205 protein-coding genes, 2 tRNA genes and 2 pseudogenes (1 of these 209 cut by a window edge) are annotated in these 209,927 nt (G+C 63.7%); 79 read left to right on the forward strand and 130 right to left on the reverse strand.

The genetic code is table 11. The annotated features are described in order from the left end of the window. The 17 genes from ILT42_RS14970 to dctP form a co-directional block, all read right to left on the reverse strand. Positions 1-728, reverse strand: partial view of an ABC transporter ATP-binding protein gene (locus ILT42_RS14970; protein WP_204216423.1) — the 5' portion only. The gene continues 22 nt to the left of window position 1, outside the view; the window shows 728 of its 750 coding nt (coding positions 1-728); it begins with the start codon at positions 726-728; its stop codon lies beyond the left edge, outside the window. Continuing rightward, the gene (locus ILT42_RS14975) at positions 718-1,488 is read right to left on the reverse strand and encodes an ABC transporter ATP-binding protein (RefSeq protein ID WP_204216424.1); all 771 of its coding nucleotides are present in this window, start codon (positions 1,486-1,488) and stop codon (positions 718-720) included. Before ILT42_RS14975 ends, ILT42_RS14970 begins: the two co-directional genes overlap by 11 nt. Further along, on the reverse strand, positions 1,485-2,372 hold the full coding sequence (locus ILT42_RS14980; protein ID WP_204216425.1) for a branched-chain amino acid ABC transporter permease: 888 nt from the start codon (positions 2,370-2,372) through the stop codon (positions 1,485-1,487). Before ILT42_RS14980 ends, ILT42_RS14975 begins: the two co-directional genes overlap by 4 nt. A gap of 101 nt (positions 2,373-2,473) precedes the next feature. Continuing rightward, positions 2,474-3,331, reverse strand: coding sequence for a branched-chain amino acid ABC transporter permease (locus ILT42_RS14985; protein ID WP_204216426.1), 858 nt, complete (start codon positions 3,329-3,331; stop codon positions 2,474-2,476). A gap of 34 nt (positions 3,332-3,365) precedes the next feature. Further along, the gene (locus ILT42_RS14990) at positions 3,366-4,505 is read right to left on the reverse strand and encodes an ABC transporter substrate-binding protein (protein WP_204216427.1); all 1,140 of its coding nucleotides are present in this window, start codon (positions 4,503-4,505) and stop codon (positions 3,366-3,368) included. Positions 4,506-4,536: 31 nt separating this feature from the next. After that, positions 4,537-5,208 (reverse strand): cysteine hydrolase family protein, encoded by a 672-nt coding sequence (locus ILT42_RS14995; RefSeq protein WP_204216428.1) that lies wholly within the window; start codon positions 5,206-5,208, stop codon positions 4,537-4,539. 123 nt (positions 5,209-5,331) lie between these two features. Then, entirely contained in the window at positions 5,332-6,036 is a 705-nt protein-coding gene (locus tag ILT42_RS15000) for a GntR family transcriptional regulator (RefSeq protein WP_324617744.1), read from the reverse strand. A 137-nt stretch (positions 6,037-6,173) separates the two neighbouring features. After that, the gene (locus tag ILT42_RS15005; protein ID WP_204216430.1) at positions 6,174-7,109 is read right to left on the reverse strand and encodes an isocitrate lyase/PEP mutase family protein; all 936 of its coding nucleotides are present in this window, start codon (positions 7,107-7,109) and stop codon (positions 6,174-6,176) included. Beyond that, on the reverse strand, positions 7,109-8,014 hold the full coding sequence (locus ILT42_RS15010) for an isocitrate lyase/PEP mutase family protein (RefSeq protein WP_204216431.1): 906 nt from the start codon (positions 8,012-8,014) through the stop codon (positions 7,109-7,111). The genes ILT42_RS15005 and ILT42_RS15010 overlap by 1 nt, the downstream gene beginning before the upstream one ends. A gap of 22 nt (positions 8,015-8,036) precedes the next feature. Next, positions 8,037-9,206, reverse strand: coding sequence for a CaiB/BaiF CoA transferase family protein (locus ILT42_RS15015; RefSeq protein ID WP_204216432.1), 1,170 nt, complete (start codon positions 9,204-9,206; stop codon positions 8,037-8,039). A 404-nt stretch (positions 9,207-9,610) separates the two neighbouring features. Then, on the reverse strand, positions 9,611-10,999 hold the full coding sequence (locus ILT42_RS15020) for an FAD-binding oxidoreductase (RefSeq protein WP_204216433.1): 1,389 nt from the start codon (positions 10,997-10,999) through the stop codon (positions 9,611-9,613). Positions 11,000-11,128: 129 nt separating this feature from the next. After that, complete coding sequence (locus ILT42_RS15025) at positions 11,129-12,538, reverse strand: acyclic terpene utilization AtuA family protein (protein WP_204216434.1); 1,410 nt, start codon at positions 12,536-12,538, stop codon at positions 11,129-11,131. Next, entirely contained in the window at positions 12,535-12,837 is a 303-nt protein-coding gene (locus tag ILT42_RS15030; protein ID WP_204216435.1) for a DUF4387 domain-containing protein, read from the reverse strand. Before ILT42_RS15030 ends, ILT42_RS15025 begins: the two co-directional genes overlap by 4 nt. A gap of 81 nt (positions 12,838-12,918) precedes the next feature. Next, positions 12,919-13,833 (reverse strand): SMP-30/gluconolactonase/LRE family protein, encoded by a 915-nt coding sequence (locus ILT42_RS15035; RefSeq protein ID WP_204216436.1) that lies wholly within the window; start codon positions 13,831-13,833, stop codon positions 12,919-12,921. After that, positions 13,833-15,128 carry a TRAP transporter large permease gene (locus tag ILT42_RS15040; protein WP_204216437.1) on the reverse strand — a complete coding sequence of 432 codons (1,296 nt, stop codon included), beginning with the start codon at positions 15,126-15,128 and terminating at the stop codon, positions 13,833-13,835. Before ILT42_RS15040 ends, ILT42_RS15035 begins: the two co-directional genes overlap by 1 nt. Further along, positions 15,121-15,624, reverse strand: a complete 504-nt coding sequence (locus ILT42_RS15045) for a TRAP transporter small permease (RefSeq protein ID WP_204216438.1) — start codon at positions 15,622-15,624, stop codon at positions 15,121-15,123. The genes ILT42_RS15040 and ILT42_RS15045 overlap by 8 nt, the downstream gene beginning before the upstream one ends. Before the next feature lie 8 nt (positions 15,625-15,632). Next, complete coding sequence (dctP, locus tag ILT42_RS15050) at positions 15,633-16,607, reverse strand: TRAP transporter substrate-binding protein DctP (protein ID WP_204216439.1); 975 nt, start codon at positions 16,605-16,607, stop codon at positions 15,633-15,635. A 506-nt stretch (positions 16,608-17,113) separates the two neighbouring features. Here dctP and ILT42_RS15055 point away from each other — a divergent pair. From ILT42_RS15055 to ILT42_RS23290, 10 genes are all read left to right on the forward strand, one after another. Then, positions 17,114-17,866, forward strand: coding sequence for a FadR/GntR family transcriptional regulator (locus ILT42_RS15055; protein ID WP_204216440.1), 753 nt, complete (start codon positions 17,114-17,116; stop codon positions 17,864-17,866). Further along, positions 17,863-19,161, forward strand: a complete 1,299-nt coding sequence (locus ILT42_RS15060) for an ABC transporter substrate-binding protein (RefSeq protein WP_204216441.1) — start codon at positions 17,863-17,865, stop codon at positions 19,159-19,161. Before ILT42_RS15055 ends, ILT42_RS15060 begins: the two co-directional genes overlap by 4 nt. Positions 19,162-19,220: 59 nt before the next feature. After that, complete coding sequence (locus ILT42_RS15065; RefSeq protein WP_204216442.1) at positions 19,221-20,090, forward strand: carbohydrate ABC transporter permease; 870 nt, start codon at positions 19,221-19,223, stop codon at positions 20,088-20,090. Next, positions 20,087-20,932: a carbohydrate ABC transporter permease gene (locus ILT42_RS15070; protein ID WP_204216443.1), complete on the forward strand. Its 846-nt coding sequence runs from the start codon at positions 20,087-20,089 to the stop codon at positions 20,930-20,932. The genes ILT42_RS15065 and ILT42_RS15070 overlap by 4 nt, the downstream gene beginning before the upstream one ends. Before the next feature lie 3 nt (positions 20,933-20,935). Further along, positions 20,936-22,018 (forward strand): ABC transporter ATP-binding protein, encoded by a 1,083-nt coding sequence (locus tag ILT42_RS15075; protein WP_204216444.1) that lies wholly within the window; start codon positions 20,936-20,938, stop codon positions 22,016-22,018. A 30-nt stretch (positions 22,019-22,048) separates the two neighbouring features. Further along, complete coding sequence (locus ILT42_RS15080) at positions 22,049-23,452, forward strand: FAD-dependent oxidoreductase (RefSeq protein WP_229428682.1); 1,404 nt, start codon at positions 22,049-22,051, stop codon at positions 23,450-23,452. Then, entirely contained in the window at positions 23,439-25,640 is a 2,202-nt protein-coding gene (locus ILT42_RS15085) for a GMC family oxidoreductase (RefSeq protein ID WP_204216445.1), read from the forward strand. Before ILT42_RS15080 ends, ILT42_RS15085 begins: the two co-directional genes overlap by 14 nt. Then, entirely contained in the window at positions 25,637-27,082 is a 1,446-nt protein-coding gene (locus ILT42_RS15090; RefSeq protein ID WP_204216446.1) for an aldehyde dehydrogenase family protein, read from the forward strand. The genes ILT42_RS15085 and ILT42_RS15090 overlap by 4 nt, the downstream gene beginning before the upstream one ends. A gap of 974 nt (positions 27,083-28,056) precedes the next feature. Next, positions 28,057-29,517 (forward strand): DNA modification methylase, encoded by a 1,461-nt coding sequence (locus tag ILT42_RS15095; RefSeq protein ID WP_204216447.1) that lies wholly within the window; start codon positions 28,057-28,059, stop codon positions 29,515-29,517. Next, positions 29,517-29,921 (forward strand): DUF5681 domain-containing protein, encoded by a 405-nt coding sequence (locus tag ILT42_RS23290; protein ID WP_407664581.1) that lies wholly within the window; start codon positions 29,517-29,519, stop codon positions 29,919-29,921. The genes ILT42_RS15095 and ILT42_RS23290 overlap by 1 nt, the downstream gene beginning before the upstream one ends. A 52-nt stretch (positions 29,922-29,973) precedes the next feature. On the opposite strand, the gene ILT42_RS15100 is transcribed toward ILT42_RS23290, so the two are convergent. Next, positions 29,974-30,918 (reverse strand): restriction endonuclease, encoded by a 945-nt coding sequence (locus ILT42_RS15100; protein WP_204216448.1) that lies wholly within the window; start codon positions 30,916-30,918, stop codon positions 29,974-29,976. A 145-nt stretch (positions 30,919-31,063) separates the two neighbouring features. On the opposite strand from ILT42_RS15100, the gene ILT42_RS15105 reads away from it, so the two are divergent. The 6 genes from ILT42_RS15105 (at position 31,064) to ILT42_RS15130 (ending at position 35,259) form a co-directional block, all read left to right on the forward strand. Continuing rightward, the gene (locus ILT42_RS15105; protein WP_204216449.1) at positions 31,064-31,309 is read left to right on the forward strand and encodes a helix-turn-helix domain-containing protein; all 246 of its coding nucleotides are present in this window, start codon (positions 31,064-31,066) and stop codon (positions 31,307-31,309) included. Positions 31,310-31,440: 131 nt separating this feature from the next. Next, positions 31,441-31,665 (forward strand): hypothetical protein, encoded by a 225-nt coding sequence (locus ILT42_RS15110; RefSeq protein ID WP_204216450.1) that lies wholly within the window; start codon positions 31,441-31,443, stop codon positions 31,663-31,665. A 104-nt stretch (positions 31,666-31,769) separates the two neighbouring features. After that, positions 31,770-32,363, forward strand: a complete 594-nt coding sequence (locus ILT42_RS15115; protein WP_204216451.1) for a DUF3489 domain-containing protein — start codon at positions 31,770-31,772, stop codon at positions 32,361-32,363. 2 nt (positions 32,364-32,365) lie between these two features. After that, a complete protein-coding gene (locus tag ILT42_RS15120; RefSeq protein ID WP_204216452.1) occupies positions 32,366-32,905 on the forward strand; it encodes a DUF2924 domain-containing protein in 540 nt (179 codons plus the stop codon). Next, positions 32,898-34,592 carry a recombinase family protein gene (locus ILT42_RS15125; RefSeq protein ID WP_204216453.1) on the forward strand — a complete coding sequence of 565 codons (1,695 nt, stop codon included), beginning with the start codon at positions 32,898-32,900 and terminating at the stop codon, positions 34,590-34,592. The genes ILT42_RS15120 and ILT42_RS15125 overlap by 8 nt, the downstream gene beginning before the upstream one ends. A gap of 118 nt (positions 34,593-34,710) precedes the next feature. Further along, positions 34,711-35,259 carry a recombinase family protein gene (locus tag ILT42_RS15130; RefSeq protein WP_204216454.1) on the forward strand — a complete coding sequence of 183 codons (549 nt, stop codon included), beginning with the start codon at positions 34,711-34,713 and terminating at the stop codon, positions 35,257-35,259. A gap of 116 nt (positions 35,260-35,375) precedes the next feature. Here ILT42_RS15130 and ILT42_RS15135 read toward each other — a convergent pair whose 3' ends face one another. The 8 genes from ILT42_RS15135 to ILT42_RS15170 all read right to left on the reverse strand — a co-directional run bounded on the left by ILT42_RS15135 (position 35,376) and on the right by ILT42_RS15170 (position 49,734). Beyond that, positions 35,376-41,630 carry a hypothetical protein gene (locus ILT42_RS15135; RefSeq protein ID WP_204216455.1) on the reverse strand — a complete coding sequence of 2,085 codons (6,255 nt, stop codon included), beginning with the start codon at positions 41,628-41,630 and terminating at the stop codon, positions 35,376-35,378. A 485-nt stretch (positions 41,631-42,115) separates the two neighbouring features. Next, positions 42,116-43,018, reverse strand: coding sequence for a plasmid partitioning protein RepB C-terminal domain-containing protein (locus ILT42_RS15140; protein WP_204216456.1), 903 nt, complete (start codon positions 43,016-43,018; stop codon positions 42,116-42,118). After that, the gene (locus tag ILT42_RS15145) at positions 43,015-43,902 is read right to left on the reverse strand and encodes a plasmid partitioning protein RepB C-terminal domain-containing protein (RefSeq protein ID WP_204216457.1); all 888 of its coding nucleotides are present in this window, start codon (positions 43,900-43,902) and stop codon (positions 43,015-43,017) included. The genes ILT42_RS15140 and ILT42_RS15145 overlap by 4 nt, the downstream gene beginning before the upstream one ends. Next, positions 43,899-45,473, reverse strand: a complete 1,575-nt coding sequence (locus tag ILT42_RS15150; RefSeq protein ID WP_204216458.1) for a recombinase family protein — start codon at positions 45,471-45,473, stop codon at positions 43,899-43,901. Before ILT42_RS15150 ends, ILT42_RS15145 begins: the two co-directional genes overlap by 4 nt. 1,056 nt (positions 45,474-46,529) lie before the next feature. Beyond that, positions 46,530-48,329 carry a hypothetical protein gene (locus ILT42_RS15155; protein WP_204216459.1) on the reverse strand — a complete coding sequence of 600 codons (1,800 nt, stop codon included), beginning with the start codon at positions 48,327-48,329 and terminating at the stop codon, positions 46,530-46,532. Continuing rightward, positions 48,326-48,772: a hypothetical protein gene (locus ILT42_RS15160; RefSeq protein WP_204216460.1), complete on the reverse strand. Its 447-nt coding sequence runs from the start codon at positions 48,770-48,772 to the stop codon at positions 48,326-48,328. Before ILT42_RS15160 ends, ILT42_RS15155 begins: the two co-directional genes overlap by 4 nt. A gap of 78 nt (positions 48,773-48,850) precedes the next feature. Further along, the gene (locus ILT42_RS15165; RefSeq protein ID WP_204216461.1) at positions 48,851-49,354 is read right to left on the reverse strand and encodes a hypothetical protein; all 504 of its coding nucleotides are present in this window, start codon (positions 49,352-49,354) and stop codon (positions 48,851-48,853) included. Between the two features lie 2 nt (positions 49,355-49,356). Next, complete coding sequence (locus ILT42_RS15170) at positions 49,357-49,734, reverse strand: hypothetical protein (RefSeq protein WP_204216462.1); 378 nt, start codon at positions 49,732-49,734, stop codon at positions 49,357-49,359. Between the two features lie 404 nt (positions 49,735-50,138). Here ILT42_RS15170 and ILT42_RS15175 point away from each other — a divergent pair, with 404 nt between their 5' ends. After that, positions 50,139-50,822 carry a hypothetical protein gene (locus tag ILT42_RS15175; RefSeq protein WP_204216463.1) on the forward strand — a complete coding sequence of 228 codons (684 nt, stop codon included), beginning with the start codon at positions 50,139-50,141 and terminating at the stop codon, positions 50,820-50,822. A 20-nt stretch (positions 50,823-50,842) separates the two neighbouring features. On the opposite strand, the gene ILT42_RS15180 is transcribed toward ILT42_RS15175, so the two are convergent. Together ILT42_RS15180 and ILT42_RS15185 are read right to left on the reverse strand one after the other, a co-directional pair. Then, positions 50,843-54,376: an AAA family ATPase gene (locus ILT42_RS15180; protein WP_204216464.1), complete on the reverse strand. Its 3,534-nt coding sequence runs from the start codon at positions 54,374-54,376 to the stop codon at positions 50,843-50,845. Then, positions 54,376-54,594 (reverse strand): hypothetical protein, encoded by a 219-nt coding sequence (locus ILT42_RS15185; protein WP_204216465.1) that lies wholly within the window; start codon positions 54,592-54,594, stop codon positions 54,376-54,378. Before ILT42_RS15185 ends, ILT42_RS15180 begins: the two co-directional genes overlap by 1 nt. Positions 54,595-54,872: 278 nt before the next feature. On the opposite strand from ILT42_RS15185, the gene ILT42_RS15190 reads away from it, so the two are divergent. From ILT42_RS15190 to ILT42_RS15205, 4 genes and pseudogenes are all read left to right on the forward strand, one after another. Beyond that, positions 54,873-55,322, forward strand: coding sequence for a hypothetical protein (locus ILT42_RS15190; RefSeq protein WP_204216466.1), 450 nt, complete (start codon positions 54,873-54,875; stop codon positions 55,320-55,322). Next, the gene (locus ILT42_RS15195) at positions 55,315-55,680 is read left to right on the forward strand and encodes a hypothetical protein (protein ID WP_204216467.1); all 366 of its coding nucleotides are present in this window, start codon (positions 55,315-55,317) and stop codon (positions 55,678-55,680) included. Before ILT42_RS15190 ends, ILT42_RS15195 begins: the two co-directional genes overlap by 8 nt. After that, a complete protein-coding gene (locus ILT42_RS15200) occupies positions 55,677-57,617 on the forward strand; it encodes a type IV secretory system conjugative DNA transfer family protein (protein WP_204216468.1) in 1,941 nt (646 codons plus the stop codon). The genes ILT42_RS15195 and ILT42_RS15200 overlap by 4 nt, the downstream gene beginning before the upstream one ends. Positions 57,618-57,886: 269 nt before the next feature. Beyond that, a pseudogene (locus ILT42_RS15205) lies at positions 57,887-58,037 on the forward strand (transposase); the annotation flags it as partial. A gap of 14 nt (positions 58,038-58,051) precedes the next feature. Here ILT42_RS15205 and ILT42_RS15210 read toward each other — a convergent pair. After that, positions 58,052-58,609: a dihydrofolate reductase family protein gene (locus ILT42_RS15210; RefSeq protein WP_204216469.1), complete on the reverse strand. Its 558-nt coding sequence runs from the start codon at positions 58,607-58,609 to the stop codon at positions 58,052-58,054. Positions 58,610-58,772: 163 nt separating this feature from the next. Between ILT42_RS15210 and ILT42_RS15215 the strand changes: the two genes are divergently transcribed. Continuing rightward, complete coding sequence (locus tag ILT42_RS15215) at positions 58,773-59,645, forward strand: hypothetical protein (RefSeq protein WP_204216470.1); 873 nt, start codon at positions 58,773-58,775, stop codon at positions 59,643-59,645. Between the two features lie 40 nt (positions 59,646-59,685). Here the strand turns inward: ILT42_RS15215 and ILT42_RS15220 are convergent, their stop codons facing one another. The 12 genes from ILT42_RS15220 to ILT42_RS15275 form a co-directional block, all read right to left on the reverse strand. Further along, positions 59,686-60,684: a RelA/SpoT domain-containing protein gene (locus ILT42_RS15220; RefSeq protein WP_204216471.1), complete on the reverse strand. Its 999-nt coding sequence runs from the start codon at positions 60,682-60,684 to the stop codon at positions 59,686-59,688. Between the two features lie 2 nt (positions 60,685-60,686). Beyond that, the gene (locus tag ILT42_RS15225) at positions 60,687-61,757 is read right to left on the reverse strand and encodes a DUF262 domain-containing protein (protein WP_204216472.1); all 1,071 of its coding nucleotides are present in this window, start codon (positions 61,755-61,757) and stop codon (positions 60,687-60,689) included. Positions 61,758-61,765: 8 nt separating this feature from the next. Beyond that, on the reverse strand, positions 61,766-62,842 hold the full coding sequence (locus ILT42_RS15230) for a BsuBI/PstI family type II restriction endonuclease (protein ID WP_204216473.1): 1,077 nt from the start codon (positions 62,840-62,842) through the stop codon (positions 61,766-61,768). Further along, the gene (locus ILT42_RS15235; RefSeq protein WP_204216474.1) at positions 62,839-64,638 is read right to left on the reverse strand and encodes an HsdM family class I SAM-dependent methyltransferase; all 1,800 of its coding nucleotides are present in this window, start codon (positions 64,636-64,638) and stop codon (positions 62,839-62,841) included. The genes ILT42_RS15230 and ILT42_RS15235 overlap by 4 nt, the downstream gene beginning before the upstream one ends. Before the next feature lie 128 nt (positions 64,639-64,766). Then, the gene (locus ILT42_RS15240; RefSeq protein WP_204216475.1) at positions 64,767-65,252 is read right to left on the reverse strand and encodes a hypothetical protein; all 486 of its coding nucleotides are present in this window, start codon (positions 65,250-65,252) and stop codon (positions 64,767-64,769) included. A gap of 209 nt (positions 65,253-65,461) precedes the next feature. Further along, positions 65,462-66,439: a hypothetical protein gene (locus ILT42_RS15245; protein ID WP_204216476.1), complete on the reverse strand. Its 978-nt coding sequence runs from the start codon at positions 66,437-66,439 to the stop codon at positions 65,462-65,464. A gap of 38 nt (positions 66,440-66,477) precedes the next feature. Further along, complete coding sequence (locus tag ILT42_RS15250; protein ID WP_204216477.1) at positions 66,478-66,987, reverse strand: hypothetical protein; 510 nt, start codon at positions 66,985-66,987, stop codon at positions 66,478-66,480. Between the two features lie 95 nt (positions 66,988-67,082). Beyond that, entirely contained in the window at positions 67,083-67,274 is a 192-nt protein-coding gene (locus ILT42_RS15255) for a hypothetical protein (RefSeq protein ID WP_204216478.1), read from the reverse strand. A 65-nt stretch (positions 67,275-67,339) separates the two neighbouring features. Beyond that, on the reverse strand, positions 67,340-67,783 hold the full coding sequence (locus tag ILT42_RS15260; protein ID WP_204216479.1) for a hypothetical protein: 444 nt from the start codon (positions 67,781-67,783) through the stop codon (positions 67,340-67,342). Positions 67,784-67,854: 71 nt separating this feature from the next. Next, the gene (locus ILT42_RS15265) at positions 67,855-68,163 is read right to left on the reverse strand and encodes a DUF736 domain-containing protein (RefSeq protein ID WP_204216480.1); all 309 of its coding nucleotides are present in this window, start codon (positions 68,161-68,163) and stop codon (positions 67,855-67,857) included. A gap of 1,845 nt (positions 68,164-70,008) precedes the next feature. After that, a complete protein-coding gene (locus ILT42_RS15270) occupies positions 70,009-70,485 on the reverse strand; it encodes a DUF411 domain-containing protein (protein WP_204216481.1) in 477 nt (158 codons plus the stop codon). 11 nt (positions 70,486-70,496) lie between these two features. After that, positions 70,497-70,754: a heavy-metal-associated domain-containing protein gene (locus ILT42_RS15275; RefSeq protein ID WP_229428683.1), complete on the reverse strand. Its 258-nt coding sequence runs from the start codon at positions 70,752-70,754 to the stop codon at positions 70,497-70,499. Between the two features lie 164 nt (positions 70,755-70,918). On the opposite strand from ILT42_RS15275, the gene ILT42_RS15280 reads away from it, so the two are divergent. The 4 genes from ILT42_RS15280 (at position 70,919) to ILT42_RS15295 (ending at position 74,044) form a co-directional block, all read left to right on the forward strand. Beyond that, a complete protein-coding gene (locus ILT42_RS15280; protein WP_204216482.1) occupies positions 70,919-71,287 on the forward strand; it encodes a hypothetical protein in 369 nt (122 codons plus the stop codon). Positions 71,288-71,457: 170 nt separating this feature from the next. Next, positions 71,458-71,790: a four-helix bundle copper-binding protein gene (locus ILT42_RS15285; RefSeq protein ID WP_204216483.1), complete on the forward strand. Its 333-nt coding sequence runs from the start codon at positions 71,458-71,460 to the stop codon at positions 71,788-71,790. Between the two features lie 139 nt (positions 71,791-71,929). Then, complete coding sequence (locus ILT42_RS15290; RefSeq protein ID WP_204216484.1) at positions 71,930-73,450, forward strand: calcium-binding protein; 1,521 nt, start codon at positions 71,930-71,932, stop codon at positions 73,448-73,450. A gap of 84 nt (positions 73,451-73,534) precedes the next feature. After that, positions 73,535-74,044 carry a DUF305 domain-containing protein gene (locus ILT42_RS15295; RefSeq protein ID WP_229428684.1) on the forward strand — a complete coding sequence of 170 codons (510 nt, stop codon included), beginning with the start codon at positions 73,535-73,537 and terminating at the stop codon, positions 74,042-74,044. Positions 74,045-74,261: 217 nt separating this feature from the next. On the opposite strand, the gene ILT42_RS15300 is transcribed toward ILT42_RS15295, so the two are convergent. From ILT42_RS15300 to ILT42_RS15370, 15 genes are all read right to left on the reverse strand, one after another. Further along, positions 74,262-76,202, reverse strand: coding sequence for a DUF4396 domain-containing protein (locus ILT42_RS15300; protein WP_204216486.1), 1,941 nt, complete (start codon positions 76,200-76,202; stop codon positions 74,262-74,264). A 133-nt stretch (positions 76,203-76,335) separates the two neighbouring features. Continuing rightward, on the reverse strand, positions 76,336-77,124 hold the full coding sequence (locus ILT42_RS15305) for a pyridoxine 5'-phosphate synthase (RefSeq protein ID WP_204216487.1): 789 nt from the start codon (positions 77,122-77,124) through the stop codon (positions 76,336-76,338). Positions 77,125-77,266: 142 nt separating this feature from the next. Continuing rightward, positions 77,267-79,648: a heavy metal translocating P-type ATPase gene (locus tag ILT42_RS15310; protein WP_204216488.1), complete on the reverse strand. Its 2,382-nt coding sequence runs from the start codon at positions 79,646-79,648 to the stop codon at positions 77,267-77,269. A 178-nt stretch (positions 79,649-79,826) separates the two neighbouring features. Then, entirely contained in the window at positions 79,827-80,264 is a 438-nt protein-coding gene (locus ILT42_RS15315; protein ID WP_204216489.1) for a YqaA family protein, read from the reverse strand. Next, positions 80,261-81,613, reverse strand: a complete 1,353-nt coding sequence (locus ILT42_RS15320; RefSeq protein WP_204216490.1) for an adenylate/guanylate cyclase domain-containing protein — start codon at positions 81,611-81,613, stop codon at positions 80,261-80,263. Before ILT42_RS15320 ends, ILT42_RS15315 begins: the two co-directional genes overlap by 4 nt. Further along, positions 81,607-82,152: a hypothetical protein gene (locus tag ILT42_RS15325; protein WP_204216491.1), complete on the reverse strand. Its 546-nt coding sequence runs from the start codon at positions 82,150-82,152 to the stop codon at positions 81,607-81,609. The genes ILT42_RS15320 and ILT42_RS15325 overlap by 7 nt, the downstream gene beginning before the upstream one ends. A 105-nt stretch (positions 82,153-82,257) precedes the next feature. Further along, positions 82,258-83,241 carry a copper-binding protein gene (locus ILT42_RS15330; protein ID WP_204216492.1) on the reverse strand — a complete coding sequence of 328 codons (984 nt, stop codon included), beginning with the start codon at positions 83,239-83,241 and terminating at the stop codon, positions 82,258-82,260. 79 nt (positions 83,242-83,320) lie between these two features. Beyond that, positions 83,321-83,611: a copper-binding protein gene (locus tag ILT42_RS15335; protein WP_204216493.1), complete on the reverse strand. Its 291-nt coding sequence runs from the start codon at positions 83,609-83,611 to the stop codon at positions 83,321-83,323. Positions 83,612-83,652: 41 nt separating this feature from the next. Continuing rightward, on the reverse strand, positions 83,653-84,144 hold the full coding sequence (locus ILT42_RS15340) for a cupredoxin domain-containing protein (protein WP_204216494.1): 492 nt from the start codon (positions 84,142-84,144) through the stop codon (positions 83,653-83,655). A gap of 33 nt (positions 84,145-84,177) precedes the next feature. Next, positions 84,178-85,329, reverse strand: coding sequence for a multicopper oxidase family protein (locus ILT42_RS15345; RefSeq protein WP_407664584.1), 1,152 nt, complete (start codon positions 85,327-85,329; stop codon positions 84,178-84,180). Positions 85,330-85,607: 278 nt separating this feature from the next. Further along, positions 85,608-87,065 (reverse strand): TolC family protein, encoded by a 1,458-nt coding sequence (locus ILT42_RS15350; protein WP_204216496.1) that lies wholly within the window; start codon positions 87,063-87,065, stop codon positions 85,608-85,610. Between the two features lie 113 nt (positions 87,066-87,178). After that, positions 87,179-87,442: a hypothetical protein gene (locus ILT42_RS15355; RefSeq protein ID WP_204216497.1), complete on the reverse strand. Its 264-nt coding sequence runs from the start codon at positions 87,440-87,442 to the stop codon at positions 87,179-87,181. Between the two features lie 34 nt (positions 87,443-87,476). Next, entirely contained in the window at positions 87,477-87,713 is a 237-nt protein-coding gene (locus tag ILT42_RS15360; protein WP_204216498.1) for a DUF6894 family protein, read from the reverse strand. A 199-nt stretch (positions 87,714-87,912) separates the two neighbouring features. After that, complete coding sequence (locus ILT42_RS15365; RefSeq protein WP_204216499.1) at positions 87,913-88,314, reverse strand: hypothetical protein; 402 nt, start codon at positions 88,312-88,314, stop codon at positions 87,913-87,915. Between the two features lie 75 nt (positions 88,315-88,389). Then, positions 88,390-88,602, reverse strand: coding sequence for a heavy-metal-associated domain-containing protein (locus ILT42_RS15370; protein ID WP_204216500.1), 213 nt, complete (start codon positions 88,600-88,602; stop codon positions 88,390-88,392). 199 nt (positions 88,603-88,801) lie between these two features. Between ILT42_RS15370 and ILT42_RS15375 the strand changes: the two genes are divergently transcribed. The 5 genes from ILT42_RS15375 (at position 88,802) to ILT42_RS15395 (ending at position 91,686) form a co-directional block, all read left to right on the forward strand. After that, positions 88,802-89,080 (forward strand): metal/formaldehyde-sensitive transcriptional repressor, encoded by a 279-nt coding sequence (locus ILT42_RS15375; RefSeq protein WP_204216501.1) that lies wholly within the window; start codon positions 88,802-88,804, stop codon positions 89,078-89,080. Between the two features lie 39 nt (positions 89,081-89,119). Continuing rightward, entirely contained in the window at positions 89,120-90,097 is a 978-nt protein-coding gene (gene dmeF / locus ILT42_RS15380; RefSeq protein WP_204216502.1) for a CDF family Co(II)/Ni(II) efflux transporter DmeF, read from the forward strand. A 155-nt stretch (positions 90,098-90,252) separates the two neighbouring features. Further along, positions 90,253-90,573 (forward strand): PAS-domain containing protein, encoded by a 321-nt coding sequence (locus ILT42_RS15385; protein ID WP_204216503.1) that lies wholly within the window; start codon positions 90,253-90,255, stop codon positions 90,571-90,573. After that, positions 90,574-91,212: a GGDEF domain-containing protein gene (locus tag ILT42_RS15390; RefSeq protein ID WP_204216504.1), complete on the forward strand. Its 639-nt coding sequence runs from the start codon at positions 90,574-90,576 to the stop codon at positions 91,210-91,212. A 3-nt stretch (positions 91,213-91,215) separates the two neighbouring features. Next, positions 91,216-91,686 carry an AAC(3)-I family aminoglycoside N-acetyltransferase gene (locus tag ILT42_RS15395; RefSeq protein ID WP_204216505.1) on the forward strand — a complete coding sequence of 157 codons (471 nt, stop codon included), beginning with the start codon at positions 91,216-91,218 and terminating at the stop codon, positions 91,684-91,686. A 148-nt stretch (positions 91,687-91,834) separates the two neighbouring features. Here the strand turns inward: ILT42_RS15395 and ILT42_RS15400 are convergent, their stop codons facing one another. From ILT42_RS15400 to ILT42_RS15420, 5 genes are all read right to left on the reverse strand, one after another. Further along, the gene (locus tag ILT42_RS15400; protein ID WP_204216506.1) at positions 91,835-92,029 is read right to left on the reverse strand and encodes a hypothetical protein; all 195 of its coding nucleotides are present in this window, start codon (positions 92,027-92,029) and stop codon (positions 91,835-91,837) included. A 79-nt stretch (positions 92,030-92,108) separates the two neighbouring features. After that, complete coding sequence (gene arsH / locus ILT42_RS15405) at positions 92,109-92,843, reverse strand: arsenical resistance protein ArsH (protein WP_324617741.1); 735 nt, start codon at positions 92,841-92,843, stop codon at positions 92,109-92,111. After that, positions 92,836-93,903 (reverse strand): ACR3 family arsenite efflux transporter, encoded by a 1,068-nt coding sequence (gene arsB / locus ILT42_RS15410; RefSeq protein WP_204216507.1) that lies wholly within the window; start codon positions 93,901-93,903, stop codon positions 92,836-92,838. The genes arsH and arsB overlap by 8 nt, the downstream gene beginning before the upstream one ends. Positions 93,904-93,913: 10 nt before the next feature. Beyond that, entirely contained in the window at positions 93,914-94,339 is a 426-nt protein-coding gene (arsC, locus tag ILT42_RS15415) for an arsenate reductase (glutaredoxin) (RefSeq protein ID WP_204216508.1), read from the reverse strand. Between the two features lie 55 nt (positions 94,340-94,394). Further along, positions 94,395-94,751, reverse strand: a complete 357-nt coding sequence (locus ILT42_RS15420; protein WP_204216509.1) for an ArsR/SmtB family transcription factor — start codon at positions 94,749-94,751, stop codon at positions 94,395-94,397. 612 nt (positions 94,752-95,363) lie between these two features. Here ILT42_RS15420 and ILT42_RS15425 point away from each other — a divergent pair. Continuing rightward, positions 95,364-96,479 (forward strand): L,D-transpeptidase family protein, encoded by a 1,116-nt coding sequence (locus ILT42_RS15425; RefSeq protein WP_407664585.1) that lies wholly within the window; start codon positions 95,364-95,366, stop codon positions 96,477-96,479. Between the two features lie 41 nt (positions 96,480-96,520). On the opposite strand, the gene ILT42_RS15430 is transcribed toward ILT42_RS15425, so the two are convergent. Next, positions 96,521-97,180: a transglutaminase-like cysteine peptidase gene (locus ILT42_RS15430; protein ID WP_204216510.1), complete on the reverse strand. Its 660-nt coding sequence runs from the start codon at positions 97,178-97,180 to the stop codon at positions 96,521-96,523. Between the two features lie 295 nt (positions 97,181-97,475). Here ILT42_RS15430 and ILT42_RS15435 point away from each other — a divergent pair, with 295 nt between their 5' ends. The 8 genes from ILT42_RS15435 (at position 97,476) to ILT42_RS15470 (ending at position 105,530) form a co-directional block, all read left to right on the forward strand. Next, on the forward strand, positions 97,476-98,201 hold the full coding sequence (locus tag ILT42_RS15435; protein ID WP_204216511.1) for a cytochrome c biogenesis CcdA family protein: 726 nt from the start codon (positions 97,476-97,478) through the stop codon (positions 98,199-98,201). A gap of 116 nt (positions 98,202-98,317) precedes the next feature. Further along, a complete protein-coding gene (locus ILT42_RS15440) occupies positions 98,318-98,701 on the forward strand; it encodes a hypothetical protein (RefSeq protein WP_204216512.1) in 384 nt (127 codons plus the stop codon). 97 nt (positions 98,702-98,798) lie between these two features. Continuing rightward, entirely contained in the window at positions 98,799-99,191 is a 393-nt protein-coding gene (locus ILT42_RS15445; RefSeq protein WP_204216513.1) for a FixH family protein, read from the forward strand. Continuing rightward, positions 99,191-100,672 carry an efflux RND transporter periplasmic adaptor subunit gene (locus tag ILT42_RS15450; RefSeq protein WP_204216514.1) on the forward strand — a complete coding sequence of 494 codons (1,482 nt, stop codon included), beginning with the start codon at positions 99,191-99,193 and terminating at the stop codon, positions 100,670-100,672. The genes ILT42_RS15445 and ILT42_RS15450 overlap by 1 nt, the downstream gene beginning before the upstream one ends. Continuing rightward, a complete protein-coding gene (locus tag ILT42_RS15455) occupies positions 100,669-103,845 on the forward strand; it encodes an efflux RND transporter permease subunit (protein WP_204216515.1) in 3,177 nt (1,058 codons plus the stop codon). The genes ILT42_RS15450 and ILT42_RS15455 overlap by 4 nt, the downstream gene beginning before the upstream one ends. Positions 103,846-103,852: 7 nt before the next feature. Beyond that, positions 103,853-104,320: a c-type cytochrome gene (locus tag ILT42_RS15460; RefSeq protein ID WP_324617742.1), complete on the forward strand. Its 468-nt coding sequence runs from the start codon at positions 103,853-103,855 to the stop codon at positions 104,318-104,320. 213 nt (positions 104,321-104,533) lie between these two features. After that, positions 104,534-104,875, forward strand: a complete 342-nt coding sequence (locus ILT42_RS15465; protein WP_204216516.1) for a hypothetical protein — start codon at positions 104,534-104,536, stop codon at positions 104,873-104,875. A gap of 40 nt (positions 104,876-104,915) precedes the next feature. Continuing rightward, entirely contained in the window at positions 104,916-105,530 is a 615-nt protein-coding gene (locus ILT42_RS15470) for a class I SAM-dependent methyltransferase (RefSeq protein ID WP_204216517.1), read from the forward strand. A 3-nt stretch (positions 105,531-105,533) separates the two neighbouring features. On the opposite strand, the gene cueR is transcribed toward ILT42_RS15470, so the two are convergent. Together cueR and ILT42_RS15480 are read right to left on the reverse strand one after the other, a co-directional pair. Then, positions 105,534-106,022: a Cu(I)-responsive transcriptional regulator gene (cueR, locus tag ILT42_RS15475; protein ID WP_204216518.1), complete on the reverse strand. Its 489-nt coding sequence runs from the start codon at positions 106,020-106,022 to the stop codon at positions 105,534-105,536. Positions 106,023-106,055: 33 nt separating this feature from the next. Continuing rightward, positions 106,056-108,584: a heavy metal translocating P-type ATPase gene (locus tag ILT42_RS15480; RefSeq protein ID WP_204216519.1), complete on the reverse strand. Its 2,529-nt coding sequence runs from the start codon at positions 108,582-108,584 to the stop codon at positions 106,056-106,058. A gap of 265 nt (positions 108,585-108,849) precedes the next feature. Between ILT42_RS15480 and ILT42_RS15485 the strand changes: the two genes are divergently transcribed. After that, positions 108,850-108,996, forward strand: coding sequence for a hypothetical protein (locus ILT42_RS15485; RefSeq protein WP_204216520.1), 147 nt, complete (start codon positions 108,850-108,852; stop codon positions 108,994-108,996). Positions 108,997-109,617: 621 nt separating this feature from the next. Beyond that, positions 109,618-109,851 (forward strand): annotated as a pseudogene (locus ILT42_RS23295) (DNA methyltransferase); the annotation flags it as partial. 109 nt (positions 109,852-109,960) lie between these two features. Here the strand turns inward: ILT42_RS23295 and ILT42_RS15490 are convergent. From ILT42_RS15490 to ILT42_RS15500, 3 genes are all read right to left on the reverse strand, one after another. Continuing rightward, positions 109,961-110,188: an SEL1-like repeat protein gene (locus tag ILT42_RS15490; RefSeq protein ID WP_204216521.1), complete on the reverse strand. Its 228-nt coding sequence runs from the start codon at positions 110,186-110,188 to the stop codon at positions 109,961-109,963. A gap of 104 nt (positions 110,189-110,292) precedes the next feature. Then, a complete protein-coding gene (locus ILT42_RS15495; protein ID WP_204216522.1) occupies positions 110,293-110,544 on the reverse strand; it encodes a hypothetical protein in 252 nt (83 codons plus the stop codon). A gap of 10 nt (positions 110,545-110,554) precedes the next feature. Beyond that, positions 110,555-112,510 (reverse strand): ParB/RepB/Spo0J family partition protein, encoded by a 1,956-nt coding sequence (locus ILT42_RS15500; RefSeq protein WP_204216523.1) that lies wholly within the window; start codon positions 112,508-112,510, stop codon positions 110,555-110,557. Positions 112,511-112,878: 368 nt separating this feature from the next. On the opposite strand from ILT42_RS15500, the gene ILT42_RS15505 reads away from it, so the two are divergent. Continuing rightward, the gene (locus ILT42_RS15505) at positions 112,879-113,157 is read left to right on the forward strand and encodes a hypothetical protein (RefSeq protein ID WP_204216524.1); all 279 of its coding nucleotides are present in this window, start codon (positions 112,879-112,881) and stop codon (positions 113,155-113,157) included. Between the two features lie 55 nt (positions 113,158-113,212). Here ILT42_RS15505 and ILT42_RS15510 read toward each other — a convergent pair whose 3' ends face one another. After that, the gene (locus ILT42_RS15510) at positions 113,213-114,133 is read right to left on the reverse strand and encodes a hypothetical protein (RefSeq protein WP_204216525.1); all 921 of its coding nucleotides are present in this window, start codon (positions 114,131-114,133) and stop codon (positions 113,213-113,215) included. 309 nt (positions 114,134-114,442) lie between these two features. Next, a complete protein-coding gene (locus tag ILT42_RS15515; protein WP_204216526.1) occupies positions 114,443-115,201 on the reverse strand; it encodes a hypothetical protein in 759 nt (252 codons plus the stop codon). A 21-nt stretch (positions 115,202-115,222) separates the two neighbouring features. Between ILT42_RS15515 and ILT42_RS23100 the strand changes: the two genes are divergently transcribed. Genes ILT42_RS23100 through ILT42_RS15530 form a run of 3 tightly spaced genes read left to right on the forward strand, consistent with a single transcriptional unit; the run spans position 115,223 to position 118,083 of the window. After that, a complete protein-coding gene (locus ILT42_RS23100; protein WP_204216527.1) occupies positions 115,223-116,503 on the forward strand; it encodes a M10 family metallopeptidase in 1,281 nt (426 codons plus the stop codon). A 36-nt stretch (positions 116,504-116,539) separates the two neighbouring features. After that, the gene (locus ILT42_RS15525; protein ID WP_204216528.1) at positions 116,540-116,962 is read left to right on the forward strand and encodes a hypothetical protein; all 423 of its coding nucleotides are present in this window, start codon (positions 116,540-116,542) and stop codon (positions 116,960-116,962) included. Positions 116,963-117,012: 50 nt separating this feature from the next. Continuing rightward, positions 117,013-118,083, forward strand: coding sequence for a hypothetical protein (locus tag ILT42_RS15530; RefSeq protein WP_204216529.1), 1,071 nt, complete (start codon positions 117,013-117,015; stop codon positions 118,081-118,083). Between the two features lie 13 nt (positions 118,084-118,096). On the opposite strand, the gene ILT42_RS15535 is transcribed toward ILT42_RS15530, so the two are convergent. The 4 genes from ILT42_RS15535 to ILT42_RS15550 form a co-directional block, all read right to left on the reverse strand. After that, a complete protein-coding gene (locus ILT42_RS15535) occupies positions 118,097-118,378 on the reverse strand; it encodes a helix-turn-helix domain-containing protein (protein ID WP_204216530.1) in 282 nt (93 codons plus the stop codon). Between the two features lie 128 nt (positions 118,379-118,506). Next, the gene (locus tag ILT42_RS15540; protein WP_204216531.1) at positions 118,507-120,366 is read right to left on the reverse strand and encodes an ATP-binding protein; all 1,860 of its coding nucleotides are present in this window, start codon (positions 120,364-120,366) and stop codon (positions 118,507-118,509) included. A gap of 371 nt (positions 120,367-120,737) precedes the next feature. Then, a complete protein-coding gene (locus tag ILT42_RS15545) occupies positions 120,738-121,334 on the reverse strand; it encodes a hypothetical protein (protein WP_204216532.1) in 597 nt (198 codons plus the stop codon). After that, the gene (locus ILT42_RS15550) at positions 121,327-122,001 is read right to left on the reverse strand and encodes an SOS response-associated peptidase (RefSeq protein ID WP_204216533.1); all 675 of its coding nucleotides are present in this window, start codon (positions 121,999-122,001) and stop codon (positions 121,327-121,329) included. The genes ILT42_RS15545 and ILT42_RS15550 overlap by 8 nt, the downstream gene beginning before the upstream one ends. 283 nt (positions 122,002-122,284) lie before the next feature. On the opposite strand from ILT42_RS15550, the gene ILT42_RS15555 reads away from it, so the two are divergent. Beyond that, positions 122,285-123,412 (forward strand): anhydro-N-acetylmuramic acid kinase, encoded by a 1,128-nt coding sequence (locus ILT42_RS15555; RefSeq protein ID WP_204216534.1) that lies wholly within the window; start codon positions 122,285-122,287, stop codon positions 123,410-123,412. A 98-nt stretch (positions 123,413-123,510) separates the two neighbouring features. On the opposite strand, the gene ILT42_RS15560 is transcribed toward ILT42_RS15555, so the two are convergent. The 8 genes from ILT42_RS15560 to ILT42_RS15595 form a co-directional block, all read right to left on the reverse strand. Beyond that, complete coding sequence (locus ILT42_RS15560; RefSeq protein ID WP_204216535.1) at positions 123,511-123,717, reverse strand: GcrA family cell cycle regulator; 207 nt, start codon at positions 123,715-123,717, stop codon at positions 123,511-123,513. A gap of 29 nt (positions 123,718-123,746) precedes the next feature. Beyond that, positions 123,747-127,004, reverse strand: coding sequence for an error-prone DNA polymerase (locus tag ILT42_RS15565; protein WP_204216536.1), 3,258 nt, complete (start codon positions 127,002-127,004; stop codon positions 123,747-123,749). 19 nt (positions 127,005-127,023) lie between these two features. Next, positions 127,024-128,526, reverse strand: coding sequence for a Y-family DNA polymerase (locus tag ILT42_RS15570; protein WP_204216537.1), 1,503 nt, complete (start codon positions 128,524-128,526; stop codon positions 127,024-127,026). Further along, positions 128,444-129,226 carry an ImuA family protein gene (locus tag ILT42_RS15575; RefSeq protein WP_204216538.1) on the reverse strand — a complete coding sequence of 261 codons (783 nt, stop codon included), beginning with the start codon at positions 129,224-129,226 and terminating at the stop codon, positions 128,444-128,446. Before ILT42_RS15575 ends, ILT42_RS15570 begins: the two co-directional genes overlap by 83 nt. Positions 129,227-130,641: 1,415 nt before the next feature. Beyond that, positions 130,642-131,940 carry a hypothetical protein gene (locus ILT42_RS15580; RefSeq protein WP_204216539.1) on the reverse strand — a complete coding sequence of 433 codons (1,299 nt, stop codon included), beginning with the start codon at positions 131,938-131,940 and terminating at the stop codon, positions 130,642-130,644. A gap of 5 nt (positions 131,941-131,945) precedes the next feature. Further along, positions 131,946-132,227 (reverse strand): helix-turn-helix domain-containing protein, encoded by a 282-nt coding sequence (locus tag ILT42_RS15585; RefSeq protein ID WP_204216540.1) that lies wholly within the window; start codon positions 132,225-132,227, stop codon positions 131,946-131,948. Beyond that, the gene (locus ILT42_RS15590; RefSeq protein ID WP_229428687.1) at positions 132,224-132,550 is read right to left on the reverse strand and encodes a type II toxin-antitoxin system RelE/ParE family toxin; all 327 of its coding nucleotides are present in this window, start codon (positions 132,548-132,550) and stop codon (positions 132,224-132,226) included. The genes ILT42_RS15585 and ILT42_RS15590 overlap by 4 nt, the downstream gene beginning before the upstream one ends. 384 nt (positions 132,551-132,934) lie before the next feature. After that, positions 132,935-133,876 (reverse strand): ArdC family protein, encoded by a 942-nt coding sequence (locus ILT42_RS15595; protein ID WP_204216542.1) that lies wholly within the window; start codon positions 133,874-133,876, stop codon positions 132,935-132,937. An 811-nt stretch (positions 133,877-134,687) separates the two neighbouring features. Between ILT42_RS15595 and ILT42_RS15600 the strand changes: the two genes are divergently transcribed. Beyond that, positions 134,688-135,398: a hypothetical protein gene (locus tag ILT42_RS15600; RefSeq protein ID WP_204216543.1), complete on the forward strand. Its 711-nt coding sequence runs from the start codon at positions 134,688-134,690 to the stop codon at positions 135,396-135,398. 116 nt (positions 135,399-135,514) lie between these two features. Here ILT42_RS15600 and ILT42_RS15605 read toward each other — a convergent pair whose 3' ends face one another. Together ILT42_RS15605 and ILT42_RS15610 are read right to left on the reverse strand one after the other, a co-directional pair. Next, positions 135,515-136,024 (reverse strand): hypothetical protein, encoded by a 510-nt coding sequence (locus tag ILT42_RS15605; protein WP_204216544.1) that lies wholly within the window; start codon positions 136,022-136,024, stop codon positions 135,515-135,517. Between the two features lie 99 nt (positions 136,025-136,123). Continuing rightward, positions 136,124-136,564: a hypothetical protein gene (locus ILT42_RS15610; RefSeq protein WP_204216545.1), complete on the reverse strand. Its 441-nt coding sequence runs from the start codon at positions 136,562-136,564 to the stop codon at positions 136,124-136,126. Between the two features lie 405 nt (positions 136,565-136,969). Here ILT42_RS15610 and ILT42_RS15615 point away from each other — a divergent pair, with 405 nt between their 5' ends. After that, positions 136,970-137,668: a hypothetical protein gene (locus tag ILT42_RS15615; protein WP_204216546.1), complete on the forward strand. Its 699-nt coding sequence runs from the start codon at positions 136,970-136,972 to the stop codon at positions 137,666-137,668. A gap of 605 nt (positions 137,669-138,273) precedes the next feature. On the opposite strand, the gene ILT42_RS15620 is transcribed toward ILT42_RS15615, so the two are convergent. Then, positions 138,274-139,923: a site-specific integrase gene (locus tag ILT42_RS15620; RefSeq protein ID WP_324617743.1), complete on the reverse strand. Its 1,650-nt coding sequence runs from the start codon at positions 139,921-139,923 to the stop codon at positions 138,274-138,276. Between the two features lie 89 nt (positions 139,924-140,012). After that, positions 140,013-140,102, reverse strand: a tRNA-Ser gene (locus ILT42_RS15625). Between the two features lie 271 nt (positions 140,103-140,373). On the opposite strand from ILT42_RS15625, the gene rplU reads away from it, so the two are divergent. The 12 genes from rplU (at position 140,374) to ILT42_RS15685 (ending at position 150,681) form a co-directional block, all read left to right on the forward strand. Then, positions 140,374-140,766, forward strand: coding sequence for a 50S ribosomal protein L21 (gene rplU / locus ILT42_RS15630; protein ID WP_204216548.1), 393 nt, complete (start codon positions 140,374-140,376; stop codon positions 140,764-140,766). A 36-nt stretch (positions 140,767-140,802) separates the two neighbouring features. Further along, the gene (gene rpmA / locus ILT42_RS15635) at positions 140,803-141,069 is read left to right on the forward strand and encodes a 50S ribosomal protein L27 (protein ID WP_204216549.1); all 267 of its coding nucleotides are present in this window, start codon (positions 140,803-140,805) and stop codon (positions 141,067-141,069) included. 188 nt (positions 141,070-141,257) lie between these two features. Then, positions 141,258-141,899 (forward strand): GNAT family N-acetyltransferase, encoded by a 642-nt coding sequence (locus ILT42_RS15640; protein ID WP_204216550.1) that lies wholly within the window; start codon positions 141,258-141,260, stop codon positions 141,897-141,899. 189 nt (positions 141,900-142,088) lie between these two features. After that, positions 142,089-143,126 (forward strand): GTPase ObgE, encoded by a 1,038-nt coding sequence (gene obgE, locus ILT42_RS15645; RefSeq protein ID WP_204216551.1) that lies wholly within the window; start codon positions 142,089-142,091, stop codon positions 143,124-143,126. Further along, positions 143,123-144,271 (forward strand): glutamate 5-kinase, encoded by a 1,149-nt coding sequence (gene proB / locus ILT42_RS15650; RefSeq protein WP_204216552.1) that lies wholly within the window; start codon positions 143,123-143,125, stop codon positions 144,269-144,271. The genes obgE and proB overlap by 4 nt, the downstream gene beginning before the upstream one ends. A 10-nt stretch (positions 144,272-144,281) precedes the next feature. Next, a complete protein-coding gene (locus ILT42_RS15655; RefSeq protein ID WP_204216553.1) occupies positions 144,282-145,568 on the forward strand; it encodes a glutamate-5-semialdehyde dehydrogenase in 1,287 nt (428 codons plus the stop codon). Then, entirely contained in the window at positions 145,565-146,221 is a 657-nt protein-coding gene (locus ILT42_RS15660) for a nicotinate-nucleotide adenylyltransferase (RefSeq protein WP_204216554.1), read from the forward strand. Before ILT42_RS15655 ends, ILT42_RS15660 begins: the two co-directional genes overlap by 4 nt. Before the next feature lie 153 nt (positions 146,222-146,374). Then, positions 146,375-146,704 carry a ribosome silencing factor gene (rsfS, locus tag ILT42_RS15665; protein ID WP_324617745.1) on the forward strand — a complete coding sequence of 110 codons (330 nt, stop codon included), beginning with the start codon at positions 146,375-146,377 and terminating at the stop codon, positions 146,702-146,704. Positions 146,705-146,719: 15 nt separating this feature from the next. Then, entirely contained in the window at positions 146,720-147,214 is a 495-nt protein-coding gene (gene rlmH / locus ILT42_RS15670; protein ID WP_204216556.1) for a 23S rRNA (pseudouridine(1915)-N(3))-methyltransferase RlmH, read from the forward strand. Between the two features lie 3 nt (positions 147,215-147,217). Further along, positions 147,218-148,552, forward strand: a complete 1,335-nt coding sequence (locus tag ILT42_RS15675; protein ID WP_204216557.1) for a murein hydrolase activator EnvC family protein — start codon at positions 147,218-147,220, stop codon at positions 148,550-148,552. Further along, the gene (locus tag ILT42_RS15680; protein ID WP_204216558.1) at positions 148,552-149,883 is read left to right on the forward strand and encodes a S41 family peptidase; all 1,332 of its coding nucleotides are present in this window, start codon (positions 148,552-148,554) and stop codon (positions 149,881-149,883) included. Before ILT42_RS15675 ends, ILT42_RS15680 begins: the two co-directional genes overlap by 1 nt. 282 nt (positions 149,884-150,165) lie before the next feature. Next, positions 150,166-150,681, forward strand: coding sequence for an RNA pyrophosphohydrolase (locus ILT42_RS15685; protein ID WP_204216559.1), 516 nt, complete (start codon positions 150,166-150,168; stop codon positions 150,679-150,681). Positions 150,682-150,695: 14 nt separating this feature from the next. Here the strand turns inward: ILT42_RS15685 and ILT42_RS15690 are convergent, their stop codons facing one another. Continuing rightward, on the reverse strand, positions 150,696-151,100 hold the full coding sequence (locus tag ILT42_RS15690) for a hypothetical protein (protein WP_204216560.1): 405 nt from the start codon (positions 151,098-151,100) through the stop codon (positions 150,696-150,698). 186 nt (positions 151,101-151,286) lie between these two features. On the opposite strand from ILT42_RS15690, the gene ILT42_RS15695 reads away from it, so the two are divergent. Then, positions 151,287-151,718, forward strand: coding sequence for a hypothetical protein (locus ILT42_RS15695; protein ID WP_204216561.1), 432 nt, complete (start codon positions 151,287-151,289; stop codon positions 151,716-151,718). A gap of 10 nt (positions 151,719-151,728) precedes the next feature. On the opposite strand, the gene ILT42_RS15700 is transcribed toward ILT42_RS15695, so the two are convergent. Next, a complete protein-coding gene (locus ILT42_RS15700; RefSeq protein ID WP_407664583.1) occupies positions 151,729-152,412 on the reverse strand; it encodes a transglutaminase-like cysteine peptidase in 684 nt (227 codons plus the stop codon). A 288-nt stretch (positions 152,413-152,700) separates the two neighbouring features. Here ILT42_RS15700 and ILT42_RS15705 point away from each other — a divergent pair, with 288 nt between their 5' ends. Then, positions 152,701-153,465, forward strand: a complete 765-nt coding sequence (locus ILT42_RS15705) for an SDR family NAD(P)-dependent oxidoreductase (protein ID WP_204216563.1) — start codon at positions 152,701-152,703, stop codon at positions 153,463-153,465. A 299-nt stretch (positions 153,466-153,764) separates the two neighbouring features. Further along, entirely contained in the window at positions 153,765-154,823 is a 1,059-nt protein-coding gene (locus ILT42_RS15710; protein WP_204216564.1) for a hypothetical protein, read from the forward strand. Between the two features lie 101 nt (positions 154,824-154,924). Here ILT42_RS15710 and ILT42_RS15715 read toward each other — a convergent pair whose 3' ends face one another. The 10 genes from ILT42_RS15715 to ILT42_RS15760 all read right to left on the reverse strand — a co-directional run bounded on the left by ILT42_RS15715 (position 154,925) and on the right by ILT42_RS15760 (position 164,999). Beyond that, positions 154,925-155,287, reverse strand: a complete 363-nt coding sequence (locus ILT42_RS15715) for a hypothetical protein (RefSeq protein WP_204216565.1) — start codon at positions 155,285-155,287, stop codon at positions 154,925-154,927. 140 nt (positions 155,288-155,427) lie between these two features. Further along, on the reverse strand, positions 155,428-156,861 hold the full coding sequence (locus ILT42_RS15720; RefSeq protein ID WP_204216566.1) for a pyridoxal phosphate-dependent decarboxylase family protein: 1,434 nt from the start codon (positions 156,859-156,861) through the stop codon (positions 155,428-155,430). Between the two features lie 122 nt (positions 156,862-156,983). Next, complete coding sequence (locus ILT42_RS15725) at positions 156,984-157,913, reverse strand: dihydrodipicolinate synthase family protein (protein WP_229428714.1); 930 nt, start codon at positions 157,911-157,913, stop codon at positions 156,984-156,986. Between the two features lie 26 nt (positions 157,914-157,939). After that, positions 157,940-158,929 (reverse strand): ABC transporter ATP-binding protein, encoded by a 990-nt coding sequence (locus ILT42_RS15730; RefSeq protein ID WP_204216568.1) that lies wholly within the window; start codon positions 158,927-158,929, stop codon positions 157,940-157,942. After that, on the reverse strand, positions 158,926-160,620 hold the full coding sequence (locus ILT42_RS15735) for an ABC transporter permease subunit (protein WP_204216569.1): 1,695 nt from the start codon (positions 160,618-160,620) through the stop codon (positions 158,926-158,928). Before ILT42_RS15735 ends, ILT42_RS15730 begins: the two co-directional genes overlap by 4 nt. Positions 160,621-160,622: 2 nt before the next feature. Continuing rightward, positions 160,623-161,753, reverse strand: coding sequence for a M24 family metallopeptidase (locus ILT42_RS15740; RefSeq protein WP_204216570.1), 1,131 nt, complete (start codon positions 161,751-161,753; stop codon positions 160,623-160,625). A 4-nt stretch (positions 161,754-161,757) separates the two neighbouring features. After that, a complete protein-coding gene (locus ILT42_RS15745) occupies positions 161,758-162,795 on the reverse strand; it encodes an ABC transporter substrate-binding protein (RefSeq protein WP_204216571.1) in 1,038 nt (345 codons plus the stop codon). Positions 162,796-162,853: 58 nt separating this feature from the next. Then, complete coding sequence (locus ILT42_RS15750; RefSeq protein ID WP_204216572.1) at positions 162,854-163,564, reverse strand: type 1 glutamine amidotransferase; 711 nt, start codon at positions 163,562-163,564, stop codon at positions 162,854-162,856. A 28-nt stretch (positions 163,565-163,592) separates the two neighbouring features. Further along, positions 163,593-164,291: a GntR family transcriptional regulator gene (locus tag ILT42_RS15755; RefSeq protein ID WP_204216573.1), complete on the reverse strand. Its 699-nt coding sequence runs from the start codon at positions 164,289-164,291 to the stop codon at positions 163,593-163,595. Positions 164,292-164,564: 273 nt separating this feature from the next. Next, complete coding sequence (locus tag ILT42_RS15760; protein WP_204216574.1) at positions 164,565-164,999, reverse strand: hypothetical protein; 435 nt, start codon at positions 164,997-164,999, stop codon at positions 164,565-164,567. Positions 165,000-165,186: 187 nt separating this feature from the next. Here ILT42_RS15760 and ILT42_RS15765 point away from each other — a divergent pair, with 187 nt between their 5' ends. The 3 genes from ILT42_RS15765 to ILT42_RS15775 all read left to right on the forward strand — a co-directional run bounded on the left by ILT42_RS15765 (position 165,187) and on the right by ILT42_RS15775 (position 167,507). Then, positions 165,187-165,417 carry a hypothetical protein gene (locus ILT42_RS15765; protein WP_204216575.1) on the forward strand — a complete coding sequence of 77 codons (231 nt, stop codon included), beginning with the start codon at positions 165,187-165,189 and terminating at the stop codon, positions 165,415-165,417. Positions 165,418-165,712: 295 nt separating this feature from the next. Beyond that, positions 165,713-166,804 (forward strand): transporter substrate-binding domain-containing protein, encoded by a 1,092-nt coding sequence (locus tag ILT42_RS15770; RefSeq protein WP_204216576.1) that lies wholly within the window; start codon positions 165,713-165,715, stop codon positions 166,802-166,804. 205 nt (positions 166,805-167,009) lie between these two features. After that, positions 167,010-167,507 carry a hypothetical protein gene (locus tag ILT42_RS15775; protein ID WP_204216577.1) on the forward strand — a complete coding sequence of 166 codons (498 nt, stop codon included), beginning with the start codon at positions 167,010-167,012 and terminating at the stop codon, positions 167,505-167,507. Positions 167,508-167,622: 115 nt separating this feature from the next. Here the strand turns inward: ILT42_RS15775 and ILT42_RS15780 are convergent, their stop codons facing one another. Then, positions 167,623-168,921 carry a M10 family metallopeptidase C-terminal domain-containing protein gene (locus tag ILT42_RS15780; protein WP_204216578.1) on the reverse strand — a complete coding sequence of 433 codons (1,299 nt, stop codon included), beginning with the start codon at positions 168,919-168,921 and terminating at the stop codon, positions 167,623-167,625. Between the two features lie 411 nt (positions 168,922-169,332). On the opposite strand from ILT42_RS15780, the gene ILT42_RS15785 reads away from it, so the two are divergent. Next, positions 169,333-169,779 (forward strand): helix-turn-helix domain-containing protein, encoded by a 447-nt coding sequence (locus ILT42_RS15785; RefSeq protein ID WP_204216579.1) that lies wholly within the window; start codon positions 169,333-169,335, stop codon positions 169,777-169,779. Here ILT42_RS15785 and ILT42_RS15790 read toward each other — a convergent pair. From ILT42_RS15790 to ILT42_RS15810, 6 genes are all read right to left on the reverse strand, one after another. After that, positions 169,751-170,332, reverse strand: coding sequence for a PAS domain-containing protein (locus ILT42_RS15790; RefSeq protein WP_204216580.1), 582 nt, complete (start codon positions 170,330-170,332; stop codon positions 169,751-169,753). The two genes, ILT42_RS15785 and ILT42_RS15790, sit on opposite strands and share 29 nt — an antisense overlap. A gap of 216 nt (positions 170,333-170,548) precedes the next feature. Then, a complete protein-coding gene (locus ILT42_RS15795; protein WP_204216581.1) occupies positions 170,549-170,758 on the reverse strand; it encodes a DUF6894 family protein in 210 nt (69 codons plus the stop codon). A gap of 19 nt (positions 170,759-170,777) precedes the next feature. Continuing rightward, positions 170,778-170,909: a hypothetical protein gene (locus tag ILT42_RS23105; protein ID WP_267874470.1), complete on the reverse strand. Its 132-nt coding sequence runs from the start codon at positions 170,907-170,909 to the stop codon at positions 170,778-170,780. A gap of 175 nt (positions 170,910-171,084) precedes the next feature. Next, the gene (locus ILT42_RS15800; RefSeq protein ID WP_204216582.1) at positions 171,085-171,642 is read right to left on the reverse strand and encodes a hypothetical protein; all 558 of its coding nucleotides are present in this window, start codon (positions 171,640-171,642) and stop codon (positions 171,085-171,087) included. Between the two features lie 11 nt (positions 171,643-171,653). Beyond that, positions 171,654-172,400: a DUF2092 domain-containing protein gene (locus ILT42_RS15805; RefSeq protein ID WP_204216583.1), complete on the reverse strand. Its 747-nt coding sequence runs from the start codon at positions 172,398-172,400 to the stop codon at positions 171,654-171,656. Positions 172,401-173,256: 856 nt separating this feature from the next. After that, positions 173,257-173,838 (reverse strand): cytochrome b, encoded by a 582-nt coding sequence (locus tag ILT42_RS15810; RefSeq protein ID WP_204216584.1) that lies wholly within the window; start codon positions 173,836-173,838, stop codon positions 173,257-173,259. Between the two features lie 461 nt (positions 173,839-174,299). On the opposite strand from ILT42_RS15810, the gene ILT42_RS15815 reads away from it, so the two are divergent. Together ILT42_RS15815 and ILT42_RS15820 are read left to right on the forward strand one after the other, a co-directional pair. After that, positions 174,300-175,970 (forward strand): M10 family metallopeptidase, encoded by a 1,671-nt coding sequence (locus ILT42_RS15815; RefSeq protein WP_204216585.1) that lies wholly within the window; start codon positions 174,300-174,302, stop codon positions 175,968-175,970. 602 nt (positions 175,971-176,572) lie between these two features. Then, complete coding sequence (locus ILT42_RS15820) at positions 176,573-176,722, forward strand: hypothetical protein (RefSeq protein ID WP_204216586.1); 150 nt, start codon at positions 176,573-176,575, stop codon at positions 176,720-176,722. Positions 176,723-177,451: 729 nt separating this feature from the next. Here the strand turns inward: ILT42_RS15820 and ILT42_RS15825 are convergent. Then, positions 177,452-177,536, reverse strand: a tRNA-Leu gene (locus ILT42_RS15825). Positions 177,537-177,679: 143 nt separating this feature from the next. Here ILT42_RS15825 and ILT42_RS15830 point away from each other — a divergent pair. Together ILT42_RS15830 and ILT42_RS15835 are read left to right on the forward strand one after the other, a co-directional pair. Continuing rightward, positions 177,680-178,261, forward strand: coding sequence for a YqaA family protein (locus tag ILT42_RS15830; protein WP_204216587.1), 582 nt, complete (start codon positions 177,680-177,682; stop codon positions 178,259-178,261). A gap of 17 nt (positions 178,262-178,278) precedes the next feature. Then, positions 178,279-178,767 (forward strand): disulfide bond formation protein B, encoded by a 489-nt coding sequence (locus ILT42_RS15835; protein WP_204216588.1) that lies wholly within the window; start codon positions 178,279-178,281, stop codon positions 178,765-178,767. Between the two features lie 10 nt (positions 178,768-178,777). On the opposite strand, the gene ILT42_RS15840 is transcribed toward ILT42_RS15835, so the two are convergent. Continuing rightward, entirely contained in the window at positions 178,778-179,335 is a 558-nt protein-coding gene (locus tag ILT42_RS15840) for an HNH endonuclease (RefSeq protein WP_204216589.1), read from the reverse strand. Between the two features lie 690 nt (positions 179,336-180,025). On the opposite strand from ILT42_RS15840, the gene ILT42_RS15845 reads away from it, so the two are divergent. Next, positions 180,026-180,523, forward strand: a complete 498-nt coding sequence (locus ILT42_RS15845; protein WP_229428715.1) for a DedA family protein — start codon at positions 180,026-180,028, stop codon at positions 180,521-180,523. A gap of 29 nt (positions 180,524-180,552) precedes the next feature. Here the strand turns inward: ILT42_RS15845 and ILT42_RS15850 are convergent, their stop codons facing one another. The 9 genes from ILT42_RS15850 to ILT42_RS15890 all read right to left on the reverse strand — a co-directional run bounded on the left by ILT42_RS15850 (position 180,553) and on the right by ILT42_RS15890 (position 189,627). Beyond that, positions 180,553-181,542, reverse strand: a complete 990-nt coding sequence (locus ILT42_RS15850) for a c-type cytochrome (protein ID WP_204216591.1) — start codon at positions 181,540-181,542, stop codon at positions 180,553-180,555. A gap of 82 nt (positions 181,543-181,624) precedes the next feature. Further along, a complete protein-coding gene (locus tag ILT42_RS15855; protein WP_204216592.1) occupies positions 181,625-182,506 on the reverse strand; it encodes a 3-hydroxybutyryl-CoA dehydrogenase in 882 nt (293 codons plus the stop codon). Positions 182,507-182,592: 86 nt separating this feature from the next. Continuing rightward, the gene (locus ILT42_RS15860) at positions 182,593-183,534 is read right to left on the reverse strand and encodes an electron transfer flavoprotein subunit alpha/FixB family protein (protein WP_204216593.1); all 942 of its coding nucleotides are present in this window, start codon (positions 183,532-183,534) and stop codon (positions 182,593-182,595) included. Between the two features lie 11 nt (positions 183,535-183,545). Beyond that, entirely contained in the window at positions 183,546-184,295 is a 750-nt protein-coding gene (locus tag ILT42_RS15865; protein ID WP_204216594.1) for an electron transfer flavoprotein subunit beta/FixA family protein, read from the reverse strand. Between the two features lie 99 nt (positions 184,296-184,394). Further along, a complete protein-coding gene (locus ILT42_RS15870; RefSeq protein WP_204216595.1) occupies positions 184,395-185,102 on the reverse strand; it encodes a rhomboid family intramembrane serine protease in 708 nt (235 codons plus the stop codon). Positions 185,103-185,169: 67 nt separating this feature from the next. Continuing rightward, positions 185,170-185,745, reverse strand: coding sequence for a cob(I)yrinic acid a,c-diamide adenosyltransferase (locus ILT42_RS15875; protein ID WP_204216596.1), 576 nt, complete (start codon positions 185,743-185,745; stop codon positions 185,170-185,172). Between the two features lie 102 nt (positions 185,746-185,847). Next, on the reverse strand, positions 185,848-186,462 hold the full coding sequence (locus ILT42_RS15880; protein ID WP_204216597.1) for an acyloxyacyl hydrolase: 615 nt from the start codon (positions 186,460-186,462) through the stop codon (positions 185,848-185,850). Between the two features lie 196 nt (positions 186,463-186,658). Next, entirely contained in the window at positions 186,659-186,850 is a 192-nt protein-coding gene (locus ILT42_RS15885) for a twin transmembrane helix small protein (protein WP_204216598.1), read from the reverse strand. A gap of 155 nt (positions 186,851-187,005) precedes the next feature. Continuing rightward, the gene (locus ILT42_RS15890) at positions 187,006-189,627 is read right to left on the reverse strand and encodes a TIGR02302 family protein (protein ID WP_204216599.1); all 2,622 of its coding nucleotides are present in this window, start codon (positions 189,625-189,627) and stop codon (positions 187,006-187,008) included. Positions 189,628-189,928: 301 nt separating this feature from the next. Here ILT42_RS15890 and ILT42_RS15895 point away from each other — a divergent pair, with 301 nt between their 5' ends. Beyond that, positions 189,929-192,247 (forward strand): calcium-binding protein, encoded by a 2,319-nt coding sequence (locus ILT42_RS15895; RefSeq protein WP_204216600.1) that lies wholly within the window; start codon positions 189,929-189,931, stop codon positions 192,245-192,247. A gap of 74 nt (positions 192,248-192,321) precedes the next feature. Here the strand turns inward: ILT42_RS15895 and lysA are convergent, their stop codons facing one another. Beyond that, positions 192,322-193,590, reverse strand: a complete 1,269-nt coding sequence (lysA, locus tag ILT42_RS15900; RefSeq protein ID WP_204216601.1) for a diaminopimelate decarboxylase — start codon at positions 193,588-193,590, stop codon at positions 192,322-192,324. Positions 193,591-193,602: 12 nt separating this feature from the next. Continuing rightward, on the reverse strand, positions 193,603-193,851 hold the full coding sequence (locus tag ILT42_RS15905) for a lipoprotein (protein WP_204216602.1): 249 nt from the start codon (positions 193,849-193,851) through the stop codon (positions 193,603-193,605). Positions 193,852-194,016: 165 nt separating this feature from the next. Here ILT42_RS15905 and ILT42_RS15910 point away from each other — a divergent pair, with 165 nt between their 5' ends. Both ILT42_RS15910 and tlpA read left to right on the forward strand, forming a co-directional pair. Next, positions 194,017-196,317 (forward strand): calcium-binding protein, encoded by a 2,301-nt coding sequence (locus ILT42_RS15910; protein WP_204216603.1) that lies wholly within the window; start codon positions 194,017-194,019, stop codon positions 196,315-196,317. A gap of 164 nt (positions 196,318-196,481) precedes the next feature. After that, the gene (tlpA, locus tag ILT42_RS15915; RefSeq protein WP_204216604.1) at positions 196,482-197,162 is read left to right on the forward strand and encodes a thiol:disulfide interchange protein TlpA; all 681 of its coding nucleotides are present in this window, start codon (positions 196,482-196,484) and stop codon (positions 197,160-197,162) included. A 6-nt stretch (positions 197,163-197,168) separates the two neighbouring features. On the opposite strand, the gene ILT42_RS15920 is transcribed toward tlpA, so the two are convergent. From ILT42_RS15920 to purC, 9 genes are all read right to left on the reverse strand, one after another. Then, entirely contained in the window at positions 197,169-197,507 is a 339-nt protein-coding gene (locus ILT42_RS15920) for a hypothetical protein (protein ID WP_204216605.1), read from the reverse strand. A 218-nt stretch (positions 197,508-197,725) separates the two neighbouring features. Beyond that, complete coding sequence (gene grxD, locus ILT42_RS15925) at positions 197,726-198,061, reverse strand: Grx4 family monothiol glutaredoxin (protein WP_204216606.1); 336 nt, start codon at positions 198,059-198,061, stop codon at positions 197,726-197,728. Between the two features lie 38 nt (positions 198,062-198,099). Beyond that, complete coding sequence (locus ILT42_RS15930) at positions 198,100-198,435, reverse strand: DUF6572 domain-containing protein (protein WP_204216607.1); 336 nt, start codon at positions 198,433-198,435, stop codon at positions 198,100-198,102. Continuing rightward, positions 198,432-198,668, reverse strand: a complete 237-nt coding sequence (locus ILT42_RS15935) for a BolA/IbaG family iron-sulfur metabolism protein (RefSeq protein ID WP_204216608.1) — start codon at positions 198,666-198,668, stop codon at positions 198,432-198,434. The genes ILT42_RS15930 and ILT42_RS15935 overlap by 4 nt, the downstream gene beginning before the upstream one ends. A 15-nt stretch (positions 198,669-198,683) precedes the next feature. After that, positions 198,684-200,894: a phosphoribosylformylglycinamidine synthase subunit PurL gene (gene purL / locus ILT42_RS15940; protein WP_204216609.1), complete on the reverse strand. Its 2,211-nt coding sequence runs from the start codon at positions 200,892-200,894 to the stop codon at positions 198,684-198,686. A gap of 25 nt (positions 200,895-200,919) precedes the next feature. Beyond that, positions 200,920-201,618 carry a phosphoribosylformylglycinamidine synthase subunit PurQ gene (gene purQ, locus ILT42_RS15945; protein WP_204216610.1) on the reverse strand — a complete coding sequence of 233 codons (699 nt, stop codon included), beginning with the start codon at positions 201,616-201,618 and terminating at the stop codon, positions 200,920-200,922. A 7-nt stretch (positions 201,619-201,625) separates the two neighbouring features. Next, positions 201,626-201,865 carry a phosphoribosylformylglycinamidine synthase subunit PurS gene (gene purS / locus ILT42_RS15950; RefSeq protein ID WP_204216611.1) on the reverse strand — a complete coding sequence of 80 codons (240 nt, stop codon included), beginning with the start codon at positions 201,863-201,865 and terminating at the stop codon, positions 201,626-201,628. 80 nt (positions 201,866-201,945) lie between these two features. Next, positions 201,946-202,500, reverse strand: coding sequence for a hypothetical protein (locus ILT42_RS15955; RefSeq protein ID WP_204216612.1), 555 nt, complete (start codon positions 202,498-202,500; stop codon positions 201,946-201,948). A gap of 85 nt (positions 202,501-202,585) precedes the next feature. Continuing rightward, entirely contained in the window at positions 202,586-203,380 is a 795-nt protein-coding gene (gene purC / locus ILT42_RS15960) for a phosphoribosylaminoimidazolesuccinocarboxamide synthase (RefSeq protein WP_229428689.1), read from the reverse strand. Between the two features lie 225 nt (positions 203,381-203,605). Between purC and ILT42_RS15965 the strand changes: the two genes are divergently transcribed. Together ILT42_RS15965 and ILT42_RS15970 are read left to right on the forward strand one after the other, a co-directional pair. Further along, positions 203,606-203,929 (forward strand): DUF1476 domain-containing protein, encoded by a 324-nt coding sequence (locus tag ILT42_RS15965; protein WP_204216613.1) that lies wholly within the window; start codon positions 203,606-203,608, stop codon positions 203,927-203,929. 7 nt (positions 203,930-203,936) lie between these two features. Further along, positions 203,937-204,701: an HpcH/HpaI aldolase family protein gene (locus ILT42_RS15970; RefSeq protein ID WP_204216614.1), complete on the forward strand. Its 765-nt coding sequence runs from the start codon at positions 203,937-203,939 to the stop codon at positions 204,699-204,701. 20 nt (positions 204,702-204,721) lie between these two features. On the opposite strand, the gene ILT42_RS15975 is transcribed toward ILT42_RS15970, so the two are convergent. Beyond that, positions 204,722-205,378, reverse strand: a complete 657-nt coding sequence (locus tag ILT42_RS15975; protein WP_204216615.1) for a DNA-3-methyladenine glycosylase family protein — start codon at positions 205,376-205,378, stop codon at positions 204,722-204,724. A gap of 29 nt (positions 205,379-205,407) precedes the next feature. Here ILT42_RS15975 and gluQRS point away from each other — a divergent pair, with 29 nt between their 5' ends. Further along, a complete protein-coding gene (gene gluQRS, locus ILT42_RS15980) occupies positions 205,408-206,334 on the forward strand; it encodes a tRNA glutamyl-Q(34) synthetase GluQRS (protein ID WP_204216616.1) in 927 nt (308 codons plus the stop codon). Here gluQRS and ILT42_RS15985 read toward each other — a convergent pair. The 3 genes from ILT42_RS15985 to ILT42_RS15995 all read right to left on the reverse strand — a co-directional run. Next, on the reverse strand, positions 206,275-207,192 hold the full coding sequence (locus ILT42_RS15985; protein ID WP_204216617.1) for an AEC family transporter: 918 nt from the start codon (positions 207,190-207,192) through the stop codon (positions 206,275-206,277). The two genes, gluQRS and ILT42_RS15985, sit on opposite strands and share 60 nt — an antisense overlap. Positions 207,193-207,198: 6 nt before the next feature. Beyond that, on the reverse strand, positions 207,199-209,229 hold the full coding sequence (locus ILT42_RS15990; protein WP_204216618.1) for a M23 family metallopeptidase: 2,031 nt from the start codon (positions 209,227-209,229) through the stop codon (positions 207,199-207,201). A gap of 417 nt (positions 209,230-209,646) precedes the next feature. Then, a partial coding sequence (locus tag ILT42_RS15995) for a hypothetical protein (protein ID WP_204216619.1) occupies positions 209,647-209,927 on the reverse strand: 281 nt, incomplete at its 5' end.

The raw sequence follows: 209,927 nt of genomic DNA on the forward strand, positions 1-209,927 counted from the left end.
TAGGCTCCGGCGACCTTTGGATCGTCGATCAGATCCGACGCCCTGCCGCTTAAGACCGTTCGCCCTTGTTCGATGACGAAAGCCTTGTCGGCGATCTCTAGCGACATGAGAGCGTTCTGCTCAATGAGCAGAATAGTCGTCTTGGTCTTGCGCAAGTCGCTAAGGATCTCAAAAATCCGATCGACGAACTTGGGAGCTAGCCCCATGGAGGGCTCATCGAGCAACAGCAGCTCTGGCCGCCCCATGAGGGCGCGGCCCATGGCCAGCATCTGCTGTTCGCCTCCTGACAACGATCCGGCCATCTGGCCCCGACGCTCCTTGAGAACAGGGAACAGATCAAACACACTGGCCATGATAGCGCTCGCTTCGCCTTTTGGCGTACGCTCAAGAGCGCCCAGTTCAAGATTTTCGACGACCGATGACGCGGCGAAGACACGACGTCCTTCCGGGACGACGCCGATTCCCATGCGGACGAGATGATGAGTCGGGATCCCCGTCGTGGGCTGGCCTCGATAGCGGATCTCTCCGCTGGCTTTCGTCACCGCGTTGAGGATCGCCTTCAAGGTCGTTGTTTTGCCTGCACCGTTCGCGCCAATGAGTGCGACGAACTCGCCACCCTTGACCTCCAGGTGGACATTCTTCAGGGCCCGAATGCCGCCGAAGTTGACGGCGAGGTCGTGCACATCGAGAAGAGGCGTGCCGCTGATGTTTGTTGACTCAAGCAACATGCCGTCTCCTTCCGAGATAGGCTACGACGACATCCTCGTTCCCCTGAATCTCTTGAGGACTCCCTTCCGCGATGTTGCGACCGAAGTTCAGGACGCTGATGCGGTCACATACTGACATCACGACCCGGACCGCATGCTCGACGAGAAGGATAGTGACTCCGCGCGCAACGATGCGTCGCAGGATCGCGACGACTCGATCCATCTCTGTCGGGTTCATTCCGGCAAGGGGCTCGTCCAACATCAGAAGCTTCGGCTGCGTCGCCAAGGCCCGGGCGATTTCCAGCAGGCGCTGCTCACCATATGGCAGGCTTCCCGATATGGCCTCCGCCCGGTGTGCCAGGCCGACATCCGCAAGCAGCCCCATGGCGACGTCTTTGACATGCCTCTCCGCCTCTCCGTTGCGCATGGTCAGGGCCGAACCCAGGCCGTAGCCCATGTGGCGATGCTCGCCGATAAGGACGTTGTCTAGAACGGACATCGCCTTGAAGAGACGAAGGTTCTGAAATGTCCTGGCGATCCCGGCGGCGTTCACGATATTGGGGCGAAGGCCGGCTACGTTTCGGCCGTCGATGACGATCTGCCCGCTGTTGGGAGGAATCACGCCCGTCACGGTATTGATGAAAGTCGACTTGCCAGAACCGTTCGGACCGATCAGGCCATGAATGGTGCCTGACCGGACTTCGATGTGAACGCCCGCCAACGCCGTGAGCCCGCCGAAGTTCTTCGTAAGGTCTGCAACATGAAGGAGCGGTGTCGTCACGATAGCGTCTCCGTCGAACCGACCTGTGGATCCAGCTTGTCTCTCCGTGCCGCCATCTTGGCCCTGAGGACAGATCCAAGCGAAATGAGGCCGCCGGGGAGAAACAGCATGACGAGAATAACGATCACGCCCCAGATGAGGTAATAGTAATCCTGAAGAGGACGAAGCACCTCGGGGAGTACGTAAACCACGAAGCTTCCCAGGATCGAGCCCGCAATGCTGCCGGTGCCGCCGATGATCATCATCATGAAAATTCTGATGGAAACATCGAGGGAAAAGCTGTCTGGGTTCAGGAACCGGATGTAGTGGGCATACAAGGCTCCCGCGAATCCTGCAATTGCAGCCGAAATAACGAAGGCCGAAACCTTGGTGACGGCGACATCGATCCCCATGCAGGCGGCCGCCGTTTCATCATCCTTGATCGCCCTTAACGCCCGGCCGAAGCCCGACGCGACAAGCCGCATCATCAGGTAGACGATAAAGGCCAAGCATATCAGAACGAAGTAATAATAGTTCACATTCGACGTGAGGGATATGCCGGGCAGGGGAGGGCGGGGGATCGACGATACGCCATCAATTCCATTGGTCAGGAAGACCCAGTTGACGGACAGCAGCTGGGCAATGGACCCGAATGCGATGGTGATCACCGCCAGAAAGTGTCCTGTCCAACGCAGAGCCGGGAAGCCTAGGAGCAGACCCGATGTGGCCGTCAGCAGGATGGCCGTCGGCATGGAAAGCCAGAAGGGCCAGCCCTGGTATACGGACAGCAGCGCGGATGTATAGGATCCGATCAGGAAGAATCCGGCATGTCCCAACGAGATCAATCCGCCATACCCGCTGATCAGATTGAGGCTCAAGGTGAGAATCGCGAAGATCACCACCATGATGACAAGGTGGAGGGAGTAATCCGACAGGAACGGCGGAATGACGATCGCCGCGAGAATGGCTGCGAGATAGAAAGGATGATGGCGGCTCATCTGTGAACTCATCGATGATGGGGGAACAGGCCCTGTGGCCGGACCAGAAGAACAAGAATGAGCACCAGGAACGTGAACACCTCGCGATAGTGGGAGGAGATGTAGAAGCCGACGAGATTGTCGAGAACGCCGATTAGAAGGCCGCCAATGAGCGCGCCGATGTAGCTGCCGAAGCCGCCGATGATCGCCGCAATGAAGGACTTGATGAGGAGCGGCAGGCCGAGACCGGCCGACACATAGATGATCGGCGCCAGAAGAACGCCCGCGACGCCTGCAATGCCCGCACTGAGAGCGAAGCCCTCAGCAATCGTGCGGTTGACGTCGATGCCCATCAGCTTGGCCGTTTCACGATCCTGGGAAACGGCGCGCAGGCGCTTACCGAAAGACGTCTTCTGCGAAAGAAAGTGGAGGCCGACGGCCAGGACGACCATCGATGCAATGACCACGAGAGATTGCCGGGGGACGACGATGCCCAGAATGGATAAGGGGCGGCCTTCGATCAATGGAGGGAACGAGTAGGGCTGTCCCCCGTAAATAATCTTGGCGGCGTCCGATAGGACGATCTGCAGGCCGATCGTGACAGTGACAACCGTCATCTCAGCTGCGCCAATCACGGGTCGGATGACAACCCGCTCTGTGGCATAGCCAACCAAAGCGGGTATCAGGACGGCTATGGGAAGGACCAGCCATAAGGGCCAGCCCAACGTGACGTGGCAGGTTAAGGCCACGAACATGGCGATCACCACAAACTCACCTTGAGCGAAATTTACAACCGAGGCAGTGTTCCAGATCATGACGAAGCCGAGCGCTATGAGCGCATAGGCGCATCCCGTCGCGATACCGGAAGTGGCAAGTTGAAAGAACATAGGCTTTCCGTTTGTGGCGATGCGCTGATCGTTATTAGTCTCGGACCGAGACCACCTCGGGTACGAGGTCCTTGTTGTAGCGAATGACGACAGACGCATGGATCATGTCGCCCGTGGGGGCAGACGGATGATAGGTTCCCTGCACACCCGCCCATGTATCGAGAGACTTGAGATACTTGAGAAGCGCCTCTCGGCTCGGGCCAACCTTGCCGATGGCATCCACGATCATGTTGACGGCATCGAAGTAGATGACCGAGTGTCCAATCGGATCTCGCTTGAAGCGCTTTTGGAATGCTTCGTTGAACGCCTTGGATTTATCATCTGGCTTTGTGTGGACCCAGCTCAGTGGCCCAACGACGCCTTCGGCATTCGACTTGGCCAGGTCGAGGAAGATGCTGTCGGCCGAGTTGAAGGCGAACAAGCCGGTGAAGCCGAGATTGTTCAAATCCTTCACCAGAAGGGCGCCTTCCGGTTGGTTGCCCAGGTTGACCACCACATCGACGCCGGACTGGATCATCCGCCCGGCAACCGAGGTAAAGTCCTTGTCACCAACGGCATAAGACAACTCGACGACCGGATCGAGACCGTGCGCCTCTTTCAGGATCCTCACGAAAACATCGCGTCCGGAACGGCCGAACTCATTGTTGGCGTAGGTGACTCCAAGCTTTTTCTTGCCTTCCTGTTTTACCAGGTAGTCAGCTAGGGCTCCCATCCAATCCGTATCGGTCGAGCGGGCTCGGAAGATGTGCTTGTGACCTTCTTGTGTGATGCGCTGGGCCACCGAAGATGTAAACTGCGGGATGCCTGCCTCTGCTCCAACGAAGAGGGTGGGATACGTCACGCTCGACCAATCCGGGCCCATGAAGGCAACGATGGATTTGTCGCCAACGAGGCGGCGAATGGCGCTCAGGCCGACATCCGGCTTCGCTTGGTCATCGACAACGACCAGTTCGAAGGGACGCTTGCTGCCATCAGGCAACGCCACACCACCCTTTTCGTTGATGAGATCCACCGCCCATTGAGCAGCTTCCCGTATCCGCTCTCCGTTGTTTGCGCCAGGTCCTGTGAGGACGGCATCCAGTCCGATCCGAACCGGCTCCTGGGCAGAGGCTGGCAGATAGGCAAGTGCCAACAAGCCTGCGGTTAGATAGGAGAGAAAGTTTCGCCGTTTCATTGTGTTCCGTCCTTCGTGTTGATGACCGACACTATTCAGCTGCTTGCGCAGGCGAAGACCGTTGCCAGATCCCAAGCAACTCGTCCGAACTCATCATGGGATAGCGGGCTTCGAATAGACGCATGGAGCCCTCGTGGAGCACCTTATTGGGACTCGTGATGAGGTCATGAACGACTACGGTGTAATAGTCGTGATAGGAGCCGCCACGAATCGTGGACTCGACGCATCCCTCAGTCGTCGTCCCCAGGATAGCGAGGGACGCTATGCCATTGGCCCGCAACAATTGGTCGAGATTGGTGTGCACGAACGCGTCGGGACGATATTTCTCAACGACGATATCGCGTTGGCGGGGTGCGAGACCATCCACGAACTCCGCCCCCCAGGTGTCTTTGAGAGTATAATCAGGGCTTTTTCCATCGCGGCATTTGAAGCGTAACCATGCTGGGCTGTCGCTCTTTCCACCTGGAAGCGTCTGCTGGCGGATGAAGACGACGCGAATGCCGAGATCCTGAACACGGGTAACGAAGCTTACGAGAGCTGGCATCGCGGCCTGTGTCGCGCTGAGATCCTTCTTGTAGCGGGCAAAATGGCCCTCAGGATGACAGAAGTCGTTCTGGACATCGACGACTACAAGCGCCGTGGTCGCCGGGTTGACCAGTTCCTCGGGTGTATCGCGAACTGAAACGCCATTGATAATCTTCATGAGCCCCTCGTCTGTCAGGTCGGGGCTCCAAAGCGAAGCTTGAAACGACTGAGTCCGGACCTTGTACGGACAACCGTATGACTAAATCAGTCTTATCGTCAATTAGCTTTGTGTCGCGGGCGCTTATTTTGGAGACGGGCGATTGAGGCGCAGCTTATACGTGAAGCGTTCCTTGGGGTGGTGATTCAGGGTCACTTCGATAGGCTGGCTCTGAGAACAATAATAGCGACGAATGATCTGCAATCCGGCAGTCTCGGGCTTCACCGCCATCAGATCGCCTATCGCCACCGAAAAGTTGATGGCAGAAATCTCCTGCTCAACCGTCTGCAGCTCCTCGCCGTGGCGGTCGATGATCATCTCATAGTATGTTCGAGCTGGACTCGGGCCGTACGCAATCTCAGCATAACGTTCGTCGATGTAGATCTCGGAATATGCTATCGGACGGTTCTCGAGTCCTATGACGGAGCGTACGCCTCGTAAGCGGATCCAGCGGTCACCCACCGCACATCCGAGGAGTTCCGTATCGGATTCGCCTGCAACGAAGGCACTGCGGTCAATCAGCCGAAGCGCTGTTTCATGGCCATAATGCATTAATCCCGATATGGAGTTGAGGGACATGAGATATTGGCTCTGTGTCTCCAGGGCCATCACGCGGGTGCCTATGCCGTGAGCCTTGTTGACCACTCCTAGCTCACTCAGCTGCCTCAAAGCCTCACGGATGGTAGCGCGACTGACATTGAAGTTCTCACAGAGGACACTTTCGGGGGGAAGGAGATCGCCAACGGCATAAACGCCCGAGGTAATGTCCCGCATGAGAGCGTCAGCCACACGAGCATAGCGAGGTTGCTTTGACGTTCCTATAATATTGGACAACTCAGATTCCTCCTGAAGGTATCGGAGCGAAGTCTTATTTTAACCCTTATAACAAATCAAACCTTCCTAAGAAATGAATGCTCGTAAGACTTTCAGCGATTAGAAGTTGCCGCAGGCGTCGCGAAGCGTGACTCCGTCCCGGTCCACGACGCATAATCGAAGAGCGACCAAAGTTCCTTATGATCCAACATCTTATCCTTGAAGGCCAGGGTCGTGCCATCCTGCCGCAGGGTTTCAAGCATTTTGGCTCCGGCATGCGCGATCGTGCGTGTCAGTGCATTTGGATATATGGCAATCCGATACCCGAATTCCTCCAGGATTGACGCCGGAGTGATGGGTGTCCGTCCGCCTTCGACCATGTTGGCCAAAACGGGTCGGCGGAGAGCCGCGGAAACCTGTTTGAGCTCCTCCTCATTCTCCGGAGACTCCACGAACAGGACATCGGCGCCGGCTTCGGCATATTGCTCCGCTCTATCGATGGCCGCCGCAAGGCCGTATTCGCTTCGAGCATCCGTCCGGGCGATGATGAGAACGTCCTCATCCACCCTGGCATCGACGGCTGCTTTGATCCGGCCAACCATTTCGTCAGCCGTGGCCAATTGCCGTCCCGCTTCATGGCCGCATTTCTTCGGCCAGGTCTGGTCTTCGATCTGAATTGCGCTGACGCCGGCCCGCTCAAGCTCCCGAACGGTACGAATGACGTTCAAAGGTCCGCCATACCCCGTATCGGCATCGGCGATGACAGGAATGGCAGTCGAGTCTGCGATCCGCTTGACGCGATCGAGAATTTCTCCAAACGACATGAGGCCCACATCGGGAGCGCCGAGCGCCGAAATGGAAACGCCCGAGCCTGTCACATACAATGCGGGAAAGCCGGCCTTCTCGACCAAGCGCGCTGTCAGGCAATCAAAGGCACCCGGCGCCACGACGATCTTGCCACTTTCGACGGACTGGCGCAGGACTTTATTGCGCCCAGACGCTATGCGCAGGCCAAGTGGATACAGGTCTTGGTGGGCTTGGTCCATCATCATTCGGCTCCTGATCCGTATTTGCGCTCTAGCTGGCCGCTGGGGAGGTAGCGCTGCTCCAGTGTCAAGACATCGTCCATGCCGATGAACTTCTGAAACTCCTCGAAGTCGGCGATCTGATCGTCATAGCCGACGATGCTGCCCGCTTGCCGAACCCGGGTGAGGATGCTGCGCATGGCGTGGACGCTCGCGAGCAGAGCCGTCAGTGACAGGCTGACCCGTGCCACACCCGCTGCCTGCAGAAGATCGAATGTCACGTTCCTTGACGTCCGCCCGCCTTCGACAAGCGATACCCCAAGGGGTCCATTCAGCTTCCCGCGAATAGCCCGGATCTGCTCCATGGTTTCAATCGCATCCACGTACACCATCGTGGCGCCAGCAGCGAGATACTGATTGCCGCGCGTGATGACACCCTCGACACCTTCAACTGCAAGAGCATCGGTTCGAGCGTTGATGACAAAGTCCGGATCATGAAGGGCCTCGCGGGCAGCTCGAATCTTGAGGCTCATCTCCTCGGCAGAAACGAGCTCCTTCCCGGCTAGGTGGCCACACCGTTTAGGCGCGACCTGATCCTCCAAATTGAAGCCTGCAGCGCCGCAACGCTCGAACGCCCGTGCGGCATAGTGAACGTTCACTGCGTTGCCGAAGCCGGTATCGGCATCAGCCATGACGGGTATGCCCACGGCTTCGACCATGCGGCCCGTTCGCTCGACCATCTCGCCCAATCCAATCAGACTATAGTCCGGCAGGCCGATGGTCGTCACACTGATCCCCAGTCCCGTGCATTGGATCGCATCGTAGCCGGTGCTTTCCACAATCTTGGCACTGAGGGGATCAAAAGCGCCTGGCATGACCAGGAGCTGGTCTGCCAGTATGAGGCTCTTCAGCCGCGTCGTGTGTTTCATCGACTGCCCCTTGTCAAATCCGTCATGTCGCCGTTTCTGGAGCGAGATTGGAAATCTCATCCTCGCTAAGACCGACGCTTTTCAAAACTTCGCGTGTATGAGCACCTGGATGCGGGAGCGATGTTGCAGGCTCCGGAGCCCAGGTCTCCATCCTCAGAGGCATCGTGGGAATCGAAACCGAGGCTCCCGTGGGCAAGATGGTGGAAACCAACTGCTTTGACTGAACCAGATGAGGATCCTGAAAGAGGTCCTCGGGCCGCCCCACAGGACCGAATGGGATGCGTGCGCGATCGCAGGCGGCCACGAGTTCTTCCTGCGTCATTTGCATAAACATTGCAGCGATTTCCGCATCAAGCTCTGCCCGATGCTCTCGTCTGGCTGCGTTGGTCGAAAACTCAGATCGCTGGGCGAGGTCGCCACGCCCGAACTCGGAGCAGAAACGCTCCCAGGTCTCGTCGGTCGTGATACCCACAAAGACATTGCCGCCATCTTTGGTCGCGTAAATTCGGTAGATGGCCCAAGCGCTGTCCCGAACCGACATCGGCATGACGGGCGACCCTTGCAGGGCAGATTGCACCATATGCTGTCCCATCAGGAAAACGGCGCTTTCATAAAGGGCTCCTTGGACCAATTGACCTTTCCCAGTGCGGTCACGCTCACGGAGCGCTGCCAGCACGGCAAAAGATCCGGCAAGGCCACCCATCACGTCGATGATCGAAGCACCAGCGCGCAGAGGCTGGCCTGGGGGACCTGTCATGTAGGCAAGCCCAGACATAACCTGTACGACCTCATCCAACGCCAACCGGCTCTCATAGGGGCCGGCAAGAAACCCCTTCAACGCGCAATAAATCACGTGAGGGTGGTGCTTCTTGACCGTCTCGTATCCAAGACCAAGCCGATCCATCGTGCCAGGCGCAAAATTCTCGATCAATGCATCGCTCGTGCCGATGATCTTCAGGGCGGCATCACGGCCTGCCTCAGTCTTCAGATCAAGCAGAACGCTCTTCTTGTGCCTGTTATAGAACGCGAAATAGCCTGCACCGGATCCTCCTAAGTAGCGTGTCCGATCACCCTTCGGCGGTGTCTCGATCCGGATTACGTCAGCCCCAAGCTCAGCGAACAGCATCCCTGCAGCAGGGCCCATGACCGTATGCGTGAATTCGACAATCCTGAGATCAGCAAAGGGGCCCATGAACCCAACCTTATCCTCATCAACACTATTCGATCCGAGTTTTAAAGAGATACGGACATCCTGACAAGAAAATTCTGTTACTGCGACCTTTGGGTGTGAGAAGCCGTCCGATGGGTCCTCACCTCAACCGCTGCACAACGGGCCTGCGCCACAATTGGTCTTGTCGCAGATGTAAAACGTTTCAAAAAGCAATTGCGGCAAAGGCCCTGCCATCCGAAACTCTGTCCACGGTCTTGCTGAAAGATGAATCGCCATTGGCCCGCTGGGATGAATCGTGGGTGAGGCTCGGCATTAAGGCTTGGCGGCAACCATCGCCGCGTCGCTGTCAGGCATCCGCAACATCGAGCCACAAGAAACGCTATCGGTCGGTATCGTAAAGCTGCTCCCGACACTGTCACTGGTCTCTAGCGCAGTAAGACTTTTCCTGGATTGAGAAGTCCTTGTGGATCGAGGACGTGTTTGAGCCTGGACAGAAGTGCCATCTCGGATGGGGAGGAGTATCGTGCAAGCTCACGAACACGGTATTGACCGATTCCGTGCTCGGCAGTGATGCTCCCACCGAACGACGCAACGGTGTCGTGAACGATCCGCGTAATGGCTTCGGAACTAAGACCTTCGTCAACCAAGACATTGTAGTGGATGTTGCCATCTCCGAGATGACCAAAGGCATTCACGCGTGCTTCTGGAAACCCGGCGGCCAGGGCCTGCCCCGTCGCGCGCAGGAAATCTGGGATAGCGGAAAGCGGCACGGATATATCGTGCTTGAGGCTTTTACCCTCCCGTGCCTCGCACTCAGTTACATGCTCACGCAAAGCCCAGAGTTCGGATGCCTGTCCAGCCGACTCTGCGATAACACCGTCTAAGACGATCTCCCGCTCGAAGGCGATGCCCAACATGGCTTCAGCCCCGTCCTTGAGGCCGCTCAAGCTTGACGCTGCCTCCATGAGCACAAACCATTCTCCTGCGGCGACTGGCACCTTCAACCCACTATGCTTCGACACGAGGTTCAGGGACGCTGCGGAGACGAGCTCAAAAGCAGAAATCTGATCGCCGAGTTCCTCCTGAGCCAGCGCCAGAAGTTCGAGCGACGATTTGGGGTCAGCGACCGAAAGAAGGGCCACCACCGAGTGCTTTGGCCTCGGAAGGAGCCGCAAGACCGCGGCGGTCACGATCCCAAGGGTACCCTCACTGCCGACGAAAATCTGCCTCCAATCGTAACCGGCATTGTTCTTGCGCAGGTGACGAAGACCATTGACGATAGTCCCGTCCGGCAGGACAATTTCGAGCCCGAGAACCAAATTGCGGGTCATGCCATACCGTAGGACATTCACGCCGCCCGCGTTGGCAGCCACGATTCCGCCGATAGTTGCAGATCCCTCGGATGCCAAGCTGACCGGCAGCAAGCGCCCTTCGACGGCGGCGGCATTCTGCGCATTGGTGAGAACGCACCCAGCCTCCACCTCCATGGTTAGGCCGATCGCGTCGACGCTACGGATCGCCGCCATGCGTGCCAGAGACAGGACGATCTGTGTGCCAGATGCGTCTGGCACCGCCCCCCCGGCCAAGCTGGTGTTGCCACCTTGAGGCACGATCGGGACCGCATTCTCCCGACAGATCTGAACAACTTCTGCAACCTGCTTCGTCGAGGCAGGTCGCACGACGCAAGCAGCCCTACCTGGAAAGAGCTTTCGCCAGTCAACCGTATAGGGCTCCAGATCGCCCGGGCCCGTGAGAATTCCTTTCGGTCCCAGAAACTGGGTCAAACGGTCGATAAAGCCCTCGGCTATACCCATAGGAAAGTTCACTCCACGCCCAACCGTCCGAGAATCCATGCTCTGATCAAACCCTGAGCATAGGGTCTTTCCGTACCCTCACCGCCGATGTCAAAGGCAGGCTTTCACCGGATCCGGTTTGCCGCTGCTTCAGGACGAGATGTTCACGTGTTCCATCCTCAGCGGAAAAAGCCCATCCTCGTCCAAAAAGTCCATCACGTGGTAGACCGTGAACTTATAGGCGGACCCAGATGTCAACTCGGGTGGTGTAAAAGGAAAAGCTATATTGCCTCCCGTCGAAAGCCGACCATTAAATCCGTGATGGAGGAGGTACTGCTTGGTGACGGTGATAACCGCTTTCGCGTCGTCCAAATTTGGCGCGATACACTCGACGAGGAAAAACACTTCTGGCGGGATTGCATTCCTGCCAGCCGATCCCTCGAAGAGGGTCACGGCACCTTTCCCATAGACGTGAAAGATCAGCTCGTAGGGACCAGCTTCCGCTCCGACGATCGATGCAACATTCTTCTTCACGCCAGCTATGATCTCGTCAGCATTCTCGATCACGCGCGGATCGCATGAGCCGGCGCAGAGAACGGTTCGCTCCCCGCACCATTCAGCGCCTTCCATCTTGACGGACTTGGTTTGGGCTTCCGTCCAGATAGCGCCTCGGACGCGGGTGCGCCTCTCGTCCACAGCCTCAAAGATGGCGTCGTCGAGACGCAGCACCCCTTCCGGTTCATAGACTGTGAAAGGGTCGGACTGCTCGTACAAACTATGGGCTGCCACAGACAAGGGCGTTGCGGCGCGGTCGGGGTTCATGCTCTCAAGGAGGAAGCTGTTCTCTTCGAGAATGCCCAGCATCGCATCGCGGCCGCCAGGCACACAACAGATCGAAGTGCACTCGATGATCTTTGCCATGTGCATCGCAGCGGCTTTATCGTAGCCAAGCCAAAATGGAATAGCGGCGAAAACGGCAGTGTCGCAGGCGCGACCTGTAATAATCACATCCGGCTCGGTTTCCAAGGCCCGGATGATGGCATCAACGCCTAACTGACCGACGAGATGGGTGCAGTTGTCAACGCTCTGATCGGACAGAGCATCGATTCGGCCGAGTGGGCGGACGGTTCCGGCCTTGACCGCGCGCTTGACGACATCACGAGGAAGGTCGGACTCGATGATGGCGAGTTTGAAGCTGAGGTTCTCTTCGCGAGCGATTTCCCGGATGATTTCAAGGGTCCGCTCAAGATGCGGGTGTGCTCCGGCCGTTCCGGCCGTTCCAATGATCAACGGCACGCCAATCTTTAGGCTGCCTGTCAGAACCATCTTCAGGTCGCGTTTGGTGATACGCTCAGAAGTCGCGAGCTTGCCGGAGCCCAGATAGTAAGGTCCCGGATCGACAGAACCCATATCGCAGCCGATGAAATGCGGGTCGCGCTCGAGACCAGCCAGAAAGGCGGCTTCCGGGATGCCGTAACCGAGCTGGCCCGAGGCGGCAAGGACGCGAATGGGAGTGCCGGGGCCGAGACCGCGTTGGCGCAGGCGGTGGACAGCAGTCATAGCTCAAGCTCCAGAAGCGGCCCATGCTGCTGAGCCCCATAAACGTCCCGATCCCCCGGAGTTCCGGCGATCACAGGTCGGTCAATGACGATTTTGATAGCGTTAGCTGGTTTGAACGGGATCACCGCAACATCACCGCTGTCACAATTATACAGCGTGGAGAGTCTCTCCACCGTGAGTGCAGGTGACTGGCAGGCGCGCCCAAACCCGGCTTCATCCAGAAACATCAAGTCAATGGTGAGCTGCAGTGGGCCAGCGTTCTTGCTACGGATGACTTTTGCTATGTCGACAAGTCGCATTTCGGTTCCTAAGAGAGCATCGCTGGGATTCGAGGAAGATTCAGTTATCCACTGGCTGTTATCCAGCGCGCCAAGCCATGCTCAGCTAAGACCGAACATCTCTAGGCCCGGCGTATCCAATTCGGCCTGCAGAACGAGCCCTGTGTCGGCCTCCGTCGCATAAAGCCAGCGCCTGTCAGGTCCGCCGAATGCACAATTTGTGACGACCTTACCGGTCTTTGATGCGATCCGTAAAATAGGCTCCCCCTGTGGCGAGAATAGCCAAACTGACCCTAGACCAGGGTGGGACACCGCGAGGTTGCCGTCGACGTCCATGGCCATGCCATCCGGTCCAAATCCGCCGGACAATTGTAGAAACGCCCCGACCTTTGACGTCCCGCCGTCAAGGAGAAGAGGTGCACGCCATACTTGATTTGCACGTGTTACTGAAACGAGGACGCTATCCTCATCTGGGCTCAGAAGAACGCCATTGGGACTGGGTATTCCATCAAGGACGCACTCGAGGCGGCCGGAGCGGTCGAGCCTGTAGAGGCGTCCCGAGGGATCCTGCAGCCCGGACTGTCCCTGATCGGTAAAGTAGAGGTCGCCATTGGAGGCGAAGAACAAATCGTTGACCCCTCGAAAGCGTTCGAGCTTCGGACGGTCGCAAATCGTCTCAAGCGTTCCGTCGGTTACGTCGAGCGCCAGGATACCATTCTTGTGATCCGCGATGAAGGCGCGGCCATCGCGATGGAACTTCAGACCATTTGGCTCGCCGTCGTATTCGACAACCAGTTCCACGGATGCGTCCGGAGCAATCTTGAAAATGCGACCATAGGGAATGTCCGTCACATAGAGATTTCCATCACGGTCGAACGATGGACCTTCGAGAAAACTGTCGGACGGTGCATTACGCTTTTGCACCTTGAGCCATGGCGCACTCCCATCGACCCGCCGAAATCGGTCCGGCAACGATGCGAACACCTCAAAGTGAATGATTGGAGGCGCTTGAAACATCACATTCCTCCAGGCAGCCACAAGACGATGGCCGGAAACGCGACCAGAAGCCCAAGCAGAAGGTAGAGAAGCAAATAGAAGGGCACACAGCCGCGGATGACATTGCCGAGTGGCGTCCCGGAAATCCCTTGCACGACGAACAGATTCAGGCCGAGGGGCGGCGTGATCTGTCCAATTTCGATCAGCACCACCAATGCGACCCCGAACCAGAGCGGGTCGACTCCATAACTTAACAGGACAGGATGTAGGATCGGCACGGTGATTACCATCATGCCTATGCTGTCCATGATGCAGCCAAGTATCGTGTATAGAACAATCACGACCAGCAGCAGACCGAGATAGCTCAACTGCCAAGAGCGAACGAGTTCCACCAATTCGTCGGCGAGCCCCGCCATTCCAATGGCATAGGACAGGAGGTATGCGGCATAAACAATGAACAGGATCGAGCCGCTGAGACGCACGGTCTTGGCAAGCGCCGTTCTCAATGTGGCAAAGCTCAGATTGCCCCAGATCAAGCAGATGATGGCCGCGAGACAAGCGCCGAATGCAGCCGCTTCAGTGGGCGTTGCAAGGCCCGAGTAAAGGCTTCCCATCACCAGAGAGATAAGGGCTACGAACGGCAGCAGGTCGTTGGCGGTCTCACGCCATTGAAACGGCTCATCCGCCATCGCGTCTCGCGGCGCGATCGACGGCTGAAGAGAAGCACGAACCCCTACATAGAGCATGAAGAGCAGTACGAGCAGCAGGCCCGGAAGAACGCCGGCCATGAAGAGCTTGGAAATCGACGTCTCGGTAAACGTTCCGTACACGATCATTGCGATGCTGGGCGGGATCAAGATGCCGAGAGTGCCTCCAGCCGCCAATGTGCCGCTTGAAATTGCTGAATCGTAGTTGCGTGCTTTCAGCTGCGGCAATGCGACCGAACCAATGGCTGCAGCCGTCGCAACGGATGACCCGCTGATTGCTGCAAAAATGGCGCAGCCAGCGATATTGGTCTGTAACAGGCCTCCTGGCAGGCGCACCACCAGCCGAGATAGTCCCCGATAGATGCGGTCGCTCAGCCCGGTGACCAAAAGCAGCTCGGCCATTAGGATGAAGAGCGGAATGGACGTGAGTGTGAAGTTGTACATGCTTCCCCAGCTCACGAGCCCAAGCGCGTTGAGCCCGGTCCATCCACTTTCCAACAGGATGTAAACAAGCGCTGCGACCGTAATCGCTACGGGAATCCAGAGGCCGGCTATCATCAGAACGAGAAAGACCAGCGAGACGATCAGGATAACGGTGACTTCAGTCATTTCGGGTCCAGCTCTGAGCCTGATGAGCGAGCCGGAGGGCGAGAATGAGTACAAGGCTGAGCATGCCCAACATCATCAAACCCTGCGGAAGGTATAGAGGTGTCGCCAACGTTGTTGGCGCGACGGCCCCGCGCTCATATGAAGATACGGCCATTCTACCGATTTGCCACGTCAGGATGGCCACGCATACAAGGGCCATCGCATCGAAAAGCATCGTTGCAACTTGCCTGCCACGGTTGGGAAGGGCGTCAAAAAGAAACGATACCCGAAACAGCGCATTGTCGCCCAGAGCGACGCCCATGCCGAAGAATGCGATCGACAATAGGAGGTATGTGGCGATCTCGTCTGAGATCAGCAAAGAGAAGCCGAGCAAACTCCGGCAGACTGCTTCGGTGACGATGAGCAGCGCCATAGCCACGGTCAGCAGCTCACATATGCCCCGCTCAAACGATAGGACGCGCCCGAGCAGGGTTTCCGTTGTCGAACTGTAGTGCATCGTATTCTCTAACGTCCCAATGCGCTGCGGACCTTAGCCAAGGCCTCAGTCGCCTCCGTGCCCTGCTGAGTCGCCCATTCGTTCCAGTAAGGTGACACGAGCTTGGTGACCTCGTCGATTTCAGCTTGCGTAGGCTCCGTGATGGTCATCCCCTTGGACTTAAGGTTCGCTGTGACCTCACTCTCTTCCTTGAACAATTGCTCGGTCGTGGACGGCGCGATGTTCTTGACGGCTTGTCGGATCTTCGCTTGCACTTCGGGGCTCAGTTTCTCGAAGGCCGCCTTATTGACCAGATAGACTCCATCAAAATAACTGACGGGAAGCCGATAATTTGATTTCAGCATTTCTCCCCAAATCTTTCCGCCGCCGGCACTAGCTGTGAAAACGCCGTCGATGGCGCCGTGCTGAAGACCAGAAGGAACCTCGGGGGCACCCATGGTAACGGGAACGCCGCCCATGATCTGGACGAATCTGGCCTGCTCTGGGGACGAAACGCGAAGCTTCTGTCCTTTGAACTCGGAGGCCGTTGCCAGGGGCTTCGTCGAGAACGGAACTTGATGCGGAAAGAGAAAATAGCCTAGAACGATGACGCCCTTCGATTCAAAGCCCTTGCGGATGTACGGCTCCATGATCGCTGCGGCCCGATCGTAATCCTCGCGGCTCCGCAGCAGCATGGGCAGTCGCAGAATTCCGGCGATCGGCACGTTGCCAAGAAAAAGACCGTCATCAGCAAATAAGACCGTGCCATCGCCAACGGCCTGCGTAATGTCAGTCGACTGGATCGGAAGCGCGCCGGCTAGCCGCAGGCGGAACTTGATGTCGCCGTTCGTCGCTGTCTGGACCCCGTCGAGCACCCGCCGCAGGCCTTGAACGTTGGCAAGGGTCTCTGAGGGGCCGAATGTATAGGCTGTCCAGGTTTCCGCTCTCGCCGGAACAGTGAAGACCAGCGCGGAAGTTATGGCGGCTAAGGCGATTCTCTTCATTTGTACCTCACTCAATGATTGAATGTTTCAAGGTGACGTCTGAGCCTCGGTTTCATCCGACGCTCGGAAGAGGACCCAGCATTCAGCTCAAGCCATGGGACCTAGCGTGAAACGACACTCATCCAATCTCGTAAGGTTGTCCGTATATCCTAATAAGTCAATCGTTAATTTGGCTACATCCGGCGATGGACCGGTTGCTCGAGTCGAAGGAAACCAGGCCGAGGAAAACCGATGTCCTTCTCGCGAATACTGCCGCTGCTGATCAAATGGCGGATTGGAGCATCAGAGTACCGGACGGGGACGCTGCCTTGAGCACCGCCTCTTCAACCTGCATCCCCAAAAACCCCTTAGCCGAGAGGCCCCAGCCACCCTAGGATCGGGGCACCACAGCCAGAAGTTTTTGGATAAATTCCCTCCGCAACCAGTCACACTAGTTATACCGGCCAGCTGGTAAGGCCAATTGACTGTCTGTCCAATTCTGTTAAGAGTTGGGTCAGGAGCAGAGAATGCAGAAGAAAAATATCGAGTTGCAGATCGTTCGGCCTCGGCGGCTCTATGAACAAGTAGCTGATCATGTGCGCGAACGTGTTCTCGATGGAACTTTCCCGCCGGGCTCGGCTCTACCGCCCGAACGGGAGTTGGCCGAGATCATAGGTGTAAGTCGGCCTTCAATTCGAGAAGCACTGATCGCGCTGGAAGTCATGGGGTTGGTGGAAAGCCGGCCGGGCGGTGGCAATTTCGTGCGCAGCGATGCCAATAACCTACGAATTATCCCACTTGCCAAAGGTTGGGATCTTGGTCCGGGGCCAATCGAGCAATTTGAAGCGCGCCGAACGATCGAGTTAGCGTGCGCAAAGCTGGCTGCCGACCGAGCGTCGGGCGAAGATATTCAAAACCTTGAGCAATGCCTTGCTCGCATGAAAGATCTCGTGGCGCAGAATGTCTCTCCGGCGGCCGAGCATAAATACTTCCACACGGCGCTCGCCAACATTTCGCGAAATCAGATATTCGCATCCACAGTGTCGGAACTCTGGCGAGTACGTGACGGGAAGCTTTGGGATACCCTGCGCCAAAAGGTTGAAAACATCGAGAGCTGGCAGGCTGGGATAGAGTTTCGCGCAAGTCTTATCGATGCCATCCGCAACCGGGATCCAATGACTGCAGCTGTGATCATGGGAGATCACTTTGATCGAATGGGTGAACTCTATTTCGGGCTAGCGCCGGAGTCTGGCAATACATCAAGGGAGGAAACAAGATGAAGAAGTTCTTGATCATCGGCGGTGGCCTGCTCGCAGCGTCGCTAATGGCCGGCGGCGCTGCATTTGCAAAGACGACTTTAACGATGTGGACGTTTCTCGACGTCAATGCGAAGGGCGGACGCAATTTGGCGTTGAAGCAGATGATTTCCGATTTCGAAACGGCCAACCCCGACATTAAGATTAAGGTTGAACCCCAAGTATGGTCGACGCTGGCCGAAAAATTCGTGCTTGGGTCGAATGCTGGAAATGCGCCGGACATAGGTTGGGTGAACTCGGAAAATCTCGGGTTCATCATGAATTCCGACGCCGCGTCCAACCTGAAGCCACTGGTTCTCGACGGCTGGTCGGAGCATCAGAAGCAAGATTTCCTGCTGAATAGCAGCTTCACTGCCGTGACCGACGGAGGCTCAGTCCGCGCGGTGCCGTTGTTACCCTCGACTTGGGTTCTCATGTATCGCAAGGACCTTTTTGATGCGGCAGGGCTGACAGCTGCGGACGTTGCCACCTGGGGTGGCGTCACCAAGGCAGCAAAGACCCTGACTAAAGACACAAACAATGACGGCCAAACAGACGTGTGGGGTATAGGTCTTGGTCTGAGCCAGGAACGCTTCTCAGTGACGCCGGCATTCCTGGCAACTGTCGATGGTAATGGCGGCATCTTCGACGATAGCTGCAAAGCGAAATTCAACAATGAAGCAGGCCGCTCCGCTGTCACCATGCAGGTTGACTGGATCGAAAAAGACAAGGTCACGCCGCGCGAAGCTTTAGCCATGTCATCCGATGACGCAATCGACCAGTTCGCGGCAGGTCGTTATGCAATGATGATCATCGCTAATTCGCGATACGAACAGCTTCAGCGCACTGCGGCCGGTTGGGATGGCGCCAAGCTGGCCATTGCCCCCGTGCCGGGGGTGAAAGCCGGAAAGCCAGGCCCTGCTTTGCTAGTGGGGTGGTGGGCGGTCCAGTGGTCCAAGTCGCCAAACCAGAAGGCAGCCGCTAAATTCATCAACTACATGTCGGGCCCTCAAGGCGCGTCACTCTGGAATATACCAGGTGAGCAGATACCTACCTATAGATCTGTTGCCGAGCGCCCTGAAATGTCGGACCCAATAAGGCAGGGCATTCGCGCTACATCTGAGATCCTCGCAAGCAGCGGAGTGCTTATGCCTGGCAAGTGCAACTGGGGTCGCACTCAGGCAGATTTCAATCTCGCCACACAGCAGGTCGTCCTTGGTCAGGCGAAGATTGAAGACGCCCTCCGCGAAGCCGAGCAGGCCACCAACGATCGTCAGTAGCTCAGGCTTAGAACGAAGCCGACCAGCGTCGCCTCCGCCCCGCACAATCACGGTTGATCATGTTCAGTTCAGAAAAATTTACACCCTACCGGTTGGTTGGGCTAGCGGTGCTCGTCGAACTCGGCTTCGTCATTATCCCTCTAGTTATTGGGTTCTGGTACAGCGTCAACCGCGTTCAGTTCTTCCAGATCCGCGGCTTTACAGGCTTGGAAAACTATTGGCGCGTCTTGAACTCGCCAAGCGTAGCCAACGCCCTGACCGTCACTATCGCATTCTCCGTCATCTCGCTTTTTCTGACGTTCGTCATTGGCTTCGGACTGGCAATGTGGTTGGAGCGCTCTAACAGGCTGAATGGCGTTATGCAGGCTGTCGTCCTGATTCCGTATATGATCGCCATGCTTGTCGGCTCGATGCTCCTCAAATGGGTGTTTTCGAAAGAGTCTGGTCTGTCAGATCTGGCTCTCGCTCCTATGGGGATGGGCGACGTAAGCATTCTTGCCAACCCTGACTCCGCAATGGCGGCACTTGTCTACAACGCGGTCTGGCGCGACAGCGCCTTTGCCATGATTATGCTGCTCGCAGGACTGAAGAGCATTCCAGCACATCTTCAAATGGCGGCCCGCGTGGACGGGGCGTCCGCTTGGTACCGCTTTCGGCGGATCACTCTGCCATTGTTGCAGGTTCCGATCTTCATCACAGTGGTCCGGCTCTTCATCCATCTCGTGAATACTCTGACCTACCCGCTGATCCTCACCGGTGGTGGGCCGGGTACATCAACTGAAACCGTCGTTCTGAAAATGTACCGCCTCGGCTTCAACGACAACGTTCTCGGACAAGCCAATGCGCTGGCAATCATGGTATTCATCGTCAATATTGCGCTGGTGGCACTGCTCCTGCGCCTTTTCAAGAAGGCAGGCAAAATCCAATGAACCGCAACCCCTACATGCGCCTTGCGCTGCGGCGGGCAGCACTACGGACCGTCGTTAACACAGTTATCGTACTATTCGCGCTAGCTCCGATCGCCTGGGGTGTCGTGTCCTCGCTCAAGCCGGCCAATCAAATCCTTGAAGTGCCGCCTCGCTTCATTCCACAGGACGTTACGCTGGAGCACTATGAGCGCGTGATTGGTGACAAGGGGCTGCTTTTTCTGGGGAATAGCGCGCTCGTATCCGCCATCACCATCGTCTTCGCTCTGACTATTGGCTCTATCGCCGCCTACGCCATTGCACGCTACGAATTCAGTGGGCGACGGATCCTAATGATATTCACTATCGGGGTGATGAGCATTCCCATTGCGTCACTGCTCATTCCCACCTTTACGCTGCTCAGTGTTGTCGGACTCATCAACACGCATGTGGGTTTGATCCTACTCTACACCGCGTACCAGCTGCCAATCGTTATCTGGATGCTCTATGGCTACTTTCTCTCGCTGCCGATCGAGGTCGAGCAGGCAGCCCGCATAGATGGCCACACGGCGCTTGGGACACTACGACGTGTGGTTCTACCGCTCTCCAAGCCCGCTCTCGTCGCCGCCGCTCTGTTCGTGCTGGTATTCTCATGGAATGATTTTGTTGTAGCCGTCACCATGACTTCTTCGGAGAGCGTGCGCACATTCCCTGTCGCGGTTTATTTCTATCTTGGCTTCTACGGGCGCGAATGGGGTCCTCTCCTCGCATCTGCGGTTATCTCCATTATCCCGATCACCGCCATCTTCATCATCCTGCAGCGTTACTTCATCTCCGGTCTGACCGGTGGTGGGGTGAAGGGTTAATCAATGGCCACAGTCACCTTTCGCAATGTGTCAAAGCGCTACGGCGCCATCACAGCCCTCGACAGCCTCGACTTGGAGATCGGTGACGGGGAGTTCGTCTCCCTTCTGGGACCTTCTGGTTCTGGGAAGTCGACCACTCTCAACTTGCTGGCAGGTCTGATTTCCGCGGATTCTGGCACCATCCATATTGGCGAGCGAGAGATCACCCACCTTCCGCCTGAACAGCGCGACCTAGCGATGGTGTTCCAGAATTACGCGCTGTATCCCCATATGACCGTCGCGGAGAACATCGCATTTCCGCTGGAGGCAAGAAAACCGCGCCCGGGCAAGGACGCTATCGCGCGCAACGTATCACTTGTCGCCGAAACACTGGGTATCGGCAATCTGTTAGCGCGGTATCCGAAGGAAATCTCTGGAGGTCAACAGCAGCGCGTCGCCCTTGGTCGCGCCATGGTGCGGGACCCGCGCGTGTTCCTGCTCGACGAACCCTTGTCGAACCTAGATGCGCGACTACGCGTACGGATGCGCCGCGACCTAAAGGAACTGCACCGCCAGATTGGCTCGACCATCGTTTATGTGACGCACGACCAGTCTGAGGCGATGACCTTGTCGGATCGCGTGGCTGTCTTCGCGCACGGTCAGTTGCAGCAAGTGGCGCCTCCGCGTGAAATCTATGAGAACCCCGTTAACACCTTCGTTGCGAACTTCGTTGGCGATCGCGAAACCAACTTCCTCGATGGTATCTTGGAGGGCGAGAAAGATATGCTCTTTCGCAGCGGGTCTGCGGTGATCAAACTTGGCACTCAGCGACTTAAGAATGCCAGTCAGAAGGTAACGCTAGGAGTGCGTCCAGAGGCTGTCACCATTTCGCGAAATGCGGACGATGGAATGTGCGCAGAAGTTATAATGACCGAACTCGCTGGCGCAGAGCTGTTCGTCTACCTGCGCCTCATTAGCGGTCAAGAGATAGGCATGCGCTGCGATCCGAGAGAAGTCTCACTTGTTACTGGCGAGACCGTCTCTATACGATTCGATCCCCACCAAATCCACCTTTTCGATCAAGAGAGCGGTCAAAATATCGCCTGACCTCTTCCCAGCATTCTGCAGGAGTTACAAATGGCACAGACCTTGATGCAAGAGAACTACGATGTTGTCGTCACCGGTGGTGGATGCGCCGGTATTTCGGCGGCAATTAGCGCCGCTAAGGCTGGTATGAAGACCCTGCTCGTTGAAGCCGGTTCGATGCTGGGTGGAGAACTCATAACGGGCCTCTGCGTCGATGGCGCTCTCAACGCACGCGGGGAATGGATAGTCGGCGGTGTTCTCAAGGAGATCCTCGATGAGCATGAACGCCTGGGTGGGTATATCGGTCCGGTGAAGGATTGGCGTTTGATTTGGTACGTCTGCGTCGATCCTGAGATCATGAAGCTTGCTGTCGCCAACGTTGTGCGCCGCGCCGGTGTTCACGTTTGGATGTACTCGTTCGCGGAAGACGTAGTCCGCCGTGGAAACGAAATCACCGGTGTTGTAGTCATTAACAAGCGAGGCCGAGTGCTGGTCGAGGCGCCGGTATACATTGATGCTTCCGGCGATGGCGACATCGCTCTGCGAGCTGGCGCGCAGATGATGATTTCCAACGAGCAAGGAGAATTTCAGCCAATCACCATGCTGTTTCGGATCGGCGGCGTTGAGACGAGTGACCTCTTAAAGTTCTGTGTCGATCACCCTGAGAATCTCGCGGTTGGCGAGTCTGAATGGATGGGTGCAGGGTTAACGCCTCAGCAATGCGCTCAGAATCTTTACGATCAGGGACAGCCAGCGGTCTTCTTCAAAGCCAATGGGCCATTGATTACCGGCGGAATCGAGCGCGGCGAGCTGCAACAGACTGCCCTAATCGGCATTATCCCCGTGTCCACAGAGCGCAAGGAGGTTTCGGTCAATACGACCCGCATCGCTAATGTTGACGCAACGGATGCTGTCGCGCTTTCCCGGGCCTTCAGCGAACTGACCGATCAGGCGTGGCGCAGCATCGCCTTTATGAAGAAAAACATTCCTGGCTTTGAGAACTCATACTTTGCGGGCCTCTCGCACCGTATCGGTATTCGCGAAACGCGCCGCGTTGTCGGTGACTACGTGCTGACAGGCGACGATGTTCTGAATGCCCGCAAGCGCGATGATGGCATCGGCAAGGGCTCCCATCACATTGATATTCACCAAGATGGTACTAAACAAGTTCGGATCCCGGTGGCGGATGGCGGTTCCTATGATATGCCCTACGATATGCTCGTGGCGGCGGGCATCCGCAATCTGTACGTCGCGGGTCGCTGCATGTCGGCCGATCGCGAGGGGCACGGGTCGGCCCGCGTGATGGGTCCTTGTATGGCGCAAGGTCAGGCCGCAGGTCTGGGCGCGGCACTCAATCTCCGCGGCAATCAGCCCGGCGACCTAAGATCTGTCGATATCGGTCAGCTTCGGTACGAATTGAAGAGGCAAGGGGCCATTGTGGATGGAACTCACTGACAGGTCTAATCGCGCCGGACAGCGTGGTCGGCTTGTCCTGAGCGGGGCCGAAGCCGCCCGACTGGAAGCGATATTTGACCGCATGTTTCCCGATAATGGTGACGGCTATTCCGTTCGCAGAATGGGGGTAATCGACTATGTCGATGGAGCGCTTGCCGGGGCAGAATCGGAAAACATTACTGCATACCGGCGGGTACTTGACTGGCTTGCAATCACTGCTCGGACACGATGGAGTAAGGATGCTACAGAACTTTCGGATGGTCAGCTCGATGAGTTAGTGAGCGAATTGGAGCGGGGTGACTCCGCTCCAGCCGGCTCCTTCGAACTTCTGCGGCGCGACCTGCTCCGCGGTCTCTTTTCTGATCCCATCTATGGTGGCAACCGTCACCTGTCTGGATGGAAATTCCTCGGGCACCGAGGTCTTGGACAGGACGATGCCTGTCCGAAAGGGTTATGCGATTGGCCCGGCCGGAACTCGAACCCTCGGCCCGAGGCGTTCGATAGCGACGCCGGCAGGCGTCCACCTGCAAAAAACGTTGATATCGTGATTGTCGGCGGCGGCGCAGTGGGCAGCATCGTCGCTGGGCGGCTGGCGCAGCGTGGCCTCAAAGTGGTGGTGCTTGAAGCAGGGCCTTGGCGCGCCGTCGAAACATACCGCCCCGATGAGCTCGGCCAAGCATTCTATGGCCGGGCTGCTCTTGGCCCCAAGTTTAATACGGAGGTTCCGCGCTGGGTGCGGAGCATCTCCCAGACGCAAGATGTCCCCTTGACATTTTCGCTGGGTAGAATGGCTAATGGTGTCGGCGGCTCATCAGTCCTCTACGGTGCAAGGTTCCGGCGGTTTCATCCACATCATTTCCAACACTTTTCGTCACTTGCGCGCCGGGGGCTCTCGGACGCGCTTCCCGACGCCTCAAGTTTGGTCGATTGGCCGATACGTTATGATGACTTGGAGCCTTACTATACCGAACTGGAATGGATGATTGGCGTCGCCGGCGAGCCCAGCCCGTTCACACCTCGCTCCCGGCCTCTGCCCTTCAAGCCTTTGCGTCAGTTCAGAGTTGGTGACGAGTTTCGTTCTGCAGCGACTCGGCTAGGCTATCAGCCGTACACTATTCCTGTGGGCCGCGTGGGCGAGGCCCGCGATGGCGTCGTCCCAACCTACGACCCTTGGGATGAAGGCATTGGGGCGTACACCAAGGAACGCTGGACCCCAATCGATACCTTGCTCCCAAAGGCACTTGAGACGGGAAATCTAGACCTAAGAACAATGTGTCGAGTCTTGCGGATCGTCACAGACAAATCGGGGCGAGCCAGTGGCGTTACCTACCTCGACCCAGACGGACGTGAACAGCAACAAGACGCACGTGTGACTCTGGTCGCAGCCTACACGTTCGAAACCATTCGGTTGCTGGCGCTCTCTGGCAACGCGGCCCGACCCGATGGCCTGGGCAACAGTCAAGGTCAACTCGGTCTGAGCTACTTGTCAAAGATGTTTCCCCAAGTAGCTGGGCAGTTCAGTGACAGGGTCTTCAACCGGCACACAGGTCCCGGGGGACAGGCGGTCATTGTGGAGGATTTGATGGCTGAGGGAGCCATCGATTGGCCAGGCACATTTGGGGGAGGAACGCTCAGCACGGAGAATCAGTTGCTCCCACTCCAGATTGCCAATGATCCGGTCCTGATCGATGCTCCCCGTTGGGGCGCGGGCTACAAGCAACATTTGCGTAATTGGAACCAACGCGCTTCTATCAAGATTCAGGCGGACGCTTTCCCGCTCCTCACCAATCGGCTCTTGCTCGATCCCCGGTGGCGTGATCGCAGTGGCGTGGGCGATCCTGTAGTCCGAGTTATTTGGGATCTCTGCGAGGCAGACCTGAAACTTTATCAATACATGCAGGAGCGTGCAGAGGAGTTGCTGCTAGAGATGGGAGCAGAGCACGTCGGCCGTGGCCCCATCGAGACAGGCGTTGGATGCTGCCATGATCTAGGAGGCGCCCGCGCTGGCGATGATCCTTCACGGAGCGTAGTAAACTCGGACTGGCAGGTACATGATACACCGGGACTCTATGTCTACTCGGGTGCAACTTTCCCGACCTGTCCAGGGATCAATCCCACTCTCACTATATGGGCATGGGCATTGCGAAATGCCGACAGGCTCGCAAAGTCACTTGGAGCTTCTTCATGATGACCGAATATTGTCGCAGCCGCATCGGTAGCGAATGGCTTGAGCAGGGTCATGTTAGGGACATCCGCAACCCCGCCGACATAGACGAAACGATTGCAACTGTCGTATTGGCAGAACCATCTGAGGCTGATCGGGCTGTTCGGAACGCCAGATCTGGGTTTGATCTCTGGCGACGGATGCCGCTGATGGAGCGCTCCCACATTCTACTCCTGGCGGCGCGAAACATAGGTGAGCGATCGCAACTGATTGCCCGCGCCATCTCCCGCGAGCAAGGCAAAATCCTAACCGAAGCAGTGGGGGAAGTTCAGCGCGCGGTAGACATATTCTCATATTTTGCTGGGGAAGTGCTGCGTATGCACGGAGAACACTACCCCTCGACGCGCGCTAGCACGGAGATTGAGGTAGTGCGTGAGCCGGTTGGCGTCGTGCTTGCCATTACACCATGGAACTTCCCGGTAGCTATTCCGGCGACAAAGATTGCTGCGGCGTTAGCCTATGGTAACTCTGTTGTTCTAAAGCCGAGCGAGGTAACACCAGTCTCGACAAGCATGCTCGTCGAGGCAGTCGTTGATGCTGGAGTGCCGGAATCCGTTTTAACGTTACTGATCGGCGATGGACAGCTTGGGCGCGCACTTGCGCAGCATCCAGGAATAGACGCCATATCATTCACCGGCTCTGTGCAAACGGGACGCAACATTCGCCGTATCGCAGCAGATACCAGCGCCGAACTGCAGCTAGAGTTGGGAGGCAAGAATGCCTTGATCGTTCTAGATGACGCTGATCCTGCGATTGCGGCACAGATAGCGGCTGATGGCGCTTTTCTTGGAACAGGGCAACGCTGTACTGCTTCCAGCATAGCACTAGTGACCCCAGGAATCCGAGACTTATTCCTCAAGCACCTACGTGATGAAGTGTGTCGCTTCACTACCGGCGATCCATTCGACGCAGAGGCTCGCATCGGCCCAGTTGTCAGCGCCTCACATCGAGAGAAGGTTCAGGCATACTTGGAACGGGGTCGGGCAGCAGGCTACGCGGTGACGACCGGCCCAGCGCCCCGTTCTTCGCGCCCTGGATACTTCGTGGTTCCACATCTATTCGAGAACGTCGATCCAGACGACTCGCTAGCGACAGATGAGATTTTTGGTCCCGTGCTCGCCGCCGTAGACGTGAATGATCTTGATACAGCACTCAAGATTGCAAATCGGTCGCTTTTTGGGTTGTCGGCCGGTATTTGTACGCATTCGCTTGCTGCTGTTCAGAAATTCAAGCGGGAGGTTGAGGCCGGCATCGTAACAGTGAACCTCCCAACCGCAGGATCGGAACCCCATGTGCCGTTTGGGGGGATCAAACAATCGAGCCACGGACCACGGGAGATATCCGCCCATGCCGCTTCGTTTTTTACGCGAACAAGAACCGTCTACATTTCGTGCGTACCGGCCTGAATGGACGCGGCCCTGCCGTTGCTTGCATTACATACACGCTTCTATTTGCACGAATGACGCACAGCAAAGCGCCCTAATCGGTGTGCTATTGATCAGAGCACGCTAGGGGCTGCGGATGTAGGATCGGCAACTTTATCCGCGGCAAGCGCTTTCTTGAGATGAACAGCGATCTTTAGGGACATAGGATGCAGAAGTCGTCGCTGGTCAAACTCAAGTTGGCTCCAAGCGTAGCAGATAGAACTTTTCTGCCAGCCTCTCTGCCGCTTCGCAGGACGCCATGAGCAAGGTCCGAGAAACGTAGGCATGACTGAAGGCTGTCCTCAACCCGTTTGAGGCTGCTGTACTGTATGCCAATCTCGGACATTTCGACGTCCTGACCGAGGACGCTTCAACCTCCTGGGAGAACCTATTCGCTAGCATAATACATGAACTCGGTGGACCAGTTCATGGCGTATCGCTCTCTCGAAGAGGTTCTGGCAGGCTCGACACCCGCCTCGATACGCCGCCCTTCTCACACCGTCATCACCCACTTTACACCACAGCTCGAGGTCTGTTGGCAGAGTATCGACGGCAGGGATATACCCTTATTTAGTGTTTTCAGTTGGCATCGCGCAAAGAAGCCTATGGTTCTACAGAGTTTAAACTGGCTAGCGGGATGCGACAGACACAGTGATATACTGCGTCCCCCTTCCTATACCCTAAAGAGGAATTGCGTCGGCCCACAAACTGACTATCATCTGGAGCCTCATCGGTTTTTCGGTGCGCGATAGTGTCCGTACCGAAAAGCTGCGCAATGCGCCGCTTGGTAGCTCTCAATATGGGCTGATGTTTGTCGATGAGCTTTGGCGATGCAAGGCGTCGCAGGTAGCCCTAGAGGCATCCTGATTGCGAGATCGGTACGAGACCCTCGTCCGCAACATTTATCATTCCCGCACTGCGGCCGTCTCAACCTGTCAACTTAGGAGCCTCTCACCATGAGCGTCCCCCGTCGCGGCCGGCCTGCCGGCGATCGCGAGCCCGCGCTTTCGCTTGAGCGAAGCGCTCATCCCGTCACTTCGCCACCCTACCGGGTTAATGCCGGACCCATACCTCTCTCCCTCGAGTGGGTCGATCCGGACGGTATCACGCGTTCGTCTCGGCCCATTCGCCGGTCCGACCGCAAGACTATCAAGACCTACGCCCGCCTCATTCACGAATTCGGCTTCGTCGTGCCGATCCTGATCGACGAACATCGTGACGTCCTGCTTGGAGACGAGCTCCTTCAGGCGGCGATCCAGTTAGAGCTCGCGCAGGTTCCGGTGGTGCTCATCTCACACCTGTCGAGCGAGCAGAAGCGCGTCCTCACCATCGCCTACCAGCGTCTCCCCGAACGCGGGTTCTGGGACAAGGAGGTGCTGTTCGAGGAGCTGACGGCGCTCACGGATCTGGGCTTCGATCTTGAACTTACCGGCTTCGAGATCCCGGAGTTCGACGCCCTCAAGGCAGAAGCAAGGGTACGTGCACAGGATCCAGGCCGCGAGGACGAGATCCCCGAGGCTGAGGCCACTGCCGTTGCCGAGCCCGGCGACGTCTGGCTCATCGGCGAGCACCGTCTCGTGTGTGGCGATGCGCGCGATCCAGCGACCATCGCGGCCGTGATGAAGGCGGACCGCGCCGCCATGACGGTCACCGACCCACCCTACAATGTCCCCATCGACGGGCATGTGAGCGGACTTGGGGCCGTCAGGCACCGCGAGTTTGCTATGGCGTCAGGTGAGATGTCTAAAGACCAATTTATCGGCTTCCTAACCGACGTTATTAGCCAGATCATGGCGGTCGGCTCGGATGGCTCTTTGGCTTATGTTTTCATGGACTGGCGCCATCTCGAAGAGCTTTTGGGAGCGGCCTCAAGCTTAGGGCTGGAGCTCATCAACCTGTGCGTCTGGAACAAGAGCAATGGCGGCATGGGCTCGCTCTACCGCTCCAAGCACGAACTCGTCGTGGTCATCAAGGTCCGCGAGGGAAAGCATCGTAACAATGTCGAGCTCGGCAAGCATCGGCGCAATCGAACAAACGTCTGGGATTATGCCGGCGTCAACACCTTTCGAGCAGGCCGGGAGGACGAGCTCGCTTCCCATCCGACTTGCAAGCCCGTGGCCATGATTGCGGATGCAATTCGCGACGTGACTCGCACCGGCGACATCGTCTTCGACCCATTTTGCGGCTCCGGTACGATTTTGATAGCAGCTGAGACCGTGGGTCGCAAAGCCAGGGCAGTGGAAATCGATCCGATCTATGTCGATGTCGCGATCCGGCGCTGGGAATCTTTTACCGGTAAGCACGCCCGTCTTGCCGCGGATGGCAGGAGCTTTGAAGAGGTGTCCGAGGATCGTCTTCAGGACTCGAAGCTCGGTTCAGCCGACGGGCCGAGGGCTCCACAAGAGGGAGGTGCGTGATGTTACACAAGCAAGATCCTCAGTCCAAAGGTGGCGACTATAAGGTTGGATACAAGAAGCCGCCCAAGCGCACTCAGTACCCACCCGGTCGGTCCGGCAATCCCAAGGGACGACCACGCAAGGATCGACTTACGAAAATCTCGACCGACGAACTTATCCTCACGGAGTTGGGCGGACGCTGTCGAGAGAGTATCGATCCCAAGAAGTTCACGAACTTGGAGCTTATAATCATCCGGTTGGTGCGCGACGCAGTATCTGGCAAAAGGCACGCACAAAACCTCATTATTGGGCTATTGCAGAGGACATCAAATTCTGTTGCCGGATCTGAGGTCGATTACAGTAGGGATGTGCTAGCCAAGCTTAAAGCGATGGTGGCCTTCAACACAGAGCGCGAGGAGATATAGAAAAGCTCTCGCATTCGTCTTGCTCATTGTCAGGCGAGACGATTGGCTACTATCAGGCTGCTTTGTCCAAAAGCCAGCTGAACAGCCCCGCTTCGATCGCCCGCTCGGCAATCGCCTCCCGGTTCCAGAGATGGACATCGGGGCGATCGGGCGATCGAAGCGTGCCGCGTGGGCTGTGGCAGATGAAGAACATGCGCTGGCATACACTCTGGTCAAAGCGGGCGAGATAGTCGTCGAGAACAGCCTGCCCCGCCGACGATTTAATCTGCACGAACGCCCGCTCCTGGGTCGCAACCTGCTCGACAATCAAATCGACGTCTTTCTGGGTGCCGCCCAGCTCGGACACACGCTGCCAGCCCGACCGGGCCAGGATCAGGTCGATCAGGCGCTCAAAGTCCGCCCAATGCAGCCCCGCGATGGCCTCGCCCGCCACCGCCTGCAGCTCGTCGATAGCCTTGCGGCCACGCAGAACCATGGGATCCTCCTCGCCCTTGAGCTTCATCAGCAGGTAGTTTGGATCCTCAATCCCACACAGGGTCTGGCGATAGGCTGCCACCTTGGTCAGCCGGGTGCTCAAGCCATCAATACGTAGGGGGCGACCTTGGAGGTCCGTGTTGCGCCAGGGCCCAAGCGTCTGACGCATGCGGAACCCGGCCCCGGTCTCACCGCCAAGCCAGGTCACGCCCGGGCGGGCTTGAGCCCACCAGAGGTGATCCCTGGCAAAGGTGATCCAGACCGCACTCTCGTCCAGGGTGTAGAAGTCGACGATCTCACGGGCAAAGTCCCGGGCCTTGGCGGGCTGGCGGCCAGTGGTCATGAGATAGGCCGCAATCGCCTCACGGTCGCCCGAGAGCGCGATCTCGTGGGGCACCTCACGGTGACCAAGGTGGATCTCGCCGCGCTCGAAGCAGGGCTCGGCCCAAGCGTTCTGGCGCCCAAGCTTGATGTAGCGCAATGGCGGGGCAGGGGAGAGGGTGGAGAGGGCGATCGGGTCCATGGCCGTATTCGGTTGGTTGAGGGGACACACCACCGGTCGCTCTGTGTCGCCCCACAGTCCAGCTATATCTGAATAATGGATATCTATTTTTTGTATATAACCCCCATGCCCATAGGCAAGAGCCGGTTCTTCGTCCCGGCCCGTCATGCCCTCGCATCACCGCTCCCGCCGTCATCAGCGTTTGGCCGAGCTCTTGGCCGCGTACCGGGCCAAGGCCAACCTGTATCAGGCTGATGTGGCCAAAAAGCTGGAGCGGCATCAGCCATTCATGACCAGCATCGAGAACGGCCAGCGCCGCATCGATGTGATCGAGTTGCTCGATCTGGCCGAGGTGATCGGCTTTGACCCGCACGAATTGCTCGACGAGCTCATGCGCACGCCCAAGGACTAGTCTGGACGGCCCGGCCTGATCAAAACAGGACAAGACCGGCCCCTGCAACGCACGGATCGTGCTCGCATTCCACTCGACTTCTTTGGCCCGGCACGCATTGCTGGTGTCCGAGACCGACGCGGAGACGACGCATGCCAGTGAGCCTGACCATAACCGAGAGTCTACGGGCGGCGAGCCGGCGCCTCGACCGAGCGGCGGCCGTGGCCCGCGGAGCACTCGCCTCTGCCGAGAGCGGGGCCGAGACCGAGGCTCTGCGCATGACCCTGGAGCTTGACCTTGACGTCCTGCTTGATGAGGCCCGGACCTTGCTCGCGGCGACGGCTCTCCTGGAGCGCCTGGCGCCAGACGCGGGATAGCAGCGCTCGACAGGTCCCGCGGATCGGAGCGGCGTAGCGTGCCCCGTGTGCGGGGCTTGCGGGCGTGGCGGCGCTGGTGCCGTCTGCGATCCAGGACACGCCTCATGGCCCGACCCTTCCCTCTCACCGATACCCATACCCTGTTGCTCTCGGCCGCCTCGCAGCGGGATGACGGCCTGCTTGACCTTAACGCTCGGCTCAGAGGCCAAGCTCTCACTCTGGTGCCGCAGAGGCTTCTGGCTGCCGGCCTCGTCGCCGAGGCGCCGGTTGGCCGCGACGAGCCGCTGTGGCGCATGGACGATGGCAGCCGGCGCATGGGCTTGCGGATCACGGAAGCTGGCCTCATGGCCATCGGGATCGAACATGACACGACTACAGAACGCTCTGGGGACGCAACACTCATTAGACCGCTGACAGAAACGGCCATCCAAGACGTGCCGCCCGGTCAGGCGCTTCGCGCTGGCTCCAAGAAGTCTCTCGTGCTCGCTCTCCTGTGCAGCGCGGAGGGTGCCTCTCTCGCTGATCTGGTCACCGCGACAGGATGGCTTCCTCATACGACCCGCGCCGCTCTCACCCGCTTTCGCCAAGCTGGCCAGGTATTGGAAAAGGTCAAAGGCCCGGATGGCAGGGCAATCTATCGGATCAGCCCCCAGCCAGAAGGCGAGACGACCCCCCGCACTCCGTCTTATGGGCTTTGACCATGGCGCGGATCCGTATGACGGAGGAGGAGCTTGCGGCTGAGATCGCGGGTCTCAAGGATCGCTCTCTAGACGAACTCAAGCGGCGATACCTTGAAGTCAGAGGTGTTGCCCTGCCAAAGTTCATGCGCCGCTCGCTCATGACGCGCGCGGTCGAACATGCTCTGCGGGAGCAGGTCTATGGCGGGCTCAAACCTGCTGCACAGAAGCACCTCGATCGACTTGTGAGGCAGATCGTGCCGGCTCATGAAAAGCCGCCACCAAAGCCGAACAGGAAAATCCGCTCAGGGACTCGCTTGATCCGGGAATGGCAGGGAACGGTCCATGAAGTGATGGTCAGCGGTGATCGGTATATCTGGAAGGGAGAGTCCTACCGTTCCTTATCCGAAATCGCCCGCCTGATCACCGGCACGCGCTGGAACGGCTGGGTGTTTTTTGGTCTCAAGAAGACGGCGCAGAAGAACGCAGAGCAACCGTCCTGTATGCCGAAGTCATCACCCAGCAAAGCGTTGGCTTCTTCCCAAGAATCTCGTCATGCGTGATCGAGCCCGTCAGGTACGATGTGCCATCTATACTCGCAAATCTAGCGAGGAAGGGCTAGAGCAAGATTTCAACTCCCTTCATGCCCAGCGCGAGGCTTGCGAGGCCTATATCATCAGCCAGAAGCATGAGGGTTGGCGGGTGATCCCCACGGCCTATGACGATGGCGGCTTCTCCGGCGGGAGCATGGCGCGGCCTAGTCTCCAGCGGCTCCTCGCTGACATTGCCTCCGGGCTTATCGATGTTGTGGTCGTCTATAAGGTCGATCGCCTGACCCGCTCGCTGACGGACTTTGCCCGCATTGTGGAGGTGTTCGACCAACAAGGCACCTCTTTTGTGTCGGTCACCCAGGCGTTCAACACCACCAGCAGCATGGGACGTCTGACCCTCAATGTGCTCTTGTCCTTCGCCCAGTTCGAGCGCGAGGTCACGGGCGAGCGTATTCGGGACAAGATCGCAGCCTCGAAGAAGAAGGGGCTGTGGATGGGTGGCTTCGTGCCCATTGGCTACGACGCGGATGGCCGCACGCTCAAAATCAATGAAGCGGAGGCCGAGACAATCCGCACCATCTACCGGCTCTACCTGCAGCTCAAATCGGTTGATGCGCTGAAATGTGAGCTCGATCGGCTCAAGATGAGGACCAAAACCAGGGTTGATCATAAGGGAGCCATGACAGGCGGCCAAGTCTTCTCGCGGGCCCATCTGTATCGAGTTCTGTCCAATCCCCTCTATATCGGGGAAATCTGCCACAAGGATCAGCGCTATCTAGGGCAGCATCCTCCCATCATCGCCCACGAGACCTGGGAGGCGGTCCAGGCCACTTTGGCTCAAAACAATCACCGCCATCGTGTGAAGGCCCACGCCAAAAGCCCCAACTTGCTAACCGGGATCCTGGTGGATGAGCAGGGTGAGAGGTTTGTGGCATCTCATTCCACCAAGCAGGGGCGGCGCTATCGATACTACATCAGCGCCAATCTTGTGAGACATCGCCGGCATAAGGCGACAGAGACGTCTGGGGACGCGACTCAAACAGGATTGCGTCTTCCTGCGGCCGAGGTCGAGGATGCCATCGTCCGTCTGATGGCAGAACTTCTCGAGGATCGCGACTGGATGCTTCAACACCTTCAAGTGCCCAGCACATCTATTGCGGGGCAGCAGGTTCTTTTGTCCCATGGTCAGAAGCTCGCCCAGGACCTCAAGGGGACTGACCACATCCTGAAACGCAGCCTCATCTTGGATCTCGTGGATGAAGTCAATCTTGGCCCTGAATTCGTGGAATTGAAGCTCAGGCGGGCCGTGCTCCGGGCTGCGGCACTGGACACTCGTAGTCAGGGGGGTGCAGGATATGACTCGTCAGAAACGTTCACGGTGAGGCGTGTGGTCTCGCTGCGCCGTCGCTCTACGAAGACGCGTTTGATCATTGAAGGCCTGGGGACGCTCGATCCGGAACCGGATCCTGTCTTGATGAAAGCTCTTGCCCAGGCTCACCGATGGTGGGGCGACCTGACCCGTCAGCGTTACGCTACGATGAGAGAGTTGGCGGTGGCGTACGACACGGATGAACGCTATGTGGCACGGATCATTCCCCTTGCATTCTTGCCCTCGGATCTAACGGAGGAAATCATAGAGGGAACGCAGTCTCCTGAATTAACCTTGCACGCATTCCTCAACGCCAGTGTTCCGAATTAGCTTGCTCTAGCGGAACAAGAAGTAACTGCATTCAAAGCCATTCCAGTAGGGTTTCTCTTACGTTTTTTGAAACGGTTCGTTCCAAACTTCTAAGACCTTAACGGAACGGTGACAGATTATGCTGGTTGGCTATGCGAGAACGAGCAGTCTAGAGCAGGAGGCTGGCCTGGAGGCGCAGCTTCGGGAATTGAGGGCTCTTGGTTGCGAGAAGATGTTCCAAGAACAGGCGAGTTCGGTCGGCCAGCGCAATACACTGGAGCAGGCTCTGGGATTCACCCGCGAAGGTGACACCTTGGTTGTGACGAAGCTCGATCGCCTCGCCCGTTCCGTCCCACACATGTGGGAGATTATCCGAAAGCTCCAAGCGAGGGGCGTTGGCATCCGCATCATCAATCTCGGCATCGACACCAACACCCCGACCGGTAAGCTCATGCTGAGCGTCCTCGACGGCGTGGCTGAGTTCGAGCGTGAGATGATGCTAGAGCGTCAGCGCGAAGGCATTGCGAAAACGAAGGCCGAAGGGAAATATCGCGGGCGCAAGCCAACCGCGCGAGTCAAGGCCGATGAGATCAAGGTTTTACATTCCCGAGGTACAAGCCTTTCGGAGATCGCCCGCCGTTTGGAAATCGGAAAGGCGTCCGTACATCGTGTCCTGAACCACAAGTAGAGTTAACTTGTTCGAATGCGGGTTGCACAAGCTTGGTTTAGGCTCGTCTATGCGGGGCCCCCGGTGGAGGCCTACAGCATCTCCCGTATCGCCTAATATTTGCACCGGGTACAAACCTAACTCCTGTGACGGCCCCGCAGATCCAATAGCGCCGGCCACAACGCAGCTGCGAAGTCGACGTTGATGTGACGCACCAAGGCGTCGAGTTTTCCGATTGCGGCGACCAATGAGTTCGGCCAAGCGTCGACGATCGCGCGCACGCCGTCGGCGAACACAGCCATTCGATCTGCCTCGCACCGGGGTAGGTTATGGGCATGAGTGAATGCTGTGTCCAGCAGGAGCGCCAGAGCGGAGACCGCGGGACCCCCATGGTCCAACTGCAATCGGGTATTCGGCCACTTCCGGGAGCAACGGGCGGCCTGCCCACGAAGTGCAGCGTGGAAAGTATCGATCTCGTCACGACGAGCGAGAACTATGGCCCGAACCGAGAGGATGCGGTGCACCCCGCCAAGCTCTGGTTCCAATGCCATTTCACCGGCGGCCCGATCCAGCGTTTCCTCGACCGTCGGTAAGAACTCAGCGTTAACTCTGCGCATGTCAACGATCGAGAGGAGTGCCGGCAGCAGGTAAGGCTGTGCTGGATCGATGCCTTGATCAATGAGACGCCGGGCGAGTTCAGTGTGCTCGCGCGCCGCAAAGGGATGGTCTGCCTGTATCCAGCCCGCCTCTACCATTGACGCCAGCGGATCGGCAGCTATCCACAAGTCGTGCGGCGCCACCGGAGGCGGCCCCACTACATCTATAAACGGGGTCCAGGCGCCTTCCGACTTTTGGCCAATCTCCATCAGAATCTGCTTGTCTTCGTCCCGGAGACGCATCGTAACGCCATGTCGGATTGCAACCGCGAGCATCGCAGTGCTCAGAAGCTCGGCGTCGAGGTCGGTCGTGACATAGACCACCCACGGGGCGGTAGCCGCTTCGGCCTGCCGATCCGTGAAATCTCGGACCGAGACGCTTTTGATCCACCGGGCGAGTCTCGATGCATCTAGGCCGGGTGCTGCCAGCGCCTGCGTCATTTGGTCGGCATAGACCCACAACAACGCGACGCGCGCATTGCCCTCTAACTCGGCCCAATCTTCCCGCCGCAAAGCCTGCAGCGCGCCGTGGCGGACGAGGGCGACGAGGAGCTCCCCCTGGTATTTTAAGGCGAGCGCCAGCTTCTGAACCGCCTCGCCAAGCGCGCCCTCGGCAGCATCTGTGGACACAAGCGCACATAAACGGACCAGCGCGAACAGCGGCGATTCGCTCGGCGGCGACCATTCTCCCCTCTGTTGGAGCGCAACACCGAACTCGCGCAACAGATCGGTGGGAAGGTCGGTCGGCACACCGGCTATTCGCCGCACCGTTTCCTCAAGGTCGAGCTCCCGGCGTAGTTTAGACGCCGCATTCGCGATGTCAGCCGCCGACAGGCTCTCGAGATCGTCAAGCCGCAGGAAAGCCGCGAGGGCCTTGGGCGATGGCAACTCGATATCTCGAACCGACAACGTGCGGCGTTTCGAGAACCTTTGTCCCAGTTCCACTACGGTGTGATGGAAATCGCCAGCGATGAGATCGTCGAATGCCAAGAAGCGATTCTCGGCATCCGGAATGGCCGCAACGGCATCAAGGTCTTCGCCCCGAACGACACCGCGTGGATCGAGTAGGAGTTGAAAACTACGCAGCGCTCTCGCCCGTGTGTCCTCCGTTGGAAGGAGAAGCGTCCGGGTGATGAGGTTTAGGGCGGTGCGACGCCCACCGGCGACGATGATAGCGCGAGCAGGTTCCTGACCGGCGGCAGCGACCTCGACCTGTGCCTTTTGTCCATCACCCAGGTCGAGCGGAACCGTCGCGGGCTGGCCGGTGCGTGCCGTCTCTTCCAGCCCCAGCCCATAGGCTTGTGCCATCCCCTGAAGCGGCGTCTCGGCGCCTTCACTCGGGACCAGCATCATTGTTGTGCGGCGTTGAAGCCGCTCCGTGAGATCGTGCCGCGCTTCGATCCGTTCGCTCCATTCCCTCGGCAATAAGTCGAGGAATTCCCCGGCGACTTTAGCTAGCGTCGCGGCAAGAGCACGCTCCATATCTGGGTTGTTGAGATCGGAAGTCCGCTCTAGCAGGCGGTCCAGCATGGAGGCAAGGATGTCAGTCACGGCATCGCCGAGCTTCGGGTCGGCCTTAGCCTTCGGTCTCAGCACGTTGCTCACGAACCAATCGACGAAGTCCCGCCATTCTTCCGTTCCGAATTCGTCCGAGTTGAGACTACTCAGAAGCGGAATATCAAGTGTGTGGGCTATCGTGAGGGCGACGTGATAGCCGCTCGCGTCCGAGTTGCCCCAGACTGGCAAGGTTGGCGCCTGCTCCAGACGGAGGCAGGTCCAAGCCCAGTTGGCCCGCGCCTGCTTTTCCTCCAGCGTTGCCGTGCGATTGATCCAAATGCGCGACAGCAGATCCCGCGCGCACGAGATCAGGTCGAGAAAGCGCCGGACTTCCCCGGCGATTGGCCCGTTCTCGGCGGGTTGGGCCGCGGCGTCGACGTAACCGAGGCGCCCCACTTCCTGAGCGAACCAAGCACGGAGATCCGCCAAGTCCGGGGTCTCGATCAAGCCACCGTTGTCAACCGCCGCCGCCTCGATCTTAAGTACGACTGTGTCGAGTGCGAGGGGCATGAAGGCGTAGCCCACCTCGCGAAGCTTTTGGAGAAGGCGCTCGCCGCGCTCCTCGCTAATGACACTGCGCTCGCGCAGGTGCTTGATGACATCGAGAAGATGCAAGGCACCGTCGAGGCGGTTATGCGAGAGTGCCCTGTCCTCGATCCAAAATAATCCCCTGGCCAGACGTTGTGCCTCGAGGGTCTCGACAACGCATCGCAAGTGAGGCGGCAGCCGAAGCGTTTTCTCGTCATCCGCCTCCGGTGTCCTGGGCATTGTTCGCCATGAGTTGCAGGCGAGCCTATCCGCTGTCTTAGCGAGCAAGGACGAGACTTGCTCTCGAAGTGCGCACTCATGAACGGCCTCGTCCAGCTGACGGTCAAAGCGTTCGGCGTCGGCCTGCGCAAGAAATACGGGTACAGCACGGGCGATGGGCTCTAGGATGCCTTTTCGAGCAAGGTTGCCGAGCGCATACGGGGAGAGAGCGGCAGAGGTGCCGCCGCTCGCCGCCGAGGCACTTTGACCATCCAGCATCCTGATGGCGCGTTCGACTTGGTCACGGCCGAGGTGGCCCCCACGATAGGCTTCGTCTAATAGCCAGCGCACTACCCCGGCATCGAGCGAGCCGGGCTCGTCCGTTCTCTCGATAGGAAGGGCTTCGGGGGGCACGGAATTCACGATCTGCACGGCGCTGGCGCCCGGCGTAAGCACATCATGGCACGCGCGAGCGAGCTCGCTATCGATGCTTCGAAAGGTTGCCGCGAGCTCCAGTAGCGCGTCCGCGACGGAGCCGGGCACCTGCAGTGCGAAGGCGTCCTCCAGTGCATCGAGGATGTCGAGCCGTGTCGCGATTAGCAGGGCGGACAGGTCCATCATAAGCGGAGGCCGCCCTTCGGGGATATCCGGGGCGGGGCCACGGCTTGTCCCCGAAAGCAGTAGCATCGGGAAGAGATCGCCAATTTGGTTTTTGCGATGAGCCGCTTCCGCCAGGAATAGCAGTCCGTAGGACTTCAGGTCCGAGCGCATAGCAAGCGCAGCAGGCGCTTGCCCGCGCAGCCATTCCGCGAAAGCCTCACGGTATTCGCGAGAACGCTCGTCGATGAAAGCGAGCGCGGCTTCGACGCTGTCGAGCTTTATGAATACCTCATCTACCCCACTATCGCTCGTTGCGATGAACCGGAGCATTCGATCCTGCAGCTCGGAAACGCCAAGCTCGGCAGCGATAGACAGGACCCCAGCCGCAATTTCCGCGGAAATGGGCTGCTGCGAGAGATGGAGCAGGACACGTCGCGCAGTAGCCGGTGCATGGGCGCGAAGCGCATAAGCGACGCTCAGTGCCTCTTCGGAATTGAGGCGGCCCGCCTTAAGAGCGGTCTCCGCCTCGGCCCGGAACTCGTCAAGCTTGCCGATCCTGAGATAGGCATGCATGAGCCGGTGGCTGATGTGTGGGTCCCGGCCCTCACTGCGCAGAGCCAGGAGATCTGCAATCACAGGCTGATGCGCCCCGAGGATCTCGTTGGCCTTGATGCGCAAATAGACTAATCGCGTTGGCAGCCGTCCCTCGTCGAATGCCGTAGCGCAATCCTTCAAAATCATGAGGCAATCTTCCGGCCTGCCGCTTCGCAAGGCAGCGACTGCCGCGAGCTCGACTGCTCGTTCGGTGCCGATAACGACGAGCCTCCGACGCAGGTGGTCGAGATCGGCCCATGCTGAGCGCCACGCCAGGAATTCGGCGCCCGAAATGACTTGCTCGACCGGCGCCTCGGGTGCGGAGAGCAGCGCGAGCAGGGGCTCGTTCGTGCCCTCGCGCATGGACAGGTGAACAGCCGAGGAATACCCGTCACCTCCCATGGCCGAGGGGTCGCCGAACTGCGCCTGCCAGCTCTGTAGAAACTCCTCCGCGTGCGGGTAGAGATGTGCGTAGCGTTTCACGACCTCTAGGCCGCGCGCGGGATGCGATTGCCCTGCGCTTAGAAGTGCTAGCACCACCAAGTGCGTTGGAGTTCCTCGGCGCTGTCGCACGGCATCACCGAGTACCTTCTTGATTCTGCCAGCTTTTCTCAGGACGCCAAAGTTTGCCGCCCACGCGACAGCCAGCGGCTCCGGATCCGGCCGGCGCAGGAGGACCTGGGCGAATGTTGCCGCCTCCTCGCGGTGGTCTGGATGCAGTAGGAGGGCTGCAAGCTTCCAGATCTCAACCTGGGATTTCAATGGCTGCTCAACTGACGTTAGCAAATGTTCGAAATTAGATAAGGCCTTGTCAAGCAGTCCGCGTGCGGTAGCCGTGGGCTTTACAAGGGCGCTGTTGATCGGCTGTGGCATATCCCCGAACTGCGGTTCCACACCGTCGGCAAGTGCGGCGAACAAGCGAATGCTGCCGAGGGTGAGAAGCGGAATTGCCTCGTCGGGCGCACGCTCAACGGCAGACATGGCGTCGCGTATCGCCTTCTCTGGGTCGTTACTGAGGAAGCGGGCGATGGCACGTAGCCGAAGGACCTCTGCGGTTGCCTCCCCGGCGGGAACTGAGGTGAGGGCAGTCAATGCTTCGGGCGCGCGCCCTGACTCGACGAGCAGGCCCGCCTTGAGCTCGCGCTCGCGAACCGTTCGCGGCTCGGGAAGCAGAGCGAGGGCTTCGTTGACGCCACTTTCTGCGCGCACGAGAAGGGCTCGCGCGCTTGCGTCCGGAGCGGCGGCAATTGCGTCGGCCTCGGTGAGCAGGGCGCGCGCGCGCTCGACCTGGTGGGCCTGCAGATGCAGCATGGAGTTGGCGCGTAGCGCCTTTGCGCGGAGGTTCGGATCTAGCGCGTGCCACTGGGCGTGATCTTGCTGCACTTCAGACAGCCAAGCACTGAAGTCCTGGGAGCGGCCTCTGCGGAGGTCCTTAAGCGCCTCCTCCAGGCGGGCATCCATGGCCGTTTGGAGTTGGATCCTGACGGCGGCAACAGCCTCATCTATGGCACGTTGGAGAATGCTGGCGGCACCTATCAGGTCCGGTGCCGGCGCAAGCGGCGCCGCAGCTTCGACGGTCGGCGAGGATGTAGTGACGGCGGCAGAGATGGCTTCGACCCAATACCGCCCGAAATAACGATCAACGAGCCTCACATCCTTGGCGAGCAGTTCCGAAATGAACTTCTTGTTCCACAAGTGAAATTGGATGCCTCTCGTGGCAAGGACCTTCACCAGCGCTTTGGCGCTGGCGTTCATGTCGTCGTCATTACATTCGTGCGTCACCGCGAGAACAAAATCCTTTACCCCCTTGTCCTTCCAGTGATCGTCGATGTGGTCGAGAAAGTCTTGGATCCAGGGCCTAAAGTCCCATGCTTTGACCACATCATAACACTTTGCCGAGATCACGACGGCTGTATCGCCCTGGTCGTCGAAGCCTTCGACGTCGACACCAAACTGCTCGACACCACTGACGCGCTTTAACGAGTTCCTGACAAGGCGTGGGAAGGCGATCCCGATGATGTCGTCGCAAAGCTCCTCGAACTTGCGGCTACCAACGTCGATGAGCGGAAGAACACGTTCGCGGTGGAGAGATGGTGGGGTGATCCGGCTTTTCGGTGGGGTTTCATGCCTAGGCGGCTGGTAACCGGGCGGAGCTTCCGACGAGGCGGAAGGTCTCGGGTTGCGCTTTGTCTTATTTTTTGCTGCCCTCGGCTTAGCGGAGCCTTTCGAAGGGCGCACCTTCTTAGTCGGCGCGTTTCCTGAGGGAATCTCGTTTTGGGGAGCGCTAGATCCGTCCCCTACCTTTGAATTCTTTCGTGGTGGCATTCGTGACGCGACCAAGTTCCCTTGGCGCGAATCCGTAAAGAGCGCCGATAATAGAACGCACTTCCCCAGAGAGATGCGGGTTCCATCTTAGCAATACCAGTCGACACTTCTCCACGCCAGGCTAAATTTGACCGAGCCGCGATCATCCTCTCAGGATGTGTATTGCTGTTCGTCTGGTATACATGGTGGGTACACAGACGGTTTGCCATACTCCATATCATATTGGTTTGCCTGGGGAAATTAGTTGTTGGTTCTTCTCCCTCAGCTCCACCAGACACACTCCATCACAATGTAATAAAGTTTAAATTGGCTCAAGTTCGTATCAGGAAGCAGTTTTCACGATCTTGGCGTTCGGTCGAGCACGAAGGCGTCAGCATCCTTTCTCAAATAATGCCAACTCAAGCCAATGATCCCTGGTACTGATCCAACGATGAGGCCGCTATGATCGCACGGAACTCGTTAGCTATCTCGCCATGGTGTTTCAGTAGGTAAACCCCTATGGCCGAATTGCCAATTAACTTGCTCAGGTATCCCGAGGCGATGACGAGATGAAGCATATCGTCCCCATAGGAAGCTTCGATCTGCTTGAAGTCCTGTTGGAGTGACATCATCTCTCGTTCCATTCGGGCCATCTGCTCCGGAGTCAGCCCTCTGACCCTCTTCGGGGTCTCGGGTTTAGCAAGATCTTCTTGTCGGGTTGCGGCAAGAAGTGCCCTGGCATAGTTGACGCCCCAATTCGCAGCTATGCACATTAACTCGGTGACTTCGATCTGGCGCATTGGCTTCATCTTACGCAGCACGTCGAAGGTAGTAGGATTGACAGCTTTGTCCTTGAGAAGTTCAATCACTTCAGGACAGATTCTATCCAGAATAGAACGTCGACGCTTGATCGCCATGATGTCAACATTAAGGGCTTTGGCGAGCCGTTCCTCCGGAACGCCGCTTTCGAGCGCTCGCTTGAGCATGAAGTGCTCCTGGATCGTCGATAGACGGTTGACCCGCTTATTGTAGGTGAAGGCCTCGTCATCATCCGCGATAAGGCATCGAACGTCAGCATCTCCTCTCTCCATGAGGATCGTTAGCCGAACATGCCCGTCGAGTAGGAGATAGCGTCCGCGGTCGTTGCCTAACCGTGTCACGACTAAGGGCTCGATGATCCCGACCTCCGCGACCGATGCAGCGATCCGCCGGTACTTGGCAGATTCCCTGACCCTGGCGGGAATCTGACGTTGCGGCAGAATCAATCCCGCTGGTAGCATCCGGATCGTCCGTTCGAAAGCCGTGTGGACTTCCTGCCTCATGTGCCCACCTCCACCCCAAGACGTTCGGCTAGCGGCTTTGGCATCGAGTCCAAGCCCTCTGCCCTGAGAAGCGTTACAAAATGGTCGTCGGCTAGGAGTCTTTGGAGCGCGTTGACAACAAACAGGAGCCGGCTCTGCGCCAGGGTCGCCTTCCTGACGAGAAGCTTCTGCCTCTCTGTTTCCTTCTGGTAGGCACGGACGAGCGAGGTCGCGGTGGGTTTCCTATTCGGTGAGGGGCGGGCGTTGGGAGGTCGCTGAAGGCCCTTGCCTGCCAGGCTGCGCCGCTCAAGGATCTGCCGGATTGCCATGATCTGGTTGCCGCGGAGGGAATTCTGCTCGTAGGCTTCGGTGAGTGCCTTCTGCACCTCGCCGTCCTTGGCGCGGGCGATTTCGAGTGCGATCGTTGGTGGGATGATACCCTTCTCGACACCGGCCAGCACTCGCTCCTCGCCGTGGTCGAACAGGTAGCAAATCGCGTAGACGTATTCCTGGCTTAGATCCGTCTTGAGCGCAATTTCTGTTGTTGAGTATCCCCGATCCCGCAGCATGGCAATCTCCTGGACAAGCTCAAGCGACGAATGCTGACGTCGGGCTAAGTTCTCAATGAGGCTCATGACGAAGCCTTCATCCGGAGTTACATCCACGACGACCGCGGGGATCTCGGTCTGCCCGAGGGCGACGAAGGCCTCGATCCGTCCCTGACCGCAAACAAGATCGAAACCGCTACCGTCCGCACGTCTTCTGACCGTGATTGGCTTTTTGAGACCTAGACTGCCGATGCTCGCCACGAGTTCGTTGAACACCTTTTTGTTGCGGGCACGCGGATTGACGACGGCGATCAGTGCGATCGGAATCGACTGGACATCGAACATTCTGTCGGTCATGCAGCTCTCCTGACCTTAGTTCGCGCAGTCAATTCAAAGAACGGCGCCAGCGTGTCAAAACGATATGCGTCCAAATGGAAGCCATTCTCCTCTGCCATCCTGATGCGGTCGAGGGGGAAGTCGAGCCGTGGTAGCAGGTAATAGTCAAGAATGGCTTGGTTGCCCGGTGCCATGCGGACGACGATCGTAATGTCGGGACGCAGGCCAGCGTCGAACCTGACTTTCCATCGCAACGAGGTTGCGCTGCTCTCGATGCAGCGTACGATCACGAGCGAGGTGCGGAACTCGTCGTTGATAGTCAGGAGGTCCGTTTCCGCATTCTGGGCCACTGTCCCTCCAGCTTGCCTAATAGCCGCGACCGTGTCGGCGACGATCTCCGGGTGTAGTTCCCTCAGGTAGCGATTGATCTCGATGTAGCGGTAGTCACGCCCCGGAGAGAACCCGACCAGTTGATAGGCGCGCAGCAGGCTCCCGAACCTCGCACGGTAGGCGGTGCTCGCCGGCATGTCCTCTTGCTCGTCGATCACGATTGCCGACAGCCATCCTGTACGTTCATACAGCTTGCCCAGCCGATCTAGCATCTCGGCGTCGGAGAACCGGCGGCTGCGTTCGACGATGATGGCGTGAGCCATCTCGAAGGTTTCAGGATCGACGATGGCTTGAAACGCTGCGTCGGCTCGGACGAACTCCTCGGGTGGGTTGCGGACATACCTTTGCTTGAGCTTAAACGAGACCCGGTTGAAGACATTGTTGCCAATGTACTTCTCATTCGTAAGCACCTGATGCACGGTCAGTCGATTCCATGGCCGTCCTAGATCGGTCGTCAAACCTTCCTCGTTCAAGACTGCGGCAATCTCCTTTTCGCTGCATCGCCGGGTTGTAAACAGGCGGTACATCCGCCTGACGGTCCGGATCTCCTCTGGCGGTCCCGGCACTAGGATCACACGGTCCGTTTGGAGACTTTTGTGCTGGCCGAGATGCAACTCCCCTTTGGACTCACCGTGCTCGTCTACGAGACAGCGCCGTAGGCCGTAACCGGCCATGCCGCCCTGCCGGAATCCGCGACGTATCAGGTTGCATTGCCCTGCGAAGACCTTCGCCGAAAGCTCCCGGCTGTACTCGCCCGCCATGGCTCGCTTCATGCTCTTGATGATGGTGGCAGTGAGGCTACCGTCGTTCTCGAACTGCTCTGCGCAATACCGGACCCCGATCCCCGCACGCTTGCAGAGATGCTCGAGGTAGGCGCTTTCGTCAGCGTCCTGGAAGCGGCCCCACCGGCTGACGTCATAGACAAGGATCACGCTAAAGTCGGTCTGGCTCCCCTCGACATCGTCAATGAGGCGCTTAAGTGCCTCACGACCGTCGAGCCGAAGGCCACTCCGACCCTCGTCCGCATAGGTTCGGACGACGACCATTCCATGCCTGGCCGCATAGTTCCTGATTGCCTCCTCCTGGTTCTCGGTCGAGTACCTCTGGTGCTCTGTGGACTTGCGGACGTACTGCGCGGCGCGAACTAGCGCCGTCCCACCGGGCTCGATGCCGTCCGATGTTCGCGGATCTTCCTGTGTCACCGTTCACCCACCCCAAAGGAGTCATGGACCTGCGATGCGAACAGCGAGAGTCCTTTTCGCTCACTCTTGCTTAAGGGAAGGTCAGCCGCATGTCGCTTCCAAATAGACACCGAATTCTTCGGCCCAAATCTGGAAAGAAGATTCCATCCAGTTCTGGTGGGAGGCTAGGAGCAGGAGGCTTCGCTCTTGCGATTTCGGCTGCCCTGCACCGGGAGTTTGGGGATAGCCGAAGTGCGATCAAAACGATCGTACGGGCGACTTCTGCGAACGAGCGAGCGGTCAAGAACTGGTACGAAGGTCGGAACGGACCAAGTGCCGAGTCGCTCGTCATATTGTGCCGGTATTCTGATCATGTCCTGGAGACGGTCCTAAAACTCTCAGGTCGCGACAACCTCTTAAAAGCGAAGAGAATTTCTGATACTAAGGCGGTCCTACTTAAGATCCTGGCTTTGCTCGATGAGGTATAGCCGCTGTTAGCCTGCAATGATCGTTGCTGTCGTTCTATTATCTTCCATGAGCGGGAAAGAGGCTCAAAACTCGGCCTAGTCTAGGGCAATATTCCTCTGGGCAGAAAACACGCTTATCGGTCGAACCGATAGTTTGAACGGAGAGTATTCCGGCACAACCGGACTAGGTTGGTCGGAGGCGGAGATAGAGGGCCAAGCTTGAGTCGAGAAGGCCCTCATTAACCTCGGAAGAACTCTCATTAGAGACTGGCTATCGGAAATTTCGCAAATGAAGTCCGACACTTAGCAGACTAAGTTTCCGCTCGAAAAGGCTATCGTTTCAGAGACTTAGATAGTGGCGGAGAGGGGGAGAATATCCGCTCGGTCACCCAAACGCTTGTTTTACAAGAACTTTCTTGCGCTGCTTTCTGAGGCTTCGTAGCACGCCTTCGGAGCACAGCACAAGCCTGTCTCTCGGAGGCTGATTTACCTGATCCTTAGCCCCGCCATTATCAGACGCGAAAGCAGCAGTTCGTCGACGGCTCGGCCTTTGGAACACTGGTCCTATCGGCGAGGCCTCGCCTGGTAGTGTTGTAAAATGCCCACGCCGCTACATCTTCTTGCTCCTGTTAATGATGCGGCCCGCGCCGCCGATCGCGGCTCCCCCGAGTGCGGCTGCGACCGAGCCGATGCCGCCGGTAGCGGCGGCCGCTACCTTCGCGGCCCGGGCGGCGATCGGCGCGCCTCGCGTCGCGGCGATCCAGCCAGCGAGCGCAGCGCCCGTCGACGATCCGCCCGCGGCGTGCGAGATCCACGACATCGCGCCCTGCGCCATCGAGCTGGCTTGCATCAGGAAGATGCCTGTGAGGATCGTCACGCCGAGGATCGCAACGACGGACGCCTGTGACGCGCCGGAACTGAAGAGGGTGTTCATCACGCCACTCTCGCCTATGACGTGGTACTTGTCCAAGATCTGGCGGGTCGCCGCGCCCATGAAGCCGAGCATTAGGCTGACGATGCTGAGCGTCATTGCGCCCGACATGATCTCTTTGATGCACCAGGTCGCATAGCCCCGTGAGCGCTCGAAGATCAACGCGAGGGGGATGGTCGGGAGCATGATCGCCGGAATCGCGATGTGCATCGTCGCCGTGAAGGTGACGGCGACCGCGATGCACAGGACGATGATCGCTACGATCCAGATGAGGAGTCCTTGGGAAAATAGCAGGACCTGTTTCGGGTTGAGGAGGCCCGCCGACGTGGCAATGTTGAAGGCGTCGGTGAAGACGCGCCCGATCGTCGTGGTCATCCAGTCAAGCTGGCACGCGCCCGCCTGCGCGAGCGTCGAGAGGTTTCCGCAGGATTGCGATGCGGTCGACGAACCGGCGCTCGCGAGCTGCCCGCCGAGCCCGATGATTGCGACGGCCAGCGGCTCGAGGGCGTTGGTCCAGAGAACCTCGCCCGCGCCGACCCGCATGATCGCGGCCGAAACCGCCGTCATGGACATGAGCATGATGAGCTTCGTCCAGGAGCCGTTGCCGAACATCATCGACCCGGCCATGAACATCAGGGCGAACATGGCGATGAGCGCCATGAGAACCTGGACGTCGTTCTGCTGCATGCGCGTCGACGCGGACTTGATCGCCGCGTCGAGCTGCTGCGTCATCGCCGTGTAGACCTCGCAGGCCCAGCACGTGATCATGTCACCGCTTGCATCAGATGCGCCCAGCGCAGTCGTCGGCTGCCCATTGCGGTCGGTCTGCGAGACGCCCGGCGACGAGTCGACCTGCGGGCTCATCTTGGTGATCGCGCTCACGTCATAGCCGGAAAATTTCGACATGTACTCTTCGACGCACACGCCGCTCGCGTCGTTCGTTGCGCTGTTCGGGCCGGGCACGCAGCGCCCGCCGTTCGCGAGATAGGCCTGTACTTTGCCCTCGCCGAATTGCGCGCCGCCGAGAAGGCCGCTCTCGGTGAGGGTGGTGCCGTTCGACATCTGCGTGCCGACATAAGACGTGAGCGGCTTACCGAGCGCGTTGAGCTTCTCCATCCGGCCCCACTTCAGAGCCATTCCCTCGTTGATCGCTTGGAGCTGCGCGCTCTGATTGCTGAGGAAGGCGTCTTTGCTCGTGACGCCGTTCTTGCCGGTCCAGATGGTGCTGTCGTTGAGGGACCAGTTATCGTAGGTATTACCGGTGTTCTTGACGTATCCCAGGTCGATCAGGATCGCCTTGCCCATCTGGCCCGCACCGAGGTAGCCGGTTTTAGGATTGACCGCGTCCCACTTGCCGGATGCCTCGCGGCCGAAGACCGCGCTCTGAAAATCGGCCAGGGTGCCAAGGGCAGCGGCGGGCGCGATCCCGGCAAGGATCAGACCGAAGGCGACGACGATGCGAGCGGAGAGGAGGCTCACGGCTGCACCCTCGCGGCGATCTGCGCCAAGCCCAGCAGCGACAGGCGTCGGCCGCACAGGTCGAGCTGCGTCTTGTCTTTGGAAAGTGCAGCGCACCAGGCGTCGGCGGTACCGGCGAAGCGCGCCACTTCGACCGCTTTGCCATCGCGGTTCATGAAGACGCGCCACTGGCACTGCGTCTCGCCGTGCTCGCAGATGCCCGGCCCGCCGGCCATCGTTGCCAGGAAATCCCCGGTCGGCGTCACGATCCGCGCAGCCTGGAAGCCGCGGAGACCCTCGCGATGGATGTCGGACCAGAGGCTTTCGACGGCCGCATTCTGACCAGGCGCGAACCATCCCATCGGTACGCGGTCAAAGCCGGGGGAGGGGGCCGGCTGCGCGAAGGCCGGCAGGCACAGCATGCCGAAGACGACGGCGGGGAGGCCGACGAATCGCCGATTCATGCTCTGTTCTCTCGTCATGGTGGCTCCGAATCGAAGGCCCGCCGGAGGGCGGGCAGGGACGAATCGCAAATCAAAGGTTTATCGGGGTGGATCGGCTCGTAAAACGAGCGGGCAGGAAGTGTCGGAGCGGCTGTCGCGCATGTCAATCAAGCAACGCCTGAGCTGGTCTCCGTGGCGCTGCCACAGATAGACCGACATTTGGTAGTCTTCGCGGCTTAGATACGGGTCGTTGACCGACCAACGACCGGCGACGACTGCTACAGCGAGCAATAAATCGAGCGCGACGACTTGTAGAATGAAGCGCAGTCCGAACCGCGGTTTCGCTGACTTTGTCGCGCCCGGCTTGTGCATCGAGGCCGCCAGGCGCGCCTCGATGCGGTCGAGCGTCTGGCGCAGCCAGCGGTCCCTGTCCTCCGGCGCTTGCGTCGACGTCGTAGGCGCCGACGACAGGAAGGCTTCGAATCGCTCGCCGAGGCCGCGGACCTCGTGCGAGAGCGAGGACACGGCGGCGAGCACCGCGTCCTCGCGCTCGACCGCCGCGATCTGCTGGTCAAGATCGTCGTCCCGCGGCTCTTCGGACATCGTCACTTGACCTTTGAGCCCTGGGACGCGTTTTTCCTCCGCCTCTCGGACCAGAAACGCCGTAGCGTCGCGGGTGACGGCTCAGATACCTCGTCCTCGCCTTCGGAGGCCGCCCGGTGATCGATCAGCTTCTTCATTTGCTCGATGAGGCGTCGGTTGCGGTCATTAGCAGTCAGATGCGAAGGAACGCCGCCTGGGAAAGCGAGCGGGTAGGCCCTCTCGAGCAGGTCGTGCATCCAGAAGCGGCTCGCCTGCAGGTCCTTCTGAGCGAAGTAGGCCCGGATCGAAACATCGGACGGCCCGCGGGCAAGGCCCAAATTTTTGACGGCGTAGTGCTGGATGCGCTTGTTGCGGACGCATGCGCGGACGCTGTTCGTCACGCCGCCTGGGAAGCAAGCCCTCTCGCAGATCTCGATTACCCTGAAGATACGGGACTGGGTGCGCGGGGACGGGTGCGGCGTATGGGAATCGGTTTGAGCGCAGAGCACTGCACCACTCCAAAATGTCTTTGCTGGGGTGGTGAGGCGGTCCGGGATGTGCTTAGAGCCAGGCCCCGGTACCTCCCTTTGCTATCCGGACTTCCGTCCTGCGCCTCTCGCGGCGGCATCGGGAGCTCACGTGCAAGGATTATGGGGAATCGATCCCTGCCGGTCAACGACGTTGTCACTCGTAACACGTCAGAAAGGTGTTTCTCTGCCGACTTGCTCGCGGAGAGAACCGCCGCCAGGGGATATCGCTCCTGATCCGTCAGCTGTTACTGTTCGTCGATCAGATGGAGCTGCCTTTGACGTCTTTGCCCCCTATCCCCAAGAAGCTTGCCGCCCGCATCCGCGCCGCGCAGGCGAAGGTCGTCAATGCGAGGGGCTGGATCGAGTCCACCGAGTTCAACGCGCTCCAGGATGAGGCACGTTGGAACGAGTTCGTGCGCGATCCCGAGGCCTTCGCCCGGAAACACTACCCCGGCCATGGCGTGGATTCGTATCCGGTGCAGACGAACACCTCCCGCATCCGGGAGAAGCTGGACAAGCTGCCAGCCAGGCGTGAGCGGAATCGGCGCGAGCTCGAAGAGGCCGACGCCCTACTGGCGAACGTCGAGGCCGAGGTCCTGGAAGAGGTGAGCCGCATGCGGCCGACGGCAGGCCGCGTTCTATGGCCGCCACCTCTGGAGCCGTACGAGACATTCCATGCCAGAGTAATGGCGGAGGCTTATCACGAGCGCGACACAGCCGACGCGCGGCGGGAGGCGTATCTGGCCGAGCTCCAGAAGGACTACGACGAGGAGATGGCCGCGATCGAGGTCAAGCGGCAGGCCGAGCTCGACGAGTTGTCCAAGGAGATGAAGTCGTGGACGCCGGCACAGCGGGCGAAATTCAGGGAGGTCATGGGCGGGATCGCTGAGGGTCTCCGCAACCGGACGCTGACGGCGGACGCGATCGGAGCGTTCATAAACGAGAAGCTGAAACGATAGCCATAAGAACGCACTTCCCGTTAAACTTTGATGCCCTTCCCATGCTTCGCCGCTAACCCCGTTGCGGCCTGTTTCTTAGCGAACTCGTCCGGCGTAAGCGCCTTCGTCGGGATCTGCACCTGGACGACCTGCGGCGTCTTCGACACGAGCGGAATCGCCGCCGCAGCGACGTCATCGGCGCGGGCGCGTACCGGCTTGTCTATCCGCGGGTTGTGCAGCCACGTGCCGTGCTTGTCCTTTGTCAGCGCGAGCCCGGCCTCGGCCGCGCGCGAGACATCGCCGCCGATGGAGGCCAGCTTCTTGGCGAGATGCGCGATGAGGCTGGGGCGCGGGATGCTGTCGAGACGGGCTTGCTCGGCCCCCGCGCGCGCCTCGGCTCGGCGCTTCGCGACGGCCTCTGCCTGATCGGTGGCGCTCTTCCACGACACTGGGAGGGCCTCGAACGCAGGCTTGCCTTTCTGGCCGGCGCGCAGCTCCTCGGTTGTCACGAGGCGGGGAGGGGAGGCCAGGTGGCGGAAGACCCCTTTATAGAGAGCGGCGTCGGCAGCCATGGTCGACGCGATCTCGTCGCGTTTCTCGCGCAGCGTATCGAACTCTGCGTAACGCGGGTGGTCCTTCGACGTCGCCCCAGGGTGGGTCGCCTTGATCTCGTTCCAGAGCGCCTGCGCGGTCTTGCTTGTCTCGTGCCAGTCGCGCACCGTGTCCTCCGCCTTGATCTGGGCCTCGGTCCGGACGGGCAGGCGCAGGCCGGCCAGCTCCTCGATCCGCGCCCACGCGATGCCGGCATGACGGGCGCTCTGGATGCTGGCGGCCTTGTTCTCGACGTCCAGGACGATCGCGCGCGCCGCCTCGCGACGCTTCTCGACGAGTTGTCCGATGCGCGCAGTTGCCGTCGGGGAGAGCTCGTCGGAATCCGTCCCAGCGTGCTCTGCCCTCCGGTCGTCCGCCCGATGCAGCGCCTCGGCGATCCCCCGACCGGCGTCAACGATGGCCTGCACGCGCTCGGCCACGACGCCGTGCCCGCGCACGATGTCCTGCGCCGAATGCGCGGCGGGAGCCCGCGACATGGACCGCGCCAGGTCGTCGTAAGACGCGAACTCCTCGCGCGCATAGTACACGTAAGTGTCTTGCTTCGACCGGGTGAGGGCGACGTAAGCGCCGTCGGCGCGCAGGTGCTTGTCTGCCAGGACGAGCACCGTCCCGTCGACCGTCGCGCCTTGGCTCTTGTAGTGGGTCGTCGCCCAATTATGCGCCACAGCCGTCCAGGCGGCCGCGCCGAAGGCCACCTCCCGGCCGTCGTCCATCTGAACGCGGATGACGTCGGTCCTGACCCGTTCGGTCTTCCCGCTCTCCCGGTCGACCGGGACGATGCCAGGCAGGACGTCGATGATCCGGCCCGAATCGCCGTTCACGACGCCGCCGCCGATGATGCGGCCGTGGGGATCGCCGGCGGTGAACATCACGCGGTCACCGACGGCAAACGCGGTGCCGCCGATGACGGTTTGGTCGGCTCCGACCTCGCCCCGGCGCTGGAGCTCGGACCGGATCGCCGCGTTCAATGCGGCGACGTCGGCGTTCGTGAAGGCGTAGACCGCGAGCTGCTCGCGCCTGTCCCGCAGATCGAAGTAACGGTCGACCATGGCGGCGATCTGGTCGGCCTTCGTCTCGGTCTCGACGACGTATCCGCGCTTGTGCCACTCGTCCAGGCCAGCGCGGATCTCCCAATCTGCCAAGGCCTTCGCCGCGTGTCTGCGCCACACGTCTCCGGTCCCGAAGTTGACGCCCTTGGCCGTCTCGGCGTTGTCCGCGACGACGGCCCGGCGCTCCTCCCAGGTCATCGCCTTGACCCGCTCAAGAGCCTCGGCGCGTGTCATGCCCTGCGCCACGAAAACGTCTTCGGCGTCGGCGGTCTGGCGCATGATCGTCTTGATCTCGGCCGCACCGACCTCTTTCTGCAGGGCGTCGAATCCCGCGCCCGCGCCGATCGCCGCGTACTGCGCCGTGTCGCCGATGGCCACCAACTTGGCCCCGGCGCGCGCAGCGGCTGCGGTCAGGATCTCCACGGACCGGACGTCGCCCATGCCCGCCTCATCGATCACGAGGACGGTGCCCTTCTTGAGCAGGAGCTCGGGCCGGCCGCACCGCCCGGTCTCCTGCATCTGCCTCTCGGCGTTGACGATCGCCGCGATAGAAGCGCTCTCGATGCCGGCTTCCTTCTCGAGGAGCTTCGCCGCCTTCCACGCAATCGCCGCACCGCGCACCTGGTAGCCCTCCGCCTCCCAGACCTCGCGCGCGGCGCTCATGATGGTGGTCTTGCCGACGCCCGCCCGGCCCTGGACGAGAGCGATGGAGGACGGTCCCGTCATGTGGCGGAGCGCGGCCTGCTGCTCGGTGTTGAGCCAGGCGTACTTGTCGGCGATGTGACGGTCGCGGGCGGCCTCGTCGACGCGGAACGCGTCCCGGCCGGCGAGCGTCCTGGCGGCTTCGAGCATGCGCTTCTCGACATCGAGGTACTCCCGTGTCGTGAAGCGCTCCTCGCCGCGCCCGTCCATGCCGACGGACACGAGGCGCTCGTCCGCGAGCAGCTTCGCGACCGCGATCTCTGCGACGTCATCGCGGCCGCCGGTGACGGCCAGGACCGTGCGGTGGATATCCGCCAGGGTGACCGTCGCGTCGTCGCGGCAGAGGCGTCCCTCGCTGCGTCCCCATTCGTCGCGGTGGCCGACGAGCAGGAGCTTCACCACCTGGCCGGGATCGGCGGTGATAACCTCGGCGTTCTTGCGCTGGACCCGGGCGTTGTGCGCCGACATGCCGACGCCGTCAGCGTCCCGCGAGAAGGTTGAGGCGACCGCCGTTGCATGGTCGAGGTGGACCGTGGCCTTCAGGTCCAGGCCGAGGTCGACGTTCGACCTGTGCTCGACGTGATGCTCTATTCCGAGCTGTTCGAGCCGGTCGTTCTGTACCCGGGCGACGGTCTCGCGGAACGTCTGGGACCAGGCCTCCATCTCCGGCAGCGTTCGGAAGATGCGGCCGCCGAACCCGCCGTCGGCCTTCACCTTGCGCAGGGCGATCATGAAATGGACGTGCGTGTTGCCGTCGTCGGCATGCACGGCGTAGTGCACGGCGCACTGCTTCGCGTCGACCACGGCCTCCCGCAGGATGGCCTCGACGACGGATGGAATCTGGTCGGCCGGCAGGGCGTTCGATAGCGTAAAGCGGCCCTTCGTGGCGATCCGGGCGTTCTCGATCGCGTCGAGCGCCCGCTCCGGATCGGCGCGGTACCGGTGCGCCAGCGCCTCCGTCTCCGCATCCTCGTAGTCGTTCCAGAAGCGCTCTGGATCCTGTGTGTCGAGCGCCTTGAAGTGGTCCGGCGCGAGGATCCCGGAGGCGAGGGGCGGCACCGCGTCGGCGCTGTAGTCGAACGTGCGGCCCTGGCGCTCGTCGTAGTAGGCCGTGCGTTCATTGTAGGCGGCCGTGGATACCGATCCCGCGCCGCCGGTGGCGCGGCTGACGAAGCCGACGTTCGTGTGCAGGCGGTGGACGGAGACCGCCATCAGCGCGCATTCCCGAGCTGGAAGCGCTCGACCAGGCGCTTGCCGTAGACCCGCGCGGTACCGCCGCAGCGGCGCAGGGAGGACGGCGACTTCGCGAGCGCCTCCCCCGGCGTCGACGCAAACACCAGGGCGATTCGGTCCTCCATCGCGCCGCTCTCGCGCACCGCGACGAGCCACGGCGAAGATTTTTCGTTCTGTCGCATTCGCGTGCGGATCATGAAGCGCAAGTCCTTGTGCTGACTCGTTTTTCGATAAGCCGCCGGCCGGGCCTCACAACGCAAACCGGAGGTTTGCTCAACTGTGAGCACTACTGAACCTGCGCCCCTGGCGGCTCGGAATACTCGACACTGCAAGATCTTGCGAAACGCCAATTTTCCTACAATCTATATTGCAGCGGCTGCCTAAGGTTTCAACAGAATACCGAATCTATAGGTCGCTGCGGTTTTTGGTTAAACCGGAAAGTTTTTTGTTAAACTACTTGGAAGGACACTCACGCATGTCGAAGACGACTGCGCTACACATCCTGAAGACGGCGCGTCGACGGGAAACCGAGCTGCGGCTCCAGTTCGACGATCGCCTCGCCGATCTGGCCCGCGAGCTTGAGGACGCGAGGCTCGCCCGCTGCACCGAAGTCGGCAATCTCGCGTCGGAGGCGGCTGCCCTCGAGCTGCCCGACGGCGTCATCGGCGCGGCCCTGGCGTTCGCCGCTGATGCGTCGCAGGCCGACGCGAAGCCCGGTGACGCAGCCCTTCTCGCGGAGATCGTCGCGCGCTACGGCGGCCGATTTCCCGAATCCGCCGCACGATCCCGGCGTGCTCGTCCGGCGCGACGGGCGACTGCCGAAGCACCTGCCGGCGCGCCATCGGATCACCCTGACCCTGCGCCGCGCGATGGTGCGCGCGAGGAACTTGCCGCGGCTGGAGCGACGGGGGCGTGGCATGGGTGACCCGAAACAGCTGGCGCGCAACCTGGAGCTCCGGCGCAAGATCGACGCGGTCGGCATGCTCATCGCCGGCGGCCTCGTCGACGTGCGCGACCTTGCCAAGGTCGATCAGGTCGCCGGGGCCGTGCGCCGCCTGCTTGACGATCCGGCCCGCGCCGCCCTCGCCAAGCGTCGGGGCTTCGACATCATCGAGGCGCGCCGCAGGCATGCGGGCGGCGACCGCCACTTCGGTGAGACGCGCCACCTCGCGGCGGCCGGCTACCACGTTCTCCAGGCCGGGCTCGACCCGCGCGAGGTGGACGTCGCCACCGTCGTCGGCGCGACCGCGACGGTGCTCCAGGCTAACGGAGAAGGGGCATGACGATCGACATCGTGCATCTCCTTGTGGCCTCGTCGCCGCTCGCCATGGTCGGCATGATGCTCGGCTTCTGGACCTCGGACCGCTCGCAACGCGCGCCGCTCTATGCCGGCCTCGCCATCGTGGTGGCGGTCGGCGTAGCGGGCCTCTGGGCCTCGGGCGACTGGCCGCGCGTGGTGCGCCAGCTCCTGTCGAACCGGCCGCTCGTCGCCCTCGACGAGGTGCGCTTCGCCGTTCACTTCGGCGTCACGCTGGTCGGCGTGCTGGCGCTCGGCGGCGCGATCTCGTCGGTGAACCGGACGCACGGGCGCGGCCCGGTCCGGTCGGCGCGGGGCCATCTCGGGGACGCCCGGTTCGCCTCCTGGGCCGACGTCAAGCACCTGACGGAGGCCGACCGCGGCTTCATTCTCGGGCAATGGGGCCACGAGAAGCTGGCTGCCAAACTGAACGGCGAGAAGGTCCGGACCTCGCGCCGGAACGACGCCAAGCTGCTGCGCTGGAACGGCGCGGGCAGCCTCCTGAGCTTCGCCCCGCCGGGCGGAGGGAAGGGCACGAGCATCGTGATCCCGACGCTCCTCGACTACGAGGGTCCGGTCATCTGTAATGACACGAAGGGCGAGAACTATGCCATCGCGGCGGTGTCGCGCCGCCTGATGGGGCATCGCGTCGGGTGTCTCAATCCCTTCGGAATCCATCAGATCGGCGCGGAATCCGACGCTTTCAACGCGCTCGACTACGTGCGCGAAGGAAGCCTGTTCGCGTCCGACTGCAAGCGCATCGCCGAGGCCGTCGTCGAGAAGAGCATCGCGCCGGGCGGCAACACTTCGCACTTCGAGGAATCGGCGATCGCGATCATCGCCGGCGGCATCGCGCTGCTCATCGACGCGCGCCGCCGGGGCATCTGGCCGAGGGCCGAGATTGGCGGCCAGGTCGTCGAGATCCAGCCGTACCCGGCGACCCTGCCGGGGCTGTTCGACTTCCTCAACAGGGGCCAGCCGGCGCTCGACGCGGCGTTCGCCGTCATCGTCGAGGACCCCCGCATGATCGGCGGCCGCCTCGCCCGGGCGGCGTCGACGGTCTGGATGCAGATCGGGGCCGACGAGAAAGGCAGCCACTACTCGACGATGATGAGATTTATCGGATCGTTCGGCGACGAGGCGATCCGGAACGTCACGTCCCACTCGACCTTCGACTTGCAGGACCTGCGCGACAAGTCCGCTCCGCTCGACATCTTCATCTGCATTCCGTTCCAGCTCATCCGCGCGCACAAGGCGCTCGTGCGCGTGCTCTACGCGACCGCCGTCGGCGTCATCATCGACGGCGACCGGCCGCCGCGGGACGTGCTGCTGTTGATGGACGAGATGGCCTCGATCGGGCAGCTCGACGCGATCCTCAACCGCGAGGGTGCGGGCGCGCTGACCATCGGCCGGTCGGCCGGAATCCGCGTCTGGGGCGTCATCCAGTCGCTCGCGCAGCTCGAGGCCTGCTTCGGCCGCGAGGGCCTGCGCCTGTGGTCGAGCACCGTCTCCGTCGTCAGCTTCATGAACGTGGGCGGCTTCGACAAGGAGACGGCCGAGTACGTGTCGGGCCTCCTGGGCGACTATACCATTGAGGCCGAGAACGAGACGCGCGGGCGCTCGCACCAGATGTCCGACCTCAAGTCCGGCCGTAACAAGACGGTCTCCTCGAGCGACCAGGCGCGCCGGCTGCTGAAGGTCGACGAGGTGGCGTCCCTGCCGGAGGACTGCCTCTTCGCGATCGTCACGGGCGACGGCGGCGCGAAGTCGAAGCGTCCCATCCTGTGCCGGAAGGCCACCTATTTCGACCGGGAGGAATGGGCCGGGCGCTATGCCGGGAATCCGTGGTACCAGGGCGACGAGCCGCTCGCGATCGCCGACTACCGGGAGGCCGACCGTGTCGTCGATCAGGTCGCGGGGTAGGGAGAGGGGGCGCTCCCGCGCCATCTCCTTCCCGCCGTCGACGGCGGTGCCGGCCGACACGCTGCTGACGCTCGCTGACGAGGAGATCGCCGCACGGGCGGCCTAGATCGAGCGCCTGCAGGCCGAGTTGCTCGACCGGGACCTGCGGGTCGTCGAGCTCGAGGACGAGTTACGGAAGAGGGGAGCCGACATCCGCGACCTGCGCGCTCGCCTCGAAAGGCCTACGCGCGCCGGGAGCTGCCGGACGGCCCGGCATGCGCGGTCTTCCCCTGCACGTCCTGACCTCCGGATGCCGCTGGCGCGACTGCCCGACCGACTTCGGGCCGCGCACCACCGTCCACAATCGGTTCAACCGCTGGTCCCGACGTGGTTTCTGGCGAGCAATGCTGACTGCACTGGCTGAGGCCGGATGGTCCGGTGGGGGCTGCTCGAAGTCAGCGTTCGCGCCGATAGTGCGTGGCGACCGCGCCATTGCGGAGCGGCTTCGCCGAGACCAGCTCGAGCCGTCGCGTACTGGGCAGCCCGCCCTGGTACAGGGTCGGGCCGTGGCCAGCGATCCTGGGATGGACGAGGAGCTTGTACTCGTCGATCAGATCCAGCCGATCCAGCTCGGTCGCGAGTTTGCCGCTACCGAGGAGCACGCCCGCCGGGGTCGCGTCCTTGAGCTTCTGCACGCCTGTTCGCAGGGGGGCGGCGATGTGATGGCTGTTGGTCCACGGGAAGTCGGTTCGCGTCGACGACACCACATATTTCGGCTTGGCCTCCAGCTTGACCGCCCACTCGCGTATTGCCGGCGGCGCCTCCACGTCGCCGCGAGCGACCGCGGGCCAGTAGCTCTCCATCATCTCGTAGGTGATGCGGCCCCACAGCATCGCCCCTCCCTCGTCCATAAGGCGGGTGAAGAACGCGTGCGTCTCGTCGTCAGCGATTCCTTCCTGGTGGTCGACGCAGCCGTCCAGGGTGACGTTTATGCTGAAGGTCAGTAGTCCCATGCGGCGAGCCTATACCATACGCTCGAAAAGCCGTAGGGCTATTGCTCGCGGTTAATGTTCAACTTCCCCTATAGGTCGAAAACGGAACGTCGCCGCTCGGGTGGTTGAGTCCAGACCCCTAGGCATGAGGTAGGAGGATGAACTTCAAAGGGAGCTGCCAAGCATGGGTGCTGAGCCGAGTATTGACGAGATCATGGCTGCCGTTGAGGAATCCGGGTACCTCATGGAGCAGCATGTAGCCACCCAATTAGAAAGCCTTGGCTTCCACGTGACGACAAACTTTGCCTTTGAGGATCCGGACGAAGGCAAGTCGAGGGAGATGGATGTGCGCGCGGTCAAGCGTGTGGCCGTCGACGAGCAGGAGAAGATCTCCGCCTACGTTGAGCTGATCGTCGAGTGCAAGAACACCTCCAACCCGTTTGTATTTATCGCCCGCCCCAAGAATGAACGCGACCTGCGCAGCAGTCCCAAGGAATTCCTGTTTCCATACTCATACGAGATGAAGAAGGACCTCGGCGGCGGGAGAGGCATGTCCAAACAAGTCGATCCGTTCGTCCATCTTGGATTCGATCAAGCCTATAAGGAGCACCAGAAAGCCTGGAAGGCAGTGCAGTTCTGTCGAATTGACCGCAAGGGTAGCGGATGGCACGCCAACCACGGCGGGCTGTACGATGCGATGTTCTATCCCATGGCCAAAGCTGTGACTGCCCGCAAGTCGGAGGTGCCAAAGCCCAGACAATCAGGGGACTGGAGACACTTCTGGTTTTTCTTTCCCCTGGTTGTGACCAGTGGCCGTTTGATGCTGATCGACACTTCGGAATCGGCTCCTGTGCCGCGTCCCATCGACCATGTCAGCTTCACGCGCGAATTGAAGTCAGGCAAGCTTACTGGCCCCTACGCTCTGACGTTCGTCCGGCAGGAACAGCTGCAGCAATTCGTCGAGCAAGTCATCGACCCTGTTGCGGCGTTAGCTTCCGACTTGGTGAACAATCGTCTGGAATTCCTGAAATCGACGAGCCTGACTTGGACCGAATAAGCAGTGAGGCGGAGATACGCCCATCTTGCACGGAAGCCGCTTAAGCCTGGGTCACGTCCGCATCTTTCACCCGAACGACGTTGACCCAGTCTGCCTCGGGGCCCAGCCATTCCGGCAGGTCCATTTCGGCGGTCACCAGGATCTTTTCGCGGCGCTTAGTGTCGTTGAGCGCTTCGCGCATCTTGGCGTGCTCGCCCCATAAGAGCGCCTGCACGATCGCAGAGTATGGGGAGATGTTGGTCGGAAGCACGCCCTTCTGCCTAACCCTCTCGTCTTCTATTCTCGCCTTGAGCTTCGGCAACTTGACGTCTGCGAGCCGCATTGCGCTGCGGACGTTTTCGGCGAGCCGGCGCAGATCTGTCGGCAGGAGATCGGGCTCCCAGACCTCCTTCATGAGGGCGATAATTCCCTTGATCTCGTCGGTGTCGCGGTGCGTCTTGGACAGTGTCGAGGTTCCGGCGAGTTGGTCGGCCTCCTGAATGGATACCTCGGCGTGCTCCAGCATCGCTTTGATCTGGTAGGCGATGCGTTGGCGGCTCCAGCTGACGTCGTCCGTCTTGTAGACGAGGTCGTGAGTGGCGATCGCCCAGGCATGCTGGAGGAACGTCTTCAGCTGGATCTCGAACTTGACGCCTTGTAGCCCGGTGGGTGGCAGCGTCGGATCATCGGACCAACTCGCGTAAAGCCGCACGTCATCGAACGGAAACGCGTTCGGGTCCTTGTGGGTCTGATCGGTGCGGCGAGGCCTGCGTTCCAGGACGGTGAACATCGACCGGAGCTGCTTCTCGGCCGCATCGATCTCGCCGAGGTTGCGCACGACCAGAGTGCACGCAAAGAAATCCTCGATCGCTTCGGGATCCTTGATGCGCCCGGATTCGAGCTTCAGGGCGACGCTGAGCTCGTGTTTAACCCGGGACTCGTAGTGCCAGTTGTTGCGGCTCGCCAGCGGGCGCAGCGTCCCGTCGACCTCCTTGGCAAGCTTGTCGTTGATGCGGCGCTGATCGGCGTACAGCCGTCTGATCGAAGCCGGAATCTTCATGGTTATGCATCGAGCGCCGCCGAAAGCGCCGCGAGCCGCTCGCGCCGCGGCGTCGTGTCTGTGTTCGCGCCCCTGACATTCAGCGCGTAGCGTGCGACGGGATCGGGAGCCGACTGGTCCTGGCCGTCCTGAGGCGTCGCGGCGGCCGGGGGAGTGTCGCCTTCCAGCGCTCGGACAACCCTGTCCATGAAGTCTGCATAGCGTTCCGCGACGTCGGCGGCCGATGTCTCAGCGCCTTTGGCCAGGTGCACATAGGCCCAAAGCGAGTAGAAGTGCGCGAGCGTGCGGCCATATTGCGTGACGCAGCCGTTATGTTCGTTCATGTGGTTCAGGAAGCGCTTCGTGGCCTCAAGGCTGCCCGTGAACTCTTCTTCGTTGAATGTGGGGACAGTCTCCGCTGGGACGTCGTATTGGGCATAGAACTTGTCGATGGCGTCTTGGTCGAAGCCAACGATTTCTCCCCTCACGCTCAGGATGATGATTTCGGAGATGAACTGGACGTCGTTCATGCGCTTGGCGCGCGCAGTTGTCACGACACCGAAGTCCTTCCACTCCTGCTTCTCCGCTTCCGCCTCTGCGTAGGTGCACATCCACCCGTCGAACTTGGCGTGGCGCAGCTCCTGGCGCGTCAGCCGCCGGGAGTTGCGGTTGATCCGGTCGAAGACGTCGTTGACGAACGAGTTTTCGACCGTCGGGAGCATCTCCACGGTGATCCTGTAGTTCCAGAACTGCTTCTTGGCGTCGATGTCGAGCTGGCTGAACTTCTTCCCGTTCAACCTGGTGTCGCCGAAGTTGTCAGGAATCGCGATCTGATCCGCCGCGAACTCGATGATGGTCTGCAAGCGCTGCTTGCCGTCGACGACGTGATACGAGACATCGCCATTGTCATCGACGGACTTGTGCAGGAAGACCGACGGACAGGGGTAATTGTGAAAGACCGTGTCCAGGAAGAACTGCTTGTCCCGACGCGTCCAGACGCTCTTTCTCTGATACGGCGGGTCGAAGTCGATTTGGCCCTTCTTGTTCAGATCCAGGAACCAAGTGACGTCCTGAGGCGATTGCTGCCTTTCCATCAATTTCCCTATACGAGATCACTGAGGCGCGTGGCGCTCGTAGCGCCGTCACGCAGATGAACGATGTTTTCCGGTTCCGAGGCAAACCACGCGAATGAGCCCCAGGCAAGGGCGGACACGGTCTTTTTGAAGCCAGCGGAACCGCGATCCTGATAGGCCGTCAGGAAGGTGACGTGCGAGCGCGGGAATCCGGCGGCATCGGTCAGCTCGAAGATCGCGTCCCGCCGCCGGTCGGTGATCGCGCCGTCCGTGGCGACGACTTCGACGAAGACGAGGAGAGGATCCTTGGGGCCGAGGTCGACCAGGATGAGGTCGGGGAGGTTCTTGTCGGCCTCGATCTTCAAGCCGATCGTCGCGGCGAGCTTGTCGTCCCGCTGCACGACCTTGTTGCCGCTCTCGCTGAGCCAGAGGACGGCGGGGCTCTCCAGGAATCGGGACGCGAAGTCCTCGACGACGGCCTTCGTGATGATCGAGCTTGGACCGGGCGCGAGCGACCGCGTCTCTTTGCTCGGGAAGGTCACGAGCACGCCGGCCGCGCTGCCGGCTGCGCCCGACAACATGATGGATACGCGCGCCAGCGCGCTCTTGCTGAGGTGCGCCGTCTGGAAGGCGGCGATAGCGGCCTCGAGGGCGGGTCCGGACAAGGCCGGATCGAACAGGGCGGCGAAGTCCGCCTTGAGGGCGTAGCGCGGCGCGCTCGACGTGGTCGGCAGGTCCTCGCGGCGCAGCACCGCCCCGACAGCGACCAACCCGTCGCGCAACGTCTCGTCACGGATCGGCTCGCGGGTGTTGTCGGCGTACCAGCGGGTGCCGGCGGCGTGATAGCCCTTCTTGAGGACGCCTGAGGCATAGGCCTCGCGGTCGGCATCGTTTGCAAGCACCGATTGCTCCTCGGTCATGCGGTAGACGTGCACGGGACCGAGATAGCGGCTGGAGCCCTCCACCGCGCCGATGTAGAGCGCGGTGAAGACCGCGCTGGCCGCCAGGTCGCGGATGCAATAGGTCCGGTTCGGCGTGCCTTCCGGAAAGATGAGCGGGAGCCGCTCGGAGACGACTTCGAGCGGGACGTAGGTCGGAAGGCTCATTCCGCGCGCTCGTCCTGGGCATAGAGCGCGTCGCATTCCGCCTCAATCCGCGCCCGGCTGGCGCGTGCGTTGACGAGCTTTGTCAGCCCCTTGAGGCTTGCCGGATCCGGAAGGGGCAGGGCCTCGAGCTCGTAGGCCGACACGGCGACGCTGCCGCTGAGGCAGCGGAACGCACGGTCGGCGGCTGCGCTGTTCAGGAATGCGGCGAGGGTCGCCGGCGGCACCTTCGGCTTAGCGACGGTCGCCCGGATCATGTTGAGGTGGTTCTCGATCACGACCGCCTTGTGCTCGGCTAGGAAGGCGTCCGGGAGCGCCGCCGCGATCAGCCGGCGGTTCTGCTCCTTGGCGGTGGTACGCTGCAGCAGGACGCACGGCCGCGAGGTGACGAGCCACTCGTCGCCGGCCTTCGGTTCGAAATACGGCTCGTGGTTCTTCTTGTCGGCCCGGAAGACGAAGCGCCCGTCGGCCGTCACGGCCTCAGCCCAGATCAGGGGCAGGCGGCCCTTGCCGGCGCGCCTGTGGAGCTGGTCCTTGAACCGGTTCCATACGAGCGGGCCGGTGCTGACCTCGTAGCCCCAGTCGGCGAGCCGGTGCGGCATGTGATGGAGGCGGTCGACGAGAGTTGCCTGCTCCGGCGTCCTCGGGATGATCCAGGGCTCGGACGGATCCTTCGGCACGGCGAACGTGCCGGAATCGACGACCTCGAGCCGGTCCTGGCCGACCGGCAGGACCTCATGGACCGTCGCGGCCTCGGTGCTCCCGCGCTTGTAGGTGGCGAGCAGGGTTTCCTGCAGGACGTCGTCGAAGACGCCCTTGCGGACGGCCAAGAAGTCGATCGTCACCGGAGGGGCGTCTCGCCCGATGAGCGCCCGCAGGTTCTTGAAATACTCGCCCGCCAGGAAGCTGGTCGGGGTGACGTAGGCGATCACGCCGTCGGCGCGCGCGTGCTGCAGCGCCAGGTCGGTGAAGAGGCCGTAGAGATTGGCATGGCCGTAGAGGCTGCGCTTGAAGCGGGCCCGCTCGTCGGCCCCGAGCTTCACGCGCCCATAGGGCGGATTGCCGATGACGAGGTCGAACTTCTCGCGCGGCGGGTTGCGCTTGAGGCTGTCGCAGACCGTGACCACCACGGGAAGGCGGGTGCCTGCCTTGCGGCAGACCGGCAGCATGACGGCGTCCAGCGTCACCTGCGAGAGCCAAGCGGCGAACGGATCGATCTCGTAGCCGCGCAGGCGCGCGCCGATGTTCTTGACGAGGATCTTCGGCGAGACGTCCGGCAAGGCCTGCAGGATGCGGCTGGCGACGGGAGCCAGGAAAGCCCCTCCGCCACAAGCCGGATCGAGGATGCGGGCCGTCTTCCACTCGACGCCGGCCTCGGTCGCCTGCGCGATGAGGCGGGTCGTCAGCTGCGGCGGGGTGTAGAACACGCCGTAGTCGGCCCGGTAGGTTGGCGCGAGCATGCCCGTATAGGTGAGGCCGATCGCGTAGGCTGCTGTTTCGGGAGCCACCGAGGCCGCGGCGGTGCCGATGCTGTCGGCCGACGCGGCGGCCGGCTCGGGCAGGTCGGCGAACTCGACGGGTTGCAGGAGAGGACGGAGCGGGAAACGGCCGTCGCCCTCGGAGATTTTGTCCCACCAGGCGGAGACGAGGCGGTGGCAGAAGGCGCGGGCCAGGTGCAGACGCTGGGCGTCGGGGGCGGCCTCGGCGAGGGCCCGGGCCATGACACGGGCGGCGCTTAGCGCCCCGGTCGGGTCCGAATCGCTCACCTCTTGGCTGTTACGCTGCCGTTTGACTGCCATTTTCTCCTCGGGTCCTTCTTCCGATAGTATGCCGTGCTAACGTCCACAGGCCAAGCTTGTATCCGTTTCGTTCGGCGTTATGCAGTGACTTTTCATAGGAAGTTGTGACCAGCCAAGCCGGAGCATGGCTATGGGGCACGCCCCAGGATCTGTTGGATCGTCCGAAGCTGCCAAACGGCTCGGTCCGATGGCCCGCCGGGAGTGTTCAGCACCTTCTCAAGGCTGAGCATCGCATAATCCCGGAGCTTGATGACACCGGCTTGGTTCTTCCCAAAGTTTTTTGGCATTATGTCGCCCACCCAAGCCGGAGCCGTCGGAGAATTTGGATAGTCGGCCGGCACGAGATCGTCGAGGCGCTCCATAATCATGTATCGTCCGGTCATGCTGATGGAGAAGCATTCGCCGAAGGTGTCTTTCAACACCGTCTCCTTGACTGCATTCCAGACGTTCCACTCCAGGAAATTGGCACCCGGGAACTCCAAGTGGACCTCTTTGATGACGACGTTCGGATCGCCAGTGACGGGATAAGCTATCCGTGCCGTGCCCCGGCCAAGTGGAGATGCCGCAAGCAGGGCTTGCATGTCGGCGTCTGCTAGCAATGGTTTGTAGGTCAAGGCTGTGATCCGTTAGCGCGAGGACGGCGGTTGATAGTGCTGGCTCCGAGCACGGTCAATTCGATGAACATCCGGCACAAGACGCAGGCAGACAGGAGATGCGGGGGCATCCGAAATCCGGCCTTCCCGCTTGGATCGGATCGCATAACGCGTTGTTCCTTGACGTCGGCCAGAGGTTCCACTCTACAGAATGACCGACAACGCGATGGTCACCGCAGCACGTCCTCGGCACGGCGTGCAGCAATGTCGCGCGAGGCGAGCGCCGCATAGACGATCTTGTCGGACATGACCTCTCGTTCGCGCCTGGATTCCCCAGCCCGAGTGTAGAGCAGATACCCGAGGCCTGCGACAGCCGTGGCGGCGGAGTAGTAGGCGTTTTCTATGAGCGAGGCGGCGATAGGAGCTACGGAAAGCACGATGGCCGCCGGCGGAATCCGAGACCGCATCGCTCGCAACTCGTCAACGAGATGGGCTTTCAGCCTCTCGGCCTCGCGGAGCCTCGCCTCGAAGTCCCCTTGACCCTCCGGGCCTTCCTTCGAGCGGACTATGAGCTGCTCCACGAACTGCCGGAAGTGCTTTAGTTCCCGTCTATGGTCGTCCCGGAACCTCATGATGTCGTGGATCTCGGCGTCAGGGCCGACCGGCAACAGGCGTGCGAGCGCCTGCATGCGCCGTGTCATGGCTGAAGGCCGTTTTTGAGGTAAGCCGACGACCAGGCGGTTTGCAAACGGCTGGTTCGTAAGCAACGAGACGTTAAGGTGCGGGTGGGACATCATGCGCGTAGCGAGCACGCTCATCACGTAGTCGCACACCCAAGTTGGGCCTTCGAGCCAACCGTCGCCGTACGTTGGCCACAGAAGCCCAAATTCCCTCAACTCGGATGGGAATCGCGTGTACGCAATCTTCCCCAGGTGAATTCTGGTGACCGGTCCTCCGGCCCGCTGCGTCTGAGCCATTCCTAGCAGGTGGCCGAGGACGATCGCGTCGTCCTCCTCGTTCGTTGCATATGGCTCCGGGTGGATGGGCCTGACCAAGCCGTGCTCCATGAGGATCCGGGTTGGAAAGTCGAACAGCTCCCGCTCATCACCGTGAGGCGCGATGACGCCGATCTGATCGAAGTAGAGAAGATTTGGATTGGTCCACGCCGAGCCGGGAAGCGAGAGAGTGGGATAGAAGAGGGCGTCCAAGATCAGGCTCCTGACTGGCAAGTTGGATGCCGGGGCGCTCAGCGCCCCGTCTTGACGAACGTCATGCCTTTCTCGGTGACCCGCAACCGGAATCGGCCCGAGCCGGTCGGGTTCGCACGGCTATCGCTCGGGCCGACGATCGTGCCCGTGTAGGTGATCGTGTCATTACCCCAAGCGAGCTCGCGCGGGTCCGTGCCGATCGTGTTGAGCGCCCGGCTGACCGGCTTCCATGCGCCGTCGGTCTCCTTGAACAGGAGCGCCATCTGGTCGACGGCGTTGCCAGTGACGTCGTACTGGTAGGTCACGAAGGCGAGCGCGTGCTGCGCAGTGCCGTTGAGGAACGAGCCGTAGAAGACGCTGGTCTGGAACGCCGTCTCGGCGATCCGGCCCTTGGTCTCGCCGGCGGGCTTGTAGCAGTCGATCTTCGTCTGCTCGATGTAGTGGCCGATCGGGTCCGCGGCGGGGCCGGACAGGCCCTCCTTGTACTCCTGGGCCAAGGCGTTAGCGGCGAGGAGGGAGAACCCCAGGGCGAGAGCAAATCTCTTCATGACGGTGACTTTCTGGAAGGCGCGCCGAATCCGGCGACCGAGGTTTACGGGAGCAAGGCTAAGGTGAGGTGAAGGGCGCGCGGACGCGCCGTTCGTCAGCTGTGGGCGTGCCCGTCGAGCTCGATGCCGATGAACATCCCGCACCACGTCCCGCCATAGATGTCGAGCAGCCCGTAGTGCACGAAGCGCTTGCGGAACTCGCGGTAGCTTGGCGAGCCGTCGACGCTGCGGTTGTAGAGGCGCTTGATCGTCTGGCGCTGGGCGCGCGTGGTCGGCTTGAAAGACATGACGGTCTCCGATGATGAGAGGGAAAAGGACCCCGCCGGGGCGGGCGGGGCCAAGTAGGGCGACGTCAGTGGACCGTGGCCGGAATACGGTCGTCGATGCCCCAGGGGGCGGCCTCGTAGCCGGCGAGGTGCTTGTTGAGGGCCTTCGCCATCCGGCAGGTGAAGGCGTAGGCGAGGCACTTCTCGTAGTCGTCGGTCTCGCAGGACTGGTAGTCGAAGCAATCGAGAGCCTTTGCGGCCGCGCCCGCCCGGACGAAGGGGCGATACTTGAACTCGTAGCTCTCCACGAGCTCGGCGTAGTCGAGAGCCTCGGCGCTTCCGGCGAGGCGGTAGCGGGTGACGACGCTGCGCACGTTCTCGGCCAGGAGCATCTTGCCGAAGGCGGTCGCCGTCTCGTGGCAGACCCGCTCAAGGTGGCCGAGGTCAGTGCGGGTGGCGAAGAGCTCGAGGTTGATGGCGGCGGAGACGATGGTGTCGATGTGGGCGGTCGAGACGACGAAGGCGGACATTTGCGCTCTCCGGAAGTGACGCTGAAGGGGAGGGGCGGTGCCCCCGCCGGTGCGGCGGGGGCTATCGGGCCTTAGTCGGCCTGGCGGCGGGACCAGATGAGGCTGTGCTCGCCGTCTTCGCCCTCGACCAGAGAGCCGAAGATCGGGGCGGGGAAGCTCGGGTCGTCGAGCTTGACGCTCAGGTAGTCGCGGCCTTCGCGGGAGCGCTTGGCCCAGGCTGCGCCGAACTCGGTGTTGCCGGCGAAGATGCGGTAGTCGGGAGCCTGCTCGTTGGCCTTGTCTGCCGGGACGATCTTCGCCTTGACGTTGAGGGCGAGGGTCTTGACCGCGCCGTTGAAGGAACCGTTGTCGCTCTTGGTGAAGGTGCCGATGGTCGCCATGGTAGTGATCCTTTTCGTTGTTCGGGCCGCACCGCGCGGCCTCGATGTCGGTCGAAGGATCGGAGGCGATCACGCCGCAGCCGCAGGCCCGCAACGCACGTGGAGGACGGCGGAGAACCGGCTTTTTTGTCTCGCGAGGAAGGCCGAAAGGCCGGGGAAAAAAGGCGGGGCCCGCTGTTGCGGCAAAGGGATCGAGGCGCAGCCGTCCTACGATCAGACCAGACGTTATCGAGAGGCCGTATGCGATGCCCGATGTCTCAACGGAAGGAAGGATCCGCTCTCATCTGGCGGTTCTTGTCGACTCCCACCGGAAGAATGGACGACGGTGGAAACGGCCGTGTCATTCCCGTCGACGCCTCGCGTAAGGCTCGGAATCGCCGTTGCTTGAACAGGCCAGGGCAGCTCCGTCACACGCTCCTCGTCGCCCTGACTGACACCGGCTCCGCGCTGTAGGCATGACGGCTGACGCGGGGTTAGCTCCGACTACCTCGCTCAACCACTTTTCGACCTGCTTCCCGCTTGCTCTTTTGGTTTTTGTCGACGGGACGTCGCGCGGGATCCGTTCAGCCTCTGGTCCGCCTCCTGGCACGTGAGGTCCGTCATGCCCTTCGATGGCGTGGATGGCGTCCTCCGAATTGAGCGGAGGCCGGGTTGACGCAGGAAGACCCTGGCTGAGGAACACGTGTCGCGCCACCCGCAGACAATCCCGCAAGATCGAATAGTATGATCATCACACCAGCGTCCATATGCGCTTCTTAGATGTCATCCTGCGGTGCGACGAAAAAGTAGAGGCCCTCGCGCTGAACGGCGGCCCGTGCGGCAGAGGCGTTGAAAGTTCTTGGGATACTGCCGTATCGGCCTAAGGTGCCACGGAACGTCCAGCCCGCGCCAATGAGGAAGTCCGGGATCGCGCCGCTCTTAGGGACGGCGCAGAACAGGTCGCGGGCGAACCGGGATTCGAAGATGATATAGGATTGCGCCTTCGTTTCCTTCCGCTTCCGGCGTGCGGGATCGCTTCCGCAGGCGAGAGGAGGCTCGGCCTCGGCTCCACTATTTGGGGAGCCAGCCCGCTTCCGGCCATGGGGGTGGGAACCAGCAGGCTTTTGCCTCCGGCGATCCTTGGTCCTGTCCGACACTGCAGTGCGCCGGACAGCCTTACATCAGTCGGCGAGCGGGCAATGCTGGTGGTCGGCGGCCGCCATGAAGCTGAGCAGCCCGGACATGGCGCAGAGCGCCGGTGGGAATGATGGACATGGGAACCCCGAAGATCATGAGCCAAGTGTCGGGAGCGACACGGCTCAGACCGGTCGCCCATTCAGACGGTGCTGGGGGTTCTTGGAGGACGCTTCAGCCCGTTCGGATCGATGCCGGAGCCGGGCTGACTTGCCAGCGCCAAGCCGGTTGAGATCACCGGGACCGTGTCAGCTCCGAGGCCACAGGTGGGGAGGGCGCAGGCACTACCGCAATGAGAGCTGTGGGAAGCGCCTGCATCGTCATGGCCGCTGTCAGGAGTCCCGTGGCTGCAAGAGTTCGAAACTCTGGTCTCGGCCATCCCGGGGCTATGTTCGTGGGATGGCTGAGATGATGCATTCAGGTGGGCGGCCGCCAGTCGGCCCGGAGGCGAGCCTGCACCGTGGGCCGGCGAACTTGCCATGGACCCGCTATACAGGACGAGCAAGGCCGCTGCCGCCAACACGAGGGTTGCGGCCAAGTGACGGAAGTGGGTCCATACAGCAACCAAAGGGCGCTCCATCCCGCTCAGGCTCTCCACCATACGGCTCCTGGCCATCATCTCAAGACTTTCGAGTGACTTAGGCCTGAACCCGGATCTGATGGAGGCGAGAATCAGACCAAACGTGGTCCCTGATACCGAGCGAAGGTCTTTTGGCCCGATGGTCCGAACAGCACGACGTCGTAGGTGTCGTTCTCAGCTCCTGCGACCTCCATGCCCGGAGAGCCGACCGGCATGCCGGGGACGGCCAGGCCCTTGGCCTGCGGCTTCTCGGCCAATAGGCGCTTGACCGCGTCCGCCGGCACGTGACCTTCGATCACATAACCGGCGACCTCGGCCGTATGACAAGAGGCGAGATCGTCGGGCACGCCGAGGCGGGCCTTGACACGATTGACCTGGGGCGTGGTGATGACCTCCACCGGGAAGCCGGCCGCCTTCATGTGGTCGACCCAACCGCCGCAACAGCCGCAGTTCGGGTCCTTGGTGACGACGACCTTCGGCAGGGGCGCCGCCTGTGCGAAGGCATGCCCGGTCGCCAGGATCGTGCCCGTGGCACCGAGAACGGTCAGGAAATGGCGGCGATCGAGCATGAATTCCTCCTTCAGGCGAGGGTTGGAGTGTAACCGGCCTCGGTCACGAGGGCCTTGATGGACGTCAAGTCGGCGCTGCCGCGGACCGATACAAGCTTCGAGGCAGGATCCGCCTCGACGCTCGTGCCGGGCAAGCCGGTTTCGATGGCCTTCTTGATGGTGCCGGCGCAATGGCCGCAGGTCATGTCCTCGACCCGCAGGGTCATAGCGTCGGGGTGGCGCTCCACAGTCTGGCCTGCCTGAGTCTGGTGGGTGCTGCATCCGCACATGGTCGAATCTCCGTTTGGTTGGACGATACGCACACCCTTGCACCTTCCCACGATGGCAAGGTCAAGAGACTTTCCAAACTTGGATGCCTTGGCTGTGCGGAGGATGAGGGGAACAGATGTCGTGGAGCAATCGTTGGGCCTCTGATCCCTGACGGAAGAATGCCGTGGCTCGCCTGCTCCGCTTCATGCTCCGCCGCTTGCTGGTCGCGATGGTCGCCCTTGGCCTCGCGAGCACGACGTGGCATGGCGTGGCCTTGGCCGCCAGTTATGCTCCCGCCATCCAAGCCGATGCAACGCACGTTGGGCACCAGCATGGGGCGCACAAACAGGCGGATCAAAAGCCTTCAGCCCCAGGCAAGTCCCACTCGGCCGCACAGAACTGCTGCCATCCCGCCTGCACGATGGCCGTCATCCCCTTCCCCTCCGGCCCGATGCAGGAATTTCCACTCTCGGCTCCCCTGCGTGTGACCGGCGATCCGATGCCTGTGCCGGAGAGCCCGTCCGGCCTCGATCGCCCGCCCAAAGCGTCCTGACCATTCGCCTGACACTTGCGCCCGCAGCGTGGACGCGTGCTCGCGCTCGAATCGCCACCATTGTGGAGGCTGGCGTAGTCAGGATTTCGACGAGCGGCTCGGCGAGCGGCCGGCGTTCCCGCTGCCCCGCCGCCGTCCATGCGGACGCCTAACCACCATTGGAGACGGACATGCACCAGATGTCCCCGGAGATGCAGTCCTGCATCGATGAATGCCTACGCTGCTACCAGACCTGCCTCGGCATGGCGATGAACCACTGCCTGGAGCAGGGCGGCAAGCACGTGGAGCCCAGCCACTTCCGCAGCATGATGGCCTGCGCCGAGATCTGTCGCACCTCGGCCCACTTCATGCTGATCGGTACGCCCCACCACAAGCACACCTGCCGGGAATGCGCCGAAATTTGCGAGGAGTGCGCCCGGTCCTGCGAGCAGGTCGGTGACATGCAAGAGTGCGTCGACGCCTGTCGCCGATGCGCCGAGAGCTGCCGCAGGATGGCGGCATGAGCCGGCGACCCTTTAACCGCGGGCCCTGAGCGAAGGCTCATGCCCGCCTCTCAAATTGGCGGCCTGGCCATGTCTGGCGCGGTTCTGCGGGCACCGCCCACGACCGCCGGGCATCCAATAGAAGTAATGGGACAAGCGAATGTCACAGCACAATCACAGCCTATACTCATGGCTCCCAAACGCATGGCCGGGCCATGGTGGCCGGGCCGGCGACGCCGTCGCCGACTTCTACCTCGGCCGCTTGGGGGGCCTGAGCTTCGACTTCGGCGCCGGCGAGCACCGTTATCAGGTCGCCATCGGCGGTTCCGATCCGGACACGCTCCGTGGCGATGCCGCCAGGGATTACCTGTGGGGCCGCGGCGGCGCCGATCAGGTGGCGGGCGGCAACGAGGATGACATCCTATACGGTGACGCAGGGCCCGATCTCCTCGTCGGCGACGCGGGTCGGGACAAGCTCGACGCCGGAGCGGATGCAGACCGGCTCTACGGTGGAGACCAGGCGGACAGCCTCATGGGTCATGAGGGGGACGACTTCCTCGACGAAGGGATCGGCCACGGCATGCTCGAAGGCGGGCCCGGCAACGATACCATGGTCGGCGGACAGGGCCCGGACGCCTTCGCAGTGGATCCTGAGAGCGGCAACGACGTCATCCGGGACTTCACGGCGGGCCCGGGCATGTTCGACCACCTCGCGCTTCGGGACCTGACCTGGGAGGACCTGACGATCACCGACACCGCAGGCGGGGCCCTTGTTAGCTGGGACGGCGGCTCGGTCCTGCTCGAAGGGGTCGCTCGGAGCCAGCTGGCGCAGGACGACTTCATGTTCGCCATGGAGCCCGACCTACCGCCCGGCACCCGCGCCCCGAGCGGCCCGACGGCTGAACGGGCAACTCCGAGCGAGCCGGGGCCGGACATCGGTTCGTCAACGACGACTGCCCGTCAGGAATCTTTCGACGTCTTTTCCGACTTCCTGCTGGGGCACCACCGCGACGTCGCCTTCGACTTCGACAAGTATCACGTCGAGGTTGGCGGTTCTAAGCGGGACACCTTCCATGGTGGTGAGGACTGGGACCACGTCTTTGGCCGCGGCGGCAATGATCGTCTCCACGGCGGCGATGGCGAGGACGTCCTGCAAGGCGACGGCGGCAACGATCACCTCTACGGCGATGAGGGCGCGGACCGACTCGACGGCGGGGCGGGCCGTGACCGGCTGCATGGCGGCGACCAAGCCGACGAACTGATGGGCGGCACGGGCAACGACTATCTCGATGCCGGCGCCGGCCACGACATGATCGAGGGCGAGGAGGGGAACGACACCATGGTCGGCGGCACCGGCGCCGATGCCTTCATCGTCTCTCCGACCAGCGGCAACGACGTCGTGCGCGACTTTGAGGCCACCGGTTTGGCCCAAGGAGCCTTCGACCACATCGCCCTGCGCGACATCCGGCCCGACCAGGTGACGGTCACCGACACAACCCGGGGGGCTCTCGTCAGCTGGAACACCGACGCCGACTCCGCGGCGGAGGGATCGGTGCTGCTGCAGGATGTTGCCAAAGCCGATCTGCGCCAGAGCGACTTCATGTTCATCGACGAGCCCGGCTTCGTCGACGGCATCAGCACCGTCGGGTCCTACTACATCCTCCCCGAGACCATCGTGTGACTTTCGACGGGTGAAGACCGTTCCCAAGGGTGGTCCTGCCGCCGCCCTTGTCCACTCCAACTCACGAACTGCAAGGAGATCGAAATGAAATCATTGACCCTTATCGCCGCCGGCATGCTGGCTCTGTCTGTCCCGGCTCTGGCCCAGCAGAACCAGCCGCAGCAACAGATGCAACATCCGTCCGGTGGCCAGATGGCCATGTCGACCGAAGGCCTGCCGGAGGAGTGCCGTACCGCGGTGCAGGCCGGTGGCCAGATGCAGAATATGCAGGGCATGGACATGTCAGGCATGATGCAGGGCATGCAGGGCATGATGGCAAACATGAACGACGCCCAGAAGGGCTACATGCAGGCCATGATGAAGATGCACGGCCCGATGATGGCCGCCCACATGATCAAGGACTCCGATGTCGCCTTCGTCTGCGGGATGATTGCTCACCACCAGGGCGCCATCGATATGGCCGACGTCGTCCTCAAGACCGGCGACAACGCCGAGGCCAAGAAGATGGCCGAGAAGACGAAGAAGGAGCAAGGCCAGGAAATCGCCGAGATGAAGGACTGGCTGCAGAAGAATGCCAAGAAGGAAGGAAACTGACGTAACAAAGCGCCCCGCCGATCAGGCGGGGCGTTACTCATCCCGGATAGGACCCGCCATCGTCGCGGCTAGGCTTGCGCCAGGCTTCGTCCTACCGGGACCTACGCCAAACGTTATCGTTTGTCCGGGAGATCATCAGCCGGGTGGGAACCGCTCCACCGGCATTACGTATCCATTCTAACGTAGCTGGACGAGAAGGTACGAACAGCCGCACGCGTCAATCCTCGACGTTGATGACCATCGTGAGGCCCCCTCCGCCCTGCGTTTCGACGTTGTTATTGGTGGTGTGATGCGGGATGTGACAGTGCACGAGCCACTTGCCTGGGCGCCGTGCCGTCCAGATCACGTCGTAGCGCTGGCCCGGCCCGACGTTCACGGTGTCGGCTAAGAATCGAGCACTCTCGGGCAGGGTCTCGCCGTCGCGCGCCACCACTTGGAACGGGCCGCCATGCACGTGCATGGGATGCACGAAATTGTTGTTCGTGCCGACGAAGCGAAGCTTGATCGTCTGGCCGACTTTCATCCGGACCGTATCGGTCAAGGGATAGGCCTTGCCGTTGATGGTGAAGTAATTCGGGAGGGCGCCTTCCATTAGCATGGCGGGATAAGTCAGCCACTCGCGCTTGAGCCATTCCTGAAGCTGTATCGTGTACTCGATATCCGCCTTCGGCTCGTCGCCGTCCTGCGGCGCGATGATCAAGGCGCCGTAAAGGCCGAGTGCCTGTTGGCGGTCGACGTGGCCGTGGGTGTGGTAGAAGTACGTGCCCGACTGCCCGACCGTGAACTCGTAGGTGTAGCGGCCGCCCGGCGGGACCGGCTCTTGCGTGATCTCTGCGGGGCCGTCCATCTCGTTCGGCAGGATTAGCCCGTGCCAGTGGACGGTCGTCGATTCGGGCAGGTTATTGCGGAACTCGATGCGCACCCGATCACCCTGAGTCAGGGCAAGACGCGGGCCAGGGAGCTGGCGGTTGTATGCGTAGGCCTCGACCGTGACGTTGCCGAGGATGTTCCAGCGGATCACTGATGCCTCGAGTTCGAAGACCTTGACCCCGTTTTCAAGGCGAGGCTCGAGCGTCTGGTCACCAATCGCATTCGCCGGGGCACGATAGGAGACATGGCGCGGGTGCACCGCAGCCATATCCCGCATGGCCGCGGCGGGCGTGTCGAAGTCCATGATCATGCCGGGGGGCATGATGAGGCCGCCGACGTCGCGCGCACTGAGACCAAGGTTCACAAAGAAGCCCGGCAGGACCATTCCGGCCGCGAGCATCAGCGTGGTCACCCCGGCAACCGCGGCGAGCTGTGGCAGGGTCGCGTCGCTCCTCATCCCATGATCGTCGCGCGAACCAGCTGTCCCGTCGCCCTCGGCTGTCGTCCTATGGCCGGCGTGGGCGGCGTGGACAGCCCCCGCCGAAAGGCTCGCAGGCTCGCTGTGCCCCGCATGGCCGTCGCTCAACGCGATAGCCCGGCCGAGGTCGAAGCGGGAGCCGGGCCTGCGCTCGGTCATGAGGCCATGTTTGAGCCCACGCCGCACCAGCCAGACGTTCCAGGGATAGGCTGTCGCGAACCCGATGATGACGCCGAGCGACATCACGCCCCAGAACACCAGCTCGGTCGGGTCCATCGCGCGCATGTCACGGCCCATCATCAGGAACGCCATGGCAGGCGCCATGCCCGCCATCATGGCATTCATGCTGATGAATTCCGGCCAGAAGCTCTTGCGGACGTTCTCCCAATAAGTGCCGCCCATCATCTGCTTCATGAAGAGCGACTGGAAGATGAAGAGGCCGAACGCGAAGCCGGCGACGTACTCGATGACGAGGTCGATCCCCATCGGCAGACCGAGCAGGGCCGTGACCGCAGCCGCGAGGATGATCCCGGTGGCGTCGCCGGCGACGCAGTGGATCGTCGAGCCGACACCCTGCTTCCACAAGGGAGAGGTGAACGTCTCGTGCTCGCCCGGCCGGGGCTCCTTGTCGGCGAGTACGTACAGAAGCAGCCCGATCGGGCCCATATAGAGCGTGACCAGGATGAAGCCCCACTTCATGACCGTAGGCTCCGGATTGTTCCGGAACTGGTCATAGGCGACGTAGGCAGTCGAGAGCCCCGCAAGTGCGAACCAGATGACGAGGGCGTAGTCGATGGGCTGAACGATCATGGCTGCCTCCAGGTCAGGCTTCAGGCCGGCGCTCCCCTGGCAAAAGATCCAGGTGCCCAGTTTCTTTGCAGCGGCGGGACATGGGGCTTGGCGATGACTGGGTCCACCTGTCCGAGGATTGTTCAAGCGGCCATCAGCCGGGGGCGGCCGGGCTGAATTCGCCGGTGTTGGAAACATCGGCGCTGCGTCGGGCGAGGGCAGCGGCGTAGCGGCGCACCGCCTCCTCGAAGCCGAGCATCAAAGCATCGGCGGTGAGCTCATGGCCGATCGAGGCCTCAGCCAAATCGGGCAGCGCGGTGACAAGCGGCGGCAGGTTGTGCAGATTAAGGTCATGTCCGACGTTGAGCGTTAGGCCGCGCTCCGCCGCGCGCTGCCCAGTCACCGCATAGGCCTCGAGGGCTTCCGTGTAGTTCCCGCGACGGAAGGCTTCCGCGTAAGACCCTGTATAGATTTCGACCCCGTCGGCTTGGATGTCGGCGACGCGCTCCGGGATCGACGGATCCGGATCGATAAAAAGGATGACCCGGCAGCCGATACCTTTGAGAGTTTGCAAGGCCGACTGGACCAGCGCTTTCTGCTGCGGATCAAGGTCCCAACCCTTATCGGACGTCAGCACGCCAGGCGCATCGGGCACCAAGGTGCATTGTTCCGGACGAACTTCCCGCACGATGTCGAGGAAGCGTTCGTCTGGATACCCCTCCAGGTTCAACTCAAAGCCGGGCCGCCAAGGCGCCATGAGGCGCGAAATCGCAGTGACATCAGTGCGACGGATATGGCGCTCGTCAGGACGCGGATGCAGGGTGATGCCCTGTGCGCCCGCGTCACGCGCCACACTCACGAATGGAAGGAGATCGGGCACCCCGGTCCTGCGGGAGTTTCGCAGCAGCGCGATCTTGTTCAAATTCACGCTCAGGCGGGCCATGGCTGCCATCCTCTTTCCCGGTCAGGGGCGATGAGACTTAACATGCAGTTCTCCGCGGTTCGAGTGGCTGTTGTGCGGGGGCGTGACTGGGAATTCAACAGAGGCCGGGCAAGCCCTGTGGTCGACTTGCCCGGTCCGATCATCATAGGCGGACGGTGCGCAGCCGTACCGCGTTTGCGATGACGCTTACCGAGGACAGAGCCATCGCAGCGGCGGCGATAATCGGCGAAAGAAGGATGCCGAAGATCGGGTAGAGCACGCCGGCCGCCACCGGCACGCCGAGGGCATTGTAGACGAAGGCGAAGAACAGGTTCTGGCGGATGTTGCGCATGGTGGCGCGAGACAGTCGCCGCGCCCGCACGATCCCGGTCAGGTCGCCTTTGAGCAGGGTTACGCCGGCGCTCTCCATCGCCACGTCGGTGCCGGTTCCCATGGCGATGCCCACGTCCGCCGCCGCCAGCGCCGGGGCGTCATTCACACCATCGCCTGCCATGGCCACGACCCGGCCCGCGCGCTTGAATTTGTCCACTACGGCGCTCTTCTGATCCGGCAGGACCTCTGCCTCGACCTCGTCGATCCCGAGCCGGCGGGCGACGGCCTTCGCGGTCGTCCAGTTGTCGCCAGTCAGCATCACGACCCGTACGCCCTCCGCCTTGAGGCCGGCCAGGGCCTCGGGCGTCGAGGCCTTCACCGGGTCGGCGATGGCGATGGCGCCCGCGACGCGCCCGTCAATGCCGGCGAAGATCGCTGTCGCGCCATCCTCCCGAAGCCTGTCGGCCTGCTCGGCGAGAGGGCTGACGTCAATGCCGTGTTCCGCCAGGAACTTGGCGCTGCCGAGCACGATGCGCCTGCCCTCCACCGTGCCCAGCGCACCCTTGCCGGTGGGCGAGTCGAAGTCCGAGACCGAGGCCGTCGCGATGCCTCGCTTATCGGCTGCCTCGACGATCGCCAGGGCGAGCGGGTGTTCGCTCGGGCGCTCGGCGCTGGCCGACAGGCGCAGGACCTCGGCCTCCGTAAAGCCCTGCGCCGGGACGATAGCCGTCACGGCGGGTCTGCCCTCGGTCAGGGTTCCGGTCTTGTCGACCACGAGCGTGTCGACCTTCTCCATGTGCTCCAGAGCTTCTGCATTCTTGATCAGCACGCCCGCCCCGGCACCACGGCCGACGCCCACCATGATCGACATCGGCGTGGCGAGACCGAGGGCACACGGACAGGCGATGATCAACACCGCCACGGCGGCCACGAGGCCGTAGGAGAACTGCGGTTCGGGCCCCCAGATCGCCCAGGCGATGAAGGCCAATACCGCGACGCCGATCACTGCCGGCACGAAGTAGCCGGAGACCTGGTCCGCCAGGCGCTGGATCGGAGCGCGGCTGCGCTGGGCCTCCGCCACGAGCTGCACGATTTGCGACAGCATCGTGTCGCGGCCAACCTTCTGGGCCTCGATGACGAGGCCGCCGGATTGGTTCATGGTGCCGCCGATCACCTTGGCGCCGACCTCCTTGGTCACGGGCATCGACTCGCCGGTCACCATCGACTCGTCGACCGCGCTGCGGCCCTCCAGGACCGCACCGTCCACCGGAACCTTCTCGCCCGGGCGCACCCGCAGACGGTCGCCCGCCTGCACGGAGTCGAGCTGGACTTCCTGTTCCGTGCCGTCAGGCAGGATCTTGCGGGCTGTCTTCGGGGCGAGGTCGAGCAGGGCGCGGATCGCTCCGCTCGTGGTCTCGCGCGCGCGGAGTTCGAGCACTTGCCCGAGCAGGACGAGCACCGTAATGACGGACGCCGCTTCAAAATAGACGGCGACGGCGCCGTCGTGACCCCGGAAGGCTGCCGGGAATATGTCAGGCGCAAGGGTCGCGACCATGCTGTAGACCCACGCCACGCCCGTACCCATGGCGATCAGGGTGAACATGTTCAGGTTGCGCGTGACGACTGACTGCCAACCGCGGACGAAGAACGGCCAGCCGGCCCAGAGCACAACCGGGGTCGCGAGCACCATCTGGACCCAGTTCGATGTCTGCTGGCCGATGTAGTGGCTCAAGCCTGTCAGGTGTCCGCCCATTTCCAACGCCACCACTGGAATGGACAGGACAAGGCCGATCCAGAACCGGCGGGTCATGTCGACGAGCTCTTGGCTCGGCCCTGTCTCAGCCGTCGCCAGTACGGGTTCGAGCGCCATGCCGCAGATCGGGCAGGAGCCAGGGCCCACTTGCCGGATCTGGGGATGCATCGGACAGGTGTAGATCGTGCCTTCTGGCACAGGTTCGGCTTTCCGGGCAGCCGCCGGCTCAGCATACTTTGCGGGTTCCGCCATGAACTTTGACTGGCAGCCGGCCGAGCAGAAGTAGTACGGCTTGCCTTCGTACTGGGCCCGGTGCGGGGTCGCATGCGGGTCGACCATCATCCCGCAGACCGGATCCTTCACCTTCCCGGCATCCGCCGCAGGCTCATGGTGGTGCCCGGCGTGGGCGCCGTGGTCGTGGTGGTGGCCGTGCTCTTTGCTGGTCGGGCTTTGGGTCATAGCGGTTCTCCGCGTGCGCCTCGATGGGGAACGGGAAGCCTGCAGCTTCCTACGATTGTAAGGTCAAGTGTCCCGGACAGGGTGCTTGCTCAGTGCCATGTCCCTCACCCTTTCATCTGGTGACGAAATAGACCAGGTGGAGCGTCATCGCCTTGACGTGACGCAATCAGTATCATCTTCAGAACCATCCAAACGTCATGGCCACCACGGCGAAGTACCGGGCTGCCTTGGCCACCGCCACGATGGCGATGAAGATTGGGAATGGCTCCCGCAGCACGCCGGCGACAATCGTGAGAGGGTCGCCGATGAAGGGTAGCCAGCTCAGCAGCAGCGACCAGCGCCCGTAACGGTGGTACCAAGCCTCGGCCCGCTTGACCGCCTCGCGCTTGACCGGAAACCACGGGCGATCTTCGAAATGGGCCAACAAGCGTCCCAGCAGCCAGTTCGCCGCCGAACCGAGGGTGTTGCCGACGCTCGCTATGAGCACGAGCAGCCACCACGTGTAGTGCTCGGACACCAGCAGCCCGAACAGCACGACCTCGGACTGGAACGGCAAGACCGTCGCGGACAGAAACGCTGCCGCGAACAGGCCGCCATACTCCAGGACGTGGTTCAAGGGGCGTTTCCTTTCGAGGCGTAGGGTGCGACCGGAAGGAAGCGGACCGACAGGATATCAGGCAGTTGCTCATCTCCGGGTTGCCTCTCCACCGGCCGAGTGTCGATCTGACAGCGGATCGAAGGTGGGAGGAGACGCAGGAACCGCTTCGACAAGACCACGCCGAGGCTCGCCTCCTTGGACCGTCGCTCCATTCGCGGCAGGGCGTTCATGGCCGGGCCGAGCACGGTGAACTCGGCCCGCCTTCCGTCATCAAACACGCCGGCGAGAACGAGGCCGCAATGGAGTGTCGTGATGGCGTGAACCCCGGATGGGGATTCCGCGTGGCTCTTCCAAGTGTCCAGCGGACGCAGGATCTCGCGGGCCGCCTCAAAGGCCTGAACGGCTTGCTGCTCCGGCGTCCCATGGAGGAAGACGGCGAGAACGCCGTCTCCTAAATATTTGTCGACGATACCGCTGTGGCGGGAGACGGCTTCGTGCACGAAGCGTCTGAACGCCATGAGATCACTGATGACTTGGTGACTTGGCCGACTTTGCACCAAGCCGGAGAAGCCGCGAATATCGACCAGCAACAAGCATGCATGGCGCTCGGCAATCTCGGCCGCTTCATCGCCCCTGATCACCTCGGTTGCAACGCCTTCAGGGAGGAACCGCGACAGCAGCATCCGGTCCCACTCCACGCGCAGGATGGTCGACCACGCCAGTCGCGTCCGGTGGACGGCATACAGGACAAAGCCTGCTGCCGTGGCGAATGAGATGAGGGCCAGCACCTGTCGGGAGCCCAGCGGGCTTGGGATGCCTGCTTCCGAGAGCGTCTCGGCATCGATAAGAAGCGCAAACGATGCGATCCAGCCCACGATGACGACAAGGGCGAAGGCTGCCAGAAGATCGCGGCGCAGCCGCAGCCCTGTTTGGATGAGGAGAAGAAAGGCCGGGAACAGGCTGACTGCATCCGTCGCGAGATGCAGATCGTGCGCATCGCGCGGCAGATGGTCCGCGATGACATAGACCGCCAGTCCCGCGTCGGTGACCGTGGCGGCCCACGGCAGCCATGATCGGCCGGCTCCGGCGTGTGATGCCAAAGCCAAAACGATCGTCGTGAGGCAATAGACCACCAGCACAACCCAGTGGCCCTCGCGGTGGCCGTGGCCGTATTCGAGGACCGCGGCCGCCCCGAGAATAGTCAGAACCAGGAGCCGGGGCACCAGGGCGCGACGGTCGAAGTCATTTTCCAACTGCTGCGGCAGTTCGTCGGACGGGCTCCAGACCGCGGCTGTTTGATCCACACCTGTTGCCAAGCCGCGCCCCTCCGGTGTGCACAGGTCGGGGCGGCGGGTAAGGCTCAGCATCCGGTGCCGTGGTCGGTTTTCTCGTGCGACTGGCTAGCGATCTTTGCAGCCCCCGGATCTATGGCTTTGGTGGAGCCGGTGGCCACTGGACCGACGTGAAGCGCCAGTGGGCTTTCATACGAGCCGAGAACCAGGCTTGCAGCGACCGTGCTGTCCGGTTTCAGATCGTGGGCGAGGGGGCCGACTTCGATCCAGATCTTCCCGCCATCAAGGTCCTCGGTGGCGCCTGGTCGAACCGAGAGGGCGCCGATCTCGCCGCTCTGTCCCTGCCCGAGGGCTCCCATGATCCGCGATGGCTCTCTGCCCGGCAGGCGAAGGCCGGTAACGAGCACACGGTCGCTTCCAGAGTTTTCGACCGTAAGCGTGACAACAGTGGTTTCGCCGGCACGCGCTGGGGTGGCGGCGACCTGCGTGACCGTGACGTCGCCAAAGATTGCGCCCTCGTCGTCGGCCTTGGCCGGGCACGGTTGCAGGACGGAATAGGCTGCAATTGTGGCTGCAGATACCCCAATGGCAACGAACCGTTTCAGCGAAAACATTGTGATTTCCTTGTTGTTCTTGGTGTCGCCAGCCGCCGCGGTGGACCCGAAGCACGGCGGCCGGCGACGGTCCGCCCGAGGTTGGGATCGGACGGAATCCGATGGCTAGCGTGCCTTTTTGATGCTGATGACGGAGATCTGACCGTTCACGCGGTCAGCTTGGAACTGAACCTTGTCGCCGGCCTTCATGCCCTTCAGAAGCGCAGGGTCCTGGGCCCGGAACACCATGGTCATGGCATCCATGTTGAGATTGGGAATAGCGCCATGGTCGAGCGTGATCTTGCCGGCGCCCGCATCCACCTTCTCGACCGTACCGGAGACGGTGGGAAGGTTCGCCGCCGCAGCTGGCTGAGCGGCTGACCCGGCTGGAGCCGACTGTGCCCTGCCGGTGTCGATCCTCACGACCGAGATCTGACCGTTCACGCGATCCGCCTGGAATCGGATCTTGTCCCCGGCCTTCACGCCCTGGAGGAGGCTCGGGTCCTGGGCGCGGAAGACCATCGTCATGGCATCCATGTTGAGGTTCGGGATCGGACCGTGGTCGAGCGTGATCTTGCCCGCACCGACGTCGACCTTCTCGACTGTGCCGGACACCGTCGGAAGCTGGCTTGCAGTGGTGGGTTGAGCAGCGGGTTGCACCGGAGCTGCCGCCTGAGCCTGCGGGGCAGGTGCCGACGCGCCCTTCTGGTCAAGCGGCCCAGAGGCGTGCGGCGGCTGGTCGAGCTTGGCACGGTAGTCCGCCTGGCGGTTGCGGACCTGCCACTCCTTGAGCTCGGAAATCTGCTTCTGCTGCTCGTCAAGGATCTTCTGAGCGACTTGGCGGAGATGCTCGTCCGCGCCGTGCTCCAGCTGCGTCCGGGCGAGGAAGATCAGATCCTCGTGGTGGGCGATGAGCAACGCGGCGAAATCCTTATCGGGATCACCGGCGAGCTTCATGTCCTTGAAGCGGTCGTCCATGACCTCACGGACGCGCTCATAGGCGGCCGACGCCCCTTTGGCGGGCTGCGCTTGGGCTAGCTGATGGGGGCCGATGGCAACGACGGCCAGCAGAGCCCCGACGGCCGTAAGGGTGGCGGTCATGCGTTTCATGGCTGTTTCTCCTAAAGCGGAAGAGCCGCCCCGCGGCCCGAGGTGTAGCGGACACCCAGGCCGTGGGGCGGTTCGGGCCTCACTTGCCCTTTGTGATTGAAGTGACGGAGATCTGGCCGTTCACGCGGTCGGCGGTGAACTGGACCTTGTCGCCGGCCTTCACGTTCTTGAGCAGGGCCGGATCCTGGGCCCGGAACACCATGGACATGGCATCCATGTTGAGGTTCGGGATCGGACCATGGTCAATGGTGATCTTGCTTTGGGCGGTGTCAACCTTCTCGACTGTGCCGGACACGGTCGGCAGGCTCTGCGCAAGGGCGGCTCCTGAGAGGCTCAGGGCCACAATCAAGCTGATGGCGATACGCTTCATAAGAAACTCCTGTTTCGGATGGTGGCGAGGAGATTGGGTCGTTACTTGACGACGACGGTGCCCTTCATCCCGGATTCGTAGTGTCCCGGGATCAGGCAGGCGAACTCGAAGGTGCCGGCCTTGGTGAAGCGCCAGACGATCTCGTTGGAGCCCTTGGGTGCGAGCCGCTTCCCGTTCGGGTCGTCATGCTCCATGTCCGGGTTCTGCTCCATGGCGACCTTGTGCTTGGCGTTGTTCTGGACGCTGTCGAGCATGAACTCGTGGTCGACCTGGCCGGCGTTCTTGAGCACGAACTTCACCTGCTCGCCGCGCTTGATCTCGACCTTGTTGGGCTCGAACAGCATCTTCGCGTCGTCGGTCTCCTTCATGGTGACCTCGATGGTGCGGACAACCGGCTTGCTCGGGTCGCCCGGCTCCCCAGCCGCGAACGACTTGTGGCTGTGGCCGGCCTCGCCGGGACCGGCGAAGGCCAGCGTGGTCGAGAGGGCAAGCGCTCCAAGCGCGCCTGCGAGGGTGGAAAGACGAACAGTCATTGATTGCTCCTTGTGCAATGGTTCTGGTCGGGATCAGTGGTTTCCGTGGCCGCCGGCCGTACGGACCGGGCGCTTGCGCGGGTCGATGGCGCGGAACTCCGTCGCCTTCACGCCGCTGTCTGGCGAGGTCGCGCGAGCGGGCTCGGCGAGCTGCTCGCCTTTCCACTCGTACGCGACGGTGCCCTCCGGGTGCTTGTACCAACCCGGATCCTTGTAATCGTCGGCCGCCAGGCCAGGGCGGACCTTCACGACCGAGAACATGCCGCCCATCTCGACAGGCCCGAACTGGGCGTAGCCCGTCATCATCGGCAGAGTGTTCTCGGGCAGCGGCATTTCCATCGAGCCCATCTCGCCCATGCCGGTGCCGCCCATCGGCATGTAGCCGGGCGCGATCCTCTTCAGGGCGGGCGCCGTCTTGTTCATGTTCACGCCGATATAGGTTCGATTGTCATGGCCCATGGCGTTCATGGTGTGGTGGCTCTTGTGGCAGTGGATCGCCCAGTCACCGGGTGCGTCGGCCACGAACTCGAAGGCCCGCATCTGTCCGACCGCCACGTCGATCGATACCTCCGGCCACGCCGCTCCTTCCGGCACCCAGCCGCCGTCCGTGCCGGTGACCTTGAAGTCGTAACCGTGCATGTGGATCGGGTGGTTGGTCATGGTCAGGTTGCCGAACCGGATCCGCACCTTGTCGCCCTGACGCACCACGAGCGGGTCGATGCCGGGGAACACGCGGGTGTTCCAGCACCAGAGATTGAAGTCCGTCATCTCGTTGACGCGGGGCACGTACGAGCCGGCCTCGATGTCGAAGGCGTTGAGCAGGAACACGAAGTCGCGGTCGACGCGGCGCTCGGCCGGGTCGCGCGGGTGCACGACGAAGAAGCCCATCATGCCCATCGCCATCTGTACCATCTCGTCCGAGTGCGGGTGGTACATGAAGGTGCCGGACTTCTGACAGATGAACTCATAGACGAACGTCTTGCCCGGCGGGATGTGCGGCTGGGTGAGGCCGCCGACGCCATCCATGCCGTTGGGCAGGAGCTGGCCGTGCCAGTGCACCGCCGTGTTCTCCGGCAGCTTGTTGGTGACGAAGATGCGCACCTTGTCGCCCTGGACCGCCTCGATGGTCGGCCCCGGCGACTGGCCGTTGTAGCCCCACAGGTGGGCCTTCATGCCGGGCGCCATCTCGCGCACGACGGGCTCGGCGACGAGATGGAACTCCTTCCAATCGCCGTTCTGCCGCCAGGGCAGGGTCCAGCCGTTAAGGGTGACCACGGGCTGGTAGTCCGGTCCGCTCTTGGGATAGAGCGGCGGCTGCATCGTGGCCTCGGTCATGGTGGGCGCCTCGGGCAGGCTCGCGGCCTGCGTGCGCCCGCTGATCATGGTGGCTCCGGCGAGGGCCAATCCCCCGGCGCCGAGAAAGCCTCTTCGCGATACGGTCATTGGTTGTCTCCTCAAGTGTTTCAGTGCCCGCCGCCAGCGGCGGCTTCCCCGCCGGCCGCGGCCGTGGTGGTCTCGCCGCCGCTTGCGCCACCACCAGCCAAACCGCCGACGAGGGCGGCCTTGAGGTCGGTGGACGCAATCCAGAAGTCGCGGCGGGCGTTGATGGCGTCGACGTTGGACAGGATGCGGGTGCGGGCGTCGATGATGAGCTGGCTCACGTCGACGAGCATGCCGCTGTACTGGAGCAGGGCCTCGTCCTGGATCCGCTTCTGGAGCGGTAGGACACGGCTTTGGTAGTGGCGGGCGAGGTCGTGCTTGCCGCGGTAGACGACATAGGCCTCGCGGGCCTCGGACCGGACGTTGACCGCCCGCTCGGCCAACCGGTTTGCGGCCGCCATATAGGCCTCCTGAGCGCCCCGGCGGGTCGTCTCGCCGAAGTCGAAGATTGGGATCGTGAATGCGGCCTCGATGCCGCGGGTCCGGCCCTTCTCCTTCTCGATCTCGACCTCACCCTCCTCGGTAATGATCTTGTTCTTGCCGAAGCTCGATCCCTCGACCAGCTCGATGTCGCTGACGACGCTGTTGACGACGTCGAGGCTGTACTGTCCTGCGACGGCGTTCAGATCGTTGCGCAGGGCCTGCAGGTCCACGCGCCGGGACAGGGCCTCGCTCTCGACGTCCTTCTGGCTCGCCAGCCGGGATGGCAGTGGCGGCAGGCTGCCAGGCAGGCTGAAGTTGATGTCGCGGCCCCACAGGCCCAGCTGACGGATGAGGCGCTCGCGCTCGACCTTCTGGTCGATGCGGGCCTGGGCAAGCTGTGCCCCGATCTCCTGGTAGAACGCATGCTCGCGGGCCTGCTCCAGCTTGTTGAGGGCGCCGGTCTCACCAAGCTGCTTGGCCAGCTCGGACGCCGTCTCCGCCGTGGCGAGCGCCTGCTGCATGAAGGCGACCCGCTGGTTCGCAGCGATCGCCCTGTAATACTGCCGACGCGCCTCCGCCCCGAGGGCCAGCACGGCTTCGGCCGTCCGGAACTGGGCGGCGCGGAACTGCTGCTGGGCGACGGCCGAACGCTGCGGCAGGGTCGCCAGCTCGTACAGGCCGATCAGAAGCTGCCGCTCAATCTCGAAAGACGAACCTCCGAGGAGACCGCTTCGCCCTAGGACGACCCGCGGCGAGGGGGGCAGGCTGGCCTGCACGTAGCTGGCCTCGGACACGCCGAGGTCGTTGAAGGCCGCCTGCAGGCCCCTGTTCTTCAGGAACGCGATCTGGACGGCCGCGTCCGGCGTGAGCGGGCGCCGCAGAAGCGCCTCGACCTGCTGCTGGGCCCCTACCGCCTCCGCCTCGTTCGTGATCTTGCCGACATCCTTGTTGAGCTCGGTGTAGGCCACGTTCTGCGCCACCGAAAGGCCGCCATCCTGGGAGAACGAGACGCATCCTCCCAGGAGAAGGGTGATGGCGACGCCCCCGAGCAGTCTCAACCGATGCTTGGATGCCCCTTTGCAGTCTTGTCTATTCATTGTGCTGCCTTCCGTGCGCGTGCTTTGCCGCGCCGCCCCCTGGCGGCTTGTGTGTTGTTGCCGTGGTCCACTTGTCACCGTCCCCGCCGGGCGGCGTCGTCGGAATCGCCTCGTTCGGGATCGGTCCCGGCCCCGGGCGCGACCCGCCGGTTGAGCTCGCGCCAGTCGCCAGGCTCGACGACGTCGTAGTTGCGGATGCCCGCTGTCACGGCGGTGTAGCGCGGGCTTTGGAGGCCGACCGCGGGATCGGCGGGAGCCGCCAGGTAAGCGGGGGGAGTGCCGGGCATGCAGGCGCCCAGTCCCAGCGCCAAGGCAGAGAGGCTTAGAAGTTTGATCATGGTGTCCGTCCTTGCGGGAGGATGCGGGGCGGGCTCATCGGGATTGCGGGTTGACGACCACGGCGAAGGGCACGGTCAGCACTGTCCGGCCAGCCTCATCGACAACCTCGACCGCTAAGCCGGGATTGGCACGGGGCCAGTCCTCGCAGAAGTCGCGGGCGACCTGCAGGGCCTCGGCACGGGCGTCCTCAAGATCGAACAGGTCCTCGCCATCAGGATCCGTGTCCTCAAAGGCGTCGCCATTGCGGATGTGGAAATAGAAACGGGGCATGGGTCGCTGTCCGTTTTGGACGGACCGTCGCCGCGGCAGGCGCAAAACCGGCGGAACGAGGAGGGACGCGGAGTCCCGGCATTCAGACGGATTTCGGGCTTGGTTGGCGGAGAGGCGGTTTCCGTAATGAGCGGGTTAGGCGGAACCGCTCAGGCGAGCGGGCGCGCCGGTTCGTGCGGGCCAAAGGCCCGCGCGTGGCTCAGACGGTTCGCGGCGGACGGTCGAGGCCGCCCACGGTGATGCCCGCGATCTGCTCGTCGCCAGGCATCGCGGGGGGAGTTTGGGAGGTGGTCGGGGAGTGGACGTCGGGAGCGACGCCGGCTTGGAAGGCGTGGCAGGTGCCCATGCTGCAGCAAACAGGGCCGGAGCAATCCTGGGAGCCCTCATCGTGGTCGGCCGACGCATCCAGAGTGGCGTCGAGAGACGACGCCAGCTCGTCGGCGTGCTCGTGGTCTCCGTCGACGCCGCCATGCTCGTGCGCGACGCCGACCATGGCGGCGTGCTGATGCCCAGCCGACGCGGCCGCCTGCGGCACGGAGATCGGGAAGATCGCCATGGTGAAGGCAAGCAGAGCAACGATGATGGTGCCCATCAGCCGCAAAGGGAAAACGCTCCAGTTGGTCAGAATCGGATATGTGTCACGAACGGCGGGATTCGACAAGGTGGTGCGGCTATCTCATCCGAGGGGCAAGAGCACCGGCTCGGCCCGGTAGCCGGCCCCGCGGAGGGCCAGCAGGAGGGCGGATTCGAACCGGCGGGAGACGACGCTGATCGTGCGGGCCCGGAGGTTCGCCTCAATGCGGATGGCTTGGTCGATATCCTGCAAGGCGCGGACCACGAAGCCCAGACAGCCGCCGCACATCAGATCGGGGAGGTGGAAGAGATGCATGGCAGGGGCCTCGATTCGCTGAGATCCCAGCCTGTGTGGACCTTGTCACGGTGGCAAGGTCAAGCTGCAAGTCGTCTCCAGCATCCCAAGCGCAGAACACCACCGGCCTGACTTTTCAGCAGGATCATTCCAGGGGTAGCCATACGGCGTGCAAGGTAATATACCCCCCTACCTTATCTGAGCGGACGGAGATGTGGCCATGTCCCACACCACCAAAGACAAGGCGAAACTTTTAGCGCGGGTGCGCCGGATCCGGGGACAAGTCGAGGCAGTCGAGCGCGCCCTCGAAGCGGAGATCGGCTGCACTGACGTGCTGATGCTCGTCGCCTCGGTGCGCGGCGCGGTCAACGGTCTCACTGCGGAGCTGATGGAGGATCACATCCGCCATCACGTGGTCGACCCGGCCCGTGAGCCGGATGCCGACCGCGCCCGCGGTGCCCAAGAGCTGATCGACGTGGTCCGCACCTATCTGAAGTGAGTCGCCGCTCCCCCGCAGACAAACCCACAGGTGAACCCGATGCACGGTCATTCCCCCGACACCTTGCAGCATGAACACGTGTTCCTCGGCGACAACCACGAGCGCAACGAGCGCCTGACCTGGTTCGTGATCGCCCTGACCGCCACCATGATGGTGGTCGAGATCGTTGCCGGCACGCTCTACGGCTCGATGGCCCTGGTGGCCGATGGCTGGCACATGTCCACGCATGCGGCCGCCATGCTGATCAGCGCGCTCGCGTACTTCTACGCCCGCCGTCACGCCCGTAACCCGCGCTTCACCTTCGGCACCGGCAAGCTCGGCGACCTCGCCGGCTTCGCGAGCGCGATCATCCTGGCGCTCATTGCCCTGCTGATCGGGTGGGAGAGCCTGCTGCGTCTCGCCAACCCGATCCCCATCGACTTCACCCAGGCCATCGCCGTGGCGGTCATCGGCCTCGTCGTGAACCTGGCCAGCGCCTGGCTCCTCAAGGATGATCACCATCATCACCATGGGCATCACGGGCATCATGACCACGGCCACCACCATGACCACGGCACGCACCATGGGCATCACCATCACCATGCCGGTGGACGCGACAACAACCTGCGTGCCGCCTATCTGCACGTCCTGGCGGACGCCTTGACCTCCCTTCTGGCCATTGCTGCCCTGCTGGCCGGTAGCGCCTATGGCTGGCTCTGGCTCGACCCGTTGATGGGCATCGTGGGCGCCCTGGTGATCGCCCGCTGGTCGTGGGGCCTCATCCGCGATGCCGGGGCCGTCCTCCTCGACGTGATCCCCGAGGGCGAGGACCTCCCGGACGAAATCCGGGAGGCACTTGAAGGCGACGGCGACCGGATCACCGACCTGCATGTCTGGCAGGTCGGGCCCGGGCACCACGCGGCGATCATCTCGGTGGCAACTCCGGCTCCCAAGACGCCGTCGGCTTACAAGGACCGGCTGACCCATCTGCATGAACTCTCGCATGTGACCGTCGAGGTTCAGCCTCTGCCGGCGTGACCGGAGCTTGGTCTGCAGAGACGACGTCAAAGCTTGCCGAGAGATGTAGCCGCTATCGGAACAAAGCCGGGGAGGGACAATTCCGTAGTGGACCGGCTGCTTGCAGCTTGGCAATGAAACCTGTGTTCCTTGTTCCCATGTGCCCATAAACCTCGATGACCGTGTTTCCCTCAGACCTTGACGATGAAACCCACCGCTGTCTTGCGGAGGCCCTGACGGAGAGCGGACAAGCGATCTCCCTCTATGATGCCGAGGACCGGCTCCGTTTTGCCAACAAGACCTACCGAGAGCTGTTCATGGGGGATTATGACGGCCCCCTGACGTTCAACGACATCCTCCGGCATGCGGCCAAGCGCGGGCTCGGGGTGCGGATCGACGATGACATCGAGGCCTTCATCGCCCGGACCTTGCCCCGGCGTAGGAGCGTACCCAGGAAGGCGTTCGAAACCGACCTGGTCAATGGGCAGTGGTTCTAGATGGACCACACGATACTGCCAAACGGCTGGGTGCTGTCGGTCGGGGCTGACATCACGACCCTGAAGCACAACGAAAAGACCTTGCGGAAGGCGCACGAGGAGGCTCTCGTCGCCGCGCGGACCGACCAGCTCACGGGCCTACCGAACCGTCGTCACATCCTTGATCTGCTCGACGAGGCGCTGGTGGCCGCCAAGGCTACTGGCTCCGGACTGTGCGTGGCCGTCATTGACCTTGACGGCTTCAAGGCCATCAATGACACCCATGGGCACGATGTCGGCGATGCTGCTCTCCACCACTTTGCCTCCGTCTGCCAAGCGAGGGTGCGGCCCCAGGACGACGTGGGCCGGACCGGGGGAGAAGAGTTCCTGATGCTCCTGCCGGAGGTCAGGCTCAACGCGGCCGTGCGCATCGTCGACCGGGTCCGGGAGGCATTCCCTCCGGCCTCCCTCAGGAATGGCGAGCTCGAATTGCTGTACACCTTCAGCGCTGGCGTCACCGAGGCCCTGCCGCACGACGACCGCAGCTCCATCCTCTATCGTGCGGACCGTGCCTTGTATGCGGCCAAGGGAGAGGGGCGGAACTGCACCAGGATAGGCTTCGAAGAAGTGACCCGGCAGGGGACGCCGCGCTATACGTAGGCGATGGCCCTTGCATCCACCATCCTCCGCCTTGCGCCTACGGACATCCCGCTGTTTCGCAAGCTGAATGTCCTGTTCGGCGATGCCTTCGTCGACCGTGAAACCTATGGTGCCGAGCCGCCCAGTGACGTTTACCTGGAGAGCCTGCTCGCGAAAGAGCACGTTGTCGCCCTCGTTGCGGTGGCGGGCGAGGAGGTTGTCGGAGGCCTCGTCGCCTACGAACTCGACAAGTTCGAGAGGGCACGGCGCGAGCTGTACATCTATGACCTTGCCGTGAGCGCGGACCATCGATGGCAAGGCGTCGCGAGCGCCCTGATCGGGCACCTGCGCGAGATCGCCGCCCAGCGTGGCGTTTGGGTCATCTACGTTCAGGCGGACTACGGTGATGACCCAGCCATCGCGCTGTACGAGAAGCTTGGAATACGCGAGGAAGTGCTGCATTTCGACATCCGGGTCGAGCCAGCGCCTCTTTAGCCGGAACAACACGGAATGCCCTCAAGACGCGGAGGCATCACATGAGCTTGCGTGTGGTCCAGTTCCTCGCGGTCGTGCTGACAGCTCTCGCCTTTGTGCCGGCTGGAGCGCTACATCGAGGAGAGATGAGGCAAGGGTCGAGTGTCCCCTATGCGCCACCGATCTCCTCGATAACGACACCTGTCCCGCCGCAGATCGGGCATTCCTTGTCGCCAAGCTTCCCGGTGCCCTTGCACTCCCGGCAGACATTCTCGCCCGCTCCTGGAGTATCCAGATCGGCTTGGTCCCCGGGATTGAGCTTCGGCTTGTGGGAGTGATCGTCACCTGACTTCTGGTCAGACATGGCCCTGGCTCCTGCAAACGTCCGTTGAGGCAACGCCGCGAGGAAGCCAAGGTTGCCCGTCTGGGCTTGCCAGGCGGTTCTACTCGGCCGCCTTGACCTCGTGCCTCATAGCTTCCGCGGCGATGCGCTTGGCATTATTCTCCGCCGCCTCCTTGCGCTCACTATAGCGGTCGGTGAGGTAGTCGGAACGGTCGCGGGTCAGGAGCGTGAACTTCACCAGCTCCTCCATCACGTCGACCACGCGGTCGTAGTAGGAGGACGGATTCATCCGCCCGGCCTCGTCGAACTCTTGGAACGCTTTCGCGACCGAGGACTGGTTCGGGATCGTGACCATGCGCATCCAGCGCCCGAGCACCCGCATTTGATTGACTGCATTGAACGACTGCGACCCACCTGACACCTGCATCACGGCAAGCGTGCGGCCTTGCGTGGGACGCACGGCCCCGACGGAGAGCGGGATCCAGTCAATCTGAGCCTTCATTACGGCGCTCATGGCGCCATGCCGTTCCGGGCTGCACCAGACCTGGCCCTCGGACCAGAGCGACAGCTCCCGCAGCTCCTGCACCTTGGGATGGTCGCTGGCGGTGGCGTCCGGCAGCGGCAGTCCGTGCGGATCGAACACACGCGTCTCGGCGCCGAAGTGCCGGAGCAAGCGCTCCGCCTCGAGGGTCAGGAAACGGCTGTACGAGCGCTCCCGCAGGGAACCGTAGAGCAGGAGGATGCGGGGTGGGTGCGTGGACGGTCGCCTCGGTTCCAGCTTGCCGAGGTCCGGCACGTCGAGGACCGAGAAGTCGATGTTGGGAAGGTCACTCACCGGCGGGGATCCTCCGTGCAGAAGGTGTCGCCTGGCGGGCGCCGCGCTCGTACCAGCCCTGGCTGCGGTTCACGATCCAGACGACCGAGAGCATCACCGGCACCTCGATGAGGACGCCGACCACGGTTGCGAGAGCCGCCCCGGAGTTGAACCCGAACAGGCTGATGGCGGCAGCGACGGCAAGCTCGAAGAAGTTGCTAGCCCCGATCAGGGCGGATGGGCCGGCGACGCAGTGCTGCTCGCCCGCAACCCGGTTGAGCAGGTATGCCAAGCCGGAGTTGAAGTAGACCTGGATCAGGATCGGCACCGCCAGCATGGCGATGATCATGGGTTGCGCCAGGATCTGCTCGCCCTGGAAGCCGAACAGCAGCACGAGGGTGGCGAGCAGTGAGACCAGCGAGAGCGGCTGCAGGATCCGCAGCAGGCCGGTAAGGGCCGCTTCACCGCCCTGGGCAATCAGGCGCGAACGCAGGAACTGGGCCAGGATCACCGGGATGACGATGTAGAGCACAACCGAGAGCAGCAGCGTGTCCCAAGGCACGGTGATCGCCGACAGCCCGAGCAGCAGCCCGACGACGGGTGCGAAGGCCACGACCATGATGACGTCGTTGAGGGCCACCTGTGAAAGCGTGAAGTGCGGCTCGCCCTTGGTCAGGTGGCTCCACACGAACACCATCGCCGTGCAGGGCGCTGCCGCCAGAATGATCAGGCCGGCGATGTAGGAGTTGATCTGGTCGGCGGGCAGGTAGGGCTTGAACACGTACCCGATGAAAAGCCAACCGAGCGCCGCCATCGAGAACGGTTTCACCGCCCAATTGATGAACAGGGTCACGCCGATGCCGCGCCAGTGCTCGCGCACCCGCCCGAGCGAGGCGAAGTCGATCTTGATCAGCATCGGGATGACCATGAGCCAGATCAGGGCCGCCACGGGCAGGTTGACCTTGGCGACCTCCAGCGCGCCAACGGCCTGGAAGAAGCTGGGGAAGACGTGGCCGAGAGCGATGCCGGCGACGATGCACAAGGCGACCCAGAGGGTCAGGTAGCGTTCGAACACGGACATGTGGAATCCTTCAGGCGGTGGCGGCGCGCCGACCGTGCGCGTCGACGACGATCTCGCCGTCCTCCTTGTGGAACTCGCCGAGCGGCGGCGGCAGGAGGTCAAGGACGGCCTCGGACGGACGGCACAGGCGCACGCCGTTGGGGCTCACCACGATGGGGCGATTGATCAGGATCGGGTGCGCCATCATGGCATCGAAGAGCTGATCGTCGGTCAGGCTAGGGTTGTCGAGGCCGAGCTCCTTGTAGGGCGTGCCTTTCTCGCGGATGACGTCGCGGACCGGAACGCCCATGCGCTCGATGAGCTGGCGCAGCAGGAGCCGGGTCGGCGGCGTCTGCAGGTACTCGATGACATGCGGCTCGATGCCGGTGTTGCGGATCATGGCCAGCGTGTTGCGGGACGTGCCGCAGTCAGGGTTGTGGTAGATGATAACGTCCATGGGAGAGACCTCAGGCCGAGCAGGAATTAGCGGGTAGCAGGATGATGCGGAGCCGTCATCCATCAACGGTTTCCTTAGGTGGGCAGCAGGGCGTCAGGGCATCGATCAGTGGAGCGCATAAGTCGGGATGGCCACCGCAACAGTCCTTGAGCAGGAAGGTCACGACCTCACGCAATCGGTCGAGGTCGGCGCGATAGATGATCGAGCGGCTCTGGCGCTCGGAGCGGACCAGTCGCGCGCGTGACAGAATGCCAAGATGGCTTGACATGGTGTTGTGGGGGACCGCGAGCTCCCGGGCAATGTCGCCTGCTGGCAGACCCTCCGGCTCGTTCTTCACCAGCAGACGGAAGACGTCGAGGCGGGTCGGTTGGGCGAGGGCCGCGAGGGCCAGAATGACATTCTCTGATTCCATATATCGAGACTTATGGAAATGTCGTCACCTAGTCAAGCGTTAGCCTGCAGTCTCGCGCATCGGTGTCGACGGTCACGCCTTGGGGGGCGCCTGCCCGGCTCAGGGTTCGGAGTACCGGCACTTCCCGTGGGCGGCCAAGAGCTCAATGATCCAACACTCAGAAACCTGACGGTTCTCGCAGGCGACCATGTCCTCCAGCTCGTCCCACAAGGCGGACAAACGGGCGATCCTGTCGTTGACCGCAGCGAGGTATGCCTTGGAAATCTCGTGGGTTTCACCGCATAGTGCTTGGCGCCTTCCTCGTTGCTCCGGCCGCGGTTGCCGGGATTGTGCTCCCTGCGGCGCGGGTTGCATTCTCGGGCCAAGTCCGCATCGAGGAGGAACGTCCGCGCTGGATCGGCCTGTCCCGTTAGCTCGCCAAGACGCCGGCCGTCCGCGACCGCCCTGTGGATCACGCGTAAGCCGGAGCTGGGCGCCTCAATCCTGCCGGACTTCCCGGCAACTTCTCACTCGGATCGGCGATGCCTGCGGTAAGGCGGGCTGGACGCCGGCCACTGAGGAAACGGGGAACTGTCCGGCGCAGCATCGGGCAGACAGAATGCGGGGATCCCCCTGATGAAGCGTATCGTATTGGCCGCGGGCCTTGTGCTCGCGCTCGCCGCCTGTCAGGGCGAGAACATGTCCACGCGCCACTTGGCGCCGATTCCGCCCGCCACCATGGCGCTGATGGCCAGCAAGGGCATGTCGCAGAACGACCCGATCCTGATGCGAGCCTTCAAGAAGGAATCCGAGATTGAGGTCTGGAAGCGCGGCTCCAATGGCCGGTACGCGCTCCTCAAGACTTACCCGATGTGCCGCTGGTCGGGCCAGCTCGGGCCCAAGACACGCGAGGGCGACCGCCAGGCACCGGAGGGTTTCTACACGGTCACACCCTCGCAGATGAACCCGAACTCGCAGCTCTACCTGTCATTCAACCTCGGCTACCCAAACGAGTACGACCGCGCCTATGGCCGGACGGGGTCGCACCTGATGGTGCACGGCTCGTGCTCGTCGCAAGGGTGCTTCGCCATGACGGACGAGGCCATCTCCGAGGTCTATGCGCTGGCGCGGGAGGCCTTCGCCAGCGGCCAGCGCGGCTTCCAGTTCCAATCCTATCCGTTCCGCATGACGGCGGAGAACTTGGCCAGGCACCGCCTCGACCCGAACATTGCCTTCTGGAGGAACCTCAAAGAGGGCTCCGACTACTTCGAGATCGCCAAGGACGAGCCGCGCGTGTCCGTCGCCAATCAGCAGTATGCCTTCAGCGGCGATGCCTCGGTCATGGCCGCCGTCGCGCAGAAGCGGCAGACCGACGATCAGCAGGTGACTGCGTTGGCGGCCAATGGCGTGCAGCCGGTCAAGCTGGTCTACGCCGACGGCGGGCAGCATGAGAGCTTCCGGCAGGCGCTGTACGGCGATGCGGGGCAGGGTGGTTCGCTTGCGGTCGACGCCAGCGCCCGCAAGCGCCTCGGCGACATCAGCCGTCCCGAGGCCCTGGCCGCCGGTCCGCAGGAGGTCGTCCTCACCGCGAACAGGAAGCCGCGGGGGGCTTCGGCTCCGATGGCCTATGCTTCACAGAGGTCAGGAGCCGCGCCGCAGGCGGGCACGGCGTCCGAGCCGGCAGCCCAAGCCGTGGATAGCCAAGGACCTTCGGTGTTCGGTCGCATGCGATCGTTCTTCGGAGGCTGATCGCCGCGACAGGTCAGCCGGGGCTTCTCCGCGGCTCCGGCTTACTGGTTCGCCGTTATGGTCGGCGACGTCCGGCCACCGAGCGAGGCCCAGGCCGTGCCCGTGTCGCCCTCGCGCTTCACGTAGGTGTAACCCGTCTGGTGCCAGGGCAGGATGGCGTTGCGCTTATTGTCGAGGATGAGATCGCCCCGGTCGGTGCGGACCATCATCACGGCATGTCCGGCACCTTCCTCGTCGATCACGACGGTCATACGAAGCGCACGGCGCGGGAAGCCTGCCTCGACCAGCTTCCTGCGCTTGACGAGCTGGTAGTCCTCGCAATCGCCGTAGCCGTCCTCGGCGAAATCCCAACGGTCCTCGATGCCCCAGTGGTCCTTATCGGTCTTGGCCTTGATCTCCACGTTCACCTCCCGGTTGATGCGCTGGAGGGTCTGCCACTCCTTCGCACCTAATTGGACGGTGGCAGGCTCCGAGACGTCGACGGCGCATTCGACCGTGTTCTGCTCGCAGAAGCGGACCCAGCCCATGATTGGCTTGGCGGCACCGCGCTGGGCCACCGGCTGGGAGGCGGTCGGCAGGGCGGCGACGGTCTGCGCCTGCGCTGAGGCAGCGGGGGCGGACAGGGCCAAGAAGGCGGCGAGACAGGGAGCGTTCCTGGAAAAAGGCCGAACGTTCAGAAGCCCGAAGAGAGGTTGCCGCATTGCCCCCGCCGATGTGTGCCATTAAGGATTTGTTCAACTTTGTTGGCACAGTGGAAATGGCGGGTTCAAGGCAAAAGTTAAACAAGAGTTAACGGAGCGCGCCCGGTTTCGTTCCGGAATTTGGTCAGTCATGCCGAGCCCACCGATGACAGGATTGTGTTGGGACCCGTGCCCCGCGCCACATTGACGTCTGGTGCGCCGGCAGGCACCCCTCGGTGCACCAGCCCCGATTGAGGGCAGACTGGCAACAGTCGCTGGCGTTTGGCCCGACGGCGGCAGGATGGATCGAGGACCCATGCTTAGCGTCTCCCTCCCAGTCGCCATGCTCGGCGGCCTCATTAGTTTCCTGAGCCCGTGCGTCCTGCCGCTGGTGCCGCCTTACCTGTCGTTCCTCGCCGGCACGACGTTTGACCGGCTGAACGCAGGCGACGGCGCCGTGCGTCGGCGGGCGGTTCTGGCCGCTCTCGTGTTCGTGGCCGGCTTCTCGACCGTGTTCGTGCTGCTCGGCGCGACCGCCTCGGCCCTGGGTCAGGCGATCCGCCAACATCTCGACATCCTGAGCACCGTCGCCGGCATCGCCATCATCGTCATGGGGCTCCACTTCCTCGGCGTCTTCCGGATCGGGCTGCTTCACCGCGAGGCACGGTTCAACGTTGAGAAGCCGGTCGGGCTCAGGGGCGCCTACGTCATGGGGCTTGCCTTCGCGTTCGGCTGGACGCCCTGCATCGGCCCGGTCCTAGCCGCGATCCTGACCATGGCGGGGTCCGAGCAGAGCGTGGTGCAAGGCGCCTTTCTCCTTGCGGCTTATTCGGCGGGCCTCGGCGTTCCGTTCCTGCTCACGGCCTTCGCCATGAAGCCCTTCGTGGCGCTTCTCAAGCGCATGCGCTCCCGCTTCGGCATGGTTGAGAAGGCTATGGGCGTCCTCCTCGTTCTGACTGGAGTCGCGTTCCTGAACGGGTGGATCACCAACATGTCGTATTGGCTCCTGGAGACTTTCCCGGCCCTCGGAGCGCTGGGCTGAGCCGCCTCAGTCCGGGTGGTGCGGCGGCTCGGCCAACGGCGCCGGAGCACGATTTGTCACGGGCTCGTGAGGGCGCCGCACTTTTCAATCCCGGATTCGTGTGAGAGGTTCGCTGCATGAAGCCGTGGCTCGCCATCACACGTCTGCTCTCGATCCTCGCGATCCTGGGGCTCGTGCTCGCCCCGTTCACCGCGCCCGCGGTGGCCGGCGGGATGGCCGCGCCCATGGCGATGACGGACACCGGGATGGACATGGCGCCCCCTGGCGATGGCATCGCCATGGCGGAGATGCCGTGCTGTCCGCCCGAGCAGCCGGCCGTCCCGGATTGCCAGAAGGCTTGTCCGTTGGCGACCCTGTGCCTTGCCAAGATCGCCCAAGGCATTGCGCCTGTCAGCGCCGTGCCGTCCCGGTTCAGCATCGCCCGTGCGCTCCTCGCTGGGAATGATGCAAACCTGGAGACGCTGGATCCGATCCCGCCTCCGCGGCCTCCACAAGCCTGAGATCAACACCGGCCCGAGGGCCGGACGCTGCCGCGCGGCTTCCGCCGCGCCAGGGCAGGCGGCTTGCCGCCTCCGTTGTGCTCAGGAGAACTCCACAATGAAATCATCCGTGCTTTCGCGCGCCATCGAGGCGGCGCTGCTTGGCCTTGCTGTCGCGGCGCCCGCCTGGGCCGACGCCGCTGATTATGAGTTCCAGCTCGTTCAGAGCGAGATACCGCAAGGCGAGACCGTCGTGGCCGTCCGGCTCGTCGACAGGCGCTCGGGCCAAGCGATCCCGGATGCGGTCGTCTTCGCCAAACGCATCGACATGGCTCCGGATGGGATGCCGACGATGACGTCGCCCATCGATCTGGTGCCCTCGACCGAGCCGGGAACCTACCGGTTCAAGACCAACCTGAGCATGGAAGGCGGCTGGCAGCTCTCGCTCGCCGCCAAGGTGCAGGGCGAGACCGGTACAGTCGTCAACAAGCTCGCTCTGAGGGCGCAGTGATGAGCCGGACCGCATGGACTGCCGTGATCCTCGTCGCGCTGGCAGCGGGGGGCGGCGGCTATTGGGCCGGACAGGGTGAGTTGAAGCTGCCGGCACCTGATGCTTCGTGGATCGGCCTGCCGGGGCTCATCGAAACGGCACGCACCCGCTTGGGTCTGGGTCAACCAGCGCCCGCACCGGCGAGCAAGCCCGCACCCAGCGGCCCAATCGTTTACTACCAGGATCCCGACGGGAAGCCCTTCTACTCGCTTGAATCGAAGCGGACCGAGGATGGGCGGGTCTACCGCCCGGTCCATGCCAGCCAGGACGTGAGCTTCGACGACAAATCGATGGCGGCTGTGGAGGCTGCCCCCGTTCAGGGGCAAGGCGGCAGGCGCGTGCTCTACTACCGCAACCCGATGGGGCTGCCGCACACCTCCCCAGTGCCGAAGAAGGACTCGATGGGGATGGACTACATCCCCGTCTATGAGGGCGAGGACGACGGCTCCACGGTCACCGTTTCCTCGAGCAAGCTCCAGCGCACCGGGGTCCGGTCCGAGGTGGTCGAACGGCGCAGGCTGGAGCTGCCGGTGCGCGCGCCCGGAACCCTCGCCGAGGACGAGCGCCGCATCTCGGTGGTCTCCGTCCGCTCGGAGGCTTTCATCGAGAAGGTCGAGAACGTCACGACGGGTGACCATGTCCGCAAAGGCGAGCCGCTGCTGCGGCTCTACTCGCCCGAGATCGCGGCCGCTGGCGCCCAGTACCTAAGCACGGTAACGGATGGGGGCGCCCAGCCCGGCGGGCGCCTGGTGTTGGACGGCGCACGGCGGCGCCTGGAGAGCCTTGGGGTCTCGGCCGAGGTGCTCGCCGAGATCGAGCGCACACGCCGGGTCCCACTCACCATCGCCTGGACCGCTCCGCAGGATGGCGTGGTGGTGGAGCGCAACGTGTCGGACGGCATGCGGGCGATGGCCGGCGACGTGCTCTTCCGTATCGTCGACCACTCGGTGATGTGGGTGCTGGCCGATGTGACGGAGCGCGAGCTGGCCCTGATCCGTGAGGGCCAGTCGGCCACTGTCCGGGTCCGGGGTTTCCCGGGCCGTGAGTTCGCCGGGGCGGTCGCCCGCATCTACCCGCACTTGGCCGCCGAGACCCGGACCGCCCGCATCCGCATCGAGTTGGCCAACCCGGGCGGAATCCTGCGTCCGTCCATGTATGCCGACGTCGAGTTTGCCGCCGGCCCGCAGGACGCCATGGTGGCGGTGCCGGACAGCGCCGTGATCGACACCGGCACGCGCCAGGTCGTGATCCTCGACAAGGGCGACGGCCGGTTCGAGCCGCGCGAGGTCAAGGTCGGCGTGCGGGGTGCCGGCTTCACCGAGATCCGGGACGGAATCGCCGTGGGTGACCGGGTGGTCGTGTCGGCAAACTTCCTCATCGACGCCGAGAGCAATTTGAAGGCCGCCCTGCAGGGCATGGGCTCCCCGGAGGCGAAGCCATGATCGCCCGCGTCATCGCCTGGTCGGCGCGCAACCTCCTGCTGATCTTTATCGGTGCGGCGTTCGCCGTCGCGGCGGGCGCCTATGCGCTGCGTACCCTGCCGCTCGACGCCATTCCCGACCTCTCCGACGTGCAGGTCATCGTCTACACCGACTACCCGGGGCAGGCTCCCCAGGTCGTCGAGGATCAGGTCACCTATCCGCTGACCACCTCGATGCTGACCGTGCCCAAGTCGAAGGTCGTCCGCGGCTTCTCGTTCTTCGGGGTGTCGTTCGTCTACGTGATCTTCGAGGACGGCACGGATCCGTACTGGGCCCGCAGCCGGGTGCTCGAATACCTGAATGCCGCCTCCCGACGCCTGCCCGCGGGCGTGACCCCAAGCTTGGGTCCGGACGCAACCGGGGTGGGCTGGGTCTATCAGTATGCGGTTGTGGCGAAGGAGATGACCCTGGCGGAGCTGCGCTCGCTCCAGGACTGGGTCGTGCGCTATGCGGCGTCGAAGGCCGAGGGCGTCGCCGAGGTCGCGAGCGTCGGCGGCTTCGTCAAGCAGTACAACGTGGTCGTCGACCCCCGCCGCCTGCGGGCGCAGGGCATTTCGCTCCAGAAGCTCCGCGACGCCATCCGCACCAGCAACATGGATGTCGGCGGACGCACGGTCGAGCTGTCTGAGTTCGAGTTCATGGTCCGTGGCCGCGGCTATCTCAAGAGCATCCAGGACATCGAGGCCATCGTTCTCAAGACCGAGGTGGGCGTCCCTGTCCGTGTCGGCGACGTGGCACGCGTCGAGCTCGGGCCAGACGAGCGCCGCGGGGTCACCGAGTTGAATGGGGAGGGCGAGGTCGCGAGCGGCATCGTCCTGCAGCGGTTCGGAGCGAACGCGCTGAACGTGATCGACAGCGTGAAGACCCGACTGTCCGAGATCGCCTCCAGCTTGCCTAAAGGAGTGGAGATCGTTCCCGTCTACGACCGCTCGCAACTGATCAACGACGCCGTCGCGACGCTCAAGACCACGCTCATCGAGGAGAGCATCGTCGTCGCGCTCGTGTGCATCGTGTTCCTCCTGCACGTCCGGAGCGCGCTTGTTGCCATCCTGATGCTGCCCGTCGGCATCCTGATGGCGTTCGGCGCCATGAGTCTCATGGGGCTCGGCTCCAACATCATGAGCCTCGGCGGCATTGCCATTGCCATCGGCGCGATGATCGACGCGGCCATCGTCATGATCGAGAACGCCCACAAGCACCTGGAACGGGCGCCGAAGGACAAGCCCCGGGTCGAGATCCTGATCGAGGCGGCGAGCGAGGTCGGGCCGGCCCTGTTCTTCAGCCTCCTGATCATCACCGTGTCCTTCCTGCCGATCTTCACGCTGGAGAGCCAGGAGGGCCGCCTGTTCGGCCCGCTCGCCTTCACCAAGACCTTCGCTATGGCGGCGGCGGCCCTGCTGTCGGTGACGCTGGTCCCGGCCCTGATGGTGATCTTCGTGCGCGGGCGGATCGTCCCGGAGCACCGCAATCCCATCAACCGCCTGCTGATCTGGATCTACCGACCCGTGATCTGGGTCGTCCTCCGGGCCAAGACGCTGACCATCCTCGTGGCGCTGGTCGCGCTGGCTGCCACCGTCTGGCCGGCACGCCAGCTCGGCTCGGAGTTCATGCCGGACCTGGACGAGGGCACGCTGATGTACATGCCGACGACCCTACCGGGGCTGTCGGTGACCAAGGCGGCGGAACTGCTCGCCACGCAAGACCGGATCATCAAGTCGTTCCCGGAGGTGGCCTCCGTCTATGGCAAGGCCGGGCGGGCCCTGACCGCGACCGATCCGGCGCCGACGGAGATGTTCGAGACGATCATCAACCTGAAGCCGAAGGGCGAATGGCGGCCGGGGATCACCTTGGCGAGCCTGAAGGCCGAGATGGACCAGGTCCTCCAGTTCCCTGGCGTGTCGAATGCCTGGACCATGCCGATCCGTGCCCGCATCGACATGCTCTCGACGGGCATCCGCACGCCGGTCGGCATCAAGGTGTTCGGCACCGACCTCGCCGAGATGGAGAAGACGGCCCGCCAGGTCGAGGCCGTGGTCAAGGCGGTGCCCGGCACCACGAGCGCCTACGCAGAGCGGGTGATCGGGGGCTACTACCTCGACGTCGTGCCTGACCGCATCGCCCTCGGCCGCTACGGCCTGACCATCGGCGACGTGCAGGACGTGATCTCGACGGCCATGGGCGGCGAGGTGGTCACGACCACTGTCGAGGGACGAGAACGCTACGGCGTCACTATCCGCTATCCGCGCGACCTGCGCTCGGACCCGCGGGCGATCGCGACGGAGGTGCAGGTGCCGCTGCCCGCGGGTGGCACCGTGCCGCTTGGCGAGGTGGCAGAGGTCAAGCTCACCCGGGGCGCCACCTCGATCCGGACGGAGAACGGGCAGCTTGCGATCTACATCTTCGTCGACATCGCCGGACGGGATCTCGGCGGCTACGTCGCCGAAGCCCGGCAGGCGGTTGCCAACGAGGTGAAGCTCCCGGCGGGCACCTTCGTCCAGTGGAGCGGCCAGTTCGAGTACCTGGAACGGGCTGAGGCCCGCCTGAAAGTGGTCGTGCCGGTTACGCTCCTCATCATCTTCCTGCTGCTCTACCTCAACTTCCGCCGGATCACCGAGACGCTGATCGTTATGCTCTCGCTGCCGTTCGCCCTGGTAGGCGGAATCTGGCTGATGTGGTGGCTTGGGTTCAACATGTCGGTCGCGGTGGCGGTGGGCTTCATCGCGCTCGCCGGCGTCGCCGCCGAAACTGGGGTCGTCATGCTGATCTACCTCGACCAAGCACTGGAGCACCTGAGGGCCGAGCGAGCCGCGCAGGCACGTCCGTTCACCCGGGCCGACCTCTACGAGGCGATCATGATCGGCGCGGTGGAGCGCGTGCGGCCGAAGATGATGACAGTGGTCGCGATCATGGCGGGCCTGATGCCGATCCTGTGGAGCACGGGAACAGGTTCGGAGGTCATGCAGCGGATCGCAGTGCCGATGATCGGCGGCATGGTCTCGTCAACCCTGCTCACCTTGATCGTGATCCCGGCGATCTACGGTCTCGCCAAGGGACGCGGGCTTCCCAAGCAGGCTGACGCCGGGACCCGCGCCACCGATATGGGTTCGGCGGAAGGCAAGCTGGCTGCGGAGTGATCAGGCCGTGACACCTAACATCATCGGCAAACCACGACAGGTTGTGCTCCTGGCCGCAGCGGTAGCATTGGGAGGCGCGGCTGTGCTCGGGTACCGATCCATTGCTCCCACGCGTCCCGAGGACAGCGCCCAGATTGCCTTGGGGCACAACTTGTACGGCCAGCATTGTGCTTCCTGCCACGGCGCGAATCTTGAGGGACAACCGAACTGGCAGGAGCCTCTGCCGAACGGGCGCCTGCCCGCGCCGCCCCACGACGCGTCCGGCCACACGTGGCATCATTCCGACGACGAGCTATTCACGCTCACGAGGGATGGGCTGGCCGCTGTCGTGCCCGGGCATGAGAGCGACATGCCGGCTTTTGCCGGCGTCTTGTCCGACGAGGAGATCCGGGCTGTCCTGGCCTTCATCAAGAGCACGTGGCCCGAGAAGGAGCGCGAATACCAGGCAGCCCGGACCGAAGCTCGAAAGCAGTGAACCCGACCTGCCAGCCCAGTTTGACGCGGGTGTTTGCGGCACGCCCTACGTGGCCCGCCATTCGCGAGAATCGCACGGCTGGTCTGGTCGATCCGTGCTAAGATGCCAGGCATTCCTGAGGCGGTACGGCATTCTCGAACCAACGCGGGCCCGACTCGAGGGAAGGAGATGGCAGGCCGTCACGGTGGGGGCATCGGTTTTCGGGAGGAAGCGATGAAGTATCCCTCTCTTGCCGGATTGGCCGGATTGATGGCCATGACGATGATGGCAGCCATCACATCGGTGCAAGCCCAGTCGGCCGGCGGTTCGATCCGCGCCTCTGAAATTACCCGCGCCCTCAAAGGAAAGGTCTGCACGTCCAGGGTGGGCGCCACCTTCGAGTTCGGGAAAGACGGGCACTACGCCTATGATGGGCTATGGACCGATCACGGCCATTACCGCATCCACGATGGCGCGGTCACGATCATGCTCGACAGCGGGCTGGAGAAGGACTTCGCGATTTCGCGGCGGAACGGGATCCTCTTCATGGAGGACACCGCGGTCTCATGCGCATGACCGGCGCCAATGAAGGCCGCAACGAGGTAGGGGAGCCAACGTGGGATTCTATAACGACGTCTTGCTGCCCCGCCTCCTCGACCGTGCAATGCGAAACGAGGAACTCGTTCGGTATCGCCGCCGGACCGTTGGGGCGGCCCGCGGCCGCGTTTTGGAAGTCGGCATCGGATCCGGCCTGAACCTTCCGTTCTACGGCAGCGGCGTCACCGAACTCATCGGCCTCGAGCCGTCGCGGGTGCTCATCAAAATGGCTTCGCAGCGGGCCAGGGCGCATGACAAGGCAGTCGCGTTTCTACCTGGATCCGCCGAGGCGATCGCGCTGGAGACGGACAGCATAGACGCGGTCGTGACCACCTGGACAATGTGCTCGATCCCGGATGCCAGGGCGGCGCTCGCCGAGATGCGGCGGGTGCTCAAGCCCGGCGGCGAGCTCCTCTTCGTCGAGCATGGCCGGGCGCCCGATCCCTGGGTCGTGCGCCTCCAGGACTGGCTCACTCCCGCCTGGAGGCCGCTCGCCGGCGGCTGCCATCTCAACCGTCCGATCGCCGCTCTCATCACTGGGGCCGGCTTCAGGATGAACGACCTGCGGACTGACTATGCGCCCGGGCCGAAACCATTCACGTTCCTGTACGAAGGGCGGGCGACGCCTACCTGACCGCTAGCCACGGGCTCCCTTGCTGGCGGCGCCCCGGCGCGCCGGCTGCAGGCCGGACGCTCCGAACCGCGGAGCTGGTCGATGGTCGCTTCCATGGCCCCCATCATCGTTTGCCAAGCCCTCGATGATCGGGCACTCGGGCCGCTCGTCGCCATGGCAGTGCTTCGCGAGATGCCTGAGGGTCGCGGCCATTTCCTGCAGCTCGCGTGCCTTGCGCTCGAGGATGTCCACGTGCTCGAGGGCGATCCGCTTCACGTCCGTGCTTGCACGGTCCCGATCGCGCCAGAGGGCGACGAGTTCCGAGATCTGCTCGACCGAGAAGCCTAGGTCCCGGGCCCGGCGGACGAAGGACAGCGTGTTGACGTCGTTGTCTGAATACACGCGGTACCCCGCTTCGGTGCGGACGGTCTTTGGGATCAAGCCAATCGACTCGTAGTAGCGGATCATCTTGGCCGAGACGCCCGAGGCCTCGGCGGCCTGTCCGATGTTCATGGTGTTCCTCCCCTCAATTAGATTGATGTGTGATCAGCTCGTGGCGAGAGCGGCTGCGCTCGGCTGGCTGGCGGGATCTGCGGCCGGAGCCTGGAAGGCCCGCAGCCGCAGGGCGTTGCCAAGGACAAAGACGCTCGAGAGCGCCATGGCACCGGCCGCCACGATCGGCGACAGCAGCGTCCCGTCGACCGGATAAAGCACACCGGCCGCGACAGGGATCAGCACCACGTTGTAGGCGAAGGCCCAGAACAGGTTCTGCTTGATGTTGCGGATCGTGGCCTTCGACAGGGTGATCGCGTTGGCGACGCCCCGAAGGTCGCCCGACATCAGGACCACGTCTGCGCTCTCGATGGCGATATCCGTGCCGGTGCCGATGGCAAGCCCCACGTCCGCCTCGGCGAGGGCAGGGGCGTCGTTGATGCCGTCGCCGACGAAGGCCACCTGACGTCCGCCCTCGCGCAGCCGCTTGACGGCCGCGACCTTGCCGTCCGGCAGGACCTCGGCCACGACCTCGTCGATGCCGACTTGGCGCGCGATGGCCTCGGCGGTGCGGCGGTTGTCGCCGGTGATCATCGCCACTTTCAGCCCAAGGGCATGCAGGGCGGCGATCGCCTGCGGAGTCGACGGCTTGATTGGGTCGGAGACAGCGATGATCGCGGCCAACCTGCCGTCGATGGCGGCATAGAGCGGGCTTTTGCCCTCACCGCCCAGGCGGTCTGCGGATGCGGCGAAGGCCGCCACGTCGTAACCGAGCTTCGCCATATAGCGGTCGGCGCCAACTTCTACCCTGCGGCCCTGAACCGACGCGGAGACGCCATAGCCGGGCAGCGCCTCGAAGCCATCCGCGGGAGCAACGGTCAGGCCGCGGCCGTTGGCAGCCTCCACGATCGCCTCCGCAATCGGATGTTCAGAGCGGGTCTCGACCGCCGCCGCCAGAGCGAGAACCTCGGCCTCGTCGAAGCCGGAGGCAACGATCAGGTCGGTCAGTTCGGGGCGGCCCTTGGTGAGGGTGCCGGTCTTGTCGAGCGCCACTACCTCGACGCCCTTCAGGCTCTGGAGCGCCTCGCCTTTGCGGAAGAGGACGCCGAGTTCCGCCCCGCGGCCGGTCCCGACCATGATCGAGGTCGGCGTGGCGAGCCCCATAGCGCACGGGCATGCGATGATCAGCACCGCGACGCCATTCACCAAGGCGAAGCTAAGCGCCGGCTCGGGCCCGAGGACCAACCAGACCAGGACCGTAAGGGTGGCCGCCGCCATGACGGCGGGTACGAACCACGCTGTCACCTTGTCGACGAGCGCCTGGATCGGAAGCTTGGACCCTTGCGCCTGTTCGACCATGCGGATGATCTGGGCCAGCACAGTGTCGGCACCGACCTTGGTCGCCCGGAAGGTGAAGCTGCCGGTCTTGTTGATCGTGCCGCCCACGACCTCGGCGCCCGAGCCCTTCTGCACGGGCACCGGCTCGCCGGTGATCATCGACTCGTCCACGAAGGACGATCCCTCGACCACTTCTCCGTCGACCGGGACCTTCTCGCCCGGACGAACCTGCACGAGATCCCCGGCGCGAACCTGATCGAGCGGGACCTCGACCGTGTTGCCGTCACGCACGACGCGGGCGGTCTTGGCCTGCAGGCCCATCAGCCGCTTGATCGCCTCGGAGGTGCGCCCCTTGGCCTTGGCTTCGAGCGTACGGCCCAGCAGGATCAGCGTGACGATCACGGCCGCCGCCTCGTAGTAGACGTTCACGGTGCCGGCCGGCAGGACGGAGGAGGCGAAAGTCGCCACGACCGAATAGCCATAGGCCGCCGCCGTGCCGAGCGCCACGAGGGAATTCATATCCGGCGCAAGACGTAGCAGGGCAGGAATGCCCTTCCGGAAGAAGCGCCGCCCGGGTCCGAACAGGACGAGGGTCGTCAGCATGAATTGGATGATCCAGCTCTCCCGGTGGCCGATGGTGTCCATGATCCACTCGTGGACGCCCGGGATGAAGTGAGAGCCCATTTCAAGGGCAAAGACCGGCAGGGTCAGGATCGCAGCCAGGGCGAGCGACCGCTTCAGGGCGCCGTATTCCCGTTCCCGGCCCTCCCGCTCCCGGTCGGTCGCAGGTTCGGCGCCGACGCGACGGGCCTCGTAGCCTGTGTTGCGGACGGCCTCCTCAAGAATGGCCAGGCTCGCGACGCCGGCGAGGTGGCGGATCGTGGCCTTCTCGGTCGCGAGGTTGACGTTTGCGTCGATCACACCGGGCGCGGCCTTGAGGGCTTTTTCGACCCGGCCCACACAAGAGGCGCAGGTCATGCCCCCGATGGCGAGCTCGGTCGTTTCCTCGGGCACCGAATAACCGGCGTTTTCGATGGCCTGGGCTGCCCCAGCTGCATCAGCCGGGCCATGGAAGGTGACCTCGGCGCGCTCAGTGGCGAGGTTCACGTTCGCCACTGCGACGTTCGGCAGAGCCTTCAGGACTTTCTCGACGCGACCGACGCACGAGGCACAGGTCATGCCCTCGACAGGGAGAGAAAAGGTCGCTCCGTTGTCATTGTTCCGCTTTGCAGTGGCGGTGGCCATCGCAGGATCTCCTTGGATTACTCGACTAAGGAGAGGTGTAATCCTTCCAATAGTGGGAAGGTCAAGCGCCGGTTTCAAGCCACATACATTCCGGGGCTGCTGTCCTGAAAGCCTCGTCGCGGGGTGAGATGCGGCTATGGTCCTGGCATGGATGCCCCGGCCTGGACGCGGTCATCCACGTCTTCCCGGCCGTCCCGGTGTCCGCAGCGGTCGAGGTGGGCCGCACCTTGGTGCCGAAGGCTGACCTGGCAAGGCTCCCGAGTTCATGAGCCCGGCGGAGAAAGAGAACGCGGACGTGATCGAGCGGAAGGCCGCCGTAATCCTTGGCGAGCGCTTCGAGCCGCGCGACGATGAGATTGCCCGGCGGCTCGCCTGCGGCGAAATCGAAAACGATTACGAGACGCCGTTTTGATCAATCTCGTCTGTGGATGCCGCCCTTTGCAGCTGGACGGCGGTCGACGCGGATGCCACGCTCCAGAGTCACTCCCCACAAAGCGACTGTTGAATGCAAACGAGCCTGTTCCCCGGCCTCACGATCCCGTCGACGAAGCGCAAAGCGCCGAAGCTGACCGCCAGCGTGCACCTGCCGGGCCATCCCGATTACCGGCCGTACTTCGACCCAGAGATGGTCGCCCGTCATGGCATGCCCGAGAAGGTCGTTTTCGACGGCGGCCGCATCGTGCTCCATCGCGGACGCAACGAAGCGATCATCGAGGCCATCGAGGACGAGGTCGCGATCGTCACCGATCCACCCTACGGGATCGACTTCAAGAAAGGCGTGTCAGGCAAGGCCGCGAAGGGCCGCACGAGCCTGCGCCGGCTCGCCACCGTCGATAAGCCGATCCTGGGCGACGACAAGCCGTTCGACCCCGCGCCGTTCCAGCGCTTCGACTTCGTGCTCCTGTTCGGGGCGAACCACTACATGTCGCGCCTGTGGGACGGCGGCAGCCTGCACGCCTGGGACAAGACCGGCGGCGGCAAGGGTCCGAAGGATTCTTTCTCGGACGTCGAGATGCTGTGGCTGAACCGGCCGATGCGGAAGAGCCACGTCTTCCACCATCTTTGGAAGGGCGTGTGCCAGGCGAGCGAGAAGGGCGAGCGGCGCTATCACCCGAGCCAAAAGCCGATCGCCGTCATGGAATGGTGCCTGGGCTTCGCGCCCGAGGGTCTGACCGTGGTGGACCCGTTCATGGGTGCCGGATCGACCGGCGTGGCCGCCGTGCGGCAGGGGAGGCGCTTCGTCGGAATCGAGGCAGACCCGGGGTATTTCGAGCTGGCCTGTGCGCGGATCGAATACGCCCTGCGCGAGCGCGACGGCGCGAGCGCCGAAAATGCAGAGCCTCCGCTGTTCGACTTCCCGTCGACAGCGAAGGTCGTCAGTAGTCCTGAGCCTGCCGAGCCCGCTGGGTCCAGCGCTGCGCCGCAGCCGGATCGCGCTGAACGCCGTAGCCCTGCTCGTAGCAGCGGGCGACTTCCAGCATCGCGTCCTGGTCCTCGCAATCCTCGGCCAGGAACTGAAGCTCCTGGAAGTAGCGGACGGCGTCCTCATCCCGATCTCGCGGATGCGCCAGGGCGGCCGCTGCTGCGTAATCTTCGTAGTCCATGTCATGCTCCTCTAGGTCGTCCCGGTGAATGGTGGCGAGCCGGGACTGTCACGCCCCGGCCCGCTGCTGGTGACAGGCCAGGAGAGCTCCCATCACCAGACAATCTAGATGCATCCGACACTGGCGTTGCGCAGCATGATGACGCCCATCCGCCACGTCACGGCGTAAGTCCGTCCGTCCGCCGCAGCGCGATGAAACCGGCCTGCGGTACCGGAAGCGAGCATGGCCCGCTTCACGGCCTCGGCGGTGAGCCGCGCGACCTGCGCGGCTCCGGAGCGATCCGACCAGACGAGCCAGTCGCGCCGTTCTCTCTTCGCTTTCCACCTTGCGATGGCAAAGGCTTGGGCCTTAGTCATGACCTCGCCCTCACTCCGCCGCCATCGGGAAGCGCTCCTCCCGCTGGCTCATCGTCTCGACGCCCCGCGTCCGCAGGATCGCGGGAAGCCAGCCGGTTCCGGCGACGCGCTTCTGCGCCGCCTCGGCCATCGCCTGCTTCTTCATCGTGGCGAGGTTCTCCGCAGCCGCTGCGGACACCGCCTCCTCCACAGCTTGCGCGATGCGGGGCTTCGCGACCCGACCGAAATACGTCGACGCGGTCGGCTCCCACCACTGGGTCATGTCCAGCGCCAGCGCCTCCGCGAGAACGTCGGCGTTCTTGGTCGTGGTCCGGCTCCGGTCATGGGGCTGCTGCACCGCCATCACGGTTTGGCCCGCGCAGTGAGCCAAGAGGCTCATCAGGCTGTCATGGTCCAGCCCCGCCACGAAGGTCCACAGGTCGGGCGCCTTCTCGGGCAGCTGCTTCTTCCACGCTTCGTGACGATCTGAGACGATCCGCGCCGCCTTGGTGTCCGCGATCCCGTCAGCATGGCTGGCGAGGTAGCCGGTCAGCGGCTTGAGGTCCAACACCGACGCGTCTGCGTAGCTGTAGAAGAGCCGGCTCGCCATCGCGTGAACGACCGCGATCAGGGCCACGTCCGGGTTTTCTCCGAGCGTGAGCCGGAGAGCTTGCGTCCGGTGCGCCGTCAGTTCTCCGACGAGGCGGTCCGACAGGGGCTTCATGCCCTCGTCCTCGGGCTCGTCCTGCTCGTCCGCTTCCGGCGCGTCTCCTTCCCCGTCGGCGTCCTCCTCTCCGATGCCTTCCCCCCTGGCGGGGCGCTCCTGGCTGACCTCGTCCTCGGGCCGCACGTAGCCGCGCTCGATGCGGAGGTTGCCGTCATAGTCCAAGCAGACGATGACGCCCGCGCGCTTGCAGTCCTGCGCGTCGTAGGCGAAGCCCTTCTCCTCGAAGCTCTCGATCAGCGCCTCCAGCTCCGACATGCGCAGATCGACCGCATCCGGCAGCTCCTCGGCTCCCTCGTACTGCTCCGACAGCTCGTTGTACTCGGCCTGGACCATCTCCTGCGCGGCCTGATCCTCCTCCGACAGGGCGACCGGCTTGCGTTGAATTCGCCGCATCCGATTGCCGTGCGGGAACTCCAACTGCGGCTCGACCCATTTCCAGCCTTCCTCCTGGCCGATCTGGACCGCCGCCTCGGTCAGCTTCGCGTCGACGAGACGGTCCAGCAGCGCCACGTCTTCGCAGTAGATGCCGTCTCGGTCCGAAAACAGGTCGCGGACTACGGTGCCGCCAGCCGCCTCGTAGGCCTCGACGCCCACGAACCTGACGCGCTTGTCACTCGCCGGAACGTGCCCCTCGGTCAACATCCTGCGGATCGTGTAGGCTTCCATGTTGTAGCCGCCGACGAGGCGGCCATAGACCTGCTCCTGCCGTTCCTGGTCGTCCGTCACGGCGAACGCCATGAGCTGCTCGAGGGTGAGCTCCTCCTCCCGGTAGGCCTTCATCAGGCGCGGCGACACGGCTCCCAGCCGCAGCCGCTGCTGCACGACGCGCGGCGTCACGCCGAACCGCGCGGCGATGTCGTCGACGGACAAGCCCTGCTCGTCCTGCAACTTCTTGAACGCCTCGTACTCGTCAGCTGGATGCAGGCGCTCGCGCACGACGTTCTCGACCAACGACAGCTCCTCGGCCTCGCCCTGCGCGATCAGGCACGGGACCTCGAACGCTTTGGGGATGCGCTTCTCCTTCGCCAGCCTCTTGAGAGCGGCGAGGCGGCGGCCGCCGCCGATGACGTGGTACTTGCCAGTCTCCGCGCCGTCGCCGTCGACGACAGGCATGACGGACAGGGACTGTAGGAGGCCGTGCGCGGCAATCGAGGCGCAAAGCTCGTCCAGGCCAGCCGTCACGTTCGTGCGGCGCACGTTCTGCTTCGACGCGACAAGCTTGGTGAGCGGGATGGTCTGGATGATCGTGGTGGCCGTCATGGTTCTCTCTCCGTTTGCTGCCGAAGGCATGACCCTTGGCATGCCTTCCGGAGGCGGGTGACCGCGCGGGGGTGTGGGGCAAATGACGGCGGGCGGGGCCGGGCTGCCAGCCCGAGCGGAGCGGAAGGGAGACGATGGGATCGGGATCCTCACCCGTTCCGCGAGGCGGCGGCCCTGACCTGCTGGAGGCGGCATTTGGAGGGAGAGGGCGGACAAGGTTCCCCTCTCCCCGAGGCTCGCGCCAGCGAGCGGACAACCCTTCAATCCTGTCGGCGGAATCGGCGCTGTTTGTCGCTTGCGACTGTTCGGTCGACGATGGGAGTGCGGGCTTTCGCATAGGGCGGGAGCGCGCATGGAGGAACCAAGTGATGGAAGAGTACCCGATCTACGTGTGGCTGGAGGGTTGGTCGAACATTAAGCCGATCAGGCAGCGTGCCGATGGCCAGGACCCGGATGCAGCGACGCGCCGGGCGGCGGGCTGGTGGAGAGGGGGAGCAGAACTGACCTGCAGGCTCGTGGACACCGCGGTAAAGTTCTGGGTCGTCTGGGCGGTGGAGGAGTGGGACTACTTCGAAGACTTCCTCGAAAACGAGGAGGCGGGGAAGAGGCTCGGAATCGAACCCCGCCTTCCGGCGATGAGCATGTGATCATCGAACCTTCCCCGGGGAGGCGCTGAACCGCCCCCCCGGGAACCCCAACCGGCTATGCGCGGCGGTCCGTTGTGACGCTCGGTCGGACCCACTGGCTCTCCTCGGTCAGCGGCGGAAGCAGCGGGCGCTCCGGCTCGTCGCCGGTTGGGACCGCTGGCAGGATCGTGCCTTGGCTCGAAGGAACGATGGGGCCGCTTGCCGCGGGCGTACACGAACCGGTCACCGTCAGTTCGCCACGTCCCTCGGAATGGAGCAGCATGCCGGAGCCGACGTCGGCCGGCAGGCTCAGGAGGGAGCCCGTCATGGAATCGAGCGTGCACTCGAACACTCCGGGAGTGCCCACCATGGTGCAGGTCGATCTGGGTTTCGGGCCGACGACGGTCACCTCGCCGCACCCGCCAGAGCCGCAGGTGACCTCAAGGGGGCCGTCCGCCAGGACCGGCGGCGCGTCCGCGAGGAGTTCCCCAGCGACGATGGCCATGCCAACGGCAAGGACACCCGTGCGGCGCTTGCCGGTGGAGCGCAGCCTCGCGTCCGCCCGCCGAATCCGCGCCTCGACGCCGATGAGCACGAGGACGAGCGCGACGAGCGGGCCCGCGAGCATGAGGAGGCGTCCGACGAATGCGCCGGCCTGCTCGGGCTCCACGAAACCGGCGAGGTAAGCGAGCACGACAATGATGGCCGCCGTCATCAACGCCGTCATGGTCCAGCCGAGGAGCGGAAAGACGCGCGCGATCACGCGCTCGAGGGACGTCCCCTTTGGGCGGGCCGGGGGTGGTTCGCGGAGGTCGTGCGCCTCCCGGAAGGTGGCGATCCACCGCTCGGCCGCTTGGCGGTCGGCCGACCGCACCGTGATGTCGATCGCGGAGCCGTCGGGCCCGGCGAGGAGCTTGGTGACGCTGCTCCTGCGGCGGCTCCCGATCCTGACGGGCGGCCATCCCTTGGCGGCAGGGAATTGAGGATCGTCATGCACGTGTAGAGCCAAACGACGACGAATGGAATGCTGGGTGCCACATGCTTGATGCCGCCCCATGCGCCGCCCGGGCTAATCGAATCGTATCCTACCGCGAGGGCTAGGACGTCGACGAGCAAGGACAGCGCCAAGCACCCCAGGTAGAAGCCCAGGATCATGATGACCACCGTGAAGGCGTCCTGTACGAGCTTTCTGAAGTCGAAGGTCGGCTCGGTGGGTTGTTCGCTGAGGCTTTGGGCCTCCTTGATCGCGGCGATCCACTTGTCGGCATCCTGCGCGGTTGCAGCTGCGACGGTGATGCGGACGCCGTCAGGGCTCATGACCGTGCGGGCGTGGCTTTCGCCGGGGAGGCCTTCGATGTGAGCGAGGATGTTCTTCATGTCTGCTCCGTTGACGATTGGAAAGGTCGAGCCGCTCCAGCACGGATGCGATCTCGACGCGTCGCTCGGCGAGCAGCTCCCGCAGCTTGTCGAGGACGTTGACCCGCGGGGTCGAAACCCCGGTTTTCCAGTCGTGGACAGTGTCCCGATGCACCGAGAGCGCTCGCGCCATCTCGGCTTGCCACCGCGAGCCCCAGAGGGCTTCGCCGGCAGCGGTTATCAGGGCCTGCACATCAGTAGCTGACAGACGGTCGTCCATCGCTTGGTTCCTGGCCTCCTGCATCGTGAACTCCGCACTTTGTAGGAGTTTCATCACGATGGGGCCGAGGTAGCGGATTGGCAACGGGCGAAGGCTCACCGCAGCGCGAAAATCGTCGCCGGGCGTACGATTGTGCGAACCGGCCGTGAACGTCTGGACAGATGACGCGCCTGGGCGCGAGACGGGGGGCTGCCCCCGCGCTCGCGCGCTCTTGGCCCCGCCGTCTCCCGTGCCCGCAAGGTGCCGCCGAACGGTTAACGAGAGGTTAAGCGATTCGGCGGCGCGCATCGCGAGTAGTTTCGGATAAGGCAGGAAGTAAAACCGAATCTTGTTACAGTTTAGAGCGAGAAAACTGCGCTTGATCGGCCGCATTTTGCTGGAACAAAGCTTGAACGAAAGGTTAAGCAGCGTTAAGATATACTCCAACATTTCGGAGGTTTCAGAACGGCTATGGTCCAGAAGTTCATCAGGGCGCTGCGCAACGAGAGGGAGGAGACGGCGGAGATCCGCCGCTACCAGAACCTGGCCGACGGCGAGGGCGCGGTCATCAGCTACAGCTTCATGAGCGCTGCCCCGGAGGGCGTGTCGGGCTTCTCGACTTACATGGCCGCCGAGCAGGCGCAGGTGCACAAGGTGTTGGCGCAGTTCCAGGCGGTGGCGAACGTCACCTTCGTGGAGGCCTCCGACACGGCGGCCGCGAACCTCCTCTTCGGCCAGCGCTACATGCCCGGCTGGCAATCCGGGGAGGCGTCAACTCCGCTGATCCGGAAGAGCGACGGCTCCCGCTCGCAAGTCGAGGTCTGGCTCGACACCGAGTACGACCTCGCCAAGGGCGACGTGCGCATCGTCGGCACCGCCCTGCACGAGATCGGCCACGCGCTCGGCCTGAAGCACTCGGGTGAGGGCGCGGTGCGGCTCCCGTCCGCCGAGGACGCCCGCGCCAATACGACCATGTCGTACAACGGCGACATGCAACTGAGGCTCGGCATCTTCGACATTGCCGCGCTCGAGGCGATCTACGGCCCCGCGCAGACCAAGCTGGGAGCGAACACCTACACCTTCGGCAAGGACAAGGTCATCGTCGACGGCGGCGGCACCGACACGCTCACCGCGGCCTCGTCGAAGACCAAGGTCGTGATCGACCTGAATGGCGGCGCGTGGAGCTACGCCAACAAGAAGGCGGGCTCACTCGTGAAGGACGGCCAGGTCTACATCGGCGAGCACACCGTCATCGAGCGCGCCACCGGGTCGAAGCACAACGACACGGTCCGCGGCAACGCGGCCGACAACCTGCTCAAGGGCGGGGCCGGCAACGACACGGTCGACGGCCGGACCGGAAACGACCGCCTCTACGGCGACGGCGGCAACGACAAGCTCTATGGCGGTTTGGGCGACGACGCTCTTTACGGCGGGGCGGGCAAGGACACGTCCCTGTCCGAGATGGGCACGCTGGAGAGCCACGACTGGATCCGCGACTTCTCGGCCAAGCAGGGCGACCGGATCGACCTGCGCAAGGTCGACTTCGACCCGGCCGCCGGCGGCCGCCAGAAGATGACGTTCCTCGGCAACGGGACCGACGACGCGCGGCTCTCGGCCTCGAAGGCGGGCCAGGCCTACTACAACACGGCGGGCGACGAGCTGCGCGTCGACGCCGACGGCGACGGAATCGCGGACTACGCGCTCGGCATCAAGGGCGTGGCCTCGATGAAGGCCTCGTACTTCCTGCTCTGACCGTTAAGTCGGTCACAATATTTGGGCTGGTGCGCCATGCCCGCGGCGCGCTACTTCTCGCCCATGTCATCGACCATCGACCTGAAATGGGTGCTCAAGCGCCCGCAAGACGAGACCGTCGCACCAGACCCGGAGGTCTGGATCGACGTGGCCCGCCTCGACGAGGCCTGGCGCGGCGGCGGGAGCTACTACGTCGCCTTCGCCGGGCAGGGCGGCTCGGAAGAGCGCGTCGCCCGGGCCGGCGAGCGCCTCACGGACGGCCTGGAGACCTACATGCCGGAGATCTGCCTCGAGGCAGACGGGACGGTCACGTTCGCGGACGGACGCCACCGCTTCGCCTGGTGCCGCGACCACGGCGTTTCCGTCATGCCCGTCGCCGTGTGCCGCGAATGCGAGGACGAGGTGCGCCGGCGGTTCGGGACGGACAGCCGCGCGTCCCAGGTCGAGATCCCCAGCTAAGCGTGCCTGCGGGCGGTGCGGGTACGGCAAAGCCTCGCTATATTGCCTGCATGATGACGGAATCGAACGATCAGACCACAGGCGACGCACCACCGTCGTCGCTGCCGGAGAACCTCGCCGTGAGCGTTGAGGGCTTCCCCAACGAGGAAGCCGCCTTGGCAATGGGCCGCGGCATGCTCACAGCGGTCCGCATACTCGGCCGCTACATCGATGTGGGCACCCTTGCCGGGATCACCGTCGCGGTCCACTACGACGCCGCCCTGCGCGACCTGGATCGCGGAATCGAAGGCCTGCCGCCAGAAGAGAGGACGAATGACGAGGAGCTGGTCGGTGTCGGCAAGGCCGTCTTGGTCAAGCGCGGCGGCGAGGTGAAGACCTACCTCGTGTTCGAGGCGGGTCCCGTGTGCTGTCTCGCGCAAGAGAAGCCCGACGAGAGCGATCTCGGGCTCGCCATAGCGTTGATCGCGCACGAATGCGCGCACGTCGAGGAGCACGCGCTGCGGGAGCGTCAGTTTCCCGGGACGCTCCTGAACAAGATCGAAGGGGCCGTGCCAGCGCTGCTCCAGCAGTTCTCCGAGTCGTTCTGGTGCGAGTACGCAACCTGCCGCGCCGCTGCGCCGTTCGGCAGCGACCAGGGCGGACGCTACAGGGAGACGTTGTCGGGACGGCTGGAGCGGGCCCGCGAAAAAGCGCGCGACGCGATCAAGGCCTACAGGTCCCATCACGATCAACGCCGGGTATTCCAGGAGGTCGGCCACGCTGTCCTGGAGCCGCTGCGCATGGCCTCCTACCTGTTCGGCCACCTCGACGGGCTGGCGGAAGGCGAGCTACCGGACGTAGCCGCGGAGCTGCCGACGGACGACGAGGTGTTTGTCAGGGGCATCACGAGGCTCGTCACTCAGCTTCGCGGCCTGTGGGACAGGCGCGACCGCTGGGAAATCCACGAGGACATGTGGATCCTCGGCGAGACGGCCTTCGACGTGGTCCGGGAATGCGGCGTCGGCGTGCGGCCGAGAGAAGATGGCGGAGCCCACATCGACGTGCCCTACACACATGACACGCTCGCGGGTGGTCCCAATTTAGCGGAGCTCTTCGCGATGGCGCTGCGCGGGCGGTCCTGACCGCCGGTCCTGGCTAGCCGCGCCTGCCGAGCGTCTCCTCGACGATGCGCGGGTTGCGGTCGAGCAGCGCCAGGAGCACGCGGGCGGGCCCCTGCGGCTTGCGGTGGCCCTGCTCCCAGTTGCGCAAGGTGGCGACCGGGACGCCGACGCGCTTGGCGAAGGCGGGCTGCGACAGGCCGGTCCGCGCGCGGATCGAAGCCACGTCGACGACGGTCGGAAGCGGCGGCATCTCCTCCGGCGGCGTCGCCAGGATGCCGCCGATAGCGCTCATGATCTCGTCGTAGTCGTCCGCCATGTCATCTCCCCGGAGCGGCACACTACGCCAGCGACGGAGTCCGTCAACGACGCAGTGCGTCAGCGACGTACCCGGCCAATAGTCTCCGTGGTTTGGCCGAAGCTACCTGCTCAAGTTCGTGAACGTCATTATTCGCTGGCGCGTAACCGGATCTCGTCAAACCAGCCCTTTATTTCACCATATGGGTCACGCTGTAACAGGTGCGCCATCGTCATTTGGCCTGCGGCTGCCTCGTTCAGCCTGATTTTCGCCTTGCTCTCCTTCTGGTCGCGCTTCTTATCCGGCAACTCAATCCAGCGCTTAGGCGGATTGTTCGCCATGTAGATCGCCTCCGCCGTCATGGACGGCACGTCACAATCGTCAGTGAAACTGAGCGCAATGTTGAGAGCAGCATTAATCGCTTCGGCATGGAGGTAGTTCTCCATCTCCCGCTTCCGCGTCAGCGCAGCCCAAACCTTCGGCGCGCGCTGGTTCAGGGTGTCGACCGCGACCTTGTACTTAGGAGCGGCAGCGTCATCGCGGTCATAAATGTGGACCTCAGCGCATCCAAGGCGCTCGAGATAGCGGCGCTCGACCCAGTGCTTGAGATTGCCGCCGCCGACGATCACGACGGCGACGCGCGGGTCGGTTTCGATGCAGATGACGTTCGGATCCACGCTACGCAGCAGGCGGCACATGTGCTGGAGGAACTTGACGTCGTGCGGTCCCTCGACGAACAGCAGGACCTTGGTGTGGGGCCTCGGGTCCGGCGTCACGCCCAGAGCCGTGGCCACCCGATCGAGGACGCCTTCTCCGGTCTCGACTTGCGGATGGTTATCGTCCCTCCTGTTGACGAAGCGAATGCTGTCCTGCGGCAGGAGTGAGGCTAGCCCGGGGGCATGCGTCGTCAGCAGGACTTGAGTGCCGTCGACTTGGCTCAGTTCCATGAGAGCCTTGACCAGGATCGCCTGCTTGTCCGGATGCAAGGAGGCCTCGGGCTCCTCGATCGCGTAGATGATGCCGGGATTGCCCGACTGCAGTCGCTTCCGCTCGGCCTCTGCGCGGAAGAAGTTCAGCAGGATCATCCGGCGGACGCCGCTGCCGCGCTTGTTGATCGGAATGTCCCCGTCGCCGGTCAGGGACAGCTTGAAGCCGTCGAACTTCGGCTCCGCCTTGAAGGTCGGGTGGAGCTCGTTGGCCAGGGTGGGGTCCATCTCCCGCAGCTTCTCCAGCGTGCGGGTTGCCACTTCGATCGTCCTGGCCCTTACCGTCTCCCTGATGTCCGCCAGCTGAGCTTCCACCGACTTCATCGCTTCCTGGACTGCGATCTTCATCGGATCAGCAACCTCCGGGTCGTCGTCCTTGCTCGGACGGTCAGCCCTGAACAAGGCGAAGGCAGGCAACTCCTTCTGGATCTCGTCCCAAACCTTCTTGCCGTCTTCAGCCTGGAGAGGCACGGCGGTCATGGCCAGGTCCAACGCACCGACACTTTCCCGGATGGCGCGCCGGAGCGCCACGTTCGAGCGTGCGTCCACACCCAGCGCCTTGAGGTCAATCCCGAGTTCCTTCACACGATCTTTGAGACCCGCGTTCTTGAGCTGCAAAAGATCGGCCGCCTTCGGAGCGGTTGGATGGAGGGCATGGGCAAAGACAGAGCATTTCGGCGTCTTGCCACCGCAATCCCATTGCTTGAGGATCTCCAGCTGCCCGTCGCCGTTCAGAAGGTGCTCTGCCGCGAAGGTGGTTTCGGCCTGGGCATCGATGACCAGGGTCGCCCGAAATCCCTCGAAAACACAGGAGACGCTGCAGGGCTCTCCGGAGCGCGAAACGTTGACGTCCTGCGCGTCGATCTTCACCGCATCGCATTCGAAGAAGATCCCGAGCGCCTCCATGATCGTGCTTTTGCCGACGTCATTGCAGCCGATGATCGAAGTGAGATCGCCAATGGCGATCTCCGTCCGCTCCCGGTAGCCGCGGAAATTCTCGATGATCACTTTCGTCAGACGCATGTCGCCCCGGCTTTATTGCTTCATTGCAGGCCGCAAGCGTCGGTGCCCTCTCTGCGGAGAGCTGCATCAGTAACGGTCGCAAGCTGAGCCATTCCGCGGCAGGCTGTCGGGATTTGCCGTGGATTGCAACGTCCAAGCTTGCTTGTGCACAGCTTGAGGGGTGAAAGCAACACGCCTGACCGAACGCGGGAACGCTTTGAGCTACGGCTCCTCCTGGTGGCGGAGGGTGTAGGGCCGCGCCGCGTAACGGGGGCTTCTCGAGGTGACCTGCAGAGACCTGGAGAGCCCCAAGGCTTGGCGGGCTCTCCAGGGGTGTTTGGTCGGCGTGCGCATATATTTGGGAATCGCGCCCGAGAAGCATCTGGCGGCGGTCAGGCGCACGGTTGCAGCCGCGCGGACAGGAGCCGCCGCATCCTGACGGTCCGGTCCGGCAGGTTGATCCAGTCCTTTACCTCGAAGTCCGCGATCCGCAGCGTCGGCGCGAAGCCGTAGTCCGGCGCGAGGATGTCCGTCAGGGCGTCCCGGAACGCTCGTTGACGGTGCCGGCCTCCCTCGCCGGGAAACAACGGCGGCATCGGCCGGCCGAATCCGCCGCCCTCGAGTTTCGCCTTGGCGTCCGACCGCGCGATCCAGAGGTCGGCGTCGAAGGCGAGCGGCACGTCGTCCTTGTAGCGCCTCAACGTCGCCGCCCGGTAGGCGTTGAAATGCTGCTTCTCGTCGACCTCGAGGATGCGCGGTGGCGAGCCCGGCACGAGCAAGACGGCGTCGACCGTCCTGCGCTCGACCTTGCGCATCCCGTCGGGAAGCTCGAGCCCCGTCAGCTCCGAATAGATCGAGCGGACGAGGGGCCAGCGGTCGCCGCACTCGGCCCGGCCGGGACGCACGAGCCAGTCCGGCGTGGATGCTGTGGAGGCCCCGAGGATGTCGGCGACCAGACCGACGACGGCGTATTCGATCTCCTTAGGCATGCGATCCCGCGGCGACCTGGCCGTCCTCGGGTTGGTCGGACTTCGCGCCCTCGGCGACGATTTGGAGGGCATCGTCGGGTAGCGGTCGCTGCAGCTTGAGGGCCTCCTCGGCCGGCGCGGTGAGCCAGATCTCGTACTCCTCAGGCGTCGTCAGGATCACCGGCATGGCCTTCGGGTGGACCGGCCCGACGACGCCGTTAGGCTCGCAGGTGAGGAAGGAATAGAGCAGGTGCTCGCCCTCCACCGGCTCGGCCTTCGTGCCCCGCACGCCCGTCCACGGCCGCCAGATTCCCGCGAAAGCCGCCAGCGGTCGGTCCTTGTTCAGGGCGAACCACACCGGTGTCTTGCGCGGCTTGGTGTCCCGGTATTCGCTGAAACTGGTCAACGGAATCAGGGCCCGGTACTGCGGCTTGAGCCAGGCGCGCCAGAACGGCGAGGCGACGTTGCGCACGTTGGTGACCGGCTGGGTGCCGACCTTCGGCGGCGGCGGGAAGCCCCAGCGCATCCGGATCAGCTCGCGCTCGCCGTCGACCGTGCTCACCACCGGAGCCATCTGGTCCGGGAAGATCGCGGGCAGGGGCGGCACGTTGCCGGCGCTGTCGCGGGCGACCTCGAAGGCCCGGCGCATGGCCTCCTGGGTGGTGTAGCTCGAATACAGATTGCACACGGGTGGGATCCTCCTGCGGGGCATGGCACCTTATGCGGTTGCAGCCGTTCCCAAATCATGAAGTGTCGGGCATGGCTCGGACATGGCCGACAAGAGGATGACAGCGTTCTCCGAATTCACAGGCCAGCCTGTCGACATGGGGTCCGAGGTAACTCCGGACGGGACAGCGCCTGCTTAGGCGTTGTGATGGCCTCACCTGATGATAGGATCCTTTTCGTCGCACGAGCTATGAATGGTCCCTAGTGGGGTGGGCTCACTGCATCCGAAATTGGAGATTGCCGCCATGACGCCAGCCTGGGCCGTCGGACTGATGACTGGAACTGTCCTCGACGGCAACATCGACATTGCGTTGATCAAAACCGATGGCGAGACGATCCAGGAATTCGGGCCTTGGACCCTCGCGCCCTATCCGCCCGAGCTCCGCCCGCTGCTCCGAGAGGCTATGGCCGAGGCCCGCGACTGGAACTTTGAGGGGCCTGAGCCTGCAATATTCGCACGGGCAGAGGATGCCCTCACCCGGGCGCAGTCAGCGGCCGTCACGGCCTTTCTCCAGGAGAACGGCATCAAGCCATCGGACATCGCTGTCGTGGGCTTTCATGGCCAGACCATGCTCCACCGCGCGCCCGATGTGGAGCGTCGCGGACAGACGCGGCAGCTCGGGAACGGGGCTTTGATGGCCAGCCTCATCGGTACGAACGTAGCCTATGACTTTCGCACGGCGGATATGATGGCGGGCGGACAGGGAGCCCCGCTTGCGGCGAGCTACCACGTCGCGCTCCTGCGCAGCATCGACGCCAAGCCGAACGCAGCCGTCCTCAACCTCGGTGGCGTGAGCAACGTGACGTGGTGGAGCGGTGACACCATGGTCGCGTTCGACACGGGGCCGGCCAATGCTCCCCTCAACGACTGGATCGGTCGACATGGTCTTGGCGACATGGACCGCGACGGTGCCGTCGCCGCCCGGGGCGTCGTTGATGAGGCTCGTCTCTCTCGGCTTCTGGAACATCCCTACCTGACGGCCGCCTACCCAAAGTCGCTCGACCGCAACGACTTCACCGCGGCCATGGCCGATGGGCTGAGCCTGGAGGATGGTGCCGCGACATTGACCGCGTTCACGGCCGGCGCGGTAGGCAAAGCGCTCGATCTGCTGCCGCGACGGCCGGCACGTCTCATCCTCTGCGGCGGCGGACGGAGGAACCCGAGCCTGGTCGACGCCATTCGCCATCGCGCGAGGATTGAGACGGTCATGGCCGAAGATGTGGGCTGGCGCGGGGATGCCGTCGAGGCGGAATGCTTTGCCTTTCTGGCCGTCCGGGCGCTTCGAGGCCTACCGATCAGCTTCCCGCTCACGACGGGTGTCGCGCAGCCCATCACGGGTGGGCGCATCGCCATGTTCGATGAGGCCGCATAGGCGACGAGTTCCTTCAGCGCCAATTCCGAAAGGTACAGCGCATAAACTGTCACTTGCGCGTTTCAGCCCGGAATCAGGGGCTGTCCGGAGCGCCTTGCCTACGACGCAATGGCCTCCCGGCGCAGCCTCACGGGCTGCGCTGGGAAATACACGAGCCGCCGGTGCCAATCGCACCAGCTCGATCCTTCGAGCGTCGGGGCTCCGCAGCAGACGGCGCTGCGCGGATCGTCCGAGACGATGAAGCGGCACTGCCGCGTTCCGATTTTGAGCAGTTTCGTGCGTTGTCTTGGGTCAGGCTCTTGCATGACGGGCACCTATGGCACGGCGGGGCGGATCAACGGAAGTCTCGTGTCGCGATGCGGATGGCGGGCACTTCGACCCGCTGCTCCTGCACCTCGGCGGGCATCACGTCGACGGCCTCCTTCTGTCCCTCGCGCAGGCGGTCGCGCGTGCCGGTCTTGGCCTCGTCGCCGCGACCGTGGCGCATGCTGAAGGGGTCGTCCCGGTCGCCGACGCTGCGCAAAAGGTCCGACAGGTCGACGAGGTGATCGGCGATGAGATGGGTCACGCCGCCCTCACGCTGGTAGCGGCCGCGGATCGCCATCATGCCGGACGAGAGGATGAGACGGCGCTGCTTCTCGTAGAGCGAGGGCCACACGATGACGTTGGCCACGTCGGTCTCGTCCTCGATCGTCATGAACATCACGCCCTTCGCCGAGCCCGGCTTCTGGCGCACGAGCACTAGGCCGGCGACCGTCACGCGCTGGCCGTCGCGGGCGCGGTGCAGGTCGGCGCAACTTCGGATCCGGCGCTCGCGTAGCTCGGCGCGCAGGAAGGCGAGGGGGTGCTGCCGGAGCGTCAGCCCCTTCGAGCGGTAGTCCTCGACGACCTCCCGCCCCTCCGTCATGGGCGTCAGCGCGACGGCGCGCTCCTGGATCTCGGAACGGATCACGCGGTCGCGCTCGTCGGCCGCCGCGAACAACGGCATCACCTCGTCCGCAAGGCCCCGGATGATCCAGAGCGCGTCGCGCCGCGTGACGCCGAGCGACCCGAAGGCGTCGCCGTCGGCCAAGCGCTCGAGGGCCGTCGCCGGTATGCCGGCGCGCCGCCAGAGGTCCTCGATCGACATGTAGGGCTCGTCGCCCCGCGCGATCGGGATCATGCCACCGTCGGCGTTGGCGAGGCCCCGCACCAGGCGCAGGCCGAGGCGCACGGCGAAGCGGTGGCGGTTGCGCGTCGGCTCCAGGGTGCAGTCCCAACGGGAGTTGTTCACGTCGACGGGACGGATCTCGACCCCGTGCGCCTTGGCATCCCGCACGAGCTGCGCCGGGGCGTAGAAGCCCATCGGCTGCGCGTTAAGAATGGCGCAGCAGAACACGTCGGGATGGTGGCGCTTCATCCACGACGAGGCGTAGGCGATCTTGGCGAAGGACGCCGCATGGCTCTCCGGAAAGCCGTAGGAGCCGAAGCCCTCGAGCTGCTTGAAGGTCCGCTCGGCAAACTCCGCGTCGTACCCGCGGGCGGTCATGCCCTGCACGAGCTTGTCGCGGAATTTGGTGACACCGGCCGTGAGCTTGAACGTCGCCATGGCGCGCCGGAGCTGGTCGGCCTCCGACGGCGTGAAGCCGGCGCACTCGATGGCGACGCGCATGGCCTGCTCCTGGAAGAGCGGCACGCCAAGCGTCTTCTCGAGCACGCGCTGCAGCTCCGGCCGGGGATACTCCGGCTTCTCGCGTCCCTCGCGGCGGCGCAGATACGGGTGCACCATGTCGCCCTGGATCGGGCCGGGCCGGACGATCGCGACCTGGATGACGATGTCGTAGAAGTTCTCCGGCCGAATCCTCGGCAACATCGCCATCTGCGCCCGGCTCTCGATCTGGAAAGTGCCGATTGTGTCAGCCTTCTGGATCATCGCGTAGGTCTTCTCGTCGTCGAGCGGAATCGTCGCGAGGTCGCGGTCCTCGCCCTTGTGCTCGCGCAGGAGATCGAAGGCGCGGCGCATGCAGCCGAGCATGCCGAGGCCCAGCACGTCGACCTTCATGAACTTCAGCGTGTCGATGTCGTTCTTGTCCCACTCGATGACCTGGCGGTTCTCCATCGCCGCCGGCTCGATCGGCACGAGGTCGTCGAGGCGCTCCTGGGTGAGCACGAAGCCGCCCGGGTGCTGCGAGAGGTGGCGCGGCGCGCCGATCAGCTCGGATGCGAGCTCCAGCGTCATCCGCAGGCGCGGGTCGTCGATGTTGAGGTTGAGTTCCTTGGCCTCGGCCTCGGTCACGCCGCCGTTGCCCCAGCCCCAGACGAGGCCGGACAAGCCCGCCGTCACGTCCTCCGGCACGCCGAGCACCTTGCCGACCTCGCGCACGGCTCCGCGGGCTCGGTAGCAGCTGACGACAGCCGTCAGCGCGGCGCGGTGGCGGCCGTAGGTGTCGTAGATCCACTGGATCACCTCCTCGCGCCGCTCGTGCTCGAAGTCGACGTCGATGTCCGGCGGCTCGCGCCGCTCCTGACTGACGAAGCGCTCGAACAGGAGGTCGTGCTCGGTCGGGTTGATCGACGTGACGCCGAGCACGTAGCAGACGGCTGAGTTCGCCGCCGAGCCGCGCCCCTGGCAGAGGATGCCGCGCGACTTGGCGAACGCGACGATGGCATGCACCGTGAGGAAGTAGGGCGCGTAGCCGAGCTCCTCGATCAGGTGGAGCTCGTGCCGGCAAGTGGCCGCGACGACGTCGGGCACGCCGTCCGGGTAGCGCTTGGCCGCGCCTTCCCACGTCAGCCGCTCGAGCTTCTCCTGCGCCGTCTCGCCCGGCTCCGTCTCGGACGGGTACTGGTAGCGCAGCTCGTCGAGGCTGAAGCGGCAGCGGCCGAGGACTTCCCGAATCCGCCGGAAGGCTTCGGGATGGCATTCGAACAGCCGCTGCATCTCGACCGGATCTTTCAGATACCGGTCGGCATGACGATCGAGCCGGAATCCGGCTTTGTCGATCGTGCAGCGCTGGCGGATGCACGAGACGACGTCCTGCAGGCGGCGGCGCGACGGGTGGTGGTAGAGCACGTCCCCCATGGCGACTGTCGGCACCTTCGCCACCTGGGCCGCCTGCTCGACGTAAAAGAGCCGCAGGTGCTCGTTGGGCGCGAAGCGGCGGATCAGCGCCATATAGGCGCGGTCGCCGAAGGTGGCCTTCAGGCGCGCCAGATTGCGCGTGAGATCGTCATCCGCCTCGTCGCCGAGGAGGATCGCGATGAGGCCCTCGCTCCACGCCACGACGTCGTCCCAGGCGAGGAGGCACTTGCCCTTGCCGCCGCGTGACTTGCCGACGCTGAGCAGCCGGCACAGGCGCGAGTAGGCCGCGCGGTCGGTTGGGTAGGCGAGGAGCGACGTGCCGTCGACGAGATCGAGGCGGCAGCCGACGATGAGGCGCACGCCGGTTTCCCTCGACGCCTCGTAGGCGCGCACGATGCCGGCGAGCGAGTTGCGGTCGACGATGCCGAGCGCTTCGATGCCGAGGAGCTTCGCCTGCTCGAACAGCTCGCCCGGGCTCGATGCGCCGCGCAGGAAGGAGAAGTGGGTGGTGACCTGGAGCTCAGCGTACATCAGGCGAAAAGGCTTTCGGTCATGCGAAGAAGCCGTGCAGCCACCAGCGCCCGCCCTCGGCGGCCGGCGCGTCACGGAAGACCCAGAAGCGGCCGCCTTTGTCGGTCTCGAGGCGGTAGTAGTCCCGCGACGGCCCGTCCGTGTCGCCCGCCCACCATTCGGGGGCGATGCGCTCCGGCCCGTCCGCGTGCGTGACCTTGTGCCGGACCTTGCGCCACACGATGAGCGCCGGCGGGTGGTCGGGCAGGAGCGCCGTCGCAACCACGGGCTCTGGCGGATCGAGAAGCCGCGTCGGCCGGGGCAGGTTCTCCGGCCAGGTGGCGTCCGTCACCGGTGCGAGAGCGGGCACCTTCCGCGCCATGCGCTCCGGCACGAGCGTTTGCACCGGCTCGAGCCGGTACACGCGATGCGCCCCGACCTTCGCGCCGAGCCGGTCGACGAGGCGGCTCATGTCCACATCCGGTGCGGACACGCCGGCGATGCCGCGCGCTTCCGTCTGCGTTTCCGAGAGCGGCTCCGTCTTGCTGGCGACGAGCACCATCTCCTCGATGCCGAATCCCGGATCGACAGTCTCGAGCCGCTCGTCGAATAGCTTCGCCAGGTGCGGTGCGTCCCGCGTGGCCTTCGCGGTGCCGATCCGCAGGTGCGCGCCTTTCTGGTCGACGCGGCGCAGGATCAGGTCGAGCCGGCGCACGCCCTGGCCGCGTTTCACGAGCTGCTTGCAGAGGTCCTCTGCGAGGCGGTGCACCACGTTCTTGATCGCTTTGAGCCTGCCGATCGGCTCCGCGAAGGCGACCGTCGAAAGAGGCGTCTCCTCTGGGATCAGGGGGTTGAGCGGCTCGAAGGCATGGCCCATGGCCTGGTCGAGCCGCAGCGCCACGTCCTTGCCGAAGCGGCGCACCATCGGCGCGCGCGGCATCGCGGCGAGCTGCCCGACGCGCTCCACTCCGAGCTTCTGCATGACTGCGACGATGGAGGGGGAGATGCGAAGCGCCGCGACGGGCAGGACCGCGACCGCCTCGACGGACCGTCCGACCGGGATGATCCCGCCGCCGCGGAATCGCGCGACGGCCCACGCCGCGCCGGGCGCGTCGGCGACCGCGGCCCGTGCAGTGACGCCTTGCTCGTTCAGGCGGCCGAGCAGGTGCTCGAGGAGCGCCTCCTCGCTGCCGTGGAGGTGCGCGCAGCCGGCGATGTCGATCCAGACCCCGTCGGGCGGATCGGGCGCGACCACGGGCGAGTAGCCGATTGCCCAGCGCGCCAGCTCGCGCAGCGCCGCGGCATCCTCCTCCGGCGTGGCGTCCCAGACATGCAGCTTCGGAACCATCGCCTGTGCCTGGGCGACGGCCATCCCCGCGTGAAGGCCGAGCCGCTGCGCGGCCGGGCAGGCAGCCGCGATTGTGCGGCGCGAGCCGACGGCCGACACGGTCACGAGCGCCTCATCGCGTGACGGCTCGCCGAAGCGCCGCCGAATCCGGTCGACGGGCCAGTGAGGCAGGTACAGCGAGACGACCCGTCTCATCGCAGGCCTCCAGGATCCAGGAACAGGGCGCGCCGCCGCGGCAGCGCATGAGGTCGACCTGCCACTGGACACGTCCGAGGCCCGGGGCAGGGGCGGGCTCGGACGCGGCCGGCGCGATGCGCCATCGGGTGACCGCCGCCGAGGGCAGGGCGGTGACGTCCTTCTCCGCGACCGTCCACCAGCGGCGCAGGAGCAGGGCGGTGACGCCAGAGGCCTCAGCGGCAAGTTGGAGCCGGCGCGACGCGAGCAGGCTCAGCCGCGTGACCTCGCCGACGACGGCCGCGAGGCCGCGCTCGCGCAGGCCCTCCTCGACGAGCGGGAGCACGTCGCGGTCGCGGCCGCCCTCAACGTAGATGACGCGCCCTGGCGCGAGGCCCGCCAGGGCGAGGCCGGGGGCGAAGAGGTCGCGCCGGGTGAGGCACCACAGGACGGGGCCCTTGAGGCGCGCGGCGATGCCGGCGGCGAAGAGGGTCGCGGAGCCGGCGAACTCGGCGGCCGGTCCCGCCTCGACGACCTCGTGCAGCGCCCCGCGCGCCAGGCCGCCGCCCGGCAGGTGGCGGTCGACGGCGGCGATGCCGAAGGGTAGCGGAGGGCGTACCTGCGCGCTGCCCTCGAGGCGCTCGATCTGCCGGCGCAGCTCCGCAACGGCCGGGGAAGCGGCGGGCGGAGAGGAGGCGGATCGGAGCAGGTGGCGCGTCATCGGGTCCCGGTGTGACATAGTGAACAAAGCAAGAACACGAGCAACGCACCTCGGTCAACGCGAGTTGCCGCTGCGCGGCTGTGGATATCGGGGAGGGGTAGCGGAATCCGTGCCCACCGGCTGGTATCCCGGGCCAGCCGGTGGGCACGGCACGTGCTGGCACGACCTGCGAAGTTCGCGCCTCAAAATCTTCTCGCCGTCGGCCTCTCAGCCGGCCACTGCGGGCCGTCTTACGAGCCTCCGTCTGCGGCCGGATCCGCCGCTCCGCCGCGGGCAAATGCCCGCGCTTTGGGCGGTCCGGGATCCGACTGCGTGTGGCCGTTCCGCCTCCGGCGAGTGGCTGCCTGAAGCCGGCTGTCTGTCGCCGGCTGTCTGTAGCAGCCATGACGGTGGTCGAGGGAAGGGCTGTGGCGCGTCCTGGAGCGGGCGCAGCGGTGCCAGGCGCGCCGAATCCGCCGGCGGCGAGGGGCTCTGGTCGACCGCTTCGCACCGCCAGCCTTGCGCCCGCGAGGCGCAGTCCTTCGTGTTGCGTTCGCCTTTGGCCGTTCGGCCTCCGGCGACAGCTGCGCATGCCACCATGACGGACTGGGAAAACAGGGCTTCGCGCATTCCAACGTAGCGACCGGTGTCGTCCGTGAGCCGGTGAGAGCGGAGCCCATTCCGTCGACGGAGACCTGGGCCGCTCGGAGGGTCTCCAGGACCGCGTGGAGACCGGCAAGGCATAGCCCGGAGGCCATGGCCCGTTCATCGCTGTCATGCCCTGCGTTACGGAGGGGAGCGCCAGGCCAAAGGCCGGACGGCGCTCCGGTGGACCGGAGCCGGACGTGCCGACGCGCGGTGCACGGTCGTCTGAGCCGGTCCGCCAGGAGCCGGCGAGATTGGGCGGCAGCCCGCCTCAGTCGTCATGCCCTGCGTCACGAAGGGGTTCGTCCAGCCCCGCGTCAGGAGCTCGGCGGGCCGCAGGCCACAGTTTCAGGAGTGGAGACCAAGCCGGGCCGGCGGAGGCGCGGGCGACTGCCCGCGGCCGACGACGAGACCCGGCCGCAGCCGGAGCCTCGCAGGCCGGCCCGAAGTGGCCGGCCTGCGAGGGCGAACGGCGAGGATAGATCAAGACGCGGGGGCGCGAGGGTGCTAAAGCAGGGGATCCGTGAGGGCGGATCGAGGTAGGATGCGCGACGGCCCCGAAGCTTTCATAGCCTTACTCGAAAAGTTTTCGTAGCTACGTTCATAGTGAAGGGCCAGTGGCGCCTAAGTTATTGGAAAAACTAGATAATAATATTTTTAACGTGACACATGTAATGGCAATGTGTGACACAGATAATGGAATTTTTCGTCGTTTTTTGAGCAAAGCCCCGATTCTGTGACGCAGATAATGGCAGCTAGGCCTATCCCGAATCTTACAGGAATAAATTCCATCAGACGGCCTCTGTGGCATCGCTTTTAAAAAGCGCCTGCCGCTTCCGCCGTGGTGAATGCTCGTCGATCGTCTTTATCTGCAGGCCGTTCTTCGTATTCTCCCATTCGTTGGTGTCGTCCAGGGACGGCCTCCCGACTAGGATCTTCTTGTCGTCATCCTTCCCAATGTAGATCTTCCATGTCGTCCGCTCGTCGACGAGGCCAAGAGCGTCTTTCAAGCGGTGGACCCGTTGCCTATGAGCGGTTCCGTCGTCCACCATCTTCCAGGTCTTCTTCTCTTGGTCCCAGACCTTCTTCCTCCGCGGCTTCCCGTTGATGACTTCCGTCAGCTCGTCGAGGTTATACTCCATCGCCCTGTCAAAGCCGACTTGCGCTGAGAAATGCCAAGCGAGAAGGATCGCTCGGTCGGAGGTGTGGAGCTCCCTCATCTCAATGAGAGAGAGCCTGGCGAACGGCTCGAATTCAGGCTTTTGATTAGGTCTGCGGTCGTTGTTCTGCTTGAGGGCCCCGCCTGCCACGAGTGCGTGCTGGGCAATCTCCGGGATCAAGTCGACGGCTACGGTTTTCGCGGCAGTATCTTCAGTGAGCAGCATCAGGGGCCAATCCTTCTGGATGCTGCCTCTCTGCGTAAACATGCTTACTCTCCTGAGAGCATACAGCGAATCGCGGATTGCATCGGTGTTCGCCTTGGCGTCCGTCTTGCCGAGCATCTTTCGGATATCTATGAGGGCGCATTGCACGCGGGCCCAGTGAGGAGCTTCATCCGGAGGCAGCATCGGATGTCCCGCTCCGTCAGTGGCATCATAGGTGTTGATGGGGAGGTGTTGAGCCATTGCGCAGAGGACGGCGAGCACCTGCAAATCGTTGACTGTGAGCTTGTACTGGCTCGTCAATCGGTAGTAGACCTCGCGACCGCGCCTCCTGTCGATATCCCTACCGTCCGCAGCTCGATCGCTAGCGGGCTGTGCCTGTTGATCCGGCTCCATCTCCGGCACGTCGGCTTTGTTGGCCTTGGTCCCGTCGGGTCGGCAGGCGAAGAGGCCGCACTGCGGCGTGACCAAATCGAGCTTGGCGAACTTCAGCTGACCGGCATGCACGGGCTCGCGGCTCCTGGGCGCGCGTTTGCGCTCCTTTGTCGCCTTGCTTCCCCTGTCGGCCTTCTTCTTGGACTTCTCCTTGAGCGCGTCTGAAATCCGGTGCCAAGTGCCGCCTTCGAGCATCTTTTTGAGCTCATCGGGAGTATACGTGCTCTTGTTGATGTCAGGGGTTCTGTAGTGGTCGAATTCCACGGCCTTCATAGACTTTACTCCGCCGGGTCCAGATGCAGCGACACGCGCGAGCCAGTGACCTCGGCGAAGCGCCGGATAGTCTTGAGGGACGGCACGACGGTGCCGCTCTCCATTCGGGCGACGCTCGACTGGGTAGTGCCGAGCGCCTCGGCGACCTGCTGCTGTGTCATGCCGGCCCGGGTGCGGGCCTTGATAAGCTCCTCGGCCGCCGCGTACTCGAGGTCGGCCTTTTCGTATCCCTTGCGGAACTCGGGGTCCCGCATGTGCTTAGCCTTCAAGTCCTTCAGCTTCGTCATGGCTTCACCCTCTTCATGCGGTCACGGGCAATTGCGAGCTCACTGGTTGGCGTCTTCTGGCTCTTCTTGACGAAGACCCGCAGCACGACGACCCGCCGGCCGGACACCGTGACGTAGAATCCTCGGGCGATGCCCTCGCTCGCCTTAGCGCGCAGCTCCCACAGCTTGCCTTCGAGATGCTTCACGTGCGGCTCGCGAATCTGCTCCAAGCCGATGTTCTCGATCATCTCCATAAGCCGGATCATCCGGGCGCGAAGAGCTGCCGGCAGAGCCGCAATCTCTTCGTCTACGGTTTCATCCAACGTTTCGACTGACCAAATCATGAAAGTGAATATAGCGCCGACGCTATGTTTGCACAAGGCTTTATAAGGAGTTTTTCGTCGCGGGCGCTTACTATGCCTCGAATCCTGTCGACCGGAATTCGCGCCCACGCCGACGCACGAGGTCAGGCTGCGCCCGCGCCAGGAGCCGGTCGGCACTACGGCAGGTCGCGTACGCGTCGTGCCGCGCCCTATTCCAAAAGAGACGGGTCAACCGGTGGTCGGGGAGGTCACCCCAATAGCTGCGTTACTCAATGAGCTGTCGACGGAAATCGCGGCGTAGGAGCGCGCGCTCCAAGCGGCCGATCTGGAGCAGCGGGCGCGGCGGAGTGCCTCCAGTCCAGGCGGTCATGCCTGGCAACGCGGAGAGGGGAAGGGAGGCGGCCATTACGCCGCCTCCCGCTGATCGTCTGTGTTGCTCTCGTCGGCCGTCAACGTGGCACCGGTCAAGTACCGGACGGCGCGCTCTGCATGGCCTGCTGCGCTGAAAACTGCGCGGCTGTCCTGCTTCAAGACCCGAATCCAGCTTTCGATATAGCTCGCGTGGTCAGCGCGTGGCTCGAGTGTCAAAGCCAGATCCGCGCAGAGGAAGGCTGCGCCGAGCTCCGCGACAAGCTCCTCAAACGCGTATGACGAATCGCCGAACCGCTTGCCGAAGGTCCGGCCCAATCGGTCGCCGTGGCCGGTCCAGTGAATGTGCTCATGACCAAGGGTGGCGTAATACGAAACTGCGTCTTTGAATGCAGCGTGCGGCGGCATCTGGATGAAGTCGAGGCCCGGCGAGTAGAATGCGCGGTCACCACCGTGGCGGATTGTCGAGCCGGTCGCGCGGAAGAAAGCTTCCGCCGCCTCAACGACCTCGAACGGGCGCTCCTCCTTGGTCTCTGCCTTCGCATAGAAATGAGTGGGGAGGCCGTCGACCTGCTCAACGTTAAAGACAGAGTACGCTTTAAGGTACGCGACCGAGCGCTCGGCCTTCTCGCCGGTATCGCTGTTCTGCTCCTCTTTCGTGAAAGTCCCCGCCTTGAACACCGTCGACGAGGTTTCGCCTTTGCGCACCTGACCACCTAAGTCGGCGGCTTGCTTATACGTCATCCACGTCGACGCGGTGTAGCCGCGCAACATGGCCTCGGTCCAAAGAGTGAGGACATTGATGCCTTGGTATGCCAAGCCATTCGCGCGCAGCGGGCGTGTGACCGGCGCGCCGCCGTTGCCGGCCGACCACGGCTTCACCCAGGGGCGCACGCCCTGCTCCAGATCAGCAACGATGCGGCTCGTGACGCGCGCGTACGGGTCGACGCGGGGTGTTTCTGAAGTTTTGCGGGCCATTTCTTCTCTCCAAATCGCGGCAGCGGTGCGTGCCTGCTCACGCACCGCTGCCCTCCCGGCGAGGGACGGAGAGTGGGGGCAAAAGCGGCCCTCGGGCCGGGACCAGAGCGGCGCGCAGATGGCAGGAGCAGAGCGACGAATCGAGCACCGGGAGGACCCGCCTTTTGCGGGGAGACGAGGCGGAGCCTCTCTCCCTCTTGCTCGCGTCCGCGAGCGCATGGCCATTGATCTCAGATGAGCTCTCCCGACGTCGCGAGTCTCACGAACGCGATCCTCGGATCGGGCCGCTTCCGAATCTTCAGGAAAGGTCTGCCTTCTAGATGCGTTTCGATCTCAAGCGAGGCGAGCTGCACGCCTTGCGCCCATCAAGCCTGCTCGTGCACCGTCGACGCGTCACTTACGCGCGAGGAATGTGCAGACATCGGCACCGCACGCTTCAAGATTGCGATGCCGGCCAGGATGTTCTCGACGTCGTTGTCACGGTTCGGTCTAAACCAGCCAGCTATAGGGCCGAGGTCGTCTGTTGAGGGGCAGACCATGTCCAAAGCGCTAGCGAATCGCTTTTACAAGCAACTCCAGGACACCGAATCGAGTTGCGCAAACAACACAGTGTTGGTTCTTTGCAACGAAGATGTTGTCGTCGCCGTCTGAACATAATGCAATGACCATATGGTGAACCATTAAATGAGGATTATTTGAGTGTTGTTTGATGGTTTCCATAGTGTACCCGGATTATGGTGTACATCCCAAACAAAGTGAGCGAGAATTCTTTGCTACGTTAAGATGGCCGCAATCGACAGACGGAGACGCGATGACAACCGACTTCACTTTTACCGCTGCCAATTCGCAGCAACTGGCAAAACAGCTCCGCTCGGCGCGGACAATTGAACCGCGGATGCACTTCCACTTCGGGCCCGACGGCGATGGCGGCTGGTGGACCTACGGTGAAGACGAGGCCAAGGCTCGCCTTGGGCTGTCATTCCGCAGTTTGGTGGCTCACGCGCAGACTGTCTTCGACGAAATCCAGGAGACGGCCAGGCGGCGAGGGCCGTTCGATATCACGAGCATCCGCTTCGACACCGCCGAGGACCTCCTCAATGAGGCCATCGAGGGATCAATCGCGAGGCCGATGGACGAGCACGATCCAGTTGGCTTGGTCTATAAATACGACGTCATGCTCGTGGCCGATGTCGCAGAGCGTATTGGTGTCAACTCCGTCCTGCATGTCACGATGTGGGACTGGAAGGCTTATTCAATTGGCACAATGATGTCCGACAAGAATGCCTGGGATGGGAGGCCACGGACGATCATCGCCTCGGCAATGCAAATGTCCGAGGACGATCAATGGTGGTTCTCAGCGGATGTGGCAAGTTGGGCGATCGCTAAGATTGCGGCTAGGCTTGACTACTTGACAGAGGTCATCACCGGTCACGATCCCGAACCGAGCTGCAGGTTGCCTGGCTGGCATCCTAACGACGAACGCAAGCTAACGACTTCCAACCGGCGCCGCGCAGCGGCATAAAGCATATACGAGGCGCGGGCTATAAGCCTGCGTCTCGCATTTGCCGTAGATTTGCGCACATCAGTAAAGAAGATCGAGATTCTCTTATGCGGCGTCGAGCTTTTCGGCACCCCATATCAGCTGCAGTAGTTCCGCCAGAACACGTGGTTGTCATAACGTCGCCTAGCGAGCTCCTCCCGGGTCAGCCACCCATTCCTTAACTCGTTCTCGTTGCGTCGATCCATCAATCGCGCCTCCGCATCTCTTTTCTTGGCAACGCGAAGACCGGATAGGGAAATGCGAAGAGCATAAGCCGCGAGAACAGCACCGGCGAGGATCGCCGGAACTCCATTCGGCTGGTACACAAAGGCTAGTGCGATCCCGTGGGTCGCAGCAAGCAGGCCGCAGAATCCGAGCATCAATTGCCAGAAGCCATCAGCTATACGTAAGTGCGTCGCAAGAAGGGTCGCGAGCAATGCAATTGTCAGCCACACGAATGCGTCACCCGCTTGAACAAGCAAGGCCGCCACGAGGAGCGCCATTGCAACCAGCGCGGCGAACGCCAAATGGACGAAGTTGTCGCGGCGAATCGGATTGAGCGGCGTTGATATGTAGAAACTGACGGATTGGAACGACTTACTGATCACGGCTTTCGACTCCATTGCGCGATTGCTTTGCGTTTCTCCAAGAGGAGCATCGGATGCATTAAACTCAGTTGCCATAAAGTACGGCTAGATGGCCCGACATCACGATCCCTGATCGTCAGTCGTGATGCTGCTAGCGGTGCTGTCGACTTCGTCCGAGCTCTCCTCATCGTACGCCAAATCACCCGATGCTTTGCACAAATCAGCGTCGATGTTGCTCGGCCGACGGGCCTTCTTGTTCGAACCCGCTGGAGAGGATCGTGTTGAACGGGCGCGAGAGGGAGAGTTCGCTACGAAGTTTTCTACCAGACGATCCCTGTCACTCTCGCTTGCACTAGCGGCAAGGGCCACTGCGGCCTGGATGAGGTCGTCATCGAGTTCCAAGCCGCCGGCTTTCTCGACGAGGACGGCAATCTCTACTCGTCGGTCGGCGCGAGCCTTTTCGAGTTGCTCACCTGCGATCCGCTTTGCAGTTTCGAGGGCCGCCTGAGCTGATGCAATGGCTGCTTCAGCTTCTAGTTTCCGCTTCAAGTAGCGGGACATGCTTCAGTTCTCCAAGAGGTGTGTGATTAACTGCTTGCGATCACTGCACAGGGAGCAGGTGCGAAGGTCATGCTCGTGAAGCAATCGCGGCTCTGCGTGCGCGGCGGTGCCGACAGGTGAGGGGGATCTCGGCAGGCTCGCAGGTTGCGAGGGGACCTCGACTGGCTGGGCGTCCGGCCAATGCCTTTCGGCGGCGAGGGGCACGAGTTAAGGTGAGTAGAATCGGAAAATCTATCCGCGTCAATACGATGAGGCGCGAATTTGCTCGTGATCTCTCATCTTTCGATGAATGAGCTGCGCGCCTTGAAATTGAACGGGTGAAGAAGCAAATTGTTGGGCATAGGCCCGAAGAATACCATGAACGACAATGTGGCTCCCATCCCTCAACTTAGTAGGAGAGCCTTCATGCGTATTGCTAGACTGGCAAACAACGCATCTGACATGAATCGATCGTCAGAGGACCCCACCTCAAGAGCAAGGGCCCAGGCTGCCGGTCGCTTTCAGATCTTGAGCTTTGCCGAGCAAGCGGCTCACATTTACCTCGGCCAGCCGTTTCGTGCACTCAAGCGCCAGCACCTTCCGTCAGAGCTCTTCATGCATCCTGCTGTGATTGCGGATGACGAACTCATCCTCTCGACAGAGGAGGATCTTCGAGAGCTGCTGGGGACTGCTCTCCGTGATGATCGGAAGCGGCTTCTTGCTGCGTTTGATCGTGCGGACATTGTCGAAGTCATCAGGATTTCGGGCTGGTCTTATGCGAGGGCTTGGGCCGAGCTCAAGGAGCATCGGAGTCAGGGACGGATCAGAGCAATCAGGCCAGGCCGGCCTGCTGCAGTTGGCGACATCATATGCCTCAATGAGACCTTCGTGGATGTGCGTGGTCCCAGGCGCCGCTGGACGGGACAATGGTTCTGCCGGGTAGAGAGAATCGAGGACTGTTTCGTTCGGCTTGAAATTGTGGAGACGAGAAAAGTACCGCCGGCGATCAAGGCGGCGCGACATGCAGATCCCCGACTGCTGACGTCATGGCTGGAGGGAACGCACCCGGACTTCTCGGCGGAGCGGCTACGGCGGCCGGGCGAGGGTCGAGCCATGAAGAAATGAAATAGCCGGCCCTGGTGCCAGAATCATTTCGTCGTCTCTCGCACCCAGGAACAGAACAAGGGCCAAGATCGGTGGCCGGATCAGCACATCAACTGGGATCTGTCTCTTCTCTACGTAAGGTGCGGGCGAGGATCACGTCCGCGTTGGACATGGTCGAAGTCTTTCAAGACGAGAACCATTGCCTGCGCATGTTCAAGGGGGTAGTCCGGCCCAACAGCCGAATTCGCCCTGAGGTCATCACAGGTCGTTGGCCTTCAGCAAGTGTTTCGAATCCGCCAGTCTGGAAGAAAGTAGACCGGTGTGCAGCTGCAGGACGGAGCGTGGGAATGTGACGTGAGCTTGTATGAAGACCCGAACCTCACTTTGTATTTGAGCAGTGGGGAGGAGCGCCGCCCCGAGATCGAGAGGCTTCTCATGCTCGATAATGGAGCCATCGAAGATGTAGCGGTTACGTTTGCTAAGAACTGATGGTTAGAAATAGTTGATCTTTCATCAGCAATGCACGTCTTGATCTGCCTCTTCCTTGTGGTTGATTGTAAGCGAAGCATAGTTTCACTTAATGGCTTTTCGGAGCAGAATGGACGCTCTTTAGAAAGCTATTTATATCAATGTCCTTTAGATCGCAGCGTGGCGGGTGGAACGCCATTTTCGGCTGAAATCTTGCATATCTCTTTGGCCAGAAATGATATCGAGAAGCCTTCACCATAACTCGATCCTACATCACTGCTGCTATGACCAGTCAAAGCATCGCTAACTTCCTTGCTGATGCCAGAGTTCCTGCAAATATCTTTGAAGCGATGACGAAGGCTGTGGTTTGGCGCGATGCGAGGATCCGTGATTTCTAGATCCCGTCGAACCCAGCGGCTAAGGACCTTCGTCGCATTGCCTCCACGTCGACCGAATCTATCAGGTGTAATTTCTCCGAACAAATGAGCATCTTTGCTCCCGCAGCTTGCGACAAATTGGAGAAAGCCTTCCTGAAGCAACACCGGATGAAGCGGTACTCGACGACGCGAGCCTTGGTTCTTGAGATGCTTGTCAGGATGGTCATCGTTGATATCGATATAATGACATTCGTCAGCCTGGCGAACGTCCGACGCTCGAAGCTGACAAAGTTCGTCGAGGCGCGCGCCGGTAAAGGCTGCAAGCCAAGGGATCCATCTCCTGTAGCCATCTCGACCTCTTGCGTCGAGCAAGAGAGCCTTGGTTTCATCGTCCGAGAAGCCCCTTCGCTTGTCCGACCTGCCTTTCTTTTGCGCAGGCGTCTTTACTAATGCGAAGGGGTTTGCAGCCACCCGGCGGTTCTCCATTGCCCACCCATAGACGGCTTTGCTCGCGGCTATAAAGTCAGCGACTGTTTTCATGGACTTTCCGGATTGAAGCAGTTCCGCCTTCCAGTCTGCTGCATCGTCGAGGGTCGCCGTTGCCACGGATAAGCCTCGAGATTTCAAGAATTCCTCAAACTTCATGAGTCGACGTTGGAATGTGTAGCTGGTCTTCTCGGTCGGTTGCTTTTCAAGCTTCCATCCTTCGATCAGGCTGGCGACAGTCACCTGGACTTTTTGATGCTGTGGGAAAGCTGAAGGGGGAAGGGGACGTTCCGGGGTCCTCACGCTTGCGCCCTCATGGCGCGCCCTTACGATCTCAAGTGCCTCTAGCCAAGCTTCGGTTAGTGAGCGGTAGATCCTATTCGCAAGCGAGGAGAAATGGTCGTCGAGTTGGACACCAGCATCAGCCAAAGCCTGGATTGCATCATTGTCGAAATGCACGTAGAGGTTGTCGCCGCGTGCGTTAGCGTCTCGCAGCGCAGCCTCTTCCTCCCGTAACTGTGCTGCCAGAATCTGCCACTCGCCCCGCGACATCGGAGAGGTGCCACGCCGTTTCGCTTCATCTGCCGCGAGTTTACGGTATTTGAAGTCCGTAGCGAGCCGCTCAAGCGCCCGATCATCAATAGCAATCGTCAGCGGGGCCTTATGGAGGGCGAGGCGCTGTCTTGCTCTTGAGAAGATACGGTCTGCCTCAGCATCAAGGCTGCGGACCATTTCCTTGGCTTTACCGTAATCCGCTGTCGATAGGCTTATCCAGAACTCGGTGCTAGCCTTGCTGCCTCTCAACGAGACTGCGGCCTTAAAATCAAAGAGGGACGGATCGTCTGTCGACAGCATTTGCCGCGCTATCTCCCGCAGCGGCTTCGGGATCGTGCGACGATACCAATAGATTTTACCCCGCGTGACGAGCCCCACCATTGTCCTCATAGCTTCGTAGCACTCCTTCGTAGCAAAGGCAGCGCGCAAAGCCAATCACGGCTTAAAAAGCCTTACAAAACAAGCTGTTCAGTGTGGAATGGCGGAGAGGGGGAGATTCGAACTCCCGATACGGTTGCCCGTATGCCGCATTTCGAGTGCGGTGCATTCAACCACTCTGCCACCTCTCCGGGTCGCGAAGGGCCATGGCCCCGCTGGTTGAGGCCGGGTGGATATCATGCGTTTTGGGGGCGCACAAGCGGCAAAAACAGGTTTTTGGTTGACAGGGGAGGGACCTGTCCCGTATGACGCATTCGCTACGCGTAGGCCTTTCCGCCTGCGCGTTTTCATTGCGGGGTTAGGAAAATTTCCCGGCCCCGCGTACCGAAGCCGGAAACTGCCAAAAAGCCAGCCTGACGGGATTTTGCCCGGAAAGAGTTGGGTTTGAACACGAGGTTGAAGATGTTCGCAGTGATCAAGACCGGCGGCAAGCAATATCGCGTCGCCGCCGAAGACGTCATCACCGTTGCCACGCTCGCAGGCGAGCCGGGCGACACCGTTACGTTCGACCAGGTTCTCGTCGTCTCGAACGACGGCAACACCCAGTTCGGCGCTCCCCTCGTCGAGGGCGCGACCGTGACGGGCACCGTGGTCGAGCACACCCGCGGCGAGAAGGTTATCGCCTTCAAGAAGCGCCGCCGCCAGAATTCGCGCCGCAAGCGCGGGCATCGCCAGGATTACACCGTCGTCCGCATCACCGGACTGCCGGGCCAGAGCGAGAAGCCCAAGAAGGCTGCGGCCAAGAAGACCACCCAGGAGACGGCTGACGTCGCTCCGGCCGCTACCGCTGAATAAGCGACCGGCTCAAGCTAGGAACACGGGAGTACACCCATGGCTCATAAAAAAGCAGGCGGCTCGTCCCGCAACGGCCGCGACTCCGATGGCCGTCGCCTCGGCGTGAAGAAGTTCGGCGACCAGCAGGTCGTGGCTGGCAACATCATCATTCGTCAGCGCGGCACCAAATGGCATGCCGGCGCCAATGTCGGCATGGGCAAGGACCACACCCTCTTCGCCACGACGGACGGACGCGTACGATTTCTGACGAAACAAGGCCGAGCCTTCGTATCGGTCGTCCCGGCCCAAGAGGCCGCAGAGTAAACGGCGAGAGCTAAAGCGAAGGAGCTCCCGCCGGTATCACACCGACCCGGCGGATCAGAGCTCCCAACAGGCCCGAAAACGGCCAAGCTCCAGATCCAGAACCAGCAGGGGAGGTGGGATACCACCTCCCCTTCGCGTTTTCCGGGCCGCTTTTGAAACGAAAGGCCCAACTGGATCGGAGCAAATCCATGTTTCCCGACCTCACCCGTGACGATGTTTTCCGCCTGGAAACCCGCCGCCTGTGGCTGCGCTGGACGCGCCTTGCGGATGCCCAAGCCATCGTGCGCCTCGCCGGTGAGAAATCGGTAGCCGACATGACGGCCCACATTCCCCATCCCTACACGCCGCAGGATGCGGAGCGATTTATCTTCGCGGCGCGCCAGTCCAACGCGGACGGGCAGGGGCTCCAGCTCGCCATCACGCCGAAGGGCAGGCCCAACGCCCTCATCGGCATGGTGGGGATCACCCCAGGCTCCGAGAAGGGCCAGCCGACCCTCGGCTATTGGCTGGGGACTCCATCCTGGGGGCAGGGCTACGCGACCGAGGCCGTCAGGGCCCTGATCGACGCCTTCTTCGCCTATGGCGACGAGATGGAGCTGCGGGCTTCCACGCGGGTGATCAATCCCACGTCCCGGCGGGTGCTGGAGAAGTGCGGCTTCGCTTATCAGGGCACGGGCCTGGTGGAATTCCCGGCCCGGGGCGGCTTCTATCCGGCGGACGAGTTCCGGCTCGACCGGCGGGCCTGGGAGAGCCTGAAGTCCTGGGGCCATACCGGCCTCGTGCGGGAACCGGCCTATGAGGCCGAGCCCGTGCTCGAACTGGCGAGCTAGAGCATTTTTCGGCGAAAGGCCCCCGGTCCAACGCCGGAAAATGCGACAGGACAAGTAAGAGAGCTGATTTCACGCCAATGGAAGCGGCTCCAGGCTTCGCCTCACAAACCGGCGCTCCCGGAAACCGGGAGCGCTTTCCCTATGGTCTGCGTTGCTCCCGCGAACCTTGTCCCGTAAAGGAAGCGGGTTATGAAATTTCTCGACCAAGCCAAGATCTATATCCGCTCGGGCGACGGAGGCGCGGGCTGCGTCTCGTTCCGCCGTGAAAAGTTCATCGAGTTCGGCGGGCCGGACGGCGGCGACGGCGGGCGCGGCGGCGATGTTTGGGCCGAATGCGTGGAAGGGCTGAACACGCTGATCGATTATCGCTACCAGCAGCATTTCAAGGCCAAGAAGGGCGTCCACGGCATGGGCTCGAACCGTGCCGGCGCCAAGGGCGACGACATCGTGCTGAAAGTGCCGGCCGGCACGGAAATCCTGGACGAGGACGGCGAGACGGTCATCGCGGACATGACCCATGTGGGCCAGAAGATCCTGCTGGCGCGGGGCGGCAACGGCGGCTTCGGCAATGCCTATTTCACCACCTCGACCAACCGGGCGCCGCGCCGGGCCAATCCGGGACTTGAGGGCCAGGAACGCTGGATCATTCTGCGCCTCAAGCTCATCGCCGATGCGGGCCTCGTGGGACTGCCCAATGCCGGCAAGTCGACGTTCCTGGCCACCGTCACGGCCGCCAAGCCCAAGATCGCCGATTACCCGTTCACGACGCTCCATCCGGGCCTCGGCGTGGTGCGCGCCTACAACCGCGAATTCGTGTTGGCGGACATTCCGGGCCTGATCGAGGGCGCGTCCGAGGGGGTGGGCCTCGGCGACCGCTTCTTGAGCCACGTGGAGCGCTGCCGGGTGCTGCTGCACCTGGTGGAGGGCACCAGCGAGCATGCGGGGAAGGCCTACAAGACTGTCCGCACGGAAATCGAGGCTTACGGTCACGGCCTCGCGGACAAGCCGGAGATCGTGGCCCTGTCCAAGGCGGATGCGCTGGACGAGGAGACGCTCAAAGAGCAGGTGGCGCGCCTGAAGCGCGCCACCAAGCGCACCCCTCTGGTGCTCTCGTCGGCTTCGGGCCAGGGCGTGCAGGAGGCCTTGCGGGCGCTTCTCTCGGTGATCGACGAGGCCAAGGCCGAGGAGGCCGAAACCGCCGCCCCCCAGGAAGAATGGCATCCATGACGCCCGATCTGCGCCAGTTCCGCCGCGTCGTTCTGAAGGTCGGCTCCTCGCTCCTGGTAGACCGGGCCCGGGGCCGTTTGAATCATGCCTGGCTGGCGGCGCTCGCGGAGGACATCGCCGATCTTCATGCCCAAGGGGCCGATGTCCTGGTGGTCTCGTCCGGCGCCATCGCCATGGGGCGCACGGTGCTGGGCCTTCCTCCGGGCACCCTGCGCCTGGAGGAGAGCCAGGCGGCGGCGGCCGTCGGGCAGATCGCGCTCGCGCGCATCTGGGCCGAGGTCCTGGCCCATCACAGCATCACGGCGGGCCAGATCCTGGTCACCCTGGCCGACACGGAAGAGCGGCGGCGCTATCTCAACGCGCGCGCCACCACCCTCAAGCTCCTGGAACTGCGGGCGGTGCCCGTGATCAACGAGAACGACACGGTGGCCACCAGCGAGATTCGCTATGGCGACAACGACCGCCTGGCCGCCCGCGTCGCCACCATGATCGGGGCCGACCTGCTGGTGCTGTTCTCCGATATCGACGGGCTCTATACGGCCCCTCCGGCCTCGGACCCGAAGGCCGAGCACATTCCTGTGGTGGAGCGCATCACGCCGGCCATCGAGGCCATGGCGGGCGGAGCGGCCTCCGAACTGTCCCGGGGCGGGATGCGCACCAAGGTCGAGGCCGGCAAGATCGCGACCGCCGGCGGCACTCACATGGTCATCGCGGACGGTCGCACCAAGAATCCCCTCCGGCGCGTGGCCGAAGGCGGGCGCTGCACGTGGTTCCTGACGCCCTCGAACCCCGCCACGGCCCGCAAGACCTGGATCGCCGGGGCGCTCGAGCCGCGCGGCATCCTGCACGTGGACGAGGGCGCGGCCCGCGCTCTCCTGGGAGGCGCGAGCCTCCTGCCGGTGGGGGTGCGCCGGATCGAGGGCAGCTTCGCGCGAGGCGACGCGGTGACGATCCGGGGCGAGAGCGGCGTGCTGGGCCGGGGCCTCGTGGCCTACGACGCCCATGAGGCGACGCGGATCATTGGCCGGCCCAGCCGCGAGATCGAGGCCATCCTGGGCTATTCGGGCCGCGCCGAGATGATCCACCGAGACGATATGGCCCTGAACCTTGAAGTTTCGCGGGCTGGCCTGAAAGCGGCCTCTTGAGGGGAAGAGCATGGAAGCCTTGAAACTGGTCGAAGGATCCGACGTCGAGACCCTGATGGGCCGGATCGGCCGTGATGCCCGCAAGGCTGCCCGTCAGGTCGCTTTGGCGTCAACGGATCAGAAGAATGCGGCCCTGCGCGCCATGGCGGCTCAGATTCGAGCCCGGCGGGATACCATCCTGGCGTCCAATGACGAGGATGTGGCCGAGGCGCGGGCCAAGGGTCAGGCTTCCTCCTATCTCGACCGCCTTGCCCTGGACGACGAGCGCCTCGAGGACATCGCGGCTGCCGTGGACAGCATCGCCGGGCTTACCGACCCGATCGGCCGGGTGCTGGCGACCTTCGAACGTCCCAACGGCCTTGTGATCGAGCGCGTGGCGACCCCGCTCGGGGTCGTGGGCGTCATTTTCGAGAGTCGCCCGAACGTGACGGCAGATGCCGGGGCGCTGTGCCTGAAGGCCGGCAATGCCGCCATCCTGCGCACCGGTTCGGACAGTTTCCGCACTGCGGCGGCCATCGCCGACGCCATCGGGGCGGGGCTTGAGGAGGCAGGGCTTCCCGCCGACGCGATCCGGCTCGTGCCCACCCGCGACCGGGCGGCGGTGGGCGCCATGCTGTCGGGCCTCGACGGAAACATCGACGTGATCGTGCCTAGGGGCGGCAAGAGCCTTGTGGCGCGGGTCCAAGAGGAGGCGCGGGTGCCGGTCTTCGCCCATCTTGAGGGGCTCTGCCACGTCTTCGTTCACGAGAAAGCCGACCTCGCCATGGCGAAAGCCATCGTGCTGAACGCCAAGATGCGCCGCACGGGCATCTGCGGTTCCGCCGAGACTCTGCTGGTCGACCGCGCCTGCGCCGACACGCACCTGGAACCCCTGGTGGCGATGCTGCTCGACGCGGGCTGCGCCGTGCGTGGCGACGCCGCGGTGCAGGCGGTCGACCCCCGGGCATCCGCCGCCGCCGAGGAGGATTGGCGCACCGAATATCTCGACGCCGTCATCTCGGCGAAGGTCGTGGACGGCCTGGGGGCCGCCATCGCCCATATCGAGGCCTACGGATCCCACCATACGGACGCCATCGTGACGGCAGACCAGGCGGCGGCTGAGCGCTTCATGGCAGAGGTCGATTCCGCCATCGTGCTCCATAACGCTTCGACCCAGTTCGCCGATGGCGGCCAGTTCGGCTTCGGGGCCGAAATCGGCATCGCGACAGGCCGGATGCATGCGCGGGGGCCCGTGGGCGTCGAGCAACTGACCTCGTTCAAGTACAGGGTGCGCGGAACGGGCCAGACCCGCCCGTGAGCCTGGTATCCTCGCGGTTTCGCCTGGGGCCGTCCGGCCTCGTGTGCCTGCCCCGCTTCGCCTCTGGAATGAGGATCGGCCTCTACGGGGGCTCGTTCAACCCGGCCCATGCGGGCCACCGGCACGTAAGCCTCATGGCCCTCCGGCGCCTCGGCCTCGACCGGGTCTGGTGGATCGTCACGCCGGGCAACCCGCTGAAGGATACGGGCGAACTGGCCCCGACGGCGGCACGGGTCGAGGAGGCCCGGCAGATCGCCCGGCATCCGGCCATCGACGTGACCGCCTTCGAGGAGGAGATCGGGGCCCGCTACACGGTGGATACCCTGGCCTACCTCAAGCGGCGCTGCCCGGGCGTGAGGTTCGTCTGGATCATGGGCGCCGACAACCTTGCGGGGTTCAACCGCTGGCGCGGCTGGCGAAGCATCGCCCGGATGATGCCGATGGCCGTGGTCGACCGCCCCGGCTGGACCCTGAGGGCGGTCCATTCCCGTGCGGCCATCAACCTTGCGCAGGACAGAATTCCTGAGAGCGAGGCCCGGTCTTTGGCAGGCCTCGCTCCCCCTGCCTGGGTGTTCCTGCACGGCCCGCGGTCCTTCCTGTCATCCACCGCCATTCGCCACCTGCGACGAACTTCTCCTCCGATGAGACGTTGAAATCGTGTGCCGTCCGACATTATCTTAAGAGGACGGCGCACAAAGTGTAGCGTCGCTTGAAAGGGTCTGAACCTGAATCGACTATCTTCGCTAGAAGCGGATCTGAATCCGCTTCCCCCTCTCTCCGGAGCGGAGACTCCGCAAGATGAGGACATTCGGGCTGCTATCGTAGCCTCCATCGAGGATATGAAGGCCGAGAACACGGTCGAAATCGACCTCGTCGGCAAAACCTCGCTTGCAGATACCATGATCATCACGTCGGGCCGTTCCCAACGCCATGTGGGCGCCATCGCCGACCGTGTCATCAAGGACCTGAAGGACAAAGGGTTCGGGAATGCGCGGGTCGAAGGGCTGCCGGCTTGCGACTGGGTGCTAATCGACGCCGGTGACGTGCTCGTGCACATCTTCCGCCCCGAGGTTCGCGGTTTCTACAACCTCGAGAAGATGTGGGGCTCCGACCGACCGCAAGACCGTCCCGTCTAAGTCGGACGTCTGGTCTTGCGCTTGAGCTTGCTGGCCGTAGGCCGTCTGAAAAGCGGTCCGGAACGGGAGCTCGTCGAGCGCTACAGGCAGCGCATCGAGGCCATGGGCCGAGGCCTTGGCTTGGCCGGGTTCGACATGGTCGAAATGCCCGAGAGCCGCGCCAGACGAGACGACGACCGCCGCCAGGAGGAGGCCGATATCCTCCTGGAGAAGGCTGGCCAGGCCGTGCTGATCGTTTTCGACGAGCGCGGCAAGAGCCCCACAAGCGAGGCTTTCGCGGCTCGGATCAGACAGTGGCGCGACGACGGGCGGGGCGACATCGCCTGCATCATCGGTGGGCCCGATGGACTCGATCCCAGGGTTCGCCAGCGGGCGGATCTCGTGGTCTCCTTCGGGGCGCTCACGATGCCGCACCAGATCGTGCGCGCTTTGGTCACCGAACAGCTGTATAGGGCGCTGACAATCCTGTCCGGTCACCCTTATCATCGCGCCGGACACGACGATTCCTAACGGATGATCCGCGCAAGCTCCCTGATCCTTCTTCCCCTGACCGCCCTGGTCCTGCCCGCCCCGCATGCGGCGTGGGCCCAAACGCCCGCGCCTGCCGTGGGGGCCTCGACGACGGAAACCGCCGAACAGAAGGCGCGGCGCGAGGGCGATCTGCGCAAGCTCGAGGAGGCGATGGCGGCAAGCGCGGAGGCCAGGCGCAGGCTGGAGGCCGAAATCGCCGAGATCCGCACCGACCGCGCCAAGCTCAACACGGCCCTCATCGAAACCGCCGACCGCATCCGCGGCACCGAGGATCGGACCCGCGGCCTGGAACAGCGGCTTCAGACCCTCACGGCCAGCGAGGCGGCGATCCGCCGCTCCCTCGACAGCCGCCGGGGCGTGATCGTGGAGGTTTTCGCGGCCCTGCAGCGCATGGGACGCCGTCCGCCTCCCGCCGTGCTCGTGCGGCCCGAAGACATGCTGGAGGCCGTTCGAACCTCGATCCTCCTGGGGGCGGTGCTGCCCGAGCTCCGGGCCGAAGCCGAAACCCTGGCGACCGACCTCGCCGAGCTGGTGCGGCTCAAGGACGCCATCGTGGCCGACCGAAACACCCTCGGGGGCGAACTCGCGGCCTTGTCCAAGGAACAGGAGCGCCTGAACGCCCTCATGAACGCCCGACAGACCCGGATGGCGGCCGTCGAGCAGAATATGGGCTCCGAGCGCGAAAAGGCCGAAGGACTGGCCCGGCAGGCGGGGTCTCTCAAAGAATTGATTGACCGCATGGAGCGCGAGATCACGGGCGCGCAGCGGGCCGCCGAGGAGGCGCGCAAGGCCGCCGAGGCCCAGGCCCAGGCCACCCGCGAGCGCTTCGCGCAAGCCGCCTTCCGCGATCCCGCCCGCTTGGCTCCCAAAATTCCCTTCGCCGAGGCTCGAGGCCTTCTGCCGAGGCCGGTCAGCGGGGATGTGGCCCGCGATTTCGGAGCCGCCGACACCTATGGCGGAACGACGCGCGGCATTTCGATCACCACGCGCCCAAGAGCGGCTGTCGTATCTCCATCGGACGGATGGGTTGCCTTTGCGGGACCCTTCCGGTCCTATGGACGACTCTTGATCATCAATGCGGGGGGAGGATATTATCTCCTTCTGGCCGGCATGGATCAAATCAACGTCGAGGTCGGTCAATTCGTCCTCGCAGGAGAGCCTATCGCGACCATGGGACAATCTTCCCTCGTGTCCCCGGCCGCAGGAGCCCTCGCAACAAACGAACCTGTTCTCTATGTAGAGTTCAGGAAAGATGGTACGTCGATCGATCCGGGCCCATGGTGGGCGAAATCGCAAAGCGAAAAGGTTCGCGGGTAATGCGCAAACTGTCCCTTCTTCTTGTCGGTGCCGCCCTCGGAGCGGGCAGCGCAACCGTGGCGACGCAGACGAGCCTGCTGTCGAGCACGAGCGCCATCGCGGCCTCCGCCGACACCTATCGCCAACTGAGCCTCTTCGGCGACGTCTTCGAGAAGATCCGCACGGATTACGTCGAGAAGCCTGAAGAATCCAAACTCGTCGAGTCGGCCATCAACGGCATGCTGACGTCCCTCGATCCGCATTCGAGCTACATGGACGCCAAGAGCTTCCGTGACATGCAGGTCCAGACCCGTGGCGAGTTCGGTGGCCTGGGCATCGAGGTCACCATGGAAGACGGCCTCGTGAAGGTCGTCACGCCCATCGACGAGACTCCGGCCTCGCGGGCCGGCGTGCTGGCCAACGACGTCATCACCCAGATCGACGGCGAGAACGTGCAGGGCCTGTCCCTGAACCAGGCCGTCGACAAGATGCGCGGCCCGGTCAACTCCTCCGTCATCCTGAAGATCCAGCGCAAGGAGGCCAAGGACCCGATCGAGGTCAAGCTCACCCGCGAGACCATCAAGGTTCGCCCCGTCCGGGCTCGCGTCGAAGGCGACATCGGCGTCCTGCGCGTGACCCAGTTCAACGAGCAGACCTATGAGGGCCTGCGCGCCGGCATCGAGAAGGTGACGGCCGATATCGGCGCCGACAAGGTCAAGGGTTTCGTGATCGACCTGCGCAACAATCCGGGTGGATTGCTGGACCAGGCCATCATGGTGTCGGACGCGTTCCTCGACCGCGGCGAGATCGTCTCGACACGCAGCCGCAACCCCGAGGATACCCAGCGCTTCAGCGCCAAGACGGGCGACCTGACCAAGGGCAAGCCCCTGGTGGTTCTCGTCAACGGGGGCTCGGCCTCGGCCTCGGAGATCGTGGCCGGAGCCCTGCAGGACCACAAGCGCGCCACCGTCATGGGTACGCGCTCCTTCGGCAAGGGCTCCGTGCAGACCATCATCCCGCTCGCGGGCAACGGCGCGGTGCGCCTGACCACGGCGCGCTACTACACCCCGTCCGGCACCTCGATCCAGGCCAAGGGCATCACGCCCGACATGGAGGTTCTTCAGGATATTCCCGATGACCTGAAGGGCAAGGACGAGACGAAGGGCGAGGCCGGCCTGCGGGGTCACCTGCAGAACGGCGGCGAGAAGGAAGAGCGCGGCGGATCGTCCGCCTACGTTCCGCCGGATCCGACCAAGGACAAGCAGCTCATCGCGGCCTACGAGTTCCTGCGCGGCGAGCGCAAGGGCGCGGCCAACACCACGACGACCAACACGGCCACCGCGCCGAACTGATCGCCGCGCCATTCCCGCCATCCACAGCCTGCCGGTTTGCCCGGCAGGCTGTTTTCGTTTCCTCTCCGACATCCCTCATCGGCCAGGGTGCAATTCTTCGGTCGCGGCCGACGCCAGGCCTTGCTTCGAAGGGTCCGAGACGGCACTCTCGTTGCGTCACCCGAACCGTCGCGGATCGTCGTCGTTCAAAAGAGGGGACAGCCGCGCCGGTCGAACAGCGGGCCGGTATCGAAGCGCAGGGGAGGGACGAGGCCGATGAAGAGCGCCAGAGGATTGCGGAACATGGCGGACCTGCCCTATCGCTCCTGTGTCGGCGTCATGATCCTCAATCGGGACGGTCTCGTGTTCATCGGACGCCGGAAATCCGAGGGCGGGCCCGAGCATGTGGCCGACGGCTATGCCTGGCAGATGCCCCAGGGTGGAATCGATCCCGGCGAGAACCCCTACGATGCGGCGATCCGGGAGATGTACGAGGAGACCAGCGTCCGCTCCGCCGCTCTCCTGGCGGAGGCGCCCGACTGGTACACCTACGATTTGCCCGCCATGGTGGCGGGCCGGGCCTGGCGCGGGCGGTACCGGGGCCAGAAGCAGCGGTGGTTCGCGTTCCGGTTCGAGGGCGACGAGAGCGAAATCAACATTCTCAAGCCCGGCGGCGGCCACCACAAGCCTGAATTCGACGAATGGCGCTGGGAGGAGATGCACCGGCTGCCCGATCTCATCATTCCCTTCAAGCGGCCGGTCTACGAGAATGTGGTGACGGCCTTCCGGCACCTGGCGCCGGAAACCCAGAAGACCTGACGGCGAAACCGGCCTCAGGCGGCTTGGCTGCGTGCCTCGGAGGCGGGTTTCCGCGATAGGTGGGCCGCCTGGAAGGCGGCGAAGCCCTTGAGCCTCAGGTCCTGCGGGCCGATGCGCTCGGCCGCGCCGTTGAGCCTGCCGAAGAACCGGCTGCGGGCATCCTTGAGCAGGCGCTGCTTGCGGGCGATCGGCTGGGCCCCGACGGCCTTGTCCCGCACGAGGGCCATGGCGGCGGCGTAAAGGTCGTCCGCCGCCGACTCGATGCCGGGGTCGCGTTTCAGGAGGCCCATGACGTCCAGGAGCAAAACCCGTAGGTCGTGAAGGTCGCTCTGCTCGGGCTGGAGGGCGATGCAGTCGGCCAGCAGGCCGATGGCCTTGAGGCGCTCGTCAATCGTCTCCGCGAAGGTCTTGTGCAACATGGGCCGTCACCTCCTGAGCATCGAGCGAATGACCGGCGGGACGCGGGTTCGCTGGCCTGGCAAGAATGCGCCCCCATGGTTAACGGATGGTTATCGTTGATCCCTTCGGGGTAGCTGGCAAGCGCTTATCAAAGGCAACATTTTTGAGGCATGATAGGGCTGGCGACAGCACCGGGAGGCAGGCTGATGATCGACGTGACGGGCTTCTGGAGCGACGTACGGGGCTTGGGCGCTCTGGCGATCGAGAGCGCGCGCCTCCTGCCTCCCGCTTTTCTGCTCGCCTTTGCCGCCATGCCCGCGGCCGCCCTTCTGTGCCGCAGCCCGACGGCCGCCGCGATCGCGCTTCTGACGGGCCTCCTGGCGCTGTTCGCGCTCCGGATCGAAGCCGGTCCTGTCTACGCGTGGGGCATGGTCGCGATCGCGGGCCTCTCGGGGCTCCTGGCCGTAATCCTGGCGTTCTCCGTGCGCCGGGCGAAGCGGGACGCGCGCCTGGCGGTGTCCGAGGCTCGGACAGCGCGGCAGGAACTCGACGCGGTCCGGGAGAAGCTCGAACGCGAGATCCACTGGCGCCAGGCCGGCGAAAAGTTGGCCGAGCGCAAGCCCGCCGCCGTCTCCTGAGCCGCCCCGCCTACTTGTTCGCGGTGAGCATCGGGCCGGCGCGATCGGTCAGGGACACCCAGGCTTTCCCCTCTGCGCCCTCGCGCTTCACATAGGTGTAACCGGTCTGGCTCCACGGCAGGACGGCGTCGCGCTTGTTGTCGAGGATGAAGTCGCCCCGGTCGGTGCGAACCATCATGACCGCGTGTCCGGCCCCTTCCTCATCGATCACCACCGTCATGCGCAGGGCGCGGCGCGGCAGGCCGGACTCGACGAGCTGTCGGCGCTTGAGAAGCTGGATGTCCTCGCAATCGCCCATGCCGTCGTCCGGATAATCCCAGCGGTCGAGTTCGCCCCAATGGTCCTGATCGGTGACCGGCAGGATATCCCTGTTGACGCGGGCATTCACGGCCACGATCTCGGCCCAGGTCTCGGAATCGAGGGTGATGACGGTGGGTTCGGTCTCGTCGAGGGCGCATTCCCCCGGAAGCCTTTGGCAGAAGGCCAGCCAGGCCTGGGTCGGAACGGCCGAGCCGCCGGCGCGGACGGGGTGGGTAGAGGCGGGCAGGGAGGCCGGGAGGGAAGCGAAGCCGGTCTGGACCGGTGCCGGATTGGCAAGGGTAGCGCCCGGCGCCAGGATGCCCGTCAACACCAGAGCCCAAACGGGCGCAATGCCTCTTCGGGCGCGCGAACGCCCTTTTCTGCCCCTTGTCATGTTCCGCTCGCTTAGCTGGCTTTTTGTCTTTAAGCCAAGCTGTCAGTTCGGGACGGATCGGGCAAGCGGGAACATGGAGTACATCCTGCGACGGATAGCGTGTGTTGAAATCAAGTGACACCAGACACGTAACGTAAAGTAATGGACAGCATAATCCACTCGGTATCATGTTCGAAAATTGCGCAAGGCGCGGACTGCTCGATCGAAGCTTGGCCGCTGTCCCGATCCTGTAACGGACGCTATGACAATACGTGCAAGCTTCGAGCTTAGGAACGCGAGGGGACGTCCATGCTATCGGATCTGACGAACAAGAGAGTATTGGTCACGGGATCGAGCACTGGGATCGGCGCCGCCGTGGCGGCGGGCTTTGCCGAGGCCGGCGCGCTTGTGGCGGTGCATTACAACAGCAGCGCAAAGGAGGCGAAGGCCGTCGTCGAGGGAATCGAACAGGCCGGAGGGCGCGCGCTGGCGCTGGCCGGCGATGTCGGGTCGACCGCCGGCGCCGCCGGGCTGGTGCGAGAGGCCGCGTCCCGCCTCGGCGGCCTGGACATCCTCGTGAACAATGCCGGTGCGCTCGTGCGGCGCGTGCCCGCCATGGAGATTGACGATGCCCTCTACGACCAGGTGCTCGACCTGAACGTGCGCTCCGTCATCATGGCCTCCCAGGCCGCCATTCCCTATCTCAAGGAGGCGGGCGGTGGGGCCATCATCAACACCAGTTCCATCGCGGCCCGCAACGGAGGCGGCCCCGGCGCGCTCCTCTACGCGAGCGCGAAGGCTTTCGTATCGAACCTGACCCGGAACATGGCCAAGGAGTTCGCGGCCGATCGCATCCGTGTCAACGCAGTGGCGCCCGGGGTCATCACGACGCCGTTTCACGAGAGGTTCTCGACCCCGGAGATGCTCGAAGGCATGCGCCGGACGATCCCCATGGCCCGCCTCGGCAGCCCGGAGGAATGTGTCGGAGCCTACCTGTTTCTGGCCTCCGACCGGATGAGCGGATACATCACGGGCCAAACCATCGAGGTCAATGGGGGCCAATACATGCCGTGACGAGGACGCGCCGGGCTACCAGAAATAGGAGAAGCTGTAGGCCAGGATCGCGACGATCACGAGAACGGCCACGGTCTTCCAGTGCTTCTGAATGTGCTGATGCAGTGTCAAATGGGGTTCGTTAGGCACTGCTCCGCTCCGGTTGGGATCCTGTCCGTCGTCCTTATCAAACGGCCGGGCCGAATCAACCCAAACTCGAAGAACGAACCCCACGACCGCCGCATCGATGATCCTCCGGGAGAGGCTGGTGCGGCACCAATCGCGTCTGACCTTCCGCCGATCGCTCCGGAGACCTCGCCATGCCCACTACCCCCCGCCGCGCCCGTCCTTGCATCGACCGCGCCGCCCTAGCGCTTGTCGGGAGCCTGCTCGCGGGCAGCGCCTCGGCGCAGGCGCAGCAGCCGAACTACGAGCGCTTCCGGGAGGGTGTGTTCCTCCGCTACCTCAACGCCGAAGCCGGTCCCATCGCGCGCGTGCCTCAGATCGGCCTGTCCTTCGGCGAACGGACCCACCGGGCCGACTTGGATTCCGGCTCCACGGGGGTGGTGGTGGCCTCGAGCCTGATTCCGGATTTCGACCAGCTGCCGTCCTCCGGCGAGGGTCGGTTGACCTACACGAGTTCCGGACGGGTCATGATCGGCCAATGGGTCACCACGCCGCTCGCCCTGATCGGTCAGGACGGCGCGCAGGTTGCCACCCAGGCCATGCCGGTTCTGGCGGTGACGCGGGTCGAATGCCTGCAGGAGGCGCGGGATTGTGCGCCGACCGACGATCCGCGCAACATCGCCATGGTGGGAGTCGGCTTCGCCCGCGAGCACGACCGCCAGTCCCAGAGCACGCCCGACAAGAACCCCTTGCTCCAGGTCGCGGCAGGCGGGCGCGAGCAGCGGCACGGCTACATCCTGACGCCCCAGGGTGTGCATGTGGGCCTGACGGGCGGCAACGTGACAGGGGTCTTCCATTACATCAAGTTGGACCGCCAGCCCGATGCGCCGGATTGGTCGCCGGTTCCGGCCTGCATCTCCCTCAACGGCCGCACGCCGCCCGCCTGCGGGACGATGCTGGTGGATACGGGGGTCACGGCCATGTTCATGACGGTGCCGCCGAACCAGGCCGGCGACGCGAGGCGGGAGCTTCCCCAGGGTACACAGGTGGCCGTCAGCGTTGGAAATCCCGCGCGCAGCCTCCCGCTCTACAGCTTCGAGGTCGGCGGCTCTTCGCTTCTGGCTCCGGAGGGCACGCATCTGAATGTGTCGGACGCGCGGGTCTTCGTGAACACCAGCTACCATCTCCTGAACGGCTTTGACGTCCTCTACGACGCGGACGGCGGCTATGTGGGCTTCCGCCGGCGGGACTGATCGCCTCGGCTGCGTTGCCTGGACCGGCCTTGACGAAAAAGATCCCGCGTGGCGGGGCCTTCTTCGTGGCGCAGGGCTTGGCGCCGAACGGTGCCTGCGGCTTACTTGAGATCCGGCGCCGCGGCGTCGGCCGACACCTTCGGGCGTGCCTGCCGGGAGCGGCGAATCACGACACCGTCCGCGCCGGGGGCTTTCTTCGATGAGGTCCGGCGCGTCTGTCCGGCCGTCTTCCCGGGAACCTTCTCGGCCTTCGTGGCCGGGGAGGCGGGCGCGTCCTTGGTCCCATTACCGCGTAGGCCCAAAAGTCCCTTCTGCAGGTTCTTGAGCAGACGCTCCGCTTCCGAAAGGGGCTCTTCCTGAGCAACGAGCTTCAGGAGCGTCTTCTCGAGCTTCTCGGCCCGCCGGATCGCTTTCGCGAGGATCGCGGGAACGTCGGAAGCCTCATTCTTCTTGGTTTTTGCCATTGTGAACCTGCCGGATATGTGTCCGGCCGCTCCGTTAGCAGGCAAACAGACGGGCTTCCAATGAAGTTTTGATGTCAGTTCAATGACGTAACTCAGTTCGCTATCTGACGGGAGGCTGCTGCGCAGGATCGCGGGTCCGGTCACGACGAGGGGCGAATCCGGCGCCAAGCGCCGATGATCGCGCCGGCGGCCCTCTCGATGTCGGATCGCGTGGTGCCGTAGGAAATCACCGACATCCGCATCACCCAGAGCCCTCTCCATCTCGCGCCGCCTGCGAAAAGCGTTCCGTCGTCTTGGATCCGGCGGATGGTCCGAAGGGTCAGATCGTCTCCCGCCGGGCTCGGCTCATCTGCTCCGAAGCGGACGATCACCTGGTTGAGCACTACGTCGTTCAGGATCGTAATTCCCGGCTCCCGGCCCAGGAGTCCGGCAAGCCGCCGGGCCATGGCGCAGTGGCGTTCCACCATCCGGGCGATGCCCTGCCGCCCGAGATGCGAAAGCATGGCCCAGGTGGCAAATCCCCGCGCGCGACGGGAGAGCTCGGGCACGTAGTGGGATGGGTCGCGCTCATCCCCTCCGGCCCCGGGCAGATAGCTGGCCGCGATGATCATTGACCGTCTGTGCGCCTCCGCGTTTCGAACGATGGCGTATCCGCAATCATAGGGAATCTGGAGCCATTTGTGCCCGTCCGTCGCCCAGGAATCGGCCAGCTCGATGCCTTCGCCAAGATGAGCCAGGGGAGGGCAGGCGCGGGCCCACAAACCGAAAGCCCCATCCACATGCACCCAGGCGCCCTGGTCTTGAGCCAAGCGGACGATTGCGGCGTGATCGTCGAAGGCACCCGTATTGATCTGCCCGGCCTGCGTGATCACGATGGTCGGCCCCCGGCAGGAAGCCAGAGCCGTTCGCAGGGCGTCCGGCTGCATCCGCCCCTGGTCATCCGCCGGGATCCGGATGACCCGTCCATGGCCCAACCCCAGGAACTGCAGGGCCGAGAACACGGTCGTATGGGCATCGGCCCCGATGAGCACGTGGATGGGCGGAGCGCCGAAGAGCCCATCGCGCTCCACATCCCATCCCGACCGGCGCAGGACCTCGCCACGAGCCGCGGCCAGACAGACCACATTGGCGACGGTCGCGCCCGTGACGAATCCAACCGAGGATTCACGGGGCAGGTCGAGGAAATCGAGCAGCCAGCGGGCCGAGACGGCCTCGGCGGCTGCCGCCGACGGGGCAGCGGTGTGGTTGCCCGCATTCTGCCCCCACGCAGCCGCGAGCCAATCGGCCGCGACTCCGACCGGGTGCGATGCCCCGATCACCCAGCCGAAGAACCGGGGTCCCGTGGTGGCGTGGAGCCCCGGTGCGGCGCGCTCCTGCAGATCGCGGATGACGGTCTCGGCTGGCTCACCCGTTTCGGGCGCGGGAGCCTCGAAGGCGGCCAGGGCCTGCGCATAGGTGCGCTCCGGCCTTTGGGGGCGCCCGCCGATCGTGGACCGGAAGCGCGCCGCATCGGCCGCGACGGCCTGGAAGATCCGGCTCAGCACCCCTTCGTCCGCCGCCTCCGCGTCGTCCATGGCCCGTGCTCTCAACCCGTTGCGTCCGGGAAGGATGAAGCGAGAGCCCCGGAACCGCAAGGCGGGTTAGCCCGAATTGCCGGCTCCCGCTCGATGGGTATCGCGCCCGCGGCCCGCTTCGATCAGCCAAGAGCCTCCAGGCGTCGGGTTTGGCGGGCGATGAGGCGCTCGACGTCCGCGACGTCGCTCGGCGACAAGGCCCCACCCGGCTTTCGCAAGGTGGCCGAGGCCAGCGCTCCACGCTTGGCCAGGATGTATTTGCGGATCGACAGGCCCAGGCCCGGCTGCTGCTCATATCGGGCCAGCGGCAGGTAGGCATCGAATACATCCTGCGCCCGGTCGGGATCGCCCGCGGCGTGATGGCGGACGACGTCGCGCATCATTTCCGGATAGGCGAAGCCCGTCATGGCGCCATCCGCGCCGCGCGCCATCTCTTCCGGCAGGAACATGCCGCCATTGCCGCACAGGATCGAGATGCGCCGCCCGCCGGATTGTTCCGACGCCGTGCGAAGAGCCGAGATCTTCGAGAGGCCCGGCCAGTCCTCGTGCTTGAGGCAGACGCAGGTCGGGATCTGCTCGACGACGGCCTGGATCACCGACACCGGGATCGTGACCCCGGTCGCCAGCGGGAAATCCTGGAGCACAAAGGGGACGTCACCGAGAAAGTCGGCCGCTTGCTTGTAATAGGTGAGGATCTGCTGATCGCTGCGAAGGGATGAGGGCGGCGCGATCATGACACCGGCCGCACCGTCGCTCATCACCATGTCGGTCAGGGCCTTCATCTGGGCGAAGCCGGGCGCCGACACGCCCGCCACCACCGGGATCCGCCCGTCGACCTGCTTCAGGATTCGGCGGACATAGGCTTGGGACTCGTCGATGGTGAGCTTCTGCGCCTCCCCCATCATGCCCAGCACGGTCAGTCCCGTCGCGCCGCGCTCGAGGTAGAAATCCACCATCCGGTCCGTGCTGTCGAGATCCAGGGCGCCGTCCTCCCGGAACGGCGTGACCGCGATGACGTATACGCCCGAGGCGTGCTCATTCAGGAGGGGCAACATGATCTCCGTGGAAACGTTGGAAGTTAGGCGGCGAGGCGCATCGCATGGGCTTGATCGTAGCCGACCGTGATGACGTCCCCTCTGTTCATGTCGGGAATGTCGGCGTCGGTCAGAACGGTGAGCTCGCGGCCGTCCGCCCTCAACACCAGCCGGTACCCAGTGCCCATGAAGATGATGTTCTCGACCACCGCCTCGACCTGCCGATCCGACACCCGCGCCGGTTCGCCGACCCTCATCCGCTCCGGCCTGATGGCGATCTCCGCCTCCCCGGAGGCAAGGAAGTTGCACTCGCCGAGGAAGCTCGCCACGAAACGGCTGTTGGGGCGGAAGTAAAGGTCCCGCGGCGTGCCGACCTGGACGATCCTTCCCTTGTCCATCAGGGCGATCTTGTCGGAGAGAAACAGGGCTTCTTCTTGGTCGTGGGTCACGTAGATGATCGTGACGCCGGTCGAACGATGGAGGTCTTTTAGCTGCAGCTGGATCGACTTGCGCAGGTTCTTGTCGAGTGCGCCGAGAGGTTCGTCCATCAGCAGGATATCAGGCTCGATCACGAGCGCGCGGGCCAGTGCCACGCGCTGCTGCTGTCCGCCCGACAGCTCACGCGGGAGACGCTCGGCGTAATCCCCCAGGCTGACGAGTTCCAGGGCCGCCTTCACGCGCCGGTCCAGATCGGCCGCGCTCATCCGGCGCATCTCCAGGCCGAACGCGATGTTCTTCCTGACGCTCATGTGGGGAAAGAGCGCATAGTTCTGGAACACCATGCCGATATTCCGCTTCGAGACCGGAACCGGGCCGATGTCCCGTCCGCCCACCATGATGGACCCCGCGTCGTAGTTCTCGAATCCCGCAAGCGTCTTGAGCAAGGTCGTCTTGCCCGAACCTGACGCCCCGAGCAGCGTGCAGAACTCCCCGGGCGCGATGTCGAGGGAGACATCCGCGAGGGCTTCGACCCGGCCGTAGGTTTTGCGCAGGTTGCGGATCAGGACCGGCTTTCCGGAAGGCATCGATGTCATGGCTTTTTCCGCGAGATGAGGAGGTTGGCCGCAAGGACGAGGACCGTCACGATGATGATGAGGCCCGAAGCCGCGATGATCGTCGGATCGATCTCGTGGGCGACGCCCTCATACATGAGCTTGGGAAGCGTGCGGCTGCGGACGTTGGTCAGGAAGAGCGCCAGAACCACGTCGTCGAACGACGTGATGAAAGCGAAGATCGCGCCACCGACCACGCCCGGCATGATGCAGGGCAGCATCACGCGCCGGAACATGGTGAGCCAGGACGCGCCGAGTCCCTGGGCGGCGAGTTCGAGGTTCCGATCGAACGAGGCCAGCGAGGCGCGCACCGTGATGAACACGTACGGGCTTGCCAGCACGATGTGCCCGAGCGCCAGACCCCAGATCGTGCCCACGAGGCCGGCCGGGACGAGGAGGTAGTATAGCCCGATCGACAGGATGATGACGGGCACGATCATCGGGAGGATGAAGACCGCCTCGATCAATCCGCGCCAGCGCCGGTCGATCCGGGTCAGGCCGACGGCCGCCGCGGTGCCGATCAGGAGCGAGACCGCGACCGTGATGCCGGCCACCTGGAGAGAGCGCGTCAGCGCGTTCATCCATTTCGAGGCCGTGAAGAAGTTCTCGTACCACTGAAAGCTGTAGCTTTCGGGCGGGAAGGTCAGGAACGAGGACGACCCGAGGCTCATCGGGAATACGATCAGGATGGGGGCGATCAGGAAGGCGGCGACGAGGAGGCCGAGGGCGACCGATACCCATCCGCCGGGCGAGCGGCGATGATCGGTTCCAAACGGTTCGGCCGACTTCCCGCCGCTGCCCGAGATCAGGCGCTCCAGCCCGAAGATCCTCTGGAACAGCGCGAACAGGCCCAGGGCGACGGCCAGCAGGATGATGGCCAGCGCCGCCGCGAAACCCCAGTTGAGTTCGCGGGTGATGTTGTTGGCGATCATCTGGGCGATCATGGTCTGGCCGGGGCCGCCCATGAGCGCAGGCGTGATGTAGAAGCCGACGGCGTTCATGAACACGATCATGGCGCCCGCCACGACTCCGGGAGCCGTCAACGGAAGGATGATGCGCCGGAACGTCGTGACGGGGCCCGCGCCGAGGCTTTCGGCCGCCCGCACGGTCGAGACGTCGAGCGCTCGGAACGAGGCGTAAAGGGGGAGTACGACGAACGGCATCAGGACATGCGTCATGCCGATCAGGACGCCGGACAGATTGTAGACGAAGGCGATGGGTGCATCCGTCAGGCCTGATCCCATCAGCATCTGGTTCAGGACGCCGTTGCTTTGGAGGAGGATGATCCAAGCCGTCGTGCGGACGAGGGAGCTCGTCCAGAACGGCAGCAGAACGACCACGAGAAGGATGTTGCGCGTGGTGTCCCGCGACGTCGCCATGAGGTAGGCGAGCGGATAGCTCATGACAACGGCGAGAAGCGCCACGGTTCCTGAGATCGTCAGGGTGGTCAGCAGAACCGAGCGGTAGACGGGCACCTCGACGGCTCGGACGAAATGCTCGAGCGTGAAGGCGCCGTCTCCGAACGCCGACTTCAGGAGGGTCGCAACCGGTATCAGGAAGAGGAATACGAGAACGATGAGGAAAGGCAGAACGCCGATCCAGCCGCCCGGGATGCGGAAGGGCCGGCGCTCCGCACCCACCCGCATCGTGACGCTCATGCCTTGCTCGCTCATCGTCAGCTCACGAAGAGTTGTCGCGGAAAGTTCGTGAGACGCTCGTAGCCCGTATCCGTGATCGTGATCGTCTCAGACATGCCGAAGCCGCGTGCCAGAATGTATGTGTGAAAGGTCATCCCGGGTTCGAACGTCCAGGCCGAGCTCGGCTCGGCCTCCAGGGGCTCGCCTCCATTGGGCGCGAGCATCAGTCCGACCGAGTAGAACGTCTTGTTGGTGTAGGTTTCGCGCAGTCCGGACGAGAGGGCCCCATCCCGGTAGATCGCGTCCGGCACCGTCGCGCGCACGCCGGGTCCCACGGCCGCGATGGCGTCGTCCTGGATCGCGATCAGCTTCTCGACGATGCGATGCTCCTCGTCCGTGGCGGTCTCCACCTTGATGGGCCGCATGAAGCGGGCGTGGTAGTGACGGACATTCGGCGTCGTCTCGAGCTGGACGATGTCCCCCCGTTCGAGAACGCGGTCCGAATAGCCTCCGTGGAGATGGTAGGCGCGCTCCCCGGACGACAGGACGCCCGGCCCCGGAAGATCGCTGCCCGCGCGAATCATGGCGGCGCAGATCTCCGCCGCCATTTCACGCTCCGTTGCACCTGTCTTGGCGCTGGCAATGCCGGCCGCCATCCCGGCCTCTGCTGCCTTAGCGGCCTTGCGCTGATACGCGACCTCGGCCGGCGACTTGATGATGCGCATGGCCGAGGTCATGCGGCTGACATCGGTCCAGCTCGCTCCCGGGATGGCTTCCTTCAAGGCGTTGAACCGTCCGACCGTCAGCGGCCAGGCCTGCATCTCGACCGCGATCCGGGGAGTGGGTCCGAGAGCCTCGAGGACGGCGCGGCTGGCAACGGCGTTCTTGTCGTCCGAGTCGGTCCACATGACACGCTTTGGAAAAACGCAGGTCGAGTCGAGGTAATACTCCTCGACGTCACGGCAGAACAGAACCGGATCGCCTTCCACCGGAATGATGGCGAACTGAAAGGATGAGTAGCCCCGCGTGAAGAACCCCGTGAGGTAGGTCACGGTCTCGGGCAGAAAGGCGATCAGCGCGTCGAGTTGGTTCTCGACCAGTTTCGCACGCATCTTCTCCACCCGCGCGAGATATTCCTCGCGCGGGAACCAATAGGCCTTCGTCACCATCAGATCAGTCCTTCAGCATCGCGGTGTAGGCTTCGCTCGCCTTCGTGCCGTTCTTGGCCCACCAGGAAATGTCCAGGAACAGGGCGTTCTTCAGGCGCTCGGCCGTTGAGGGAAGCCGTTCGGCGCGCTTGGCGTCGATGAACGCCCACGCCTTCTCTGTCACGGGGCCGTAAGCCACGAACTCGCTCAGCTTCGCGTTGTTCTCGGGCTTCACCACGTAGTTGAGGAACTTGACGGCGGCGGCCTTGTCCGGGGCTCCCTTGGGGATCATGAAGAACCCGACCTGCGGAATCTGCTGCTCCCACGACATCTTGATCGGCAGGTTGGAGTCGATGCCGCCCTGGAAGCGGCCGTTCCATCCGAACGCCATCACGGCCTCGCCGGACCCGAGCATCTGGACGGGTTGCGCTCCGCTGGACCAGAAGGCCGCCACGTGCGGCTTGAGGGCGCGCACCTTGTTGAGGGCGCGCTTGAGGCCCTCCTCGGTCGAAAGAACCTCATAGACCTTGCCCATCTCGACGCCGTCGGCGATCAGGGCCGCTTCCAGCACCGTCTCGGCCTTGTCGGGAAGCGTGCGCTTGCCGGGGAACTTTTCGACGTTCCAGAAGTCGGCGAACGTCGCGGGCTGCGGCTTGCCGTCCGGGAATGCCTTCGTCGAGAATCCGATGAGCGACGAGAAGATTTCCGAGGGGACGCCATAATCGTTCCGGGCTCCCGGAATGACGTGGTCCTGGTTGACCATGTCGGGCGTGATCTTCTCGAAAAGGCCGAGGTTGACGCCGCGCATCAGCGTTCCGCCGCCGCCCGTCACCACATCCCATGTGACCGAGTTGGTGTCCACCATGGCCTTGATCTTGGCGACCTCCGGCTCGGTATCTTCCTCGACGCTGATGCCGGTCTCCTTCGAGAAGGGCGTCAGCCACACCTTGCGGATGGCCTCCTGGTAGGTTCCGCCCCAACTGGCGAACACCATTTCCTCGGCAACGCTCGCGGTGGTCAAAAGGGAGGCTGCCGCGACCGCAGCCAGTAACATCTTCCTCATACTGGTTCTCCTCTGGTTGTCTTGAACATCGGCCACCTTGTTGTTGATGGTTCGGTGGTCAGGCAGCTGCCTTTTCCCGGCAGAAGTCCGCAAACTTCGTCAGCATGGTCTTGGCGGCCGCCGCCTCGTCCGCCGTGGCGTTGAGCTGGTCGATGCTGGCTCCATCTAATTCGAGACGCTCGCGGCATTCCTCGAACCAGACCTTCGATTGCTCGAGCGTGATCTCGGGATGCCCTTGGATGCCCCAAGCCGGAACTTCCCGGTGGCGCCAGATCTGGTTCGGGCACAGGTCGCTCGAGGCCAGGATCTTCATATCCCGATGACCATCGCGCACCTCGTCGTTGTGCCAGACGAACATGTAGACGCTGTCGCCGATATCCGACGCGATTTCGTCCTCGTGAATATCAGGCGTCGTCGGGAGCCACTTGTAGCCCACCTCGCAGAAGGGACGGCGGAAGACCTGATCCCGGCCACACAGCGCTGAGGCCAGGATCTGGCTTCCGAAGCAGATGCCCAGGATAGGAATCTCGCGCTTGGCGGCGTCCTCGATCAGCTGGTGCTCGCGGTGAATGAACGGGACGTCGTCGAAGGCCGCGTGGGGGCTGCCCGACAGGAAGATGCCATCGTACTCGTCGAGGGAGTTCGGAAACTCGCCGTTGTAGGCCCAGTAGCGATCGACCGTGAGGCCGAACGACTCGAAACGATCGTCGAGCCTGGCGACGGACTGCTTCTTGGGTCCGTTTTGCAAAAACAGAAGGCGGCCTGACATCGGTGATCCTTTCTTGAAGACGTCGAATTCAGTGGGTCGGCTCATTGGAGCGGCCCGAGATGAAATCGAGAATGCCCTGCCGGGCGTGCTCGATATGCTCCTGCATGAGCGCGGCCGCTCGGTCGGCGGCGCCTTCCTCCATTGCGGCAAGAATCCCGAGATGCTCGGCTTTGCCGGGATCGAAGCGCCTGGGGATGCGCGTCAGCCCGAACATGCGGGTCCGCTCCCGGAGATCCCTGATCATGCGGTAGATGAGGCGGTTGCCGCTCGCCTGGGCGATGGACAGGTGAACCATGTCGTCGACCGACCAATGTTGGTCGCCCGTCACCGACTCGACCGTTCGCATGCCGTCGATGGCGGAGCGGATCTCGTCGATCCGGCCTTTCGGGATGCGGCCTGTCGCCAGGCGCACGGCCTCCGCTTCCATGACGCGGCGAACCGCGAGGATTTCCATGATGTCCTCGACGGAGATCGTATTGACCACGAGGACGCGGCCTTCGCGCCGGAGAAATCCTTCACCCTCCAGGCGGCCGAGCGCCTCCCGGACGGGGGTTCGCGAGAGGCCCAGGCGTTCGGCGAGGCGCCGGTCCTGAACGATGGCGCCGCCGCTGAGTTCCCCTGACAAAAGCATGGATCTCAGCTTCTCGCACGCGAGATCGGCTAGGGTATCGCCACTTTCAGTATAAGTAGATATATCCACTGATGCGCCCGAGTTATCGATATGCATTTGGTATACCAATAGGATACCGAGTCAAGGTGATAGGGCATTACAATTTGAGCAGCGTTGCTTAAAGTATTCGCTCTTGCACAATTTCGAGGCGATGATCGGCGAAGCAGAGGTGGCGCCTTTCCGTAGTTTCTTACATGAAAATTGTCCTGGTGAATGGGGTTGTACCTTAGGTCAAAGCTGAGCTTGCTTTTGGGTTAGGACACGTTCGCGTGACACAAAACGACGACCCGCCCCGTCCGGAGAGGGACGGGCCCAAAAGGACACTCATGTTTAATCCTGGGAGGCCTGCCCAGGGCGACGACGGCCCATGCCGGCTTGGTGGTTCAGGATCGCGATGCTGCGATCCACCTCGATGATATGCAAGGCTCCGATGTCGCGCACCATGTCCCAGCCATTGGGGAGGGCAAACTCATTCGGAATCCCGTCCGTCGGACACCGCAGTCTCGCGAGGCTTGCGCGCTCCGACACGATCGCCGCGAGCAAATTGTCCCAGGGCTGCACCGTCGCCTCTCCGAGACTTTCGAACGCAACCAAGTTGCCGGAGGTCACGGCTGCCTCGTAGGGAGCCAGGACAGCCTCCAGCCTCGACTGCGCCTCCGCGATACGCTGGGCGGCCGCCTGACGGGACGCGCCGCAATCCTCCGCGACGGCCGGGCGCAATGGGACCCAGAGGACCAAACAACAGGCAAAGACGAGAGCACGCATGGTCTCCTCCCCGGTTCGAATCCGAGGATTCTCGCACGAAACGATCAGCGCCCCTGTGAAGGGCATCACAGTGATGGTGGGAGTTGAGCATGAACGAGCGGCCGTGCGCTGTTAAGGTGCCTCCCATGATTTGCGGGCCCGCTGGGGCGGGAGCGGTCGCGGCTACATGGGACGGTCAGGCCACACAGTGACGCCACAGCTTTCCGAGTGCGACGAAGAGCAGGCAACCAAGGATCGTCCACAGGACGATCTCGGAGGTGGCCTCCGGAAAACTCTCAGCGTCGTGAACATCGTGCACCAGCGTTTCGAAAAGTTCGTAGGCCGTCCCAAGAGTGAATCCCGCAAGGGCGCCGGCAAGACCGTGGCTCTGAGCGGGCTGGAGGGTGTCGCGGGCGTGATCCCGCTGGAATGGCAGTGACATTGAGGCAGACCCCCTTCAGAGCGCTCTTGTGCAACGGGCGCGCAAGCAAACGTCCCCCCGCGGCAGTTGTTACGGTCCGACGACAAAAATTCGTGCATCCGGGTTCAAGAGCACGATTCCGGTGCGAGGTTCCTCGGTCTTGAGGACGTCATCGGCTCTGTAAGCATTGAGCGTTTACGATAGTCGCGCTCCGAATCCTGTTGCAGGCGGATTTCAACTTTCGGAACGGGTGGGCCCGATATATGGCTTTGACTGTTCCCCGTCCGCCCCCAACCCTCGAGTAGCGACAGACATGGTCATCCCTGGCTTCCGGCTCTTCTGCTTGCTCGGCCTCATCCTGATCGCATCGACGGCCGGCGCGCACGCGCAGCAGCCCGGTCCTCAGCCGGCCTTGAAGGTCGGCCTTCACGTCAGCCCCCCGTTCGTGATGGAAAATGCCAAGACGAACCCCCAGGGCATGGCCGTCGAGTTGTGGAAGGATGTGGCGGCCAACGCCGCGCTCCCGTTCGAGTTCCAGACCTTCGACACTGTCGCGGATCTGCTGAGAGCCACCGAGAGCGGAACCTTGGACGTCGCGGTCTCGAACCTCACCATCACGCATGAGCGTGCGCGCCGGATGGACTTCACGCAGCCTTGGTACGATGGAGGACTGAGGCTGCTGGTCGACGCCAACGCATCAGGCAGCGCATCGGATACCCTCCAAGGTCTGTACTCGATGGGGCATCTGCGCAATTACGCCATTCTCGGGATTCTCATCATTCTGGCGACGGTTCTCCTCACACTGTTTGACCGTCGCTTCGATTCCGACTTTCCCAAGAGATGGGCGCACGGGCTGTCCGAGAGCTTCTATCATGTCATCTCGATGGTGACGTCCGGAAAGGCGTCGAGGAAGAACCTGTTCGGCTCGTTCGGCAAGGTTCTGTCCGCCTTCTGGATCGTGTGCGGGGTCGGCGTCGTCGCCTATGTGACGTCCTCCATCACGAGCGTGATGACCGCGGACGCCATCACCCGGCAGATCGACGGCATCTCGGACCTGGGAGACAGGACTGTGGGCGTTTTCACCGGCAGCGTCGCGGAAAGCTTCGCGCGGGAAGCCGGTCTCCCGTTCAAGTCGTTCAGCGATATCGATCAAGCTGCCGCGAGCCTGAAAAAGGCTGAGGTCGCGGCCGTTCTGGCGGATGCTCCCGTGTTGGAATATTACGCTCATTCGCGTCCAGAGATGGCCCTGGAGGTCGTCGGGACTCTCATGCATCCCGACAAGTACGCCTTCGCTCTGCCCTCCAACAGTCCTCTGAGGCGCGTGCTGACGGCCGAAATTCTCCGTGCGAAGGAGCAGGGGACACTGGCCGCGCTGAAGACGAAGTACTTTGGCGGCCAGAACTAATCTCCGCGCGCGCCTATGTGGGACGATCGCGGGCACAAGTTTTGGTCAGCCGCGATCCGCGGCTGCGCCGAACGTCTCGCGGCAGACCAAGCCCATCTCAGGACCACCCTGTTCCAGCCGGATTCGAAATTGCCTGAGTGGCAATCTTTCACTACGTTGCGTCTGCGATTGCTGCAGCCGTGCTTCGCTTACAGGACACCCCCCCATGAAAAAATCGCGTGCTCTTCTTGGTGCCATGGCGCTGATCGCGTCCGGACTTCCCGTTCAAGGGACGTTTGCTCAAGGGTTTTCCTGCAAGTCAGCGACCGATGCGGGCAAGGATGCGCCGGCATTGACGGGACTGATCGATCAGCGGACGGGCCGGACATCCGATGCCCGCGTCGCAGCCTTGGTGCAGCAGTATCAATCGAACGGCATCGGAAGCGGCGACATCGTCAATCGCCTCGTCAATGGCTACTGCGTGAACGTCGCCGGCATCGGCGGGTTGTCCGATCGCCAGAAGGCGGAGCTCACGCGCCAGTTCGCCCGGCAGGTGACGGGATACGTCTATGCGGATGCCTCGCTGGGGCCGATCTCGATCCTGGTCGACGTGCCTTTGAGCCAGGAGATGCTGGACCGCGTCGACGCCTCGGCCTCTGCGAAGGGGGTATCTCAGGGCCAGTGGATCAGGGACGCGGTCGAGAAAGCCTTGACGGCGAACTAGAGTCGGCCGCGATCCAAACGGCGTCGAGACGGCGGTGTATCACACCGCCGTTCGAATGCAGGATCTTCAGCCGGTCTCAAGGCCCGCGGGGCGACCGTCGGACGGCCGCCGGTGATCAGAGTGTGAAATATCCCTTGGCGATGTGAGACAGGCCTTTCACCGCGATCGCGAAATCCGCCAACCCGTCGCCATTGACGTCTCCCTGAACCTGACTGCCGCCAGCAACTTTCTGGATTCGTAACTCGCCCGCTTTTCCATGAAAGTCCGCCGCGCCGATGTATTTGAAGGCTTGGTTGCCGGCTTTGAGGACATTGGCGTCGATACCTTTGAGGTCGATCCTGTCCTTCTGCTGGGTCGAGAAGTCGTAGATCGTGTCGCGCCCCTTCGCGGCGACCGTTGAATCCTTGAGCGTCTTGAAAACGAACGTGTCGGCGCCGGAGCCCCCATAGAGCTTGTCCGCGCCGCGGCCGCCCACGAGTTGGTCGTTGCCGGCATAGCCCCGAAGTGTGTTCTTGCTGCCCGTGCCCGTCACCGTATCGTGCCAGGCGAAGCGGATGGCATCGTAGCTCGTCGGGTTCTCCAGGATGTTGGCGATGAGTTGCTCCACCTCGGCATCGCTCAGTGAGCCGGTTTCGCTGAAGGCAGGGTCGTAGGATTGGCGCAGCGCGGCCGCATAGTGAACGAGCCGGTGATAATCGTTGGCGGCCACCTCCAGCATCGCGATCCCGGCGGCCTTCTGCGCATCGCTATTGCCAGGCGCCAAAAGGGCATTGGCCGCATCGAGAACGAAGACGCCGCTGAAGGGGCCGACATAGGTTGCCGATCCGAAGCGGACGATATCCTGGCTGTAGAGGATGTTGGTCTCGGAGAGCGTCGGGGCCGAGTAGTTGCCGACGGGGTCCCCCCACTCGACGTAATTGATCAACTGGGATTGCGCGTTGATCGGAATCGCGTCGGATGGAATGCCCGGTGCGCCGTAGGTTTCGCCCCCCATGCCCATCTGGGCCGCCACGTAGAGGGCCTGAGCACCGCCGAGGGAATGGCCTGTCACGAAGACGTTCTCGCGCGAGATGCCCTGTTCGGCAGCGGCCGCGATTACGTCCTGAGTAAAGCTCATGGCGTCGTCGTAGGCCGGCGGTTCCTGGCCCAGATAGATCTGGATGTCGGCCAGGATCTGGGCGGCTGCGAAGTCTCGATTGGCCTGCCCCTTCGTGAAATCAGCCAGGTTCGTGCCTTCGAATGCGACGATCACCTGGTTGGCGGCTGTCAGGAAGGCCGCGCCGTAGAACCCCGAGCCGACGTCCAGGGACGTCATCTGCTGGCCGTCGACCAGGAAGGGAGACTTTGGCGCAACGGACCCTTGCGTATAGGTCCAGCCGGCAGCGTAAATGAACTCGGACGTCGTTGGGCGCATCGGGTCGTTCTCCTGGCCGCCCATTGATACGGATCTTCCTCAGGAAACAAAAGATAAGCTTAAGTCGGTGTGCGGCCGAATTCTGGTTGGGAGTGCTTGAATGCATCAGTCCAACCTTCGGAGTGACAAGGAAAATTCCTACATATATTATGTAATGTTGTATTTTTACTGTTCGGGCTTATCGTCTGAGTGGAATTCTATTTTGGATCCGAAACGATCTCGCGACGAAGGGTGTCGGGCTTGGAAAGCGCTCGTCGGTGGTTTTGGCTTTCGAAGCCGATGGATCTTTTGGAGCAAGGCCACGTCTCGAAAGATGAAGGCGCTTGTCGAAGACATGAAAGCGCCACGGTTGTTCCGCCGTTTGATCGTTCGTGTCATCAAGGTGTCCGCCTTGCGTTTCTGGAGCGATGCATGCCAACAACGAAGAGTCCGTCAGCCCTCGATCAGTTCATCGGGCAAAGGATCCGCACGGCCCGCGTCGCCAAAGGCATGTCGCAAGAAGGCTTGGCCGACCAGCTGGGTCTGACCTTTCAGCAGCTGCAGAAGTACGAGAAAGGCGTCAATCGCATCACGGCCGGCCGTCTCGAGGAGATTTCCCGGGTCCTGGGCTGCCCGCTCCTGTGGCTTTACGGTAAGGATGAGGATGTCGGGATCCTGCCGACACCCCATCAAGTGCTGGCGGAACGGATCGGCTTGCTGAGCCCGCCGCAACAGGCGGCTCTCAAGCAGATGACGGACGCGATGCTGAACGTCGCCGGGGCCGAGAGGCCCGAGGGGTCGGCGCTCCGCTCCGGCGCGCCCAAGAGGGGACGCCCGCGCAAGGAGGCGCTCAAGGCGCGATCCGAATCCGCCCCGTGACGTCGCGCCCTTCGACCAGAATGCCGATCCGATGGCCGTGTTCGTTGACGATCGGCTTGTAGGCAACGTCCACATGGCGCTGTTCCAGCGGGCCGTTGCGGCGCATGCGGATCCGTAGCGGCAGCGTTTGGCCCAGAAACGGCTGTCCCGTCTCGTAGGCCTCCTCGATCAGGTCGAGGAAGCCCTGCTCCTTCAGTTCCGGAAGGGCTTCCCGGATGGGCCGGTCGATGACGGCCCGATGTCCGGTGAGAAAGCGATGGGCTTTGTTGGCCATGTGAAACACGTGTCGCGGCCCCGCAAGCACGGCCAGAAAACCCGGGGGGTCCAGGTCCAGGGCGGCCGAACCGCCCGTGGGCGCGGCCAGCGGAACCAGGCCCAACCCTCCCAATCCCATCGCGGCCTCGCCTATCGGCCGGAAGCCCGGCGAGCCGATCACGAGCCTGGCCCTGTCTCGAAACGCCTCCTTGAGGAGCTCGGGCTCTCTGTCCCAGCCCCGCGCATTCTCGGCCGTCAAATAGAAGGCACGAGCCATGTTGTCGATCTCATCGTGCATGTGCATCTCCCATCAGCACGACCGGTCTGTGGTAGCAAATCCTTGGGTGAGTATTCCTAGTTGAGCGCCACCTTCAATTGAACTAGGGCTATACTCCCACAGGCGTCAACGCTCTCATTTGAGAATTTCCAGTCTGAGACTGGTCTCAAGACTTACCCATTGGTCGAAGGCTTTCGGGCGTCTCGTGGCGGTGGGTCGCGACCCCGGCCGACCTCATCACAGGGTGATGGACAGCAGCACCGCTCCGGCCTGATCCACGCCGGTGAGGCGCCAGCCCACCAAGTCGGCAGGCTTCTCGACTTCCTCGCGCAGTTCCACGATGGCGCTCATGGCCTGCGCATAGGCCGCTTCGATGGTGGAAACCTCGACGCCGTGATGATCCGTGATCTGCTCGATTTCATTCACGAGGTGAAAGTAGCACCGCATATCTTACAGGGTCCTGCGCTTAGAGAAAGTAGAGGGCAGCGGCGAGCGGGCCGACGATGAGAGCGAAACGGCCATAAAGGCGCCCGGCCAGCTCGGTGGTGAACTCGAGATGGTAGCCATCGTGGGTCTCGATCAGTCTTCTCTCTTGCATTGCATGACACTGCAATAACACAACCTAGAGCAGAAGATAGACCATTGTTTGAGACAGGCCCCCTCTTGTTTTCCCGCGCCATCGCCCAGTTTCCGCTGCCTCGCATCCTCAACAGGCTGCGAGGCGTCCGAGGCGCTGCTGTTCCGATCGCAGGGCCTCCGGGGATCCAGCAAACCTACTGCGCCAAGAGCCGCAGGCAGGTGCCCGCCTTCTCGGCTGCGGGACGGGCGTTGGACTGGCTAATCTTTCCCGCCATCACGAGGGAGCGCGTCTGCTCCGTGACCGTGTCGCGCAAGGTGTCCAGACCCTTCATGCTTCGCACGGACGCGTCGTAGATCATCTTGGAGTCGGAGGGGAGGCCCTCGGCGCATTTCGACGCGGCGGCGTTGGGAGGACTCGCTTGCGCGAGCGTAGCCGCCGAAGCTGCCGGGGTTGCGGCAGGTGACGCCGTCGAAGCTGGAGGCGGAGCCGGTGGGGCGGCGACCGTGCTTGCGGCGGCCGCCAATCCACCAACGGCCGCCCCGGCGGCTGCGGCCCCTATGACGGCGCCGGTCGGGTAAACGGGCGCGCACCGCCAGCAGCGCGGATAGTACACGTCGCGCGCCACCAGGGGAGGCCGTACGCCCCCGACCGCGACGCCTCCGCGCCATCCTCGGGCGACCCAGAAGGCATCGGCGGGAGCCGCCGCGGACATGAGGGCTGCAGCGGCCAGGAACGGAAGATAACGGTTCATCATCATCTCCTTCAAAGTCCAGGCTGCGCAAACGGCACTGGTTTTCCTTGGGCTGTATGCGCCAGCGAGAACGTCTTGCCTGGAATGGGGCGGTCGAGACTCCAGCCCGAGAAGGTCACGCTGTTGCGCGGCCTGCCGGGCGTGTCCGTTTCGGTGACCGTCAACTGGCGCGGGAGCCGATCCTTGGCCCCGACCCAGATCTGCCCCTGAGCCCCTGGAGCCGTGAACGCCACGATGTCTGTCTCGACGCCGCCAACCATTCGGGTGCGTCCGACGACGAAGGCTCGGGTCAGCCCTTCGGTCAATCCCTTGGCCGGATCGGACAACAGCATGTCGGCAACGGCCTGAGTCTGCCCAAACGCCTGCACCTCCGAGCGAAGGGTGTCATCGAGGGTGGCACCCGCCGGTGCGGTTGCCACGGTGCCGTCTCCCGATCTGAAAAGCACCATCGTCCGGCCGTCGGTGAGAAACTCGATCCGGGGTCCGTCGCCTTCGGTAATGACCCGAAGCCGATGGGGGCGCTGCATCTCGACCTTGCTGCGCTCGGTGAGAAGGATCGATTGTCCTTCCGCATTCGGCACGTCATGGGTGGCTGTTGCGGTGAAAACCATGGTTCGGGCCGAAGCCAATCGGTCTCCGGCCGCCTTGAGGATTTGAACGGCCGCCGGATCGACGAGGGGCGCCGCGGGTTGTGCTTGCCCTGGCGAGGACGCCACGGCTCCGAGAACGAAGGCTGTCACGATCACGACATACTTCATGGTGTGGCCTCGTGTGCACATCCGCCGACCCCGCCCGAGCCAGCGCTCAGCAGGTCTCGTAGGCTAACGATCAATATTCGAACCTGAAGCGTGCCCCGTTATTGCCGTTCGAATAATCCACACGCCGCATGGCGGGCCGGATCGAACTCGTACAACCAACAGGCCGCATCATCTTTCCTGTCGTTAAGCTTGTCAATTATTTTGATGGCTACCGGCATTGGCGACATCAGCATGCGGAAAACAGCAGCAGATCATGGGTCCGCCGCCCAAATTTGCCGGATCTACTTTCAGTCCGACGTCGCGGCGTGCCCGGCTCGTCACCACAGGGCCGCTGATGGGCGTCTTATCCCTAAGGTCTTGTCCGCTACCGGCCGGAGCGACAGGGTGCCATATGATGAGGGTGACCCGGCCCCCACCATGCTTTCGGGGCCTGGTCCTTAGGTCGGAAGCCATCGGACCTTCGGATCATATCCGAAATGCCGAGTGGAAGCGGGTTCATCGGCGTCGTATTCTCTTGGACATACGGCGCGCCACGGCAGAACTGATCACTCTCGACCGGAACCTAGCGGCTCCCGCACCGAACAGAAGGCCCCGCTGCCACGGCGGGGCCTTCCTGTTTTCAGGAGAGGTTGGCCGCCTCGGGAGTGCTGTGAGTTCCGGCGGGGACGTAGGGCAGGGGGTTCAAGGCGTGGATGACAACCAAACCAGATCGGCCGGAACCGGTCGCCGGTCCATTTGCGCGGCTGCCGCCGTTCGCGTCCTCGCCCCCGAACGCAAGGCAAGCATGCATGATGGGGGCTTTATGCCTTCGCAAGACACCACCTGACTTGCGTCAGATCCCGCCGAGCGCGGCGCGTCACGCGCCCGGTTTCGCGCCAGACGTCGCGCGAGGTTCTCCGAACACGGGCCACATCCGGGCCAGCACCTGGTCCTGCCGCACGAATCGGTGCGCCAGCGCGGCGCCCGCATGGATTGTGACCAGTCCTCCGAGAGCGAGCCCGAGACCGTTGTGCAGGGTCCAGAGCGCCTCGGACAAAGCTTCGTTTTTATCCACGAGCTTTGGCAGGGTCACGGACCAGAAAACGTCCATGGGTTCACCGTAGGCATTGGTGCCGACCCAGCCGATGATCGGCATCGCCAGGATGATCCCGTAAAGCGCCATGTGGACACCCTCGGCCAGGACGCGCTGATAAGCCGGTAACGCGGACGGGAGCGGAGGCGGCCGATGGGTCAGACGGTAGGCGATCCGGATCGCGATGAGTGCCAGCAAGAGGATGCCGAGCGACTTGTGCAGATTGAACAGCCACGTCTGAAAGGCGTCCCAGGGCAGGTAGTTCACCGCTATCCCCAAAGGCACCATGCCGATCACGAGCACGGCCATCGTCCAATGCAGCAAGCGCGCGGGGAATCGATAGCGCGTGGAACTCGCAAGGGGCATGTGCAAGGCATCTCAAGGGGGTGCAGCAAGACCTTAGCCGACCCCCACAAGCCAAGCCAGCAGTTTCAGGTCTCGCGCTCCCGTGCCGCTGGTGCCCTTCGCCCTTGGCTGCAGCTCTTTTAGAACTTCCTCGTGTCTAACTTCACGGTGTTCAATATAGACGTCGCATTGCCCGTAACTTGCCCAAGCCGCTCGGCGGAGGAAAACTCCGCCATCGATCGTTATGTTGTAATGAAAGATGCGACGTCTGGGAATAGACTGCATAGACAATCTGCGGGCGCCGGTAAGACTTTATAAATGCGTCAGGACTAGCAGTTGGACTAATATTCAGGCATGCCAACTTTGGGTAAGCATGGCCGCCGGTCCCATGCTGGCCGTCTCATGACGCTCGCAACGGCCGCCGATCAATTCCTCCCAAACGACCTCTCCCAAACAACCCCTGCCGACCCTGAAGGACGATCATGACACCCGCATACTGGAATGCTTCCTGGCAAGAACCCTTCCCGCAAAAGGGCCCAGGGGCCACGATCTCGTCGCTTCTTCACCAAGGTCAGGCGCCGGATGGCTCTTATTATTACAGTGGACGGCACGATACGGACGCGGCGCTGATCGGCTCGAAATGGACCATCACCGATCTGACCTATAGTTTCCCGACGAGCGGGTCGCTTTACGGGTCCAATTACGAAGACAGCCGCGCCACGGCCTTCGATCCGTTCAACCCCATGCAGCAGGTCGCGGTGGAGGCCGCGCTCAAGCTGGTGGCGTCCTATACGGGGCTGACGTTCAAACGGATCGAGGAGACGCCTGGCAATGCCGCCACGCTCCGGTTCGCCCAGACGGGATCGATCGACGTGGAGACCGCTCAGGGCGGTTTCCCCGCGCCGCTGAACTGGGCCGGCGACGTCTGGTTCGGTGAGACGGGCCAGCCCTATTATGCGACGCCGCTCAAGGGCAACTGGGGTTGGGCCACCATGATGCACGAGATCGGGCATGCGCTCGGTCTCAAGCACGGACACCAGGACTACACGGAGGTCGACCTGAGCGAGGACCTCGGCGTGGCGTCGCCCCGGTATGGCAGCGAGGCCCTGACGGAAGACCATAATGGGCAAGCCTGGTCCCTGATGACGTACGTGTCCTTCCCGGGCGCGCCGCTGACCATCCACGGCGACCTGCGCAACGAGCCGCAATCCTACATGCAGGACGACATCGCCGCCCTTCAGTACATGTATGGGGCAAACTTCGATTCCCACGCGGAGAACACCGTCTACCGCTGGAGCCCCAAGACCGGCGAAATGTTCATCAACGGACAGGGCCAGGGCCGCCCGACGGCGAACACGATCTTCTCCACGATCTGGGACGGCAACGGGATCGACACCTACGATCTCAGCAATTACCGCACCCACGTGAAGCTCGACCTGCGTCCGAGCGAATACTCGACCTTCAGCAAGGCTCAATTGGCCGATCTCGACGAAGGAACCGGGATCGTGCTGGCGCCCGGCAACGTCGCGAATTCTCTACTCTATCAGGGTGACCGACGGTCCTTGATCGAGAACGCCAAAGGCGGCTCCGGCGACGACCGCCTGATTGGCAATGCGGGCGACAACCGGCTCTTCGGCAACGCGGGCGACGACATCCTCAGCGGAGGCAACGGCCGGGATCAACTGACCGGGCACGCGGGCGACGACTACCTGGCCGGCGGAAAAGGCGCGGACATCCTGAACGGCTCGAGCGGCAACGACATCCTGCTGGGCCAGGCCGGAAACGATACGCTCATCGGCGGCGGCGGAGCCGATCTGCTGTCCGGGGGCGCCGGCGCGGACCGTTTCGTGCTGAAGTCGATCACTCACAGCACGGTCGATCCCTTCGGCCGGGACAGCATTCTCGACTTCTCGCGCCAGCAGAAGGACAAGATCGATCTCTCGGCCCTGGATGCAAACACCCTGATCGGCGGCGATCAGCGGTTCATGTTCATCGGCACGGACGAGTTCCACGGCCTGGCCGGAGAGCTGCGTTACATCTCCGCGAACGGAAGCGCCACGGTGTCCGGGGATGTCGATGGCGACGGGTTGGCTGACTTCGCCATCGCCATGAGCGGCGTTTCCGTGCTCTTCAGAGGGGATTTCGTACTCTGACCCAGCCGATGCCTTCCCCCGGTTGCGGCCTGGGGAGGGCATTCTCCGTCGTCCGAGATTTCGGTGCACCTTGGGATCGGCCCTCATGCGAAAGGAAATCAGGCTTCCAGCAGCCCGAACGACCGTCGATCTTAACCGGCCCTTATCAATTGTTGGTTCTACTGGACATGACGGACGGAGTGGCAGGACGCGTTATGGACGACAACAGGCTGGAAGCTCGACCCCTGCCGACATCCATCTACGATTGGATCCCATTCCTCCTGTCCATCGTTGGACTGGGCTGGCTATTCCAGCTCGTGAACTAAGGAGGCGTCCGGATGACCAAGATTGAGCGCAAGGTGTGGGAACGGGGCCTCGCGGCGCTCTATGCCGGGATGTTCGTCTCTGCCCTGGCGCTGAGCTTCATGTCGAGCGTCTGAGCCGCTTCTTGACGGTTGAAGGTTTGAGCGGGAGCCGCTGGGAGAGCAAGACGGCTTTTACTCCGCCATTGGTCCCTCGCACCGACAACCAGGGTTAACACCAAAGATAACAATTGTTACCCTTCGGGCGCTCTAACCCCCAATCGCTGATCGAATTACAAATGATCATCGGCGGGGGATAAAATGAAACAGAATCATCGATACAGTCGTCTGACCTATGCGGAACTTGCGTTGATCACCTTCGAGGACAAGACGCTTCCGGCCTTTCTTCTCTACTGTCTCGGGTTGGCGTTCGGGATGGCCTTGCTGCCGCTGATCTATCTGAATCACTAGCAGGTGCGGACCCATGACGTACGCCCTGTCATACTGCACGTCCCGCTCCTTCGAGCGAAGCTTCCTGCCTCTGGCCCGGCTGGACGTCCGGCGGACGAGCCTGAGAGCGGCGAACGATGCGTGGGCCCATTTGGCGCTCGTTCATCCGATCGGTCGCAACCGCTCTCCCTCGCTTCCCTCGCCACAAAGCTCATCAGTGGTCTCGACCATCGCCGTGCAATAGGCGCCCCTCGCGGAGTGGTCTCGACGCGAGGGGCAGCCCTGAAGGCATCGCCCCCGATAGCCTTCCAAGCATCAATGAGGGCGCGCCCGCTCGGTTCCTGGAGCAAAGAAAAACCCCTCGGCATCATGTGCGAGGGGTTTGTAAGAGACGGAAGCGCAGGGGGCAGACGCGCTTCCGATAGCCGACAACGCGCGAGCCCGAAGCCCGTTCCTCATGCCCCAGGGCACACTTTGCCGCAGGGCTGGGCTGGAGTGAGCCCCATCGGACAGAAGAATGTTTCGAGCCGTTTTTCGCCGTGCCGTGAGACCGCACCGGCCGAACCCAACTCAAGGCGCCCATCGCGTCCGTACTGCGGCCAAGGCGGGCGGTTCGCCTGGCCGACGCCTGCATCGACCGCGATGTCCTCGGCCCTATCCCGAACACGATCCCGGCTCCCATGCAGACATAGAGGGGCTGGATTGAGGACGACGCTTAACAGGCGAGGGCCGATTCCTTCGGCGACATAGTGGTGCCCCTGGCCGGGATCGAACCAGCACTCCTTGCGGAACTCGATTTTGAGTCGAGCGCGTCTACCAATTCCGCCACAGGGGCAACGCGGGTTGCGAGGTATCACGGGATCGGAAGCGCGGTCAATGCGGGGCAGGCCGAAGCTGGGAGCCTCTCGCCTTTAAGCCCCGGTTGTGCTCAAAGGGCGGGGGCCGGCCGGGCCTTTTTCATGGATCGATTGCCCTCCCATGCTCAGACGCCTTTACGATTGGACATTGTCCCTCGCGGCCAAGCCTTCCGCTCCCTATGCGCTGGCGGCCGTCTCGTTCGCCGAAAGTTCGTTCTTCCCCGTTCCTCCGGACGTGATGCTGGTGCCCATGATGCTGGCCCGGCCGGATAAAGCCTGGTTCTATGCCGCGATCTGCACGGCCGCGTCCGTGCTCGGCGGTCTCCTGGGTTATGCCATCGGGGCGCTGTTCTACGAGACCCTCGGGGCATGGATCTTTCAGGCCCTCCATCTCACGGAAGGCGCCGAGGCCTTCCGTCAATCCTACGCCGTCTACGGACACTGGGTCATCCTGCTGAAAGGGCTGACGCCGATCCCCTACAAGCTCGTCACCATCACGTCGGGCTTTGCCGAATACAACCTGTTCTGGTTCGTCGTGCTGTCGATCATCACCCGCGGGGCGCGCTTCTTCATGGTGGCCCTGCTGATGAGCCGGTTCGGGCCTGCCATCAAGACGATCATCGACCGCCACTTTAACCTCGTGGCGGGCCTCGCCATCGCGGCGATCGTGGGTGGCTTCGTGGCGTTCCGCTATTTGTTCTAGCCGGGAGGGCCCAGGGAATGCGTCTCGGGATTACGATGCGGCAGGCTGCGCTGGCCATCGCCCTTGCGGCCGCGGCGACCATCGGCGGCGCCTACATTTTCCAGTATGGCTGGGGTTACGTCCCCTGCAAGCTCTGCCTCTGGCAGCGCACCCCCTACTATGCCGGGATCGTGCTGGCGGTGCTGACCGCCCTCCTGCCGCCCGGCGCGCGGCGGGCGGGCCTCTGGCTGCTGGCGCTGGTCTTTGCCGGAAGCGCGATCCTGGGCGCCTACCATGCGGGCGTGGAATGGGGCGTCTTTGCCGGTCCAAGCGATTGCGGCGGCGGCGCGGGACCGGCCGCCGGCAATGTGGGGGATTTTCTCAACCAGCTCCAGTCGACCCGTGTGGTCAGCTGCACGGAGGCCGCATGGCGCTTCCTGGGCCTGTCGCTCGCCGGCTGGAACGTGCTGATCTCCCTCGCGCTCGCGGCCTTCGCGGGCCTTGCGGCGCGGGAGGGGCGGGCCTGAGGGCGCCGCCTTACTCCTCCAGGGTGCTGTCCCAATACAGGTAATCGAGCCAGGATTCGTGCAGCACATCCTTGTATTGCAGCCGCTTGGCGCATTCGTCGAGCTGGTGCGGCGAGGGCTGGTAGGGCTGGCGGCGCAGCTTCAGGCCGGACTCGTGGAGGGACTTGTCGGCCTTGAGCAGGTTGTCCCTTTGGCATGAGGTGACCACGTTGGTCCAGTTCGTCAGGCCGCCCTTGCTGCGGGGCACCACGTGGTCGAACGTCAGCTCGCTCGTCTCGGAACGCTCCCCGCAATACTGGCAGCGGAAGCCGTCGCGCAGAAACACGTGGTAGCGCGTGAACGACACCCGCTTGCGCTTCTGGTAGCGCTTGAGGGCCACCACGGACGGGATCTTGAACGACCGGGTGACCGAGTGGACCTCGTGCTCGTAGGTCGAGACCTGGAACACCCGGTCCTGAAGCACTGCCACCAGGGCGTCCTGCCAGTGCCAGACCGACAGCGGGCCCCAGCTCAGGGGCTGCATATCGGCGTTCAACACCAGCGTCGTGAGATTGGGGACATGCGTCATGGCGCCCACCGGACAATCGAAACTTTGGGAAGGGAGGAATGGGTGAGCCGGCGGGGGATAGGGCTGGCCGGCGGGCGCGCGAGCCGCACGACGTCGGGCAAGGCGGTCGCGGAAGAGAGGCGGGCCCGGCGGGGCAGGGGGCCTCCGGACCGGGGCGCAAGGGCGGGGGCCGCACGGGCTACGAGCTTGGGAGGCTGGACGGAGCGGCGCCGGTGAGAGGTGGGAGCGCGATGGAAGGTGGCTGTCGTGTTCCTTGATGAGAGCGCGGGAAAAGCGGAGGACCCTGGGGGCGGACTTCGGACGGCTTTGTCGGCGGCGGTTGGCGGGTCGGAGGAGGGAGCAGGCGGGACGAGCGGGGAGGGCACAAGGTCATCGTTCAGGGGCCGGGCTTGGGTCCCAGGCGGAGCCAGACGGCGATCCGGCCTCACGACAAGTCTTGCAAATACCGTCACCTCGCCTCCCGATGGAGAAAAGTCGTCACCTGCACCCCTAGAGTCTACAGGATATGTGACGCTGTTGTGAAGCGTGGCCCCTTGGGCGCCTGTGCCGCACCCACAGGAAATGGACCGGCCCTGCGTTGACGCGCCCCTGGAGGGCCGGGGATAGTGTGCAGGCCACACCCGCGCCGTCACCAGGCGCCCATGAAGATCACCTCATGACCATCACACCATGAATCTTCTGCATGAAGGCTTGGCCTGGATCGAGCCCGCCATCACGACCTATGGGGTCTGGGCCCTCTTCGTGATCCTGTACTTCGAGTCCTTCGGGGTGCCGTTACCGGGGGAGAGCGCTCTGTTCACCTGCTCGCTGCTGGCCGTGCGGGGGGATCTCGCCATCGGGCACGTGTTCCTGGCCGCCTGGATCGGCGGCGTGCTGGGCGACAGCACGGGCTATCTCATCGGACGGTTCGGCGGACGCTACGTGCTCGAGCGGTTCGGACCCTGGGTGAAGCTCACGCCGGAACGGCTCGCGCGCTTCGAGGGCCAGTTCAAGACGAAGGGGTTCTTCATCGTGCTGGGGGCGCGCTTCGTGCCCGTGCTGCGCCAGCTCAACGGTCTCGTGGCCGGGTCGGTCAACATGCCCTGGCACCACTTCGTCGTCGCCAACGCCATCGGGGGTGCCCTGTGGGCCGGCGTCTGGAGCTTCGGACCCTACATGTTCACGGACTGGTTCCGCCATCTGGCCTGAACCGCCCGGGGCATCCGGCGGCGGCCGGCCTACTTGCCCTTGGCGTCCCGCAGGCGGGCGAGGGCGTCCCTGATCGGCCCGAAGGGCCCGAAGACGTGCTGCTCCCGGGAGAAGCCGTCCGCGTAGGGACCGTAGGGGGCATCGACGGGCTTTTCGAGCAGGTCGGGATAATCCTTCTCGATCCCGGTCAGGCGCGGATGCGGCTGGGCCACGATATAGGCCGCCACGTCCCAGGAATCCTCCACCGACAGGCGCGGGAAATCGTAGCTGACCCCGTTGGGCATGTTGCTGTGGGTGAAGTTGGCCGCCGTGATGAGCTGCTTCATGCCGGCCCCCTCGTTGAAGGCGTCCGGCCCCCAGAGCGGCGGCGTCACATAGCCCAGATCCGTGGGGGTGAAGCTGCGCCGCACGCCCTCTCCGTTCGTGCCGTGGCAGCGCAGGCAATGCTCCTGGTAGATGCCGAGGCCTCGCCCCGGATCCGCGGCCCGCTGCAGTTCCGGCATGGCTCCGGCGCCGTAGCCGTCGAGCTTCTGGCCCGGTTGCAGGCCCGTGGACAGAAAGTCCAGATAGGCCAGCATGGCTTTCATCTCGGGAGCGTCGCCCGGCAGCGGGCGACCGTTCATCGACCGGGTCATGCACTGATTCACCCGTTCCGTGAGATCGAGCACCCGTCCGGTCCTGGCATCGTGCTGCGGATAGACCCGGGTCAGGCCCCAAAGTGGCAGCCCGAACTTCTTGGTGCCGTCGTCCAAGTGGCAGCTCTTGCAGGCGAGGTTGTTGCCCGCGTAGCGCTTGGCCGGATCGTCGACCAGGGGACCGATGATCTCGTAGGTTTTCCGGATGAGGTCGCTGCCGGCCTGGATGAGCCGGGATTGGGCGTTGTCCGGCAGCGCGTCGATGTCGGGCACGTCCCAGGCGGCCGGAGCGGGAGCGGGCGCCTGCGCGGCGGCCGGAACGGCCGCCGGGAGGGCGAGCGCGGCCGCCAGGAGGAGGATGCGGTAGCTCTTGTGCGCTCTCATCTGGCCCGATGTCCTCACGCTGCGGAAGCGCGAGACTAAGTCAGGCCGCGACGGTGTCAAATGCGGGGTGTGGGCCGTGCGGTCAGCGGGTCGGCATGGGCTTCTCGCCCCGGTAGTCATAGAAGCCGCGCTTGGCCTTGCGGCCGAGCCAGCCGGCCTCGACGTACTTCACCAGGAGCGGGCAGGGGCGGTACTTGGAATCCGCCAGGCCCTCGTGCAGCACCTGCATGACCGACAGGCAGGTGTCGAGACCGATGAAATCCGCGAGCTGGAGTGGCCCCATGGGATGGTTCGCGCCGAGCCGCATGGCCGTGTCGATGGCGTCCACGGATCCCACGCCCTCGTAGAGGGTGTAGATGGCCTCGTTGATCATCGGCATCAGGATGCGGTTGACGATGAAGGCCGGGAAGTCCTCGGACACCGTGACGGTCTTGCCGAGCTTTCCGATGAACTCTTTGGCGGATTCGTAGGTCGGATCCTCGGTGGCGATGCCGCGGATCAGCTCCACGAGCTGCATCACCGGCACCGGGTTCATGAAGTGGATGCCGATGAACCGCTCAGGCCGGTCCGTGGAGGCGGCCAGCCGCGTGATCGAGATCGAGGACGTGTTGGTGGCGATCATGGCGTCCGGGCGCAGGGACGGGCAGAGCGCGGTGAAGATCTTGCGCTTCACCTCCTCGTTCTCGGTCGCGGCCTCGATGACGATGTCGCAGCCCGAGAGGTCGTCGTAGGTGAGGGCGGGCTTGATGCGGGCCAGCGCCGCTTGGCGGTCCGCCTCGGAGATGGCCTCCTTGGAGACCTGGCGGGCCATGTTGCCGTTGATGGTGGCCAATCCGGTCTTGATCCGATCCTCGGAAAGATCGCTCAAGCGCACGTCGAGCCCCGCCAGGGAGCACACATGGGCGATGCCATTGCCCATTTGACCGGCGCCGATCACGCCAACGGTTTTGATCTCGATCCCCATGTCCCTACAGCTTTCGGACAAACACACCCGTCAAACGAATCCGGGCGAGATGTCCCGCCCGGACCATGTCATTATTCCTGACCTTATCACCCCGCCTTGGTCAACTCCTCCTGAAGTTGGGGGAGGAGGGTGAAGAGGTCGCCGACAAGGCCATAATCGGCCACCTGGAAGATGGGGGCCTCTTCGTCCTTGTTGATCGCTACGATCACCTTGGAATCCTTCATGCCGGCCAGATGCTGAATGGCCCCTGAAATCCCCACCGCGATGTAGAGATCCGGCGCCACCACCTTGCCGGTTTGGCCGACCTGCCAGTCGTTGGGCGCATAGCCGGCATCCACGGCGGCGCGGGACGCCCCCATGGCGGCGCCGAGCTTGTCGGCGATGGGCTCGATGTACTTGGTGAAGTTCTCCGCCGAGCCGAGCGAACGTCCCCCTGAGATGATGATCCGGGCCGAGGTCAGCTCCGGACGGTCGCTGACCGCCAGCTCCTCGCCCTTGAAAGTGGACAGGCCCGCATCCTCGGCCGCCGCGGCGCTCTCCACCGGAGCGGAGCCGCCCTCTGAGGCTGCCGGGAAGGCGGCGGTGCGCACCGTGATCACCTTCTTGGGGTCGGTGGCCTGCACGGTCTGGATCGCGTTGCCGGCATAGATCGGCCGCTCGAAGGTGTCGGGCGACACAACCTTGATGATGTCCGACACCTGCATCACGTCGAGCAGCGCCGCCACCCGGGGCAGCACGTTCTTGCCCGTGGTGGTCGAGGGCGCCACGATGGCGTCATAGGGGCCGGCCAGGGAGACGATGAGGGCGGCGGTGGGCTCGGCGAGCTGATGCTCGTACGCCGCGCCCTCGGCCAGCAGAACCTTCTCGACGCCCTCGAGCTTGGCGGCGGCGTCCGCGGCAGCTTTGGCATTGTGTCCGGCCACCAGGATGTGCACCGGGCCGCCCAGCGCCGCGGCGGCCGACAGGGCCTTGGCGGTGGCGTCTTTCAGCGAAGCGTTGTCGTGCTCGGCGATCAGCAGGGTTTTCATGTCAAATCTCCTTAGAGCACGCCGGCTTCGACTTTGAGCTTCTGAACCAGTTCGGCGGCGGAGCCGACCTTCACGCCCGCCTTGCGGCCGCCGGGCTCCGCCGTCTTGATCACCTTCAGGCGAGGCGACACGTCGACCCCGAAGGCGTCGGGCGAGGTCTCGTCCAGCGGCTTCTTCTTGGCCTTCATGATGTTGGGCAGAGACGCGTAGCGCGGCTCGTTGAGGCGCAGGTCCGTGGTCACGACCGCGGGCAGCTTGAGCGACACGGTCTGGAGGCCTCCGTCGACCTCGCGGGTCACGTCCACCGAGCCCTCGCCCGGGGCGACCTTGAACGCGAAGGTGCCCTGCGGCCAGCCCAGGAGCGCCGCCAGCATCTGGCCGGTCTGGTTCGAATCGTCGTCGATGGCCTGCTTGCCCAGGACCACGAGGTCGGGCTTCTCCTGCTCGACCACGCCCTTGAGGATCTTGGCCACCGCCAGCGGTTCGACCGCCGCGTCGGTCTTGACCAGGATGGCCCGGTCGGCCCCCATGGCGAGGGCGGTGCGAAGGGTCTCGGAGGCCTGGGCGGGTCCGATGGAGACGGCGACGACCTCGGTGGCCTTGCCCTGCTCCTTCAGGCGGATGGCCTCCTCGACGGCGATCTCGTCGAAGGGGTTCATGGACATCTTGACGTTGGAAAGCTCCACGCCCGATCCGTCCGCTTTCACGCGGATCTTCACGTTGTAGTCCACAACGCGCTTCACACAGACCAAAAGCTTCATCGTTTCCTCACTCGGCAGGCAAATTTGGAAGAGGTCTCGACGCCTCTTCCCGACGGCTGGACAAGATGGGTCGGGACCGTAGCGGGCGGCTCCCGATTGTCAACGCAAGGCTCGGATTTCCTGCGCTTCGACGCGGGCCAGCACCGGATCGTAGCGGTGGCGCATGACCGGGATGAGAATAGCGCCCACGACGAAGCCGCCAAGATGCGCGAACCATCCGACCGCCTCGTCCCCGCCCAGGAAGGCGGAAGCCAACTGGAGCGCGAACCAGAAGCCGATGGCCCCATAGGCGGGCATCCGGAGCGGAATCCCCTTCAGGAACAGCCCCCAGATGCGCACGCGCGGGTACAGGATGAGATAAGCCGCGACCACCCCCGACACCCCGCCGGAGGCCCCGATGAGCGGCCGGTGCGGCTCCCCCGTGACGAGGGCGTGCACGAGGCTTGCGACCGTGCCGCAGAGGACGAAGAACAGCAGGAAGCGCCCGTGCCCCATGGCGTCCTCCACGTTGTCGCCGAACACCCACAGGAACAGCATGTTGCCCAGGAGGTGAAACCAGGTGACATGCACGAAGATATTCGTGACGAGCGTCAGGACCGGAGGCACGAACGGGTAGCCGGGCGGCAGCGCCTCCGTGCCGAAGATCACGCCCGGAATGAGCCCCAGCCCGGCCACGAGTTCGTTGTCGCCGCCGGGACCGTAGAAGGTGGCCAGATAGATCGCCGTGCAGAGGCCGATGACGATCCGCGTGCCGAGGGGCGTCTTCATGTTCTTCAGCGGCACGCCGTCATGAAGCGGGAGAAACATCGCTCGCGGTCATCCTGATGTCACACCATGGCGGAAGCGGCCGGTGCCCGGCTCGACGCGCATGGTTTCAGCGGTTCTGGCCCGGCACCCACAGGACATCGCGGGCGCCCCTGTCATTGATATAGCGGGACGCCACGAAGAAGAAATCCGACAGACGGTTCAGATATTTGATCGCCTCGCTCGAGACCACCTCGCCGTCGCGCTCCGCCAGCTCGACCACGAGGCGTTCGGCGCGGCGGCACACCGTGCGGGCCTGATGGAGGTAGGCGGCGGCGGCGGTTCCGCCCGGCAGCACGAAGGAGCGCAGCGGCGCGAGATGCTCGTTCATCTCGTCGATCTCGCGCTCCAGGCGCTCCGTCTGAGCGGCCGTGATGCGCAGGGGCTCATAGGGGAGAGGCTTGCCGGTCTCCACGGTGGCGAGGTCGGAGCCCAGATCGAACAGGTCGTTCTGAATCCGGGCCAGCATGGGGTCGATCTCATGATCCGAGGTGTGGAGCCGAACGAGGCCCAGGCAGGCATTGGTCTCGTCCACCGTGCCGTAGGCTTCGATCCTCAGATCGTATTTCGCGCGGCGTCCTCCGGCCGCCAGGGCCGTGGTGCCCTTGTCGCCGGTGCGGGTATAGATGCGGTTGAGAACGACCATGACATCCCAGATGGGGCCGATTCGACGCCGGTCACGTCGAATGAGGCGGCTAACGCGCGTGAACCGGATCGCCGGAGGGGCGCGGCCGCAGAGGCCGCAACCTCAGAAGGAATAGCCGACGCGGGCGCCCACGTTGGTCAGGCCGCGGTTCTGGGTGCACAGGCCCGCATTGGACAGGTGCTCGATGGTGGCCATCACGCTCCAGTTGGCGGAGAGGCGCACGCCCACGGAGGCGGATTCGCGAAAGAGCGGGGAGCAGCCCAGGGCCTGCTTGTCGGCCGCCACCAGGCCCGGATTGGCATGCGTGTCGCCGTTATGGACCGCGCCGCCCAGGCTGCCTTCCAGGAAGACGCTTGGGGTGACGTCGAAGGTCCAGGTCAGGCCCGCATAGGCGAAGCTCGTATGGCCGCCGGTGTTGATGCTGCCGCCGAGATGGGGCCGGGGAATGAAATAGCTGGTGAAGAGGTCGGAGGCCGTGAACGGCTTCGCGAACAGGATTTCGCCCGTCAGGTTCGCGGACGTGCCACGCCCCTCGTTGCCCCAGGGGTCTTGGGCCGAGAGCCCGAAGCGCAGTTCGGACACGAAACTCCGGGGCTGGTTGAGCGGGGCTGTGTCGATGTAGGGGGTTGGTTGCTGCTTGTAATCCGCGCTGAAGGCAGCCGTGGCTCCGATGGAAGCGATCAGGAGGCTGAGGCCCGCGATCCAGCTGGCGCGCATGAACAATCCTACGATTCTTAACGAATGAGAAACCAGCTTTACGCCGGCCATGGCTAATAAGTCCTTAAAGACCGGTGGCGGAAAAGTGTCAATATCGGGCAAGTGGCTGTGTTAATAAGGTGCCGCTGTGCCATTTCGGCCCGGATTTGCCGCCATTTCGCCACATTCGGCGCAACGCGCAACCCCAGGCTTCAGCCTAGACCGCTTTCCACCAAATAACGGCCATGATCAGGATGATGGCGATGAACTGCAGGAGCACCCGCAGGCGCATCAGCTTCTGGGACCGGTTGGGGCTGCCCCCTCGAACCATGTTGAAAAGTCCGAGCAGGAGAACGAAAGCGACCGCCATGACGGCAATCGGGACGACGAGATCAACGGCGCTGTTCATGACGATTCCATCGGGACGGGGCCCGTGGAGCTTGTCCTAGATCATGGCGCCTGAAAGGGAAATCGGGATTCGAGGACCCAGGGCGGCAGGCGTTGTCGCACGATGCCAAGCCCCCGTGCGGTGAGCCCAGGCCACGAGGGCCTGAGCCCCGGGTCTCAGTTTCGCCGGAGGAGCCGGTCGAAATAGTCGAGCTCTTCCTGCGGCCGGGTCGGGTCTCCGAGCTTTCGGCGCAGCTCCTCGAGGATCTGCCGGGCCCGTTCGGCGGCGGACTCGTTGGCGCCCGGCACCCGGACGCGCCCGTCGGTGATGTCCCGGTTTCGGGTCGGCCGGCCCAGAGGATCGTTGTTGTCCTGGGCCGTCTGGCCCTGGCCGCGGGGTTCGCCCTGGCCCGGCTGGTCGCCCGCCTGCTGCTGATCCTGGCCGTCGCCCTGCTGCATCTGCTGCATCTGCTGGGCCATGCCCTGCATGCCGCGCCGCAGGTTCTCCAGGGCCCGACCCTGGGCGTCCACGGCCGGACCGTCCTGGCCCTGGCCGATGGCGTTCTCGGCCTCGCGCATGGCCTGCTCGGCGTCGCCGAGGCCCTGCTCGCCCTGCATGCCCATGCCGCGCATCTTGTCCTGCAGCTCGCGCAGCCGCTCCCGCAGGGCCTGCTGGCGCTGGCTGAGGCCCTGCTGGCCCTGGCCCTGCTGCCCTTCCTGGCCTTCGCCATCCTGGCCGTTCTCGGCTTGCTCCTGGCCCTCTCCCTGCTGACCCTGCTGGCCTTGCTGACGCTGGCCCTGCTGGTTCTGGCCGCGCTGCCCTGGCTGCTGCCGCCTGCGGTCACCCTGCTGCATCCGGCGGTTCTGCCCGTCCTGGAAGGTCTCGTCCCGGAGCTGCTGCTGCTCGCGCGCCATGTTCTCCAGGTCCTGCATCGCCTGGTTCATCTCCCGGTTCATGGGGTCCGACATCCGGCTGTTGGGCTGGGCGGTCTGCAGGTTTTCGAGGATGTTGCGCAACTGGTTCAACAGCCGCTCGGCCTCCGCCATATCGCCCCGCCGCATGGCCTCTTCCATTTGCTGGAGCATGCGGTTCAGGTCGTCCTGGGAGATCATCCGATCCGGCGAGCGCTGGTTTTGGGCTTGATTCTGCTGGTTTTGCTGGTTCTGCTGCATGCGCTGGGCGAACTCCCGCAGGAACTTGTCCATGGCAGTGCGCAGCTCCTCCGTCAGCCGGCGGATCTCCTCGTCCGTGGCGCCCCGGTCCATGGCCTCCTTCAGCCGGTCCTGGGCGGCCCGCAGCTCGCGCTCGGCATCCGACAGGTTGCCGTCCTCGATCTGGAGCGCCATGGTCCAGAGCCAATCGGCCACCTCCGTCAGGTCCGCGTCCGACTTCGCCCGGCGCAGGCGGTCGGCCCCCATGCGCAGGCCCATGAACACGCCCCATTGAGGCGTGAACAGGTCGGGCGCGATCAGGAGCGCGTCGAGGGCCGTCTGGGTCCGCTTGCGGTCGTCGGGGTCGAGCACGAGGTTGCGGCGCTGCTCCACGAGGGCCTTGGCGAGCGGGTTCGTGAAAGGCCGTTGCGGAAGCGTGAACTCGATGGCCTCGCTCATGCCCTCCTGGCCGGCCTCGTCCTTGGCCGTGAGCTTGATCTTGACCCGGGCGCCAGCCCAGGGATGATTGGTGAGGTCGACCGGAGACTTGGTCTCCGCGTTGCCGTCCCCCGGCAGGGCGAGGACCAGAGCCGGAGCGGGCACGAGGGAGCGCTTGCCCCGCGTGGTGTCGGCCTTCTCGACGGAGCCCTCGATGGCCGTGATCCCGTAATCGTCGCTGCCTTTATAGACCAGGCTGAAGGTGCCGCGCGCGTTCACCTCGGGCGGGGCCGAAAAGGCAATGACCGGGGGCTTGTCCGGGATGGCCTCCAGGGTCAGCGTGACGCCGGACGCCAAGCCGGTCTTCACGGAGAGTTCCGCGTTGCCGTCGAGGGTGAAGCGCTCCTCCCGCAGGTCCGTGCGGGCATTCTCCTTGGCCGGAAGGGCGGTGAGCCCCCGGATCGGCGTGATGGCGGCATCGCCCTGGCCCGCCACGCGGATCACCACGGTGGATTTCACGGGCGCCCGCAGGTGTTGTTGGCCCGCCGCGAGATCGATCATCAGGGGCGGGGTGCGGGTATAGAGCGGAGGGTCGATCCAGCCATCGACCCGGAAGGCCGGCGCGGCTGCCTTGGCGCCCTTCCAGTCGAAGGCCGCGGCCAAGCGCGGCCAGGCCTCGGGACCGGCCACGAAGGCGCTGGCGGCCAGGGCCAGGAGGCCCGCGGCCCGGAACGCGTAACGGTCCCGCCGGGGCATGTCGGGCCTGGGCGGGGTGACACGCATGGTGCCGAGGGAGGCTTCCGCGCGCCGGCGGTGAAGATCCCACAGGGCGCGGGTCCCGGCGTCCGAGGATCCGAGGGCGAGGCTGTCGTCGAGGGCGCGGGCGGGGCCGTGCCGCTGGCCCGCGTCCCGGTCGAGCCGATCCAGCGCCTGCCCGCGCCGCACCTTGGGCAGGCGCGCGAGAGGCCAGAGCGAAACCAAGAGGGCGAGCCCGAAGAGCCCCAGCCCGACCGCGCGCCAGAGGGGCGGCGTCTCGAGCCACAGGCCGAAGAAGGACGCGGTGAGGAACAGGACGCCGACCGCGAGCGGCAGCCACAGGCGCGGCCACGCCTCCTCCCACCACAGGGCCAGGCGCGCCTGGCCGACGAGGCGGTCCAGTCGCTTTTGAAGGTGGTTCGGCCCGGATCCCGGCCTCGGCCCTTCGCTCATGCATCAAGCTCCCGTGGCGGCCAAAGCCGCACGATGCCCCCATGGGGAAGCTAGCACGGGAGGAGCGGATGGCTAGCGGTCAAATGGGCACAGAGTCGTGAGCCCCTGGGAATGATGCCCTGCGCAAGCCGGGTCGGGACCCGCATGGCGGGCCGCAGGCCAGGGCGGCAAGCTTGGCCGTTATTGCCCGCACGATGAGTTTGTTGTATCACGTTATCAAGTAACATAATTCTGTTTGGGGACGACGGTGACCAGAATTTCGCAGAGAGACACATTCGAATACGACGCTAAGATCGCGGCGTTGACAACGCTTTCGAACGACAAGCGTCTTGGAGTTTGGCTCGAGGAAGGGGCCGGCGGAGCCCTGTCGCTGAAGGGTCGCTTCATCGAGCCGGACGGATCCGAGGCGGGCAGCGCCGTCACGATCGCAACGGGCGGGTTCCGGATGGACTCCCTCGCCGTGACCGAGTTGAGCGACGGCCGCATCATCGTGGTCTGGCAGGATTTCTCGGGCGGCGCCATGCGGCTCAACGCGTCTATGCTGGACGCGAACCTGACGAGAACAGTCAGCTATCCGCTCGGCACCTTCGCCGAGGTCCCCACCAACCCCGGCATCGCCGTACAGGCGCTGGCAAGCGGTCGGTTTGCCGTCACCTATACCAGTGCCGCGACGAGCGCAGGCGTGGATATCGTCGGAGCCGACGTTTTCACCGCCAGCGGCGTCAGGATCGATGCCGAGGCGATCACCCTCGTCGACGAGGCCCGGCCCGGCGAATATGACACCATCACGCTTCAAGATGGGCGTCAGGCCGTGATCGGGACGGTCCAGAACGGCACCAAGACATCCATCACGCTCTTCGTCGGCAAGGCGGGAGGCCCGACCGTTCAGGAAACGATCGGCGAAATCGACGGAACGAGCCCGACGCACCCGTCGATCGCCGCTCTCGGCGATGGCAGGTTCGTGACGGTGTGGGATGATGTCGAACAGACCGCCTCCGGCGCCAAGACGGTCATGCGTGTCCAAGTGGTCAACGCGGACGGGACCGTGACGGCCGCGCCGATTTTCGTCACGAGGCCGTCCGGGACCCTCAAGGCCTCCGACATCAAGGTGCTCGACGACGGAAATTACGGAATCGTCTTCACCGTTTTGAGCGGTGGCCAGCAACTGATCTACGCGGCGACCAGCTCCGCCAATGGTAGCGCAGTGTCCGACCCTGTCCTGGTCGGGCGCGCGTCTGCGGAGGATCGCCTGCATCTCTCCCTTCTGGCGCTGGAAGACAACGCGTTCGCCGTCGGCTGGCAGCACGGGAGCGGAGCCGATTCAGGGTTCACGACCAGCGTCCTCTACACCGTCAAGTCGTGGCTGGGAGATGAAGCCGGCAACACCTATCGGGGGACGGTCGAGGACGACGACATCAGTGGTCTTGGCGGCAACGATTATCTTCTGGGGCTCGGCGGCAACGACTCCCTTCTCGGCGGCGACGGCAACGACACCCTCGACGGCGGCGCGGGCTTCGATACGCTGATCGGCGGCAAGGGCGACGACGTGTTCTACATCACGCCGGGCGACGCCGTCGTCGAGGAGGGCGGAGGCGGGCGTGACACCATCATGGTGAATTACAGCTTCGCGCTCGGCAAGGACACCCAGGTCGAAGTCGCGCAGGCCTACGGCAACGCCGCCATGAGCCTCAGCGGCGCCAACATGAACGACACGCTCATCGGCAACGACGCGGCCAACACCATCGACGGCGGCACGGGCGCCGACACGATGCAGGGCGGCGGCGGCGACGACGTGTTCTACGTGGACGACATGCGGGACGCCGTCTCCGATTCGGCCGGCGCCGATGTGGTGTTCACCTCCGTGAGCTATTCGCTCGCCAGCGCGGCCGGCATCGAGACGCTCACGGCCTCCGGCACGCTCGGCCTCTCGCTCACGGGCAACGCGCTATCCAACACCATCACCGGCACCGCCGGCAACGACACCCTCGACGGCGGCCTGGGTGCGGACCGGCTCAACGGGGGCGCCGGGAACGACACCTACGCGGTCGATTCCCTGGCGGACGTCATCGTCGACATCGCGGGCGTCGACACTGTCCTGTCGAGCATCACCCTGTCGCTCGCGGCCGGGCTCGAGAACCTGACCGGCACGGGCGGCAATGCCTTGAAGCTCACGGGCAACGGCGACGCCAACGCGATCAAGGGCAGCACCGGCGCGGACACGCTGTCGGGCGGTTTAGGGGCGGACACGCTGGAGGGCGGGGCGGGCCGGGATGTCTTCGTGCTCGACACGGCGGTGGCCAGGAAGAAGAACGCCAACATCGACACGATCATCGGCTTCAACGTGGCCGACGACACAATTCTGTTGGAGAATGCGATCTTCAAGGCCTTCAAGGGCAAAGCTTCGCTGACCAAGCCCCTGAAGGTGTCCAAGGAGGCGTTCTATTCGGTGTCCAAGGGCAAGGCTCAGGCCCAGGACAAGGCTGATCGTCTGATCTACGACCAGAAGAGCGGCAAGCTGTACTACGATGCCGACGGGGCGGGCGGGGCGGCCCAGATCCAGATTGCGATCCTCGACAAGCGGATCAAGAAGCTCTCCGAAAAGGACTTCATGATCGTCTGAGCGAACCGACCTGAACGAAAAGGGCCGGCGGAAGCGATCCGCCGGCCCTTTTTCAGTCTCGCAGCACCGTTCCGTCAGTCGAGCCAGTCCGGCACCCGGTCCAGGCCGATGAGGTCCTCGTAGGTCTGGCGCGGCCGCACCACCGCGTAGTCGCCTCCGCGCACCAGAACCTCCGGCACGAGGCGGCGTGTGTTGTACGTGCCCGCCTGCACGGCCCCATAGGCGCCCGCCGTCATCACGGCCAGGAGCTCGCCGGGCCGCACCTCCGGCAGGTCGCGGTCCTGGGCCAGGTAATCGCCGGTTTCGCAGACCGGGCCGACCACGTCGGCGATGATGTGGCGGGCATCGCGCCTCGGCTCGATCACCGGCTTGATGTCGTGATGGGCGTCGTAGAGGGTCGGGCGGATGAGGTCGTTCATGGCCGCGTCCACGATCACGAAGGTCTTGCCTGCGCCGTCCTTCACGTAGACGACCTCCGTGACGAGCACCCCCGCGTTGCCGGCGATCAGGCGCCCCATCTCGAAGACGAGCTTCAGGCCGAGGTCCCCCGTGTGCCGCTTGATGATGTCCGCATAGGCCTGCGGATCCGGCGGCGGGTCGTTGCTCTCGCGGTACGGCACGCCGAGCCCGCCGCCCACATCGATGTGGTGGAGCGCGTGGCCCGCCGCCATCAGGTCCCGCGCCAGCTCGGCCAGGAGCGCCGTGGCGTTGTCGTAGGGCGTCAGGTCGGTGATCTGGCTGCCGATATGCATGTCGACGCCCGTGATCCCGATGCCCGGAAGGCGGGCCGCGCGGTCATAGACCTCCCGGGCCCGGCTGATCGGGATGCCGAACTTGTTCTCCGACTTGCCCGTCGAGATCTTCTTGTGGGTCTTGGCGTCCACGTCCGGGTTGACGCGGATCGAGACGGGGGCCTTGAGCCCCTTGGAGATCGACACCTCGGACAGGGCCTCCAGTTCGGGCTCGGATTCCACGTTGAAGCAGAGAATGCCGCTCTCCAGGCCGAAGGCCATCTCGGCCCGCGTCTTGCCGACCCCCGAGAACACGATCCGGTTCCCCGGCACGCCGGCCGCGAGCGCTCGCCGCAGCTCGCCCTCCGACACGATGTCCATGCCGGCGCCCAGGCGCGCCAGGGTCTTCAGGACGGCCTGGTTCGAGTTGGCCTTCATGGCGTAGCAGACCAGGGCCTCCCGGTCCGAGAACGCCTCGGCCAGAACCCGGTAATGCCGCTCCAGGGTGGCGACCGAATAGCAGTAGAACGGCGTCCCGACCGCTTCGGCGATCCGGCGAAGGTCCACGTCCTCGGCGTGCAGGACGCCGCCCCGATAGGCGAAATGGTGCATGGTCGTAAAAGCTTACAGGAGCGGGTCGAGGATGAAGGGTTCCTTGGGAATCGTGTAGCCCTGCTTGGCCCCACGGGAGCGCTGCGTGCCCACGGGAGAGGGCAGCACGCCCGCGCCCGCGGCAGGCGCCGCCTGGTCGGTTTTGGGAGCGGAGGGGTCCGGCGGCGCCTCCGGGGCGCCCCGGCGCCCGCAGGCGGCCAGGGTCAAGGTAAGGAAACCCACGACCAAAACGGCGCGGACAGGAATTCGGCTCGGCAACATCAACACGCTCCAAAAGGCGGCGGCACCATAGCGGGAAGCGAAGGCTGAGGCGAGGGGGCTGGACGGTGCCCCGACAGGGTAGTTCTCATCGGGAAATTTAATGTTATACAGTTTACGAAACGGTACGAGCCCGCAGGATCGCGGTGCCATTGGAAGGGTCCATTCATGAACAAACCGATTGTGTGGAGCACGTTCGACCTCGAAGACCAGCGCGGCGGCAACCAGCAGAATCTGGTTCCCCTGCGCAAGGGTACCTTCCTGGCGGCCTGGAACCAGAACGACGACGTCAAAGTGCAGTTGTATTACTCGGGCGCAGTCCCGAGTTCCAAAGTGATCGACGTCACGACGCTGGCCGACTCGTCGGACCCCTCCGTCGCCGCCTTGGGCAACGGCAACTTCGTCGTGGCTTGGCGATCCTTCCAGGATGGCAAAGCTCATTTCTACGGGCGGATCTTCGACCGATTCGGCACCCCCCTGGATTCATCCGAGACCGGCGCGAAGGGCTTTCTCCTGGGAGAGCGCGCCGATATGGCGCAATACAAAGCGAATGTCGTCGCGTTGAGCGGCAACCGGTTCTTGGCGACGTACATCGACGAGACCGCCACCGGGTACCCCGTCAAGCTTCGGGCCTTCACGGGCACGGGAGAGGCCATCGGCGCCGCGGCGACACTGCCCCTGCCAGCATCGGCGAATGCTATTACCGCCGTCAAAACCGTGGCCTTGGGCAACGATCGGGTCGCCGTCCTCTACAAGTGGGGGGACAGTACCTTCGCGGTGGAAGATGGGTCGAAAGCCGTACAAGTCTATAAGATGCAAGCCGACGGCGCGCTTACGGCAGAGGGCGCGCCCTTCGATTTGACGGGAGATTTCGATGTCCAAGGATCGGATGTGACGGTTCTGGCGGACGGACGTCTCCTAGTGACCTACTTCCAGGCTGGCGTTAATTTCGCACCGGACAGCAGTGACAGCAGTTATATTGGGCAGATCATCGATCTCGCTGGACGTCAGCAAACTGAACCATTCAAGTTGAGCGTGCCCGAGCTTGAGGACGGGCAGACCTTGCTCAGGGGCACAGGATCTTTGGTCGCACTTGCCGACGGTGGATTTGCGTTTGCTTATTCGATCATGGAAATGATGGAAAGTGGAGCTGAGGTCAGCAACGTCCATACGGTGACGTTCAACGCATCCGGCGCCATCGTGGGAGACGACACGATCGTTGCCAAGGGCGTCCCGGGGGCGACCGAATCGACGGACCTGATCCAGTTGACCGACGGGCGTCTGATCGCCTCGTGGACCGTCTACGACAGCACTGCGACGGATGATGGCTACCTGATCCAGGGCACCGTCGTCGACTACCGCGCCACGGGGATCACCCTCACCGGCGACGACGACACGGACCAGCTCATCGGCACGGACTTCGCCGATGTTCTGAACGGCGCGGGCGGCGACGACCATCTCGTGGGACGCGCCGGCGACGACCTCCTGTCGGGCGGCGCGGGCCGCGACAAGCTGGAGGGCGCGGACGGCAACGACCGGCTCGACGGCGGAGCCGGGAACGACACGATGGAAGGCGGCTCCGGCGACGACACCTACGTCGTCGACAGCCTCGGCGACATCGTGATCGACACCTCCGGCACCGATACGATCGCGACCTCGATCAGCTACACGCTCGCCAACGCGCCCGCGATCGAGAACCTGACCACGTCCGGCGGCCTCTCGCTCGCGCTGACGGGCAACGCGCTTGCCAACGCCATCACGGGCACGGCCGGCAACGACACCCTCGACGGCGGCCTGGGTGCGGACCGCATGGACGGCGGGGCCGGAAACGATACATATATCGTGGACAACGCCTTCGACGTCATCGTCGACGCGTCCGGCATCGACACCGTCATGGTCGCCACGAGCTACACCCTCGGGGCCGGGCTCGAGATCCTGACGGGCACGGGCCTGAACATGGCGCTGACCGGCAATGCCGGGGCCAACACCATCACGGGCGGCATCGGGGCCGACAAGATCGTGGGCGACGCGGGCAACGACCGGCTCGTCGGCTCGGACGGCAACGACACGCTGTCGGGCGGTTTAGGGGCGGACACGCTGGAGGGCGGGGCGGGCAAGGATGTCTTCGTGCTCGACACGGCGGTGGCCAGGAAGAAGAACGCCAACATCGACACGATCATCGGCTTCAACGTGGCCGACGACACGATCCTGTTGGAGAACGCGATCTTCAAGGCGTTCAAGGGCAAAGCTTCGCTGACCAAGCCCCTGAAGGTGTCCAAGGAGGCGTTCTACTCCGTGGCCAAGGGCAAGGCTCAGGCCCAGGACAAGGCTGATCGTCTGATCTACGACCAGAAGAGCGGCAAGCTGTACTACGATGCCGACGGGGCGGGCGGGGCGGCCCAGATCCAGATCGCGACCCTCGACAAGCGGATCAAGAAGCTCTCCGAAAAGGACTTCATGATCGTCTGAGCGAACCGACCCGAACCAAAAAGGCCGGCGGAAGCGATCCGCCGGCCAAGGTCGGGCCTTCTGGCCGCATCCGGCGAGCCTCGAACCGCAGGCCTCGCCAAATCTTGACCGCTCCCGGCGCAAAGGGGCTTGAGGCTTCGGCAAGGACGCGCCACATCGGGCCCATGTCCGACCTCCAGCAAACCCCATCCCCTTCTCCGATCGCTCCCCGTCCGCCCCGGCGCGGGGCGGCGTCCTGGCTCGCGGGCCTGGCAGGTCTCGCGGTTGTCGGGGGCGGCGCCTGGTATGGCCTGTCGCAGCATTCCTCGGCGGCCGGCGCGGCCGAATGCCGGGCATCGGCGGCCGCGACGGAGCGGATGAAACCCCTGGCCAAGGGGGAGATGGCGGCCGTGGCGGTCAATGCCCCACGCTTGCCGCCCGAGGTGAGCTTCCTCGACCCGGAAGGCAAGCCGGTCACCCTCGCGGACCTCAAGGGCAAGGCCGTCCTGGTCAATCTCTGGGCCACCTGGTGCGTGCCCTGCCGCCAGGAGATGCCCGCCCTCGACAAGCTTCAAACCGAATTGGGCGGCTCGGATTTTGCGGTCGTGGCGGTCAACGTGGATACCCGCAACGCCGAGAAACCGAAGGCGTGGCTCCAGGAGAACGGCATCCGGAACCTCGCCTATTACTCCGATCCCACGGGCAAGATCCTGCAGGTGCTGCAGAAATCCGGACACGTGGTCGGGCTTCCGACCACGCTTTTGGTGGATGCGTCGGGCTGCGAGGTTGCGCTGCTGAAGGGACCCGCCGAATGGGCGTCTCCGGACGCCGTCGCGTTCATGCGGGCCGCCCTCGGGCGGAGTTGACCGGCATCACACCCGTGGCTTGAAGGCTCCATCGGCGTCAGGCACGCCGATCTCGCCCGAAAAGGCCGGCTTGGCGAGGCGCCAGGGCCGGTCCATGGCGCCCCGGGTCTCGGACCTGTCCAGCACCCGCACGCTCCCGTCGGCATGAACCACCTGGATGACGATCAGGCCTAGGGCCTGCAACATCCGGGCTGCCATCTTGGTGGACAGGTCATCGGCCGGGACGGCCAGGGAGCCCGCGCCGTAGATCGCCTCGATCAGGCCCTTGGGATGCAGCCGCGCGGATTGCGCCGCCGGTTTCGATCGCGTCTTGAACGCGACCACGTTTAGGTCCGTCTCCACCATCGTCCAACCCCCATCGGAGCCGCGATTGTTGTTGTGGCGGCCCCATACTCATGGAACGGCTCAGTTTGCCGGCAAACGGGCAAGGCTGGGAATGTGACAAAGTAGGCCTGGCGGGTTCGGGGTGGCGGGCTTGCCGGGAACGGCCGGACCGAAAACACAGGCTCACGAAAAAAGCGGAGCCTGGGCCCCGCTTTCCAAACCGTTCGATTCGGCCTGAATCAGGCGGTCTGCTGAACCTGAATGCCCCTATCGGCGAAGAGCTGCTGCAGCTCGCCGGCCTGGAACATCTCGCGGGTGATGTCGCAGCCGCCGACGAATTCGCCCTTCACGTAAAGCTGAGGGATCGTCGGCCAGTTGGAATAATCCTTGATGCCCTGGCGCACGGTCTCGTCCTCGAGAACGTTCACGCCCTTATAGGGCACGCCGAGATAGTTCAGGATCTGCACGACCTGGCTCGAAAACCCACACATGGGAAACTGGGGCGTGCCCTTCATGAAGAGCACCACGTCGTTGGACTTCACTTCGTTGTCGATGATCTGGTTGGCGTCAGCCATTGCTTGTCTCCTTACGAGGTCAAGGCTCGTATTTTGAACTATTCTATCTCACATATGGTGAGGGTTAGTCCATTCGACGATGCTTTGGTCTCAAACTCCGAAGCAATTCTCAGCAGGGCCTGGGGTGCATTCGAAGCAACATCCACTTGAATCACGCAGCCCATTCCGACAAGGCTTGGGTAGCGTTCTTGCAACTGGCCAGAGCCTCCCATGGACACATAGTTAGAAAGCTTCTGTCGCAATGCGTCTGCATCCGTAGCTTCCATTGACGTAACATCTGAGGCTGCAACGATAAGCTTGAAGACGTTGTTGCTTTCATCCACCGTCACCAAGTCGATACAACCTGGATCGAATTTGTTACTGACCTCGCTCATTGATCGGATGCAACCGTAGTTAATGCGAGGGCATGCAACACGCCGCCCATGTTCCCTTTCAGGGCGCCATACACCAACTGGTGCTGCTGCACCCGGGATTTGCCCTTGAAGGCCGAGGACGTGACCGTCGCGGCGTAATGGTTGCCGTCGCCCGCGAGATCCTTGATCTCGATGACGGCGTCCGGCAGGGCGTCCTTGATCATGCGCTCGATTTCATGAGCATCCATGGGCATGGGTCTGAATTCTCCTCAAGCCTTGCCGGCCATGTAGTCCGGCAGCCAGGATTCGTGCGCGGCCTTCAGGTCCTTCACGGATATGGCCTGCCCGCCCGGCAGAATCAATGAATGGCCTCCCGTGAGGCCAAGGGTGACGGCTGGGATTCCGAGCGCGCTCGCCTCGTAGAGGATGTCGGCGGCCTGGTCCCGGTCCATGGCCAGAATGTAGCGGCTCTGGTCCTCGCCGAACAGGAAGGCGTGCAGGGGCATGTTGTCCGGTGCCGCCGTGATCATGGCGCCGATCCCGCCTGCCATGGCCATTTCGGCCACCGCCAGGGCGATGCCGCCGTCGGAACAGTCGTGAACCGTGTCGACCTGCCCCGAGCGGATGAGCTGGCGCACGAAATCGCCGTTGCGGCGCTCGGCCGCGAGATCCACCGGAGGCGGAGCGCCTTCCTCGCGGCCGCACACGTCCCGCAGGTAGATCGACTGGCCGAGCCAGCCCGTGGTCTCGCCGATGAGAACGAGCACGTCCTCCTCGCGCCTGAGGGCCACGGAGGCGTGGACGGATACGTTCTCCAGCACGCCGACGCCCCCGATGGCGGGGGTCGGCAGGATGCCCTGGCCATTGGTCTCGTTGTAGAGCGACACGTTGCCGGACACGACCGGGAAGTCGAGGGCCCGGCAGGCCTCGGCGATGCCCTTCAGGCAGCCCACGAACTGGCCCATCACCTCGGGCCGCTCCGGGTTGCCGAAGTTGAGGTTGTCCGTGATGGCGAGCGGCAGGCCACCCACCGCCGTGATGTTGCGCCAGGCTTCCGCCACCGCCTGCTTGCCGCCCTCGACCGGGTCGGCCTCGCAATAGCGCGGCGTCACGTCCGTGGTCATGGCCAGGCCCTTGGGGCCGTCCTCGACCCGCACGATGGCGGCGTCGCCGCCCGGCGTCTGGACCGTGTTGCCGAGGATGAGGTGGTCGTATTGCTCCCAGACCCAGCGCTTGGAGCACTGGTCGGGCGAACCCACGAGCCTCAGGAGGGCGTCCGCGTCGGAGACTGGAGCCTCGACGCTCTCGGGACGGATCACGGCCTGGTAGGTGTTGGCGATGTGCGGCCGGTCGTAGAGTGGCGCCTCGTCGCCCAGCTCCTTGATCGGCAGGTCTGCCATCACCTCGCCGTGGTGCTTGACCACGAAGCGCAGGGTGTCGGTGGTCCGGCCGATGATCGCGAAATCGAGGCCCCATTTCACGAAGATGGCCTCGGCCTCCTTCTCCATGCCGGGCTTGAGCACCATGAGCATGCGCTCCTGGCTCTCGGACAGCATCATCTCGTAGGCGCTCATGCCCTCCTCGCGGCACGGCACCTTGTCGAGGTCGAGCTCCACGCCGAGGTCGCCCTTGGCGCCCATCTCCACGGCCGAGCAGGTCAGCCCCGCCGCGCCCATGTCCTGAATGGCGATGACGGCGCCGGATTGCATGAGTTCGAGGCAGGCTTCCAGCAGGAGCTTCTCGGCGAAGGGGTCGCCCACCTGCACGGTCGGACGCTTCTCCTCGGAGGCGTCGTCGAACTCGGCCGACGCCATGGTGGCGCCGTGAATGCCGTCGCGGCCCGTCTTGGAGCCGAGATACACGATGGGGTTTCCGACGCCGGTCGCTGCCGCGTAGAAGATCTCGTCCGTGCGGGCGAGGCCCACCGCCATGGCGTTGACGAGGATGTTGCCGTTATAGCGCGGGTGGAAGCCCACCGAGCCGCCCACGGTGGGCACGCCGAAGGAGTTGCCGTAGCCGCCGATGCCCGCCACGACGCCCGAGACCAGATGCGGGGTCTTCGGGTGGTCCGGCTCGCCGAAGCGCAGGAAGTTCAGGGCAGCAATCGGCCGCGCCCCCATGGTGAACACGTCGCGCAGGATGCCGCCCACGCCCGTGGTGGCGCCCTGGTAGGGCTCGATGAAGGAGGGATGGTTGTGGCTTTCCATCTTGAAGATGCAGGCCAGCCCATCGCCGATGTCGATCACTCCCGCGTTCTCGCCCGGCCCCTGGATGACCCAGGGGGCTTTGGTGGGCAGGCCCCTCAGGTGCAGGCGGGAGGACTTGTAGGAGCAGTGCTCGTTCCACATGGCCGACACGATGCCGAGCTCGGTGATCGAGGGCGTGCGGCCGATCAGGGCGACGAAGCGCTCGTACTCGTCGGGCTTCAGCCCGTGCTCCTTGACCAGCTCCGGGGTGATGGCGACGTCGTTGCGGATCATCGGGGTCTCGTGACTTGAGGAATCTTCAGGCTGCGCGGGCGACGGACGACACCAGGCTGTCGAACAGGCCGCGCCCGTCGGTGCCGCCGATGAGGTCCTCGATGAGGTTCTCCGGGTGGGGCATCATGCCGAGCACGTTCAGGGTCTCGGAATAGATGCCCGCGATGGAGTTCATCGAGCCGTTGCGATTGGCGTTCGTGGTCACCTGGCCCCGCTCGTCGCTGTAGCGGAAGGCCACGAGGCCCTCGCCCTCCAGGCGGTTCAGCGTTTCGGCGTCGGCCGTATAGTTGCCCTCGCCATGGGCCACGCAGACATCGATGGCCTGGCCCTTGTCATAGGCGCGGGTGAAGGCGGTGTCGGTGCGCTCGACGCGCAGGAACTGGCGATGGCAGATGAATTTCAGGTTGGCGTTGCGCATCAGGATGCCCGGCAGGAGGCCTGACTCGCATAGGATCTGGAAGCCGTTGCAGATGCCGAGCACGAGCCCGCCCCGGGCCGCATGGGCCCGCACCGCATCCATCACGGTCGCCCGCCCGGCAATGGCGCCGCAGCGCAGGTAATCTCCATAGGAAAATCCGCCGGGCAGGACCACGAGGTCGGTGCCGGAGGGCAGCTCGGTTTCGGCGTGCCAGACCTTCTCGACCTTGGAGCCGGCCTGGGCGAGAGCGCGGGCGACGTCGCCCTCGCGATTGGAGCCCGGAAAGACGATGACGGCGGATTTCATGGGCGCCTCACGCGATCTCGACGCGGTAGTTCTCGATGACCGTGTTGGCCAGGAGCTTCTCGCAGGCGGCCTTCAGGGCGGCTTCGGCCTGGTCCTGGTCCTGGGTCTCGAGCTCGATGTCGAACACCTTGCCCTGGCGCACGTTCCCGATGCCCTCGACGCCGAGGGATTTCAGCGCGCCTTCGATGGCCTTGCCTTGCGGATCGAGAACGCCGTTCTTGAGGGTGACGGTGACGCGAGCTTTCATGGGCGGGGTATCCGTGCGGGATTTCTAAAGATCGCTTACGCCATAAGGCTAATGGCGCCCCAGCACAACGCCCCTCGGCCTCAGGGCCCGAGATGTTCCACCGCGATGCGGCGGGCGAGGCTCTCGACGGCCCCGGCTTCCGTGCCGATCACGAGGACGACGCCGAGCGCGTCCCCCTGCCGAAGGCCCAGTGCCGCCCCATAGACGGGCGGCTTGGCGCCGTCGGCGCGGGACAGGGCCAGGAGGAAGCCCGACCGGCCCGCCTCGTCGAGCGGTCGGGTCGTGACCCGGACAGGGACGGGCTTGGCCTTTCCCCTCGGTTCCTTGGATTTCGTCTCCAGGGCCCGCGCCAGCCCCTGCGGAGCGCGCAGGACCGCCTCGGCCTCCCGCGCGGAGGTTCCGAACAGGCGCACCGCGCCCGCCGTCATGCCGGCCCGCCCGCACTCCTCGCACAGGGCGACGGCCTCGGGCTCGGCGCGCTCCTCGGCGAGCCAGTCGGAGAGGGGGAGGGAGGTCCAGGCCTGACCGTCCGGCAACCCCTCCAGGGTGCGCGGAAACATGCCGCAGGCCGCCAGGACGACTCCGAGGACGAAGCCTGCCAGGAGGGGGGACCGGGACGGGATGCGACGCAACATCTGGGCGGTTCGAGCGGGGAGGGGCAGGAAAGGGCCGGAGCCGGACAAGAGGAAGCCCGGCGGACCGGGCTTCCTCGAAAAGCGGTTACTGAACGAGACGGGGGCCGTTCGCAGTCGGGTTCTCGGTTTCGGACAGGATGCCGAGACGGCGGGCCACTTCTGAGTAGGCCTCGACGAGGCCGCCCATGTCCCGGCGGAACCGGTCCTTGTCGAGCTTGTCCTTGGACTTGATGTCCCAGAGGCGGCAGGAATCCGGGGAAATCTCGTCGGCCACCACGATGCGCATGAGGTCGCCCTCCCACAGGCGGCCGGTCTCGATCTTGAAGTCCACGAGGCGGATGCCGACGCCGAGGAAGAGCCCAGACAGGAAGTCGTTGACCCGGATGGCGAGCGCCATGATGTCGTCGATCTCCTGGGGGTTCGCCCAGCCGAAGGCGGTGATGTGCTCCTCCGACACCATCGGGTCGTTGAGGGCGTCGTTCTTGTAGTAGAACTCGATGATCGAGCGGGGCAGCTGGGTGCCCTCCTCGAGCCCGAGGCGGGTCGCCAGGGACCCGGCCGCCACGTTGCGCACCACCACCTCGAGGGGGATGATCTCGACCTCGCGGATGAGCTGCTCGCGCATGTTCAGGCGGCGCAGGAAATGGGTCGGGACACCGATATCGTTCAGGTTCTGGAAGATGTATTCCGAGATCCGGTTGTTGAGAACGCCTTTGCCGTCAATGATTTCATGCTTCTGGGCATTGAAGGCTGTCGCGTCGTCCTTGAAGTGCTGGATCAGCGTTCCAGGCTCCGGACCTTCATAGAGGACCTTCGCCTTGCCCTCATAGATGCGACGGCGGCGATTCATAGGCGTGTACCGTGGTTTGAGGAAATCCATGGCCGAGGCTCCTTTGGAATTGTACGAGATCCGCGGCTGGCGCAGGCGCGGCAGATGCCGCCGCCCGGCTTGGGGGCAACCTATCCGATCCCTCGGGCAAGCACAACGCGGGGGGTGTGGGAGGTCAGGTCATGGCTCCTCGCGGTCTTTTCAAGGCGCTCACCCTGGCGATGGGGCGCCCGCGCCTTTATATCGCGGGGAAGCTTAACCCATGGGAGGATGCTTATGACCACGTTCGACGACCGCCGGAATGCCTTCGAGAACAAGTTCGCCCTCGACGAGGACCTGCGCTTCAAGGCCACGGCGCGCCGGAACAAGCTCCTTGGGCTCTGGGCCGCCGAGCGTCTCGGCAAGACGGGCGCAGAAGCGGATGCCTATGCCAAAGCCGTGATTCTGGCCGATTTCGAGGAGGCCGGCGACGCCGACGTGCTGCGCAAGGTCCATGCGGATCTCCAGGCCGGCGGCAAGGGGGTAAGCGAGGCCGAGCTCGCGGCCAAGATGGACGAGCTGGCGGCCCGGGCCGTCGAGGACGTGAAGGCCGGGCGGTAACGCGCCCATGGCCGCGTCGTTTCGGGACCGCCTGAGGGCCGGTTCGCCATCGCTGGCCGCCTGGTGCGGCATCTCCGAGCCCGGCATCGCCGGGCTCCTGGCCCGTGAGGATTTCGATGCCGTGGTGCTGGACATGCAGCACGGCGCCATCGATTTCGCCGCCACCGTGCGGGCCCTTCCGCTCATCGCGGCGGCGGGCAAGCCTGCCGTCGCCCGGATTCCCGTAGGCGAATTCGCGACCGCCTCTCGCCTGCTCGATGCCGGGGCTTCGGCCGTGATCGCCCCCATGATCAATACCTTGGAGGATGCCCGACGCTTCGGGAGCTTCATGAAGTACCCGCCGATCGGCGAGCGGAGCTGGGGTCCCCATGGGGCTCTCGCGGTCTCGGGCCTTCAGCCCGGCGACTATTTCCTGCAGGGCAACGGCTTGACGGCGGCCTTCGCCATGATCGAGACGGCCGCCGCCCTCTCCATCGTGGACGAGATCCTCGCCGAGCCGGGCATCGACGGCGTTTTCGTCGGCCCCGCCGACCTGTCCATTGCCCTCTTCGACGGCAAGCGCCTGGATGCGGAGGCGCCCGAGGTCGACCGGGCGCTGGATCATGTGCTCGCCCGCGCCCGGGCCGCCGGGAAGCTCGCGGCCGTCTACTCGGCCACCGGAGAGCGCGCGGCAGCGATGGTTCGCAAGGGCTTCGACCTCGTGGCGGTGGGCAGCGACACGGCCATGCTGCGGCTCGGCGCCCAGGCTTCCCTCAAGACGGCCAGGGGGTGACCCGCCCGGCCCGGCGGCCTTCAAGCCGGCGCGCCGTCGCGGGCCTTCGCCTGTCGGTAGACCATCCACAGCACCTTGGCGGCCACGCCCCGCCAGGGGCGCCACCGCTCGGCCAGGGCTTCCAGGGCTCTGGCGTTCGGGCGCTCGTCCAGGCCGTAGGCGATCCGGGCCGCCTCCTGGACGGCCAGGTCCCCGGCCGGAAACGCATCCGGGTGACCGAGGCAGAACAGAAGATACACATCCGCCGTCCAGGGGCCGATGCCCTTCAGGGCGGTCAGCCGGTCATGGGCTTCATCGGCGGGCATATCCTGCAAGGTCTCGAGGGGCAGGCGGCCTTCCGCGACTTCAACGGCGATGTTGCGAAGCGTACGGATCTTGCTGGCCGAAAGCCCCGCCGCGCGCAGCCCCTCGTCCGAAGCCCCCAGGATCGCGTCCGGGGTCACCGGGGCGAAGCGGTCCCCCACCCGCGCCCAGATGGCGGCCGCGCTGGCGGTGGAGAGCTGCTGCCCCACGACGATCCAGGCGAGACCCTCGAATCCCGCCGGCCGGCGCCGGAGCGCCGGCACCATTCCACCCTTGATCAAGTCCGCCATCACGGGGTCGGCTTCCGCCAGGGCATCGAGCCCCGTGCGGATGGGGTCTTCCAGGCTGTACAGGGAGGGCAGGGGCGTCGTCATGGCCTGTGGCCTCTGGGTGAGAGACAGCCATGACCCCCGTCTTTCGCTTCGCGCCCAGCCCCAACGGGCGGCTTCATCTGGGTCATGCGTATTCGGCCTTGCTGAACGAGCGACTCGCCCAGGCTTGGGGCGGGCGCTTTCTGCTGCGGATCGAGGACATCGATATAGCCCGCTGCCGTCCGGCTTTCGAGGCCGCCATCATCGAGGACCTGTCCTGGCTCGGCCTCTCCTGGGAGGTGCCGGTTCGCCGCCAGTCGGAGCATTTCGACGATTACCGGCGGACGGCCTTCCTCCTGAAGCGCAAGGGGCTGCTCTATCCCTGCTTCTGCTCGCGCAAGGACGTCGCCGACGCGGTGGCCCGGCGGGAGGCCGCGACCGGTCGGCCCTGGCCCCGCGACCCGGATGGCGCGCCGCTCTATCCGGGGACGTGCCGGAGCCTGCCGTCGTCGGAGGCCGAAAGCCGCATCGCCTCTGGCGAGCCCCATTCCTGGCGTCTCGACCAGCCGGCAGCGCTGAAGGAGGCGCCCGGTCCTTATTTCTATGACAGCTTCCGGCCCGAGGGGCGCGCGCATCGCGTCGTCGCCCATCCCGAGCTTTGGGGGGATACCATCCTGGTCCGCAAGGATACCCCGACGAGCTACCATCTGTCCGTGGTGATGGACGATGCGATCCAGGGCGTGACCCATGTGGTGCGGGGCCGGGACCTGGAGGCCGCGACGGATCTCCACGTGCTCCTGCAGCGCCTGCTGGACCTGCCGACGCCGCGCTACCACCATCACGGGCTGGTTCTCGATCCGCTGGGAGATAAGCTCTCGAAGAGCCGGGGCTCGGAGGCCCTGCACGAGCTGCGCGAGAGGGGCATCGATGCGGCGACCATTCGCCGGCATCTCGGGTTCTCAGCCGACTCCGAGCACCTGGAGCCAAATGATGCTGGTAACCAGGGCCAACATCGTTGAAAGCGTGACGGACGCGGAGGCCAAGGCCACGCCTTCGTTGTATCGCTCCGCGAACAGATAGGCGTTGATGCCGGAGGGGCAGGACGCGAAGAGGACGGCGACGCCCGACCAGGCCGGCGGCATTTGGAAGACCTGCGTGGCCAGCACCAGCACGATGAGCGGGTGCACGACCAGCTTCAGCCCTGAGATCACCGCAGGCATCTGCCAGCCCGAGCCCAGGCCGTAGCGGCGGAGCGAAATCCCCATGGCGACGAGGGCGCAAGGCACCGCCGCCCCCGCCAGGAGGTCGACGATCTGCCAGGCCGGCGCCGGGATGTGGGCCGCGATCGGCCTGAGGGCCGACCCCGCCAGGATGCCCACCACGATCGGGTGGGTGAAAAGCCGGCGGAGCAGGGTGAGGGGGGAGGCTCCCCGGCCTTCCGCCAGCACGGTGGCCAGCGTCATGGTCACCGGCAGGTGTACGGCGATGAGCAGAAAAAGCGGCACGGCGCCCTCATCCCCATAGGCTTTGAGGATCATGGGAATGCCCACGAACACCGTATTGGCCTGGCCCGCCGAGAACCCCGCCACCACGCCGGAGACGCCGCCCAGCCCGAAGAACCGCTTGCCCACGAGTGTGGCGATGCCCCAGACCACGGCCACGCCGACGAAATAGGAGATCCAGTAGCCCCAGGGCTGAACCTCCGGGATCTCGGCCCGGACCAGGGTGCGGAAGATCAGGCAGGGAATGCCGAGGGTGAAGACGAATTCGGACAGGCCTTCGCCCATGCGCGACGTGAGAAGCCCGAAACGTCCGCCGCCATAGCCGATCGCGATCAGGCCGAAGATCGGGAAGACGATCGCGAGCGACTCAAGCATGGGGGATCAACGCAACTCGGCCCGCTGGGCGATCCCCGTCGGGCTGTCCGCCTGGGCCACGAGGCCCTGGATCTGCTCCCGCTGGCGCTTGAACTCCGCCAGGCCCCGGCCTTCGAGCTCGCGGCCGCGGGGCAGGCGAATCTTCATGGGATCCACGAAATGTCCGTTGATCATCACCTCGTAGTGGAGGTGAGGGCCTGTGGACAGCCCCGTGCTGCCGAGGTAGCCGACCACCTGGCCCTGCTGCACCCTGGCTCCCGCCGAGATGCCTTTCCCGAAATTGGACATGTGGTTGTAGGTGGTCACGTAGCCGTTGGCGTGCTGGACCTCGACCCGGCGTCCGTAGCCCGATTCCCAGCCGGCCTTGATGACCGTGCCGTTGCCCGCCGACAGGATGGGCGTGCCGATCCGGTTGGCCCAGTCGATCCCCGTATGGGGGCGGGTATAGCCCAGGATCGGGTGGTAGCGGGATCCGAAGCCCGAGCGCAGGATGCCCTCCGCAATGGGTTTGCGCAGCAGGAACTTCTTGAGGGAGCGTCCCTGGTCGTCGAAGAAATCGATGGCGCCGTCGTCGCCCTGGTACCGGAAGACCCGGCGGGCCTCGCCGCCGATGGTCAGGGCCGCGTACAGGATCTCGGGCGGTCCGTCCTCGTCGTCGGAGCCGTAGAACACCTCGAAGGTGTCGCCGGAGGAGACGCGGCGCTGGAAGTCCACGTCGAACCCGAAGATGCGAACCAGTTCCTCGACGGTGGAGCGGGGCAGGTCGTTCTTGAGGGCGGTTTCGTAGAGGCTGTCATAGAGCCGCACGCCGCGGCCGTCATCCTCCTCCGGCTCCTCCTCCTGGGACGCGACGGCGCCCTGGTTCGACTCGTCGACGGGCGGCGTCACGGACACGAAGACCCCGCGGTCGTTCGTGGCCGCGATGGCTTCCACGCCGCGCTCGCCGATGAGCGTGACGCGCACGATCTGACGGGCATCCCCTAAGCGGGGACCAGGGGCGATCAGGATCCGGATGCGCTCACCCTCGGGCAGGGACGCGACCTTCACGGTGGCGCCCAGCGCCGTCGTGATGGCCCGGATCTGCTCCGGGTTGGCGCCGTAGCTGCGCAGGTTGGTCTCCAGGGTCTCACCCTTCTTGAGCACCAGGTCGCGCTCCTCGACGATGGGGCTCGCGGCCTTCTGGTCGGTCTTGGGCAGGTCCGTGACGTTCTCGGGCACCACCCGCACCTCGATGGAGCTGAAAGGCGCATCGATGATCCGGGCATAGCCGAGGGCGTCGCCGAGCCCGTCCGGCGACCGGAGGGTGCGGCTCAGCATCTGCTGGGCCGGGATCGGAACGGCGGTCTGGCGCCGGCTGTCGTTCGAGACCCGGCGCTCTTCCTCGAGGATGGAGATGACGTCGTCGTCGTTCAGCGAGGGCGCTGTGGCCTCGACCGCCACCATGGACAGGTCGGTGCGAACCACGGCCACGTCCGCGTCGGCGATCTCCACGGGCGCCGGTTCCACGTAGCGCTCCCCCGCATCCTCCGCGAAGAGGCGCATGGGATTGAAGGACGGGATGTCCGTTGCGTAGGTGCCGGAGGACAGGGCGAGGTTGGTGGCGACCCGGACGAAGTGGCGGACCTTGATGGCCTCCCGCTCGCCGCTCCGGATCGTCATCGGAGCCCGAAAGGTCTGCCGGGCCGCCGTGGATGTATCGGACCGGATCAGGCGGTCGCCCTTGCGGGCCGCGTTGGTGGGCTGATCGGAGGCGGCGTCCGCGCGGATCGCGGCGACCACGGCTTTCTCGGGGGGCGTGATTGCCGTCATGGCGCCCTGGAGGGCCACATGGATCGAAGCTCCGATGAGGGCGGCGCCCGTAACCCCCGTCAGAACGCTCGCGCCGAGCCAGCGCAGATTGATGTCGCGCCGATCCAGATGGCGCTCCGATCCGTCTTCCGTATTGAGGGGTGGCTCCTGGCCGATGTCGATGCCGGAGGCGCCGGCGCCGGACTTGCGCTTCCGGAGAGGGGCATCGTGAGGGGAGTGCTGGCTCATTTAAGGAACGCGTGACATCTCGAAACGGGTCTCAGGATGCCGGCTGCTTAACATGGAATGAAGCCAGGCGCACCCTGAGGGCGAGTTGCCTGAACGAGGCCATCCCGCCTCCCTCTCCGTCGTCAGAGGCAGGCCAAGCGTTGCCGGCAGGAAGCGGTTGCTTCCGCCCGTACTGTGTCGGGAGTGAGGCAATGGCCTTCGGCACTGTCGATAACAGGGGCCCCAAACGGGGTTCGCGAGAAAAACGCCCCAAGGGTCAAAAAACTTTCATATGGGCGTTGACACCGGCAAAGTGTTGGACTTATAACCCGCCCATCGACGCCGCCGCTGACGCGAACGGCGCCAAACACTTCCTCGGAAATGCCAGGCTGTTCGCCTGACCTCTGGTCGGGACGAAAGCTTGTTCCTTGGAAGTGCTCATCTTCGGATGGGGGTCGAAACCGGGTTTGAAAAAACTTCAAAAACGGTGTTGACAAGAAAACGAGATGAACTTAAATCAGGTTCATCGACGGAGCGGCCACCGAGTGGTTGTCTCTGAAAACTCTGGGAAGTTTGGTTCTCCTGATCAGGCATCGCTTGATGGGATGAATTGGCTCCTCCGGGTTTGTCTTCTTCGGAAGAACCAGCTCTTTGACAAGTGAAGATGAGAAAGAGAAGCGTAGGCGGCGGGTCCTTGCGGATCATCCTTTGGATGATCG

Origin of the sequence: Microvirga pudoricolor (assembly GCF_016892705.1) — a bacterium.
Lineage (GTDB): Bacteria > Pseudomonadota > Alphaproteobacteria > Rhizobiales > Beijerinckiaceae > Microvirga > Microvirga pudoricolor.

Excerpts from the sequence above, each read along its gene's own strand:
- ILT42_RS14980 (WP_204216425.1), bottom strand. The coding sequence starts at position 2,372 with ATGGTGGTGATCTTCGCGATTCTCACCTTGAGCCTCAATCTGATCAGC.
- ILT42_RS14985 (WP_204216426.1), bottom strand. The coding sequence starts at position 3,331 with ATGTTCTTTCAACTTGCCACTTCCGGTATCGCGACGGGATGCGCCTAT.
- ILT42_RS14990 (WP_204216427.1), bottom strand. The coding sequence starts at position 4,505 with ATGAAACGGCGAAACTTTCTCTCCTATCTAACCGCAGGCTTGTTGGCA.
- ILT42_RS14995 (WP_204216428.1), bottom strand. The coding sequence starts at position 5,208 with ATGAAGATTATCAATGGCGTTTCAGTTCGCGATACACCCGAGGAACTG.
- ILT42_RS15005 (WP_204216430.1), bottom strand. The coding sequence starts at position 7,109 with ATGATGGACCAAGCCCACCAAGACCTGTATCCACTTGGCCTGCGCATA.
- ILT42_RS15010 (WP_204216431.1), bottom strand. The coding sequence starts at position 8,014 with ATGAAACACACGACGCGGCTGAAGAGCCTCATACTGGCAGACCAGCTC.
- ILT42_RS15015 (WP_204216432.1), bottom strand. The coding sequence starts at position 9,206 with ATGGGCCCCTTTGCTGATCTCAGGATTGTCGAATTCACGCATACGGTC.
- ILT42_RS15020 (WP_204216433.1), bottom strand. The coding sequence starts at position 10,999 with ATGGGTATAGCCGAGGGCTTTATCGACCGTTTGACCCAGTTTCTGGGA.
- ILT42_RS15025 (WP_204216434.1), bottom strand. The coding sequence starts at position 12,538 with ATGACTGCTGTCCACCGCCTGCGCCAACGCGGTCTCGGCCCCGGCACT.
- ILT42_RS15030 (WP_204216435.1), bottom strand. The coding sequence starts at position 12,837 with ATGCGACTTGTCGACATAGCAAAAGTCATCCGTAGCAAGAACGCTGGC.
- ILT42_RS15035 (WP_204216436.1), bottom strand. The coding sequence starts at position 13,833 with ATGTTTCAAGCGCCTCCAATCATTCACTTTGAGGTGTTCGCATCGTTG.
- ILT42_RS15040 (WP_204216437.1), bottom strand. The coding sequence starts at position 15,128 with ATGACTGAAGTCACCGTTATCCTGATCGTCTCGCTGGTCTTTCTCGTT.
- ILT42_RS15045 (WP_204216438.1), bottom strand. The coding sequence starts at position 15,624 with ATGCACTACAGTTCGACAACGGAAACCCTGCTCGGGCGCGTCCTATCG.
- dctP (WP_204216439.1), bottom strand. The coding sequence starts at position 16,607 with ATGAAGAGAATCGCCTTAGCCGCCATAACTTCCGCGCTGGTCTTCACT.
- ILT42_RS15055 (WP_204216440.1), top strand. The coding sequence starts at position 17,114 with ATGCAGAAGAAAAATATCGAGTTGCAGATCGTTCGGCCTCGGCGGCTC.
- ILT42_RS15060 (WP_204216441.1), top strand. The coding sequence starts at position 17,863 with ATGAAGAAGTTCTTGATCATCGGCGGTGGCCTGCTCGCAGCGTCGCTA.
- ILT42_RS15065 (WP_204216442.1), top strand. The coding sequence starts at position 19,221 with ATGTTCAGTTCAGAAAAATTTACACCCTACCGGTTGGTTGGGCTAGCG.
- ILT42_RS15070 (WP_204216443.1), top strand. The coding sequence starts at position 20,087 with ATGAACCGCAACCCCTACATGCGCCTTGCGCTGCGGCGGGCAGCACTA.
- ILT42_RS15075 (WP_204216444.1), top strand. The coding sequence starts at position 20,936 with ATGGCCACAGTCACCTTTCGCAATGTGTCAAAGCGCTACGGCGCCATC.
- ILT42_RS15080 (WP_229428682.1), top strand. The coding sequence starts at position 22,049 with ATGGCACAGACCTTGATGCAAGAGAACTACGATGTTGTCGTCACCGGT.
- ILT42_RS15085 (WP_204216445.1), top strand. The coding sequence starts at position 23,439 with ATGGAACTCACTGACAGGTCTAATCGCGCCGGACAGCGTGGTCGGCTT.
- ILT42_RS15090 (WP_204216446.1), top strand. The coding sequence starts at position 25,637 with ATGATGACCGAATATTGTCGCAGCCGCATCGGTAGCGAATGGCTTGAG.
- ILT42_RS15095 (WP_204216447.1), top strand. The coding sequence starts at position 28,057 with ATGAGCGTCCCCCGTCGCGGCCGGCCTGCCGGCGATCGCGAGCCCGCG.
- ILT42_RS23290 (WP_407664581.1), top strand. The coding sequence starts at position 29,517 with ATGTTACACAAGCAAGATCCTCAGTCCAAAGGTGGCGACTATAAGGTT.
- ILT42_RS15100 (WP_204216448.1), bottom strand. The coding sequence starts at position 30,918 with ATGGACCCGATCGCCCTCTCCACCCTCTCCCCTGCCCCGCCATTGCGC.
- ILT42_RS15105 (WP_204216449.1), top strand. The coding sequence starts at position 31,064 with ATGCCCTCGCATCACCGCTCCCGCCGTCATCAGCGTTTGGCCGAGCTC.
- ILT42_RS15110 (WP_204216450.1), top strand. The coding sequence starts at position 31,441 with ATGCCAGTGAGCCTGACCATAACCGAGAGTCTACGGGCGGCGAGCCGG.
- ILT42_RS15115 (WP_204216451.1), top strand. The coding sequence starts at position 31,770 with ATGGCCCGACCCTTCCCTCTCACCGATACCCATACCCTGTTGCTCTCG.
- ILT42_RS15120 (WP_204216452.1), top strand. The coding sequence starts at position 32,366 with ATGGCGCGGATCCGTATGACGGAGGAGGAGCTTGCGGCTGAGATCGCG.
- ILT42_RS15125 (WP_204216453.1), top strand. The coding sequence starts at position 32,898 with ATGCGTGATCGAGCCCGTCAGGTACGATGTGCCATCTATACTCGCAAA.
- ILT42_RS15130 (WP_204216454.1), top strand. The coding sequence starts at position 34,711 with ATGCTGGTTGGCTATGCGAGAACGAGCAGTCTAGAGCAGGAGGCTGGC.
- ILT42_RS15140 (WP_204216456.1), bottom strand. The coding sequence starts at position 43,018 with ATGAGGCAGGAAGTCCACACGGCTTTCGAACGGACGATCCGGATGCTA.
- ILT42_RS15145 (WP_204216457.1), bottom strand. The coding sequence starts at position 43,902 with ATGACCGACAGAATGTTCGATGTCCAGTCGATTCCGATCGCACTGATC.
- ILT42_RS15160 (WP_204216460.1), bottom strand. The coding sequence starts at position 48,772 with ATGAATCGGCGATTCGTCGGCCTCCCCGCCGTCGTCTTCGGCATGCTG.
- ILT42_RS15165 (WP_204216461.1), bottom strand. The coding sequence starts at position 49,354 with ATGTCCGAAGAGCCGCGGGACGACGATCTTGACCAGCAGATCGCGGCG.
- ILT42_RS15180 (WP_204216464.1), bottom strand. The coding sequence starts at position 54,376 with ATGGCGGTCTCCGTCCACCGCCTGCACACGAACGTCGGCTTCGTCAGC.
- ILT42_RS15185 (WP_204216465.1), bottom strand. The coding sequence starts at position 54,594 with ATGATCCGCACGCGAATGCGACAGAACGAAAAATCTTCGCCGTGGCTC.
- ILT42_RS15190 (WP_204216466.1), top strand. The coding sequence starts at position 54,873 with ATGTCGAAGACGACTGCGCTACACATCCTGAAGACGGCGCGTCGACGG.
- ILT42_RS15195 (WP_204216467.1), top strand. The coding sequence starts at position 55,315 with ATGGGTGACCCGAAACAGCTGGCGCGCAACCTGGAGCTCCGGCGCAAG.
- ILT42_RS15200 (WP_204216468.1), top strand. The coding sequence starts at position 55,677 with ATGACGATCGACATCGTGCATCTCCTTGTGGCCTCGTCGCCGCTCGCC.
- ILT42_RS15210 (WP_204216469.1), bottom strand. The coding sequence starts at position 58,609 with ATGGGACTACTGACCTTCAGCATAAACGTCACCCTGGACGGCTGCGTC.
- ILT42_RS15215 (WP_204216470.1), top strand. The coding sequence starts at position 58,773 with ATGGGTGCTGAGCCGAGTATTGACGAGATCATGGCTGCCGTTGAGGAA.
- ILT42_RS15220 (WP_204216471.1), bottom strand. The coding sequence starts at position 60,684 with ATGAAGATTCCGGCTTCGATCAGACGGCTGTACGCCGATCAGCGCCGC.
- ILT42_RS15225 (WP_204216472.1), bottom strand. The coding sequence starts at position 61,757 with ATGGAAAGGCAGCAATCGCCTCAGGACGTCACTTGGTTCCTGGATCTG.
- ILT42_RS15230 (WP_204216473.1), bottom strand. The coding sequence starts at position 62,842 with ATGAGCCTTCCGACCTACGTCCCGCTCGAAGTCGTCTCCGAGCGGCTC.
- ILT42_RS15235 (WP_204216474.1), bottom strand. The coding sequence starts at position 64,638 with ATGGCAGTCAAACGGCAGCGTAACAGCCAAGAGGTGAGCGATTCGGAC.
- ILT42_RS15250 (WP_204216477.1), bottom strand. The coding sequence starts at position 66,987 with ATGAAGAGATTTGCTCTCGCCCTGGGGTTCTCCCTCCTCGCCGCTAAC.
- ILT42_RS15255 (WP_204216478.1), bottom strand. The coding sequence starts at position 67,274 with ATGTCTTTCAAGCCGACCACGCGCGCCCAGCGCCAGACGATCAAGCGC.
- ILT42_RS15260 (WP_204216479.1), bottom strand. The coding sequence starts at position 67,783 with ATGTCCGCCTTCGTCGTCTCGACCGCCCACATCGACACCATCGTCTCC.
- ILT42_RS15265 (WP_204216480.1), bottom strand. The coding sequence starts at position 68,163 with ATGGCGACCATCGGCACCTTCACCAAGAGCGACAACGGTTCCTTCAAC.
- ILT42_RS15270 (WP_204216481.1), bottom strand. The coding sequence starts at position 70,485 with ATGCTCGATCGCCGCCATTTCCTGACCGTTCTCGGTGCCACGGGCACG.
- ILT42_RS15275 (WP_229428683.1), bottom strand. The coding sequence starts at position 70,754 with ATGTGCGGATGCAGCACCCACCAGACTCAGGCAGGCCAGACTGTGGAG.
- ILT42_RS15285 (WP_204216483.1), top strand. The coding sequence starts at position 71,458 with ATGCACCAGATGTCCCCGGAGATGCAGTCCTGCATCGATGAATGCCTA.
- ILT42_RS15290 (WP_204216484.1), top strand. The coding sequence starts at position 71,930 with ATGTCACAGCACAATCACAGCCTATACTCATGGCTCCCAAACGCATGG.
- ILT42_RS15295 (WP_229428684.1), top strand. The coding sequence starts at position 73,535 with ATGAAATCATTGACCCTTATCGCCGCCGGCATGCTGGCTCTGTCTGTC.
- ILT42_RS15300 (WP_204216486.1), bottom strand. The coding sequence starts at position 76,202 with ATGATCGTTCAGCCCATCGACTACGCCCTCGTCATCTGGTTCGCACTT.
- ILT42_RS15305 (WP_204216487.1), bottom strand. The coding sequence starts at position 77,124 with ATGGCCCGCCTGAGCGTGAATTTGAACAAGATCGCGCTGCTGCGAAAC.
- ILT42_RS15310 (WP_204216488.1), bottom strand. The coding sequence starts at position 79,648 with ATGACCCAAAGCCCGACCAGCAAAGAGCACGGCCACCACCACGACCAC.
- ILT42_RS15320 (WP_204216490.1), bottom strand. The coding sequence starts at position 81,613 with ATGCTGAGCCTTACCCGCCGCCCCGACCTGTGCACACCGGAGGGGCGC.
- ILT42_RS15325 (WP_204216491.1), bottom strand. The coding sequence starts at position 82,152 with ATGTTTTCGCTGAAACGGTTCGTTGCCATTGGGGTATCTGCAGCCACA.
- ILT42_RS15330 (WP_204216492.1), bottom strand. The coding sequence starts at position 83,241 with ATGAAACGCATGACCGCCACCCTTACGGCCGTCGGGGCTCTGCTGGCC.
- ILT42_RS15335 (WP_204216493.1), bottom strand. The coding sequence starts at position 83,611 with ATGAAGCGTATCGCCATCAGCTTGATTGTGGCCCTGAGCCTCTCAGGA.
- ILT42_RS15340 (WP_204216494.1), bottom strand. The coding sequence starts at position 84,144 with ATGACTGTTCGTCTTTCCACCCTCGCAGGCGCGCTTGGAGCGCTTGCC.
- ILT42_RS15345 (WP_407664584.1), bottom strand. The coding sequence starts at position 85,329 with ATGGCGCCCGGCATGAAGGCCCACCTGTGGGGCTACAACGGCCAGTCG.
- ILT42_RS15355 (WP_204216497.1), bottom strand. The coding sequence starts at position 87,442 with ATGATCAAACTTCTAAGCCTCTCTGCCTTGGCGCTGGGACTGGGCGCC.
- ILT42_RS15360 (WP_204216498.1), bottom strand. The coding sequence starts at position 87,713 with ATGCCCCGTTTCTATTTCCACATCCGCAATGGCGACGCCTTTGAGGAC.
- ILT42_RS15370 (WP_204216500.1), bottom strand. The coding sequence starts at position 88,602 with ATGCATCTCTTCCACCTCCCCGATCTGATGTGCGGCGGCTGTCTGGGC.
- ILT42_RS15375 (WP_204216501.1), top strand. The coding sequence starts at position 88,802 with ATGTCCCACACCACCAAAGACAAGGCGAAACTTTTAGCGCGGGTGCGC.
- dmeF (WP_204216502.1), top strand. The coding sequence starts at position 89,120 with ATGCACGGTCATTCCCCCGACACCTTGCAGCATGAACACGTGTTCCTC.
- ILT42_RS15385 (WP_204216503.1), top strand. The coding sequence starts at position 90,253 with ATGACCGTGTTTCCCTCAGACCTTGACGATGAAACCCACCGCTGTCTT.
- ILT42_RS15390 (WP_204216504.1), top strand. The coding sequence starts at position 90,574 with ATGGACCACACGATACTGCCAAACGGCTGGGTGCTGTCGGTCGGGGCT.
- ILT42_RS15395 (WP_204216505.1), top strand. The coding sequence starts at position 91,216 with ATGGCCCTTGCATCCACCATCCTCCGCCTTGCGCCTACGGACATCCCG.
- ILT42_RS15400 (WP_204216506.1), bottom strand. The coding sequence starts at position 92,029 with ATGTCTGACCAGAAGTCAGGTGACGATCACTCCCACAAGCCGAAGCTC.
- arsB (WP_204216507.1), bottom strand. The coding sequence starts at position 93,903 with ATGTCCGTGTTCGAACGCTACCTGACCCTCTGGGTCGCCTTGTGCATC.
- arsC (WP_204216508.1), bottom strand. The coding sequence starts at position 94,339 with ATGGACGTTATCATCTACCACAACCCTGACTGCGGCACGTCCCGCAAC.
- ILT42_RS15420 (WP_204216509.1), bottom strand. The coding sequence starts at position 94,751 with ATGGAATCAGAGAATGTCATTCTGGCCCTCGCGGCCCTCGCCCAACCG.
- ILT42_RS15430 (WP_204216510.1), bottom strand. The coding sequence starts at position 97,180 with ATGCGGCAACCTCTCTTCGGGCTTCTGAACGTTCGGCCTTTTTCCAGG.
- ILT42_RS15435 (WP_204216511.1), top strand. The coding sequence starts at position 97,476 with ATGCTTAGCGTCTCCCTCCCAGTCGCCATGCTCGGCGGCCTCATTAGT.
- ILT42_RS15440 (WP_204216512.1), top strand. The coding sequence starts at position 98,318 with ATGAAGCCGTGGCTCGCCATCACACGTCTGCTCTCGATCCTCGCGATC.
- ILT42_RS15445 (WP_204216513.1), top strand. The coding sequence starts at position 98,799 with ATGAAATCATCCGTGCTTTCGCGCGCCATCGAGGCGGCGCTGCTTGGC.
- ILT42_RS15450 (WP_204216514.1), top strand. The coding sequence starts at position 99,191 with ATGAGCCGGACCGCATGGACTGCCGTGATCCTCGTCGCGCTGGCAGCG.
- ILT42_RS15455 (WP_204216515.1), top strand. The coding sequence starts at position 100,669 with ATGATCGCCCGCGTCATCGCCTGGTCGGCGCGCAACCTCCTGCTGATC.
- ILT42_RS15465 (WP_204216516.1), top strand. The coding sequence starts at position 104,534 with ATGAAGTATCCCTCTCTTGCCGGATTGGCCGGATTGATGGCCATGACG.
- cueR (WP_204216518.1), bottom strand. The coding sequence starts at position 106,022 with ATGAACATCGGACAGGCCGCCGAGGCCTCGGGCGTCTCGGCCAAGATG.
- ILT42_RS15480 (WP_204216519.1), bottom strand. The coding sequence starts at position 108,584 with ATGGCCACCGCCACTGCAAAGCGGAACAATGACAACGGAGCGACCTTT.
- ILT42_RS15485 (WP_204216520.1), top strand. The coding sequence starts at position 108,850 with ATGAGCCCGGCGGAGAAAGAGAACGCGGACGTGATCGAGCGGAAGGCC.
- ILT42_RS15490 (WP_204216521.1), bottom strand. The coding sequence starts at position 110,188 with ATGGACTACGAAGATTACGCAGCAGCGGCCGCCCTGGCGCATCCGCGA.
- ILT42_RS15495 (WP_204216522.1), bottom strand. The coding sequence starts at position 110,544 with ATGACTAAGGCCCAAGCCTTTGCCATCGCAAGGTGGAAAGCGAAGAGA.
- ILT42_RS15500 (WP_204216523.1), bottom strand. The coding sequence starts at position 112,510 with ATGACGGCCACCACGATCATCCAGACCATCCCGCTCACCAAGCTTGTC.
- ILT42_RS15505 (WP_204216524.1), top strand. The coding sequence starts at position 112,879 with ATGGAAGAGTACCCGATCTACGTGTGGCTGGAGGGTTGGTCGAACATT.
- ILT42_RS15515 (WP_204216526.1), bottom strand. The coding sequence starts at position 115,201 with ATGTTGGAGTATATCTTAACGCTGCTTAACCTTTCGTTCAAGCTTTGT.
- ILT42_RS23100 (WP_204216527.1), top strand. The coding sequence starts at position 115,223 with ATGGTCCAGAAGTTCATCAGGGCGCTGCGCAACGAGAGGGAGGAGACG.
- ILT42_RS15525 (WP_204216528.1), top strand. The coding sequence starts at position 116,540 with ATGCCCGCGGCGCGCTACTTCTCGCCCATGTCATCGACCATCGACCTG.
- ILT42_RS15530 (WP_204216529.1), top strand. The coding sequence starts at position 117,013 with ATGATGACGGAATCGAACGATCAGACCACAGGCGACGCACCACCGTCG.
- ILT42_RS15535 (WP_204216530.1), bottom strand. The coding sequence starts at position 118,378 with ATGGCGGACGACTACGACGAGATCATGAGCGCTATCGGCGGCATCCTG.
- ILT42_RS15540 (WP_204216531.1), bottom strand. The coding sequence starts at position 120,366 with ATGCGTCTGACGAAAGTGATCATCGAGAATTTCCGCGGCTACCGGGAG.
- ILT42_RS15545 (WP_204216532.1), bottom strand. The coding sequence starts at position 121,334 with ATGCCTAAGGAGATCGAATACGCCGTCGTCGGTCTGGTCGCCGACATC.
- ILT42_RS15555 (WP_204216534.1), top strand. The coding sequence starts at position 122,285 with ATGACGCCAGCCTGGGCCGTCGGACTGATGACTGGAACTGTCCTCGAC.
- ILT42_RS15560 (WP_204216535.1), bottom strand. The coding sequence starts at position 123,717 with ATGCAAGAGCCTGACCCAAGACAACGCACGAAACTGCTCAAAATCGGA.
- ILT42_RS15565 (WP_204216536.1), bottom strand. The coding sequence starts at position 127,004 with ATGTACGCTGAGCTCCAGGTCACCACCCACTTCTCCTTCCTGCGCGGC.
- ILT42_RS15570 (WP_204216537.1), bottom strand. The coding sequence starts at position 128,526 with ATGAGACGGGTCGTCTCGCTGTACCTGCCTCACTGGCCCGTCGACCGG.
- ILT42_RS15575 (WP_204216538.1), bottom strand. The coding sequence starts at position 129,226 with ATGACGCGCCACCTGCTCCGATCCGCCTCCTCTCCGCCCGCCGCTTCC.
- ILT42_RS15580 (WP_204216539.1), bottom strand. The coding sequence starts at position 131,940 with ATGAAGGCCGTGGAATTCGACCACTACAGAACCCCTGACATCAACAAG.
- ILT42_RS15585 (WP_204216540.1), bottom strand. The coding sequence starts at position 132,227 with ATGACGAAGCTGAAGGACTTGAAGGCTAAGCACATGCGGGACCCCGAG.
- ILT42_RS15590 (WP_229428687.1), bottom strand. The coding sequence starts at position 132,550 with ATGATTTGGTCAGTCGAAACGTTGGATGAAACCGTAGACGAAGAGATT.
- ILT42_RS15595 (WP_204216542.1), bottom strand. The coding sequence starts at position 133,876 with ATGGCCCGCAAAACTTCAGAAACACCCCGCGTCGACCCGTACGCGCGC.
- ILT42_RS15600 (WP_204216543.1), top strand. The coding sequence starts at position 134,688 with ATGACAACCGACTTCACTTTTACCGCTGCCAATTCGCAGCAACTGGCA.
- ILT42_RS15610 (WP_204216545.1), bottom strand. The coding sequence starts at position 136,564 with ATGTCCCGCTACTTGAAGCGGAAACTAGAAGCTGAAGCAGCCATTGCA.
- ILT42_RS15615 (WP_204216546.1), top strand. The coding sequence starts at position 136,970 with ATGCGTATTGCTAGACTGGCAAACAACGCATCTGACATGAATCGATCG.
- ILT42_RS15620 (WP_324617743.1), bottom strand. The coding sequence starts at position 139,923 with ATGAGGACAATGGTGGGGCTCGTCACGCGGGGTAAAATCTATTGGTAT.
- rplU (WP_204216548.1), top strand. The coding sequence starts at position 140,374 with ATGTTCGCAGTGATCAAGACCGGCGGCAAGCAATATCGCGTCGCCGCC.
- rpmA (WP_204216549.1), top strand. The coding sequence starts at position 140,803 with ATGGCTCATAAAAAAGCAGGCGGCTCGTCCCGCAACGGCCGCGACTCC.
- ILT42_RS15640 (WP_204216550.1), top strand. The coding sequence starts at position 141,258 with ATGTTTCCCGACCTCACCCGTGACGATGTTTTCCGCCTGGAAACCCGC.
- obgE (WP_204216551.1), top strand. The coding sequence starts at position 142,089 with ATGAAATTTCTCGACCAAGCCAAGATCTATATCCGCTCGGGCGACGGA.
- proB (WP_204216552.1), top strand. The coding sequence starts at position 143,123 with ATGACGCCCGATCTGCGCCAGTTCCGCCGCGTCGTTCTGAAGGTCGGC.
- ILT42_RS15655 (WP_204216553.1), top strand. The coding sequence starts at position 144,282 with ATGGAAGCCTTGAAACTGGTCGAAGGATCCGACGTCGAGACCCTGATG.
- ILT42_RS15675 (WP_204216557.1), top strand. The coding sequence starts at position 147,218 with ATGATCCGCGCAAGCTCCCTGATCCTTCTTCCCCTGACCGCCCTGGTC.
- ILT42_RS15680 (WP_204216558.1), top strand. The coding sequence starts at position 148,552 with ATGCGCAAACTGTCCCTTCTTCTTGTCGGTGCCGCCCTCGGAGCGGGC.
- ILT42_RS15685 (WP_204216559.1), top strand. The coding sequence starts at position 150,166 with ATGGCGGACCTGCCCTATCGCTCCTGTGTCGGCGTCATGATCCTCAAT.
- ILT42_RS15690 (WP_204216560.1), bottom strand. The coding sequence starts at position 151,100 with ATGTTGCACAAGACCTTCGCGGAGACGATTGACGAGCGCCTCAAGGCC.
- ILT42_RS15695 (WP_204216561.1), top strand. The coding sequence starts at position 151,287 with ATGATCGACGTGACGGGCTTCTGGAGCGACGTACGGGGCTTGGGCGCT.
- ILT42_RS15700 (WP_407664583.1), bottom strand. The coding sequence starts at position 152,412 with ATGACAAGGGGCAGAAAAGGGCGTTCGCGCGCCCGAAGAGGCATTGCG.
- ILT42_RS15705 (WP_204216563.1), top strand. The coding sequence starts at position 152,701 with ATGCTATCGGATCTGACGAACAAGAGAGTATTGGTCACGGGATCGAGC.
- ILT42_RS15710 (WP_204216564.1), top strand. The coding sequence starts at position 153,765 with ATGCCCACTACCCCCCGCCGCGCCCGTCCTTGCATCGACCGCGCCGCC.
- ILT42_RS15715 (WP_204216565.1), bottom strand. The coding sequence starts at position 155,287 with ATGGCAAAAACCAAGAAGAATGAGGCTTCCGACGTTCCCGCGATCCTC.
- ILT42_RS15720 (WP_204216566.1), bottom strand. The coding sequence starts at position 156,861 with ATGGACGACGCGGAGGCGGCGGACGAAGGGGTGCTGAGCCGGATCTTC.
- ILT42_RS15730 (WP_204216568.1), bottom strand. The coding sequence starts at position 158,929 with ATGACATCGATGCCTTCCGGAAAGCCGGTCCTGATCCGCAACCTGCGC.
- ILT42_RS15735 (WP_204216569.1), bottom strand. The coding sequence starts at position 160,620 with ATGAGCGAGCAAGGCATGAGCGTCACGATGCGGGTGGGTGCGGAGCGC.
- ILT42_RS15740 (WP_204216570.1), bottom strand. The coding sequence starts at position 161,753 with ATGGTGACGAAGGCCTATTGGTTCCCGCGCGAGGAATATCTCGCGCGG.
- ILT42_RS15745 (WP_204216571.1), bottom strand. The coding sequence starts at position 162,795 with ATGAGGAAGATGTTACTGGCTGCGGTCGCGGCAGCCTCCCTTTTGACC.
- ILT42_RS15750 (WP_204216572.1), bottom strand. The coding sequence starts at position 163,564 with ATGTCAGGCCGCCTTCTGTTTTTGCAAAACGGACCCAAGAAGCAGTCC.
- ILT42_RS15755 (WP_204216573.1), bottom strand. The coding sequence starts at position 164,291 with ATGCATATCGATAACTCGGGCGCATCAGTGGATATATCTACTTATACT.
- ILT42_RS15760 (WP_204216574.1), bottom strand. The coding sequence starts at position 164,999 with ATGCGTGCTCTCGTCTTTGCCTGTTGTTTGGTCCTCTGGGTCCCATTG.
- ILT42_RS15770 (WP_204216576.1), top strand. The coding sequence starts at position 165,713 with ATGGTCATCCCTGGCTTCCGGCTCTTCTGCTTGCTCGGCCTCATCCTG.
- ILT42_RS15775 (WP_204216577.1), top strand. The coding sequence starts at position 167,010 with ATGAAAAAATCGCGTGCTCTTCTTGGTGCCATGGCGCTGATCGCGTCC.
- ILT42_RS15780 (WP_204216578.1), bottom strand. The coding sequence starts at position 168,921 with ATGCGCCCAACGACGTCCGAGTTCATTTACGCTGCCGGCTGGACCTAT.
- ILT42_RS15785 (WP_204216579.1), top strand. The coding sequence starts at position 169,333 with ATGCCAACAACGAAGAGTCCGTCAGCCCTCGATCAGTTCATCGGGCAA.
- ILT42_RS15790 (WP_204216580.1), bottom strand. The coding sequence starts at position 170,332 with ATGCACGATGAGATCGACAACATGGCTCGTGCCTTCTATTTGACGGCC.
- ILT42_RS15795 (WP_204216581.1), bottom strand. The coding sequence starts at position 170,758 with ATGCGGTGCTACTTTCACCTCGTGAATGAAATCGAGCAGATCACGGAT.
- ILT42_RS23105 (WP_267874470.1), bottom strand. The coding sequence starts at position 170,909 with ATGCAAGAGAGAAGACTGATCGAGACCCACGATGGCTACCATCTCGAG.
- ILT42_RS15800 (WP_204216582.1), bottom strand. The coding sequence starts at position 171,642 with ATGAACCGTTATCTTCCGTTCCTGGCCGCTGCAGCCCTCATGTCCGCG.
- ILT42_RS15805 (WP_204216583.1), bottom strand. The coding sequence starts at position 172,400 with ATGAAGTATGTCGTGATCGTGACAGCCTTCGTTCTCGGAGCCGTGGCG.
- ILT42_RS15810 (WP_204216584.1), bottom strand. The coding sequence starts at position 173,838 with ATGCCCCTTGCGAGTTCCACGCGCTATCGATTCCCCGCGCGCTTGCTG.
- ILT42_RS15815 (WP_204216585.1), top strand. The coding sequence starts at position 174,300 with ATGACACCCGCATACTGGAATGCTTCCTGGCAAGAACCCTTCCCGCAA.
- ILT42_RS15820 (WP_204216586.1), top strand. The coding sequence starts at position 176,573 with ATGAAACAGAATCATCGATACAGTCGTCTGACCTATGCGGAACTTGCG.
- ILT42_RS15830 (WP_204216587.1), top strand. The coding sequence starts at position 177,680 with ATGCTCAGACGCCTTTACGATTGGACATTGTCCCTCGCGGCCAAGCCT.
- ILT42_RS15835 (WP_204216588.1), top strand. The coding sequence starts at position 178,279 with ATGCGTCTCGGGATTACGATGCGGCAGGCTGCGCTGGCCATCGCCCTT.
- ILT42_RS15840 (WP_204216589.1), bottom strand. The coding sequence starts at position 179,335 with ATGACGCATGTCCCCAATCTCACGACGCTGGTGTTGAACGCCGATATG.
- ILT42_RS15850 (WP_204216591.1), bottom strand. The coding sequence starts at position 181,542 with ATGAGAGCGCACAAGAGCTACCGCATCCTCCTCCTGGCGGCCGCGCTC.
- ILT42_RS15855 (WP_204216592.1), bottom strand. The coding sequence starts at position 182,506 with ATGGGGATCGAGATCAAAACCGTTGGCGTGATCGGCGCCGGTCAAATG.
- ILT42_RS15860 (WP_204216593.1), bottom strand. The coding sequence starts at position 183,534 with ATGAAAACCCTGCTGATCGCCGAGCACGACAACGCTTCGCTGAAAGAC.
- ILT42_RS15865 (WP_204216594.1), bottom strand. The coding sequence starts at position 184,295 with ATGAAGCTTTTGGTCTGTGTGAAGCGCGTTGTGGACTACAACGTGAAG.
- ILT42_RS15870 (WP_204216595.1), bottom strand. The coding sequence starts at position 185,102 with ATGTTTCTCCCGCTTCATGACGGCGTGCCGCTGAAGAACATGAAGACG.
- ILT42_RS15875 (WP_204216596.1), bottom strand. The coding sequence starts at position 185,745 with ATGGTCGTTCTCAACCGCATCTATACCCGCACCGGCGACAAGGGCACC.
- ILT42_RS15880 (WP_204216597.1), bottom strand. The coding sequence starts at position 186,462 with ATGCGCGCCAGCTGGATCGCGGGCCTCAGCCTCCTGATCGCTTCCATC.
- ILT42_RS15885 (WP_204216598.1), bottom strand. The coding sequence starts at position 186,850 with ATGAACAGCGCCGTTGATCTCGTCGTCCCGATTGCCGTCATGGCGGTC.
- ILT42_RS15890 (WP_204216599.1), bottom strand. The coding sequence starts at position 189,627 with ATGAGCGAAGGGCCGAGGCCGGGATCCGGGCCGAACCACCTTCAAAAG.
- lysA (WP_204216601.1), bottom strand. The coding sequence starts at position 193,590 with ATGCACCATTTCGCCTATCGGGGCGGCGTCCTGCACGCCGAGGACGTG.
- ILT42_RS15905 (WP_204216602.1), bottom strand. The coding sequence starts at position 193,851 with ATGTTGCCGAGCCGAATTCCTGTCCGCGCCGTTTTGGTCGTGGGTTTC.
- ILT42_RS15910 (WP_204216603.1), top strand. The coding sequence starts at position 194,017 with ATGAACAAACCGATTGTGTGGAGCACGTTCGACCTCGAAGACCAGCGC.
- tlpA (WP_204216604.1), top strand. The coding sequence starts at position 196,482 with ATGTCCGACCTCCAGCAAACCCCATCCCCTTCTCCGATCGCTCCCCGT.
- ILT42_RS15920 (WP_204216605.1), bottom strand. The coding sequence starts at position 197,507 with ATGGTGGAGACGGACCTAAACGTGGTCGCGTTCAAGACGCGATCGAAA.
- grxD (WP_204216606.1), bottom strand. The coding sequence starts at position 198,061 with ATGGCTGACGCCAACCAGATCATCGACAACGAAGTGAAGTCCAACGAC.
- ILT42_RS15930 (WP_204216607.1), bottom strand. The coding sequence starts at position 198,435 with ATGAGCGAGGTCAGTAACAAATTCGATCCAGGTTGTATCGACTTGGTG.
- ILT42_RS15935 (WP_204216608.1), bottom strand. The coding sequence starts at position 198,668 with ATGCCCATGGATGCTCATGAAATCGAGCGCATGATCAAGGACGCCCTG.
- purL (WP_204216609.1), bottom strand. The coding sequence starts at position 200,894 with ATGATCCGCAACGACGTCGCCATCACCCCGGAGCTGGTCAAGGAGCAC.
- purQ (WP_204216610.1), bottom strand. The coding sequence starts at position 201,618 with ATGAAATCCGCCGTCATCGTCTTTCCGGGCTCCAATCGCGAGGGCGAC.
- purS (WP_204216611.1), bottom strand. The coding sequence starts at position 201,865 with ATGAAAGCTCGCGTCACCGTCACCCTCAAGAACGGCGTTCTCGATCCG.
- ILT42_RS15955 (WP_204216612.1), bottom strand. The coding sequence starts at position 202,500 with ATGTTGCGTCGCATCCCGTCCCGGTCCCCCCTCCTGGCAGGCTTCGTC.
- purC (WP_229428689.1), bottom strand. The coding sequence starts at position 203,380 with ATGGATTTCCTCAAACCACGGTACACGCCTATGAATCGCCGCCGTCGC.
- ILT42_RS15965 (WP_204216613.1), top strand. The coding sequence starts at position 203,606 with ATGACCACGTTCGACGACCGCCGGAATGCCTTCGAGAACAAGTTCGCC.
- ILT42_RS15970 (WP_204216614.1), top strand. The coding sequence starts at position 203,937 with ATGGCCGCGTCGTTTCGGGACCGCCTGAGGGCCGGTTCGCCATCGCTG.
- ILT42_RS15975 (WP_204216615.1), bottom strand. The coding sequence starts at position 205,378 with ATGACGACGCCCCTGCCCTCCCTGTACAGCCTGGAAGACCCCATCCGC.
- gluQRS (WP_204216616.1), top strand. The coding sequence starts at position 205,408 with ATGACCCCCGTCTTTCGCTTCGCGCCCAGCCCCAACGGGCGGCTTCAT.
- ILT42_RS15985 (WP_204216617.1), bottom strand. The coding sequence starts at position 207,192 with ATGCTTGAGTCGCTCGCGATCGTCTTCCCGATCTTCGGCCTGATCGCG.
- ILT42_RS15990 (WP_204216618.1), bottom strand. The coding sequence starts at position 209,229 with ATGAGCCAGCACTCCCCTCACGATGCCCCTCTCCGGAAGCGCAAGTCC.